Origin of the sequence: Campylobacter sp. CFSAN093227, from assembly GCF_012897855.1 — a bacterium.
GTDB lineage: Bacteria > Campylobacterota > Campylobacteria > Campylobacterales > Campylobacteraceae > Campylobacter_D > Campylobacter_D jejuni.
On the sequence record NZ_CP040610.1, the window covers coordinates 513,450 to 744,135 of the forward strand.

The 230,686-nt window shown below is 30.3% G+C and carries 242 protein-coding genes, 2 tRNA genes, 1 other RNA gene and 6 pseudogenes (2 of these 251 only partly in view); 173 read left to right on the forward strand and 78 right to left on the reverse strand.

The annotated features are described in order from the left end of the window. Positions 1 to 931 carry the 5' portion of a DegT/DnrJ/EryC1/StrS aminotransferase family protein gene (locus tag FBF06_RS02830; RefSeq protein WP_002868051.1) on the reverse strand. The gene continues 143 nt to the left of window position 1, outside the view, so 931 of the gene's 1,074 nt are visible here — the first part of the coding sequence; it begins with the start codon at positions 929 to 931; its stop codon lies off the left edge, out of view. A gap of 114 nt (positions 932 to 1,045) precedes the next feature. Between FBF06_RS02830 and alaS the strand changes: the two genes are divergently transcribed. Genes alaS through FBF06_RS02845 form a run of 3 tightly spaced genes read left to right on the forward strand, consistent with a single transcriptional unit; the run spans position 1,046 to position 6,053 of the window. Continuing rightward, a complete protein-coding gene (alaS, locus tag FBF06_RS02835) occupies positions 1,046 to 3,574 on the forward strand; it encodes an alanine--tRNA ligase (RefSeq protein ID WP_060806456.1) in 2,529 nt (842 codons plus the stop codon). Further along, a complete protein-coding gene (gene maf / locus FBF06_RS02840; protein WP_002855005.1) occupies positions 3,574 to 4,125 on the forward strand; it encodes a septum formation inhibitor Maf in 552 nt (183 codons plus the stop codon). The genes alaS and maf overlap by 1 nt, the downstream gene beginning before the upstream one ends. Continuing rightward, the gene (locus FBF06_RS02845; protein WP_002868054.1) at positions 4,122 to 6,053 is read left to right on the forward strand and encodes a penicillin-binding protein 1A; all 1,932 of its coding nucleotides are present in this window, start codon (positions 4,122 to 4,124) and stop codon (positions 6,051 to 6,053) included. The genes maf and FBF06_RS02845 overlap by 4 nt, the downstream gene beginning before the upstream one ends. Before the next feature lie 27 nt (positions 6,054 to 6,080). On the opposite strand, the gene FBF06_RS02850 is transcribed toward FBF06_RS02845, so the two are convergent. Together FBF06_RS02850 and FBF06_RS02855 are read right to left on the reverse strand one after the other, a co-directional pair. Further along, positions 6,081 to 8,654: an AAA family ATPase gene (locus FBF06_RS02850; RefSeq protein WP_052795867.1), complete on the reverse strand. Its 2,574-nt coding sequence runs from the start codon at positions 8,652 to 8,654 to the stop codon at positions 6,081 to 6,083. 111 nt (positions 8,655 to 8,765) lie between these two features. Further along, complete coding sequence (locus tag FBF06_RS02855) at positions 8,766 to 9,056, reverse strand: metal-sensing transcriptional repressor (RefSeq protein WP_002884545.1); 291 nt, start codon at positions 9,054 to 9,056, stop codon at positions 8,766 to 8,768. A gap of 126 nt (positions 9,057 to 9,182) precedes the next feature. Here FBF06_RS02855 and FBF06_RS02860 point away from each other — a divergent pair, with 126 nt between their 5' ends. The 11 genes and pseudogenes from FBF06_RS02860 to FBF06_RS02910 all read left to right on the forward strand — a co-directional run bounded on the left by FBF06_RS02860 (position 9,183) and on the right by FBF06_RS02910 (position 18,780). Beyond that, positions 9,183 to 10,517, forward strand: a complete 1,335-nt coding sequence (locus tag FBF06_RS02860) for a S41 family peptidase (protein ID WP_002856815.1) — start codon at positions 9,183 to 9,185, stop codon at positions 10,515 to 10,517. Position 10,518: 1 nt separating this feature from the next. Next, positions 10,519 to 11,229, forward strand: a complete 711-nt coding sequence (purC, locus tag FBF06_RS02865) for a phosphoribosylaminoimidazolesuccinocarboxamide synthase (RefSeq protein WP_002854922.1) — start codon at positions 10,519 to 10,521, stop codon at positions 11,227 to 11,229. Between the two features lie 8 nt (positions 11,230 to 11,237). Further along, a complete protein-coding gene (gene purS / locus FBF06_RS02870) occupies positions 11,238 to 11,483 on the forward strand; it encodes a phosphoribosylformylglycinamidine synthase subunit PurS (RefSeq protein WP_002858611.1) in 246 nt (81 codons plus the stop codon). A 1-nt stretch (position 11,484) separates the two neighbouring features. After that, positions 11,485 to 12,157: pseudogene (purQ, locus tag FBF06_RS02875) on the forward strand (phosphoribosylformylglycinamidine synthase I). Further along, positions 12,129 to 13,325: an SH3 domain-containing protein gene (locus FBF06_RS02880; protein ID WP_002887697.1), complete on the forward strand. Its 1,197-nt coding sequence runs from the start codon at positions 12,129 to 12,131 to the stop codon at positions 13,323 to 13,325. Before purQ ends, FBF06_RS02880 begins: the two are co-directional and overlap by 29 nt. Further along, the gene (locus FBF06_RS02885; RefSeq protein WP_002867672.1) at positions 13,306 to 13,998 is read left to right on the forward strand and encodes a lysophospholipid acyltransferase family protein; all 693 of its coding nucleotides are present in this window, start codon (positions 13,306 to 13,308) and stop codon (positions 13,996 to 13,998) included. The genes FBF06_RS02880 and FBF06_RS02885 overlap by 20 nt, the downstream gene beginning before the upstream one ends. Next, positions 13,992 to 14,360 (forward strand): fluoride efflux transporter CrcB, encoded by a 369-nt coding sequence (gene crcB / locus FBF06_RS02890; protein WP_044278065.1) that lies wholly within the window; start codon positions 13,992 to 13,994, stop codon positions 14,358 to 14,360. The genes FBF06_RS02885 and crcB overlap by 7 nt, the downstream gene beginning before the upstream one ends. Positions 14,361 to 14,432: 72 nt before the next feature. Beyond that, positions 14,433 to 16,259 carry a molecular chaperone HtpG gene (gene htpG / locus FBF06_RS02895; protein WP_168977531.1) on the forward strand — a complete coding sequence of 609 codons (1,827 nt, stop codon included), beginning with the start codon at positions 14,433 to 14,435 and terminating at the stop codon, positions 16,257 to 16,259. Beyond that, positions 16,256 to 16,573, forward strand: coding sequence for a rhodanese-like domain-containing protein (locus tag FBF06_RS02900; RefSeq protein WP_002859921.1), 318 nt, complete (start codon positions 16,256 to 16,258; stop codon positions 16,571 to 16,573). Before htpG ends, FBF06_RS02900 begins: the two co-directional genes overlap by 4 nt. Beyond that, positions 16,573 to 17,007, forward strand: coding sequence for a hypothetical protein (locus tag FBF06_RS02905; RefSeq protein WP_002859922.1), 435 nt, complete (start codon positions 16,573 to 16,575; stop codon positions 17,005 to 17,007). Before FBF06_RS02900 ends, FBF06_RS02905 begins: the two co-directional genes overlap by 1 nt. A 3-nt stretch (positions 17,008 to 17,010) precedes the next feature. Then, the gene (locus FBF06_RS02910; RefSeq protein WP_002867673.1) at positions 17,011 to 18,780 is read left to right on the forward strand and encodes a Na/Pi cotransporter family protein; all 1,770 of its coding nucleotides are present in this window, start codon (positions 17,011 to 17,013) and stop codon (positions 18,778 to 18,780) included. A 14-nt stretch (positions 18,781 to 18,794) separates the two neighbouring features. Here FBF06_RS02910 and FBF06_RS02915 read toward each other — a convergent pair whose 3' ends face one another. The 5 genes from FBF06_RS02915 to mltG form a co-directional block, all read right to left on the reverse strand. Continuing rightward, entirely contained in the window at positions 18,795 to 20,585 is a 1,791-nt protein-coding gene (locus FBF06_RS02915) for a penicillin-binding protein 2 (RefSeq protein WP_002867674.1), read from the reverse strand. 6 nt (positions 20,586 to 20,591) lie between these two features. Then, entirely contained in the window at positions 20,592 to 20,888 is a 297-nt protein-coding gene (fliE, locus tag FBF06_RS02920; RefSeq protein ID WP_002856884.1) for a flagellar hook-basal body complex protein FliE, read from the reverse strand. A 6-nt stretch (positions 20,889 to 20,894) separates the two neighbouring features. Beyond that, on the reverse strand, positions 20,895 to 21,389 hold the full coding sequence (gene flgC / locus FBF06_RS02925; RefSeq protein WP_002867675.1) for a flagellar basal body rod protein FlgC: 495 nt from the start codon (positions 21,387 to 21,389) through the stop codon (positions 20,895 to 20,897). 9 nt (positions 21,390 to 21,398) lie between these two features. Continuing rightward, positions 21,399 to 21,830 (reverse strand): flagellar basal body rod protein FlgB, encoded by a 432-nt coding sequence (gene flgB / locus FBF06_RS02930; RefSeq protein WP_002859066.1) that lies wholly within the window; start codon positions 21,828 to 21,830, stop codon positions 21,399 to 21,401. A gap of 79 nt (positions 21,831 to 21,909) precedes the next feature. Then, complete coding sequence (gene mltG, locus FBF06_RS02935; protein ID WP_002859925.1) at positions 21,910 to 22,911, reverse strand: endolytic transglycosylase MltG; 1,002 nt, start codon at positions 22,909 to 22,911, stop codon at positions 21,910 to 21,912. Between mltG and FBF06_RS02940 the strand changes: the two genes are divergently transcribed. From FBF06_RS02940 to FBF06_RS03040, 21 genes are all read left to right on the forward strand, one after another. After that, complete coding sequence (locus tag FBF06_RS02940) at positions 22,826 to 25,396, forward strand: DUF3971 domain-containing protein (protein ID WP_002887685.1); 2,571 nt, start codon at positions 22,826 to 22,828, stop codon at positions 25,394 to 25,396. The genes mltG and FBF06_RS02940 overlap by 86 nt on opposite strands. Before the next feature lie 116 nt (positions 25,397 to 25,512). Further along, positions 25,513 to 27,717, forward strand: a complete 2,205-nt coding sequence (locus tag FBF06_RS02945; RefSeq protein WP_002867678.1) for an NADP-dependent isocitrate dehydrogenase — start codon at positions 25,513 to 25,515, stop codon at positions 27,715 to 27,717. After that, the gene (locus FBF06_RS02950; protein WP_002859069.1) at positions 27,714 to 28,616 is read left to right on the forward strand and encodes a malate dehydrogenase; all 903 of its coding nucleotides are present in this window, start codon (positions 27,714 to 27,716) and stop codon (positions 28,614 to 28,616) included. Before FBF06_RS02945 ends, FBF06_RS02950 begins: the two co-directional genes overlap by 4 nt. After that, the gene (gene sucC, locus FBF06_RS02955) at positions 28,617 to 29,780 is read left to right on the forward strand and encodes an ADP-forming succinate--CoA ligase subunit beta (RefSeq protein WP_002858590.1); all 1,164 of its coding nucleotides are present in this window, start codon (positions 28,617 to 28,619) and stop codon (positions 29,778 to 29,780) included. Between the two features lie 9 nt (positions 29,781 to 29,789). Beyond that, the gene (gene sucD, locus FBF06_RS02960) at positions 29,790 to 30,659 is read left to right on the forward strand and encodes a succinate--CoA ligase subunit alpha (RefSeq protein WP_002855278.1); all 870 of its coding nucleotides are present in this window, start codon (positions 29,790 to 29,792) and stop codon (positions 30,657 to 30,659) included. A gap of 14 nt (positions 30,660 to 30,673) precedes the next feature. After that, the gene (locus tag FBF06_RS02965; RefSeq protein WP_002854819.1) at positions 30,674 to 30,985 is read left to right on the forward strand and encodes a 4Fe-4S binding protein; all 312 of its coding nucleotides are present in this window, start codon (positions 30,674 to 30,676) and stop codon (positions 30,983 to 30,985) included. An 8-nt stretch (positions 30,986 to 30,993) separates the two neighbouring features. After that, positions 30,994 to 32,118, forward strand: coding sequence for a 2-oxoglutarate synthase subunit alpha (locus FBF06_RS02970; protein WP_002858560.1), 1,125 nt, complete (start codon positions 30,994 to 30,996; stop codon positions 32,116 to 32,118). Next, the gene (locus tag FBF06_RS02975; protein WP_002854895.1) at positions 32,119 to 32,964 is read left to right on the forward strand and encodes a 2-oxoglutarate ferredoxin oxidoreductase subunit beta; all 846 of its coding nucleotides are present in this window, start codon (positions 32,119 to 32,121) and stop codon (positions 32,962 to 32,964) included. Further along, complete coding sequence (locus tag FBF06_RS02980) at positions 32,961 to 33,518, forward strand: 2-oxoacid:acceptor oxidoreductase family protein (protein WP_002812564.1); 558 nt, start codon at positions 32,961 to 32,963, stop codon at positions 33,516 to 33,518. Before FBF06_RS02975 ends, FBF06_RS02980 begins: the two co-directional genes overlap by 4 nt. A gap of 138 nt (positions 33,519 to 33,656) precedes the next feature. Continuing rightward, a complete protein-coding gene (locus FBF06_RS02985; RefSeq protein WP_002854834.1) occupies positions 33,657 to 33,920 on the forward strand; it encodes a DUF2018 family protein in 264 nt (87 codons plus the stop codon). A gap of 2 nt (positions 33,921 to 33,922) precedes the next feature. After that, positions 33,923 to 34,459, forward strand: a complete 537-nt coding sequence (locus FBF06_RS02990; protein WP_002858491.1) for a hypothetical protein — start codon at positions 33,923 to 33,925, stop codon at positions 34,457 to 34,459. Between the two features lie 13 nt (positions 34,460 to 34,472). Continuing rightward, positions 34,473 to 35,366 carry a hexaprenyl-diphosphate synthase gene (locus tag FBF06_RS02995; protein ID WP_002864642.1) on the forward strand — a complete coding sequence of 298 codons (894 nt, stop codon included), beginning with the start codon at positions 34,473 to 34,475 and terminating at the stop codon, positions 35,364 to 35,366. Then, positions 35,366 to 36,664, forward strand: coding sequence for a glutamyl-tRNA reductase (gene hemA / locus FBF06_RS03000; protein WP_002854989.1), 1,299 nt, complete (start codon positions 35,366 to 35,368; stop codon positions 36,662 to 36,664). Before FBF06_RS02995 ends, hemA begins: the two co-directional genes overlap by 1 nt. Next, a complete protein-coding gene (locus tag FBF06_RS03005; RefSeq protein WP_002859934.1) occupies positions 36,648 to 38,357 on the forward strand; it encodes a proline--tRNA ligase in 1,710 nt (569 codons plus the stop codon). Before hemA ends, FBF06_RS03005 begins: the two co-directional genes overlap by 17 nt. Then, positions 38,354 to 38,743, forward strand: coding sequence for an FxsA family membrane protein (gene fxsA / locus FBF06_RS03010; RefSeq protein WP_002854991.1), 390 nt, complete (start codon positions 38,354 to 38,356; stop codon positions 38,741 to 38,743). Before FBF06_RS03005 ends, fxsA begins: the two co-directional genes overlap by 4 nt. Then, positions 38,740 to 39,663: a hydroxymethylbilane synthase gene (hemC, locus tag FBF06_RS03015; protein WP_002820769.1), complete on the forward strand. Its 924-nt coding sequence runs from the start codon at positions 38,740 to 38,742 to the stop codon at positions 39,661 to 39,663. The genes fxsA and hemC overlap by 4 nt, the downstream gene beginning before the upstream one ends. Beyond that, positions 39,660 to 41,462, forward strand: a complete 1,803-nt coding sequence (locus tag FBF06_RS03020; protein WP_002867682.1) for a menaquinone biosynthesis decarboxylase — start codon at positions 39,660 to 39,662, stop codon at positions 41,460 to 41,462. Before hemC ends, FBF06_RS03020 begins: the two co-directional genes overlap by 4 nt. Positions 41,463 to 41,618: 156 nt before the next feature. After that, positions 41,619 to 41,984 (forward strand): FlaG family protein, encoded by a 366-nt coding sequence (locus tag FBF06_RS03025; protein ID WP_002776146.1) that lies wholly within the window; start codon positions 41,619 to 41,621, stop codon positions 41,982 to 41,984. 2 nt (positions 41,985 to 41,986) lie between these two features. Beyond that, entirely contained in the window at positions 41,987 to 43,915 is a 1,929-nt protein-coding gene (gene fliD / locus FBF06_RS03030; RefSeq protein ID WP_168977532.1) for a flagellar filament capping protein FliD, read from the forward strand. A gap of 11 nt (positions 43,916 to 43,926) precedes the next feature. Next, a complete protein-coding gene (gene fliS / locus FBF06_RS03035; protein ID WP_002776169.1) occupies positions 43,927 to 44,313 on the forward strand; it encodes a flagellar export chaperone FliS in 387 nt (128 codons plus the stop codon). Next, the gene (locus FBF06_RS03040; protein WP_002791829.1) at positions 44,294 to 44,569 is read left to right on the forward strand and encodes a hypothetical protein; all 276 of its coding nucleotides are present in this window, start codon (positions 44,294 to 44,296) and stop codon (positions 44,567 to 44,569) included. Before fliS ends, FBF06_RS03040 begins: the two co-directional genes overlap by 20 nt. On the opposite strand, the gene rnpB is transcribed toward FBF06_RS03040, so the two are convergent. Then, positions 44,567 to 44,887, reverse strand: an RNA gene (rnpB, locus tag FBF06_RS03045) — RNase P RNA component class A. The two genes, FBF06_RS03040 and rnpB, sit on opposite strands and share 3 nt — an antisense overlap. Before the next feature lie 113 nt (positions 44,888 to 45,000). Between rnpB and efp the strand changes: the two genes are divergently transcribed. The 6 genes from efp to FBF06_RS03075 all read left to right on the forward strand — a co-directional run bounded on the left by efp (position 45,001) and on the right by FBF06_RS03075 (position 50,595). After that, positions 45,001 to 45,570 (forward strand): elongation factor P, encoded by a 570-nt coding sequence (gene efp / locus FBF06_RS03050; protein ID WP_002855210.1) that lies wholly within the window; start codon positions 45,001 to 45,003, stop codon positions 45,568 to 45,570. A gap of 159 nt (positions 45,571 to 45,729) precedes the next feature. After that, entirely contained in the window at positions 45,730 to 46,422 is a 693-nt protein-coding gene (locus tag FBF06_RS03055; RefSeq protein ID WP_002856730.1) for a DUF969 domain-containing protein, read from the forward strand. Continuing rightward, on the forward strand, positions 46,409 to 47,362 hold the full coding sequence (locus tag FBF06_RS03060; protein ID WP_002877608.1) for a DUF979 domain-containing protein: 954 nt from the start codon (positions 46,409 to 46,411) through the stop codon (positions 47,360 to 47,362). The genes FBF06_RS03055 and FBF06_RS03060 overlap by 14 nt, the downstream gene beginning before the upstream one ends. Positions 47,363 to 47,371: 9 nt before the next feature. After that, entirely contained in the window at positions 47,372 to 48,376 is a 1,005-nt protein-coding gene (locus FBF06_RS03065) for a DUF2891 domain-containing protein (protein ID WP_002858603.1), read from the forward strand. A 118-nt stretch (positions 48,377 to 48,494) separates the two neighbouring features. Beyond that, positions 48,495 to 49,787 (forward strand): SLC13 family permease, encoded by a 1,293-nt coding sequence (locus FBF06_RS03070; protein ID WP_079460156.1) that lies wholly within the window; start codon positions 48,495 to 48,497, stop codon positions 49,785 to 49,787. A gap of 10 nt (positions 49,788 to 49,797) precedes the next feature. Continuing rightward, entirely contained in the window at positions 49,798 to 50,595 is a 798-nt protein-coding gene (locus FBF06_RS03075) for an amidohydrolase (RefSeq protein ID WP_002887670.1), read from the forward strand. Here the strand turns inward: FBF06_RS03075 and FBF06_RS03080 are convergent. Both FBF06_RS03080 and FBF06_RS03085 read right to left on the reverse strand, forming a co-directional pair. Next, positions 50,592 to 51,677 (reverse strand): FUSC family protein, encoded by a 1,086-nt coding sequence (locus tag FBF06_RS03080; protein WP_168977533.1) that lies wholly within the window; start codon positions 51,675 to 51,677, stop codon positions 50,592 to 50,594. The genes FBF06_RS03075 and FBF06_RS03080 overlap by 4 nt on opposite strands. Continuing rightward, on the reverse strand, positions 51,674 to 52,906 hold the full coding sequence (locus tag FBF06_RS03085) for a glutamate-5-semialdehyde dehydrogenase (RefSeq protein WP_002887669.1): 1,233 nt from the start codon (positions 52,904 to 52,906) through the stop codon (positions 51,674 to 51,676). The genes FBF06_RS03080 and FBF06_RS03085 overlap by 4 nt, the downstream gene beginning before the upstream one ends. Before the next feature lie 70 nt (positions 52,907 to 52,976). Between FBF06_RS03085 and FBF06_RS03090 the strand changes: the two genes are divergently transcribed. The 4 genes from FBF06_RS03090 (at position 52,977) to FBF06_RS09975 (ending at position 55,439) form a co-directional block, all read left to right on the forward strand. Next, entirely contained in the window at positions 52,977 to 53,912 is a 936-nt protein-coding gene (locus tag FBF06_RS03090) for an NAD(P)-binding domain-containing protein (RefSeq protein ID WP_002908986.1), read from the forward strand. Between the two features lie 180 nt (positions 53,913 to 54,092). Further along, positions 54,093 to 54,785, forward strand: coding sequence for an MATE family efflux transporter (locus FBF06_RS09965; RefSeq protein WP_282434629.1), 693 nt, complete (start codon positions 54,093 to 54,095; stop codon positions 54,783 to 54,785). A 16-nt stretch (positions 54,786 to 54,801) separates the two neighbouring features. Next, a complete protein-coding gene (locus tag FBF06_RS09970) occupies positions 54,802 to 54,957 on the forward strand; it encodes a hypothetical protein (RefSeq protein WP_282434630.1) in 156 nt (51 codons plus the stop codon). Beyond that, complete coding sequence (locus tag FBF06_RS09975; RefSeq protein WP_282434631.1) at positions 54,957 to 55,439, forward strand: MATE family efflux transporter; 483 nt, start codon at positions 54,957 to 54,959, stop codon at positions 55,437 to 55,439. Before FBF06_RS09970 ends, FBF06_RS09975 begins: the two co-directional genes overlap by 1 nt. A gap of 46 nt (positions 55,440 to 55,485) precedes the next feature. Here the strand turns inward: FBF06_RS09975 and FBF06_RS03100 are convergent, their stop codons facing one another. Further along, on the reverse strand, positions 55,486 to 56,415 hold the full coding sequence (locus FBF06_RS03100) for a DUF2860 domain-containing protein (protein WP_002859085.1): 930 nt from the start codon (positions 56,413 to 56,415) through the stop codon (positions 55,486 to 55,488). A gap of 153 nt (positions 56,416 to 56,568) precedes the next feature. Between FBF06_RS03100 and FBF06_RS03105 the strand changes: the two genes are divergently transcribed. The 8 genes and pseudogenes from FBF06_RS03105 to FBF06_RS03145 all read left to right on the forward strand — a co-directional run bounded on the left by FBF06_RS03105 (position 56,569) and on the right by FBF06_RS03145 (position 64,525). Further along, complete coding sequence (locus FBF06_RS03105; RefSeq protein WP_002858532.1) at positions 56,569 to 57,945, forward strand: replicative DNA helicase; 1,377 nt, start codon at positions 56,569 to 56,571, stop codon at positions 57,943 to 57,945. Between the two features lie 62 nt (positions 57,946 to 58,007). Further along, positions 58,008 to 58,610, forward strand: a complete 603-nt coding sequence (locus FBF06_RS03110; protein WP_079254728.1) for a hypothetical protein — start codon at positions 58,008 to 58,010, stop codon at positions 58,608 to 58,610. Beyond that, entirely contained in the window at positions 58,601 to 58,807 is a 207-nt protein-coding gene (locus FBF06_RS03115) for a hypothetical protein (RefSeq protein WP_002868077.1), read from the forward strand. The genes FBF06_RS03110 and FBF06_RS03115 overlap by 10 nt, the downstream gene beginning before the upstream one ends. Before the next feature lie 78 nt (positions 58,808 to 58,885). Continuing rightward, positions 58,886 to 59,613: pseudogene (locus FBF06_RS03120) on the forward strand (DUF3944 domain-containing protein). 18 nt (positions 59,614 to 59,631) lie between these two features. Next, positions 59,632 to 61,098: pseudogene (locus FBF06_RS09690) on the forward strand (hypothetical protein). Between the two features lie 324 nt (positions 61,099 to 61,422). After that, entirely contained in the window at positions 61,423 to 62,580 is a 1,158-nt protein-coding gene (locus FBF06_RS03135) for a hypothetical protein (protein WP_168977534.1), read from the forward strand. An 8-nt stretch (positions 62,581 to 62,588) separates the two neighbouring features. After that, positions 62,589 to 63,656 (forward strand): HP0729 family protein, encoded by a 1,068-nt coding sequence (locus FBF06_RS03140; protein ID WP_168977535.1) that lies wholly within the window; start codon positions 62,589 to 62,591, stop codon positions 63,654 to 63,656. Further along, positions 63,653 to 64,525, forward strand: coding sequence for a YafY family protein (locus tag FBF06_RS03145; protein WP_002868084.1), 873 nt, complete (start codon positions 63,653 to 63,655; stop codon positions 64,523 to 64,525). The genes FBF06_RS03140 and FBF06_RS03145 overlap by 4 nt, the downstream gene beginning before the upstream one ends. Positions 64,526 to 64,546: 21 nt before the next feature. Here FBF06_RS03145 and FBF06_RS03150 read toward each other — a convergent pair. Together FBF06_RS03150 and FBF06_RS03155 are read right to left on the reverse strand one after the other, a co-directional pair. After that, positions 64,547 to 64,622 (reverse strand) — tRNA-Met (locus tag FBF06_RS03150). Between the two features lie 33 nt (positions 64,623 to 64,655). Then, positions 64,656 to 64,730 (reverse strand) — tRNA-Gln (locus FBF06_RS03155). A 92-nt stretch (positions 64,731 to 64,822) separates the two neighbouring features. On the opposite strand from FBF06_RS03155, the gene FBF06_RS03160 reads away from it, so the two are divergent. The 5 genes from FBF06_RS03160 to lpxD are packed head-to-tail and all read left to right on the forward strand — an operon-like array spanning position 64,823 to position 69,438. Further along, positions 64,823 to 65,842 carry a bifunctional 3,4-dihydroxy-2-butanone 4-phosphate synthase/GTP cyclohydrolase II gene (locus tag FBF06_RS03160; protein WP_002852104.1) on the forward strand — a complete coding sequence of 340 codons (1,020 nt, stop codon included), beginning with the start codon at positions 64,823 to 64,825 and terminating at the stop codon, positions 65,840 to 65,842. Positions 65,843 to 65,853: 11 nt separating this feature from the next. Beyond that, entirely contained in the window at positions 65,854 to 66,297 is a 444-nt protein-coding gene (locus FBF06_RS03165; RefSeq protein WP_002852081.1) for a GatB/YqeY domain-containing protein, read from the forward strand. 17 nt (positions 66,298 to 66,314) lie between these two features. Next, positions 66,315 to 68,015: an acetolactate synthase large subunit gene (locus FBF06_RS03170; protein WP_002884492.1), complete on the forward strand. Its 1,701-nt coding sequence runs from the start codon at positions 66,315 to 66,317 to the stop codon at positions 68,013 to 68,015. Then, complete coding sequence (gene ilvN / locus FBF06_RS03175; RefSeq protein WP_002852211.1) at positions 68,012 to 68,476, forward strand: acetolactate synthase small subunit; 465 nt, start codon at positions 68,012 to 68,014, stop codon at positions 68,474 to 68,476. The genes FBF06_RS03170 and ilvN overlap by 4 nt, the downstream gene beginning before the upstream one ends. Then, complete coding sequence (lpxD, locus tag FBF06_RS03180; protein ID WP_002852180.1) at positions 68,473 to 69,438, forward strand: UDP-3-O-(3-hydroxymyristoyl)glucosamine N-acyltransferase; 966 nt, start codon at positions 68,473 to 68,475, stop codon at positions 69,436 to 69,438. Before ilvN ends, lpxD begins: the two co-directional genes overlap by 4 nt. On the opposite strand, the gene queA is transcribed toward lpxD, so the two are convergent. The 4 genes from queA to hemW are packed head-to-tail and all read right to left on the reverse strand — an operon-like array spanning position 69,427 to position 72,719. Beyond that, on the reverse strand, positions 69,427 to 70,455 hold the full coding sequence (queA, locus tag FBF06_RS03185; RefSeq protein ID WP_052775221.1) for a tRNA preQ1(34) S-adenosylmethionine ribosyltransferase-isomerase QueA: 1,029 nt from the start codon (positions 70,453 to 70,455) through the stop codon (positions 69,427 to 69,429). The two genes, lpxD and queA, sit on opposite strands and share 12 nt — an antisense overlap. Continuing rightward, positions 70,448 to 71,185, reverse strand: a complete 738-nt coding sequence (gene tatC, locus FBF06_RS03190; RefSeq protein WP_052795854.1) for a twin-arginine translocase subunit TatC — start codon at positions 71,183 to 71,185, stop codon at positions 70,448 to 70,450. Before tatC ends, queA begins: the two co-directional genes overlap by 8 nt. After that, entirely contained in the window at positions 71,178 to 71,594 is a 417-nt protein-coding gene (gene tatB / locus FBF06_RS03195; protein WP_002852097.1) for a Sec-independent protein translocase protein TatB, read from the reverse strand. The genes tatC and tatB overlap by 8 nt, the downstream gene beginning before the upstream one ends. A gap of 57 nt (positions 71,595 to 71,651) precedes the next feature. Then, entirely contained in the window at positions 71,652 to 72,719 is a 1,068-nt protein-coding gene (gene hemW / locus FBF06_RS03200) for a radical SAM family heme chaperone HemW (protein ID WP_002873383.1), read from the reverse strand. A gap of 100 nt (positions 72,720 to 72,819) precedes the next feature. Between hemW and FBF06_RS03205 the strand changes: the two genes are divergently transcribed. From FBF06_RS03205 to cmoA, 10 genes are read left to right on the forward strand one after another with little or no spacing between them, the layout of a single operon-like run. Then, complete coding sequence (locus FBF06_RS03205) at positions 72,820 to 73,290, forward strand: RNA pyrophosphohydrolase (RefSeq protein ID WP_032581179.1); 471 nt, start codon at positions 72,820 to 72,822, stop codon at positions 73,288 to 73,290. A gap of 1 nt (position 73,291) precedes the next feature. Then, a complete protein-coding gene (locus FBF06_RS03210; RefSeq protein WP_002868086.1) occupies positions 73,292 to 74,494 on the forward strand; it encodes an aspartate kinase in 1,203 nt (400 codons plus the stop codon). Continuing rightward, positions 74,495 to 75,031 (forward strand): HobA family DNA replication regulator, encoded by a 537-nt coding sequence (locus FBF06_RS03215; protein ID WP_002852154.1) that lies wholly within the window; start codon positions 74,495 to 74,497, stop codon positions 75,029 to 75,031. A gap of 5 nt (positions 75,032 to 75,036) precedes the next feature. Then, entirely contained in the window at positions 75,037 to 75,636 is a 600-nt protein-coding gene (locus tag FBF06_RS03220) for a DNA polymerase III subunit delta' (RefSeq protein ID WP_002867699.1), read from the forward strand. 1 nt (position 75,637) lies between these two features. Beyond that, positions 75,638 to 76,780, forward strand: a complete 1,143-nt coding sequence (folP, locus tag FBF06_RS03225) for a dihydropteroate synthase (RefSeq protein WP_002867700.1) — start codon at positions 75,638 to 75,640, stop codon at positions 76,778 to 76,780. Then, entirely contained in the window at positions 76,781 to 78,724 is a 1,944-nt protein-coding gene (gene ligA, locus FBF06_RS03230; protein ID WP_002859099.1) for an NAD-dependent DNA ligase LigA, read from the forward strand. It begins immediately after the preceding gene. Next, complete coding sequence (locus FBF06_RS03235; RefSeq protein ID WP_079264874.1) at positions 78,705 to 79,709, forward strand: hypothetical protein; 1,005 nt, start codon at positions 78,705 to 78,707, stop codon at positions 79,707 to 79,709. The genes ligA and FBF06_RS03235 overlap by 20 nt, the downstream gene beginning before the upstream one ends. After that, positions 79,706 to 80,467: a TlyA family RNA methyltransferase gene (locus FBF06_RS03240; protein WP_002902002.1), complete on the forward strand. Its 762-nt coding sequence runs from the start codon at positions 79,706 to 79,708 to the stop codon at positions 80,465 to 80,467. Before FBF06_RS03235 ends, FBF06_RS03240 begins: the two co-directional genes overlap by 4 nt. Continuing rightward, complete coding sequence (locus FBF06_RS03245) at positions 80,433 to 81,287, forward strand: bifunctional riboflavin kinase/FAD synthetase (protein ID WP_002884103.1); 855 nt, start codon at positions 80,433 to 80,435, stop codon at positions 81,285 to 81,287. The genes FBF06_RS03240 and FBF06_RS03245 overlap by 35 nt, the downstream gene beginning before the upstream one ends. Continuing rightward, positions 81,274 to 81,984 (forward strand): carboxy-S-adenosyl-L-methionine synthase CmoA, encoded by a 711-nt coding sequence (gene cmoA, locus FBF06_RS03250; protein ID WP_002859101.1) that lies wholly within the window; start codon positions 81,274 to 81,276, stop codon positions 81,982 to 81,984. The genes FBF06_RS03245 and cmoA overlap by 14 nt, the downstream gene beginning before the upstream one ends. On the opposite strand, the gene FBF06_RS03255 is transcribed toward cmoA, so the two are convergent. The 5 genes from FBF06_RS03255 to nth are packed head-to-tail and all read right to left on the reverse strand — an operon-like array spanning position 81,974 to position 84,600. Next, entirely contained in the window at positions 81,974 to 82,195 is a 222-nt protein-coding gene (locus FBF06_RS03255; protein ID WP_002859102.1) for an EexN family lipoprotein, read from the reverse strand. The genes cmoA and FBF06_RS03255 overlap by 11 nt on opposite strands. Beyond that, a complete protein-coding gene (locus FBF06_RS03260; protein WP_002855128.1) occupies positions 82,192 to 82,626 on the reverse strand; it encodes an EexN family lipoprotein in 435 nt (144 codons plus the stop codon). The genes FBF06_RS03255 and FBF06_RS03260 overlap by 4 nt, the downstream gene beginning before the upstream one ends. Before the next feature lie 57 nt (positions 82,627 to 82,683). After that, positions 82,684 to 83,316, reverse strand: coding sequence for a trimeric intracellular cation channel family protein (locus FBF06_RS03265; RefSeq protein WP_002870070.1), 633 nt, complete (start codon positions 83,314 to 83,316; stop codon positions 82,684 to 82,686). A 10-nt stretch (positions 83,317 to 83,326) separates the two neighbouring features. Further along, complete coding sequence (locus FBF06_RS03270) at positions 83,327 to 83,977, reverse strand: DNA/RNA non-specific endonuclease (RefSeq protein WP_002923759.1); 651 nt, start codon at positions 83,975 to 83,977, stop codon at positions 83,327 to 83,329. Further along, on the reverse strand, positions 83,974 to 84,600 hold the full coding sequence (gene nth / locus FBF06_RS03275; protein ID WP_002852225.1) for an endonuclease III: 627 nt from the start codon (positions 84,598 to 84,600) through the stop codon (positions 83,974 to 83,976). The genes FBF06_RS03270 and nth overlap by 4 nt, the downstream gene beginning before the upstream one ends. 80 nt (positions 84,601 to 84,680) lie before the next feature. Between nth and peb4 the strand changes: the two genes are divergently transcribed. From peb4 to FBF06_RS03300, 5 genes are all read left to right on the forward strand, one after another. Beyond that, positions 84,681 to 85,502, forward strand: coding sequence for a peptidylprolyl isomerase PEB4 (peb4, locus tag FBF06_RS03280; protein ID WP_002852119.1), 822 nt, complete (start codon positions 84,681 to 84,683; stop codon positions 85,500 to 85,502). Beyond that, on the forward strand, positions 85,502 to 86,566 hold the full coding sequence (gene fbaA / locus FBF06_RS03285; protein ID WP_002923762.1) for a class II fructose-bisphosphate aldolase: 1,065 nt from the start codon (positions 85,502 to 85,504) through the stop codon (positions 86,564 to 86,566). Before peb4 ends, fbaA begins: the two co-directional genes overlap by 1 nt. A 94-nt stretch (positions 86,567 to 86,660) precedes the next feature. Continuing rightward, positions 86,661 to 88,103, forward strand: coding sequence for a MotA/TolQ/ExbB proton channel family protein (locus FBF06_RS03290; RefSeq protein WP_002875368.1), 1,443 nt, complete (start codon positions 86,661 to 86,663; stop codon positions 88,101 to 88,103). After that, on the forward strand, positions 88,100 to 89,053 hold the full coding sequence (locus tag FBF06_RS03295; RefSeq protein WP_002875369.1) for an OmpA family protein: 954 nt from the start codon (positions 88,100 to 88,102) through the stop codon (positions 89,051 to 89,053). The genes FBF06_RS03290 and FBF06_RS03295 overlap by 4 nt, the downstream gene beginning before the upstream one ends. Next, entirely contained in the window at positions 89,040 to 89,915 is an 876-nt protein-coding gene (locus FBF06_RS03300) for a 1-aminocyclopropane-1-carboxylate deaminase/D-cysteine desulfhydrase (protein WP_002867705.1), read from the forward strand. Before FBF06_RS03295 ends, FBF06_RS03300 begins: the two co-directional genes overlap by 14 nt. Here the strand turns inward: FBF06_RS03300 and FBF06_RS03305 are convergent. Genes FBF06_RS03305 through FBF06_RS03315 form a run of 3 tightly spaced genes read right to left on the reverse strand, consistent with a single transcriptional unit; the run spans position 89,907 to position 93,669 of the window. Further along, entirely contained in the window at positions 89,907 to 91,250 is a 1,344-nt protein-coding gene (locus FBF06_RS03305) for a sodium-dependent transporter (protein WP_168977536.1), read from the reverse strand. The two genes, FBF06_RS03300 and FBF06_RS03305, sit on opposite strands and share 9 nt — an antisense overlap. Positions 91,251 to 91,300: 50 nt before the next feature. Continuing rightward, a complete protein-coding gene (locus FBF06_RS03310) occupies positions 91,301 to 91,969 on the reverse strand; it encodes an MOSC domain-containing protein (RefSeq protein WP_002935244.1) in 669 nt (222 codons plus the stop codon). Continuing rightward, entirely contained in the window at positions 91,966 to 93,669 is a 1,704-nt protein-coding gene (locus tag FBF06_RS03315; protein ID WP_168977537.1) for a protein-disulfide reductase DsbD, read from the reverse strand. Before FBF06_RS03315 ends, FBF06_RS03310 begins: the two co-directional genes overlap by 4 nt. A gap of 94 nt (positions 93,670 to 93,763) precedes the next feature. Here FBF06_RS03315 and ppk2 point away from each other — a divergent pair, with 94 nt between their 5' ends. The 5 genes from ppk2 to FBF06_RS03340 all read left to right on the forward strand — a co-directional run bounded on the left by ppk2 (position 93,764) and on the right by FBF06_RS03340 (position 100,392). Then, complete coding sequence (gene ppk2, locus FBF06_RS03320; RefSeq protein WP_002852184.1) at positions 93,764 to 94,645, forward strand: polyphosphate kinase 2; 882 nt, start codon at positions 93,764 to 93,766, stop codon at positions 94,643 to 94,645. 8 nt (positions 94,646 to 94,653) lie between these two features. Further along, positions 94,654 to 95,844 carry a M20 family metallopeptidase gene (locus tag FBF06_RS03325; protein ID WP_057096463.1) on the forward strand — a complete coding sequence of 397 codons (1,191 nt, stop codon included), beginning with the start codon at positions 94,654 to 94,656 and terminating at the stop codon, positions 95,842 to 95,844. Positions 95,845 to 95,922: 78 nt separating this feature from the next. Next, positions 95,923 to 97,095 carry an efflux RND transporter periplasmic adaptor subunit gene (locus FBF06_RS03330; RefSeq protein ID WP_002852311.1) on the forward strand — a complete coding sequence of 391 codons (1,173 nt, stop codon included), beginning with the start codon at positions 95,923 to 95,925 and terminating at the stop codon, positions 97,093 to 97,095. After that, the gene (locus tag FBF06_RS03335) at positions 97,095 to 99,020 is read left to right on the forward strand and encodes an ABC transporter permease (protein WP_002852201.1); all 1,926 of its coding nucleotides are present in this window, start codon (positions 97,095 to 97,097) and stop codon (positions 99,018 to 99,020) included. Before FBF06_RS03330 ends, FBF06_RS03335 begins: the two co-directional genes overlap by 1 nt. A gap of 1 nt (position 99,021) precedes the next feature. Then, the gene (locus tag FBF06_RS03340) at positions 99,022 to 100,392 is read left to right on the forward strand and encodes a TolC family protein (RefSeq protein WP_052822941.1); all 1,371 of its coding nucleotides are present in this window, start codon (positions 99,022 to 99,024) and stop codon (positions 100,390 to 100,392) included. Positions 100,393 to 100,394: 2 nt separating this feature from the next. Here the strand turns inward: FBF06_RS03340 and FBF06_RS03345 are convergent, their stop codons facing one another. Genes FBF06_RS03345 through ctf form a run of 4 tightly spaced genes read right to left on the reverse strand, consistent with a single transcriptional unit; the run spans position 100,395 to position 104,493 of the window. Further along, positions 100,395 to 101,573: an SGNH/GDSL hydrolase family protein gene (locus tag FBF06_RS03345; protein WP_070318300.1), complete on the reverse strand. Its 1,179-nt coding sequence runs from the start codon at positions 101,571 to 101,573 to the stop codon at positions 100,395 to 100,397. Further along, complete coding sequence (locus FBF06_RS03350; RefSeq protein ID WP_002859968.1) at positions 101,560 to 102,570, reverse strand: GDSL-type esterase/lipase family protein; 1,011 nt, start codon at positions 102,568 to 102,570, stop codon at positions 101,560 to 101,562. The genes FBF06_RS03345 and FBF06_RS03350 overlap by 14 nt, the downstream gene beginning before the upstream one ends. Then, the gene (locus FBF06_RS03355) at positions 102,571 to 103,947 is read right to left on the reverse strand and encodes an MBOAT family protein (RefSeq protein ID WP_002858515.1); all 1,377 of its coding nucleotides are present in this window, start codon (positions 103,945 to 103,947) and stop codon (positions 102,571 to 102,573) included. Positions 103,948 to 103,989: 42 nt separating this feature from the next. Next, entirely contained in the window at positions 103,990 to 104,493 is a 504-nt protein-coding gene (gene ctf / locus FBF06_RS03360) for a non-heme ferritin (protein WP_002852256.1), read from the reverse strand. Between the two features lie 179 nt (positions 104,494 to 104,672). Here ctf and FBF06_RS03365 point away from each other — a divergent pair, with 179 nt between their 5' ends. From FBF06_RS03365 to FBF06_RS03445, 17 genes are all read left to right on the forward strand, one after another. Then, the gene (locus tag FBF06_RS03365) at positions 104,673 to 105,668 is read left to right on the forward strand and encodes a substrate-binding domain-containing protein (protein ID WP_002855007.1); all 996 of its coding nucleotides are present in this window, start codon (positions 104,673 to 104,675) and stop codon (positions 105,666 to 105,668) included. Positions 105,669 to 105,677: 9 nt separating this feature from the next. Next, positions 105,678 to 106,592: a phosphate ABC transporter permease subunit PstC gene (pstC, locus tag FBF06_RS03370; RefSeq protein WP_100626619.1), complete on the forward strand. Its 915-nt coding sequence runs from the start codon at positions 105,678 to 105,680 to the stop codon at positions 106,590 to 106,592. After that, the gene (pstA, locus tag FBF06_RS03375; protein WP_168977538.1) at positions 106,589 to 107,677 is read left to right on the forward strand and encodes a phosphate ABC transporter permease PstA; all 1,089 of its coding nucleotides are present in this window, start codon (positions 106,589 to 106,591) and stop codon (positions 107,675 to 107,677) included. The genes pstC and pstA overlap by 4 nt, the downstream gene beginning before the upstream one ends. Continuing rightward, entirely contained in the window at positions 107,674 to 108,414 is a 741-nt protein-coding gene (pstB, locus tag FBF06_RS03380; RefSeq protein WP_002776307.1) for a phosphate ABC transporter ATP-binding protein PstB, read from the forward strand. The genes pstA and pstB overlap by 4 nt, the downstream gene beginning before the upstream one ends. A gap of 61 nt (positions 108,415 to 108,475) precedes the next feature. Then, complete coding sequence (locus tag FBF06_RS09980; protein WP_010891868.1) at positions 108,476 to 109,087, forward strand: DUF2920 family protein; 612 nt, start codon at positions 108,476 to 108,478, stop codon at positions 109,085 to 109,087. Next, positions 109,057 to 109,704, forward strand: coding sequence for a DUF2920 family protein (locus FBF06_RS09985; protein WP_002858554.1), 648 nt, complete (start codon positions 109,057 to 109,059; stop codon positions 109,702 to 109,704). Before FBF06_RS09980 ends, FBF06_RS09985 begins: the two co-directional genes overlap by 31 nt. A gap of 88 nt (positions 109,705 to 109,792) precedes the next feature. After that, positions 109,793 to 111,109: an MATE family efflux transporter gene (locus FBF06_RS03395; RefSeq protein ID WP_168977539.1), complete on the forward strand. Its 1,317-nt coding sequence runs from the start codon at positions 109,793 to 109,795 to the stop codon at positions 111,107 to 111,109. Next, positions 111,085 to 111,732 (forward strand): M48 family metallopeptidase, encoded by a 648-nt coding sequence (locus FBF06_RS03400; RefSeq protein WP_002902945.1) that lies wholly within the window; start codon positions 111,085 to 111,087, stop codon positions 111,730 to 111,732. Before FBF06_RS03395 ends, FBF06_RS03400 begins: the two co-directional genes overlap by 25 nt. Positions 111,733 to 111,773: 41 nt before the next feature. Continuing rightward, positions 111,774 to 113,294, forward strand: coding sequence for a hypothetical protein (locus FBF06_RS03405; RefSeq protein WP_052836720.1), 1,521 nt, complete (start codon positions 111,774 to 111,776; stop codon positions 113,292 to 113,294). Further along, on the forward strand, positions 113,275 to 115,464 hold the full coding sequence (gene hypF / locus FBF06_RS03410; protein ID WP_052796693.1) for a carbamoyltransferase HypF: 2,190 nt from the start codon (positions 113,275 to 113,277) through the stop codon (positions 115,462 to 115,464). The genes FBF06_RS03405 and hypF overlap by 20 nt, the downstream gene beginning before the upstream one ends. A 77-nt stretch (positions 115,465 to 115,541) precedes the next feature. Beyond that, positions 115,542 to 116,285, forward strand: coding sequence for a hydrogenase nickel incorporation protein HypB (gene hypB / locus FBF06_RS03415; RefSeq protein WP_002793335.1), 744 nt, complete (start codon positions 115,542 to 115,544; stop codon positions 116,283 to 116,285). Next, positions 116,285 to 116,566 (forward strand): HypC/HybG/HupF family hydrogenase formation chaperone, encoded by a 282-nt coding sequence (locus tag FBF06_RS03420; RefSeq protein ID WP_002776342.1) that lies wholly within the window; start codon positions 116,285 to 116,287, stop codon positions 116,564 to 116,566. Before hypB ends, FBF06_RS03420 begins: the two co-directional genes overlap by 1 nt. Next, positions 116,550 to 117,641, forward strand: a complete 1,092-nt coding sequence (gene hypD / locus FBF06_RS03425) for a hydrogenase formation protein HypD (protein ID WP_002799859.1) — start codon at positions 116,550 to 116,552, stop codon at positions 117,639 to 117,641. Before FBF06_RS03420 ends, hypD begins: the two co-directional genes overlap by 17 nt. After that, positions 117,638 to 118,612, forward strand: a complete 975-nt coding sequence (gene hypE, locus FBF06_RS03430) for a hydrogenase expression/formation protein HypE (RefSeq protein ID WP_002820822.1) — start codon at positions 117,638 to 117,640, stop codon at positions 118,610 to 118,612. The genes hypD and hypE overlap by 4 nt, the downstream gene beginning before the upstream one ends. After that, the gene (gene hypA / locus FBF06_RS03435; RefSeq protein ID WP_057042590.1) at positions 118,612 to 118,956 is read left to right on the forward strand and encodes a hydrogenase maturation nickel metallochaperone HypA; all 345 of its coding nucleotides are present in this window, start codon (positions 118,612 to 118,614) and stop codon (positions 118,954 to 118,956) included. The genes hypE and hypA overlap by 1 nt, the downstream gene beginning before the upstream one ends. Positions 118,957 to 119,050: 94 nt before the next feature. Then, entirely contained in the window at positions 119,051 to 121,078 is a 2,028-nt protein-coding gene (locus tag FBF06_RS03440) for a site-specific DNA-methyltransferase (RefSeq protein ID WP_100620185.1), read from the forward strand. After that, positions 121,071 to 123,620, forward strand: a complete 2,550-nt coding sequence (locus FBF06_RS03445) for a DEAD/DEAH box helicase family protein (protein WP_002867719.1) — start codon at positions 121,071 to 121,073, stop codon at positions 123,618 to 123,620. Before FBF06_RS03440 ends, FBF06_RS03445 begins: the two co-directional genes overlap by 8 nt. Positions 123,621 to 123,650: 30 nt before the next feature. Here FBF06_RS03445 and holA read toward each other — a convergent pair whose 3' ends face one another. Both holA and FBF06_RS03455 read right to left on the reverse strand, forming a co-directional pair. Then, the gene (holA, locus tag FBF06_RS03450) at positions 123,651 to 124,616 is read right to left on the reverse strand and encodes a DNA polymerase III subunit delta (protein WP_002934607.1); all 966 of its coding nucleotides are present in this window, start codon (positions 124,614 to 124,616) and stop codon (positions 123,651 to 123,653) included. Then, positions 124,609 to 126,543, reverse strand: coding sequence for a ribonuclease R family protein (locus FBF06_RS03455; protein ID WP_100620187.1), 1,935 nt, complete (start codon positions 126,541 to 126,543; stop codon positions 124,609 to 124,611). Before FBF06_RS03455 ends, holA begins: the two co-directional genes overlap by 8 nt. Positions 126,544 to 126,661: 118 nt before the next feature. Here FBF06_RS03455 and ilvC point away from each other — a divergent pair, with 118 nt between their 5' ends. The 5 genes from ilvC to FBF06_RS03480 are packed head-to-tail and all read left to right on the forward strand — an operon-like array spanning position 126,662 to position 130,781. Further along, entirely contained in the window at positions 126,662 to 127,684 is a 1,023-nt protein-coding gene (gene ilvC / locus FBF06_RS03460) for a ketol-acid reductoisomerase (protein WP_002858483.1), read from the forward strand. 3 nt (positions 127,685 to 127,687) lie between these two features. Then, on the forward strand, positions 127,688 to 128,770 hold the full coding sequence (locus FBF06_RS03465) for a divergent polysaccharide deacetylase family protein (RefSeq protein WP_002859983.1): 1,083 nt from the start codon (positions 127,688 to 127,690) through the stop codon (positions 128,768 to 128,770). Then, complete coding sequence (locus FBF06_RS03470) at positions 128,760 to 129,533, forward strand: DNA-processing protein DprA (RefSeq protein WP_002859984.1); 774 nt, start codon at positions 128,760 to 128,762, stop codon at positions 129,531 to 129,533. Before FBF06_RS03465 ends, FBF06_RS03470 begins: the two co-directional genes overlap by 11 nt. Beyond that, positions 129,530 to 129,913, forward strand: coding sequence for a Holliday junction resolvase RuvX (gene ruvX / locus FBF06_RS03475; RefSeq protein WP_002852281.1), 384 nt, complete (start codon positions 129,530 to 129,532; stop codon positions 129,911 to 129,913). Before FBF06_RS03470 ends, ruvX begins: the two co-directional genes overlap by 4 nt. A 28-nt stretch (positions 129,914 to 129,941) precedes the next feature. Next, on the forward strand, positions 129,942 to 130,781 hold the full coding sequence (locus tag FBF06_RS03480) for an RsmB/NOP family class I SAM-dependent RNA methyltransferase (protein WP_002866496.1): 840 nt from the start codon (positions 129,942 to 129,944) through the stop codon (positions 130,779 to 130,781). A gap of 174 nt (positions 130,782 to 130,955) precedes the next feature. Here the strand turns inward: FBF06_RS03480 and msrA are convergent, their stop codons facing one another. The 4 genes from msrA to aspS are packed head-to-tail and all read right to left on the reverse strand — an operon-like array spanning position 130,956 to position 134,349. Next, a complete protein-coding gene (gene msrA, locus FBF06_RS03485) occupies positions 130,956 to 131,453 on the reverse strand; it encodes a peptide-methionine (S)-S-oxide reductase MsrA (RefSeq protein ID WP_002852283.1) in 498 nt (165 codons plus the stop codon). Between the two features lie 41 nt (positions 131,454 to 131,494). Further along, positions 131,495 to 132,013, reverse strand: coding sequence for an inorganic diphosphatase (gene ppa, locus FBF06_RS03490; protein ID WP_002867724.1), 519 nt, complete (start codon positions 132,011 to 132,013; stop codon positions 131,495 to 131,497). Between the two features lie 9 nt (positions 132,014 to 132,022). Next, positions 132,023 to 132,601 carry an adenylate kinase gene (locus FBF06_RS03495; RefSeq protein WP_168977540.1) on the reverse strand — a complete coding sequence of 193 codons (579 nt, stop codon included), beginning with the start codon at positions 132,599 to 132,601 and terminating at the stop codon, positions 132,023 to 132,025. After that, the gene (gene aspS, locus FBF06_RS03500) at positions 132,598 to 134,349 is read right to left on the reverse strand and encodes an aspartate--tRNA ligase (RefSeq protein WP_100620190.1); all 1,752 of its coding nucleotides are present in this window, start codon (positions 134,347 to 134,349) and stop codon (positions 132,598 to 132,600) included. Before aspS ends, FBF06_RS03495 begins: the two co-directional genes overlap by 4 nt. A 90-nt stretch (positions 134,350 to 134,439) precedes the next feature. Between aspS and FBF06_RS03505 the strand changes: the two genes are divergently transcribed. The 12 genes from FBF06_RS03505 to mrdA all read left to right on the forward strand — a co-directional run bounded on the left by FBF06_RS03505 (position 134,440) and on the right by mrdA (position 145,217). Continuing rightward, positions 134,440 to 135,300, forward strand: a complete 861-nt coding sequence (locus FBF06_RS03505) for an NAD(+) kinase (protein ID WP_002858573.1) — start codon at positions 134,440 to 134,442, stop codon at positions 135,298 to 135,300. After that, the gene (locus tag FBF06_RS03510) at positions 135,300 to 136,823 is read left to right on the forward strand and encodes a DNA repair protein RecN (RefSeq protein ID WP_002871805.1); all 1,524 of its coding nucleotides are present in this window, start codon (positions 135,300 to 135,302) and stop codon (positions 136,821 to 136,823) included. The genes FBF06_RS03505 and FBF06_RS03510 overlap by 1 nt, the downstream gene beginning before the upstream one ends. A 105-nt stretch (positions 136,824 to 136,928) precedes the next feature. Next, a complete protein-coding gene (gene cbrR / locus FBF06_RS03515) occupies positions 136,929 to 138,173 on the forward strand; it encodes a bile resistance response regulator CbrR (protein WP_032584147.1) in 1,245 nt (414 codons plus the stop codon). Then, positions 138,164 to 138,979 carry a TatD family hydrolase gene (locus FBF06_RS03520; protein WP_002904511.1) on the forward strand — a complete coding sequence of 272 codons (816 nt, stop codon included), beginning with the start codon at positions 138,164 to 138,166 and terminating at the stop codon, positions 138,977 to 138,979. The genes cbrR and FBF06_RS03520 overlap by 10 nt, the downstream gene beginning before the upstream one ends. Further along, a complete protein-coding gene (locus FBF06_RS03525) occupies positions 138,979 to 140,097 on the forward strand; it encodes a lytic transglycosylase domain-containing protein (protein WP_002874294.1) in 1,119 nt (372 codons plus the stop codon). The genes FBF06_RS03520 and FBF06_RS03525 overlap by 1 nt, the downstream gene beginning before the upstream one ends. Further along, the gene (locus tag FBF06_RS03530; protein ID WP_002852227.1) at positions 140,057 to 140,884 is read left to right on the forward strand and encodes a septal ring lytic transglycosylase RlpA family protein; all 828 of its coding nucleotides are present in this window, start codon (positions 140,057 to 140,059) and stop codon (positions 140,882 to 140,884) included. Before FBF06_RS03525 ends, FBF06_RS03530 begins: the two co-directional genes overlap by 41 nt. A 5-nt stretch (positions 140,885 to 140,889) precedes the next feature. Next, positions 140,890 to 141,378, forward strand: coding sequence for an HAD-IIIA family hydrolase (locus FBF06_RS03535; protein WP_002859584.1), 489 nt, complete (start codon positions 140,890 to 140,892; stop codon positions 141,376 to 141,378). After that, positions 141,369 to 141,884: a hypothetical protein gene (locus tag FBF06_RS03540; protein WP_002859585.1), complete on the forward strand. Its 516-nt coding sequence runs from the start codon at positions 141,369 to 141,371 to the stop codon at positions 141,882 to 141,884. Before FBF06_RS03535 ends, FBF06_RS03540 begins: the two co-directional genes overlap by 10 nt. Next, the gene (locus tag FBF06_RS03545) at positions 141,866 to 142,327 is read left to right on the forward strand and encodes an LptA/OstA family protein (RefSeq protein ID WP_002852252.1); all 462 of its coding nucleotides are present in this window, start codon (positions 141,866 to 141,868) and stop codon (positions 142,325 to 142,327) included. The genes FBF06_RS03540 and FBF06_RS03545 overlap by 19 nt, the downstream gene beginning before the upstream one ends. After that, positions 142,324 to 142,920, forward strand: coding sequence for a ribosome biogenesis GTP-binding protein YihA/YsxC (yihA, locus tag FBF06_RS03550; protein WP_002867727.1), 597 nt, complete (start codon positions 142,324 to 142,326; stop codon positions 142,918 to 142,920). Before FBF06_RS03545 ends, yihA begins: the two co-directional genes overlap by 4 nt. Further along, positions 142,917 to 143,411, forward strand: a complete 495-nt coding sequence (locus tag FBF06_RS03555) for a membrane protein (RefSeq protein ID WP_002852364.1) — start codon at positions 142,917 to 142,919, stop codon at positions 143,409 to 143,411. Before yihA ends, FBF06_RS03555 begins: the two co-directional genes overlap by 4 nt. Further along, positions 143,412 to 145,217 carry a penicillin-binding protein 2 gene (gene mrdA, locus FBF06_RS03560; protein WP_002859991.1) on the forward strand — a complete coding sequence of 602 codons (1,806 nt, stop codon included), beginning with the start codon at positions 143,412 to 143,414 and terminating at the stop codon, positions 145,215 to 145,217. 120 nt (positions 145,218 to 145,337) lie between these two features. On the opposite strand, the gene FBF06_RS03565 is transcribed toward mrdA, so the two are convergent. The 13 genes from FBF06_RS03565 to FBF06_RS03610 all read right to left on the reverse strand — a co-directional run bounded on the left by FBF06_RS03565 (position 145,338) and on the right by FBF06_RS03610 (position 156,554). Next, positions 145,338 to 147,128, reverse strand: coding sequence for an aminopeptidase P family protein (locus tag FBF06_RS03565; protein WP_002868420.1), 1,791 nt, complete (start codon positions 147,126 to 147,128; stop codon positions 145,338 to 145,340). Positions 147,129 to 147,143: 15 nt separating this feature from the next. Continuing rightward, positions 147,144 to 148,697 carry a peptide MFS transporter gene (locus FBF06_RS03570; protein ID WP_002867729.1) on the reverse strand — a complete coding sequence of 518 codons (1,554 nt, stop codon included), beginning with the start codon at positions 148,695 to 148,697 and terminating at the stop codon, positions 147,144 to 147,146. Between the two features lie 198 nt (positions 148,698 to 148,895). Then, positions 148,896 to 149,318, reverse strand: a complete 423-nt coding sequence (locus tag FBF06_RS09700) for a di-/tripeptide transporter (RefSeq protein WP_016818279.1) — start codon at positions 149,316 to 149,318, stop codon at positions 148,896 to 148,898. Then, positions 149,261 to 149,575, reverse strand: coding sequence for an amino acid transporter (locus tag FBF06_RS09705; protein WP_052795847.1), 315 nt, complete (start codon positions 149,573 to 149,575; stop codon positions 149,261 to 149,263). The genes FBF06_RS09700 and FBF06_RS09705 overlap by 58 nt, the downstream gene beginning before the upstream one ends. Positions 149,576 to 149,613: 38 nt before the next feature. Then, a complete protein-coding gene (locus tag FBF06_RS09710; RefSeq protein ID WP_002865666.1) occupies positions 149,614 to 149,967 on the reverse strand; it encodes an amino acid transporter in 354 nt (117 codons plus the stop codon). An 8-nt stretch (positions 149,968 to 149,975) separates the two neighbouring features. After that, on the reverse strand, positions 149,976 to 150,386 hold the full coding sequence (locus FBF06_RS09715; protein WP_052777316.1) for an amino acid transporter: 411 nt from the start codon (positions 150,384 to 150,386) through the stop codon (positions 149,976 to 149,978). 127 nt (positions 150,387 to 150,513) lie between these two features. Next, positions 150,514 to 151,062, reverse strand: a complete 549-nt coding sequence (locus tag FBF06_RS03580; RefSeq protein WP_002869806.1) for a hypothetical protein — start codon at positions 151,060 to 151,062, stop codon at positions 150,514 to 150,516. Next, positions 151,055 to 152,161: a hypothetical protein gene (locus FBF06_RS03585; RefSeq protein ID WP_079460371.1), complete on the reverse strand. Its 1,107-nt coding sequence runs from the start codon at positions 152,159 to 152,161 to the stop codon at positions 151,055 to 151,057. Before FBF06_RS03585 ends, FBF06_RS03580 begins: the two co-directional genes overlap by 8 nt. After that, positions 152,148 to 153,023 (reverse strand): GTPase Era, encoded by an 876-nt coding sequence (era, locus tag FBF06_RS03590; protein WP_052777318.1) that lies wholly within the window; start codon positions 153,021 to 153,023, stop codon positions 152,148 to 152,150. The genes FBF06_RS03585 and era overlap by 14 nt, the downstream gene beginning before the upstream one ends. Next, positions 153,020 to 154,339 carry an ATP-dependent protease ATPase subunit HslU gene (hslU, locus tag FBF06_RS03595; RefSeq protein ID WP_002869809.1) on the reverse strand — a complete coding sequence of 440 codons (1,320 nt, stop codon included), beginning with the start codon at positions 154,337 to 154,339 and terminating at the stop codon, positions 153,020 to 153,022. Before hslU ends, era begins: the two co-directional genes overlap by 4 nt. Then, entirely contained in the window at positions 154,336 to 154,878 is a 543-nt protein-coding gene (gene hslV, locus FBF06_RS03600) for an ATP-dependent protease subunit HslV (RefSeq protein WP_002781630.1), read from the reverse strand. Before hslV ends, hslU begins: the two co-directional genes overlap by 4 nt. Further along, positions 154,878 to 155,321, reverse strand: coding sequence for a 50S ribosomal protein L9 (rplI, locus tag FBF06_RS03605; protein WP_002859592.1), 444 nt, complete (start codon positions 155,319 to 155,321; stop codon positions 154,878 to 154,880). Before rplI ends, hslV begins: the two co-directional genes overlap by 1 nt. Positions 155,322 to 155,333: 12 nt before the next feature. After that, the gene (locus FBF06_RS03610; protein ID WP_002867646.1) at positions 155,334 to 156,554 is read right to left on the reverse strand and encodes an argininosuccinate synthase; all 1,221 of its coding nucleotides are present in this window, start codon (positions 156,552 to 156,554) and stop codon (positions 155,334 to 155,336) included. Between the two features lie 154 nt (positions 156,555 to 156,708). Between FBF06_RS03610 and FBF06_RS03615 the strand changes: the two genes are divergently transcribed. The 13 genes and pseudogenes from FBF06_RS03615 (at position 156,709) to FBF06_RS09725 (ending at position 167,434) form a co-directional block, all read left to right on the forward strand. Beyond that, the gene (locus tag FBF06_RS03615; RefSeq protein WP_002860004.1) at positions 156,709 to 156,954 is read left to right on the forward strand and encodes an RNA-binding S4 domain-containing protein; all 246 of its coding nucleotides are present in this window, start codon (positions 156,709 to 156,711) and stop codon (positions 156,952 to 156,954) included. Continuing rightward, entirely contained in the window at positions 156,951 to 157,358 is a 408-nt protein-coding gene (gene tsaE, locus FBF06_RS03620; protein WP_002858585.1) for a tRNA (adenosine(37)-N6)-threonylcarbamoyltransferase complex ATPase subunit type 1 TsaE, read from the forward strand. Before FBF06_RS03615 ends, tsaE begins: the two co-directional genes overlap by 4 nt. Continuing rightward, positions 157,351 to 158,079 (forward strand): LPS export ABC transporter ATP-binding protein, encoded by a 729-nt coding sequence (gene lptB, locus FBF06_RS03625; RefSeq protein ID WP_002855252.1) that lies wholly within the window; start codon positions 157,351 to 157,353, stop codon positions 158,077 to 158,079. The genes tsaE and lptB overlap by 8 nt, the downstream gene beginning before the upstream one ends. Continuing rightward, positions 158,079 to 159,329 (forward strand): RNA polymerase factor sigma-54, encoded by a 1,251-nt coding sequence (locus tag FBF06_RS03630; protein WP_002854994.1) that lies wholly within the window; start codon positions 158,079 to 158,081, stop codon positions 159,327 to 159,329. Before lptB ends, FBF06_RS03630 begins: the two co-directional genes overlap by 1 nt. A gap of 163 nt (positions 159,330 to 159,492) precedes the next feature. After that, complete coding sequence (locus tag FBF06_RS03635) at positions 159,493 to 160,917, forward strand: anaerobic C4-dicarboxylate transporter (RefSeq protein ID WP_002856715.1); 1,425 nt, start codon at positions 159,493 to 159,495, stop codon at positions 160,915 to 160,917. A gap of 141 nt (positions 160,918 to 161,058) precedes the next feature. Continuing rightward, a pseudogene (kdpF, locus tag FBF06_RS03640) lies at positions 161,059 to 161,246 on the forward strand (K(+)-transporting ATPase subunit F). Positions 161,247 to 161,255: 9 nt separating this feature from the next. After that, positions 161,256 to 161,459, forward strand: a complete 204-nt coding sequence (locus FBF06_RS09990; RefSeq protein ID WP_032584672.1) for a potassium-transporting ATPase subunit KdpA — start codon at positions 161,256 to 161,258, stop codon at positions 161,457 to 161,459. Between the two features lie 25 nt (positions 161,460 to 161,484). Next, the gene (locus FBF06_RS09995; RefSeq protein WP_250498215.1) at positions 161,485 to 161,742 is read left to right on the forward strand and encodes a potassium-transporting ATPase subunit KdpA; all 258 of its coding nucleotides are present in this window, start codon (positions 161,485 to 161,487) and stop codon (positions 161,740 to 161,742) included. Continuing rightward, positions 161,678 to 162,946, forward strand: a complete 1,269-nt coding sequence (gene kdpA / locus FBF06_RS03645; RefSeq protein WP_250498214.1) for a potassium-transporting ATPase subunit KdpA — start codon at positions 161,678 to 161,680, stop codon at positions 162,944 to 162,946. Before FBF06_RS09995 ends, kdpA begins: the two co-directional genes overlap by 65 nt. Before the next feature lie 9 nt (positions 162,947 to 162,955). Further along, a pseudogene (gene kdpB, locus FBF06_RS03650) lies at positions 162,956 to 164,999 on the forward strand (potassium-transporting ATPase subunit KdpB). Between the two features lies 1 nt (position 165,000). Beyond that, on the forward strand, positions 165,001 to 165,609 hold the full coding sequence (gene kdpC / locus FBF06_RS03655) for a potassium-transporting ATPase subunit KdpC (protein WP_002888184.1): 609 nt from the start codon (positions 165,001 to 165,003) through the stop codon (positions 165,607 to 165,609). A gap of 2 nt (positions 165,610 to 165,611) precedes the next feature. Next, positions 165,612 to 166,763, forward strand: a complete 1,152-nt coding sequence (locus FBF06_RS09720; RefSeq protein ID WP_248276712.1) for a sensor histidine kinase KdpD — start codon at positions 165,612 to 165,614, stop codon at positions 166,761 to 166,763. Between the two features lie 23 nt (positions 166,764 to 166,786). Then, positions 166,787 to 167,434, forward strand: a complete 648-nt coding sequence (locus FBF06_RS09725; protein ID WP_234744507.1) for a DUF4118 domain-containing protein — start codon at positions 166,787 to 166,789, stop codon at positions 167,432 to 167,434. A gap of 101 nt (positions 167,435 to 167,535) precedes the next feature. On the opposite strand, the gene uvrB is transcribed toward FBF06_RS09725, so the two are convergent. Continuing rightward, a complete protein-coding gene (gene uvrB, locus FBF06_RS03665) occupies positions 167,536 to 169,509 on the reverse strand; it encodes an excinuclease ABC subunit UvrB (RefSeq protein WP_002932502.1) in 1,974 nt (657 codons plus the stop codon). 153 nt (positions 169,510 to 169,662) lie between these two features. On the opposite strand from uvrB, the gene FBF06_RS03670 reads away from it, so the two are divergent. Genes FBF06_RS03670 through FBF06_RS03685 form a run of 4 tightly spaced genes read left to right on the forward strand, consistent with a single transcriptional unit; the run spans position 169,663 to position 172,394 of the window. Then, complete coding sequence (locus FBF06_RS03670) at positions 169,663 to 169,893, forward strand: hypothetical protein (RefSeq protein ID WP_002852327.1); 231 nt, start codon at positions 169,663 to 169,665, stop codon at positions 169,891 to 169,893. Continuing rightward, positions 169,883 to 170,125: a hypothetical protein gene (locus tag FBF06_RS03675; protein WP_002854947.1), complete on the forward strand. Its 243-nt coding sequence runs from the start codon at positions 169,883 to 169,885 to the stop codon at positions 170,123 to 170,125. The genes FBF06_RS03670 and FBF06_RS03675 overlap by 11 nt, the downstream gene beginning before the upstream one ends. After that, on the forward strand, positions 170,122 to 170,559 hold the full coding sequence (locus FBF06_RS03680; RefSeq protein WP_002852324.1) for a prepilin-type N-terminal cleavage/methylation domain-containing protein: 438 nt from the start codon (positions 170,122 to 170,124) through the stop codon (positions 170,557 to 170,559). Before FBF06_RS03675 ends, FBF06_RS03680 begins: the two co-directional genes overlap by 4 nt. After that, entirely contained in the window at positions 170,541 to 172,394 is a 1,854-nt protein-coding gene (locus FBF06_RS03685) for a primosomal protein N' (RefSeq protein ID WP_168977541.1), read from the forward strand. The genes FBF06_RS03680 and FBF06_RS03685 overlap by 19 nt, the downstream gene beginning before the upstream one ends. 9 nt (positions 172,395 to 172,403) lie before the next feature. On the opposite strand, the gene FBF06_RS03690 is transcribed toward FBF06_RS03685, so the two are convergent. Further along, the gene (locus tag FBF06_RS03690; RefSeq protein ID WP_168977542.1) at positions 172,404 to 173,798 is read right to left on the reverse strand and encodes a DUF2972 domain-containing protein; all 1,395 of its coding nucleotides are present in this window, start codon (positions 173,796 to 173,798) and stop codon (positions 172,404 to 172,406) included. 145 nt (positions 173,799 to 173,943) lie between these two features. On the opposite strand from FBF06_RS03690, the gene ispG reads away from it, so the two are divergent. Beyond that, complete coding sequence (ispG, locus tag FBF06_RS03695) at positions 173,944 to 175,017, forward strand: flavodoxin-dependent (E)-4-hydroxy-3-methylbut-2-enyl-diphosphate synthase (protein WP_168977543.1); 1,074 nt, start codon at positions 173,944 to 173,946, stop codon at positions 175,015 to 175,017. Between the two features lie 29 nt (positions 175,018 to 175,046). Here the strand turns inward: ispG and flgH are convergent, their stop codons facing one another. Continuing rightward, a complete protein-coding gene (flgH, locus tag FBF06_RS03700) occupies positions 175,047 to 175,745 on the reverse strand; it encodes a flagellar basal body L-ring protein FlgH (RefSeq protein ID WP_052801800.1) in 699 nt (232 codons plus the stop codon). A gap of 89 nt (positions 175,746 to 175,834) precedes the next feature. Between flgH and pta the strand changes: the two genes are divergently transcribed. Both pta and FBF06_RS03710 read left to right on the forward strand, forming a co-directional pair. Beyond that, positions 175,835 to 177,340: a phosphate acetyltransferase gene (gene pta / locus FBF06_RS03705; protein ID WP_002860012.1), complete on the forward strand. Its 1,506-nt coding sequence runs from the start codon at positions 175,835 to 175,837 to the stop codon at positions 177,338 to 177,340. Positions 177,341 to 177,353: 13 nt separating this feature from the next. Next, complete coding sequence (locus FBF06_RS03710; RefSeq protein WP_002900897.1) at positions 177,354 to 178,544, forward strand: acetate kinase; 1,191 nt, start codon at positions 177,354 to 177,356, stop codon at positions 178,542 to 178,544. A gap of 27 nt (positions 178,545 to 178,571) precedes the next feature. Here FBF06_RS03710 and FBF06_RS03715 read toward each other — a convergent pair whose 3' ends face one another. Continuing rightward, positions 178,572 to 182,324 carry an Eco57I restriction-modification methylase domain-containing protein gene (locus FBF06_RS03715; RefSeq protein WP_032585886.1) on the reverse strand — a complete coding sequence of 1,251 codons (3,753 nt, stop codon included), beginning with the start codon at positions 182,322 to 182,324 and terminating at the stop codon, positions 178,572 to 178,574. Positions 182,325 to 182,473: 149 nt separating this feature from the next. Between FBF06_RS03715 and FBF06_RS03720 the strand changes: the two genes are divergently transcribed. Beyond that, on the forward strand, positions 182,474 to 182,965 hold the full coding sequence (locus FBF06_RS03720) for a hypothetical protein (RefSeq protein WP_002852223.1): 492 nt from the start codon (positions 182,474 to 182,476) through the stop codon (positions 182,963 to 182,965). On the opposite strand, the gene FBF06_RS03725 is transcribed toward FBF06_RS03720, so the two are convergent. Both FBF06_RS03725 and rsmH read right to left on the reverse strand, forming a co-directional pair. Continuing rightward, a complete protein-coding gene (locus tag FBF06_RS03725; protein WP_032582058.1) occupies positions 182,953 to 183,891 on the reverse strand; it encodes a hypothetical protein in 939 nt (312 codons plus the stop codon). The genes FBF06_RS03720 and FBF06_RS03725 overlap by 13 nt on opposite strands. Next, complete coding sequence (rsmH, locus tag FBF06_RS03730) at positions 183,891 to 184,829, reverse strand: 16S rRNA (cytosine(1402)-N(4))-methyltransferase RsmH (RefSeq protein ID WP_079351421.1); 939 nt, start codon at positions 184,827 to 184,829, stop codon at positions 183,891 to 183,893. Before rsmH ends, FBF06_RS03725 begins: the two co-directional genes overlap by 1 nt. Before the next feature lie 158 nt (positions 184,830 to 184,987). Between rsmH and FBF06_RS03735 the strand changes: the two genes are divergently transcribed. From FBF06_RS03735 to flgG, 5 genes are all read left to right on the forward strand, one after another. Then, positions 184,988 to 186,478 carry a peptidylprolyl isomerase gene (locus tag FBF06_RS03735; RefSeq protein ID WP_052777319.1) on the forward strand — a complete coding sequence of 497 codons (1,491 nt, stop codon included), beginning with the start codon at positions 184,988 to 184,990 and terminating at the stop codon, positions 186,476 to 186,478. Next, positions 186,475 to 187,863, forward strand: coding sequence for a cell division protein FtsA (gene ftsA / locus FBF06_RS03740; RefSeq protein WP_168977544.1), 1,389 nt, complete (start codon positions 186,475 to 186,477; stop codon positions 187,861 to 187,863). Before FBF06_RS03735 ends, ftsA begins: the two co-directional genes overlap by 4 nt. A 15-nt stretch (positions 187,864 to 187,878) precedes the next feature. Continuing rightward, entirely contained in the window at positions 187,879 to 188,991 is a 1,113-nt protein-coding gene (gene ftsZ / locus FBF06_RS03745) for a cell division protein FtsZ (protein WP_002852071.1), read from the forward strand. A 155-nt stretch (positions 188,992 to 189,146) separates the two neighbouring features. Further along, on the forward strand, positions 189,147 to 189,959 hold the full coding sequence (locus FBF06_RS03750; protein WP_168977545.1) for a flagellar hook-basal body protein: 813 nt from the start codon (positions 189,147 to 189,149) through the stop codon (positions 189,957 to 189,959). A gap of 28 nt (positions 189,960 to 189,987) precedes the next feature. Further along, positions 189,988 to 190,779, forward strand: a complete 792-nt coding sequence (gene flgG / locus FBF06_RS03755) for a flagellar basal-body rod protein FlgG (protein WP_002852142.1) — start codon at positions 189,988 to 189,990, stop codon at positions 190,777 to 190,779. A 66-nt stretch (positions 190,780 to 190,845) separates the two neighbouring features. Here flgG and glnA read toward each other — a convergent pair whose 3' ends face one another. Then, positions 190,846 to 192,276 carry a type I glutamate--ammonia ligase gene (gene glnA / locus FBF06_RS03760; RefSeq protein ID WP_168977546.1) on the reverse strand — a complete coding sequence of 477 codons (1,431 nt, stop codon included), beginning with the start codon at positions 192,274 to 192,276 and terminating at the stop codon, positions 190,846 to 190,848. A gap of 202 nt (positions 192,277 to 192,478) precedes the next feature. On the opposite strand from glnA, the gene FBF06_RS03765 reads away from it, so the two are divergent. From FBF06_RS03765 to FBF06_RS03850, 18 genes are all read left to right on the forward strand, one after another. After that, positions 192,479 to 193,174: a chemotaxis protein gene (locus tag FBF06_RS03765; RefSeq protein ID WP_002852254.1), complete on the forward strand. Its 696-nt coding sequence runs from the start codon at positions 192,479 to 192,481 to the stop codon at positions 193,172 to 193,174. Then, positions 193,171 to 194,424 (forward strand): peptidase U32 family protein, encoded by a 1,254-nt coding sequence (locus tag FBF06_RS03770; protein WP_002869826.1) that lies wholly within the window; start codon positions 193,171 to 193,173, stop codon positions 194,422 to 194,424. Before FBF06_RS03765 ends, FBF06_RS03770 begins: the two co-directional genes overlap by 4 nt. Then, complete coding sequence (gene purE / locus FBF06_RS03775; RefSeq protein WP_002860021.1) at positions 194,425 to 194,919, forward strand: 5-(carboxyamino)imidazole ribonucleotide mutase; 495 nt, start codon at positions 194,425 to 194,427, stop codon at positions 194,917 to 194,919. Positions 194,920 to 194,928: 9 nt separating this feature from the next. Then, complete coding sequence (locus tag FBF06_RS03780) at positions 194,929 to 195,465, forward strand: DUF3972 domain-containing protein (protein WP_052795844.1); 537 nt, start codon at positions 194,929 to 194,931, stop codon at positions 195,463 to 195,465. A gap of 11 nt (positions 195,466 to 195,476) precedes the next feature. After that, positions 195,477 to 196,340: a glycine--tRNA ligase subunit alpha gene (glyQ, locus tag FBF06_RS03785; RefSeq protein ID WP_002860023.1), complete on the forward strand. Its 864-nt coding sequence runs from the start codon at positions 195,477 to 195,479 to the stop codon at positions 196,338 to 196,340. Continuing rightward, on the forward strand, positions 196,327 to 197,052 hold the full coding sequence (locus FBF06_RS03790) for a Nif3-like dinuclear metal center hexameric protein (RefSeq protein ID WP_052795843.1): 726 nt from the start codon (positions 196,327 to 196,329) through the stop codon (positions 197,050 to 197,052). The genes glyQ and FBF06_RS03790 overlap by 14 nt, the downstream gene beginning before the upstream one ends. A 9-nt stretch (positions 197,053 to 197,061) precedes the next feature. Then, entirely contained in the window at positions 197,062 to 197,778 is a 717-nt protein-coding gene (locus FBF06_RS03795) for a zinc ribbon domain-containing protein (RefSeq protein ID WP_032586444.1), read from the forward strand. Further along, positions 197,775 to 198,932: a lipid IV(A) 3-deoxy-D-manno-octulosonic acid transferase gene (gene waaA, locus FBF06_RS03800; RefSeq protein ID WP_168977547.1), complete on the forward strand. Its 1,158-nt coding sequence runs from the start codon at positions 197,775 to 197,777 to the stop codon at positions 198,930 to 198,932. The genes FBF06_RS03795 and waaA overlap by 4 nt, the downstream gene beginning before the upstream one ends. Further along, complete coding sequence (locus tag FBF06_RS03805) at positions 198,913 to 199,665, forward strand: RluA family pseudouridine synthase (protein WP_002868042.1); 753 nt, start codon at positions 198,913 to 198,915, stop codon at positions 199,663 to 199,665. The genes waaA and FBF06_RS03805 overlap by 20 nt, the downstream gene beginning before the upstream one ends. Before the next feature lie 67 nt (positions 199,666 to 199,732). Further along, a complete protein-coding gene (gene ffh / locus FBF06_RS03810; RefSeq protein ID WP_002852163.1) occupies positions 199,733 to 201,070 on the forward strand; it encodes a signal recognition particle protein in 1,338 nt (445 codons plus the stop codon). 64 nt (positions 201,071 to 201,134) lie between these two features. Next, entirely contained in the window at positions 201,135 to 201,362 is a 228-nt protein-coding gene (gene rpsP / locus FBF06_RS03815) for a 30S ribosomal protein S16 (RefSeq protein ID WP_002852274.1), read from the forward strand. Between the two features lie 2 nt (positions 201,363 to 201,364). Then, entirely contained in the window at positions 201,365 to 201,607 is a 243-nt protein-coding gene (locus tag FBF06_RS03820; protein ID WP_002852144.1) for a KH domain-containing protein, read from the forward strand. Next, a complete protein-coding gene (rimM, locus tag FBF06_RS03825; protein WP_002852323.1) occupies positions 201,600 to 202,139 on the forward strand; it encodes a ribosome maturation factor RimM in 540 nt (179 codons plus the stop codon). Before FBF06_RS03820 ends, rimM begins: the two co-directional genes overlap by 8 nt. Continuing rightward, the gene (trmD, locus tag FBF06_RS03830; RefSeq protein WP_002885710.1) at positions 202,136 to 202,840 is read left to right on the forward strand and encodes a tRNA (guanosine(37)-N1)-methyltransferase TrmD; all 705 of its coding nucleotides are present in this window, start codon (positions 202,136 to 202,138) and stop codon (positions 202,838 to 202,840) included. Before rimM ends, trmD begins: the two co-directional genes overlap by 4 nt. A 10-nt stretch (positions 202,841 to 202,850) precedes the next feature. Then, complete coding sequence (gene rplS / locus FBF06_RS03835; protein ID WP_002852307.1) at positions 202,851 to 203,207, forward strand: 50S ribosomal protein L19; 357 nt, start codon at positions 202,851 to 202,853, stop codon at positions 203,205 to 203,207. A gap of 133 nt (positions 203,208 to 203,340) precedes the next feature. Further along, on the forward strand, positions 203,341 to 203,754 hold the full coding sequence (gene uraH, locus FBF06_RS03840) for a hydroxyisourate hydrolase (RefSeq protein ID WP_002852246.1): 414 nt from the start codon (positions 203,341 to 203,343) through the stop codon (positions 203,752 to 203,754). 23 nt (positions 203,755 to 203,777) lie between these two features. Beyond that, positions 203,778 to 205,118 (forward strand): 3-deoxy-7-phosphoheptulonate synthase class II, encoded by a 1,341-nt coding sequence (locus FBF06_RS03845; RefSeq protein WP_002867848.1) that lies wholly within the window; start codon positions 203,778 to 203,780, stop codon positions 205,116 to 205,118. Beyond that, a complete protein-coding gene (locus FBF06_RS03850) occupies positions 205,115 to 205,444 on the forward strand; it encodes an ArsC/Spx/MgsR family protein (RefSeq protein ID WP_002854966.1) in 330 nt (109 codons plus the stop codon). The genes FBF06_RS03845 and FBF06_RS03850 overlap by 4 nt, the downstream gene beginning before the upstream one ends. 12 nt (positions 205,445 to 205,456) lie before the next feature. Here the strand turns inward: FBF06_RS03850 and FBF06_RS10000 are convergent. Both FBF06_RS10000 and FBF06_RS03855 read right to left on the reverse strand, forming a co-directional pair. Next, positions 205,457 to 205,603 (reverse strand): annotated as a pseudogene (locus tag FBF06_RS10000) (Rdx family protein); the annotation flags it as partial. 114 nt (positions 205,604 to 205,717) lie between these two features. Continuing rightward, positions 205,718 to 205,918 carry a hypothetical protein gene (locus FBF06_RS03855; protein ID WP_002873747.1) on the reverse strand — a complete coding sequence of 67 codons (201 nt, stop codon included), beginning with the start codon at positions 205,916 to 205,918 and terminating at the stop codon, positions 205,718 to 205,720. A 294-nt stretch (positions 205,919 to 206,212) separates the two neighbouring features. Here FBF06_RS03855 and FBF06_RS03860 point away from each other — a divergent pair, with 294 nt between their 5' ends. The 4 genes from FBF06_RS03860 to FBF06_RS03875 all read left to right on the forward strand — a co-directional run bounded on the left by FBF06_RS03860 (position 206,213) and on the right by FBF06_RS03875 (position 207,814). Beyond that, positions 206,213 to 206,842, forward strand: a complete 630-nt coding sequence (locus FBF06_RS03860; protein WP_052791646.1) for a LexA family transcriptional regulator — start codon at positions 206,213 to 206,215, stop codon at positions 206,840 to 206,842. Between the two features lie 80 nt (positions 206,843 to 206,922). Beyond that, entirely contained in the window at positions 206,923 to 207,243 is a 321-nt protein-coding gene (locus FBF06_RS03865) for a hypothetical protein (RefSeq protein WP_002865000.1), read from the forward strand. Between the two features lie 9 nt (positions 207,244 to 207,252). Next, on the forward strand, positions 207,253 to 207,447 hold the full coding sequence (locus FBF06_RS03870) for a hypothetical protein (RefSeq protein ID WP_002843339.1): 195 nt from the start codon (positions 207,253 to 207,255) through the stop codon (positions 207,445 to 207,447). A 79-nt stretch (positions 207,448 to 207,526) separates the two neighbouring features. After that, a complete protein-coding gene (locus FBF06_RS03875; RefSeq protein ID WP_002865289.1) occupies positions 207,527 to 207,814 on the forward strand; it encodes a hypothetical protein in 288 nt (95 codons plus the stop codon). A gap of 27 nt (positions 207,815 to 207,841) precedes the next feature. Here FBF06_RS03875 and FBF06_RS03880 read toward each other — a convergent pair whose 3' ends face one another. The 3 genes from FBF06_RS03880 to FBF06_RS03890 all read right to left on the reverse strand — a co-directional run bounded on the left by FBF06_RS03880 (position 207,842) and on the right by FBF06_RS03890 (position 211,567). Next, the gene (locus tag FBF06_RS03880; RefSeq protein ID WP_052777351.1) at positions 207,842 to 208,657 is read right to left on the reverse strand and encodes a DNA adenine methylase; all 816 of its coding nucleotides are present in this window, start codon (positions 208,655 to 208,657) and stop codon (positions 207,842 to 207,844) included. A gap of 201 nt (positions 208,658 to 208,858) precedes the next feature. Further along, positions 208,859 to 209,347 (reverse strand): phage virion morphogenesis protein, encoded by a 489-nt coding sequence (locus FBF06_RS03885; RefSeq protein ID WP_002865380.1) that lies wholly within the window; start codon positions 209,345 to 209,347, stop codon positions 208,859 to 208,861. Between the two features lie 3 nt (positions 209,348 to 209,350). Continuing rightward, positions 209,351 to 211,567 carry a phage tail tape measure protein gene (locus tag FBF06_RS03890; protein WP_043012784.1) on the reverse strand — a complete coding sequence of 739 codons (2,217 nt, stop codon included), beginning with the start codon at positions 211,565 to 211,567 and terminating at the stop codon, positions 209,351 to 209,353. Positions 211,568 to 211,608: 41 nt separating this feature from the next. On the opposite strand from FBF06_RS03890, the gene FBF06_RS03895 reads away from it, so the two are divergent. Further along, positions 211,609 to 211,914 carry a hypothetical protein gene (locus FBF06_RS03895; protein ID WP_002865378.1) on the forward strand — a complete coding sequence of 102 codons (306 nt, stop codon included), beginning with the start codon at positions 211,609 to 211,611 and terminating at the stop codon, positions 211,912 to 211,914. A gap of 111 nt (positions 211,915 to 212,025) precedes the next feature. On the opposite strand, the gene FBF06_RS03900 is transcribed toward FBF06_RS03895, so the two are convergent. The 17 genes from FBF06_RS03900 to FBF06_RS03975 form a co-directional block, all read right to left on the reverse strand. Continuing rightward, positions 212,026 to 212,265 carry a phage tail assembly protein gene (locus FBF06_RS03900; protein WP_002873740.1) on the reverse strand — a complete coding sequence of 80 codons (240 nt, stop codon included), beginning with the start codon at positions 212,263 to 212,265 and terminating at the stop codon, positions 212,026 to 212,028. A 152-nt stretch (positions 212,266 to 212,417) separates the two neighbouring features. Beyond that, positions 212,418 to 212,927, reverse strand: a complete 510-nt coding sequence (locus FBF06_RS03905; RefSeq protein ID WP_002865376.1) for a phage major tail tube protein — start codon at positions 212,925 to 212,927, stop codon at positions 212,418 to 212,420. 26 nt (positions 212,928 to 212,953) lie between these two features. Beyond that, positions 212,954 to 214,147, reverse strand: coding sequence for a phage tail sheath family protein (locus FBF06_RS03910; RefSeq protein WP_039332501.1), 1,194 nt, complete (start codon positions 214,145 to 214,147; stop codon positions 212,954 to 212,956). A gap of 18 nt (positions 214,148 to 214,165) precedes the next feature. Then, positions 214,166 to 215,173 (reverse strand): hypothetical protein, encoded by a 1,008-nt coding sequence (locus FBF06_RS03915; RefSeq protein ID WP_165433153.1) that lies wholly within the window; start codon positions 215,171 to 215,173, stop codon positions 214,166 to 214,168. Between the two features lie 100 nt (positions 215,174 to 215,273). After that, positions 215,274 to 215,645 carry a DUF1353 domain-containing protein gene (locus FBF06_RS03920; RefSeq protein ID WP_043012791.1) on the reverse strand — a complete coding sequence of 124 codons (372 nt, stop codon included), beginning with the start codon at positions 215,643 to 215,645 and terminating at the stop codon, positions 215,274 to 215,276. Further along, positions 215,642 to 216,148, reverse strand: a complete 507-nt coding sequence (locus tag FBF06_RS03925; protein WP_057036462.1) for a DUF4376 domain-containing protein — start codon at positions 216,146 to 216,148, stop codon at positions 215,642 to 215,644. Before FBF06_RS03925 ends, FBF06_RS03920 begins: the two co-directional genes overlap by 4 nt. 24 nt (positions 216,149 to 216,172) lie before the next feature. Beyond that, positions 216,173 to 217,204, reverse strand: coding sequence for a phage tail protein (locus FBF06_RS03930; protein WP_100625241.1), 1,032 nt, complete (start codon positions 217,202 to 217,204; stop codon positions 216,173 to 216,175). Next, the gene (locus tag FBF06_RS03935; RefSeq protein ID WP_100608269.1) at positions 217,204 to 217,824 is read right to left on the reverse strand and encodes a phage tail protein I; all 621 of its coding nucleotides are present in this window, start codon (positions 217,822 to 217,824) and stop codon (positions 217,204 to 217,206) included. The genes FBF06_RS03930 and FBF06_RS03935 overlap by 1 nt, the downstream gene beginning before the upstream one ends. 97 nt (positions 217,825 to 217,921) lie before the next feature. Beyond that, positions 217,922 to 219,088 (reverse strand): baseplate J/gp47 family protein, encoded by a 1,167-nt coding sequence (locus FBF06_RS03940; RefSeq protein ID WP_100616497.1) that lies wholly within the window; start codon positions 219,086 to 219,088, stop codon positions 217,922 to 217,924. After that, positions 219,085 to 219,375, reverse strand: a complete 291-nt coding sequence (locus FBF06_RS03945) for a GPW/gp25 family protein (RefSeq protein WP_002795239.1) — start codon at positions 219,373 to 219,375, stop codon at positions 219,085 to 219,087. Before FBF06_RS03945 ends, FBF06_RS03940 begins: the two co-directional genes overlap by 4 nt. Continuing rightward, on the reverse strand, positions 219,372 to 219,563 hold the full coding sequence (locus tag FBF06_RS03950) for a hypothetical protein (RefSeq protein WP_002795238.1): 192 nt from the start codon (positions 219,561 to 219,563) through the stop codon (positions 219,372 to 219,374). The genes FBF06_RS03945 and FBF06_RS03950 overlap by 4 nt, the downstream gene beginning before the upstream one ends. Positions 219,564 to 219,571: 8 nt before the next feature. After that, complete coding sequence (locus tag FBF06_RS03955; RefSeq protein WP_100608270.1) at positions 219,572 to 220,204, reverse strand: phage baseplate assembly protein V; 633 nt, start codon at positions 220,202 to 220,204, stop codon at positions 219,572 to 219,574. Then, positions 220,204 to 220,518 (reverse strand): phage holin family protein, encoded by a 315-nt coding sequence (locus tag FBF06_RS03960; RefSeq protein ID WP_002784492.1) that lies wholly within the window; start codon positions 220,516 to 220,518, stop codon positions 220,204 to 220,206. The genes FBF06_RS03955 and FBF06_RS03960 overlap by 1 nt, the downstream gene beginning before the upstream one ends. 2 nt (positions 220,519 to 220,520) lie before the next feature. After that, the gene (locus tag FBF06_RS10005; protein ID WP_002790262.1) at positions 220,521 to 220,643 is read right to left on the reverse strand and encodes a hypothetical protein; all 123 of its coding nucleotides are present in this window, start codon (positions 220,641 to 220,643) and stop codon (positions 220,521 to 220,523) included. Continuing rightward, positions 220,630 to 220,878, reverse strand: a complete 249-nt coding sequence (locus FBF06_RS03965; RefSeq protein ID WP_002784496.1) for a hypothetical protein — start codon at positions 220,876 to 220,878, stop codon at positions 220,630 to 220,632. Before FBF06_RS03965 ends, FBF06_RS10005 begins: the two co-directional genes overlap by 14 nt. Further along, a complete protein-coding gene (locus tag FBF06_RS03970) occupies positions 220,875 to 221,216 on the reverse strand; it encodes a hypothetical protein (RefSeq protein ID WP_100616499.1) in 342 nt (113 codons plus the stop codon). The genes FBF06_RS03965 and FBF06_RS03970 overlap by 4 nt, the downstream gene beginning before the upstream one ends. Positions 221,217 to 221,226: 10 nt before the next feature. Next, entirely contained in the window at positions 221,227 to 221,616 is a 390-nt protein-coding gene (locus FBF06_RS03975) for a D-Ala-D-Ala carboxypeptidase family metallohydrolase (RefSeq protein WP_057033856.1), read from the reverse strand. A 146-nt stretch (positions 221,617 to 221,762) separates the two neighbouring features. On the opposite strand from FBF06_RS03975, the gene FBF06_RS03980 reads away from it, so the two are divergent. The 12 genes from FBF06_RS03980 to FBF06_RS04035 all read left to right on the forward strand — a co-directional run. Next, the gene (locus FBF06_RS03980; protein ID WP_002873731.1) at positions 221,763 to 222,197 is read left to right on the forward strand and encodes a hypothetical protein; all 435 of its coding nucleotides are present in this window, start codon (positions 221,763 to 221,765) and stop codon (positions 222,195 to 222,197) included. Position 222,198: 1 nt separating this feature from the next. Then, positions 222,199 to 223,014 carry a phage protease gene (locus FBF06_RS03985; RefSeq protein WP_002873730.1) on the forward strand — a complete coding sequence of 272 codons (816 nt, stop codon included), beginning with the start codon at positions 222,199 to 222,201 and terminating at the stop codon, positions 223,012 to 223,014. Between the two features lie 2 nt (positions 223,015 to 223,016). Continuing rightward, positions 223,017 to 223,544: a hypothetical protein gene (locus tag FBF06_RS03990; protein WP_038401719.1), complete on the forward strand. Its 528-nt coding sequence runs from the start codon at positions 223,017 to 223,019 to the stop codon at positions 223,542 to 223,544. A 2-nt stretch (positions 223,545 to 223,546) separates the two neighbouring features. Then, on the forward strand, positions 223,547 to 224,524 hold the full coding sequence (locus FBF06_RS03995; protein ID WP_002784507.1) for a major capsid protein: 978 nt from the start codon (positions 223,547 to 223,549) through the stop codon (positions 224,522 to 224,524). Between the two features lie 114 nt (positions 224,525 to 224,638). Next, the gene (locus tag FBF06_RS04000) at positions 224,639 to 225,097 is read left to right on the forward strand and encodes a phage protein Gp36 family protein (RefSeq protein WP_002855185.1); all 459 of its coding nucleotides are present in this window, start codon (positions 224,639 to 224,641) and stop codon (positions 225,095 to 225,097) included. Continuing rightward, entirely contained in the window at positions 225,090 to 225,689 is a 600-nt protein-coding gene (locus FBF06_RS04005) for a DUF1804 family protein (RefSeq protein WP_002803360.1), read from the forward strand. The genes FBF06_RS04000 and FBF06_RS04005 overlap by 8 nt, the downstream gene beginning before the upstream one ends. Next, complete coding sequence (terL, locus tag FBF06_RS04010) at positions 225,689 to 227,359, forward strand: phage terminase large subunit (RefSeq protein ID WP_041016314.1); 1,671 nt, start codon at positions 225,689 to 225,691, stop codon at positions 227,357 to 227,359. The genes FBF06_RS04005 and terL overlap by 1 nt, the downstream gene beginning before the upstream one ends. A gap of 9 nt (positions 227,360 to 227,368) precedes the next feature. Continuing rightward, entirely contained in the window at positions 227,369 to 228,739 is a 1,371-nt protein-coding gene (locus FBF06_RS04015; RefSeq protein WP_004297439.1) for a DUF935 family protein, read from the forward strand. 1 nt (position 228,740) lies between these two features. Further along, on the forward strand, positions 228,741 to 229,979 hold the full coding sequence (locus FBF06_RS04020; protein WP_100608272.1) for a phage minor head protein: 1,239 nt from the start codon (positions 228,741 to 228,743) through the stop codon (positions 229,977 to 229,979). Positions 229,980 to 230,104: 125 nt separating this feature from the next. After that, entirely contained in the window at positions 230,105 to 230,479 is a 375-nt protein-coding gene (locus FBF06_RS04025; protein ID WP_052777709.1) for a phage tail protein, read from the forward strand. Continuing rightward, complete coding sequence (locus FBF06_RS04030; RefSeq protein WP_002784520.1) at positions 230,472 to 230,663, forward strand: tail protein X; 192 nt, start codon at positions 230,472 to 230,474, stop codon at positions 230,661 to 230,663. The genes FBF06_RS04025 and FBF06_RS04030 overlap by 8 nt, the downstream gene beginning before the upstream one ends. Next, positions 230,657 to 230,686, forward strand: partial view of a tail protein gene (locus FBF06_RS04035; RefSeq protein WP_002852060.1) — the beginning only. Its footprint extends 948 nt past the window's final position; 30 of the gene's 978 nt are visible here — the first part of the coding sequence; it begins with the start codon at positions 230,657 to 230,659; its stop codon lies beyond the right edge, outside the window. The genes FBF06_RS04030 and FBF06_RS04035 overlap by 7 nt, the downstream gene beginning before the upstream one ends.

The window sequence follows — 230,686 nt, forward strand, 5'->3', positions numbered from 1 at the left end:
GCAAAGGGGTTGGATAGTGTATAGCATAAGGTATATTAGCTTTTTCAAATTTTTGCAATACACTAGCTCTATCTTCAACTAAAACGCTGTATTGTGCATAAGCACTAAAAGCATTTGGATTAATTTGTGGAATTTGGCAGTTTTTTAAATTTGCATTATAAATTTGTGCTAATTTTTGTCTTTTGTCTAATTCTTTTTCTAGGTATTTTAACTTAACATTTAAAATCGCTGCTTGTAAGGTGTCAAGGCGTCCATTTATACCTATAAATTCATGTTTATAACGCTGAGTTTGTCCGTGATTGAGTAAAATTCTTATTTTTTTAGCAATTTCATCATCATGGCAAAAAATAGCCCCGCCATCGCCATAAGCTCCCAAAGGCTTCGAAGGAAAAAAGCTTGTGCATGAAATTTTAGCTATAGAGCAGGATTTTTCTCCTTTGAAACTTGCGCCAAAACTTTGTGCACCATCTTCGATCAAAGTGATATTTTTATCTTTTAAAATTTCTTCTAAAGCCCTTAAATCACTCATTTGTCCAAACATACTCACTGCTATAACAGCTTTAGTTTTTGGAGTTATTGCTTTTTGCACTGCTTTAAAATCAAGATTGTAATTTGATAAATTTATATCTACAAAAACAGGTTTTGCACCTACCAAGGCCACAACTTCAGCTGTTGCTATGAAAGTAAAACTAGGCACTATAACTTCATCATCTTTACCAATATCTAAGACTCTTAAGGCAAGGTATAAAGCACTAGTTCCACTTGAGCAACCTATAGCGTGTTTAACACCTAAGAAATGAGCTAAATTTTGCTCAAATTCGTTAAGCTTTGCACCGCCTATGAAAGAAGAGCTTGATAAAACGCTTTCAATTTCAGCATTGATTTCATCTTTGTATGCGAGATATTGGGCTTGAAGATTGATAAAATTCATAAAAAACCTTAGAGAAATAAAATTAAATAAAAATGTTTATTGTATTTTAGTTTTACTTAATTTAAAGTAATTTTGGTATGATATGTTTTTATAAAAATTTCTTTAGGAAAATTCATGGATATTAGAAAAGCTTATTTGGATTTTTTTGCATCAAAAGGACATGAGATAACCCCGTCAAGTCCTTTAGTTCCTGATGATGCAACTTTACTTTTTGCCAATGCGGGCATGGTGCCTTTTAAAAGTATATTTACAGGAGAAATTCCACGCCCAAACCCTCCACGCAAAACAAGCTGTCAAACTTGTATAAGAGCAGGTGGAAAGCACAATGACTTAGATAATGTTGGCTATACCGCACGCCATCATACTTTTTTTGAAATGCTTGGGAATTTTAGTTTTGGAGATTATTTTAAAGAACAAGCCATAGCTTATGCTTGGGAATTTGTAACTGAAGTTTTAAAACTACCTAAAGATAAACTTTATGTAACCGTGCATGAAAACGATGATGAAGCTTTTAATCTATGGCAAAAACACATTCAAAAAGAAAGAATTTACAAATTTGGCGATAAAGATAACTTCTGGCAAATGGGCGATACTGGTCCTTGTGGTCCTTGTAGTGAGATTTTTTATGACCAAGGACAAGAGCATTTTAACTCAAGCGAAGATTATATGGGCGGAGATGGAGATAGATTTTTAGAAATCTGGAATCTTGTTTTTATGCAATACGAAAGAAGTGCTGATGGAGTGCTTAGCCCACTGCCAAAGCCAAGCATTGATACAGGAATGGGGCTTGAAAGGGTAACAGCGATTAAAGAAGGTAAATTTAGCAATTTTGATAGCTCGCTTTTTATGCCAATCATCAATGAAATTTCAAAACTTTGTAATAAAACTTATGTTTATGAAAGCGGAGCAAGTTTTAGAGTCATAGCTGATCATATAAGATCAAGTGTATTTTTGCTTGCACAAGGGGTAAGTTTTGATAAAGAAGGTAGAGGTTATGTTTTGCGTCGTATTTTGCGTCGTGCTTTAAGACATGGATATTTGCTAGGTTTTAAACAAGCTTTTATGTATAAACTAGTTGATATTGTGTGCGATTTAATGGGCGGACATTATACCTATCTTAATGAGAAAAAAGACTTTGTAAAAGAACAAATTCGCCTTGAAGAAGAAAGATTTTTAAGCACTATAGAAAATGGGATTGAAATTTTTAATAAAGAGCTTAAAAACACTAAAGAAATTTTTAGCGGAGAAGTAGCCTTTAAGCTTTATGATACTTATGGTTTTCCGCTTGATTTAACGGCTGATATGCTAAGAGAAAAAAATCTTAAAGTTGATGAAGAAAAATTTGAACTTTTCATGAATGAGCAAAAAGCACGCGCTAAGGCTTCTTGGAAAGGAAGTGGAGATAAAACTGCAAGCGGAGATTTTAAAAACTTACTTGAAAAATTTGGAGAAAATCATTTCGTAGGTTATGAAAAAGCAGAATGCGAAAGTAAAATTTTAGCCCTTTTAGATGAAGATTTTAAAGAAGTTTCCGCCCTTAAAGATGCGGGTTGGGTGATGCTTGAAAACACACCTTTTTATGCAACAAGTGGGGGGCAAAGTGCTGATAGTGGATTTATAGCTAAGCGTGAAGTTTTAGATACGCAAAAGTTTTTTAATCTCAATCTTAGCTTTATAAAAGCAGGCGAAGAACTAAAAGTTAACGATATAGTTCATGCAAGAATCGATACAGAAAAAAGAGAGCAAATCGCACGCCACCACTCAGCCACTCATCTTTTACATCATGCTTTAAGAGAAATTTTAGGTTCTCATGTAAGCCAAGCAGGATCTTTGGTTGAAAGCAATAAACTAAGATTTGATTTTACTCATCATAAAGCTTTAAACAAAGAAGAGCTAGAAAGCATTGAAAAAAGAGTCAATAAAATGATTATAAACTCAAGCGAAGCTATCTTAGAAAATATGCCTTTAGAAGAAGCTAAAAAAAGCGGTGCTATAGCATTGTTTAATGAAAAATACCAAGGCAATGTGCGTGTTTTAACTCTAGGTGAAAGCAAAGAACTTTGCGGGGGAACTCATGTTAAAAATACTGCTCAAATAGGAAGTTTTTACATAGTTAAAGAAAGTGGTGTGAGTGCTGGAGTTAGACGTATTGAAGCTGTGGTTTCTAAAGCGGCTTTAGAATTTGTAAAAAATCAACTCGAAGAACTTTCTAAAGTAAAAGATGAACTTAAAAATAATGATATTTTAAGCGGGATTAAAAAGCTTAAAAATGAAATTTTAAGTTTAAAAAATGAGCTTAAAAATTCAAGTAAAACCGAGCTTGATTCTAAAAATATCCAAGGTGTTGAAATTTGCGTAAAACGTATAGATAATGGTGATATTAAAGCTATGATTGATGATTTTAAAAACAAATTTGCTAAAGCGGTGATTTTACTTATCCAAGTAAAAGATGAAAAAATCACTTTAGCAGCTGGCGTTAAAGATGTGCCTTTAAAAGCAGGAGCTTTGGTTAAAGAAGCGGCGCAAATTTTAGGTGGAAATGGTGGCGGAAGAGATGATTTTGCTACTGCAGGTGGAAAAGATTTAAGCAAAATCAATGAAGCTTTAAAACAAAGCTTAGAAACGATAGAAAAAGCACTTTAATGTTAATTCTTGCTTCAAGTTCCATTTCAAGAGCTAACTTGCTTAAAACCGCAAAGATTGATTTTAGGCAAGTTAGTTTTGATTATGATGAAAATTTAAATAAAAATATTTCACCTTTTTTATATGTTCAAAAAATAGTTCTTGAAAAAGAAAGACAATTTTTAAGTACTTTAGGCAAAGATTTTCAAAACCAAAATTTGCTTTTTGCAGATAGTATAGTTTGTATAGATGAAAAAATTCTTACCAAAGCAAAGGATAAAAAAGAAGCTTATGAAATGCTTGCCTTGCAAAATGGAAAGTATGCAAGTATTTTATCGGCTTTTTTGCTTGTAAAACCTGAAAAAAGAGTTTTTTCTCTTTCAAAAACTACACTTTATTTTAAAAATTTTGATGAAAATGCTTTAAGAGATTATGTAGAAAATGATCTTTATAAAGGCAAGGCGGGTTGTATTATGTGTGAGGGTTTTCATCAAAATTTCATCACCCAACAAGTAGGAAATCTAAGCACTGCTTTAGGGCTTGATATCCAAACTTTAAAGGCTTATTTATGAAAATATTAAAATATATTTTTTCATTTTTTACTCTTTTGTTTATAGCTGGATTTATTTATGTGGCTTATCTTTTCACAAGTGCTGATACTGAGGGTTATACTTTTAAAGAATACAAACCTCCTCTTACAACACAAATTTACGATAGAAATGGCAAGCTTGTGGCTAATACTTTTGAACAACATCGTTTTTACGCTCCTTATGAAGAGCTTCCTCCACGCCTTATAGAAGCTTTGGTTGCTATAGAAGATACAAGCTTTTTTGAACATAATGGAGTTAATATCGACGCCATTTTTAGAGCTGCTGTAAAAATCATAAAAAGCGGTGGAAAAACCATGGAAGGAGCTTCCACTCTTACCCAGCAATTTATTAAAAACACGGAATTAACCCCTGAAAGAACTATTACGCGTAAAATTCGCGAAGCTTTGCTTGCTTATAAAATGGAAACCATTTTAACTAAAGAGCAAATTTTAGAAAGGTATTTAAATTTTATTTTTTTTGGACATGGGTATTATGGAGTAAAAACCGCAGCTTTGGGGTATTTTCATAAAAATTTAAATGAACTAAGCCTTAAAGAGATTGCTATGCTAGTAGGTATGCCAAAAGCACCTAGCAGTTATGATCCTACAAAGCATTTAGATCTTTCCATCTCAAGAGCAAATAATGTTATTTCAAGAATGTATAATCTAGGTTGGATTTCAAAAGCAGATTATGATACAGCCATTAAAGAAATTCCGCAAGTTTATGATGATACGCTTACTCAAAATGCTGCTCCTTATGTTGTAGATGAAGTGATTAAACAATTAAGCCCTAATATCAAAGACTTAAAAACAGGTGGATATAAAATCATTTTAAATATAGACCTAGATGTTCAAAATATGGCGCAAAATGCTTTAAAATTTGGTTATGATGAGATAGTAAAACGCGATAAAGATGCAAATTTAAGCACTTTAAACGGAGCTATGGTCGTGGTAAATCATCAAAGTGGTGATGTTTTAGCTTTGGTAGGCGGGGTTGATTATGAAAAAAGTAATTATAACCGTGCTACTCAAAGTATGCGTCAACCTGGAAGCTCTTTTAAACCTTTTGTGTATCAAGTGGCGATTAATTTAGGATATTCGCCTATGAGTGAAATTGCTGATATTTCTAGAATTTTTGAAGGTGGAGCGGGTAATAATGAGGATTGGAAACCTAAAAATGAAGGGGGTAAATTTTTAGGTTTAATTACCTTAAAAGAAGCTTTAACAAGATCAAGAAATTTAGCTACCATTAATCTCGCACTTGATATGGGGCTGGATGTTCTTTACTCTAAGCTAATGGAATTTGGATTTAAAGATATACCGCCTAATTTATCAATCGTATTGGGAAGTTTTGGTATTTCTCCTTTGGAGTATTCGAAATTTTATACCATGTTTGGGAACTATGGTACGATTAAAGATCCTCAAATTATCAGACAAGTTCAGGATAAGACCGGTAAAACCATCATGGAATTTAACTTAAATGAGCGTAAAGTCAGCGATGAAGCGCAAAGTTTTCTGGTTTTAGATATGATGAGAAATGTTGTTGAAAAAGGCACAGGGCGTAATGCAAGAGTAAAAGATATAGAAATAGCAGGAAAAACAGGAACAACGAATAAAAGTGTTGATGCTTGGTTTTGTGGACTTACGCCTGAAATAGAAGCAATCATTTGGTATGGAAATGATAACAACAAGCCTATGCGTTATACAGAAGGTGGGGCTAGAACAGCTGCTCCTGTGTTTAGAGAATTTTTAACTCAATATATAGAAAAATTCCCTGATACAACTAGAAAATTTAGCATTCCTAATGGAGTTTATCGTGGAAATTATAAAGGAGAAAGTGCTTATTATACCACCAAATCACCATTACCAAAAGCAAATATGAAATTTAATGAAAGCGAGATTATATTTTGAAAGTAGAAAGATCTACTTTCAAAATGATTAAGCTTTTTTGATGATTATTTCATCATCTTTTGCATCAATGATAATGCTATCATTTTCATGAAGTTCATCAGCAAGTATCATATCGCTTAATTTATCTTCTATAAGATCATAAATAGCTCTTCTTAAAGGTCTAGCACCAAAATCAGGGTCAAAACCATCTTTAGCGATTAAAAGGGCTGCATTTTCGCTTAAACTTGCTTTTATTCCCTTGTTTTCTAAGCTCATTTGTAAATCTTTAAATAAAAGCTTGACTATTTCATAAGCTTCATCTTTTCCAAGTGGATTAAAGGTGATAATATCATCTAAACGGTTTAAAAACTCAGGTTTAAAGAAATTTTTTAACTCATTTTTTACCGCATCTTCTTGTTCTTTTCCACTTAAATTCATAATGGCACTTGAGGCGATATTAGAAGTTAGAATGATAATGGTATTTTTAAAATCCACTGTTACACCTTTGCTATCGGTTGCTCTACCATCATCTAAAATCCCTAAAAGCACATTAAATACATCTTTATGTGCTTTTTCAACTTCATCAAACAAAAGCACGCTATAAGGTTTTCTTCGTACGGCTTCAGTAAGCTCTCCACCTTCTTCATGTCCTATATATCCTGGAGGCGCACCTAAGAGTCTTGAAACACTATGTTTTTCCATAAATTCACTCATATCAAAGCGAATCATTGCTTTTTCATCATCAAATAAAAATTTTGCCAAAGCTTTAGCCGATTGTGTTTTTCCTACCCCTGTTGGCCCTAAAAATAAAAAGCTTCCTATAGGTTTATTGTCCGCATTAAGCCCTGCTTTGTTACGTTTAATGGCTCTAGCTAAAGCACTTAAGGCCTTATCTTGTCCTATGACACTTTCTTTTAAATGTTTTTCCACTTCTAAGAATTTTTGTTTTTCAGAAGTTAACATTTTTTGCACGCTAATACCCGTCCATTTGCTTAAAATTCCAGCAACCAAATCCTCATCCACTTGATTTTTAAGTAAAACTCCATTTTCACTCATTTTTTTCCATTTATCTTCTAAAATTTCTACTTCTTTTTCAAGACTTGGAATTTTTCCATACTCTAGCTCGGCTGCTTTTTGAAATTCACCTCTAGCTTTAGCCAAAGAAGCTTCATTTTTAAGCAGATCAATTTCTTTTTTCTTAGCACTTATGCCATCAAAAACACTTTTTTCATTTTCAAACTGTGAATTTAGGGCATTTTGTTTTTCTTTTAAATTAGCTAGTTCTTTTGCGATTTCATCGAGTCTTTTTTGATTTTTTTCATCATTTTCCATTTTTAAAGCTTCATTTTCAACTTCTAAAGTTTCTATATCTTTGCGTACTTTTCTTAAAGAACTTGGTTCGCTTTCAATTTGCATTTTCAGTTCAGCTGCAGCTTCATCGATTAAATCAATGGCCTTATCAGGTAAAAAACGATCCGCTATATAACGCTTTGAAAGTTTAGCTGCAGCTACTAAAGCGCTATCATTTATAGTTACATTATGATGAATTTCAAGCTTTTCTTTTATACCCCTTAACATAGCCAAAGCCTCATTAACACTTGGCTCACCTACATTTACAGGTTGAAAACGGCGTTGCAAGGCTGCATCTTTTTCAAAATATTTACGATATTCTTTTAAAGTAGTTGCGCCTATGGTATGGAGTTCACCTCTTGCAAGAGCGGGTTTTAAAATATTTGCCGCATCCATACTGCCTTCACTCGCTCCAGCTCCTACTATAGTGTGAATTTCATCGATAAAAAGAATGATATTTTCACTTTTTATCACTTCATTAACCACAGCTTTTAATCTATCTTCGAATTCTCCTCTGTATTTTGCACCTGCAATTAAAGCACTCATATCAAGAGCGATAACTTTTTTATTTTGCAAAGATTTTGGAACATCTTTTTTGATAATTCTTTGTGCTAAAGCTTCTACTATAGCTGTTTTTCCTACGCCTGGTTCACCTAAAAGTATAGGGTTATTTTTGGTTTTGCGTATTAAAATTTGCATCAAACGTTCGATTTCTTCTTCTCTGCCTATAACAGGATCAAGTTTACCCTCGCTTGCTTTTAAGGTTAAATCTATACCAAATTTATTTAAGCTGTCTAAGGTTTCATCGCTTGTTTTGCTATCGATTTTGCGTCCCGCTCTTAGACTTTCAAGCTCTTTTTGAAATTCTCTTAAATCTAAAAATTGCGTCAAAATTTCTTTAATAGGACTTTTTTGACTTTCACTTATAAGCCAAGTATCCACACTTAAATAACTATCTCCATTAGCACTCATTAATCCTTTAGCATTTTCTAATGAATTTATAAGTTCATTGGAAAAGCGTATATTTTCACGGTTTACATTTGAACTCGTTGCAAGTTTTGAAATTCTGCTTTTAATTTCAAGCTCTAAGGCTTCTTTAGAAATATTTAATTTATTTAAAATTTGATTTAAAATACTTGCATTATCTACGCTTAAAGCCCATAAAAGATGTAAAGGTACAACTTCATTATTTTTAGAATGTATAGCTAAAGATGCTGCACTTTCAAGATTTGAAAGCATATTATCAGTTAAAAAATCTTGTATATTTGCCATGTTTTATCCTTTATTTAGTTTATATACTTGCTATTATATAACTTTAGTCATATAATGTCAAGTTAATTGAGTAAAATTTTTTAAATAATAGGACAAATGACTAATTTTAGATTATTTCATAAACATATCTATAGCCTTGTTTAATTCTTCTATACTTTGAATATCATTTTCTTCTATAGCATGTACCATACAATGAGCTAAATGTTCTTTTAAAACTATTTTTGCAGTATTGTTAACTTCGGCTTTTACGGCAGCAAGCTGGATTAAAATTTCACTACAGTCTTTGTCATTTTCAACCATTCTTTTAATAGCGCTTAAATGCCCTATGGTTCTACTTAGACGATTGCAAACTGCTTTAAGATGTTTTTGAGAATGTGTATGAGTATGTTTTTCTTGGCACATTGTATTAACTTTCTTTTTGGAATTTTTAGTCTATTTTAACATATTTTTAAGAATTTAAATTTATTTACGAAGTTTTAAGCAATTTTTATTAAAATTTACTCTTTAAACTAATTAAACTAAAACTCAATGATGGAGCTTATTTTGAAAACAAAACGATTTTTTGCGGGTCTTGCAGGCTTTGCTACTACTTTCATTTTATGTCTATTTTTAACAAGTCATTTACAAGCTAAAGTTGATCAAAAAGAAGAGCAGGTTCAAAAACGCCTAGAAGCTTTAGATAAGCTTACAAAAACTCTTGCTATAGTAGAGCAATACTATGTGGATGATCAAAATATCAGCGATTTGGTGGATAAATCTTTATCAGGGCTTTTAAGCAATCTTGATGCGCATTCTTCTTTTTTAAATGAAAAAGATTTTAATGATATGAAAATTCAAACTAATGGTGAATTTGGCGGCCTTGGTATAACCGTAGGTATGAAAGATGGTGCTTTAACAGTTGTTTCTCCTATAGAAGGAACACCAGCAGATAAAGCAGGGATAAAATCAGGAGATATTATTTTAAAAATTAATGATGAGGCCACTTTAGGAATTAATCTCAATGATGCTGTAGATAAAATGCGTGGTAAGCCAAAAACTCAAATCACTTTAACCATTTTTAGAAAAGGTGCAACAAAACCTTTTGATGTTACACTTACAAGAGAAATTATTAAGATAGAAAGTGTTTATGCAAAAATGATAGAAAATGAAAACATTCTTTATCTTAGGGTTACAAATTTTGATAAAAATGTTGTAGATGTGGCAAGTAAAGAACTTAAAAAATATCCTAATGTTAAAGGAGTTATTTTAGATCTTAGAAATAATCCTGGTGGACTTTTAAATCAAGCCATAGGACTTGTAAATTTATTTGTAGATAAAGGTGTTATTGTTTCTCAAAAAGGACGCATCGCAAGTGAAAATCAAGAATATAAAGCCGATCCTAAAAACAAAATTTCTAATGCTTCTTTGGTTGTGCTTGTAAATGGTGGAAGTGCTAGTGCAAGTGAAATCGTAAGTGGAGCTTTACAAGATCTTAAACGCGGTGTTATTGTGGGTGAAAATACTTTTGGAAAAGGTAGTGTTCAGCAAATCATACCTATTAATAAAACTGAAGCTTTAAGGCTTACTATTGCAAGATATTATCTTCCAAGCGGGCGTACTATTCAAGCAGTGGGTGTAAAACCTGATATTGAAGTTTTTCCAGGTAAAGTAAATACTCAAGAAGATGGTTTTTCTATAAAAGAAAGCGACTTAAAACAACATTTAGAAAGTGAGCTTGAAAAAATAGATAAAAATAAAAAAGAAGATAAACAAGAAAATAAAGACAATAAAAATCTAATCAGTCAAAAACAAATCAATGATGACGCACAGTTAAAATCAGCTATTGATACTATTAAAATTTTAAATATCAAACAAGGACAATAAAATGACAAAAAAAGAAATGCTTTACGAAGGAAAAGGTAAAAAACTTTTCAAAACTGATGATGAAAATTTACTAATTAGTGAGTTTAAAGATGATTTAACTGCTTTTAATGCAGAAAAAAGAGGCAATGAAAGTGGAAAAGGCGCATTAAACTGTAAAATCAGTACTGAAATTTTTCATTTGCTCGAAAAAAATGGGATTAAAACCCATTTGGTAGAAACTATAAGCGATACAGAACAAGTGGTTAAAAAATGTAAAATTGTTCCTATTGAAGTTATAGTACGCAATGTTGCAACAGGTTCTCTTACAAAAAGACTGGGCATTAAAGATGGCACTGTGCTACCTTTTGCTTTGGTGGAATTTTGTCTTAAAGATGATGCCTTAGGCGATCCTTTTATCAATGATGAGCATTGTTTGATTTTAAATTTAGTGCAAAATGAAGCTCAAATTAGTGAAATTAAAAATATGGCTAGAAAGATTAACTCTATTTTAACTCCATTTTTTGACAATAAAAATTTAAGGCTGATTGACTTTAAAATCGAACTGGGTTTAACTAAAGATAATGAACTTGTTTTAGCCGATGAAATAAGCCCTGATAGTTGTAGATTTTGGGATAAATTTAGTAATGAAAAATTAGACAAAGATAGATTTCGTCAAGATCTAGGTAATGTAAAAATGGCTTATGAAGAAGTTTTAAAAAGAATATTAAATTAAGGAAAAATATGGAAGTTATTGTAAATATTTCTTTAAAAAATGGGGTTTTAGATCCACAAGGCAAAGCGGTGGAAAAAGCTTTGCATTCTTTAAATTTTAATAGTGTTAAAGAAGTAAAAATAGCAAAACAAATCAAAATTTCTCTTGATGAGAAAGATGAAAAATTAGCCAAAGAACAAGTAAAAAAAATGTGTGAAGAGTTGTTGGTAAATAGCGTCATTGAAGATTATGAGCTTATAATTGAGAAAGAGTAAAATGAAAGTTGCTATTATTAGATTTCTAGGGACAAATTGTGAATTTGATACAGCTTATGCCTTTGAAAAACTTGGAGTAAAAACGCAGATTATTTGGCATGAAGAAAAAGAATTTGATACAGATTTAGTTGTTTTGCCAGGCGGATTTTCTTATGGAGATTATCTAAGATGTGCAGCTATTGCAAAACTTGCTCCTGCTATGCAAGGTGTTTTTAATCATGCAAAAAAGGGAGGATATATCTTAGGTATTTGTAATGGTTTTCAAATTTTACTTGAAAGCGGTCTTTTAAAAGGTGCAATGAAGCATAACAACAATCTTAGCTTTATCTCAAAAAACCAAAGTTTAAGAGTGGTTTCTAATGATAATGCCTTTTTGAAAAATTTCAAAAAAGATGAAATTATTAGTTTACCAATTGCCCATGGAGAGGGAAATTATTACGCTGATGAGACTACTTTAAAAGAATTGCAAGATAAAGATCTTATTATTCTAAAATACGAGCCAAATCCAAATGGTTCTGTATTTGATATCGCAGGAATTTGTGATGAAAACAAAAAAATCTTTGGACTTATGCCCCATCCTGAGCGTGCTTGTGAAAAAGTTCTAGGTAATGATGTAGGTTTAAAAATGCTTAAAGGCTTTTTATCTTGAAAATTTTATTAACTTTAATTTTTAGTGTTGTTGTATTGTTTGGCAGGGGTGAAATTTCTGTATTTAGCGGCCAAGATGAAAATATGCAAAAAGAATTACAAAAATTACCCCAAGAAGAACAAAAAATTTATCAAAATATTCCGCCAAGTGATGAAAACAATGACTTTGAAAGCAATGTAGATGATCCTTTTGTAGCTAAAGGGAGTTTGGTTCTTACAAATAATGAATATCCAAGTAGGGTATATGTTGGAGAAGTTTTTCCTATTACGATCTATGCTCGCACTACGGAAAATACAAAATTTGATTTTAACATAAGCGTAGAAAAAACTAACTTATCTTTTTTAAATCCAGATGCAAAATGGGAATTTATCAATAACGAATATAAAACAACTTTATGGTTTGAAGCCAAAAATTCAAATGCTAGTTTGAGTAAAATTTCTATCAAACTTCTTAGAAATAATGAAGCTTTTCAAGAGGCTGATATCAATCTTAATCCTATCAAATTTGAAAATACTTTATCCAATAAAGATTTTTCACACCTTGTGGCAAGTTCTTTGGAAATTAAAAAAGTTAAAGCGAGTTATTTTGATGATGCTAATATCATTATGATGGTAGAACTAAACGCAACCAATACAAATCTTAAAAGCTTTTTTATAGAAGGAATTCAAAAGCAAGGTATTGAAAATTTAAAAGGGGATTTTAATGCTTCTAGTGCTTTTTATTATGCTATTTTGCCATTAAGTAAAACAAATTTTGAATTTTCGTATTTCAATAAGGACAGTAAAAAGCTTGAAAATATAAATTTAAAACTAAAAATTAGTGACGATGAGATCAGCACTCAGAGTGATTTAAATCCTGTAAATAAAGACTTAAATATTTATAAACAATATACCTTATGGTTTTTAGCGGTTTTATTTGGAGCTTTATTTGTATGGAGAAAAAATTACATTATTCTGGCTTTGGCAGTTGTTTGTTTTGCACTTAGTTTTCTTGTAGATACCAATACTCAAAATGCAATTATCAAGGCTGGTTCTAGGGCTAAAATTTTACCTACAGAGCCTTCAACTTATTTTTATACGGCAAATGCAGATGAAAAAGTAGAAGTTTTGGGCAAAAGACAAAATTATATTAAAGTATTGTTTTCTGATGGAAAAATAGGTTGGGTTAATAAAGATGATTTACAAAAAAATTAAAGCTCTTTATTTTTGGATTTTTTTTGTTTTAAGTGTTGCTTTGGTGATTTTTTGTTTTTGCTTTACAAAATCTCAAAACACACTTTGGAAAATCCGCAAAATTTGGGCTAAATTTCAAAGATATACTATCTCTTATAAACAAGAAATTATTGGCACTTTTAATCCGCAAGCTCAGATGATTTTAATGAATCATCAAAGTGCTTTAGATATCATCGCTTTAGAAGAATTATATCCTAAAAATTTATGCTGGATTGCCAAAAAAGAATTAGGAGAAATTCCTATTTTCAAAGTTGCTATGAAAAAACCAAAACTTCTTTGTATAGATAGAAAAAATCCGCGTGATTTGGTACGAGTTTTAAAAGAAGCAAAAGAAAGAATTAGCGAAGATAGGGTTTTGGCTATTTTTCCAGAAGGAACTAGATCTAAAAATGAAAAAATGCTTAAATTTCAAAGTGGAGCAAAAATTTTAAGTGAAAAATTAAATCTTAAAGTTCAACCCATTTTAATTGTGGATTCTGCAAAAATTTTAGACACAAAAAGTTTTAGTGCAAGCAGCGGAGTGCTTAAAATCATTTGTATGGATTTAGTCGATACAAATGATGACAAATGGCTTGAAAACACTAGAAAAAAAATGCAAGAATTACTCGATCAAGAAAGAGCTAAGCTTTGCTAAATACCCTTTTAGTTGTTGGTTTTGGGGGATTTATAGGAGCAATCTTAAGAATGTTTTCTATTAATTTAGTGAATAAATTTTTTCCTTATTCTATCAGCCTTGGAACTCTTTTTGTTAATGTTTTGGGTTCTTTTATCATAGGACTTTTGTTTTCTTATGTACAAAATAAAGGTTTATCTCCTTTACTTAAAAGCTTTATAAGTACAGGTTTTTTAGGAGCTTTTACAACTTTTTCTACTTTTTCTTATCAAAATTTACTTCTTTTGCAAAGTGGAAATTATCTTCATTTTGCGTTAAATATTATCTTAAATGTCTTTCTTTGCTTATTTGCCGCATGGCTTGGTTTTATAATTTTCAAATAAATCTTTAAATTTACTTTAGAATTTGTATTTTTTGCTAAAATACCACTTTAAAAAATTACAAAGGAAGTTAAAATGCAATTTCAAACCGAAGTCAATCAGCTTTTACAGCTTATGATACATTCTTTATATTCTAATAAAGAAATTTTTTTAAGAGAACTTATTTCAAATGCAAGCGATGCTTTAGATAAGCTTAATTTTTTAAGCGTAAGTGATGATAAATATAAAAGCTTAAAATTTGAACCTAAAATTGAAATCAAAATTGATAAAGATAAAAAAACTTTAAGTATTAGTGATAATGGTATAGGTATGGATAAAGATGATCTTATCAACAACCTTGGAACCATAGCAAAAAGTGGCACTAAAAGCTTTTTAGAAAATTTGAGCGGTGATGCTAAAAAAGATTCTCAACTCATAGGACAATTTGGAGTAGGTTTTTATTCTGCTTTTATGGTGGCTAGCAAAATCGAAGTTTTAAGTAAAAAAGCTTTAGATGATAAAGCTTATCTTTGGAGTTCCGATGCAAATGGTTATGAGATTAATGACGCAAGCAAAGAAGAACAAGGAACAAGCATTACTTTATATTTAAAAGATGATGAGTTTGCTAATACTTATAAAATCGAAAGCATTATAGAAAAATATTCTAATCATATTCAATTTCCAATTTTCATGGAAAAAGAAGAATTTACTCCTGCTAAAGAGGGCGAAGAAGAAGGAAAAACTGAACTTAAAATTTCTCAAATCAATAAAGCCAATGCTTTATGGAGAATGCAAAAATCAAGCCTTAAAGCAGAAGATTATGAAAGATTTTATGAGCAAAATTTTCATGATTCAAACAAACCTTTACTTTATCTTCACACTAAAAGCGAAGGAAAATTAGAATACAATTCCTTATTTTTCATACCACAAAATGCACCTTTTGATTTGTTCCGTGTGGATTATCAAAGCGGCTTAAAACTTTATGTAAAACGTGTATTTATCAGCGATGATGATAAAGAACTTTTACCAACTTATTTGCGTTTTGTGCGTGGGATTATCGATGTAGAAGATTTACCACTTAATGTAAGCCGTGAAATTTTACAAGAAAATCAAATTTTAAAAGGTGTTAAAGAAGCTAGCGTTAAAAAGATTTTAGGTGAACTTGAAAAACTTAAAAACAATGATAAAGAAAAATACTTATCTTTCTTTAAAACCTTTGGTAAGGTATTAAAAGAAGGACTTTATGGTTTTGGCGGAGAAAAAGACAGTCTTTTAAAACTCATGCTTTATAAAAGCACCAAAGGTGAAAATTTACGCTCTTTAGAAGAGTATAAAAATGACCTTCAAGGCGAGCAAAAGGAAATTTTTTATATAGCAGGAAATAATGAAAGTTTATTAAGAACCTCTCCTTTACTTGAAGAATATAAGCAAAAAAATATAGAAGTTTTACTCATGGATGATGAGATTGATTCTTTAGTAACTCCTATGCTAGAATTTGAAGGTTTGAAATTTGTAGCCATTAATCAAGTAGAAGATAAAAATGAACTAAGCGATGAAGAAAAAAATACTTTTGCTCCACTTGTAGCTAAATTTAAAGAACTTCTAAAAGATCAAGTTGAAGATGTAAGACTAACCAGTCGCTTGAAAGATAGCCCAAGTTGTGTAGTTTACGATAAAAATAAACCTGATTTTGCTATGCAACAACTCTTAAAACAAATGGGTCAAGAACAAAATTTCAAACCTATTTTAGAAATCAATCCAAAGCACGCTATTTTTACAGGTCTTAAAAACAACGAAAGTTTTAGTGCAGATATAGCAACCCTAGTTTTAAATATGGCAAAACTAAGCGAAGGTATGGGAGTGGATAATCCTGCTGAATTTAATGCAAGCCTTGCAAAAATTATCAATAAGGCTTTTTCATGATAGAAAATATCCCTGCAAGTCTTTGGACAAAGCAAGATTTAAACGCTTATCAAATTTTTGATGTGCGTACTCCTTTAGAATGGGAAGAAGGTATTTTACCTAATGCGCAATGTGTGGCTTTATATGATAATCAAGGGCTTTTAAATGCTAAATTTTTAGATGAATTTCAAAGCAAAAGAGATGAAAGTAAAAAACTTGCTTTTATTTGTCGTAGTGGCCATAGAAGCATGGTTGCAGCTGAATTTATAGCTGAAAAATTGGGACTTGAAAGCATCAATTTAGATGGCGGAATGCTAGCCCTTAAGAGTTATTAATGCTAGGAATTTATTTACTCATAGCAGCTTTGTCTTTTTTAGCTCTTTATTTTGCTGTTAAAAAGCTTACTTTAAATATAGACGAGCAAACCCTTTTAGAGCCTATTAAAATGGATATTTATCCGAAATTTTGCGATTTAATCGATGAAAAAATCAGAGAATTTAAAGAAAATGTCCAAAATACTAATTTAGCATTAAAAAATTCTGATCAAAAAGATGAATTTTTAGAAAAACTTGGGGATTTAAGCAGAGAGTTGACTTTCATACAAACCATGAATTTAAGCAATAAAAACGATAGTATCTGGCAAAATGAACTTTTTTCTTTTTTAAAGGAATTAGAAAATTTATTGCTTGAGTATCTAGAAAAAGGCGAAGAAGAAGCCGAAAATTTAAGAGAATTTCTGATGAATGAATTTGAAAAACTAAAAGGTTAGGCATTGCAAGAGGAAAGAAATTCTTTAAAATATTTTAAATTTATTTCATGGAGTATTTTTACTTTAGTTCTGATTTTTATTTTAATTCGTTATGACGAGCTTGCCAATCTTTTAGCAGGAGTGGCAATACTTCTTATTGGAATGACTAATTTAGGTATAGGTTTTAAAGCTTTTAGTGGTGGTTTGCTTGAAAAAATTTTAGCGAAGTCAACCGATACAAAGATAAAAAGTATACTTTTTGGTACTTTAAGTACTTTAATTATGCAATCTTCAACTTTAGTTTCTATTATTACGATTTCTTTTTTGAGTGCAGGGCTTATTTCTTTGGGTGCGGGCATAGGGATTATTTTTGGAGCAAATTTAGGAAATACGGCAAGCTCTTGGCTGATTGTTGGTTTGACAAATATTAAAATTTCAATGCTAGCTATCCCACTTTTGATTATTGGAGTATTATTTTTCTTTCAAAAAGATAGTGTTTTAAAAGGTTTGGGTAATATTTTTATTGGTATAGGATTTTTCTTTTTGGGTGTGGATTATATTAAAAGTGGTTTTGAAAATTTTAAACATATAATTGATCTTTCTCGTTTTGATTTTGCTGGTTTTAAAGGAGTTTTTGTTTTTTTAGGATTAGGTGCTTTGCTTACAGGAGTTATACAATCAAGCACAGCTACAATGGCTATTATTGTCGCTGCTTTACTTGCAGGACAAATCAGTTTGGAAAATTCCTTAGCAGCAACTTTAGGTACTAGTGTTGGAGGAGTTGTAACGGCTGTTTTAGCTTCTTTAAGTACCAATATTGAAGGAAAGAAATTAGCGTTTGCAAGTTGTATTTTTAATTTTGGTATAGCTTTTTTAATAGTGCTTATTTTTCCTTATTTTATACATTTTCTTAATTTTTTATCCATTGTATTAAACATAGAAGATATAGCTTTGAAAGTAGCATTATTTCACACTTTGTTTAACTTAATTGGTGTTGTGCTTTTTTCATTCTTTACTCCTCAAATTGTTCTTTTTTTAAATAAGATAGTAAAAGCTCCTAAAGATAAGAATAAAGACAAGCCTTTATATCTTGATAGTAGTTTGGTTAAGTTTAGTGACACAGCCATCGAAGCTTTAAGGAAAGAAAGCGAGCATCTTTATAACAATACCTATGCAATTGTTGCTCATGCTATAGGTTTTAGTCGTAAAGATATACAAAGTGATAAAAGTTTTAAAGAAATTTTAGAAAATAAAAAGTGGTTTAGTAAAAATGTGGATTTGGACTATTTGTATCAAACTAGGATAAAGGTTCTTTTTGAAGCTATTATCGATTTTTCAACTAAAGCACAAGTTTATATTAACGATGAAACAAAGAATCATAAAATTTTTACCTTTAAGATGGCAGCTAAAAATTTAGCCGAAACAACTAAAAATTTAAAAATTATCCAAGCAAATATTAAGAAATATTCTAGTTCTTCTAATGAATTTTTGGCTTTAGAGTACAATAAAATTAGATCGAATTTAGGAGAGCTTTTAAGAAGTATCGAAGAGCTTAGAGTTGTTGAAGATCGTGAAAAGCTTTATTTGATTATTAAAAATCTTCAAAAAGGAAAAGAAATTTTAAAAGAAATCGATACTTTAACCTTGAGCAATGTTGAACATCTTATTTCAGTAAGAAAAATCACAACAGCTGAAGGAATTTCAATACTTAATGATACAACTTTTGCTGCTAAGATTGCTGAAGAACTTATAGGTGCTGTTGAGGTGATATTTTCTAAAGATATATCAAACTAGTTGTTTGTGCTAGTTTAGTTATTGTCTTGTATAGGCGTTAGAAATTCTTCATTGATTAAAATATCAACAACATCTTTAAACATAGGCAAAGCACTTTGTGCAGCATAATAACTATAAGGTTTAGTAGGATGTCTTACGAGAACTCCTATGGTATAGGCGTGATTTAAATCATTTGCAAAACCAAAAAAGGATGCATTGTAGCGATTTGAGGTGTAACCTTGTCTTTCGGCTATTCTTGCCGTTCCTGTTTTACCTCCTGCAATAATACCTTGTGTAATTGCCTTTTTTCCTGTTCCTTTTTCTATAACATTTATAAGAACATTTTGCATCGTTTTAGCGGCTTCGCTAGAAAGAATTTTTTCTTTTTTTACATCATCATCAAGATTTGTAAAGCGTCCATTTTGATAGAATTTTTCAGCTAAACGTGGTGTGATATAAAACCCATCATTGTTGAAAACATTATAAGCTGCAAGGAGTTGTATAAAGGTTGTTTTAAGTCCATAACCATAACTTAAAACAGATTTTTCTATATCTCTTAAGCGCTTAGGATTTGGAATTTCTCCTTTTTGTTCATAGGGTAGATCAATACCACTTTTTTCGCCAAATTTAAATATTTTAAGCCCTGATACGATTTCTATATTGTTAAGTCTTTTAGCAATTTGTATCATGCCTATATTTGAAGAATATCTTATAACTTCCTCCATAGTCATTTTGTCCATTTTGTGATCGTCTTTGATGGTGAAACGTCCTAGCTTGTAAGAACCGCCATAAGTATTAATCACTTCATCCATTTTTATTTTACCAAGTCTTAAGGCTGTTGTAAAGATAAAAGGTTTGATAACAGAACCTGCTTCATAGCCGTATTCTATAGCGCTTGCATTAAGAACTGATAGATCCTTTCCGCGATTTTGTGGGTCATAACGCCTTGAGCTTGCTAGAGCTAAAATTCTTCCTGTTTTACTTTCCATTACCCCAACGATGATTTCATTGGCTTTTAAATCCTCATTTCTTTGATCTATAGCTTTCTCTATACTTTTTTGCAGTTTTAAAGAAAGATTTAAATATAAATCACAACCATTGATCTTTTTTTGTTGTAGTGAATTTAGATTTAAAATAATATTTCCACCTATATCTTTAAGTCCTTGAATTTTTTCATTTTGAACAGGGCTTAGACATGCATCGTAGTATTTTTCTAAACCTTTAACTCCTATATTTTTTAAAATTCCACTTTCTGGATCTAATATCATTTTAGTATAACCGATAATAGGAGTAAAAGAATCTTTTGACATGTAAATTCTATCTTCTTCATGTTCGATGATATTTAATCCTCTTGTTTCAACTCTTCCTGAGTTATTTGTAAAAGCTTTGAAAAAACCTTGTATATAAAGTTTTTTAGCAAGATCTTTAAGGTAGCTTGCTTGCTTGGAGTCTAAGTTTTGTAAAAGAACAAAATTATAAGAGCGTTTTTTTTGATTTTGCATTCTTTTTTTAATATCTGCTACTTGATCGTTACTTATCCCACTATAAATTTGAAAAAGCTTTAAAAATAGATCAAATTTATCTTTGTTAATGCTTCTAAGATCAATTTCAGCACGATAAATTTGTTTAGAACTTGTGATAGTAAAATTATCTTTGGTTATAATCGATCCTCTTAGAGCAAGAGCGTATTGATCTTTTTCAGTGTTAGGTATATGACGTTTTGATGTAAGAAAAAAAGTAGAGCTGATAAAAATAATCATAAACAAAAGTGCCATGCAGTAGGCAAAGGCAACTTTTGAAACCCTATTTTTTTTATATTCTTGCATTAGGGTTTAAATTTGAGTTCTTGTGATTTCTTTATAAGCACTGATCGCTTTATTTCTTACTTCTAGCATAAATTTCATGCTGCTTTCAGCTTTAGTGATAGCTATAGCTGCTTGATGTAAATCTTTTACTTGTCCTGTGGCAATGTCTGTCATTGCAGCTTCTCCACTTTCTTGTGCTTTATTTAAATCATCGATTTCATTTTTAAGCATCTTGGCAAATTCATCACCAATTCCTGTGGAATTTTGACTTTTGTTGGTATTTGAAATATTATTATTTAATCTTAAATCATTAATATTGTTCATTTTTTATTATCCTCTTAATAAATCAATCGCACTTTGAGCTATAGTTTTTGCACTTGTAAAAGCACTTACATTGGCTTGATAAGCTCTTGTAGCTTCAATCAAATCTGCCATTTCAATAACAGGGTTTACATTTGGATACGCTACATAACCTTCAGCATTTGCATCAGGATGGCTTGGATCATACTTCATACGAAAATCTTTGTCATCTCTGACCACTTTATCCACTACAACACTTTGAATAGCAGGTTTAGCTTCTTCTGGCGAACTTGGATCATTTAAAGGATTTTCATATTTTAAAAAATTATTATCTTTGTTAATTCGCTCATTTAAAAGCTTATCAAAATCTGTTGCTTTAAAGATCACTTCGCGTCTTCTATAAGGCCCACCTTCAGCTGTTCTTGTAGTGTTTGCATTAGCTATATTAGAGCTAATAACATTCATTCTAAAACGTTGAGCACTTAAACCATAACCACTAATATCAAAATCACTTAAGTATGCCATAATTTACCTTTAACTTAATTTAGAGCTTGCATCAAGTATAGAACTAAAGATATTGCTTTGTCTTCTTAAAACTCCATCAAGAGCTGTTATCATAACTGTATTTTTACTCATTTCTGTAGTTTCTACATCTAGATCAACAGTATTTGCATCATTTCTTGCCAAATGACCATCTCTTAGGTAAATAGTAGATTTACTAGGATCAGGAAATTTCCAAGGTTTTTGATGCCCTTCTTCGGTTACTGCCAATTCTAATTCTTTTTTGTCATTTTTTTTGAAAATTTCATTTGCACGATTTACCAAAGCTGTTTCAAATTCAATATCTCTTGCTTTATAAAAAGGAGTATCAACATTTGCAAGATTGGCATTGATGAGTTGATTTCTTAGATTTCTACCCGCTAAAGCACCAGTGACTAGTTCTTTTGATTTAAATGGGTTAATCATTTTTTATCCTTTTTATAATTTTTAATATTAACAAGCAAATACTGTTCCAATTTAACTATTTTGTATAAAAATATCAAAATTATTTTCCTTTTTGTAAATTTATGGCTTTATTGTGATCATCTATATTTGTGCTAAAAATATGAACTCCAGTATTTTTATCACGCACAAAATATAAATAATCTGTCTTTAAAGGAAAAATAGCTGCACGAATAGCAGCTAAAGAAACATTACAAACCGCTTCTTTAGGCAATCCTGTAAATTTATAGGTATTATAAAAGCTATTATCTTGTCTTATTCTTTGTGGGGTAACTTTTACATGGGAGTAAATTCCATAATTTAAAGTTCCATCCATTTGAAGCTTCATACCTTTTTTAAGTCGATTGTAAATTACGCTTGCAACTATAGGCATTTCATTGTCATTAGCAGCTTCTTTTTGTATTACAGAAGCGATGATGATATATTGGTGCCATTTTTTTGGATTATAATCACCAAAAATTTTCTCAGAAGTTTTTTTATTGGAAATTTCAGCATGGTTTAAAAGCATTTGAATGAGTAGATTTTCTGTAATGCCTTTCGGGATTTTATAAGTTTCTGGTAAAAAAACTCCTTCATCATAAGGAGCTTGAGCTTGAAATTCTTTTAAAAGTATATCTTTATCAAGTCCAAGTTGTTTGGCTGCTTGTTCTAGAAAGATTACGCTTGTTTCTCCTGGGATAAGAGTAATGGTTTGAAGTGCTGCTTTAGCAATAGTGAGTTTATGTAGAAATTCAGCTCTATTTAAATCTTTTGTACCTATGTTGATCCAGCCTGATTGAGGGTGTCCTAAAAAAAATAAAATATATTTATCAATATTACTCATCTGATATTTATTTTGCTTTAAATATGTTATAATTTGAGAAATTGAACCTTGGGGAATAAATACCACAGAATTGCTTTTTAAAGGCTGAGTTAGATAATAAAAAATCCCCAAAATAAATATCAAAAAGAAGTTGCGTATGAAAAAGAAAATTTTATATATTGTTGTATTTTTTGTTGTGCTTATATTAGCTTTGTTTATAGTGCTTAAAAATGGAATTGTCATCTCTAGTATCCAATTTGATTTTTTAAAATTGGAACAATTATATATTAAATTAGATAAAAAATTAATTGTACGAGCAAAAAATATCACTATAAATGAGACTCAAAATTCCGAAATTTCATCACAAACCCACTCTTCTGATAATGCTTCAACAGAGATTTTAAAAATAACAAAAAATTTAAAATATCTATATACTTTTGTTAAAGAGATTGATATACAAAATTTAAATATAAAAGATAATCATGTGCGTATTTTATTTAAAGATAATGAATTTTTTATAGATAATGATTTATTGTTTTTAAAATTAACATTACAGCGTCAAAATAAAGAACTTATAGCTGATATTAAAAAACTTTTATTAAAAGATTATGATTTAAGTATTGATGGAAATTTAAGCATCAATACTAAGAGCGAGTTTTATTATTTTCAAGGTAGAGCAAGTGGAGAATTGCTTGACTTTAACGCAAGCATCTCTTACAAAGATAAAAATTTAGCTTATAAAATAGAAGATTTAAACATTAGAAATATTACGGAAATTTTTAAAAGAGTTAATAAAAGAATAGAACTTCCGCAGAGTTTAAATCTTTGGGTAGCATATAGGGCTAAGGGAGAATTTTATCATTTAGATTATTTGCAGGGCTTTATAGATTTTACTAAAGATAATTATTATTTAGACAATATTAGTGCATCAGGTTATGTTAATAATGTCAAAGTTCGCTTGGATGATAAAATGAATGCTATTGAAATTCCAAAACTCGATTTAAATTTAAACAAACAAAAGCTCGATTTTGTCTTTAATAAAGCTTTCTATAATGGTGCTGATTTAAGTTCTAGTAAGGTTTATCTATATGATTTGTTTGATGAAAAAAAAGTTGGGATTTATTTGCGCATTAAGTCTGATAATCTAAAATTTGACGAAAAACTTGCTAAAGCTTTAGAGGATTATCATTTTTCACTACCTTTTTATCAAAAAAGCGGAAAAATTAAAAGTGATTTGGAGCTTAAAATTGATTTTCATGATAAGGGTGAAATTTCTTATAGTGGTATTTTAGCTTTAGAGAATGCTAGTATTTCTTTGGCTGATTTTAATATTACAAAAGCATTTGTAAAATTAAATCAAAATGATTTAAATATAGAAAATGCCAGTGTTAAAAATGGCTTTTTAGAAGCTGATTTTAATGCTAAATTTGACTTACAAAAACAGCAAGGAAATTTCAATACTCAGATTTCAAGGCTTTATTTTGACAATGGAGAGCTTTTAGATTTAAAAAATCAAAATGTAGAAGTAAAATTAGATTATTCGCAAAATGTTAACATTAGCATTCCTCAGTGGAATTTGATTTTAAATTTTAAAGATGGACTTGAGGCTAATCTTAATAATCCTAAGATTTTATTTTCATTTTCTCCATTACTTAAAAAGCTTGGGTTTATCGATGCTAAAAATGTTTATTATAAAACTTTAAATTTTGAAGATTTTAATGCAAGTGTTAATGATGCTTATTTTAAAAATAATTTACTTATCAACGGTCAAACTCCTTATGAAAATGATAGCTTTGATATTGTAAAAAATAAGGGCATTATGGAAATTCATACTCAAAGTGATACAGCAAGTGCTAAAATAAGTTCTGATAATAAAGAAATTCATTTAAAAAATTTAAGTTATATTTATAGAAAACATTCCAACTCTTCAAATTCAACATTTGATATTGCTACTAATACCCAAAATATTAGTTTTGGTGGAGCAAATGTAGCTTTAATTTTGGCAGATTCTAATAAAACTTTGGCTTTTGATAGAGTAGAAGCTGATTTAAAAGGCAATGCTTTAGATCTTAAAGGTTCTAGAGGAAATGCAAAATTTGATCTTTATTATTCTTCTAATGATTTAAATTTAAACGTTAGCAATATTGATGATAATTATTTAAATGAGTTTTTACAAAAACAAGCTGTTCAAGATGGAGTGTTTAACTTAAGTATAAAAGGAAGTGGATTGGAGTATTTTGATGGACAGATCGATTTTAAAAATACTTATGTGAAGGATTTAAGAGGTATAAATCAGCTTATTTCCTTTATCGATACTGTACCAAGTTTATTGATGTTTAAATCTCCAACTTTTAATCAAAAAGGTTTAAGCTTACATGATGGAAAGATTATTTTTAATAGAAAAAAAGATCTTTTAAGTGTTTTGGCTATTAATTTAAATGGCGATAGTGTAGATATATATGGTTTAGGATCAGCAAATTTAAGATTAAATACAGTGGATTTTAGTTTAGAGCTTAAAACTTTAAAATCAGCTTCAGAAGCTATATCCAAGGTTCCAATTTTAAATTATGTAATTTTAGGTAAAAATCAAGAAATTAGCACAAACTTAAAAATAGATGGAAGTATAGATGACCCTAAATTTCATACCGAAATTTTAACAGATACTCTAAAAACCCCTTTTAATCTTATTAAAAATATCATACAACTTCCTGCTAATTTACTTAATTAAAAATATTTAAAGTTTGTTTGAAAACTAAAACAAACTTTAAACTTACTCTTGCATTTTTTTTTATTTGTAATATACTTAAAAATGAAAATAAAAATAAGTATTTTAAAGGACTAAAAATGCAAATTACTTATACCTTAACAGATGAGTCTCCAGCTCTTGCGACTTATTCGTTTTTGCCTATAGTGAAAGCTTTTTTAAGTAGGGCACATATAGGAGTAAAAACCTCGGATATTTCTTTGTCTGGAAGGATTTTAGCTACTTTTAGTGAGTATTTAAAAGAGGAACAAAGATGTGAAGATGCTTTAGAACTTTTAGGTGAGCTTGTCAAAAGATCGGATGCAAATCTTATTAAAACCCCAAATATTTCAGCTTCTATTCCTCAGCTTAAGGCGGCGATTAAAGAATTGCAAGATAAGGGTTACATGTTACCAAATTACCCAGATGAGCCAAAAAATGATGAAGAATTGCAAATTAAAACAAAATATCAAAAAGTTTTAGGTTCAGCGGTTAATCCTGTATTAAGACAAGGAAATTCAGATCGTCGTTCAACAAAAGCGGTAAAAGATTATGCAAAAAACAATCCTTATCGTGTGGTTGAGTTTAATCCAAACTCAAAAACTCGTGTTTCTTACATGAAAGAAGGGGATTTTTTCTCTAATGAAAAAGCGGTTTTAATCGATCAAGATTGTGTGGCTAATATAGAATTTACAAGCGTTGATGGTAAAAAAGAAATTTTAAAAGAGGGCTTAAAACTTGAAAAAAATGAAATTTTAGACGCTACTTTTATGGATGTGCAAAAACTTCAGGAATTTTATGCAAAAGAAATTAAAGCAAGCAAAGATGATGATGTGCTTTTTTCTTTGCATTTAAAAGCTACAATGATGAAAGTAAGTGATCCTATACTTTTTGGTTATGCGGTAAAAGTATTTTTTAAAGAATTATTTATCGAATTTCAAGATGAATTTGAAAAATTAGGCATTAATCCAAATAATGGTTTAAGTGAGCTTTTAAGTAAGATCGAAAATTCAAGCAAAAAAGATGAAATTTTAAAAAAATACAATGAAATTTTAGCTAAATCTGCAGATATTTCTATGGTAAATTCAGATAAAGGCATTACAAATCTTCATGTTCCAAGCGATGTTATCGTTGATGCTTCTATGCCTGCAATGCTTAAAAATGGCGCAAGATTGTGGGATAAGGAAGGTAAGGAAAAGGACACAAATGCTGTAATTCCTGATCAAACTTACGCAACTATTTATGAGGCAGTTATTGAAGATTTGCATAAAAATGGTACTTTAAATCCTTCAAAACTTGGCAGTGTATCTAATGTAGGTTTAATGGCTAAAAAAGCTCAAGAATATGGATCGCACGATAAAACCTTTGTGGCTAAAGAAGAAGGAACTTTTAAAATAGTTTCTAACGGTAAAGTTTTATTAGAACATAAGGTTAGAAAAGGTGATATTTATAGAGCTAATCAGGCTAAATTTGATGCAGTGTTAAATTGGATTGATTTAGGTATAGAAAGATCAGAACTTAGTGGAGCCGAAGCTATTTTTTGGTTAGATAGCAAAAGAGCTAGCAATAAAATCATGATAACTTTGGTACAAAATCGTTTAAAAGAAAAGGGTAAAAATGTAGCCATTTTAACTCCAAAAGAAGCTTGTTTAAGAAGTTTAGAGTTAATCCGAGAAGGTAAAGATGTTATTTCTATCACGGGTAATGTTTTAAGGGATTATTTAACCGATCTTTTTCCTATTTTAGAGCTTGGAACAAGTGCAAAAATGCTTTCTGTTGTGCCTATGTTAAATGGTGGAGCTATGTTTGAAACAGGAGCAGGGGGTTCAGCACCTAAACAAGTAGAACAATTAGTCGAAGAAAATCATCTGCGTTGGGATAGTTTGGGTGAATTTTTGGCTTTGCAAGCAAGTTTGGAATTTTATGCAAATAAGTGTGGCAATCATAAAGCTAAGGTTTTAGCAGAATGTCTTGATGAGGCTATAGGCGAATGGCTTGAAAATAATAAAGCTCCATCAAGAAAAGTCAAAGAAGATGATAATAGAACAAGTCATTTTTATTTAGCAATGTATTTTGCAAATCATTTAGCAAGACAGGCAAGTGATATGGAGCTTCAAAGCTTTTTTAAAGATATTGCCCTAGAGCTTTCTTCTAATGAAGAAAAAATCAGAGCCGAATTTAACGATGCACAAGGTGTGAAAGTGGATTTGGGTGGGTATTATAAATTTGATGATGAAAAAGCAAATAAAATTATGCGTCCAAGTGCAACTTTTAACGCTATTTTAGAAAAAATAGGACAAAGATGAAAATCACTGTTATAGGGGCTGGCAATGTAGGTTCAAGCGTAGCTTATGCTTTGATTTTAAGAGAAATAGCAAATGAAATTGTTTTAGTAGATATTAACGAGGATTTGCTTTACGCAAAAGAACTAGAGCTTACTCAAAGCATAGCTGCTTTAAATTTAAATATAGATTTACTTTGCACTAAAGATTATACTCATACCAAAAATTCAGATATAGTGCTTTTTAGTGCAGGTTTTGCTAGAAAAGATGGGCAAAGTAGAGAAGAATTGCTTCAGTTAAATACAAGCATTATGCTTGATTGTGCTAAAAAAATTAAAGATTTTACAGAAGATCCGCTTTTTATTATTTTAACTAATCCTGTGGATTTTCTACTTAATACTCTTTATGAAAGCGGGATTTTTTCATCAAAGAAAATTATAGCCATGGCGGGTGTTTTAGACAATGCAAGATTTAAGTATGAACTTGCCAAAAAACTTAATGTCAAAATGTCAAGAGTGGATACAAGACTTATTGGTTTTCATAATGATGATATGGTTTTGGTAAAATCTTACGCAAGTGTTAAAAATAAAAATATAAGCGAATTTTTAAATGAAGAAGAATTTGAGGATTTAGAAAATGAAGTTAAAACAGGTGGAGCTAAAGTAATCAAACATCTTAAAACTTCAGCTTATTTAGCCCCTGCTAGTGCTTGTATAAGAATGCTTGAGTCTATAAGAAGTGGCGAGTTTTTACCTATGAGTGTGATTTTACATGGAGAATTTGAAGTGCAAAACAAAGCCTTGGGAGTTATGGCAAGATTAGGACTTGAAGGTGTGATTGAAATCATGAAAATGGATCTTAGTTTGCAAGAAAAAGACAAATTAGAAAAATCTTTAATCAAATATCAATATAAAGGAGAATAAATGAACATACATGAGTATCAAGCAAAAGCAATTTTTGTAGACAATGGCATCCCTACCTTAAAGGGAAAAGTTGCATTTAGCGTAGATGAAGCTGTGGCTAATGCTAAAGAATTAGGCGGTAGTGTTTGGGCAGTTAAAGCTCAAATTCATGCAGGAGGCCGTGGTCTTGGTGGTGGTGTTAAAATCGCTAAGAATTTAGATGAGGTAAAAGATTATGCAAGTAAAATTTTAGGAATGAATTTAGTAACTCATCAAACAGGACCTGAAGGCAAACTTGTGCAAAAACTTTATATAGAAAGTGGTGCTAATATAGTAAAAGAGTATTATTTGGCTATTTTGTTTAATAGAATGGCAGAGCAAATTACCATTATCGCTTCAAGTGAAGGAGGGATGGATATAGAAAAAGTAGCCAAAGAAAGTCCTGAAAAAATTGCAAAAGTAGGTATTGATCCACAAATTGGATTTAAAATGTTTCATGGACTTGAAGTAGCGAGAGTTTTGGGACTTGATAAAGATGAAGGCAAAAAACTCATTTCTATGATAGCTAAACTTTATAAGCTTTACATGGATAAAGATATGAATATGCTTGAAATTAATCCTTTAATTAAAACTGCAGAAGGGGATTTTTATGCCCTTGATGCAAAATGCAGTTTTGATGATAGTGCGCTTTATCGTCATCCTGAAATTGCTGAACTTAGAGATACTACTGAAGAAAATCCTGCTGAAAGAGAAGCGGCTGAATTTGGTTTAAGCTATGTGAAATTAGATGGAGATGTAGCTTGTATGGTAAATGGTGCGGGTCTAGCAATGGCAACTATGGATATTATTAATTATAGTGGTGCAAAACCTGCAAATTTCTTAGATGTAGGTGGGGGAGCTTCTCCAGAAACTGTTGCAAAGGCTTTTGAAATTATTTTAAGAGATAAAAATGTAAAAGTTATATTTATCAATATCTTTGGTGGTATTGTTCGTTGTGATAGGATAGCAAATGGAATTTTAGAAGCTACTAAGAATGTTGAGGTAAATATTCCAATTGTAGTGCGTCTTGATGGCACTAACGCAGCAGAAGCAAAGACAATTTTAGATAATTCAAATCTTAAAAATATCAAAGCAGCAACCAATCTTAAAAACGGTGCAGAGCTTGTAAAAAGTTTAGTAGGATAAGGATGGAAAATGAGTATATTGGTTAATAAAAATACAAAAGTAATAGTTCAAGGTTTTACAGGTAAAGAAGCAACTTTTCACGCTGAGCAATGCATGGCTTATGGTACAAATATAGTTGGAGGTGTCACCCCTCATAAAGGCGGACAAACTCATTTAGGTAAACCAGTTTTTGATACCGTTGCAGATGCGGTTAAAGCAACAAAGGCTGATGTGAGCTTGATCTTTGTCCCTGCTTTTGCTGTGGGTGATAGCGTGATTGAAGCAGCTGATGCGGGTATTAAGCTTGCAGTTGTAATCACCGAGCATACGCCTGTAAAGGATATGATGTTTGCTAAGCAATATGCTAATAAAAAGGGTATGAAAATCATTGGACCAAATTGTCCAGGTATTATCACTTCTGAAGAATGTAAATTAGGTATTATGCCAGGTTTTATTTTTAAAAAAGGTTGCGTGGGGCTTATTTCAAAAAGTGGAACTTTAACTTATGAAGCTGCTAATCAGGTAGTTCAAGGTGGTTATGGAATTTCTACTGCAGTAGGAATTGGTGGTGATCCTATCATAGGTCTTGCTTATAAAGAACTTTTAAGTGAATTCCAAAAAGATGATGAAACTAAAGCTATTGTAATGATAGGTGAAATTGGTGGTAGTTTGGAAGTGGAAGCGGCTAAATTTATTAAAGAAAATATTAGCAAACCTGTGGTAGCATTCATTGCAGGTGCAACTGCTCCTAAAGGCAAAAGAATGGGGCATGCAGGTGCCATAGTAGGAAGTGCTGATGAAAGTGCTGCAGCTAAAAAAGAAGCTTTAAAAAGCTATGGAATTCATGTGGTGGATTCTCCGGCTTTGATTGGTGAAGAAATTCAAAAAATATTAGGTTAATAAAGGAAAAAAACATGAGTATGACAGCTCCAAAAGATACCCCTGTTTGGGTAGATGAGCATAGATGTAAAGCATGTAATATTTGTGTTAGCTATTGCCCCGCTGGGGTTTTAGCTATGCGCGATGATGTGCATGCGGTTTTAGGACAAATGATAGAGGTGGTACACCCTGAATCCTGTATAGGCTGTACCGAGTGTGAGACACATTGCCCTGATTTTGCTATTATGGTGGCAAAAAGAGATGAATTTAAATTTGCCAAACTTACTGCTGAGGCTAAAGATAGAGCTGTAGCCGTAAAAAATAACAAATACAAAAAATTAGCATAGGAAAAATAATGAGAGAAGTTATAGCAACAGGTAATGTTTTAATCGCCAAAGCTGCGATTGATTGTGGATGTAAATTTTTTGGAGGTTATCCTATTACTCCTAGTAGTGAGATAGCTCATGAATTAAGCCATATGCTTCCTGCAAATGATGGAACTTTTATACAAATGGAAGATGAAATTTCAGGTATTAGCGTGGCTATTGGTGCGGCAATGAGTGGAGTAAAATCCATGACTGCAAGTAGCGGTCCTGGAATTTCTTTAAAAGCAGAGCAAATAGGACTTGCATTTATTGCTGAAATTCCACTTGTGATTGTAAATGTTATGAGAGGTGGTCCTTCAACAGGTCTTCCAACTCGTGTAGCACAAGGAGATTTGTTTCAAGCTAAAGCACCAACTCATGGGGATTTTGCAAGTATTGCTATTGCTCCTGCAAGTCTTGAAGAAGCTTATACAGAAACCATTAGAGCGTTTAATTTAGCTGAAAAATATATGACTCCAGTATTTTTACTTATGGATGAAACTGTAGGGCACATGAATGGTAAAGCGGTTTTACCTGATTTAAAAGATATTAAAGTATATAACCGTAAAAAATTTGAAGGCGATAAAAAGGATTATAAACCTTATGCAGCAGGAGAAAATGAGCCTGCAACTTTAAATCCTTTCTTTACAGGTTATCGTTATCATGTTACAGGACTTCATCATGGAGATATAGGTTTTCCAACTGAAGATGGAGTTATAGTGAAAAAAAATATGGAAAGACTCATAGGTAAAATAAAAAACAATCAAGAAGATATTTGTACTTATGAAGAGTATATGCTTGATGATGCTGAATTTTTAATCATTGCTTATGGAAGCGTGAGTCGTTCAGCAAAAGAAGCTATACAAAGATTAAGAGAGCAAGGGATTAAAGTGGGGCTTTTCCGTCCGATTACTCTTTATCCAGTGGCTGAGAAAAAAATCGCTGAAGTTGTAAGCAAATTTAAAAAAGTAATGGTAAGCGAGCTTAATATGGGACAATATCTTGAAGAGATTGAAAGAGTAACTTCGCGTCGCGATTTTATTAGTTTGCACCGTGCAAATGGTCGTCCTATCACTCCAAGTGAAATTATTGCTAAGGTAAAGGAGAATATATAAATGGCTTTTAATTATGATGAATATCTAAGAGTAGATAAAATGCCTACTCAATGGTGTTGGGGATGTGGCGATGGTGTTGTTTTAAAATGTATTATCCGCGCGATAGAAAAACTTGGTTGGAATATGGATGATGTTTGTCTTGTTTCGGGTATAGGTTGTAGTGGCAGAATGAGTTCTTATGTAAATTGCAATACAGTTCATACAACTCATGGTAGAGCAATAGCTTATGCAACAGGTATTAAATTAGCCAATCCTAGTAAACATGTTATTGTAGTAAGCGGAGATGGGGATACTTTGGCAATTGGTGGAAATCATACTATACATGGTTGTCGCAGAAATATTGATTTAACCCACATTGTGATCAATAACTTTATCTATGGACTTACGAATTCCCAAACAAGCCCAACCACTCCAAAAGGTTTTTATACAGTAACAGCTCAATTTGGAAATATTGACCCTAATTTTGATGCGTGTGAATTAACTAAAGCTGCAGGAGCTTCTTTTGTGGCAAGGGGTAATGTGATCGAAGCTAATAAGCTTGAAAATTTAATTTATAAGGCTTTAGCGCATAAGGGTTATAGTTTTGTAGATGTTTTTTCAAATTGTCATATCAATCTAGGCAGAAAAAACAAAATGGGCGAAGCTGTAGCTATGCTTGATTGGATTAAAAATCGCGTTGTGGATAAAGCTAAATTTGAAAGCATGGATTTTGAAGAAAGAAAAGATAAATTTCCAACAGGAATTTTACATGAAGATAATTCTCAGCCAGAATACTGCCACGCTTATGAAGAAGTACGTCGTGCAGCCAAAGAAAAAAGAATGGTGGATTTAGGAGCTTTAAAATGAAATATCAATTAAGATTTGGCGGTGAAGGCGGACAAGGTGTTATCACCGCAGGAGAAATTTTAGCAGAAGCAGCCATTAAAGAAGGTCGTCAAGCTTTTAAGGCTTCTACTTACACTTCACAAGTGCGTGGTGGCCCCACTAAGGTGGATATTATCATCGATGATAAAGAAATTTTATTTCCTTATGCTGTAGAAGGGGAAGTAGATTTTATGCTTTCGACTGCAGATAAGGGTTATAAAGGTTTTCGTGGGGGTGTAAAAGAAGGAGGTATTATAGTTGTAGAGCCAAATTTAGTACATCCTGAAAGTGAAGATTATAAAAAATGGCAAATTTTTGAAATCCCTATTATTACCATAGCTAAAGATGAGGTAGGAAATGTGGCTACTCAATCAGTTGTTGCACTTGCAATTGCTGCTTATATGAGCAAATGTATAGATTTAGATGTTTTAAAAGAAACTATGCTTCATATGGTTCCTGCAAAAACTCGTGATGCAAATGCTAAAGCTTTTGATCTGGGTGTAAAATACGCCACTCAAGCAAAACCATATTCATAATAAATTCCGCATCATGCGGAATTTAACTTCTAAAATTTTACACATTGCAAATAAAATTTAAATTTTAATTATTTTAATTTAGCTACTTTTAACGATTAAAATTTTATAATCAAAAACTTATATTTTCAAGGAAAATTAATGGATTTTTTTGATGAAATGTTTAATAAAACTCCAAAAGAAAAATTTATAGAAATTATACAAAATGGAAATTTAGGAGCCTTAGAAAAAGTTTTTGAGGAATTTTTTGCTGATCATATTGCCATGGTGGAACTTTTGGAAAAACAAGGTTTAACAGAAATGGATGTAAAAAATTTCATATTAGAAAATGGTGATTTTATAGAAGAAAGGCAAAATGATATTTATATAGAATTGGGCGCAAAAATTTTAGGACACGAAGGCTAAAATTGTTTAAAATAAGCCCTTGTTTAATTTGTATTTTTTTTATTTTTAGTAATGTTTTAGCATCTGAACCAACTTTTGATTATACTTATAAATTTATACTTAAAAAAGATGAGAGAGCTAGTGTGCAGATTAAAGAAATAGGCTATGAAGATAAGGTGCAAAATTTTGATTTTTATTGGACTTTGTTTGATAATACTAATATCATCGTACATTCGAAATTTCGCAAATATCCGCGTCAATTTGTGATGAGTTTAAGAAGAAATTTAGATTGGGTAACTCAAACTTTAATACCTGATTATACTAATCCACATATTGATAGAGCAAGACTTATTTTAGAATTTAGTGGTTATAATAAAGGTTTGGCAACTTTTACGGTTTATATAGAAGATAAGGAATCTCGCTTAATGGTAGAATTTTTAGATCCGAGAAAAAAAGCTTTACAAAATCCACCGCAAAATAATCAGGTTGTTCCTATGATTAATTTTAACGAACCTCAGGTAAAACCATTAACAAGCAAAGAAAATAATAATAGCAATTAACAAGGAAAAGATAGTGCAAAAAATAGATGAATTAATAAAACAGTTTTTACAAGAGCTTGGCTATGAACCTATTTTAAATATGCTTTCAAATGTAAAATCAGGAAAGAAATTACGCTCTAAATTATTATTAGCTATCGCAGATGAGAGTGAGATTGCTTTTAAAATTTGCGCAGCTATAGAATTGATACATCTTGCTAGTTTATTACATGATGATATTATCGATGAGAGTGAATTAAGGCGTGGAGCAAGATCTGTTAATGCTGAATTTGGTACAAAAAATGCTCTTATGTTGGGCGATATTTTGTATTCAAAAGCCTTTTATGAATTAAGCAAAATGGATGCTAGATTTGCAAGTATTATTTCAGATGCTGTTGTAAAGCTTGCTATAGGCGAACTTATGGATGTTGATTTGGGAGAGAAATTTAATATCAATAAAGAAGCTTATTTGAAAATGATCTATAATAAAACAGCTGTTTTGATTGAAGCAAGTGCTAGATGCGGAGCTATTTTGGCTGGATTATATGAAAAAGATTTTGCAGAATATGGTAAAAATTTAGGACTTGCTTTTCAGATGATTGATGATATTTTAGATATTAAGAGTGATGAAAAAATTCTTGGAAAACCTGCTATGAATGATTTTAAAGAGGGTAAAACTACCTTGCCTTATATTTATCTTTATGAAAATTTACAAGAACAAGATAGGATATATTTGCAGACTTTATTTAAAAAAGATTTAAATGAAAATGAAAAAGAATGGCTAAAAACTAAATTTGAAGAACAAAAAGCTTTAGAAAAAGCTATTTTAGAAGCTAAAACTTATGCAAAAAAGGCTAGAAAAGCAATTGAAAAATATGATAATAACAAGCTTAATGATATTATTAAAGCTATGATAGATAGGGAATTTTAATGTATTATTGTATATCTTTTACTCATAAAAATACAGATATTGCCTTAAGGGAAAAGTTAAGCTTTTCCAATGAAGCTAAAAAAAGTGAGTTTTTAAAAATCATTAGCACTCATGAAAATATTGAAGAATGTTTGGTTATAAGTACTTGCAATCGTGTTGAAATTGTTGCTTTTGTAAAAATGGCCTGTGCGGAGTTTATTGTTAAATCTTTGGCTTTACTTTGTGATGTTGATAAAGATATTTTACTTGAAAAAGCTGATATTTTTGAAGATAGTGGAGCAATCCACCATCTTTTTTCTGTAGCAAGTTCTTTGGATAGTTTGGTGGTTGGAGAAACTCAAATAGCAGGACAATTAAAAGATGCCTTTGCTTTTGCTGTAAAAAATAATTTTTGTGGAGTACACCTTTCAAGAGCAGTACATAGTGCTTTTAAATGTGCTGCTAAGGTACGCAATGAAACTCAAATTTCTAAAAATTCTATTTCTGTAGCTAGCGTTGCCGTGGCAAAAGCAAAAGAACTTGCAGATTTAACGCAAAAAAAAGCTGTTGTTATTGGAGCTGGAGAGATGGGAGAACTTGCGGCAAAACATTTAATTGCTGCGGGTGCTAAGGTGATTATTTTAAATCGTGATTTACAAAAAGCTAAAGATTTGTGTGAGAGACTTGGTGTTTTAAGCGAATATGATAGTTTAGAAAATTTAAAAAAATATTTAAATCAATACGAGTTTTTTTTCTCAGCTACCAATGCACCAAATGCTATTATTACAAATTCTTTAATAGAAGAACTTTCTTATAAAAGGTATTTTTTTGATATTGCAGTTCCAAGGGATATTGATATCAATGAAAATGAAAATATATCTGTTTTTGCTGTAGATGATCTTGAAATTGTGGTTCAAAAAAATTTAGCACTAAGAGAACAAGAAGCTCGTATGGCTTATGGGATAATAGGTCGTGAAACAAGTGAATTTTTTAGGTATTTAAACGATTTGGCTTTGATGCCTATTATCAAAGCTATACGCTTGCAAGCTAAAGAATATGCAGATAAACAACTTGAAATTGCGTTAAAAAAAGGATATTTGAAAAAATCTGATAAAGAAGAGGCTAGAAAGTTGATTCATCAAGTTTTTAAGGCTTTTTTACACACGCCTACTGTAAATTTGAAACATTTACAAGGTAAAATGCAAAGCGATACAGTGATTAATGCTATGCGTTATGTTTTTGATTTGCAAAATAATCTTGAAGGTTTAAATCAATATAAATGTGAATTTGATATGGAGAATAATGATGAGATTTACTAAATTTTATGCACCAAGTTTAAAAGAAGCGCCAAAAGATGCGAGTTTACCTAGTCATATTTTTTTAACGCGTGCGGGTTTTGTAGAACAAATTGGTAGCGGACTTTATAATTTCTTGCCTTTGGGAAAAAGAGTTTTAGACAAGATTAAAAATATAGTTAAAGAAGAAATGGATAAGGCTGGAGCACAAGAAGTAAATCTTAGTTTTATCACTCCTGCAAGTTTGTGGCAAGAAAGTGGGCGTTATAATGTTTTTGGAAAAGAACTTTTGCGTTTTAAAGACAGAAAAGAAAATGAATTTGTTTTAGGTCCAACACATGAAGAAGCTATGCTTTCTTTGGTAAAAAACAAAATCACAAGCTATAAACAACTTCCTTTGCACTTATATCAAATTGGACTTAAATTTCGTGATGAAGCAAGGCCTAGATTTGGGCTTTTAAGATGTCGTGAATTTCTAATGAAAGATGGATATAGTTTTCATGCTAATGAAGAAGATTTAGGGCGTGAGTTTGAGCTTATGTATAAAACTTATTCTCAAATTTTACAAAGAATGGGGCTTGATTTTAGAGCAGTTGAAGCTGATAGTGGGGCTATTGGTGGAAGTGGTTCTAAGGAATTTATGGTTTTGGCAAAAAATGGGGAAGATGATATTTTAATTTGTGAAAATTGTGATTATGCGGCTAATGTTGAAGCTGCAAAAAGAGCTAAAAAAACTTGTCAAGATGAGCGTCCTGAAGCAAATTATGCAAGTAAATTTCACACTCCAAATATTAAAACTATAGATTCTTTAGCACAATTTTTTAAAATTAATGCTTTTTATACGATTAAAGCAGTGGTAAAAAAAGCTATTTATGAAAATGAAAGCAAATTAGTTGTGTTTTTTATAAGAGGAAGTGATGATTTGCAAGAGGTTAAGGCTCAAAATGCTTGCAGTGCCCTTGAACTAGTCGATGCGAGCGAAGAAGAATTGGAAAAAGCTGGCTTAGTAGCTGGTTTTATAGGTTTTGTGGGATTAAAAGATATAGATTTTTATATAGATTTTGAGCTTGAAAACGAAAAGCAAATGATTATGGGTGCGAATGAAAAGGATTATCATTTAATCGGTATTGATGTTGTAAATTTAAATAAAGATCGTTTTAAAGATTTGATTGAAGTTAAAGAAGGGGATTGCTGTGTTAAATGTGGAGCAAAATTAAAACAAAGTAAAGGTATAGAAGTAGGGCATATTTTTAAGCTAGGACAAAAATATTCCAAAGCGATGAATGCAAATTTCTTAGATGAAAATGGCAAAAGTCAGCCTTTTTACATGGGATGTTATGGCATAGGTGTTTCACGCTTGTTGGCTGTAGCTATTGAAGCAAGTCATGATGAAAAAGGATGTATTTGGAATAAAACTTTAGCTCCTTTTGTGCTTGAAATTATTGTTTCAAATCTCAAAGATGAAAAGGCTTTAGAATTTGCTAATAAGCTTTATGAGGATTTAACTAATCTTGGATTAGAGGTATTGCTTGATGATAGAAATGAGCGTTTTGGGGTTAAAATGAATGATTTTGAACTTATGGGCTTTCCTTATGCGTTAGTTGTTGGCAAGGGATTAGAAAAGAATGAAATAGAGCTTATCCAAAGAGAAGGTTTGATAAAAGAACTTATAAAAACTGATGAACTTATGGAAATTCTTAAAAAGAAAGTGTTATGAATTATAAATTAAGTTTAAGCCCTTTATTTGTACTTGAAATTATTGCAAGTATACTTTTTATAGTGTTTTTTGGTTTTGGTAATTTTTTATTTTTCATACTTTTGAGTATGATTTTTGGTGCGGTTTTATTGGGAATTTTTTGGAAAAATATGCTTGAATTTCAAATGGGTGGCTTAAAGGATATGTTAACACAATTTTCTTTTGTTATCGCAGGGTTTTTACTTGTTTTTCCAGGGATTATTACAAGTGTTTTTGGAATTTTTGTATTTTTCTTTGGTATTGCTTTGAAATTAATAACTAAATCAAAATATCAATACACCAAGCAAGAGTATCAAAATTCTAATGAAGAAATTATTGATGTTGAAATTATAGAGGATAGAAAATGAAGCTTATTATCGCAACAAGAAAAAGTCAATTGGCTCTTTGGCAAAGTGAGCATGTAGCCCAAATTTTAAAAAATACACATCAAATTGAAGTGCTTTTAGAAGGTTTTAAAACAAAAGGCGATGTTTTGCTGGATTCTCCTTTGGCAAAAATTGGTGGTAAAGGACTTTTTACAAAAGAACTTGAAGAAAGTATGTTAAGAAAAGAAGCACATTTAGCAGTGCATAGTTTAAAAGATGTGCCTAGTTTTTTTCCTCAAGGTTTAGTTTTGGCAGCGGTAAGCAAAAGAGAGCAAAGCAATGATGCTATGCTAAGTCAAAATTATAAAGATTTTCTTTCTTTACCAAAAGGTGCAAAAATAGGCACTACTAGTCTTAGACGCAAGATGCAGCTTTTATTATTAAGACCTGATTTAGATATTATTTCTTTGCGTGGTAATGTCAATTCTCGTATAGAGAAATTAAAAAATAATGATTTTGATGCGATTATTTTGGCAATGGCGGGAATTAAACGCTTAAACTTAGATAAGCAAGTGAATTTTGTTTATGAATTTAGCAAAGATGAGCTTATTCCTGCGGCTTCTCAAGGAGCTTTAGGTATAGAAAGCATAAATGATGAAAAAATTTTAGAACTTTTAAAATGTTTAAATGATGAAAATGCTTTGATTGAAACAAGCATTGAAAGAGAATTTATTGCTACTTTAGAAGGAGGTTGTCAAGTTCCTATAGGTATTAACGCAGAGCTCTTGGGAGATGAAATTTGTGTGCGTGCGGTACTTGGACTACCCGATGGAAGTGAAATTTTAAAAGATAAGAGAATGATTAAAAAGAATGATTTTAAAGGTTTTGGAGAGAGTTTGGCTAAGGAGTTTATTGCTAAAGGTGCTAAAGAACTTTTAAAAAAAGCTGAGAGTATGATATGAAAGAATTTATTCAAATTTTAAAAGAAAATGATCTTTTAAGGGTAATTGAAGAGCCTGTAGATGTAGATCTTGAAATCGCTCATTTAGCCTATATAGAAGCTAAAAAAGGAGAAAAAGGGAAGGCTTTATTATTTAAAAATCCTATAGATAAAAAATTAAATAAACAATATAAATTTCCTGTTTTGATGAATACTTTTTGCAATGAAAAGGCTTTAAATTTAGCTTTTGGACGTGATTATGAAGAGGTGGCTGAAGAAATTTCAAAACTCACCAAGCTTCATATTCCTACGAGTTTTAAAGCAAAAATGGATTTTTTTATGAATTTGTTAAGTTTTAAAAATATTCCTCCTAAAAGACTGAAAAAAAATAAAGCCTTGTATGATTATGAAATTTTAAACTCACTTGAAGAACTTCCCATACTAAAAACTTGGGAAGATGATGCGGGTAAATTTATTACCATGGGGCAAGTTTATACACAAAATTTAGATAAAACTCAAAATAATCTTGGAATGTATCGTTTGCAAATGAGTGATAAAAATGAACTTTTAATGCATTGGCAAATTCATAAAGATGGGGCAAATTTTTATCACGAATACAAAAATGCTGGTTTTAAAAAAATGCCTGTAAGTATAGCCATAGGTGGAGATCCGCTTTATATTTGGTGTTCTCAAGCACCTTTACCTAAGGGAATTTTTGAACTTTTACTTTATGGTTTTATTAAAAAAACTCCTGCAAAAATTACTCCTTGTGAAAATGGTATTTTTATACCTTATGATAGTGATGTGGTTATTGAAGGTTATGTGGATTTAGAAGAGTTTAAAATCGAAGGTCCTTTTGGAGATCATACGGGTTTTTACACTCCTGCTGAACTTTTTCCTGTGATGAAAGTAGAAAAAATTTATGCTAAAAAAGATGCGATCTATCAAGCAACGGTTGTAGGAAAGCCTCCTTTAGAAGATAAGATCATGGGACTTGGTACTGAAAGAATTTTTTTACCTTTGCTTCAAACTTCAGTACCTGATTTAATTGATTATAATATGCCTGAAAATGGGGTCTTTCATAATCTTATCTTAGCAAAAATCGATGCAAAATATCCCGCTCATGCGCAACAAATTATGCATGCATTTTGGGGAGTAGGGCAAATGAGTTTTGTTAAGCATGCAATTTTTGTGGATAAAAATGCACCTTCTTTGAAAGATTATGATGCTTTAATTCCTTATATGTTAGATCGTTTTAATACAAAGAAAATTTTAATTTCAGAAGGAATTTGTGATCAATTAGATCATGCTTCACCTAATTCTTGTTTTGGGGGTAAAGCAGGACTTGATGCTTGCGAAGAAATACAAGTTGAAGAGCTTGAAATTTTAGAAGATGAAAAATTACTAGAACTTTTTAAAACTAAGGTAGAACTTTTAAATTTAAAGCAATTTTATAAAGAAAGTAAAAGTCCTATAGTTTGTATTTTGCTTGATAAAAAAGAAAAAATCGAACAAAGTTTTGATAAACTTTTAGAATTTAAAAAACATTTTAGGATTTTAGTGTTTTTAGATGCTGAAAATAAGCTTGAAAATTCTTATATGCTTGTTTGGCGTGTGGTAAATAATATAGATGCTAAAAGAGATATTTTTATCAAAGAAGAAAGACTTGGAGTAGATGCAAGTGCTAAAGGTGAAGCTGAGGGTTATTTAAGAGCTTGGCCTAAGCAAACAGATTGCACTAAAAGCGTGATAGAAGATTTGATCTTGCGTAATATTTTAGAAAATAATCCAGATCTTTTTAATAAATTTGAAATTTTTTAAGATAATTGAGATTTATTTTAAAATTTTGGCACAGTTTTTGCTTATTATTTTTTTATTATTGAAAAATAAAATTTTCTTTATAGGTGTTCATAAATTTATAAATTTGTCGATATAAGCTTTTAACTAGCAATAGAAAATTTTAAAAAGGATTTTAAAATGGAAATATCGAAGGCAAATGGGCAAATGGATACAGCTTTGGCAAACATTAGCCAAAGAACAAGTGAGACACAGGCTAGTTTAAACATTCAAACCGATAGAAGTCAAGGCCAAGAAGGCGATGATGGACAGCAACGAGGTGTGAGTGAAAAGTTGGCTGATATTACAAAAAAGTTAAATGAGCAAATGGATTCTCTAGATACCAATGTTCGTTTTGGTTATAGTGATAAAATCGGTTCTATGTATATTAGCGTGACTGAAAAAAGTACTGGAAGGGAAATCCGTCAAATTCCTAGTGAAGAAGCTATGAGATTAGCTGAGTATTTTAGGGATGTGATAGGAATGATATTTGATAAGGAGAGTTAAAAATGGCATTTGGTAGTCTATCTAGTTTAGGATTTGGTTCTGGGGTTTTAACTCAAGATACTATAGATAAATTAAAAGAAGCAGAGCAAAAAGCTCGCATTGATCCTTATACTAAAAAAATTGAAGAAAATACAACCAAACAAAAAGATTTAACAGAAATCAAAACTAAATTACTAAGTTTTCAGACGGCTGTTTCATCATTGGCCGATGCTACGGTTTTTGCGAAAAGAAAAGTTGTAGGAAGTATTAGTGATAATCCTCCAGCAAGTCTTACAGTTAATTCGGGTGTTGCTTTACAAAGCATGAATATCAATGTTACTCAACTTGCACAAAAAGATGTGTATCAAAGCAAAGGATTAGCAAATGACAGTGGTTTTATTAATGCAAATTTAACTGGAACCACCGATCTTACTTTTTTTTCAAATGGCAAAGAATATACTGTTACAGTAGATAAAAACACAACCTATAGAGATTTAGCTGATAAAATTAATGAAGCTAGTGGAGGAGAGATTGTTGCTAAGATTGTAAACACAGGAGAGAAAGGCACTCCTTACCGCTTAACTTTAACCAGTAAAGAAACAGGCGAAGACAGTGCGATAAGTTTCTATGCGGGAAAAAAAGATTCGAATGGTAAGTATACAAGTGATTCAGAGGCAGAAACAATATTCAAAAATCTTGGATGGGAATTAGATACAACGAGTTCTATTGATCCAGCTAAGGATAAAAAAGGTTATGGTATTAAGGATGCTTCTTTGCATATCCAAACTGCGCAAAATGCAGAATTTACACTTGATGGTATTAAGATGTTTAGATCAAGTAACACTGTTACTGATCTTGGTGTAGGAATGACTTTAACTTTAAATAAAACAGGTGAAATTAATTTTGATGTACAGCAAGATTTTGAAGGTGTGACAAAAGCCATGCAAGATTTGGTGGATGCTTATAATGATTTAGTAACCAATCTTAATGCTGCAACTGACTATAATAGCGAAACTGGAACAAAAGGAACTTTACAAGGTATCAGTGAAGTAAATTCAATACGCTCAAGCATTCTTGCTGATTTGTTTGATTCTCAAGTTGTTGATGGAACTACTGAAGATGCAAATGGTAATAAAGTGAACACTAAGGTTATGCTTTCTATGCAGGATTTTGGCTTAAGTTTAAATGATGCAGGCACTTTGAGTTTTGATTCTTCTAAATTTGAACAAAAAGTTAAAGAAGATCCAGACTCTACTGAAAGTTTTTTTTCAAATATTACTAAATACGAAGACATTAATCACACAGGAGAGGTAATTAAGACAGGAAGTTTAAGTAAATATCTTAATTCCAATGGAGGTAATACTAATGGTTTAGAATTTAAACCAGGAGATTTTACTATAGTTTTTAATAATCAAACATATGATTTATCTAAAAATTCTGATGGTACTAATTTTAAATTAACAGGGAAAACAGAGGAAGAATTGCTTCAAAATTTAGCTAATCATATAAACAGTAAAGGTATTGAAGGCTTAAAAGTTAAGGTTGAATCCTATAATCAAAACAATGTTACAGGGTTTAGGTTGAATTTTAGTGGAGATGGTAGCTCGGATTTTTCAATCAAAGGAGATGCTAACATTCTCAAGGAATTAGGTTTGTCTGACGTAAATATAACCTCTAAGCCTATAGAAGGTAAAGGTATTTTTTCAAAATTAAAAGCCACGTTGCAAGAGATGACTGGAAAAGATGGTTCAATTACAAAATATGATGAGAGTTTGACAAATGATATTAAATCATTAAATACCTCTAAAGACTCGACTCAGGCTATGATTGATACAAGATATGATACAATGGCGAATCAATGGTTGCAATATGAGAGTATTTTAAATAAACTCAATCAACAGCTAAATACTGTAACTAATATGATTAATGCGGCAAACAATTCTAATAATTAAGGATAAAAAAGATGCAAAATAATTTAGCCTATAATGCTTATTCTCAAAATCAAGTGGGGATAGAGTCTCCGCAAAAACTTATTGAAATGCTTTATGAGGGAATTTTGCGTTTTTGTGCAAGAGCTAAAGTAGCCATAAGAAATGAAGATATAGAACAAAGAGTGTATTTTGTAAAAAGAACCACGGCTATTTTTATAGAGCTTATTAATACTTTAAACTATGAAAAAGGCGGAGAAGTGGCACATTATTTAAGCGGGCTTTATACAAGAGAAATTCAACTTTTATCTTTGGCAAATTTAGAAAATAACGAAGATAGAATCAATGAAGTTATAAATGTAACCAAAGGTTTACTAGAAGCTTGGAGAGAAGTGCATAACAATGAAACAGTGGCTCAGTGATTTTAAACTTGCATTAATCCAAGAAGATATCAATAAACTTGAAAATTTACTTGATGAACTTGATATGAAAGCTTTTATTAAAAATTTAGCCAAAGAATCGCCTTCAGAAGATTTTTTAAAAGAAAATGCAAATGATGTATTTTATCAAGTTCAAGCTCTTTTGCAAGAAGCTGTTATACTGATTGAACAAAAGAAAAAAACAAAAGCTGTTGAAATTCAAAAATTTCAAAAAGCGTTGACATATTTTAAATCTTAAAAAAGCATAGCGATAAGCCGAGTTCTGTCTTGAATGCTCATTTATCTAGTTTTGTTTTTGCAAACAAAATCAAGCGAAGGGTTAAAACAAAGACGCTAACCATCCCTTCTTGCTGCACATTGGGTTTACATAGCCGAAATTGTTACCAAAATCGCTGGTGGGCTTTTACCCCGCCGTTTCACCTTTTCCACTTGCGTGGTAGTTTTCTTTCTGTTGCACTATCCCTTAGGTTACCCTAGCCATCTGTTAGATGGAATGTTTGTCTTTAGCAGCTCGGACTTTCCTCTCCTAAAAAGAAGCGAGCATTTACTATGCTTTAAATTTGGATTTTAACGTAATTTTACTTATTTTTTCATCAAATAAAATAATTTTATTGTGATATCAATCAAAATTTGATAAAATTGTTTTTTATTTTTTAACAAAGGAAATTTATGGCATCTTATTCAATGGGTGATTTAAAAAAGGGACTTAAAATAGAAATCGATGGAATTCCTTTTAAAATAGTTGAGTATCAGCATGTAAAACCAGGCAAAGGTCCTGCTTTTGTGCGTATTAAAATCAAATCTTTTATCGATGGTAAAGTACTTGAAAAAACTTTCCATGCAGGTGATAAATGTGAAGCTCCAAATTTAGAAGATAAAACTATGCAGTATCTTTATGATGATGGTGAAAATTGCCAATTTATGGATACGCAAACATATGAACAAGTAGCTATTAGTGATGATGATGTAGGTGAGGCGAAAAAATGGATGCTTGATGGTATGATGGTAGATGTGCTTTTCCATAATGGTAAAGCTATCGGCGTAGAAGTTCCACAAGTTGTTGAACTCAAAATCATCGAAACAGCTCCAAATTTTAAGGGTGATACTCAAGGATCAAATAAAAAACCGGCTACATTGGAAACAGGCGCAGTAGTGCAAATTCCTTTTCATGTGTTAGAAGGTGAAGTTATACGCGTTGATACCGTGCGTGGTGAGTATATAGAAAGAGCGAACAAATAATACAAAAAAAGCTTTTGGACTATTCCAAGGCTTTTTTAAATTTATATAAAATTTATTTTGTTACTTAATTTCTCATTCCATTCTTAAAAATATTTTTTTAAACTTTTCTTCAATTTAAAATTTCTATAATATTTCTAATTCATATTGTGGAGATGGTTGATGGAATGGTTACTTCTTGCTTCTATACCTTTGATTGTTTTAGGTTTTGCTTTAAAGATTAATCCCTTTTTAGTGGTAACTTCAGTTGGAATTTATGCTGGACTTGTTTCAGGTTTTGATTTTGTTAAGGTTGTTAGTGATATAGGAAAATCTTTTGTAGATAATCGCTATGTTGCTATAATTTGGCTTATTTTACCTTTACTTGCTGTTTTGGAACGCAAAGGCTTAAGAGAGCAGGCTAAAAATTTAATATCCAAAATAAAAGTTGCCAGTACAGGACGAATTTTAATGTGTTATTTTGTTTTTAGACAAGTTACTGCAGCTTTAGGGCTTTTATCTTTAGGCGGACATGCGCAGATGATAAGACCTTTAATAGCCCCTATGGCAGAAGCTGCAGCTAAGCTTAAATTTAAAAACTTAACACATAAAGATAGTCAAAAAATCAAAGCTTTTTCTGCGGGAACGGATAATGTTGCTGTATTTTTTGGAGAGGATATTTTTATAGCCGTGCATTCTATTTTATTTATTAAAGCTTTTTATGAGAGCAATGGTATTATTGTTGAGCCATTGCATTTATCAGTTTGGGCTATACCAACTGGAATTTTGGCTTTAATTATCCATTGCTCTAGACTTTATTTATTTGATAAAAGATTGGAAAAAACTTATAAAGGGTTGAGTGATGATAAGTCTTGATTTACTTTATTATATTGTAGGAATTTTATTTTTAGTTTTTGGAATTTTAAGTTTTTCTAATCAAGCTAAAGATATAAAATCAAGAATAAGCGGCGGGGTATTTTGGATAAGTTATAGTTTTACTTTTTTACTAGCAGGAGTTTTGCCTCATTTTGTGATGGGTTGTATAGTGATTTTACTAGCACTTATAGCAGGGTTTAATTTATTAAAACCAGCAAAGATCGAAGTTAGCAAAGAAGAAAAAGAATACGAGATAAAACATGCAAATATTTATAAAAATAAACTTTTTATTCCTGCTTTAATGGTTCCTTTGATTACACTTATTGGGACTTTTTTATTTCCCCATTTGAGTTTTTTTGAAAATAAAAATGCTACATTGATGGCTTTGATTATAGGTATAATTATTTCTTCAGTAGTTGCTTGTTTTATGTTTAAGGCTTCTCCTAAAAGAGCTGTTAAAGATGCAGCACATACTATGGATCACATTAGTTGGGCGGCGCTTTTACCGCAAATTTTGGCTACACTTGGGGTAGTTTTTGTTTCTACAGGAATGGGCGATCAAGTATCTAAACTTTTATCTAGTTATATTAGTTTGGATAATGCTTTTATTGCAGTAGCTGTGTATTGTATCGCTATGGCGCTTTTTACTATAGTAATGGGCAATGCTTTTGCAGCTTTTCCTGTGATTACTGCTGCTATTGCTTTGCCGATTTTAATCATACAAATGCATGCAAATCCTGCTATTATAGGTGCGATTGGAATGCTTAGTGGATTTTGCGGAACTTTAATGACGCCTATGGCTGCAAATTTTAATATAGTTCCTGCGGCACTTTTAAATTTGGATGATAAAAATGGCGTAATTAAAGCCCAGTTTATGTCAGGACTTGTTTTGCTTGTAGCTAATATCTTTTTAATGTATTTTTTAGCTTTTAGATTTTAAGGAGAAACAATGGAAAAATTTATAAAACAATTTAGCTTTATTGCACTAGAAAATATTTTTAGAGAATTGCCAAATAAAATCACACATTCTTTTAATGATATCAATGATATTAAACCGCCAAAACTTATGTATCCTATATTTTATGGTTCTTATGATTGGCATTCTAGCGTGCATTCTCACTGGCTTTTGGTGAAAATTTTAAAAGATTTTTCTCATTTTGCTCCAAAGGATGAAATCATCAAAGCTCTAGATTCTCAATTTAGCAAAGAAAAAGCAGAAGGAGAGCTTAAATATCTTCAAAACCCTGCACACAAAGGTTTTGAAAGACCTTATGGATGGGGATGGTTTTTAAAACTGACTTTGGAGATAAATTTACTTGCTAAAGAAAATGACAAAGCTGAAATTTGGGCTAAAAATTTAGAAGGCATAGCTGATTTCTTTGTTAAAGAATTTAAGGAGTTTTTACCTAAGATGGATTATCCTATACGAGTTGGAACCCATTTTAATAGCTCTTTTGCTTTGTATTTTGCTTTAGAATATGCAAGATTTAAAAAAGATCAAGAATTGGAGTATTGCATCATCCAAAGTGCTAAAAAGTGGTTTTTAAATGATAAAAATATGCAAGCTTTAGAGCCTTGTGGAGATGAGTTTTTATCTCCTGTTTTGATGGAAGCGGTACTTTTAAGTGCTGTTTTACATAAAAATGATTTTGTAAAATTTTTTAAAGCATATTTGCCAAATTTAGAAGCAAAAGAGCCTGCAACTTTATTTACCCCTGTGAGTGTGAGTGATAGGAGCGATGGTAAAATAGCACATTTAGATGGGTTAAATTTAAGTCGTGCTTGGTGTTTTAAAATACTTTCAAATTTTTGCGATGAAAATTTAAAAATTCTTTTAAGAAACAATGCTACAGAGCATTTTGATAAAGCTATAGCTCATATAGAAGATGATTATCTTGGGTCGCATTGGCTAGGAAGCTTTGCTTTGCTTGCTCTGGATGTGGATATTTTATAAAAAATTTCATAAGATGAGTAAATTTGTTGCTAAATAGATATTTTTTAAATTTAGATTTTGTTTTTATGCTTTGAAAAATATATTTTTTGATATTATAAGCCCTATAATATTTTAAAGGATGATAATGGTTTTTTTAATCATCTCTAGTATTATAGTGGCTATTATTTTGGGCTATATTACTAGACATAATGTTGGAATTTTTGCTATGATTTTTGCTTATATTATAGGAGCTTTTTTTATGGATTTAGCTCCTAAAAAAATCATAGCTTTTTGGCCTATTTCTATATTTTTTGTTATTTTTGCTGTCTCATTGTTTTATAATTTTGCAACCGTAAATGGAACTCTTGAAAAATTAGCTGGACATTTGATGTATCGTTTTGCTAATCATCCTTATTTGCTTCCTTTTGTTATTTTTGTGGTTAGTGCTATTATAGCTGCTTTAGGAGCAGGTTTTTATACAGTTTTAGCTTTTATGGCACCACTTACTTTTTTACTTTGCGATAAAATCGGTTTAAGCAAAATTGCTGGAGCTATGGCTATAAATTATGGTGCTTTGGGAGGAGCAAATTTTGTGACTTCTCAAAGCGGGATTATTTTTCGAGGATTGATGGAAAATTCAGGCATTGAAGCAAATGAAGCTTTTGTAAATTCTAGTATTATTTTTGCTTTTACTATAATCTTGCCTATTGTGGTATTATCTTTTTTTGTGTTTAATGCTTTTAAAAATAATATAAAAATTAGTGTTATTTCAAAACCTGATCCATTTGATTATAAACAAAAAACTACTTTAATTCTCATGTTTATGATGATTGTTGTTGTTTTAATCTTTCCTGTGCTAAATATTATTTTTCCACATAATGAGACAATTGGTTATTTTAATAAAAAAATAGATATAGCCATGATAGCCATGATTTTTGTCGCCATTGCTTTATTTTTAAAATTAGCCGATGAGAAACAAGTTGTTGCTTTAATTCCTTGGGGAACCTTGATAATGATTTGTGGAGTAGGGATGTTAATTAGCATAGCAGTTGAAGCAGGGGTTATAAAATTATTTTCAGATCTTGTAGAAAATGAGATCAATGTGATTTTTATTCCGTTAATAATGTGTGCTATTGCAGCTTTTATGTCGCTTTTTTCAAGTACTTTGGGTGTGGTTACTCCAGCGCTTTTTCCTATAGTTCCAAGCATTGCTGCAAGCAGTGGATTAAGCGAAGCATTGCTTTTTTCTTGTATTGTTGTAGGGGCTCAAGCTTCTGCTATTTCTCCTTTTTCTTCTGGAGGAAGTCTAATTTTAGGATCTTGTCCTGACAAATATAAGGAAAAATTATTTAAAGATTTACTTATTAAAGCTGTGCCTATAGGATTTATAGCGGCGATTTTAGCTACTATTATAATGAGTTTTATTTTATAAGGATAATTTAATGAAGATTGATACTCATGCACATATATTTTTGAAAAAGTTAAATACGGTTGCAAATGCAAGATATAAGCCTGATTATGACGCTAGTTTTAAAGATTATAAGGCAAATTTAGATCATTATGATTTTGATAAAGGGATTTTAGTTCAGCCAAGTTTTTTAGGTGTTGATAATGAATTTTTACTTCAGAGTATCGAAAAAGATGAAAATATAAAAGCTATAGTTGTGGTTGATGAAAATATTAAATTTGATGAGCTTAAAAAACTAAAAGAAAGAAAAGCTTGTGGAGTTAGATTAAATTTAATTGGCAAAGAATTGCCAAATTTTAAAAGTATGGTTTGGACTCAATTTTTTGAAAATTTAAGTAAGCTTAAAATGCAAATAGAAATTCAAAGAGATTTAGATAATAATCTTGTTGATATTGTTGAAAATTTAATTCCTTATGGTTGTAATATTGTTATCGATCATTTAGCAAGAGCTAATGCAAACTTAACAAATTTAGAGGATTTAATTTGCTTAAAAAACTCTAGAATATTTTTTAAAATTAGCGGTTTTTATAGAGCAAAAATAGATTATGCTAATAATGAACAAGCTGTAAAATTTGCAAAGAAAATATATGAAATTTTAAAAGAACATTTTCCACTTAGCAATTTTGTTTTTGGAAGCGATTGGCCACATACAAATTTTGAATCAAATGTTAATTTTTCATCGGCTCTAGTAGCTTTTAATGAAGTTGTCGTATCTAAAAAAGAACAAGAGCAAATTTTAGGGGATAATGCTTGTGCTTTATTTGGCTTTTAAGCTTTTTGTTTTATCCTAAAGATGTATTTTGCAATGCGTTCAAAATGCACTCTTAGATAAGGTTTGTAAATCACAAAACCACCTAAAAGCCCTAAAATGCTTCCTATTACAACATCAATTAAACGAGCGAGTATTAATTTATCTGCATTTTCACTCATAAAATTAGCTGCTTCCGAAAGATAAGTAGCATAAGGAGTAAAGAAAATCATAGCTAAAGCATAGTTTCGATTGACTAAAAATTGTCCTATAAAAAACAAAGACATCATAAGTAAAATAAGCTCTATATCGTGAAATTGTTTAGATAAAAGCCACCATGCAAAACATACTCCTAAGGCCGTTCCTATGATGCGTTGAATTTGTTTAATCCATATAGAATTTAAAGTTACACCTTGCATAATAGCTGTACAAGAAATGGCTATCCAATAACTTCTTTCAAGTTCTAAAAAAGTTCCTATAAATATAGAAAAAGCCACAAAAGAACCCATGATCAAAGAATCCACAAAAACTGCATCAAAACCTATGTATTCTCTAGGTGGAATTTCGCTAGGTAAAGCATTTTTAAATCCATAAATCACAACGATAGAATATAACAAAGCCATTAAATTAGCTACCATTGCTCCAAGAAAAACAAGACCTACTAAAAAGATAAAATCCTTAGCTTCAAAAGGAGAATAGGCTCCTAAAACACAAGAAAATACAAAGAAAAAATATCCAGGTGCACCAATGTTATAGTATCTAATTAAAATAGAACTTCCCATGGCCATAATTCCTATAGGGATGAAGGCAAAAATTGCAGGCAAAAAATGAGTTAAAATTCCTAAGAAAAAACTAGAAACTATGCCAAAAGAACAGCACATCACAACAGCCATTCTATGATATAAAGGAGTGTTTGGAACATATAAAAAAGACAAAGCTCCTATCATGGCAATGAGTCCATAGTTTAATTTTCCAAAAAATACACTAAGCCCTAAAACTATACCTACGCCTAAAGCCGCAAAAAAAGGCATTTGCCAAACTTGTTTGCTTGAATTTAATTTAGCAATTTCTTTAAAGTGTTGCTTTAGTATTTCTATTTTATTCACTCTCGAATTTGTCCTTCCCCATTGATTATATATTTATAAGTGCAAATATCTTCAATCCCCATAGGACCTCTTGCATGCAATTTGCTGGTTGAAATTCCAACTTCTCCACCAAAGCCAAATTCTCCTCCATCGCTAAAACGCGTTGAAGCATTAGCATAAATACAAGATGAGTTTATAAGGCGTTGAAATTTAGCGATATTTGAAGCATCATTTGAGATAATGGTTTCAGAATGCAAGGAGCTGTGTTTATTGATATGCTCTATAGCTTCATCGCAATCTTTTACTAATTTTACACTTAAAGCAAAATCAAGCCATTCTGTATCAAAGGTATTTTCATTTGCTTTAAAAATTTCTAAATTTGAGTTGTTAAAATAAGCCAAAGCATTTTCATGGGCGTGAATTTTTACCTTAAATTTTTCAAATTCAGGTATTAAAAGACTTATAAAATTTTTAGCAATTTTTTCATGGATTAAAAGCGTTTCTAAAGCGTTACAAACACTTACTCTTTGACACTTTGCATTAAGGATTATTTTTAAAGCCATATCTAAGTTAGCACTTTGATCTACAAAAGCATGACACAAGCCTTTATTTTGCTTAATGAGAGGAATTTTGGTATTGTTTGCAATTTCTTGTATCATATTTGAACTTCCGCGAGGTATGATCACATCGATTAAATCATCAAAGGCTAGAATTTGCAAGATTTCATCTCTTTGGGTAAACATAGCAAAACAATCTTGCAAATCAAATTCCTTAAGTACTTTATTAACAAGAGTAAATATAGCCTCATTTGTAAATTTTGCTTCACTTCCGCCTTTAAATACACAAGCATTGGAACTTTTTATCATTAAAGCTGCGATTTCAGCGCTAAGACTAGGCCTTGCTTCGTAAATAACACAAATGAGTCCTAAAGGAATGCTTATTTTTTGTATGTTTAAACCCGCATAATTTTTCCAGCCTTTAGAAATTTTGCCTATAGGATCTTCGATGTAAGCGATTTTTTCTAGGCCTTCGCAAAGAGCTAAAATACGTTTTTCATCTAACAAAAGCCTATCTTTCATTGCTCCGCTTTTTGTGAAATTTGCCATATCTTTTTTATTTGCTTCTAGGATAATTTTGAAATTTTCTCTTAAAATTTGAGCTAATTTTAGAATAATTTTTTCTTTATCTTTGGGCGTTAAGTTAAGTAGTTTTTGAGAATTTTTCTTAATATTTTCAAGCAAATTTCGCATTTTTAATCCTTTATTTACAAAAAACTTGATAAATTATACAAAAAAATTTAGAATTGAAAGGTAAATATAAATGAAAAAAATAGATTTAATTGTAGTAGGTGCAGGTCCAACAGGGATAGGCTGTGCAGTTGAAGCCAAGCTTAAAAACAAAGAAGTTTTGATACTAGAAAAATCAAATAACATTTGTCAAACTTTAATGCAATTTTATAAGGATGGCAAAAGAGTAGATAAAGCTTATAAGGGATGCGAAGGAACCAATCACGGACATGTTCCTTTTGAAGATGGCACCAAAGAAAGCACTATAGAAACTTTTCAAAACGCTTTAAAAGAGCACAATATAGAAGTTGAATTTGGTTTTGAAGTTGAGAGCGTTAAAAATGAAAATGGAGTTTTTTTAGTAAGTACAGCTAAAGGTGTTTATGAGTGTAAAAACATTATTGTTGCTATAGGTAGAATGGGTAAACCTAATAAACCTGATTACAAACTTCCTATGACTTTAACAAAAATCATTAATTTTAATGCCAATTCAGTTTTGGGAAATGAAAAAATTCTTGTTGTAGGTGGCGGAAATTCAGCAGCAGAATACGCTGTGGATTTGGCAAATTCAAATCAAGTTAGCCTTTGTTATCGTAAAAAAGAATTTACAAGATTAAATGATATAAATCTTAAAGATATTCACGAAGCTGGAAATTCGGGTAAGGTAGAGTTAAAATTAGGAATTGACATTAATGAAGTAGAAGATGATAATGGCAAAGCTAAAGTAAATTTTACCGATGGTACAAGCGATATTTATGATAGAATCATTTATGCTATTGGTGGTTCTACTCCACTTGATTTTTTACAAAAATGTGGGATTAATGTTGATGATAAAGGCGTGCCTTTAATGGATAAAAACAAACAAAGCAATGTTAAAGGCATCTTTGTAGCAGGAGATATTGCTACTAAAAATGGAGCAAGTATAGTTACAGGGTTAAATGACGCTGTGAAAATTCTTTCTGTGCTTTAAAATTTAGCCTTTGGGCTAAATTTTTATTTTAGTTTAATCTAGAAAATTCATATGCAAAATAAAATAAATATTAATAAACTTATTGCGAAATTACTTTATTTAAATTCTTACATACTAGGACTTTTGGCATTTTATTAGCGGTTTAAAATATTTTTAATTTTAAATATTTTAAGGATTATTATGTCAAGTATTTTTAGCACCTTAAGCCCTTTTAGGCTTTTTGTAAAATGTGCCGTGCCAAATGTTATAAGCATGGCTTTTATTTCTTTTTATTATATAGTTGATGGAATTTTTGTTGGAAAATATCTAGGAAGTGATGCTTTAGCGGCACTAGCCTTGATTATTCCCTTTATCATGATGTCTTTTGCTTTGGCTGATATGATAGCCATAGGATCAGCAGTGCAAATTTCTATGCATTTAGGTTTAGGCAAGAAGAATTTAGCTAGAAAGATATTTAGCTCAAGTATGTTGATTATCTTTATAATCTCTTGTTTTATCGGAATTTTAGAGTATTTTTTAGGACCTGTTTTGATTGATTGTTTAAATGTTAGCGATGAGATTAAAACGATGGCTAAAGAATGTATGTTTGTTTTTGCTTTGTTTGCGCCCTTTACTATGCTTTCTTTTGCTTTGGATAATTATTTAAGAATTTGCGGAAAAACTGCTTATAGTATGGTAATGAATGTGATTATAGCATTAAGCAATATAGTGCTTGATTATATTTTTATAGTCGAGTTGGGTTGGGGCTTATTTTCAGCTGCTCTTGCAACTTGTTTGGGGCTTATTTTCAGCTGCTCTTGCAACTTGTTTGGGGCTTGTTTTAGGTGGTATTTTTGGAATTTTTCCTTTCTTGTTTCAAAATTTAGAGCTTAAAATTTCAAGCCTATACATGAATTTAAAAATTTTTAAAAATATTCTTTATAACGGAAGCAGTGAGTTTTTTGGCAATATTTCAGGATCTTTATATAGTATTTTTGCAAATTTTGTTTTATTAAAAATTTCTGATACTCAAGCCGTGGCAGCCTTTTCTATAGTTTTATTATAATGCTTATTATTGCTATGGGTGATGCAATGCAGCCTGCGCTTAGTTACAACTATGCTAAAAAAGATTTTTCAAGAATCAAAGCTATTGTAAAAGTGGTATTTTTTGCAGGGGGATTTTTATCTTTATTCTCTATAGTGCTTATATTGATATTTGGAGAAAATTTAATCACGCTTTTTACAAAAGAAAACAATCAAGAATTTAAAACTTTTGCTTATACAGCTTTGATGCTTTTTGCTTTTAATTATTTTTTTGCATGGTTTAATGTTCTAAGTGGTTCTTTTTTGACAGCTTTTAATAAGGCAAGCTTTTCTTTGGTTTTAAGTTTGGCGCAAAATTTATTTATACCTTTGTTTTTTCTTTTGTTTTTATCTTGTTTTATGGGTTTAAATGGAGTATGGCTAAGTCCATTTTTTGCTGAATTTTGTGTTTTGATTTTAGCTTGGATTTTTCTTAAAAGAATTTTTAAAGATCTATCTTTATAGGAGATAGATCTTTTTTAAATTTTATCAAAGGAGCTTTTTATAATTTTTAGAATTTATATCCTATACCAGTTAGGACAATTTGATAGGTTTCATCATAAAATCCTATATCGCTATTTCTTTTTTCTATGCCATAATTTGCAAAACCATAAAGTCCGTTATAACCCAAAAATTGATTTTTAACAACTTTTAAATTAAGCTTAACTATATTACCATCTTGTTTTTTGTGAAAGATAGGATCAGTTCCTACTGCTTCATATTTGCTAAGATTTAAATTTGGAGTGAAGATGTAATCATTAGCAAAAGCCAAATTTGTTCCTATACTAAAACCATATCTTGAATAGCTTTGAGCTTTTCCGTCTGCATCATTGTAATCATAATTTAACCCTAGGTTTAATAAGCTATAATTATAGTTTAATTCAATTTCGTGATAATATCCCTCCCTTTTTAAAGAGCTTTGTGCGATAGTGTCTTTATCATATTTGTTTTTGCTAAATAAATATGAAGTGGTAAATTTCCCAAAATCACTTTCATAAAGTTGAGAGATTTTAAAACCATATCTATCAACATCAGTTTCTTCTCTATTTCCTATTACATAAGGATTTGCATAAGCTTTTTCTCTTAAAGAGGAAATTACAGAAAAAGAAGTGCTAAAACGCTCTAAATAAGCTCTTTCGTAGCCTAAAGCTATACCGCTGATATCTCTTCCATTGTAGTTTTTAATAAAAATTCTATCATTATCTATAAGATTACCATAGTAAAGTTCTGCACCGATAAAAGGAATGAAAGAGGAGTCTGAATTATCAGCATTGTGACTGCTTAGATAATCGCTGTTTGCCAAGGTTGAAATATTACTTTTAATATCCCTTGCACCCACACCTATGCTTAAATTTCCACTAAAACCTTCTTGAAATTCTACAGCCGTAGCTGATTGGGTTAAAATGGAGGCTAAAACACAGGAAAATAAATATTTTTTCAAATGTTCTCCTTGAAATGTTTGTTGTTTGTAATTAAATTACATTTATAATTGTAACTAATATTACATTAAATATTTATAAAAAAATTAAGTTTTATAATTTAAGTTTTTTTAGATAGAATTTTTAGAATTAATTTATATTTATAAGGAAATTTAGTGCAGCAAGAGTATTATGACTTGGATTTAGAACGAGCTATTTTAAGCAGTTGTATCATGAGTGAAGAAGCTTATGCTAGTATAGCAGGTGATATTAGCCCAAAAGATTTTAGTCTTAAAGCTCACCAAGATATTTTTAAAGCGGTTATAGCTTGTAGTAATAACAAAGAGCCCATTTCTGTAAGTTTTTTAAGAAAACATAAAAAAATAGATGAGCAAATTTTAGCAGAAATTCTTGCCACTCCTTCTATGATAGATTTGCCTGCTTATGTAAATGAACTTCACGAAAAGTCCGTAAAAAGACAACTCTTGAGTTTTGCACATCTTTTGCCAACTCGTATCAATGAAGATCGTGCTGTAAGTGAAATCGCAGATGAAATTGGTAAAGAAATTTTTAGCATTACAAATCGTGTGAATTCTAGAGATATTAAAGATGTTGATATGGTAATATCAGAACTTTTTGAAGAATTTAAAAAGCAAAAAACTTTAGAAAATAAAGGTATTATAGGGCTTGATACAGGTTTTGAAGGTCTAAATAAAATGACAAAAGGCTTTAAAGGGGGTGAACTTATAATAATCGCCGCGCGTCCAGGTATGGGAAAGACAACTCTTTGTTTAAATTTCATTGATAAGGTTTTAAGACAAAAAAAAGGCGTGGCTTTATTTTCTCTTGAAATGCCTGCAACTCAAATCATGCAAAGAATGCTATCTTCTAAAACTTCTATTCCTTTGCAAAAAATTTTAACTGCAGATTTAAACGATGATGAATGGGAGCGTTTAGGAGATGCTTGTAATGATTATAGTCAAAAGAAATTATATATTTACGATAGTGGTTATGCAACTATTGCTGATGTAAGGGCTATTTTAAGGCGTTTAAAATCTCAAGATGAAAGTATAGGACTTTGTGTGATTGACTATATAGGGCTTATGATGAGTAATTCAAATTTTAATGATAGACATTTGCAAGTTAGTGAAATTTCAAGAGGACTTAAGCTTTTGGCTAGGGAGCTTGATATGCCTATTATCGCACTTTCACAACTTAATCGTGGCTTAGAGCAAAGGGCAAATAAGCGTCCTTTGATGAGTGATTTGCGAGAAAGTGGAGCTATAGAGCAAGATGCGGATGCTATTTTGTTTGTATATCGCGATGAGGTTTATAGAGAACAAGAAGAAAAAGAAAGAGAGAATAAAGCTAAAGCTGAAGGCAAAGCTTATCAAAGGCTTTTTATACCAAATCCTATGCAAGAAAATGCTGAAATTATTGTTGGAAAAAATAGAAATGGACCTGTTGGAACTATAGAAGTTGTATTTTTAAAAGAAAAATCTTGTTTTGTAGATAAACCTATAGGCTATGAAACTACTGAATTTACAGGCTAGCTTTAATAAAATAAGTTTTTAATATTTTAAAGTTATTTTTTACGACACAACCTGTCGCAAGGGTGTTTTATACTTTCTTTGTTATTTTAAAACAAGGAGAGAAAATGTTAAAACAAATCGCATTTGGTAGTATAGCTCTTACAGCTACAGGATATGGCATAAAAAAATTATACGAAAAATTATCCAAGCCAGAAAGAAAATTTGATACACATGCTATTGTTCCAAGCTGTAAGGATGTAATCAATACCGAAGAATACAAACTCAAAAGAGAGCTTGAAATCGAACAAAAGAAAAATCAAATTCAAGAATTTCTTTGCGAATGCATGGAGTGTTATAGCGGCTTTTCAAAATATTTTAATTCTAAGGAATTTTTAGAATTTGAGCAAAATTTTACCTCTAAAAATAATCATAAAACAGAATTTCTTTTGTCGTCTTATAAAGATCAAATGATAAAAGTGATCGACCATGCTAAAAAATTTGAATGCTTAAGTGCTTTTTTGGAAACACAAAGCGAAAAAAATGACTTAGCGGTTGTAAAAATGATAAGCGAAAGCATGGAGAGAAAAACACAGAGATTTTATCTGCAAACAAAATTTCAAACTTTTCCTCAGTATATTTTTCCTTCTGTGTGGAGTTCTCCTATGTGGAATAAACAATGGGAATAATGCTTGGAATTTTAAGCCTTATAGCTGGCTTTGTTGCCATAGTGTTGATGTGTAGTTTGTATTTTATAGCGTTTATGGTTTTTGTTGGCATAGCGATACTTATTTTTCTTTCTATGCAACCTTATCCTTATAATATAATATTTTGTGCTATATATTTAATCACAATTTTAGCGCTAGTGCTATGGCGTAAAACTTAAAAATTTCACTTCTCCCTTGACTGGGGGGAGGGATTTGATAAAATACAAAGTTAAAAATTTTAAAAACAAGGAGAAAATATGGCCTACAGATATGATAAAGATTTAGAATTCTTAAAAGAATTAAGCAGTCCAGAACTCGATGAGCTTGTAAAAATTTTAACCCATGATAAAGACGGGAAAGTTCGTTTTACTGAAGAGTTAACCAATAATGATCTTTATAAAAAACATTATCCAGATCATAAAGAATATATCGAACTCATTTTAGAAGAATTTCAAAAATTTGGAGGAAATAGTATTCTTAATATATTTCGAGGTGGTGGAGTTTTATATAATGAAATTCTACGCGATGTTGCAAAAAAATTTGATGTAAAATTTGATGAAAATGAAAGCACAAACTCCATAGAAACATCACTTTTATGCAAATTAATAGAAGAAGAGTTAAAAAATTCTCAAGATGAAAATACATTAAGAGAACTTGTAAATATTTTCGAACTTGGCATTTCTAATATTAATAAACAAACAGTTGTAATGGGATTGCAATCTCTTATTAAAATAGGTGGATTTAAAAGCTATCAAATTGCAGTAATAGTTGCAAATCAAGTTATGAAGTTTTACTAGGAAGAGGTTTATCTCTTGTGGCAAATGCAACACTTACAAGAGCTTTAAGTCTTTTTTCTGGTCCGGTAGGTTGGACAATTATGACCACATGGACTGCATTGGATTTAGCTAGCCCAGCCTATAGGGTTACTATACCAGCAGTACTTCAAATTATAATTTTAAGACTAAAACACAATACAAAAAACTAAACACAAGGAAATGCATTAATGGAAAATATTTGCCAATTTATCATAGAAAATATTGATAAAAATTCATTAAATACAAAAAAAATAAAACTTGTTTTCAATATGCAAGAGCAAGAAATTACAACAATTTCGAAGATATTTAAGGTATCTTCGGAACACATTATTGCTTTTTATGATACCTCAACATCCTTTAATTATTTTAGCAAAACTACCGGAATATGTTTTACTGGCAAAGAAGTTATCTTTAAAAGAAAAGAAGATGAAGTTTTAATGAAAATCAACTATGAAGATTTCAAAGAGGCAAATAAATCCTTACCTGAAAAAACAACAACTCTTCAAGACATCAAATTTCCCATATCTTTTCATAATCTTGGAACATCTTATCTTTCATTTGATGATTTCAAAAAGAAAAACTACATAGAAGAAAATGATGAGCTTATAATAAATTTTTTACACATCTTAACTTCAAAAAATAACATAGAAAGTTTTAAAAATGAAAGTATGTTTCCACAAGCCTTAGAAAAAACAAACGAAAGTATTAAAGAAAACTATATAAAAGTTATCATTAAAATAATATTAGATCAATACGGTTTTTTAGATGAAAAAAGATCAATTAAAATTTTTGCTCTAATGAATAAAATTAATGTTGCTTCAGAAACAAGGTATAAAATACAAGATTTTTTACATAATAAACATTCTAGTTTTGAAGATTTGCTAAACATCATAAAACAAGAATCTAGATTTATGCAATTCAAATATATTTTAATTTCACTAATAAAAGACTTAATTGATATAGATTTTGAAGATAATAAAATTTATAATTTTTTGTATGAAAACAAAGACATTTTTAAAATCAAAGACCTTAAAGAAATCTATTAGATAAAAGAAATCATTAAAAAAGAATATCAAATAATATTAGACGATAATAAAGAAATTCAGCAAATTTTTAACTTTATATCCGAAACAGCTACAAAAAATAATATATCATTAAACGGTTTATATCTTTCAGGAATGACAATTGGCATGTCTGTATCAATTATGGAGTTACTAGGATTTGGGGAATTAATAAAATTACCACTAATCGATTCTTCAAAAAAATATCACAATAAAAACAAACAACAATTACGTCTTTTTATTATTCAAGAAATTCTCAAAGAAAATCAAAAAACAATTACCCAAATTATTGATATCATCAATAATTTAATTGAGCAATGTAATACAAATACACAAAATTTACAAGAATTAATAAAATTATTAAAATTGGCTTCAAAAAATAATGAAACTTTTAAAGAAAGGGAAAAACTTTTATATTGCCCAGAAATGCTTTCATTGATAACAATAAATAATCATCTAAAAGAAGATGATATTCAATTTATAGAACAATACTATACCTATAATCAAAATACTCATGAGTATGAGCGCAATGACAATCTTTCTTCGTCGGATTTAGAAAAACTTTCAAATTTTTTTAAATTAAAAAATCTATAAGGATAATTTTATGGATAAAATACAAGAAAACACCAAAATAGAAAAGGCTATATTAGCCGAAAAACAACAAATCTTTTTAATACAAAATAAATTATCCGAAATTGAAAAAAATATCAAAGAATAATGTTTAACCATAGAATAGATTCAAAATAGTATCACAGAAAAAAATCAAAATTTGAGCAATATAGAATATAAGGAAAATCAATCAATCGATTCATTGGAAAATTTTTTTAACACTTATAGCAATTGGGAAACATATTGTCAAAAAATTGAAAAATATTTAAACTTAAAAAAATAAACTCAAATGAAGATTCTTTAAAATTTTTGATCACTTATTCAAATTTATCAGATGTTAAAAAAAGAATTGAAGATGAATTTACCCATAGAAATGCAGAGTGCGATAAGTATGATTATTTAATAGCAATAACATGTGGAGCAATAGCTGGCATTATGGACATTTTTTTAGTTGGAAATCCTAAAGATAGCTATCTAGGAAAAAAGGTAGATAAGACGGTAGAAAAAATGACTCAAAAATTTGCACAATTATGTGGTTGGGATAAGCAAAAAGCATTAGACAAAAACAAAGATTTAACTAAAAGTGCTATAGCGTTTTTGGAAAACAAATTTAAAATTAATTATGATCAAACTACTACAAATGGAAGAAATGGAACAAATGGAAAAGTAGATAATTTAAGTATAAAAAATCATCATTTAAAAAGCATAGGTCACTCTCCAGATATTTTCGGGTTATTTGTATCTATAGTAAATCAATTTACCAATACTTCAACTTTTGTCAGCAACGGAAAAATCATAACCATAGATACAAATACTTTTGAATTACAAGGGGGAAATTTTATTGCTAAAATATTTTGTGGATTTTTTAATTGGTTTGGACATTTAGCATCTGATTGGTGTGGATCTAGTGGAGGCAAGGAAAGAGGTGCAGGCATTCCTATGCCTTTTTATAATTTATTTTTACTTTGTGATTTTGGAAATTTTGGACAACATAGACAAACACTAGCACAAATTGCAACCCAAGTTTTTGAACAAGGATATGATCTTAGGCATGGAGTTACTATGTCTATTCCTGTTATGATTAATGAAATGCTAATTCGTTTTATGTATATAATAAAAGCTAAATTTTACCACAAAAAAGAATGGAAAGAATGTATACCAAAAGATGACATACCTGAATTAAATAAAATGCTTTTAATAGGATCTGGTACTTTTTTATTAATTGATACTGGTGGCGCATGGATAAAAAGTAAAAATCCTATAACAAATCCGGTAGTTTTCCTTTCTGAAATCAATTTAATTAATGTTATAAGATTTAGCACTTTAATTCTTAAAGAAATTTATATATTATATAATAATGGAAAAATAGATAATAAAAAATTAGAAAAATATCTAGATGACACTTGTAAAATTTTATTAATTGAAGCTCATAATAAATCTAAGCTTTTTAAAGAAATCCTAAAATAAGGCAAAGCATGAACCACCTTTTAATCCTTTATAATCCCTACTATCAAGAAGATGTCATCAAGCAACATTTAAGCATTTTACAAGAAAAATCCCAAGTTGCCTTTGGCAAAATCAAATCAAAACTCAACGATCAAGAAAAGCAAAATTCCTTAGAAGAAATTTACCAAAGTACAAATGAAGAAAATTTCTTGCAACTCTTTTTAAGCGATTATGCTAATTTATTTGTCGCTAAGGTGGTAAAAATTTCTAAAAATGTTGATGAAAGTTTGATTCCTAGTTATTATAAAGAAAAAAATTTAGAAGTGGAAGACTTTTTTATTATTAGTGATTTAAGAGAATTGGTCAGGGAAGATTTTAGTCGTTTAAGAGATAAATTTTTAGCCAATTTCATCACACCAAACGATCACACCTATGCTATCTATGGCAATAATTACACCTATCCTTTGCCTGTGAGATTAAAAGAAGAGTGTTCTTATTTTTTAGGAGATGAAAAGCATTATCTAAGTGTGTATAAAAGCAAAGAATACCTAGCCATGCAAGAAAATTTCATACGCTTTGTTTTTGGCAAAAGGATTTTTTATCTCTTACACTCTGATAGCATAAGCAATATCATTCATGCAGAATTAGAGCTTTTGCAAAGCGAAAACGATCTTTTAAATGATTTTACAAGTATTATAGTCAAATACTCTAAAACCTTAGAATATGAAATTTACGCTTTTGCCAAAAAAGTTCTTTTAAAAGCTTGTATGAAAGATCCTAGCCTTTATGATTTAGCTTATAATGTCCAAGGCAAATCTTTTATACTTAAAGATTTTTTTACCCAAAAACCCAATCTTGGAAGTATTAAATTTCTACTCAGACATGAAAATATCCAATGTCATTTAGGAAAAAGTTTAACTCAATTTATCAATTATCCTTTTTCAAAAAGTCTTACTCTCATTCAAGAAATCCGTAATGAAGCCGTTCATGCGAAAGCCCCAAGTTTAAATGAAGTCAAAAAACTTAGAAATGAAATTTTAGACATAGAAGGCGTAAGTTTGTTAAAAAGCATTTTAACTCACAAGGAAATTTCATGAAAGAATACGACAAATTAAGTATACGCTTGGTGCAGATTTTATCAAAATTTAACAATGGAGAAAGTCTAAGCGCCCAAGAGCTTGCACAAGAGTTTAATGTCGATACAAGAACCATACAAAGGGATCTTAACGAAAGACTTGCTTTTATGCCTATTAAAAAAGAAAATGGAAGATATGTTTTAGAAAGCTTTGCTTTGGGAAAATTAAGCTTTAAAGATATACAAAATTTCGCCACCTTAAGTGGTATTGCTGAGCTTTATCCAAAACTCGATCAAGGCTTTATAGTTGATCTTTTAAGCCATAGGGTAAATAAAGTTTTGATGGTAAAAAATGAAGGTTTTCAAAAGGTGGATTATGAGCTTTTTAAAGATCTTAGTGTGGCTATACTCAAACACAATGTATTAAATTTTTTCTATAAGGACAAAGAACGCCAAATCAAACCTTACAAACTCGTAAATTACAAGGGAATTTGGTATCTTTTAGGAGATGAAAACGATAAATTAAAACATTTTAATTTAGATAAAATTTCAAAACTTCACACTAAAAATGAAAATTTTATCCCCGATGAAAAACTTGAGGAACAAATCCAAAATGATCCTAATATCTGGCTTGGAGAAAGCAAAGAAGTGATTTTAAAGCTTGATAAAAATGCTAAGGAATATTTTTTTAGAAAAGAAATACTAAGCAATTATCAAATCATTGATAAAGATGAAACAAGCTATACTTTAAGCACTCAAGTTTCCTATGAAGATGAAATTTTACATTTGGTTAAACAGTGGATTCCTTATATAAAAATTCTAGCTCCTATAGAACTGAAAATACGGCTAGAAGATATTTTAAAAAGTTATTTAAACAATCTATCTAAATAAAATTTATTTTAAATCCTTAACTGGTTGCGAAGGGGAGATTTGAACTCCCGACCTTCGGGTTATGAGCCCGACGAGCTAACCACTGCTCTACTTCGCGGCATATAAGATCTTTGAAATATAAAATAAGAAGTGGATGGGGTAAAGGGATTCGAACCCCTGAATGACAGGACCAAAACCTGTTGCCTTACCGCTTGGCGATACCCCAATAAATATTTTTTAAAAGTGTGATTATAATGAATTTTAATTTATTTGTCAAGCAATTTAAGTTATAATTTTAAAAATTTTAAGGAAATAAAAATGAAATTTGTTAGCGTAGAACAAGCGATTAAGGATTTACAAGCAGGAAAAATGCTTGTTATGGTAGATGCAGAAGATAGAGAAAATGAAGGCGATTTAATCTTTCCTGCGCAATTTAGCACTCAAGAAAAAGTAAATTTCATGATAAAAGAAGCTCGTGGTGTGGTTTGTGTAGCCTTAGATGAAACTTTGGCAAAAAAATTTGAACTTCCTTTAATGGTGCCTAAAAATACTTCAAACCACGAAACTGCTTTTACTATAACCGTAGATGCAAAAGATGCTACAACGGGAGTTAGCGCCTATGAAAGAAATATGACTATACAAATTTTTGCCGATGATAATGCTAAAGCGAGTGATTTTGTAAGACCAGGACATATCAATCCTTTAATCGCAAAAAAAGGTGGGGTTTTAGAACGCACAGGTCATACAGAAGGCACGGTTGATCTTTGTAAATTAGCAGGATTAAAAGGTGCTTGTGTGATTTGTGAAATTGTAAAAGATAATGGAGATATGGCAAGAAGAGAAGATCTAGAAATTTTTTGCCAAAAACATGATTTAAATATGATAGCCGTAAGCGATCTTATAGAATATCGCCTAAAACATGAAAGTCTTATTAAGCTTGAAGAAAAAAGTCAAAGTGTTTTAGCAGGCTTTAAAGCAGAAAAATTTATCTTTAGTGATCATAATCAAACCCAACACATAGCTTTTTGCTTTAAAGATATCAAAAAATGTGAAAATGTTAAATTTCATATCAGTGGTAGTGATTTTGAGCTTTTAACTTCAGATAAATTTTCAAAACTTTTAGAGCAAATCAAATTTCTTAGTGAAAATGGTGGCGTTATAGTTTTCATGCAAGGAGAAAAATCCAGCACCACTCAATACAAAAACTATGGTATAGGAGCACAGATTTTAAGATATTTTGGTATAGAAGAAATTAAACTTTTATCTCAAAGTTGTGATAAAGACTATATAGGCTTAGAAGGTTTTGGTTTAAACCTTAAAGCTTGTAATTTTAACTAAAAAGGAAAAAAATGACTTTAAAAGAACAAATTTTAAACGATATCAAAGAGGCAATGAAACAAAAAGATGATTTTAAAAGAGATAGTTTAAGAACTCTAAATGCAGCTTTTAAGCAAATAGAAGTGGATGAAAGAATAGAGTTGGATAATGAAAGAATTTATAAAATCATTGCAAGTGAAATCAAAAAACGCAAAGACGCAATCGAACTTTATCTTAAGGCAAATCGTGAAGATTTAGCACAAAAAGAACAAAATGAAATAAGTCTTTTTGAAATTTATCTGCCTAAACAACTAAGTGATGAGGAGTTAACTTTAGCCTTAAAACAACTTATAGAAGAATTGGGCGTAAGTTCACTAAAAGAACAAGGTTTGGTAATGAAAGAAGCTAAAATAAAATTAGGTGCGAGTGTTGATGGCAAAAGACTTAATTTAGCACTTAAAGAGCTTTTACAATAATTTTTTGGAGTGTTATTATGAAAGAGTTAAGCGGTTCGGCAATGATTTGCGAGGCTTTAAAAGAAGAAAATGTTAAAATTGTTTTTGGTTATCCTGGAGGCGCTGCGCTTAATATTTATGATGAAATTTACAATCAAAAGTATTTTAAACATATTTTAGTGCGTCATGAACAAGCGGCTTTGCATGCTGCTGATGCTTACGCAAGAATGAGCGGAGAAGTGGGCGTAGCTATAGTTACAAGCGGACCAGGTTTTACAAATACTATTACAGGTCTAGCTACGGCTTATAGCGATTCTATCCCTTTGGTGTTGATTTCAGGGCAGGTGGCAAATTCTCTTATTGGTACAGATGCTTTTCAAGAAATTGATGCAGTAGGCATTTCAAGACCTTGTGTAAAGCATAATTATTTAGTTACTTGTATAGAAGAGTTTCCACGCATTTTAAAAGAGGCTTTTTATATAGCAAGAAGTGGTAGACCTGGGCCTGTGCATATAGATGTGCCAAAAGACGTAAGTGCAACTTTGGGACTTTGGGAATACTCTAAAGAAATTTCCATGAAGACTTATAAGCCCGTTTATAAGGGTAACTCAAAGCAAATTAAAAAATTTGCAGAGCTTTTAAAAGAAGCAAAAAGACCTTTGTTTTACTTAGGTGGAGGTTGCATCAGTTCTAATGCAAGCGAGCAAATCAGAGAGCTTATAAAATTTACAAAAATTCCAGCAGTTGAAACTTTGATGGCGCTTGGAACTTTAAGAAGTGATGATGTTTTTAATCTTAAAATGGCAGGTATGCATGGAAGCTATGCTGCTAATATGGCTTTAAGTGAGTGTGATTTGCTTGTGAGTGTAGGAGCGAGATTTGATGATAGGATTACAGGAAAAACAAGTGAATTTGCTAAACATGCGACTATAGTTCATGTTGATATTGATCCTAGTTCTATTTCAAAGATTATCAATGCGCATTATCCTATAGTAGGAGATATTAAAGAAGTTCTTAAAGAGCTTTTAGAAGAGCTTAAAAAGGAAAATTTCAACACAACTTTTAAAGAATGGCACGAAACTTTAAAGCGTTATAATGAACTTTATCCGCTTTCTTATGAAGATAGCAATGAGATTTTAAAACCGCAATGGGTGATTGAAGAATGTGCGAAAATGGCTCCAGATGCAAGGATTATTACCGATGTGGGTCAGCATCAAATGTGGGTGGCACAGTTTTATCCTTTTAATTATCCAAGACAACTTGCAACAAGTGGAGGGCAAGGAACTATGGGATATTCTTTACCTGCTGCTTTGGGTGCAAAGCTTGCCGTGGGTGAAGAAGTGGTGATTAATTTCGTAGGCGATGGATCGGTTTTAATGAATATCCAAGAGCTTATGACTGCTTATGAGTATGGTATAAAAACTATAAATATTATTTTAAATAATGCCTTTTTAGGTATGGTAAGACAATGGCAAAGTATGTTTTATAAAGAGCATTTTTCACAAACTGATTTAAGCACTCAGCCTGATTTTGTCAAAATTGCTCAAGGTTTTGGTTGTGAAGGTTATGAAATTTCAAGCAAAGAAGAATTCATTCAAGCTTTTAGCCAAGCTTTAAAAAGTGATAAAACCTCTCTTTTAAATGTAAAAATTGATCGCTTTGAAGATGTTTTACCTATGGTGCCTGCAGGAGGTGCGATTTATAATATGATTTTACCAAAGGCAAAGGATAGACAATGAGAAGGGTTTTATCGGTAATTGTTTTAAATGAGCATGGGGTTTTATCTCGTATAGTAGGACTTTTTTCAGGAAGAGGTTATAATATTGACTCGCTTACAGTAGCACCTTTGGAAAATAAAGAATTTTCTCGTATTAATATAGTCACTTCAGGAAATGAAAGAACTTTTGAGCAGATAGTTAAACAACTTCATAAGCTCATTCCTACTTATAAAGTGATAGAAAGTGAAGAATTTATTGACAAAGAAATGGCTTTGGTGAAAATTCCTTTAAATGAAAATTTAGGTGGACTTGATGCCGTTTTGAAAGCTTATAATGGTACTATTGCAAATAGCAATGAGAATTTTTTGTTTTTAATGGTTGCTGATGATGCAAATCGCATTGATAATTTTTTAAAAACAATTAAAAAATACAATCCTAGTGATATAGTTCGCAGTGGATCTGTTTTGATGGAGATTAAATGAAATTAAGTGAAATAGCAGAATTTTTAAGCTTGGAATATAAAGGCGAGGATATAGAAATCAGTGCTTTAAATTCTTTATTGAAAGCAAATTTTACAGAGCTTACTTATTGTGATGGTGAGAAAAATACCAAAGATATACCTCACACAGGAGCTGCTGCTATTTTAGTATCTAAAGAATATGAAAATTTAGTACCTAAAGATACTAAAGCTTTGATTACTCAAAGTCCACATTTGAGTTTTGCTTTTTTAAGCAAGCTTTTTGCTAAACCTTTGATAAGCACAGCTAAAGAAAAAGTACAAAATATCGCAAAAAGCGCAAGAATCATGCCTAATGTTTATATAGGTGATAATGTAAATATCGGTGAAAATGTAATCATTATGGCAGGAGCTTATATAGGCGATAATGTCAGTATTGGTGATGAGAGTATTATTCATCCTAATGTAGTGATTTATAATGATACTAAAATCGGTAAAAAATGTCATTTGCTTGCCAATTGTGTAATAGGAAGTGACGGTTTTGGTTATGCGCACAATAAAAACGGCGAACATTATAAAATTTATCATAATGGCAACGTGGTTTTAGAAGATTTTGTAGAAGTGGGGGCTTGTACAACTATAGATAGAGCAGTTTTTGATAGTACTATTATCAAAGCAGGTACTAAGGTAGATAATCTAGTTCAAATCGGACATAATTGCAATATAGGTCAAAATTGTATCATTGTGGCGCAAACTGGAATTTCAGGTTCAAGTGAGTTAGGACGCAATGTTATTATGGGTGGTCAAAGTGCAACGAGTGGACATTTAAAAATAGGCGATTTTAGCACTATAGCTGCAAGAGGCGGTGTGAGTAAAAATTTAGAAGGCGGGCGTGTTTATGGAGGTTTTCCTATCATGCTTCAAAAAGATTGGCTAAAACTTCAAGCTAAAATAGCAATAAATTTTAAAGAAAAATCACAAGATTAGCATCGCATCGCCATAAGAGTAAAAGCGATATTTTTCTTTTACGGCGAGTTCATAAAGTTTTAAACACTGTTCTCTACCGATAAAAGCTGAAACTAGCATGATAAGAGTAGATTTTGGTAAATGAAAATTGGTTAAAAGATGATTTTGTCTTATAGGTGGATTTTGCGGGTGTAAAAAAAGATCACAAAAACCATTTTTTGTTTTAGTTCTTGTATAATATTCTATGGTTCTTGTTACCGTTGTTCCTACGCCTAAAATAGCTTGTTTAGAATCTATAATTTCACATGCTTGCTGCGGAATATTAAAAAATTCGCTATGCATTTTATGCTCTTGTATATTTTCACATTCCACGCTTTTAAAGGTTCCAGCTCCTACATGCAAGGTTAAATGATAAATTTCGTGTTTTTTTCTTAAATTTTCAAGCATAGTCTCACTAAAATGTAAACTTGCAGTCGGAGCAGCCACTGCGCCTAAATTTTTTGCAAAGATACTTTGATAATCTTTCAAATCACTTTTTTCATCCTCCCTTTTAATATAAGGAGGCAAGGGTATATGTCCTATCTTGTCAAGCAGGTTGTAAAGATTTGAGGTGTCTAAGGTTTTATCATTTTGAAAAAAATGAACTTTTCGAAGACCATCATTTAAAAGTTCTACAACGCGCGCTTTTAAATCCTCTTTAAAATATAAGATTTCATCTTTTTTAACGCGCCCTTTAATTTGAGCTAGAAAAAGTGGATTGTGAGAATTTAAAAAAGGTTGATGTAAGAAAAGTTCTATTTTTCCTCCGCTTGCTTTATTACCATAAATTCTTGCTTTAATAACTTTGGTATCATTGAAAAAAATCGCGCAGTTGGGTAAAAAGTCGTGTAAATTTTTAAAAGTAGTGTGAAAAATTTCTTTGTTTTTGCGATCAAAAACCAAAAGCCTAGCATCTTCTTTTGGATTTGTAGGATAGTTGGCTATGAGTTCATTAGCTAGAGTGTAATCATAGCTTGAAAGAAGTAAGTCTTTATTCATTACTTTCTTTATCTTTTGGGACAGGATTTACCTTTTGAACAATTAAAATAGAAAGTCCATAAAGTCCGCAAAGTGGTCCTGCCATTAAAAATTGAGATAAAACATCAGGTGGAGTCATAAAGGCTGAAAAAACAAAAATAACTAAAACAGCTATGCGAAAATGGCGTTTTAAAAAACTATCATCTATAAGTCCGATTTTAGCAAAGAAAAAGGCAATTACAGGCATTTCAAAAGCTAAGCCAAAAGCCACAACAACTTTCGTAAAAAAATCTACATAAGTTCCTATGGTAATCACAGGATTAAAATCTTCATTTAAACCAAAATTAATTAAAAATTTAAAAGCCAAAGGCACTACAACAAAATAGCAAAAACAAGCCCCCAAGGCAAACATAATGCTCGCAAAGCTAACAAAAGGCACCACAAGGCGTTTTTCATTATCATAAAGTCCTGGAGCTACAAATTTCCAAAATTGCCAAAAAATTACAGGTAGAGAAAAGATAAAGGCTGCAAAAAAACTAACCTTCATTGCGGTAAATAAGGCTTCTTGTACTTCAATTACATTCACATGTTTGGCTACTTCGGGTAAAACAGCTATAAGTGGAGCTTTTAGAATATCTAAGATATAGCTTCGTAGAGCAAAACATACAATAAACATAACTACAATGCAAGCAACGCTTATAAAAAGGCGTTTTCTAAGTTCTATTAAATGAGGTCTTAATTCTTCAAACATTTATTTTTCCGTTTTTATCTTGTGTTTCTAATTTGCTAAGATTTGGTTTTTCTTCTGTATTTAAATTTTGTCCGCTAAGGTTATTTTTTACTTTATCATCTCTGCTATCAAAGGTTAAATCTACCTTTGTTTTATCTAAAATATCTCTCTTAAGGTCATCAAATTCTTCAAAGCTGAGTTTTTTGCGTATATTTTCATTAGTGCTTGAAAATTCATCTTTGTATTTCTTAGCTTCTTCTTTTAAGTCATTGATGCGTATTTCTTTTTCTATGCTTGATTTTGCATCATCTATGTTGCGTTTTACAGCCTTTAGAATTTTTGCTATTTGTACTATAGCTTCTGGAAGTTTATCAGGTCCTAAGACTAAAATCGCTACAACTAAAATAACTATAATTTCACCAAAACTCATTAATCATTACTCTTTGATTTGATATTTTAATAAATATTTTACTTAAAAAACTTAAATTTAAGATGAGAGATATAAAGCAAGTTCATCGCTAATGAGAAAATTAGGATTAAAATATCTTTTATTTTTGTAAAAAAGTTTTTTTTCTTTTAATAATATATTTATTTTGTCTTTTTGCCATTGATTGAGTTTTGTTTCATCAATCCCTACTATACTTCTAAGTCCTAAAAATAGGTGCTCTAAATTCAAGTCTTTGGAACTTAGTTGCTCTATAGATCTAAAAGTAGGATTTTCTATGTAATTTTTTAAATTTTTTGCTGTATAAAAACGCTTATTTTCATAAAATCCTACTGCACTTAATCCACAAGCTAGGTAGTTTTTTCCTTGCCAATAAGCAAGATTATGTTTGCAAATTTGGGCTTTGGTTTTTGAAAAATTACTGATTTCATATTGAAAAAAGTCAAGCTCTAGAAGTTGTTTGATGAAAAATTTCATTAAATTAGGAGCATTTTTTTTGAAATGTTCTTTTTTAGCAAAGGCTGTGTTTGATTCTATGGTTAAATTATAAGCACTAAGGTGTGTGATTAAATCCTTGATTTGTTTTAAGTGTAAGAGTTCAAATTCAAGCATTTTTTTATTGTCTAATTTCGTATCATAAATAAGATCTAAATTGATATTTTTAAAACCTACTTTATTTGCGTTTTCTAATGTTTTGATAATCATTTCTTGATTGTGAATTCTTCCAAGAAAGTGAAGTTTTTTAGGATGAAAACTTTGAACTCCAAAAGAAATGCGATTAACTCCTAGATTTTTCATATTTTTAAGCCAATTTAATGTTGCTGAGTTGGGATTAGCTTCGCATGAAATTTCTACATTTTTATCTAGTAAGGGATATAAAATTTTAAAAATATCTTCATAATTATACGCATTAACACAACTTGGTGTTCCTCCGCCTATGAATAAGGTTTTAATTTGATTTGATTGAATGTTAAATTGTTTTAATTGAAAAACAATATCTTCTTTTAAAGCCTGAAAATAAGCTTTTTCATAATCATTTTTTTTCAAACTTGTAAAAGCGCAATAATTACATTTGCTTTCACAAAATGGAATATGGATATAAAAATGCATAAAAACCCTAAAATATTTTATTAAATTTTTAATGTATTTTAATAAAAATTTGATTTGATTTAGGTTAAAATTATATTCTTGAGATTTAAGGAAAAATATTGTGGAAAACGAGAAAAATTATAGACCAAATGTTGCAGCTATTGTTTTATCAAGTTCTTATCCTTTTGAGTGTAAGATTTTTATAGCTAAAAGAAGTGATATGGATAATATTTGGCAATTTCCACAAGGAGGTATTGATAAAGGTGAAAGTGTCAAAAACGCTTTATTTAGAGAACTAAAAGAAGAAATAGGCACTGATGAGGTTGAAATCATTGCTGAGTATCCAGAATGGTTGAGTTATGATTTTCCGAGTAAAATTGTTAAAAAAATGTATCCTTATGATGGGCAGATTCAAAAATATTTTTTAGTGCGTTTAAAGCACGGTGCTACAATCAATATCAATACTAAGCATCCTGAATTTGATGATTATCAATTTGTGAGTGTTAAACAAATTTTTGAAATGATTAATCATTTCAAAAAAAATATTTATGTTAGAGTGATCAAATATTTTGAAGAGAAAGGTTATATCTAAAATGCTTATAGTTCAAAAATATGGTGGAACAAGCGTTGGAACACTTGAGCGTATCGAAGCAGTAGCCAATAGGGTTATCCAAAGTGTGCAACAGGGTAATCAACTTGTTGTTGTAGTATCTGCAATGAGTGGGGTGACAAATACTCTTATCGAGCAAGCTGAATATTTTAGTAAAACTCCTAATGGTAAAGATATGGATATGCTTTTAAGCAGCGGAGAGCGTGTAACAAGCGCTTTACTTTCTATCGCTTTAAATGAAAAGGGTTGTCCCGCTATATCGTTTTCTGGGAGAAAAGCAGGAATTATTACAGATAGTGTTTTTACAAAGGCAAGAATTCATCATATTGATACAAAAGCGATAAAATCAGAACTTCAAAATGGTAAAATAGTCGTTATAGCAGGTTTTCAAGGTGTAGATGAGGAAGGTAATGTAACTACCTTAGGGCGTGGTGGAAGCGACTTAAGTGCTGTGGCGGTAGCAGGTGCCTTAAATGCGGATTTGTGTGAAATTTATACCGATGTTGATGGGGTTTATACAACAGATCCAAGAATTGAACCAAAGGCAAAGAAATTGGATAAAATTTCTTATGAAGAAATGCTTGAACTTGCAAGTTTGGGTGCAAAAGTTTTGCAAAATCGCTCTGTAGAGCTTGCAAAAAAATTAAATGTTAACTTAGTAACTAGAAGTAGTTTTAACAATAACGAAGGAACAATGATAACAAAGGAAGATGGAATGGAACAAGCTTTAGTAAGTGGTATTGCTTTGGATAAAAATCAAGCAAGAGTGACTTTAAGAAATGTAGAAGATAAGCCTGGAATCGCAGCTGAAATTTTTTCTGTTTTAGCAAATGAAAATATTAATGTAGATATGATTATACAAAATGTTGGAGTTGATGGTGCTACAAATTTGGGTTTTACGGTTCCTCAAAATGAACTTGAATTAGCCAAAAATGCTATGCAAAAAATTTTAAGCTCAAAAACAACTATAGAAAGTGATAGTGCTGTAGTAAAAGTTTCTATAGTCGGCGTAGGTATGAAATCACATTCAGGAGTGGCAAGTAAAGCTTTTAAAGCTTTAGCTGATGAGGGGATTAATATCGGTATGATTTCTACTAGTGAAATAAAAATTTCAATGATAGTTCATGAAAAATACGGAGAACTTGCAGTTAGAGCACTACATGAGTGCTACGGACTTGATAAATAAATGAGTGATTTTTTAAGTTTTACTCTTGAAAATATTCGCAATGGCGGAGCTTTTATGGCATGGTTGGAGTCGCGTCGTTTAGAATGGGCTCCTTTGATGGCTGCAAGACTTAAATATCTTTTAGAAGGACGCACTTTTGTATTAATGTGTGATGAACAAAGATCTTGGTATGAAGAGTATTTTTTAAAAAATATAAATTCAAAAGCCACTCGTCCCATGCTCCCTTTTGTGTCGTTAAATTCTTTATGTAAGAAGAAAGTACAAAGTTCAGAAGATATAGCTTTACTTAATGACTTGCTTGACATTTCTTTTCCTAATGGTTATGTATATTTTTATATAGGAAGTGCTTCTGATAATAAATCTTTAATCGCTAAATCAAGAGATGATAGTTTATTGTGGCTTTTTGATGAGCAGTTACAAGATAGTTTTTATTTAAATTCTAAAGATAAAGACTTGGATATCAAGCTTATTAGTTTATATCAACTTTTTGATGTAAGTTTGGATGCAATATTATTTTCCAAGGTGCAATTAGGATAAATATTTTGTTTATTAGTAAGATTATTATCAGCGAAGATTTTTTAGGTATTAAAGAAGAAATGATTAATAATTTTGGTATTAAAAAATTAAGATTTTTTATGCCACAAAATGAATTTTTACTTGATGATGCAAGAGCGGTTGAAAAAGAAAGCTATATTGCAGAAACTGAAGAAAAAATTATTGTTTTAATGGCGGATTCTTATAGGATAGAAGCACAAAATTTTTTACTTAAACTTCTTGAAGAGCCTCCAAAAAATATTAAATTTCTTATTGTGGTACCTTCTAAAAATTTACTTTTACCTACCATAAAATCGCGTCTTATTTGCGAAAAAAGAAAAGTTGAAAAGGAAGTTAAAAAACTTGATTTAGATCTTAAAAGAATGGATTTAAGAATGCTTTTTGATTTTTTGCAAAAAAATGAAAATTTGGATAAAAATGAACTTATGGATCAAATCGCATTACTTGCTAAAGAATGTGTGAAATATAAAGATTTTAATGCTGAAGAATTAGAGTTTTTTTATGAAGGCTATGAGCTTGCAAAATTAAATTCTAAAAGCGGGGTGCTTTTAGCTACTCTTTTGTTAAATTACTATACAAAGAAATAAAATGAAATTTTTTAAAATCAATCCAAATACCGATTTTAATTTGCTTTGTTCTTTCATAAATCCCCATAAAATGGGACAAAAAATCATGAGTGAAAAAACAAAAATTCATTTTATTTTTATCAAAGATATTTCCACTCCTGCGGCAAATATTTTAAAACAAGATGCTTTAAGAGTAGGAGCTGAACTTATTACTCATAAAGAAGTAATTACTGCAAAAATCACTCATTCAAATGCGCTTTTAATGGCAAGTAAAGAGCAAATTCAAAAGCTTGTTGTCAAAGAAAAACTTCAAGATTTTGGACTTAAAAATTTGGCTCTTTTTTTGCAAAAAGATTTTTTAAAACAGAAAAAAGCCGAGCTTATGGCAGTGATTAATGTCAATGAAGACAGTTTTAATGCAAAAAGTCGTGTGAGTGAAGAAGACTTTGAAAAAAGGCTTAATGACTTTCTTGCTTTAAAGCCTGAATATATCGATATAGGTGCGGTAAGTTCAAGACCTGGGAGTGAGTATTGTGGCAAGGAAGAGGAATTTAAAAGACTGAAAAAAGTACTTGACTTAATTTATGAGAAAAATTATTACGAACAAGCAATTTTTAGTTTAGATAGTTTTGATGAATATTGTCTAGAATATGCTTTAAATAAGGGTTTTAAACTCATTAATGATATTACAAGTTTAAGAAATCTTAATCTAGCCAAACTTGCAAGTAAATATGGGGCAAAATATTGCTTAATGCACATGCAAAACAATCCAAATAACATGCAAGATAATCCTTTTTATGAAGATTTGCTTGATGAGATGACTTTGTTTTTTAAAGAAAAACTTGAGCTTTTAGAAAGTTTTGGAGTAAAAGAAAGTATTTTAGATGTAGGTATTGGTTTTGGAAAGAGTGCGGGGCATAATATGATTTTAATCAAACACTTAGAACATTTTTTGCAATTTAATAAACCTTTACTTATAGGTGCGAGTCGCAAAAGTGTGATTAATGCGTATTTTCAAAGCGAGATTAAAGATCGTTTAGCAGGAACTTTGTATTTGCATTTAAAAGCTTTTGAAAATGGTGCTAGTATTATAAGAGTGCATGATTTATATGAACATAAACAACTTTTTGCTTTAGCGCAGGCAATGGATAATATAGGAGTTTAGATGAAAAAAGAAGAGTATTTAGAAAAAGTTGCTTTAGCAAATTTGTGGATGAGGGCATATTATGAAAAAGATGAACCCTTGGCTAGCGATGAAGAATACGATGCTTTAATCAGAGAATTAAGTGTTTTTGAAGAACAAAACAAAGATGAAATTTCAAAAGACTCTCCAACGCAAAAAATAGCTCCTATCATACAAAGCGAGTTTAAAAAAATAGCTCATTTAAGGCGTATGTGGTCGATGGAAGATGTGTTTGATGAGAGTGAGCTTAGGGCTTGGGCAAAACGCGCAAAATGTGAAAAAAACTTTTTTATAGAGCCTAAATTTGATGGAGCGAGTTTAAATTTACTTTATGAAAATGGTAAATTAGTAAGCGGTGCCACTAGGGGCGATGGCGAAGTGGGTGAGGATATAACGCTTAATGTTTTTGAGATAGAAAATATACCTAAAAATATAGCCTATAAAGAAAGGATAGAAATTCGTGGAGAAGTGGTGATTTTAAAAGATGATTTTGAGAAAATCAACGAAAAAAGAGCCCTTTTAAATCAAAGTTTATTTGCTAATCCACGCAATGCTGCAAGCGGGAGTTTAAGGCAGCTTGATACAAGCATCACTAAAGAAAGAAATTTGAAATTTTATCCTTGGGGAGTAGGGGAAAATACCTTAAATTTCACCAAACACAGCGAGGTGATGCAATTTATCAGAGAGCTTGGTTTTTTAAAAGATGATTTTGTAAGACTTTGCGCTAATTTAGACGAAGTTTTAAAAGCTTATGATGAGCTTTTAGCTCTAAGAGAAAAAAAACCTATGATGATGGATGGAATGGTGGTAAGAGTTGATGATCTTGCACTTTGTGAAGAATTAGGCTATACGGTAAAATTTCCAAAATTTATGGCAGCTTTTAAATTTCCTGCACTTGAAAAAACCACGCGTTTAATAGGGGTAAATTTACAAGTAGGAAGAAGTGGAGTGATCACTCCTGTGGCGGTTTTAGAACCTGTAAATTTAGATGGGGTTGTAGTAAAATCAGCCACCCTTCATAATTTTGATGAAATTGCAAGACTTGATGTTAAAATCAATGATTTTGTAAGCGTGATAAGAAGTGGTGATGTTATTCCTAAGATCACTAAGGTTTTTAAAGAGCGTAGAGAAGGTTTAGAGATGGAAATTTCACGCCCTAAACTTTGTCCTACTTGCCAAAGTGAGCTTTTGGATGAAGGAACTTTAATAAAATGTCAAAATATAGATTGTGAAGATAGACTTGTAAATTCTATCATTCATTTTGTTTCTAAAAAATGTCTTAATATCGACGGACTTGGAGAAAATATAGTAGAACTTTTATACAAGCACAAAAAAATCACTACGCTTGAGAGCATTTTTCATTTAAAATTTAGTGATTTTGAAGGTTTGGAAGGCTTTAAAGAAAAGAAAATCAACAATCTTTTAAATGCCATAGAGCAAGCCAGAGAATGTGAGCTTTTTCGTTTTATCACGGCTTTAGGGATAGAGCATATTGGCGAGGTTGCGGCTAAAAAATTAAGTTTAAGTTTTGGTAAAGAGTGGCACAAGCAAAGCTTTGAAGCTTATGCCAATTTAGAAGGTTTTGGAGAGCAAATGGCTTTAAGTCTTTGCGAATTTACGCGTGTTAATCATACAAGAATTGATGAATTTTACAAGCTTTTAAATTTGAAAATAGAAAAACTTGAAATCAAAAGTGATAGTATGATTTTTGGTAAAACTTTTGTGATTACAGGTACTCTTTCACGTCCAAGAGATGAGTTTAAGGCTTTGATAGAAAAGCTTGGGGGTAAGGTAAGCGGCTCTGTTTCTAAAAAGACTGACTATGTGCTTTTTGGAGAAGAGGCAGGTTCTAAACTTAGCAAGGCTAAAGAGCTTGAAGTAAAATGTATAAATGAAAGTGCTTTTAATGAGCTTGTTAAAGAATAGTTCTTATATTTTAACGCTTTTAAGCCTTTTTGGCTTTTTGCTAACTTGGCAAAGGAGTGCTTTTTCTTTATTTTTTTTAATTCCTATTTTTTTAACACTTTTTTGGGAATTCTTTTTATTTTTAAAGCTTAGAAAAAATATTATAAAAGAAGCTACTTTGATTAAGGGAAGTTTGTTTTATCGTATTAGTATGGGGGATTTTTATCTTTATATTTTTAGTTTTTTCTTGGCGATTTTTGGACTTATTTCTTTATTTTTAAATTTTTTAAATCTTGAAAAAATTGATTTTGTTTTTATATTTATAATTTTGCCTTTATTGATGATATTTTTAAAAAAAGAATTACATTTGCAATTTGTAGATAATGCTTATAATGACTTTAGAATAGTTGTTATCGCTAGTTTTTTTACTGCTTTATTTTATGCATTTTATGGGCTTTTTTTTACTTACAATGAACTTTTAAATTTAGAACTTTTTTCTAGGAAAATCATTGCCTATAAGAGTGCTTCTTTTGTTTATTTTGATTTTTTATCTGAATTTTTGCATTTTATTTCAAATTTAAAATTTTTTATTTTTTCTTATTTTGGATATTTGGGATTTAGGGCTTTAAATTTTATTTTTGATTTTTTTAATTTTTTTATGTTTTGTTCTCTTTTGGCTTTTGTTTTTAATTTTGTTTTGAAAATAAAGATAAAAATAATTGTTTTATTTTTGTGTTTTATCATGGTTTTAGGAAGTTATTTTTTAAAAGAGCAAAGAAATAATACCTTAAAATCCGAACAAGAACAAATACTTTTATGGATGAATAATTTTGATTTTTTAAAAGATAATAACTTAAGTTTAATTCAAAAAGAAAAAGATCTTTTTGAAAAAGATCTTAAAGATCTTAGAGAAATTTTTAAAAAAAATGCTTTTGAAATAGGCATTTGGTGGTTTTCTAAAGAAAAAGAAGACTTGGAAAAAAGAATAAATGAGAGTTTAAAATGAGATTTGATTTTTTTGTTTCAAAGCGTTTAAATATCAGTAGAAATAAAGCTTTAGAGCTTATAGAAAATGAAGAGATTTTACTTAATGGTAAAAGTTTTAAAGCTTCTTTTGATGTGAAAAATTTTTTAGAAAATTTAAAAAAAACGCAAGATTTAAATCTTGAAGATATACTTTTAGCCAATGAGTTAAAATTGGATCTTTTAAGTGAAATTTATGTTTCAAGAGCAGCTTTGAAATTAAAAAATTTTTTAGAAGAAAATGATATTGAAATAAAACATAAAAATTGTCTTGATATAGGATCTAGCACGGGTGGTTTTGTGCAAATTTTACTTGAAAATCAGGCTTTAAAAATCACTGCTCTTGATGTGGGTAGTAATCAACTCCATTCAAGTTTAAGAGTAAATGAAAAAATTATCTTGTATGAAAATACAGATCTTAGAACCTTTAAAAGTGAAGAAAAATTTGAACTTGTTACTTGTGATGTGAGTTTTATTTCTCTTATTAATTTACTTTATTATATTGATAATTTAGCTTTAAAGGAAATTATTTTACTTTTTAAACCTCAGTTTGAAGTGGGAAAAAATATCAAAAGAGATAAAAAAGGTGTTTTAAAAGATGATAAGGCAATCTTAAAGGCAAGAATGGATTTTGAAAAAGCATGTGCTAAATTGGGTTGGCTTTTAAAAAATACGCAAAAATCAAGCATTAAAGGAAAGGAAGGTAATGTTGAATATTTTTACTACTATATCAAAAATTAATATTACCTCTTTAGCCATAGGTTGTTTTGATGGTATGCATTTAGGACATCTAAAACTTGTAAAATGTTTAGATGAGAATGGGGCTTTATTAGTTATTAATAAATTTAAGGGTCAATTTCTTTGTTCAAATCGTCAAAAAGAAGAAATTTCAGGAAAAAAAGTTATAGAAGTGGATTTTGAAAGTATAAAATCTTTAGATGGTAGAGATTTTTTAAGCTTTTTGAAAAAAGAATTTACCAGTTTAAAATTTATAGTCGTGGGTTATGATTTTTCTTTTGGGAAAAATAGGGCTTATAGTGCTAAAGATATTGAGTTTTTAAGTGGGATAAAAACTATAATAGTTGATGAATTTAGCATAGGTGGAATAGGTGTTCATGCAAGTTTAATTAAGGATTTTTTATCAAGAGCAAATTTGCAAAAAGCAAAAGAATTTTTAGGGAGAAATTATAGCATCAAAGGAAAGGTAATTAAAGGACAAGGCTTAGGTTCTAAAGAACTTTTTGCAACTATAAATTTAGATTGCGAAGGTTATTTTTTGCCTCAAAATGGTGTTTACGCTACTTTGTTAAAAAGTCAAAGAAAAACTTATAAAAGTGTGAGTTTTTTAGGTGTAAGATCAAGCGATGAAAATTTTGCTATAGAAAGTCATATTTTAGAAGAATTGGGTGAAAATTTCATGCAAGGAGAGTTTTTTGAACTCGAGTTTATATCTTTTCTAAGAGAGAATCAAAAATTTCAAGATCTAAAAAAACTTAAAAATCAAATTACTAAAGATATAGAACAGGCTAGAGAATTATTAAGGAAAAATGATGAAAGATGAACTTTTTAAACAAAGCCCTAAAAAACAATTTGAATTTGATAAAAGCGTGGCTAGTGTTTTTGATGATATGATCAATCGTTCTGTACCATTTTATAGAGAAAATTTAGAACTTTGTGGCAATTTATTGGCTAAAATTTTACCTACAAATGCAAGTGTTTGCGATTTGGGCTGCTCAAGTGCTAATTTTTTGATTTTTTTGGCAAATCTAAGAAAGGATTTTAAACTTTTTGGCGTGGATAATTCTGCTTCCATGCTTGAAGTTGCAAAATCAAAAGCTAAAGCTTATGGGCTTGATATAAGTTTTTTTGAAGCTAATTTATGCGAATTTGATTTTTTTACTTGCGATGTTTTTGTAGCAAATTATACCATGCAGTTTATTCGTCCTCCTAAAAGACAAGAATTGCTTGATCAAATTTATAAAAATTTAAACTCTAAAGGCATTTTGATTATGAGTGAAAAAATCCTTTATGAAGATGCTTTTTTGTCTAAAAATATCATAGAACTTTATGCTGATTATAAAGAAAAACAAGGCTATTCTAAGTTTGAAATCGCAGCTAAAAGAGAAGCTTTGGAAAATGTTTTAATTCCTTATAGTCAAAAAGAAAATTTAAATATGCTAGAAAAGGCAGGTTTTAAGAAAATAGAAAGTATTTTTAAATGGGCAAATTTTGAAACTTTCATAGCTTTTAAGGATTAGAAATATTTTCATCTTCCCATTCATCTTTTGGGAAACCTATCTTATATGCATTAACACAATCTTGACTAATGATAGCTTTGTGTCTGCATTCTAAACTTCTTTTTTTTGCTTCCTCGGGGTGATTTTGATAATATTCTACACTTTTGGTTTGTTCGCATGCTGCAAAAAATATACCAATAAGGCTTAAAAAAAGAGTTATTTTCATGGTCATTTTTCCTGTGTCATATTAACATCATCGCTAAAGATAGAACTTTGATTGTTTTCTGTTGTTTTGGAAGGATAAATTTCAGAAGGTGTTTCTGCTATAGGTGGTATTATAATACTTTCATTATTTTCTGAACTTTGGTTAATATCTTTTGTGGTTTTTTCTTTTTTTAAATCATTTTGTTTTAAAGCTTCTAATATTTGATTATCAGATTTTTTCGGTGTGTTTGGACTGTATTTACCCTCTTCATTTGTTGGTTTAACACCAACTTTTAATGCATTAATACAATCTTCGCTAAGAGTTCCGCTTTCTTTGCATTCTTTCGCTTTTTCTTTTGCTTCGCTAGGAAGATTTTTGTAGTAATTTTCTGTTTTACTATCACAAGCTGTTATATTAATAACTATTAAAATTGCAAGTAAAATACTTAGTCTTCGCATTTATCAATCTCCTAAAATTTTTAATATCTTAGCAAACTTGTATAAAGCAACGATAAATTATTTTTCTTCATTGTAAGAAAAAATAGGTAAAGACCATTGATATTTGATAGCTAAAAGCCTTGCAAAAACTCCTATAAAAAGAGTTAAAAGTGTGCAAACTAGGGCATTAAGCTCAAGCCAAATTATTAGAGAATAATAGATTGCTCCTGCAATTATGGCAATTCCTGCATAAATTTCTTTTTGAAACACCAAGGGGATTCTCATACATAAAATATCTCTTAAAATTCCACCAAAAACACCGGTAATTACAGCAGCAGCAACGGCTATGATAAAGCCACGGTTTTGATCTATGGCTATTTGAGCTCCAAGTATGCTAAAAACAACAAGTCCTATAGCATCAAGAGTTAGAAATAAAGTTTCAAGTTTGGTTACTACGCGCGGAATTTTTGTGGCTACAAGGGCGCAAAAACAGATTAAAATAATATATTCAGGATGTTTAACCCAAGTTAAAGGATAATGTCCTAAAAGCACATCTCGTATGCTTCCGCCTCCAATTGCTGTTACGAGAGCAATAAAAATAACTCCAAAAAGATCCATTTTGTGGCGTCCTGCAGCTAAAGCTCCTGTCATTCCTTCTGCGGAAATACCTATGATATAAAGAGTGGTTATCGTAAGAGCATTTATCTCCATAATTTATACCTTAAAATTTATCACAATTTATTTGATACTGTTTAATATTTTCATCATTTACTTCATGGTTTGGTACTTGATAGCATTCTTTAAATTTCGGAGTTTTAATAATTTTTACATAAAAACTTGGTATAGCAATACGGTTTTTAATGTATTGTGGTTCTTTATTGTAAAGTACTAAATTTAAAACTTCGATACTTTGGAATTTGAAAGCCAAATTTCTTTCTCTTTGCTCGATTTCATTCCAAATTTTATTATTTATTTGTGCATTTTGTGGGGTAATATTACTCATTAAAAATACTGAATTTTGAGCAGCTTTACTAAAGCTAAAAGAAGCATTGGGTGCAGTGTGTCCTCGTGTGTAACCACTGTTTTTATAATTACTCCAAGTAGTGCGGTATTTTTTAGGAATATTTGTATCATCTTCAAAGCGAGGGCGTTTTTTGATTTGTCTATCTTTCAAATTTGAAGCTTCTACCTTATAAGCAACAGCTTTTGTGCCTTTGAGTTTATAATCATAGCAATTTAGATAAAAAAACTTATCTAAGATTTGCGAGCAATTTATATTGTTAAAATAAGAAGAAAAATCAGCACTAGGCTTGTAAGGTTCTAAGGCAAAAATATTAAGAGATATAGTGAGTAAAAAGATGAAAATTTTCATTTAAGTTCCTTATCTTTACTTTTGCAAAGATGATTTAAAAAGCATTCTTTACATAAAGGTTTTTTAGCTTTACAGGTGTAACGTCCAAAAAGAACCATGGCTTGATGAAGATAGTTAAGATTATCTTTAAATGTGCGTGTTAAATCTTCTTCTGTAGCTTCTGGAGTTTTTGCTTTGCTAAGTCCTAAGCGGTGAGAAACTCTAAAAACATGAGTATCTACAGCCATGAAATTTGCTCCGCACCATTCTATTAAAACTACATGAGCGGTTTTTTGTCCTACGCCTGCTAAGGATTTTAAATTTTGTTCATCAAGGGGAATTTCTCCGTCAAAATTTTCACAAACTGCTTTTGCCATTTTTATAAGATTTTGTGCTTTATTATTAAAAAATGAACAAGTTTGTATATAGGTTTTAAGACTTGATAAATTTGCATTTGCAAGGGATTTAATATCAGGATAAGCTTTAAAAAGATCAGGAGTGATGAGATTAACTCTTTTATCAGTGCATTGGGCTGAAAGCATTACGCAGACTAAAAGCTCATATAAATTTGAAAATTTAAGCTCTGTTACAGGCTTGTCAAAATGTTTTAAAAAAAGTTCTTTGATTTCTAAATTTCTTTTCATTTTTTAATTTTAGTTAATTAGCTTTAAACCAAGTTTAGATATAATTGATTTTATATACATTTTATTAAAAAGGAAACCTAATGAAAAAATTTTCTTTAGTCGCAGCAACTTTGATTGCAGGTGTAGTTTTAAATGTAAATGCAGCTACAGTAGCTACTGTTAATGGCAAGAGCATTAGCGATACAGAAGTAAGTGAATTTTTTGCCCCTATGCTTAGAGGACAGGATTTTAAAACTTTGCCAGATAATCAAAAAAAAGCTCTTATTCAGCAATATATTATGCAAGATTTAATTTTGCAAGATGCTAAAAAACAAAATTTAGAAAAAGACCCTTTATACACAAAAGAACTTGATCGTGCAAAAGATGCAATACTTGTTAATGTTTATCAAGAGAAAATTTTAAATACTATTAAAATTGATGCGGCTAAAGTTAAAGCTTTTTATGATCAAAATAAAGACAAATATGTAAAACCTGCAAGAGTGCAAGCAAAACATATCTTAGTAGCGACAGAAAAAGAAGCTAAGGATATTATTAACGAACTTAAAGGTTTAAAAGGTAAAGAACTAGATGCTAAATTTAGCGAGCTTGCTAAAGAAAAATCAATTGATCCAGGTTCAAAAAACCAAGGTGGTGAGCTTGGTTGGTTTGATCAATCAACTATGGTAAAGCCTTTTACAGATGCTGCTTTCGCGCTTAAAAATGGTACTATTACTACAACTCCGGTAAAAACGAATTTTGGTTATCATGTAATCTTAAAAGAAAATTCGCAAGCTAAAGGTCAAATCAAATTTGATGAAGTAAAACAAGGTATTGAAAACGGACTTAAATTTGAAGAATTTAAAAAAGTTATCAATCAAAAAGGCCAAGATCTCTTAAATAGTGCTAAAGTGGAATATAAATAATGGGTGTTTTAGACATTGTAAAAGTAGGGGTGATTAGCGGAGATGAGCTTAATAAAATTTATGACTATGCTAAAGCAGAGGGTTTTGCTATCCCTGCTGTTAATGTTGTAGGAACTGATTCTATTAATGCAGTTTTAGAAGCTGCAAAAAAAGTTAACTCTCCAGTTATTATCCAGTTTTCAAATGGTGGGGCAAAATTTTATGCAGGGAAAAATTGTCCTAATGGAGAAGTTTTAGGTGCAATTAGTGGGGCTAAACATGTACATTTACTTGCTAAAGCTTATGGTGTACCTGTGATTTTACACACTGATCATGCTGCAAGAAAACTTTTGCCTTGGATTGATGGGCTTATTGAGGCAAATGCACAATATAAAAAAACCCATGGACAAGCTTTATTTAGTTCTCATATGCTTGATCTTAGCGAAGAAAGTTTAGAAGAAAATCTTAGCACTTGTGAAGTTTATCTTCAAAAACTTGATGCTTTAGGTGTCGCGCTTGAAATAGAATTAGGTTGTACAGGTGGCGAAGAAGATGGAGTGGATAATACAGGTATTGATAATTCCAAGCTTTATACCCAACCAGAAGATGTAGCTCTTGCATATGAAAGACTTGGAAAAATTAGTGATAAATTTTCAATCGCAGCAAGCTTTGGAAATGTACATGGAGTTTACAAGCCAGGAAATGTTAGCTTACAACCTGAAATTTTAAAAAATTCGCAAAAATTTGTAAAAGATAAATTTGCTTTAAATAGCGATAAGCCTATAAATTTTGTATTTCATGGCGGTAGCGGTAGTGAGCTAAAAGATATTAAAAATGCAGTAAGCTATGGCGTAATTAAGATGAATATTGACACAGATACTCAATGGGCTTTTTGGGATGGGGTGCGTGAATATGAACTTAAAAATAGGGCTTATTTGCAAGGACAAATTGGAAATCCAGAAGGTGATGACAAGCCAAATAAAAAATACTATGATCCGCGTGTTTGGTTAAGAAGCGGTGAAGAAAGCATGATAAAACGTCTTGAAATCGCTTTTGAAGATTTAAACTGTATAAACAAAAACTAAGCATTTTAAAAGCTTAGTTTTATTTTGTTTTAAAAATTTTTATCAAATTAAGTAGCAATCTTTAAAATAAAATTTTTAATGAGGTATTGGTTTCATGGATATTAAATCAGATGAAATTTCAGAACTTGTTTTGCCTGAAGGCAAAGATGCAAGAGGTTCTTTGGTTTATTTTAAAATTATTTTTATTCCAGCTTTTCTTTATATTTTGATTTTATTGGGTTATTTTAATGTAATTGACTTTAAGGTCGAATTACATACGGTTATTATGACAGGTGTGATTTTTTTTACAGCATTGATTTTTGCTAGACATAGTGCTGAGTATGCGTATAGTATTTTTGAACAACAAAAAGATGAATTTAAACAGGCTTTAAAAAGACATATTATGAGGCATTTTCTTGCCATAGGGAAAGACACGAAATCAAATGCCAATTTTGATGACTTTGCTTATGTATATATTAAAGGTGCAAGAAATGAGAATTTTGCTAGTATAGGTTCGGCAATTTTTCCAATGATGGGAATTTTAGGAACTTTTATCAGTATAGCTTTTTCAATGCCAAATTTTAGTTCTAGTGATACAGCCGCTTTAGAACAAGAAATTGCAGATTTGTTAAGTGGAGTGGGAACTGCTTTTTATGTTTCAATTTATGGAATTTTTCTTGCATTATGGTGGATGTTTTTTGAAAAATATGGTAAAAGCAAAATAGATCGTTTGCTAAATCGTCAAAAAAACGCTACAAGTGGATTTTTTTGGACAAAAGAAGAGCTTGATCAAAGATATTTAACTGAAAGTTTGCAACATTTTGAAAAAATTGGAGCAATTTTTAAACAAGTTAGTAATGATGATTTTTTTGCAGAGCTTGATCATGCTATTGATAGAAAATTTGGTATTTTCCAAGATATGCTAAATGTAGAAGAAAAGGCTATTAGATTAAGTAGTGAACATATCAAACAAACCATGGGTGAGCTTAGTAAAGCACAAAGAGATCAACGCGATCTTGGAAAGCTTTATAGTGAAATGTTAAATGGTATAGGTTTGCTCAATCAAAATTTAAAAGAAATCAATACAAGAATGTCAGAACAATATAATCGCTTGCTTGATATCAGTAGTGATAAAATTCATCATCTTGATAAGACGCTAAGTGCATTTGATGAAAAAATAGAGCGTTTTGGTAAAAATTTTGAACTTTATGAAAAAGCAATGTTGGAAAGTCAAGAAAAGGTTTTTGAGGGATTTAAAGCAAGCTTGTTTGAAGGTATGCATAAATTTAAAGAAGTATATGAAGAAGAAAAAAGTATTGATGCTAAAATCAAAATGATGGATGAGCTTAAAAAAGAAATGAAAGCACTTGATGAAGAAACAAGTCAAATGATGAGCAAGCTTTCTGGGGATGAAAATCAGAATAAAGAAAATGAAACCAAACAAATAGAAGATTTTTCAGAGTCTAAGACTGAAGAAAATCAAGATGAAATTCAAGCAGAAATATCTAAGCAAGAAAGCAATGATGAGCTAAAAAATGAAGATAAAGAAAATAAATGAAAAATGAGTCAAAAGAAGATAGCAATTTTTGGATAGCTTATGCTGATTTAATGGCAGGATTGCTGTTTGTTTTTATTTTGCTAATAGGTGCTATTGTTGTAAAATATGTTTTAACTCAAAGTGATTTAAAAGAAATTAAAGATAATCTCAATAAACAAGAGACACGCTTAGAGGAGAGTAAAGAAGAGCTTAGAAATAAAGAAGCCATAGTGTTTAAACTAAGTTCTGATTTAAACAATGCTTCTAGTGCTTTAAATCTTGCTAATTCTCAAAAAGCAGAATTAGAGGCTAATATTACAAATTACAAGCAGTTAAGTAAAGATTTAAACTCAACTTTAGATAATAAAGATAAGCAAATTTTGATTTTACTAGGTCAACTAGAGAAAAAAGATGAAGAGCTTAAAAATTTACAAGAAGATTTTCAAAAAGCTAAAGAAAAGGTGCAAAATCTTGGTTTGATTCGTGAAAATTTAAGCAAGGAATTACAAAGTAAGCTTGATAATAATATCACTATAGATGAAAAGACAGGATCTATTTCTTTGCCTGCTGAAGTACTTTTTGATAAAGATTCTTATGTGTTAAAAAATGAGGCAAAGGCAAGTTTGAGAAAAATCTTAAGCGAATATTTTGATGCTATTCTTGAAGATCCAAAAATTTTTTCTAACATTGAAAATATCATTATTGAAGGACATACTGATAGTGATGGATCTTATATTTATAATTTAGATTTGTCGCAAAAAAGAGCTTATGAGGTGATGAATTTTATCTATACTTTTTATAAGAGTGATAAGCTTCAAAAGCTTTTAATGGCAAGTGGACGTTCTTTTTCAGATCCTGTGTTTGTCAACGGAGTTGAAGATAAGGATAAGAGTCGTCGCATAGAAATAAAATTTAGCATTAAAAATGATAATGCTTTAAAGGATGTAGAAAAATTCTTTGAATTTCATTAAAACAATTAGTCCTATACAAAAAATCAATTTTAACGGATTTGAATTTTATATTAAAAGAGATGATTTATTAGGGGAAATTAATGGAAATAAAGCTAGGAAACTTGCTTTTTATATCCATCAAAGATATCCTAAAAATCAATCTTTTGTAAGTTATGGAGGAAGCCAAAGTAATGCTTTGGCGGCATTAAGTATTTTTGCTAAACAAAGATCATATAAGCTTGTTTTTGCTTGTGAAAAAATTTCTACTTTTCTTAAGAATAATCCTTGTGGAAACTATGCTTTAGCTTTAGAAAATGGTGTTGATTTTGTAGAAAATATCTATTCTTTATCCTTAAAGCAATTTGCTTTGTCTTTGTGTAAAAAAGATGATGTTTTTATAGAACAAGGTATAGCTAATTTAGAAGCTCAATATGGCTATATGGAACTTGCTCAAGAAATTCAAATGCAAAGTCAAAGTTTAAAGCTTGATTTTGATATTTTTTTACCTTCGGGTACAGGCACTTCGGCAGCTTTTTTGGCAAAGTATTCTAAATTTAAAGTATTTACTTGCGCTTGTGTAGGTGATATTAAATATCTTAAAAAACAAATTTTAACATTAGATCCAAGCTATGATTTTTCAAATTTAGAATTTTTAACAAGTGATAAAAAATATCACTTTGCTAAGCCGTATAAAGAATTTTATGAGCTTTATATGGATTTAAAGTTAAAGTGCAATATAGAATTTGACTTGTTGTATGATATTTTAGGATTAAGTATAGCATTAAAACAAGAGTGGAAAAAACCATTGCTTTATATACATCAAGGTGGAATTTTAGGAAATTCCACTATGCTAGAGAGATATAAATTTAAAAAATCAGTTTAAAATTCCATAGATAAAAATGATTAAAATAATCAAAGGTACTATATATTTTACATAATAAAACCAAATTCCAAACCATGAACTTTTAAGTGTATTGTTATTGCTAAGTTCTTTTAGACTTTCTTGTTTGCCTAAAATCCAACCTACATAAATACAGCAAAAAAATGCAGTTAAAACAAACAAAATATTTCCACTAATGAAATCAAAACTATCAAAAATGTTTTTTCCTTTGATGATAACAATATCACGCCAAGGCCCATAAGTTAGAATACAGGGAAGATTGCCAAGTATGAAGATAAACCCTAGAGTTAGGTTAATAGAAAGATTTTTAGAATATTTAAATTTTTCTTCTAATACGCTAATAATAACTTGATAAATTGGCAAGCTTGTGGTTAAAGCTGCAATCAAGAGTAAGACAAAAAATAAAATACACACAATGGTGCCAAAATGGATATGAGAAAATGCTATAGGTAAAGTTTCAAAAACCAAAGAAGGCCCGCTATCTGGAGCAAGTCCCGCTGAGAAAAGTGCTGGAAAAATCATAAAACCAGCCAAAACAGCTATGATAGTATTTAAAACCCCTGTATAAATAGCGGTTTTTGCCATATTTTCATTTTTATTAAGATGAGATGAAAGTGTTATCATTACCCCAAAACCTAGGGATAAAGCAAAAAAGACTTGTCCTAAAACATCGATTAAAAGTTTTGGTGATAAAATTTTACTAAAATCAGGTTCAAGATAAAATTTAACTCCAGCCATAGCTCCATCAAGGGTTAAATTGCGTCCTACAACAATAATAAGACAGATAAATAATAAAGGCATTAAAAATTTTACGGATTTTTCTATACCATCTATAATGCCTCTTTTTAAAATAATATAATTAATAATTACAAAAACAGTGGTAAAAATACCAACTCCTAAAGGATTGAAGGCTATTTTGTCGTTAAAAAACTGATGAGTAAATTCTTTGCTTACTACATTGACAAGACTAAAATTCCCTAGGGTTAATTCCCAAATATAAACTAAAACCCATCCTCCAAGTACCATGTAGTAAGCCATTATGCCAAAGCTTCCTAAAAGTCCCATATATCCAATACTTTGCCATTTTTGTTTGAAAGCATCTACGCTATTTGTCATCGCTTTTCTGCCTATGACATTTTCAACTAAAATAACAGGAATGCCTATGATAATCATGGCTATACAAAAAACTAATACATAAGCACCGCCACCATTTTCTCCTACAAGATAGGGAAAACGCCAAGTTGCTCCAAATCCTATGGTTGCTCCAGCAACTGTTAGAATATAAGTTAGTGTGCTACTCCATGTTTGTCTTTGCATGATTATCCTTTCGAAAAAGAATTATTTTACCTAAAAATAACTTTAAAAACTTATAAGCTATCCATATAGCTTATATCGTAAGTATTTTTTAAGCGTTTGTGTATCGTTTCGTGCCAATTTTGAGATATGAGAGAGTTTAATTTTTCTAATTTATCTAATAAATTCGGATTTTGCTTAAGAATTTGATGCGGGGAGTAAAAAAGTTGATTGAGTTCAAATACACTAAGTGAAGTAGAATTTTTTTCTAAAATTTTAATGTTTTCATGCTTTCGTATTTGTCCAACTTGTAAAACTTTATAATACCATCCACTCAAGCCCGTTTTAAAAATTTCATGTGTAAAATTTGGATTATTGTGAATTTTAGAAATTTTTACACAAGGTTTTCTAGGTTCGCTTACTTGCAGTATTGCATTTGAAAATTGATGTATATCACCTATGCAAACATTTTGTTCACAAAGCCCATCGATGCTCAAATTTTCACCCATTGAGCCAAAATTTAGCTTTTTATTAAGAAATCTTTCCCATATAGGATAGTTTTGACAAGAGTTGGCAAAAATAGCCTTATAGTAGCCTCCATGATGAATTTTATCAGCTATTTGATCATCTAAAATACCTAGAAAATCAATTTGTATTTCTTCTAGGTAAGTATCTTTAATAAATGCGCTTTGGAAATTTTTATAGTTTTTGATTTTCCCTATTTGCAAACTTTGAATTTTCATGGTTCTAGTTTTTTTAATAAATCATCAGCACTGATAAAACCCGTGATTTTTAATTTTTCTTTTCCATTTTCAAAGAAAATTAAAACAGGTGGGCCAAAAACATTAAATTCTTTCATGGTTTTAATTTGTTCATTATTATTTTCGCTTACATCAACTTTGATAAGTTTGTAATTTTGCATTTTTTGTATGATTCTTTCATCGCTAAAGGTTAATTCATCTAAAAGTTTGCAATTTTCACACCAAGATGCAGTAAAATCAAGCATTATAGGCTTTGTATTTGTTTGTATTTCTTGCTTTAATTGTTCAAAATTGTTGATATAATCATAGCTTAAAGCATGTTTTGAGGCAGATATAGTATTGAAATTTAAAGGATTTAAGAAATTTTTAGCCCCAAAAAGTCCTCCTAGGAAAATACTTAGAGAATAAGCTAAAATAAGAATTAAAATACTTTTTTTAATTTTAGAAATTATTGTAAAACTTTTTTCAAAAATTCCCATAAAAACACTAAAAAATACACCTAAAATTCCATAGGCAATTAAAATGTAATTTTCTTCAATAATTCTAGAAAGTATCCAAATAGCCATAGCCAACATAACAAAACCAAAGAAAATTTTTACTTTTTCCATCCAAAAACCAGGTTTAATAAAACCTAATCCTAAGCCTATGAAAAGCAAAGGTATACCCATGCCAAAACTCATGATAAAAAGTGCACTACCACCTAATAAAGCATTGCCTGTATTGGCTATATAAATTAAAGCACCTGCTAAAGGAGCTGCTACGCAAGGACCTACTATTAAAGCAGATAAAAATCCCATGATGGCTATACCTACAACTCCCTTCCCTTTTTCGCTTTTTTTATGTATAAAGGTTTGAAATCTTAATGGCAATTCAAAACGAAAAGCTCCAAACATAGCAAAAGCAAAAGCTATGAAAATTAGAGCAAAAAGAATTAAAATAATAGGTTTTTGTAAAATTCCTTGAATACTTGCTCCTAGAAAACTTGCTATAACTCCAGCAATAGCATAGGCTAAAGACATGAAAAAAACATAGATAAAAGAGAGAAAAAAACTATATTTTTTTGAAAATTTAGCATTACTTTTTGCTACGATAAGAGAAGATAAAATCGGAATCATAGGTAAAATACAAGGTGTTAAGGAGAGTAAAAGTCCATAGCCAAAAAAACTTAGCAAAATCCAAAAAAAGTTATCTGTTGCTAAAAAATTTGCTATAGAGCTTTCTTCAGATTCAATTTTAGTTTTTTTATCTGTTTTTTGAGCTTTGTAAGGTTTTGAAATTTCAAAAGCATCTTTTTTAGAAATGAGATCAAAGTACCAAGTTTGAGGATTATAACACAAGCCTTGTTCAGAACAGCCTTGAAATTCGAGTTTGATTAAATTTGTGGTATTTTTTGCAAAGCGCTCTAGTAATAAATTTGGCAAAGCTAAATTTAATTTTTGATAATAAACATTTTCATTACCTCTTGTAGAACTTCGAGGTAGATTAATCAAAGAACTTATATCTTTTTCGTTTATATATAATTTAAGTTTATTAGAATAAAGATAAATATCTTTTCCAAGTTCAATATCAATTGAGATAGAGTTATTATAAGAGTTTGATTTTACATTAAAAGCTTCATTTAAAGATAATATAGAAGCAAAACATAAACAAAAACTTAATAAAATAATACCAAAAATACGCATAAATTTCCTAAAAACTTATTTTTTCCTTTATTTTTAACTTCAATTATAATTTATTATGGTAAATTTACTTTAAATACTTTATAAAGGTTTGAAAATGCAAGAAAATAATTCTCCAAAAGCGCAAGCGGTTGTTAAAAAGAATGAAATTTATGTTTCTGTTAAAAGAAAGAAAAGTACAATAGAATATGAAAAAGATTTAAAGAATTTGCAAATTGAGCTTTTGAAATTTCAAAATCATGTTAAAGCCAAGGGTTTAAAGGTTCTTATACTTATAGAAGGGCGTGATGCGGCTGGAAAAGGTGGGGCGATTAAACGTTTGATTGAGCATTTAAATCCGCGTGGTTGCCGCGTTGTGGCTCTTGAAAAACCTAGTGATGTGGAAAAAACACAGTGGTATTTTCAGCGTTATATAGCACATTTGCCCTCAGCCGGTGAGATTGTGATTTTTGACAGATCTTGGTATAATCGCGCAGGAGTAGAACCGGTTATGGGTTTTTGTACACCGCAACAACATAAAGATTTTTTAAGAGAAGTGCCTTTGTTTGAAAATATGATTTCAAATAGTGATATTATTTTTTTTAAATTTTATTTTTCAGTATCAAAAGACGAGCAAAAAAAACGTTTTGAAAAACGCCGAAGCGATCCACTTAAACAATATAAATTATCTCCTGTGGATCAAAAATCGCAAGAATTATGGGATAAATATACTTTAGCTAAATACTCTATGCTTTTAGCATCTAATACTCCAACTTGTCCTTGGACTATTATTTCTTCTGATGATAAGAAAAAAGCAAGATTAAATTTATTGCGTTTTATACTTTCTAAGGTAGAATATCCAAATAAAAAAACTGGAGATTTTTCCAAAATTGATGCAAAATTAGTGCGTAGTGGAGAAGAAGAAATACGAAAAATGGAGGCGAATTTGGAAAAACTTGACAGTAAAAAAGCAGATGAGAAAATAAAAGATTTAGATTAAGGAAAAGAATGCAAAAGCTGGTTGAAAATTTAGCACTAAAGTACTATGATAAAGTAGTTGATTTAAGACATCAAATTCATATGCATCCTGAGCTTGAATTTGAAGAAGAAAATACAGCCCATTTAGTGTGTAAAATTTTAGATGAGTTTGGCATTAAATATCAAAAAAATATTGCAAAAACAGGAATTTTAGCTATTATAGAAGGAAAAAAGAAGAGTCAGAAAAAACCAAAATGTGTTCTTTTAAGAGCGGATATGGATGCTTTGCCTGTGCAAGAAAAAACTAATCTAAGCTATGCTTCAAAAATTGATGGTAAGATGCATGCATGTGGACATGATGGACATACAGCAGGGCTTTTGGGAGCTGCTTTGATATTAAATGAGCTTAAAGATGAATTTTGTGGCACGATTAAATTTATGTTTCAGCCCGCAGAAGAGGGAAGCGGTGGAGCTAAACCTATGATAGAATCAGGTGTATTGGAAAATCCTTATGTTGATGCAGTTTTTGGTTGTCATTTATGGGGGTCTTTGCTTGAAAATACTGCTCAAATTGTAAGTGGTGAAATGATGGCTGGAACGGATATTTTTGATTTGGAATTTATTGGCAGAGGAGGGCATGGAGCTCATCCGCACACTTGTATAGATCCTATAATTATGACAACGCAATTTGTAAATAATATACAAAGTGTTATTTCTAGACGTTTAGCCCCTTATGAAGCAGGGGTGATTACCGTAGGTCAAATTTGTGCAGGAACTACTTATAATGTTATTCCTACAAATGCTTATTTAAAAGGAACTGTGCGCTTTTTAAATGATAAAACGCAAGATATTTTAAAAAGTTCTTTAGAAGAAGTGGCTGCTGCTACAGCAAAATCCAATGGCGGAGATTATAAGCTTAAATATACTAAAGAATTTCCTCCATTGATTAATAATGAAAAAGCTGTTTTAATAGCAAGAAAAGCTTTTGCAAAGGTCTTAGGAGAAGAAAATATCATTGTTTCTTCTAAACCTGACATGGGGGCTGAAGATTTTGCTTTTTTAACACGAGAAAGAATGGGGGCTTATGTATTTGTTGGAATTTCAAAGGATTTAAATCATCCAGCTTTGCATCATAGTTCTACTTTTTGTTGGGATGATGAAAATTTAAAAGTTTTAATGCAGGGTGATGTGATGATGGCTTTAGAATTTTTAAATTTATAAAATAGAATTAAAAATTCACAAAAAATTCACAAAAAATGAGTAAAATTTAATCTTGATTTTTCTTTAGGATTTGTTATTATGAAAAAGAAGATTGTTTTAATCATTTTAATTGCAATACTTGGAAGTGTTGGGGCTTATTTTATTTTTTTTAATAATGATGAAAAAATCAGCTATTTAACTCAAAAAATACAAAAAAAAGATATATCTCAAACCATAGAGGCAGTAGGAAAGGTATATGCCAAAGATCAAGTCGATGTGGGTGCTCAAGTTAGTGGACAAATTATAAAACTTTATGTTGATGTGGGAACTCATGTAAAGCAAGGTGATTTGATCGCTCAAATTGATAAAGATAAACAACAAAACGATTTAGATATTACAAAAGCTCAGCTTGAAAGTGCTAAGGCTAATTTAGAGAGTAAAAAAGTTGCCCTTGAGATTGCGAATAAGCAATATCAAAGAGAGCAAAAACTTTATGCAGCTAAAGCAAGTTCTCTTGAAAATTTAGAAACTCAAAAAAATAATTATTATACTTTAAAAGCCAATGTTGCAGAGCTTAATGCTCAAGTAGTTCAGCTTGAAATCACTCTTAAAAATGCACAAAAAGATTTAGGTTATACAACCATTACTGCTCCTATGGATGGTGTTGTGATTAATGTAGCTGTAGATGAAGGACAAACAGTTAATGCTAATCAAAACACTCCTACTATAGTCCGTATAGCTAATTTAGACGAAATGGAAGTAAGAATGGAAATAGCAGAGGCTGATGTGAGTAAGATAAAAGTAGGAACAGAGCTTGATTTTTCTTTGCTTAATGATCCTCAAAAAACTTATCATGCTAAGATTGCAAGTATAGATCCAGCTGATACTGAAGTGAGTGATTCTAGTACAAGCTCAAGCTCATCAAGTTCGAGTTCTTCAAGCTCAAGCTCATCAAATGCTATTTATTATTACGCAAAATTTTATGTAGCCAATAAAGATGATTTTTTGCGTATTGGTATGAGTATACAAAATGAAATTGTCGTAGCAAGTGCAAAGGCTGTTTTAGCAGTGCCAACTTATGCAATTAAAAGCGATCCAAAAGGCTATTATGTTGAAATTTTGGAAAATCAAAAAGCTGTTAAAAAATATGTCAAACTTGGCATTAAAGATTCTATCAATACTCAAATTTTAGAAGGTGTAAATGAAGATGAAGAATTGATAGTAAGCTCAAGTGCTGATGGTTTAGCTCCTAAAATGAAGTTGAGATTTTAATGATTTTTCTTAAAAATATTTGCAAAAATATAGGCGAAAATGCCATTTTAAAAAATGTAAGTTTAAGTATAGAAAAAGGTGAATTTGTTGCTATTATAGGACAAAGTGGAAGTGGTAAAACTTCACTTTTGAATATCATAGGAACATTAGATACACCAAGTAGTGGAACTTATGTTTTTGATGAGTATGAAGTCACTAAACTTAATAATGATGAAAAAGCAAGATTAAGGCGTGAAAAAATAGGCTTTATATTTCAAAGATACAATCTTTTAAGCTTGCTGAGTGCTAAAGAAAATGTTTCTTTACCTGCAGTTTATGCGGGAAAAAATTTACAAGAAAGAAGTCAAAATGCTAAAAAACTCTTAAATGATTTAGAATTAGCTCACAAGTTAGATTCTAAGCCAAACGAATTAAGCGGAGGGCAGCAACAACGCGTTTCTATAGCAAGAGCTTTAATCAATGGCGGAGAGCTTATTTTGGCTGATGAGCCAACGGGAGCTTTGGATAGTAAAAGCGGTATTATGGTGCTTGAAATTTTACAAAAACTTAACGAGCAAGGTCATACTATAGTCTTAGTAACTCACGATCCAAAAATTGCAGCACAAGCTAAAAGGGTTATAGAGATTAAAGATGGAGAAATTTTAAGCGATACTAAAAAGGAAAAAGCTCAAGAAAAACTTATTTTAAAAACAATGCCCAAAGAGAAAAAAACACTTACTTTGCTTAAAAATCAAGCCTTTGAATGTTTTAAGATAGCTTATTCTTCCATACTTGCACACAAACTTCGTTCTATTTTAACTATGCTTGGAATCATCATAGGTATTGCTTCTGTAGTTTGTGTTGTAGCTTTAGGATTAGGCTCTCAAGCTAAAGTGCTTGAGTCTATTGCAAGACTTGGGACAAATACTATTGAAATTCGCCCTGGAAAAGGATTTGGGGATTTGCGTTCGGGTAAAACAAGGCTTAATTTTAGTGATTTAGAAACATTAAGATCTTTAGAATATTTAGAAGCAGTTGATGCTCATTCAAATACTTCAGGAGTGGCAACTTATACCAATATTTCTTTAAGCGCAAGAGCTGAAGGAGTAGGGGTAAATAATTTTGCTATAGAAGGTTTAAGGATAGATGCGGGAAGAATTTTAAATAATGATGATGTAAAAAATAGTACCAATGTTGCTGTATTGGATTTTAATGCTAAAAAAAATCTTTTTCCTGATGAAAAAAGTGAAAATATTTTAGGTCGTGTGGTGCTTTTTAATTCTCAACCTTTTAAGATTATAGGAGTTTTGCAAAAAGATACAGACAAGCCTATAGAAGATAATGTAGTACGTCTTTATATACCCTATACAACACTGATGAATAAGCTTACAGGAGATAGAAATTTGCGTGAAATCATAGTTAAGGTTAAAGATGATGTGAGTTCAACTTTGGCTGAAAATGCTATTATAAGAATTTTAGAAATTAAACGCGGACAAAAGGATTTTTTTACTTTTAATTCTGACACTTTTAAGCAAGCTATTACAGCAAATAAACGCACTACAACCATACTTACCGCTTGTGTGGCTGTGATTGCTTTGATTGTTGGGGGTATAGGAGTGATGAATATCATGCTTGTTTCTGTAAGTGAAAGAACAAGAGAAATAGGCATACGCATGGCTATAGGGGCTAGAAGAGAAGATATTATGATGCAGTTTTTAATCGAAGCGGTTATGATTTGTACTATAGGGGCGATTTTAGGTGTGATTTTATCGATTTTTGTTATTTTTGCTTTTAATACTTTAAGTACGGATTTTCCTATGATTTTAAATGCCTATTCTGTGCTTTTGGGACTTTTAAGTTCTATGTTTATCGGTGTGGTTTTTGGTTTTTTCCCTGCAAGAAATGCAGCAAATTTAAATCCTATTAGTGCATTATCAAAGGAATAAAATGAAAATAATACTTAGCATTTTTTTAGCATTTTTCTTGAGCGCTTGTGGTGCAAAACTTAGCTTGCCTAAAGAAGTTGATTTAACCCAAGAACAAATGAAAGATTTAAATCTTACTTATGATTGGTATAGATCTTATGATAATGCAAAATTAAATGAATTTCTAAATTTTGTTTTATTGAATAATAGTGATATTAATATTGCTAGAAAAACTTTGCTTTCGGCTTTGGCTAGAGCTGATTTGATTGATTATGATTTATATCCGACTTTAAGTGGAAATTTGGGTTTTGGTGCGGATAAAGATTTAAATTCAGGCAAACAAAGTAAAAATTTCAATAATTCTTTAAATTTAAGCTATGAGCTTGATATTTATGGCAAATTAAGAGATAGTGCAAGTGCGAGTGAATTTAGTGCAAAAGCAAGTGCTTATGATCTTGAAAATTTAAAAATAAGTATGATCAATACAGCTTTAAATGATGTGTTTGAGCTGGCTTATTTTAACGATGTAGATAAATTGCTTCGAGCTTATCTTTCAAATTTAGAACAAATGAAAGAGCTTTATAACTATAAATACAAGCTTGGAAAAATAGAAGAATTAGATCTTTTAAACATAGAACAAAGCTTATTAAGAGCTAAACAAAATTTATTAAGCAATGATCAAAATCGTAATTTGCTCATAAAAAATTTACAAGATTTATTGGCAAGGCAAGAAGGTTTTGCTTACATAGAGTATTTTAAAACTTTATCTTTAAATGATTTTAAAACCTTAAGTCCTGATTTTAATATACCTTTAAAAGCTTTAGCGTACCGTGCAGATGTGAGATCTAAACTCAATAGCTTAAAATCAGCCTTTAAGGATTATTCTTCCATGCAAAAATCTATTTTGCCTAGTATTTCTTTAGGTGGAGCATTAAGCGGAAGTGATAAAAAAATCGATGATAGTTTTAAATTTGAAATTTTAAGTGGCAATGTTAAGATTTCTTTACCTTTCTTAGATTATGGTAGAGTAAAGCAAAATATCAAAATTTCACAATTTACCTATGAGCAACTTTTAATTTCTTATGAGCAAGCCTTGCAAAGTGCGATGAATGAATTTGCATTGAATTATAAAGATTATCAAAGCGACACCTTGCTTTTACAAAATTTGCAAAATATTAACATTAAACAAGAGCTTATCACTAAGGCGTATTATGAAAAATATATTTTAGGAAAAAGTGAATTAAAAGATTATTTGGATGCAAACAATACTTTAAATTCTACCCAGCAAGAATTTTTAAGAGCTAGATTTAATCTTTTAAAAACCATTAATTCTTACTATCAAATCACAGCTTTAAGTTTTAATGATAAAAACTTAGAATTTCCTAAGTATTAAATTTAATAATCGATGATATTTTTTAAATCCTCGAGTAACTTTTTAGCCATTAGCTCATAGCCTTTTATAGTAAGATGTACATCATTGAGCGAAAGCTTTTGTTCTATCCATTTGTTTTTTCCCCCACTATCTTGCATAAACTGATGCATATCAAAAATAAGAGTTTTTTCTTCTTTAGCAACTTCATATAATGCTTTGCGTATGGTAAAAAAATCAGGAGCAAGCTTGTAGTTTTTACCTTGTTTTTGAACTACAGTTGGTGGAGAGATTAGCATGATAACAGCGTTTTTATTGTAAGTTTTTAAAATACTAATCCATTTTTTTAAATTATTTTTGAATTTTTGTTTTCCAAACCCTTTAAAGAGTGCATCATTAGAACCATAGGCAAGAATAATTAAATCATTGTGTAAAAGTCCTAGTTCTTTTTTTACAACTTCTTGATTCCAAGAGAGCCATAAATCACTTTTGGCACCATTGATTGCAATGGTATCTAAGAAAACATTATTATCTTTATTTGTGATGAAATATCCTCCTAGCTCAGCATCTTTTTGTAAGGCTGAAATTTGCAAAGGAAGATCAAGTTCTAGTTCTTTATAAGACCATTTGTTAATTTGTGTAGTTCTTAACTCATAGCTTTGGTTTTTTGCATCTTTGATGCTAAAAGCATTGGTATTTTGTTTGGCTTTAAATAAAAATCCTATCTTGAATTTTTTTTTATCTAAGGTTGTATCAAGGTTGATTTTTGCGCCTTTGATTTTTGCTTTGGCTATTATCCCACCTAATGGAAAATTATGTCCAGCATTAGCAGGATTTCTTGAGTTTAAAATTTCAAAGTTTTTATAAGAATAAACAAGATTAAGATTTTGTTGATATTTGGGCTGTAAAGGATAGGCAAAACCTATAGAGTTAGAGCGGATTAAATATCCTCTTATGACACGCGGAAAGAAATCAGCCGCCATATGAGAATCTCCATAAATTCTAATTCCTATGTTTTGATTTTTTTCTAATTTTTTTTCTAGATTTTTAAGATCTTTTTTTAATACATAACTTGTTAAAGCAGAGTGATTTTTGTTTTGATTGAGTATGGAATCTATTGTGTCATTTGTATTTAAATTTTGTGCATAAGAGCTAGTAAAAATAATAAAAAACAATAAGATAATTTTAAATTTATTTACTAGCATTTTCTTCCTTAAGTTTTATGTGTTCTAATAAAAGTTTAGACATTTCTCTTGCGCCACTTGGAGTAAAATGAACCCCATCATCTGTTCTTACTTTTATACTTCTATTGTTTTCATCTTTTATATAAGCTGAGTATTCATCATTGACACTAAAAAATAGCTTAGTGTTGATAAAAATTTCTTTATTTTTAAGAATTTCATCGCTGTAAATTTTATTGAGCACTTGTATTTTTTTGTTCAAATCTTCTTTTTTTACAGGAGGGATTTCAAACCAAAAAACTTTGGCTTTATGTTTTTTAGCGATTTTAATGATTTCATCTACACGACTTGTGTAAATATCTATCCAAGAAGGGGAGCCAAAACGATGGTAATTTCCTCCTTTTTTAATATCCCAAGGATCATTAGCGCCAAGAAGAACAACAAGATATTTAATATTTGAGTTTTTAATAAAAGCTTCATTGGTGGCTTTTGACCAGTCAAAATAGGATTTATAAGAAAGGCCTGTATTTTGTTTGCTAAGATCGGTTACCTTAAGATTTAAATTTCTTAAATCTCTATTTAAGGCTATTGCAACACCTTGCATTAAAGAATCTCCGATAAATAAAAACTCATCTCCATTTTGTAGTTCTAATTTGGTATTGTCGATAAAACTAATATTTGCATCTCGGATTAAGGTTGGATTTGTTTCTTTATGAGAAGTGTTTTCATCATTTTCTAAAGTGTTTAGAACTTTATCTATTTTACTTAAGTTTTCATCTATTGATTTATTTTCTTGATTTGTAGTTTCTTCATTAGTTTGAGGCAAGGGTTCGTTGCTTAAAATTGCACGAATTTGTTCTAATTTAATTTTGAAGCCATTGGCTTCTTTTAAAAGATCATTATGAGGATAGAATGCAAAGTGATATTTTTGTTCTATATAAGAGCTAATGCTCTGATTCATAACTACAACAACCAAGCCAAGCACTATAATCAAAATAAAGAAAAATCTAACCACACTCATCTAAAAACTCGAATAAATAAAATCAGGAATTCCATCTGGCATAAAAGCAAAAACCAAAAGTAAAATAAAAGCTATGATAAAAGGTTTTAGTAAAAATGGAGTAAGATTTAAAATCTTAATGCAATATTCTTTAAAATTAATAAATAAAGGATAGATCATAAAAAGAACCCCAAAAGCAACCAACATATAGATATCGTTATAAGATGGAATTTGGAAGAAATTATAATAACAAGCTTTAAAATATTCTATTGCATCTTCTAGATTTTTGCTATAGTAAAAGAAAATCCAAGTAAAACATACAAATTGAAAGGTTAAAAATCTTCCTAAAGCTGGAATTTTTTGTAAACTAAATTTGCTTAAAGCTAGCAAATGTATAAAAACTATGCCAATACCATGCAATAAACCCCAAACAATAAAAGCAAGTGTATTGCCATGCCACATACCTGAAAGTATAAAAGCGATGAGTATGTTAACTATAGTGCGTGGCATTCCTTTTCTATTGCCCCCTAAAGGTATATAGATATAATCTCTTATAAAGGTTGAAAGACTGATATGCCATCTAGCCCAAAAATCTTTTAGGTTTTTTGCAAGATAAGGCATGTTAAAGTTAGATGGAAGGGTAAAACCTAACATTAAAGCAAAAGCACAAACTAAATCAACATATCCGCTAAAATCGCAGTATATTTGAATCGCATAGGCGTAAATTGCGCTTAAAAGTTGTATGAAATTATAAGATTGTGGAAAGTCTAAAATACTTTTAGCATAAATTCCAAGGTAATTGGCTATTAAAACTTTTTTAACTATACCAAAAACAAGCAAGATGATGATTAAATTTGCATGTTTAAATTCGCGTTTTTGATAGGCCTGCTCAAAGAAAAAAGAACTTCGCATAATAGGCCCTGAAAGTAGTGTTGGAAAAAATGATAAGAAGGTTGCTAAATTTAAAAAACTTTCTAAACGGCGTTTTTGATAAACTTCTACAAGATAGGTGATAGAAGTAAAGGTATAAAAACTAATTCCTATTGGTAATACTAAATCAATATTTAAAAATTCTAAACCGAAAAAATTTAATATCTCATCAACACTTCCTTTGATGCTAGGAAAGTATTTAAAAAAACATAAATTTAAAATAATAAAAGCCATGCAAGTAGCGAAAATATAACGCTTGCGACGCACAAAAATTAGCAAGGCAAAATAGTGTATAAAAAAGGTATATATAAATAAAACTAAGGCGAAATAAGGATTGATTAAAATATAAATAATATAAGAGAAAATTAAAATTAAAATATTTTGTATTTTATAATCATTTTTAAAAGTCCAATAAATAGCAAAAAAAGCTATCATTAAAATACTAAATTCTAGAGAAAAATAAGTCATACCTTCAATCCAAAGCGAGATTTGCCCATAGTAGGGCAAAGATTATTTTTTTCTGCTTAATGCAATATTTTTGATGTATTGATCAGCTAAATAAAGTCCATTTCCGTGTTCTCCGATTAACTTAATCTTGTCAACTATACCGCGGAAAAGTGCTTCTTCTTCGTGTTGTTCGCTTACATACCACTGTAAGAAATTAAAAGTAGAATAGTCTTTATGTGTTAGCATGTGTTCAACTAAAGTATTGATTGATTTTGTGATAAATTGCTCATGTTCATAGGTTTTTTCAAAAACATCAAGTAAAGATTTGAAATTTTGTTCAGGCTGTTTTACTTCTTGAAGCTCTACATGAGAATCTGTTTCATTAAGATAAGTGATAAGCTTTTTAGCATGATCGCTTTCTTCGCTTGCATGTGCAAACAAGAAGGCTCCAGCTCCATCAAGACTGTTTTCATAGCACCAAGAACTCATACTAAGATATAAGTTTGCTGCATACATTTCTTTGTTTATTTGTTCATTGAGTAATTTTACAACTTCTTTAGAAAGCATTCTTATCTCCTTATTAAAATTTAAAATGTTTTATAATGATATATTATTTTTTTAAAAACAAGCTAAATTTTTTGATAGTTAAAAATTATATTTAAGAAAAATACAAAATAAAAAATGTTTCCAAAATGTTTCCAAGTTTTTTTAAACTTCCATTGCTTTTTTAAAGTTAAGGAGAAAAAATGAAAAAAATTCTATCTTTAAGTGTGGCAAGTCTTGCACTTTGTGGTGCTTTAAATGCAGCAGATTTAAAAATCGCAGGTTCATCGACTGTGTATCCTTTTACTTCTTTTGTAGCTGAAGAATATGCTTCGATCAAAAATACAAAAACTCCTATAGTAGAGAGCTTGGGAACAGGGGGTGGATTTAAGGTATTTTGTGAAGGAACTACTGATATTTCCAATGCTTCAAGACCTATGAAATTAAGTGAATTTGAAACTTGCAAAAAAGCAGGGGTAACTGATATAGTAGGGATGATGATAGGTTATGATGGTATAGTTTTAGCTCAAAATAAAACCAATGCTCCATTAAATATCACAAAAAAAGAACTTTTCTTAGCATTAGCAAAAGAAATTCCACAAAATGGAAAACTTATACCAAATCCTTATACAAACTGGAATCAAATCAATAAAAATTTACCAAATCGTAAAATTAGTGTTTATGGTCCACCATCAAGTTCAGGAACAAGAGATACTATAGAAGAGCTTGTAATGAGTGATGTGTCTAAAAAAATTCCTGAGTATAAAAGCGAGTATAAAACCATACGCCAAGATGGTGCTTATATTCCAAGTGGTGAAAATGATAATCTAATCGTTTCCAAACTTACTATTGATAAGGATGCTTTTGGAATTTTTGGTTATAGCTTTTTAGTGAGCAATTCAGACAAAATCAATGCTGCTAATATCGATGGTGTTACGCCAAGCGAAGAAAGCATCGCAGATGAAAAATACGAACTTGCAAGAAGTTTGTTTATTTATATCAATGCTAAGAAAAATCCAAAAGAAGCCTTTGATTTTGCAAAAATTTATATGAGTGATGATTTGGCAAAAAGTGGTGGAGAGCTTGAAAAAATAGGACTTGTTCCTTTGAGTGATGATAAATTAAAAGCTTCTCAAAAACACGTAGAAGATAGAAAAATTTTAAATGATGAGCTTGTAAAAGCTGGAAAAGTTTTTTAAGGAAAAACTTTGTTAAAAGAAAAAATAATCAAATTTGCACTTTTTTTATGTGCTTTTGTAAGCGTGATAGTAAGTTTTGCTATCATGCTTACAATTTTAATTGAAGCTTTAAAATTCTTTCAAAAAGAAAGCATTGTTACCTTTTTATTCTCAAGTCAGTGGGCAGCTGATGCAGCTTTTATGAATGCAGATGGCACGAGTAAACAAGGTGTTTTTGGGGCGCTATCGCTTTTTTGGGGAACTTTTTATATTTCATTGATTGCTATGCTAACGGCTTTACCTTTAGGGGTTATGTGTGCTATATATTTAGGTGTTTTTGCTGGCAAAAAATCTAAAAATTACTTAAAACCTATTTTAGAAATCATTGCAGGGATTCCTACTGTTGTTTTTGGATTTTTTGCGGCTATAGTTGTAGCGCCTTTTATAGTGTGGTTTTTTTCTTTATTTGGCATACAAGCAAGCTTTCAAAGTGCTTTAGGCGCAGGTTTTATCATGGGGATCATGATAGTACCTATAGTGGCTTCTTTATCTCAAGATTGCATTGAAGCAGTAAGCGAGAAAAGGATTAATGGCGCTTATGCTTTAGGTATGACAAAAAAAGAAGTGGTTTTTGCCGTGATTTTACCTGAGGCTATTCCTGGTATAGTTGCAGCTTGTCTTTTAGGACTTTCAAGAGCCTTAGGCGAAACTATGATAGTGGTGATGGCAGCTTCTTTGCGTCCAAATTTAACTTTAAATTTTTTAGAAGATATGACAACGGTAACGGTAAAAATCGTAGAAGCTTTAAGTGGAGATCAAGCTTTTGATAGTTCTTTGGCTTTAAGTGCTTTTTCTTTAGGTTTGGTGCTTTTTGTCATCACTTTAATCATCAATATGTTTAGCGTTTATCTTATCAATTGCTTTCACAAAAGGAAAAATTTATGAAAAAACTTTTTAAAAAAAGACAAAAAGCTTCAAAGTCTTTTAAAAGACTTTGTAAAATGGGGCTTTATATTAATTTAATTTTTCTTTGTATCTTTTTAGGAAGTGTGGCTTATCTTGGATTTCCTGCTTTTAAGCAAACCTATATTTTTGCAGAGGCTAATAGAAATTCTCCTGCTTATGATCTTTTATCTCGTGCTGAGCAAAGAAAGATAAGAACAGGGCAAATCACTGAAAAATCTTGGCTTTTGGCAAATTCAGAAGTAGATCAATATATGAAGCAAAAATATAATCGCCTTAGTGAAAAACAAAGAACTTTAGTCGATGATCTTATGCAAAAAGGCGAGATAGAGCTTAAATTTAATAGCAATTTCTTTTTAAATGGGGACTCAAAATCTCCTGAAAATTCAGGAATTTTATCTTCAGTTGTAGGGACTTTGCTTGTTATGCTTGTTTGTATGGTTGTGAGTGTTCCTATAGGCGTTGCAGCGGCAATTTACTTAGAAGAATTTGCGCCACAAAATATCCTTACACATTTTATAGAAGTGTGTATTAACAACCTTGCAAGTATTCCAAGTATCTTGTTTGGACTTTTAGGACTTGGAGTGTTTATCAATCTTTTTGGAATGCCTCGCTCAAGTGCTTTAGTGGGTGGGCTTACTTTGGCGATCATGAGTTTACCTATTATCATTGTTTCAACTAAGGCAGCTTTAAAAAGTGTGGACATTAACATGAAAAATGCCGCTTATGCCTTAGGTATGACTAAGGTTCAAATGGTAAAAGGCATTATGCTACCTTTAGCTATGCCTATGATTTTAACAGGTTCTATTTTGACTTTAGCAGGGGCTATAGGCGAGACAGCACCTTTGATGATTATCGGTATGATAGCATTTATCCCTGATGTAGCTAGTTCGATTTTTGATTCAACTAGCGTTTTGCCTGCTCAAATTTACTCATGGTCGGCTATGCCAGAGCGTGCATTTTTAGAAAGAACCGCAGCGGGTATTATTGTGCTTTTAGGACTTTTAGTCGTATTAAATCTTAGTGCAATATTATTAAGAAAATATTTTCAAGGAAAATTAAAGTGATAGCAAAAACAACAAATTTAAATTTATTTTATGGAAAAAAACAAGCTTTATTTGATATCAATATGCAAATAGAACAAAACAAAATTACTGCACTCATCGGTGCTTCAGGATGTGGTAAATCCACTTTTTTGCGCTGTTTTAATAGAATGAATGATAAAATTGCAAAAATCGATGGTTTAGTGGAAATTGAAGGAAAAGATGTTAAAAATCAAGATGTAGTAGCCTTGCGTAAAAATGTAGGCATGGTTTTTCAACAACCTAATGTTTTTGTAAAAAGCATTTATGAAAACATCTCTTATGCACCAAAACTTCATGGTATGATTAAAAACAAAGATGAAGAAGAAGCTTTGGTGGTGGATTGCTTGCAAAAAGTGGGGCTTTTTGAAGAGGTTAAAGATAAATTAAAGCAAAATGCCCTAGCTCTTTCAGGCGGACAACAACAACGCCTTTGTATCGCAAGAGCTTTAGCGATCAAACCTAAACTTTTGCTTTTAGATGAGCCAACTTCTGCACTTGATCCTATAAGTTCAGGTGTGATTGAAGAGCTTTTGAAAGAATTAAGCCATAATCTTTCTATGATCATGGTTACGCATAATATGCAACAAGGCAAACGCGTAGCTGATTATACAGCATTTTTTCACCTAGGTGAGCTTATAGAATTTGGAGAAAGCAAGGAATTTTTTGAAAATCCAAAACAAGAAAAAACCAAGGCTTACTTAAGCGGTGCTTTTGGGTGAGATTTATTTTTTGGAAATTTGATGATATAATTAATTAAAAATTTCCAAAAAAAGGTTTAATATGATTATAAACCAAATTTATTCTATAGATTCTTGTGATGATGTAGAATTAAATATCAAAAGGGGAAGTAAATTAGAATTTAGATTGACTTATGATGATAGTAAAGAAATAGAAGCTATTGTTTGTATTATTCCAGGTGGTGCTGAAGATATGAATAGTTATATTTATATTGATGATTATTTGACTAGAAATTATAAAGTTGCTGTTATTAATATTAACTATCATTGTATAGGAAATAGACCTCATTTGGGTTCTAGTTTTTATTTGGATGATATAGATAAATTCATTTTAGATACTAGTTTAAAGGCTATAAATTTAAAATGTATAAATGTTTATGGTATAAATTCTTATGAAAATCTAAATAATGCTTTTATAAGAATAGATCAAGAAATTCAAAAATTAAAATTAAATCAACAATTACATCAAAACTATAAGTTAAAAACACATGTAAGTTTTTTACCATTTAAAAATGAATATCAAAATTTTGGTATAATGCAAGCTATGGATATTTTAAATGCTATTTTTTATATAAAAGAAAATTCTCCATTTAAACTAATGAGGGGGGGGGTATTAGAACGATTTTGTTTGGAAATTCATATGGCGGATATTTAGCAAATTTATGTGCAAAAATAGCTCCTTGGAGTATTGATTTTATATTAGATAATTCTTCTTTTGTTAATTTGTTTGGAAATATTTTTAGACTTATAGGTTTTGGAAAAGAAATCGATTTTACTAGATATCATGGAACATATGATGATACTTTATTTAAAAATATATTTTTATATTTAAGTGATAAAACTTATTGGAATAATAATAAATTTTCAAAAAATTATTTTTCAAATGCTAGAAAAATCATAAGAGAACCATTAAACAAAGAACATCTAATAATACAAAGCTTATACCCAAATCCAAAATATATTTTATATCATAGTATTTTTGATGAAAGATCTCCTTTTAAAAATAAGGAAAATTTTGTACATATTTTAAAAGAATTAAATTTTAAAGTAGAATTTTTTGCTATTTCACAAGTTGATAATAAGTTTATTAAAAATTTAAATCATGGAATGGGATTGAGCACAAAATTATTTTTTAAAAAACATTTATTGCAAATATTAAAAGAACCTTTGCAAGATAAAATTTGCAAGAAGGAAGTCTCATATAAATGTGATGAGCTAGTGTATACTTTCAAAGAAGAAAATCATCAAATTATTTTAAATATAACAAATTGAGTATATTAAATGTTTATATTTAAAAAAGTAATTTTTAAGTAGAATTGTTTTTTAAAAAAATATTTAAAAAAAGAGATAAGATAACATCATGGCAAAAAAACAACTCTCTTTAACAAGACTCAGTTTTCCTATATTTTGGGATTTGCTTTCTAAGTATTTAACCGTGATTATCAATACCGCTATGGTGTCGCATTATTCTAGTTTTCTTGTTGGTGCTATGGGCGCTGGAAATCAAATTTTAGATCTTTTTATCACTATTTTTTCATTTTTAAGTGTGGGTTGTAGCGTGGTGATCGCACAAGCAATTGGTGCAAAAGATCATGTTTTAGCAAGAAAAGTGATTCATCAAAGTTTGTTCTTAAATGCACTTTTAGGCTTTGTATGCGGTGTGCTTATTTTATGGCATGGGGAGTATTTGCTTTATCTTTTAAAAATTCCACAAGAATTGCTCAAAGATAGCGAAATTTACTTACATATGCTTGCAATTTGTTTGTTTTTTGATGCCATAGGTATTGTTTTAGCGGCTATTGTAAGGGTTTATAATATGGCTTATTGGGTCATGTTTATAGGTTTTTTGATGGATATAGTGGTGATTTGTGGAAATTATTATGTTTTGCATCATACAAAATCAGAACTTTTTGGAGTAGGGCTTAGCAATATTTTTGCCCGTATTGTTGCTATAGTTGCTTTGTTTGCGATACTTTTTTATAAACTTAAAATTCATCTTAAAATCAAAGAAATGATAAAACTTGAAAAAGAAGTTTTAAAAAAGGTTTTAAATATAGGAGGATTTTCAGCAGGGGAAAATCTTTTGTGGATAGTCCAATATACTATAGCTTTTGCTTTTGTAGCAAGCTTAGGTGAGGCGAGTTTGAGTGTGCAAACGATTTATTTTCAAATTTCAATGCTTATCATGCTTATAGGACAAGCTATAAGCATAGCTAATGAAATCATAGTAGGTAAATTAGTCGGTGCTAGGTATGAAAATATCGCTTACAAACATGCTTGGCGTGCTTTATATTTTAGTGTAATAGCGAGTGCTTTAGTGGCGTTTTTAAACTATCTTTGTCAAGATTTTACTATGCAAATTTTAGGGCTTAAAGAAGAGCTAAAAAATTTAATGATACCTTTATTTGCTCTTTCAATCTTTCTTGAAATTTCACGAACTTTTAATATAGTTATGGTTAATTCCTTGCGCGCAAGTGGCGATGCTAAGTTTCCATTTTTTAGCGGACTTGTTTTTATGATGGGGGTATCTTTGCCTGTGGGTTATGTGCTTTGTTTTCATTTTAATCTTGGAATTTTAGGGGTTTGGATAGGATTTTGTGCAGATGAATTTTTGCGTGGAATGGTAAATTCATACAGATGGAAAAGTAAAAAATGGCAAGGCAAAGCTCTAGTTTAAAATCATTTATTTATAAAGATGAGTGCTATTTTTATTCTAAAAAATGCATAAAAACTTTAAGATTAAGGCTAAATGAAAAGGGTGAATTTGTTCTTAGTATTCCTTATTTTTGCACCTTTAAAAGTGTTTATGAGTTTTTAGATAAATCAAGTTCTTGGATAAATGAGGCAAAAACAAGATTTGAAAAAAAAGTTTTAAAAGATGATGAGTTAATCTTTTTAGCTAAAAAATATCAAATTATTTTTGATGAAAATGCCAAAAAAATTTATTTTGATAAAGATAAAATAATTTGTCAAAATAAAGCAAAATTGGATTTATTTTTAAGACAAAATGCTAAAAAGATTTTTACTTTTTATCTTAAAAAATGGAGTAAAAAAACAGGCTTATTTTACACGCATTTAAGCATTAAAAATATGAAAACACGTTGGGGTTCTTGCAATCACAATAAAGCTTATATTAATTTAAATTTAAAACTCATTCAAAAGAGTTTAAGAGCTATTGAATATGTGATTTTGCATGAAATTAGCCATTTAAAATTTCCCAATCATAGCAAAGAATTTTATACTTTTATAGAGCATTTTATGAGTGATTTTAGGCAAAGAGAGAAAGAATTTTTAAGTTAAAAATGTTATATTTATAGTTTATTTTTCAAAAAAGGCATAATATGACTTTGGATTTTGATTTTATTTATAATGCAGATAATGATATTTTTGAATATTTATTGCGTTTTTATGCGAAAAATTACAATTATATCCTTAGTAAAGAAGAAAATACTTATCATTTTTCTATCGATGCAGATGAAGAAAATTTAAAGACTTTTTGCGATTCTTTGAATTTCATGAGTCATAGCGTTTTTTTGAAAAAATTTGATGTAAAAGCGGGGCAGGGTTTTAACCCTTGTATACCAGAAGATAAAGAATTTTCAAGATTTTCTTATATTACTCATTTAAATTCTAATGCTTATCAAGAAAAAAAACTTTTAAACAAAAACGAATGGGGCGTGTTTTGTGAGTGTGAATTTTCAAGTAATTTATCAGAATTTGAAAAAATCAATGAAGAAAATTTCAATACTTTTTTAAATCTTGCCTTTGATTTGTTAAGTCAAGAAAAAAAGATTTATTTGAAAGATAAAAATGGTATTTATGAATTTTCTTTGTTTAAGAACGAATTTATAGGAGATTTTTTACTTCCTTGTGATATTAAGGCTATAAATTCAGTTTTTGTTTGTTCAAATGAAAATTTAAAACTTCTTGCAAGTTTAGAAAAACCTTTGATGAAGCTAAGGCTTAATGCTATGTTTAGAAAAAATCACAATCTTGATTTTAGTGATTTTAAAATTAGACTTGCTAGGGATTTATTTTGTTTTGCTTTAGGTTTAAAACTTTTTGAAAATGAATATAAATTTTTGAGCGTAAAAAAGATAGAAGAGTATCAAAAAGATTTTTATATCAGTGCTTTAGATGAGCAAGTGGTGGTTTTGGAAGGCTTTGAATTTATCAATGCTAAGGCAAGAGAGCTTATTTTTTCTAAAGAAGATAAAAATATGGCAAGAATTTCTTATCTTGTAAGCCGTTATAAAGAAAAAGCTTTTATTTTAGAGCTAAGTAAGGACTATGAAGATATTTTGCTTATCAATAAAGAGCTTAATTTACTTAAACTTTGCTTACCAAAACACAGCAAAGAACTTTATAAAGAGATTAAAAAAGATGAAATTGGTGCAAGGCTTTTAGAAAATTTTAACAAGGAATTTCCTCTTTTAGATGAAAATTTTGAGCTTCAAAACAATTTTTATTCCTTGCTTGGCTTAGTAGGCAGAGTGCTAAATTTGGGTAGAAATTTACAAGAGAGTGCTAGTGAGCTTTTAAAAATCGCTGATGAGTCAAAAATGCCTCGTGGAGTAAAGATTGATTATCGTTTGAAAGAAGATAAAAGTTTTGATCATACAAGAACCTTAAGATCTGCTATGAGTTTTATGCTAGCAGGAGTGGATAGTGCTAATATCGCTTATGGAGCGGTTGAGAGTTTGGCTTATTTCTTGCGTGATACTTATGATGAATTAAGAGAGAAAAAGCAAAGTGATTTAGCACTTATAAGTGGATCTTTGTTTGAACATAAATCTTTACTTAAAAATACTTTAAAACATCTTAAAAATTGTCAGTTAAGCGATGCGCCACTTAGGGTATAAGATCAAAATTTCAGGTCTAGTTCAAGGGGTGGGTTTTCGCCCCTTAGTTTATGAACTAGCTTTGAAATCAAAGCTTTTTGGAGAAGTAAGAAATGATGGTTTTGGGATAGAAATCATCCTTGCTTGCACTCAAAAAGAATGTGAAAATTTCATAGAAAATTTAAAAAATCATCTTCCACCTTTAGCAAGAATAGATAAGCTTATAATCACGCAAATTTCTATTTCAAACTATGAGAATTTTAGCATTACTCCTTCTTTAGAGAATACAAAAAGCACGCCTATGTTAAGCGATTTTGCGCTTTGTAAGGAGTGTAAAAAAGAATTTTTTGATGAAAAAAATCCACGCTTTTTATATCCCTTTATCACTTGCACACATTGTGGGCCACGCTTTAGTATTATAAAAAGTCTTCCTTATGATAGAGCCCATACTTCCATGCAAGAATTATTGATGTGTGAGTTTTGTAAAAGCGAATACGAAGATCCTAAAAATAGGCGTTTTCATGCCCAGCCCATCAGTTGTCCTAAGTGTAAAATCAATGTTTTTCTTAAAAATCCAAAGGGTGAAATTTTAGCCAAAGATCAAGAAGCTTTTATGCAAAGTGCGAAGTTTTTAAAGGAAGGTAAAATTTTAGCCATAAAAGGCATAGGTGGTTTTCATCTCATGTGTGATGCGTTTAATGAAGAAGCTTTAAAAACTCTAAGACTTAGAAAAAATCGCCCTAAAAAACCTTTTGCTTTGATGTGTAAAGATTTACAAAGTGCTAAAGAACTTGCCTTTATAGATGAAAAAGAAGAAGCTTTGCTTGGTGGGGTTTTAGCTCCTATTGTGATTTTAAAAGCAAAAAAAGCCTTTTCTTTAATCGCTCCTGATGTTGATAAAATCGGTATTATGTTAGCTTATACACCTTTACATCTTTTGCTTTTTGAGTATTTTAAAGGAAGCCTTGTAGCAACGAGTGCAAATTTAAGCGGAGAAAGTATTATTAAAGATGAGTTTAATTTGTGTAAAAAACTTGATAAAGTTTTTGATTTTTATTTGGATTATGATAGGGAAATTATCAATGCAAGTGATGACAGCATAGCTCAAGTGGTAAATGGCAAAACTATGTTTTTGCGTACTTCAAGGGGTTTAAATCCTTTTTATTTGGAAAGAAATTTTAATAAAAAAGGCACTTTTTTAGCTTTGGGTGCGGAACTTAAAAATGAATTTGTGATTTTTTATGAAAATAAACTTTTAATTTCTCCTTATATAGGGGATTTGAAAAGTCTTGATGTGCATGAGAGATTTTTTAAACTTTTAGAATTTTTTAAACAAAATTATGATTTGAAATTTGATGCGATTTTGTGCGATAAACACCCGCATTTTAGCTATGCAAAAGAATTTGAAGAAAGGATTAAAATTTCTCATCATTATGCGCATTTTTGTGCGGCTTATTTTGAATACGAAGAAAATTTTGCAAAAGATGAAAAGGCTTTAGCTTTTATTTGTGATGGAACAGGTTATGGCGAAGATGGTAAAATTTGGGGTGGAGAAGTTTTTGTAGGAAATTTAAAAGAATATGAAAGAATTGCACATTTTGAAAATTTCACTCTTATAAATAGTGATATTAAAAATATACAAAATTTAGCCTTAAGTCTTATTTTTCATTATGATTTAGAAGATAAGGCTAAGGATTTTTTAGCAAAAATTCCAAAAATTAAACTTAAAAATCTTAAAAAAATTTATTCTCATTCTAACTTACAAACAAGTTCTTTAGGACGCATTATCGATGCTTTTGGAAGTATTGTTTTTAACTTAGAAAAAAGTTCTTATGAAGCTCAAGTTGGCTTAATGTGTGAAGCTTTTTATGATAAAAATCTTGATTTTTCTTATAAGCTTTTTGTAGAAAAAGGGCAGGTTAATTTTAAAAATTTAATCCTAGGGGCTTTGCAAGATGAAAAAACTAAGGCGATTACAGGTATGTTTAATGCCTTGGCAAATTTTATCATAGATTTTAGCAAAGATTATGATTTAAAAGTGCTTTTAAGCGGAGGGGTTTTTCAAAACAAAACCTTGCTTGAAATTTTAAAAGCTAAAAATTTTGATTTTTTTATACCTTTAAAGTACCCTTGTAATGATAGCTCCATAGCCTTAGGACAAATGGTGCATTTTTTAAATTTAGAAAAATAAAGCAAATATTCTAAAAACTCATAATTTTTTAATGCTTTTAAGGTTAAAATGAAACAAAAAATATATAAGGAAAGAAAATGTGTAAAGATTGCGGCTGCTCTATAAATTCAAGCCATACGCATGGTCATCATCACGACCACCATCATGAAAATCCAAGTTTAAAAGAAAGCAAAACCATAGAAGTGATTTCTAAAATTTTAAGCAAAAATGATGAAGAAGCTAAGCACAATAGAGCGCATTTTAATGAAGCTAACACGCTTTGTATTAATTTAATGAGTTCTCCAGGTAGTGGAAAAACCACGCTTTTAGAAAGCACGATTAAGGCTTTGAAAAATGAACTTAAAATTGCTGTGATTGAAGGGGATTTAGAAACCAATAATGACGCTCTAAGGGTAAAAAATGCCGGAGCTTTGGCGTATCAAATCACTACAGGACAAAGCTGTCATTTGGACGCTTTTATGGTGCATGAGGCTTTGCATCATTTAGCCATTGATGATGTGGATTTGCTTTTTATAGAAAATGTTGGAAATTTGGTTTGTCCTGCAAGTTATGATTTAGGAGAGCATTTAAATGTGGTTTTGCTTTCTGTTACCGAAGGAAGCGATAAACCGCAAAAATATCCTGTGATGTTTAAAAAGGCTGATATAGTTTTAATCACAAAGGCAGATTTAGCTCATCATTTTGATTTTGATGTTAAAGAGGCGACTAGGTTGATTAAAGAATTAAATCCTAGAGCAGATATTATCACCCTTGATGCAAAAAATGGCACCAATATGGAGCTTTGGTATAAGGTGCTTAAACTTAAAAAGGAGCTTTTTTAATGTGTTTGTCTATACCTTCTGAAATTTTAGAAATCGATGAGTTAAACAATGCTTTAGTACAAACTTTAGGCGTGAAAAGAAAAGTTAATTTGGATTTGATTGATGAACCTTTAAAACAAGGCGATTATGTATTAATCCATGTAGGCGTTGCTATGGAAAAAATCGACAAAGAAGCTGCACTAGAAAGCATTAAAACCTATCAAGAAATAGTAGAAAAAATGAATAGTGGAGAGATAAAAAGTGATGAAGGAGATTTGGGTTTAAATGAATTTCATCGATGAATTTAGAGATAAAGAAAGCATTTTAGCTTTAAAAAAACTCATAGAACAAGAACTTAAAAATCCTATTAATATCATGGAAATTTGCGGTGGGCATACGCATAGTATCATGAAATATGCTTTGCCTTCTATTTTGCCAAAGGAAATTAACTTTATCCATGGGCCAGGATGTCCTGTTTGTGTTATGCCAAGAGTTCGCATTGATACAGCTATCAAGTTAGCCTCCATGAAAGATACGATTTTTTGTACTTTAGGGGATCTTTTAAGGGTGCCTGGAAGTGAAATTTCTTTACTGGATTTAAGAGCTAAAGGGGCTGATGTTAGAGCGCTTTATTCTCCGCTTGAGGTTTTGGAAATTGCTAAGCAAAATTTAAACAAAAATATCATCTTTTTTGCTATAGGTTTTGAAACTACTACGCCTATGAGTGCTTTACTTCTTCAAAAGGTTATAGAAGAAAAAATAAATAATGTCTTTTTTCATATCAATCATATCACAGTTCCAGCACCTGTAGAAGCGATCATGAATGATGAAAATGTAAAAATCAATGCTTTTTTAGGTCCTTCTCATGTGAGTGTGATAACAGGTTATGGTATTTATGAGCCTTTAGCAGCAAAATTTAAAACCCCTATAGCGGTGAGTGGTTTTGAGCCAGTTGATATTTTAGAAAGTGTGTTAAATATCATAAAACAAAGCAATGAAGGCACTTTTAAAGTGTATAATCAATACAAAAGAGCCGTAAGCAAAGAAGGCAATGTTAAAGCACAAAATTTAGTAAAAAAATACTTTAGGGTGTGTGATTTTGAATTTCGTGGCTTAGGACTTATTAAAGATGGAGGCTTGGAGTTAAAAGAAGAATTTAGCGCTTACGATGCGAGTAAAAAATTTGATTGTGCGGTGCAAAGTAAAAATGAAAGCAAAGCCTGTATTTGTGGGCAAATTTTAAGAGGTTTGGCCAAGCCTTATGATTGTAAAGTTTTTGGCAAGGCTTGTACGCCAAGAAGTCCTATAGGAAGTTGTATGGTTTCTGGCGAGGGTGCTTGTGCGGCGTATTATAAATACTCAAAGGTGAATGCATGAAAAATATTTCCTTAGCCCACGGAGGTGGCGGAGAAGAGATGAATGAGCTTTTAACTAAGCTTTTTAAGATCTTTGATAATGAAATTTTAAACGCAAATAATGATGCGGCGATTTTGGGAAATTTGGCTTTAAGCACGGATTCTTTTGTTTTAAGTCCGATTTTTTTAGATGAAGAGGTTAATATAGGTAAACTTTGTGTTTGTGGTTCTATTAATGATGTTTTGATGGTGGGTGCTAAGCCAAAATATCTAAGCTTAGGGCTTATCTTAGAAGAAGGTTTTGAGCTAGAAAAATTAGAACGTATTTTAAAAAGCATTAAAGAAGAATGTGAAAAATGTGGAGTTATGTTAGTTTGTGGCGATACTAAAGTTGTTCCTAAGGGTAAAGCAGATGAAATTTATATCAACACTACAGCCTTAGGTGAAATTATTTCTAAAAAAGAAAGTAAAAATATCAAAGCAGGGCTTAGCATACTTCTTTCAGGTGATATAGGAAGGCATGGAGCTAGTGTTTTAATCAAAAGAAATGAGTTAGAAGCTAATGTTAAAAGTGATTGTAAGGCTTTAGATAAAGAGGTTTTAGAGCTTTTAGAAAAAGATATAAAGGTTGTAGCAATGAGAGATGCTACTCGTGGGGGACTTAGTGCGGTTTTAAATGAGTGGGCAAAGCAAAGTGGAAATGATCTTTTGATCTTTGAAGAAAAAATCATCGTTCAAGATGAGGTTTTAGGACTTTGCGAGCTTTTTGGTTATGAAGCCTATGAGCTTGCAAATGAAGGCACTTTTATACTTTGTGTGGAAAAAGAAGATGGGTTAAAAGCCTTGGAAATTCTAAAAAAATACAATGTAAATGCGAGTATTATAGGAGAAGTTTTAGAAGAGAAAAAAGCACGCGTGATCTTACAAAACGCTTATGGAGCAAAACGCTTTTTAGAAAGCCCTAAAGGCGAACTTTTACCAAGAATTTGCTAATGCACGAATTAAGTATAGTAGAATCTTTAATCGAACTTTGTGAAGAAAATGCCTTAAACAATAAGGCTTACAATGTGCAAGAAATTTATGTAAAAATCGGGCGTTTAAGCGGTATAGAAGTGGATCTTTTTAAGCGTTGTTTTGAAACTTTTAAAGAAAACTCAAATATTTGTAAAAATGCTAAACTTTTTATAGAACTTGCCCCACTTGAAATTTTATGCTTAAAATGCGATCAAGCAAGCATTTTAGAAGAAAATGTTTTTAAGTGTCCTAAATGTCAAAGTATAGAATACAAAATCACACAAGGTGAGGACTTGCACCTTATGCGACTTGTGATGGAGTGAGATAATAAATTTAGAAACATTGTTTTTTGTTTGATTTTATATAATTTCTAGTATTATAATAAAATAAAATTTTTAATTTTACAAGGATTAAAATATGCTAAAAGATAAATTATTGCAAGATTTAGAAGAACATTTTGAAACTTTAGGACAAGTTAGAAATTTAGCACAAAATTATGATGAAAGATTGTTTAATTATCTTTTAGAAGAAAGTAAATATAAAGAAGAATTTAAAAATAGATTTTTTATTTTTAATAAAAAAGTTTTGATTTTTAAAATAAATGAATTTTTAACATTTTTAGATCTTAAAAATTTAAGTGGTAGCTTTACAAGCTATGCTAACAAAATAGGACTTGCAAATAAAACAAAATCTCTTTTAAAAACAAATAACGAAGTAGTATTAAATTTTGCTTTTAAAGATGGCATTATAAAAGGCGGACAAAGTAAAGATGAGCAAAAAACACAAGAGATATTTTTCAATGAAATACTAGCTCATGATGAAATAGATGTGTTATTTGATAAAAAAGCTTTGCAGAATTTTGAACTAATAGGTGAAATAAAAAATTTACAAGAATATTTAAAAAATAATCCAAATTTGCTCATAAAAGGCAATAATTTACTAGTGTTACATTCTTTAAAAAAGCTTTATGCAAATAAAATAAAATTAATCTACATTGATCCACCTTATAATACGGGTAATGATAGTTTTGGTTATAATGACAAATTTAAACACTCTACTTGGCTTACTTTTATGAAAAATCGCCTTGAAATTGCTAGGGAATTTTTAAGAGATGATGGTGTGATTTTTGTGCAATGTGATGATAATGAACAAGCATATTTAAAAGTACTTATGGATGAGATTTTTGGAAGAGATAATTTTGTAAATAGTATAGCTGTTAAATTAAAAAATATTGCAGGAGCAAGTGGAGGAGGAGAAGATAAAAGATTTAAGAAAAATATAGAGTATATTTTAATTTATGGTAAAAGTTATGAAAAATTAGAACAATTTAAATCTGTATATGATTCTAGAGAATTGTATTCTCATATAAGTTTTTGTAAAGAAAATAATATTAGTTGGAAATATACTTCGGCTCTACTCAATGGCGGTGAAAAAAAGTTAATAGCTACAACACTTGATGGTGATGGCAATGAAATTAAAATTTTTGAAAGAATTAATTATGATATAAAATCCATAGGACAAATGATAAAAGATTTTAAAATGAATGAGAAAGAAATTTTTTATCATTATGTAAATAAAATTTTTAGAACCACGATACCACAAAGTTCAATTAGAGTGAGAGTTCTTGAAAAATTAAAAGAATTAAATTTAAGTCCTTATCTTATATCTATAGAATATACCCCAAAAAGTGGAAGAAATAAAGGTGTTGTATACGAGCAATTTTATAATGGAGAAAAATTAAATTTATTCGCATGGCTAAAAGATGTTGTAGAAATTAAAGATAAGCAAATTTTTAAAAAAGAATTAGCTGGAACTTTATGGGATTTTGCTTTCGCAATGACAAATTTAACAAAAGAAGGGGATACTCAATTTAGCAATGCAAAAAAACCCGAAGCTTTACTTCAAAGAATTATAGAAATTTCTACAAATGAAAACGACATAGTAATGGATTTTTTTGCGGGAAGTGGCACTACTCTAGCCGTTGCTCATAAAATGAAACGCAAATGGATAGGCATAGAACAAATGGATTATATAGAAACTATCACAAAAGAAAGACTCAAAAAAGTCATAGAAGGTGAGCAAGGTGGTATCAGCAAAGCAATAAATTGGCAAGGTGGTGGAAATTTTGTTTATGCTGAGCTTATGCCACTTAATGCAATTTATAAAGAAAAAATACAAAATTTAAATGATGAAAAAGAACTAGATAATATTTATCAAGAGTTAAAAACCAAAGCTTTTTTAGATTATAGAGTAGATATAAATGAAATTTTAAAAGATAAAGAATTTGAAAATTTAGACTTAGAAAGCAAAAAAGAAATTTTAAAACTTGTTTTAGACTCTAATATGGATTATCTTTTATATGGTGATATAAAAGATGAAGATTATGCCTTGTCTAAAGAAATAATAAAACTTAATAAAATATTTTATGGTGATGAAAATGTTTAATAAAAAACTACACGAGCTTTTACAAGAAGAATTTGGAAAAAGAGGTATAGAGCAAATAGAAATTCCTTTTTACGTAAAAGAGAATTTATCAAAAGAATTAAGAATTTATCAAGAAAAAGCTCTAAAGTATTATTATGCAAATTCTGATAGCATAAAACAAAGACATTTAATGTTTAATATGGCAACAGGAAGTGGAAAAACTCTTATAATGGCTGCATTAATACTAGATTGTTATAACAAAGGATATAGAAATTTTATATTTTTTGTAAATTCTACTTCGATTTTAGAAAAAACTAAAGCAAATTTTGCAAATAAATATTCTAGCAAATATCTTTTTAAAGAAAATATAAATATAGACTCTAAAAATATAGAAATTAATATTATAAATAATCTTTTTGAAAGCAAAAATGAATGCATTAATATATATTTTACAACTATACAAGCTTTATTTTCTCTTTTTAAAAATGAAAGAGAAAATTCTTTAAGCTTTGAAGATTTAAAAGATGAAAAGCTTGTATTTTTAGCTGATGAAGCTCATCATTTAAATAGTGATACTAAAAGCAAAAACGAAAACGAGCTTAAAGAAGGTTGGGAAGCTATTATAAAAAGAGCTTATGAAAGCAATAATGAAAATTTATTATTTGAATTTAGTGCTACTATTCCGCAAGAATTTAATGTTTTGGAGAAATATCAAGATAAAATTATTTATGAATACACCTTAAGAGAATTTTGCAAAGAGGGATATTCTAAACGTATATTTTTAGTTAAGTATGACAATGATAGTTTAGAACATAGATTTTTAGGAGCCGTGCTTTGTAGTCTTTATAGAGAGTTGTTGGCTCAAAAATATAATATCATATTAAAGCCTGTTGTTTTACTTAAGAGTGAATCTATAAAAGAATCTATGCAAAATCAAGAAAAATTTATAGATTTTATAGATAATTTAGAAAGCTTGCATATAGAAGATTTTTATAAAAATATAAACAAAGAAAGTGATCTTTTAAATAAAAGTTTAGAGTTTTTTAAAAAAGAATATCAAAATACTTATGCAAAAACTATTGTAAATTTTTTGAAAAATAATTTTAAAACGCTTTATATGTTAAACACAAATGATGATAAAGAGCTAGAAAAAAATCAAATTTTACTTAATAGCTTAGAAGAAAAAGATAATCAAATAAGAGTTATTTTTTGCGTTGATAAACTTAATGAAGGTTGGGATGTTTTAAATCTTTTTGATATAGTTAGGCTTGGAAATAAAAAGGCAAGTAAAACAATAACCACAAAGGAAGCACAACTTATAGGAAGAGGTGCTAGATATTATTCTTTCAAAAGCGATTTGTTTGATTTTGATGATGAGTTTAGATTTAAAAGAAAGTATGATAGTGATCTTGAAAATGAGTTAAATGCTTTAGAGAAATTAACTTATCATACTAGAAATGATGTTGAGTTTATCAAGCAACTCAATGAAAGCATGAATAAAGAAGGATTATTATTTGAGGAGGAAAAAACACGCATAGATTTAATAGTCAATGAAAAAATAAAAGAGATTATTAAAAATAACAAAATTTATTACGCTAATAATAAAAGAATCAAAAAGCGTGATTTGAAAAATTTTTACATTACAAGAATTGAGATGGAACAAAAAATAAAAGGTTTGCAAATTCCTTATTTTTCAAATTCTATAAAAGAAAGTGAGGAGAAATTTGAAGAAATCAAAGAAGAATATGATCTTCAAAAACCATCTGCTCTTAATCATATAGATAATATATATTTTTTAAAAGCTATGAATATATTAGGACTTGATTTTAACAAAATCAATGAAAATTTTACTTTTAAAAGCAAAAAAGATTTTATAGAAAATTGTTTAAAAAATACAGTTGTTTGTTTTTCAAAACGACAAGAATTTAATCAAATAAATAATCTTGAAATAGCCAAATATATTTTAGAAAATTTTAAATCGCTCAAGCAAAACATAAAACAAGAATACGAAGTAAGTGAGTTTATAACTCATGAATTTAATATAGGGAATAAGGTAGTATTTAAAAATAAAGAGAATTTTAAGGAAATGAATTTTGAGTGGCTTTATCACAAAACTTTTTGTTTTGATAGTAATTTAGAAAAAGAATTTTTAAATTTTATAGAAGTGAAAAAAGATGAAATCAATAAAGTGTTTTCTAAATGGTTTGTTATAAGAAATGAAGGCTTTGAAGAATTTAAAATTTACGATAATAGAAAAGATGAAGTAACTTATGCTATGGGATTTGAACCTGATTTTATTTTCTTTGGTAAGAAAAATAAAGATGATGATAATTTTTTAAGCATACAATGTTTTATAGAAACAAAAGGAGAGCATTTAGCAATAGCAAAAGATGCTTGGAAGGAAGAATTCTTAGAGACTTTAAAAGGAAAAATAATAACCACCAAGGATGATAAAAAATTAACTCTTCAATCTTTACCGTTTTTTATAAACAAGAACTTTAATATAAATGATAAATTCCTTAGTAGTTTTGATGAATTTGTAAGTTTTCAAGATGAAAGATAAGTAATATTTATTTTTACCAAGTATATAAATCTAGCTTTTCAAAATTCTTGCAAGTTTAAGCAAATTTGAAATCAAAAATTCTTTTTTTACGAGCTTAGAATTGGTTTTAAGCTCGTATTCGCATTTAAGCAAAAGAGTGAAAATTTCTTTATATTGTTCGATTTTTAAATTAAAGGCTTGAGAGCTTAAATTTTGTCCCACTTGAGGAGGTGGAGTATAGCCTAAAAGATCTTTAAAGTCAATTTTACCATTGACTTTAGCATAAAGTGCGATTTTAAACAAACGATAAAAAGAATTATACAAAGAGTTGATTAAAGCAATTTCATTAAAATTATCTAAAATTTTTTCAAGTTCGCTTTTAAAGTCTTGTTTTTTTAAAATTTTCTCAAAAAAGCTTTCAAAACTTCCTGTATTCAAACTATAGCAGTATTGTTCTATGGTTTTTTCATCTACTCTTAAACCACTAAATTTATTAAGCTCACTCGCAGCAAGATATAAGTTTTCATCAAAACTTGTAAAAAGAGTAAATAAAGCATTTTGAGTGATTTCAACCCCTAGTTGTTTTGCTTTTATGCTTAAAAGTTCCACGCCTTCTTTAGCTCCGTTAGCTTTGAAAAATCTTACAAAATGAGGAGAGAAAATTTTTTCTATATCGCTTTGTTTAGAATTTTCATCATAAAGCTCTAAAAGAAAGAAATTGTTCGTATTGTTTTTGCAAAGTTCGACTAAAATTTTAAGATCTTTTGTTGGAATTTTTTTAGAAGTTTTGATTTCTAGTAATTTTTTTTCGCTAAAAAGCGATCCTGCGCTTAAAAAATCACTCGCACGAGTGAAGTTGTATTCTTCAAAAAAAAGTTTTAAAGTTTCATCGGGCTTATATTTTTCTTTTATAAATTCAGCATAAAGTTCGCTTTGAAAATTATCTGCTCCATAAAGAAAGAAAAAATTAGGTATTGAATCTTTAGAAAGTAAGATTTGAAGCTCTTTTCTATACATTTTCTTCCTTTATAAGTCTTTGGGTGATTTTAGCATAAATTTTTGCCATAACTATATCCGCTTCTATGATTTGCACCTCAACACTTTCTAGCAAATTTACACGCGTATCATAAAGGATTATATCTGCTCCTTTGATTTCATCATCTAGTTTAGCTATGCAAAGTCCATCATTTTGCACAACTAAAGCTTTAAATTTTTTGCCTATATTTTTAGCTGCCCATCTAGCAAATTTTCTATCCATAAAATCAAAAGCAACCTTATCCGCCTCTCTTTCAAGTGTGCTAAGATTCTCGCAAGTGCTTTCTATGTTTAAAAGTAGATAATTAAAAAGTTTTTCATCGTTTTTTTGCTTGGCTTTTAAAAGTCTGTGCAAAATAAGATCAGAATACCTTCTTATAGGGCTTGTAAAATGTGAGTATTTATCAAAACCTAAGCCAAAATGCCCCGCATTTACGCTAGAATATTCCGCTTTTTTTTGTGCTTTGATGATGAGTTTATCTACTTCTGCTCTTAAATTTAACTCATCGGATAAAGCTTGTATGTCGCGTATGAGTTCAGGAAGATTGGGTTTAAAATTTACATCGATGCCTAGTTCGCGTAATTCATTTAAAAGCTTATCGATTTTTCTTGCATCAGCACTTAAGTGATTTCTAAAAACACCTATATCTATGAGTTTTGCTGCGGCTTTATTGGCTAAAAGCATACAATCTTCGATCAAATTATGCGAAGGCGTGTCTTTTTCAAAAACTGTGCTTTTTAGACTTAAGTTTTTATCTAGATTCATTCTTAATTCTTCGGTGCGAAATTCAAAGGCATTTTTAAGACGCATTTTGCGTAAATTTTTTGTGATTTCAAAAAGCTCATAAAGCCATGAAAGCTCTTTTAAATCAGGTTTTTGTATCAAAATTTCATCAACTTCATCGTAATTAAAACGGCGTTTTGAGTTGATAATACCTTCAAAAAGTTCTTCTTTTATGACCTTATTTTCATGATCGAGTGCGATTTTAAAACAATACGCTAAGCGATCTAAATGAGGTTTTAAAGAACAGATATTTTCACTTAAAGGATGCGGTAGCATAGGTATAGCAATATGTGGAAAATAAATAGAAAATCCACGATTTCTTGCTTCTTTATCTATAGCGCTATAAGCATAAACATATTCGCTAACATCAGCAATAGCTACATAAATTTCTCGTTTTTGGGTGTCAAAATAAATCGCATCATCAAAATCTTTTGCATGTATAGGATCTATGGTGCAAAAAGGCAAGGCTCTTAAATCCATGCGATTTTTATACATACTCGCATCAACACTATCACCGTTTGCTAGAGCTTCTTTGATACAAGCGTCGCTAAATTCGTTATTTTTATTAAAAAGAGCTAGGGAGATTTTTTCATCTACGCTTTCATCATGGATATGCCCTAAAACTTCTATGATATTGTTATTTTCATTTTCTATTTTTAAAATTGTCCCTAAAGGTAGTGCTTTTAAGGATTTTTGAGAAGCTTTTAAGGTGGTGCTTAATCCTGTTTTGATATTCATTCCAAGCACGGCTTCGCCATACCTTTTGGTGATCACTAAAGAGGTTTCATTGGCTCTTTTTAGAACCAAAATCACCTTTGCACTGGGGCGTTTTTTCTTTAAAGGTAGAAGTTTTACTGCGACTATATCTTTATAGTTTGCGCCTTTTAGGTTTTTGTTTTCTATCAAAAGATCTTTTTTGAAACTTTCATCAAAGCATTGTAAAAAACCTGTGCCTTTACTCGAAATATCAAGTACTCCAAAGGCAAAACCATTGTTAAGATAGTATTTGTTTTTGTGTTCTTTGATGATATGATTGGTTAAAAGTTCTCTTAAAATTTGTTTAAATTCATTGTTTACTTCGTGAGAGCTAATGCCATAACTAAGACTGTTTAAAAATTCTTTCACTTTTGATACTTTATGATTTTTTGTAAAATTCTTACATAAAGTTTATAAAAAAAATATGAAATTTATACTTTAATTGCTATAATAATACCTTTAATTTTTGAATTTTTAAGGAGTGAATATGGCTATTACAGTATATTATGATAAAGATTGTGATTTAAATTTAATCAAATCAAAAAAAGTAGCAATTATAGGCTTTGGCTCTCAAGGGCACGCTCATGCGATGAATTTAAGAGATAATGGCGTAAATGTAACTATCGGACTTCGTGAAGGTAGTGTAAGTGCTGTTAAAGCAAAAAATGCTGGTTTTGAAGTGGTGAGTGTGAGTGAGGCTTCTAAGATAGCGGATGTGATTATGATTTTAGCTCCTGATGAAATTCAAGCAGATATTTTTAATGTCGAAATAAAACCAAATTTAAGTGAAGGCAAGGCTATAGCTTTTGCACACGGTTTTAATATCCATTATGGTCAAATTGTTGTTCCAAAAGGTGTAGATGTTATCATGATAGCACCTAAAGCACCAGGTCATACAGTAAGAAATGAATTTACTCTAGGTGGTGGCACTCCTTGTTTAATAGCTATCCATCAAGATGAAAGCAAAAATGCTAAAAATTTAGCCTTAAGTTATGCAAGTGCGATCGGGGGTGGACGTACAGGTATTATAGAAACAACCTTTAAAGCCGAAACAGAAACAGATCTTTTTGGTGAGCAAGCTGTGCTTTGTGGTGGACTTAGTGCTTTGATTCAAGCAGGTTTTGAAACTTTGGTTGAAGCAGGTTATGAACCTGAAATGGCTTATTTTGAGTGTTTGCATGAAATGAAACTCATTGTGGATTTGATTTATCAAGGTGGTATTGCAGATATGCGTTATTCTATTTCAAATACTGCAGAATACGGCGATTACATCACAGGGCCAAAGATTATCACTGAAGAGACTAAAAAAGCGATGAAAGGTGTTTTAAAAGATATACAAAATGGTGTTTTTGCAAAAGATTTTATCTTAGAACGCCGTGCAGGTTTTGCTAGAATGCATGCAGAACGCAAAAATATGAATGATTCTTTGATAGAAAAAACAGGACGCAATTTGCGTGCTATGATGCCTTGGATCAGTGCTAAAAAATTAGTAGATAAAGATAAGAACTAAACATTGTCAAAGAAAAAATTAGTTCAAATTCAGCGTTATTTAATCATAGCTATACTTTTTTTACTTTGCATAGCTTTAGCTTTGGGAATTTTAGTAAAATATCAAAATTCCCAAGATGTTTCTTCTGTTAAGCCGGATTATTTTATTGATAAGCAAGAAGATTTAATTTCATTAAATAAAGATCATTATGAAATTGGTATTTTTCAAGAGAATGAGTTTGATAATAATAAATCTGTAAGTATTTTAGAGCAAAAAATTCAAGAAATTGATGATTTAAACACAAGTTTAAATGAGCAAAATTTAAGCAGTGTGGAGCAGAATTTAAGTTTAGAGCAAAATCAGAGTTTAGAACAAAATTTTATTCTAAAAGATACAAATTTAACCCAAGATCAAAATTTAACTTTTAATGAAGATATTCATTTAAATAAAATTTCTAAAAAACCAAAACTTGCTATTATTATCGATGATATGGCAAATGCAAGTCAGGTTAGAGGTTTAAAAGCTTTAAATTTAAAGTTAAATCCTTCTTTTTTTCCGCCAGATAAAAACCATAGTGAAACGCCAAAACTTGCTTTAAAATTTGATTTTTATATGGTGCATTTACCTTTAGCAGCGATTAATTACAATAAACCTGAGCTTGATACTTTAAATCCAAATGATAGCAAAGAAAGAATTTTTAAAAAAATCAAGCAAATTAAAAAAGATTTTAAGGATTTAAGATACATCAATAATCACACGGGAAGTTTATTTACAAGCAATGAAGAAGCTATGAGAAAGCTTTATGAGGTTTTAAAAAATCAAAATATATTTTTTGTAGATTCTAAAACTATAGGAAATTCTAAAGCAAATAAAATAGCCAAAGAGTTAAATGTTCCTTATATACAAAGAGATGTGTTTTTGGATAATGAAGATGATGTTAATTATGTTAAAAAACAACTTGAAAGTGCGGTAAAACTTACACAAAAAAAAGGTTTTGTTATAGCCATAGGACATCCTAGAAAAAATACTTTTAAAGCTTTAGAGCAAAGTAAAGATTTGTTAAAAAGCGTTGATCTTGTGTATTTGAGTGAAATTTATGGCAAGTGAAATTTTGCCTGATGAATTTTTAGAGCTTTTTCAAGATTTAAAAAAGCCTCCTAAAAAATTACACTATAAAGGAAATTTATCTTTATTAAAACAAGATAAAATCGCTATTATAGGTTCAAGGCGTATGAGTGTTTATACGAAAAATTGTGTTTTTTCCTTAGCGAGTATGCTTAAAAATGCTCATCTTTGCGTGGTAAGTGGCGGTGCTTTGGGTGTGGATATCACCGCAAGTATGGCAGCTATGCCAAATACTATAGGTATTTTTGCCAATGGTTTAGATCAAATTTATCCAAGAACTAATGAAAAAATCATTAAACAAATTTATGAAAATGCTTTAGCTTTAAGTGAATACGAAGATGATTATTTGCCAAAAAATTATGATTTTTTACTAAGAAATCGTTTGGTTATTGCTTTAAGTAAGGCCGTTGTGGTTGCACAAGCAGATATAAAAAGTGGTTCTATGCAGAGTGCAAAACTTGCTTTAGAACTCAATAAACCTTTATATGTTTTACCACAAAGACTAGAAGAAAGCACAGGAACTAATTTTCTTTTAAAGGAAAATAAAGCAAAGTTAATTTGTGATTTTAAAGAATTTGTAAGTGAGTTTGCAAGTATAGATATAAATCAAGATGAGTTTTTAGAGTTTTGTAAAAAAGGTGTGAGTGTTGATGAGGCTTTAAAAATTTATGGACAAAAAGTTTATGAATATGAACTTGAGGGAAAAATTTCCATAGAAGGGCTTTTTATAAGGGTTTTAGCATGAGAGCTTTGGCTTTAGATGTAGGTTTAAAACGCATAGGTGTAGCGCTTTGCATAGATAAAAAGATCGCTTTGCCTTTAGATGCAGTTTTAAGAAAAAATCGCAATCAAGCCGCTAATGAAATCAAAAATTTACTTAAAATACATGAGATTTCTTTACTCATTGTAGGCATTCCTAAGGGTGGATCAAGTGAAGAAGAAATGACAAGACGCATTAAGCATTTTGTTTCTTTGCTTGAATTTGATAAAGAAATTTGCTTTGTAGATGAAAGCGGAACAAGCAAAGAAGCTTTAGGATACGGCGTAGCCAATACACGCAAAAAAGATGGTAAATTAGACTCCTTATCCGCTTTTATCATGATAAAGGATTATTTTGCTCTCTAGAATAGAAAAACTTTATACCAAAGATGAAATGCAAAATATTTTATCTTCTTTTACTCAAGAAAAAAATGTTTGTGTATTTGCAAATACTTTAAAAATTAGCATTGAAGAATTAGAAAAAGAATTTTTAAAACAAAAATTAAAATTTAAAAAGATCAATGCTTATTGTTATTTGTTTGATGCCAAAGATAAGGCTATCTTAAGTTCTATGAAAGCTTTTAATGAGGCGCACTTTTATATACAAAATTATTCTTCTTATTTGTGTGCTTTAAATTTAGAAGTCAAAGCAGGGCAAAGGGTTCTTGATATGTGTGCAGCTCCGGGTGGTAAAAGTATCAATCTTGCAAATTTTATGCAAAATACAGGTTATTTAGCTTGCAATGAGATGAGTAGGGATAGATTTTTTATTTTGCAAAAAAATCTTAAAAATTACGGCGTGAATGCTAAAGTTTTTATGAAAGATGGTAAAAATATAGGCAATTTATGTCCTTTAAAATTTGATAAAATCTTACTTGATGCACCTTGTTCGACTTTTGCTAAAATAGGTTTTGATTTGGAAAAAAGTTATAAAGAAATCAAAAATATTGCAAAAACTCAAAAAAAACTTCTACATTCTGCTTTAAAGGCATTAAAAATAGGTGGAGAGCTTGTATATAGTACTTGCACCTTTACCAAAGAAGAAAATGAAGAAGTGATAGAGAATGCTTTAAAAAGTGAGTTTAAATTAGAGCTTTTAGATATTGATTTGGAAAATGTTGAGGCTAAAGCAGGGCAAAGTGAAGAATTTGCTGAAATTTCAAAATGCAGACGGATTTTACCAAGCTTAGACTATGATGGATTTTTCATAGCTAAACTTAGGAAATTATGTTAATTAATAAAATTATTCACATTTAAATACAAATTCATAAAAAAACTTAAAAAACAATAAATAATTTTTTCTTTATTTTAAAGCTTAAAGTTCTATTTTTAAGTACTTTGAAAAGAAAATCACAGCGTGAAAAGGCTGTGAATAAAGTTGAATTTTTTTAACCTTAAAAAGATGAAATTAGTCTGATTGTATTTTTTGCAGTTTTGGAGCTATTACAGCTTGACAATATCCTTGATCGGGATTATTTATAAAATAATGTTGATGATAGTTTTCAGCTTTATAGTAAGTTTGCAATCTTGAAATTTTAGTAACTATTTTTTTACTAAATATTTTTTGCTGTTCTTCAATGAAATTTTGAGCTAAAATTTTATCTTCTTCATTTTCGTAAAATATTATTGAGCGATATTGTATGCCAATATCTTCACCTTGTTTATCTATACTTGTTGGATCATGAATTTTAAAAAAGAGTATTAGGATTTCAAGAAGAGAGATTTGTTTTTCATCGTAATTTATTTTGACAACTTCTATGTTACCATCACCATTACACACGCTTTCATAGCTAGGATTTGGTTTTCCTCCGCTATATCCAACTTCAGTATTGATTACACCTTTTAGACGTTCAAATACGGCTTCAATACACCAAAAACAACCACCACCTAAAATGATATTTTTCATTGCGAGTTTTCCTTAATCTTAGCCCTTTGAAAGGGCTAAGATTATTTATAGTTTTTGATTGCTTTTTCTAAAATTTCAATTGCGGCTTTTTCATCTTTGAAGTCTTGCACTTTAACCCATTTATTTGGTTCTAAAATTTTATAAGTTTCAAAGAAGTTTTTGATTTTATTCAAAGTTGCCTGTGGTAAGTCTGTATAAGTTTTTATATTATCATATCTCGCATCTATTTTTGAATTTGGAACTGCAAGAAGTTTTTCGTCCATTCCACTTTCATCTTCCATGATTAAAACACCGATTAAGCGACAAGGAATCACAGCTCCAGCTTGGATAGGATATTCATTAAGCACTAAAATATCTACAGGATCACCATCATCAGCCAAAGTATTAGCAATAAAACCATAGTTTGCTGGGTAAAACATCGCGCTAGCCATAACGCGATCTACCATGATAGCACCGCTATCTTTATCGATTTCGTATTTTATATTTGAGCCATATGGAATTTCAATTACGGCATTGATTTTATTTGGAATATCTCCGATTTTGATTTTGTTTAAATTCATTTTTTCTCCTTATATACTTTGAATTTTTTTAATCAGTTCTTTCATGTCTGCAACGATAGGTTCGATAGCGCGCTCTCCATCGATAATAAAATGAAGTTTTTTCTTTTGATAAAAATCTAAAATTTCATTTAAAGGTTCTGTATAAACTTTCATTCTATTGTAAAACACTTCTTCATTATCATCTGCGCCGCGATTTCTGCCTAAAACTCTTTCTTTGGCAACTTCTTCGCTTACTCTTACTTCTATGACGCCTTTAAGACAAATTTCATTTTGCTCACTTAAAACCTTATCAAATTCCATCATTTGCTCTACGCTTCTTGGATAGCCATCGATGAAGATAGTTTTAGTTGGAGCAGCTTTTAGAGCACAAACTATAGTATTTATAACAACATCTAAAGGAACAAGATTGCCTTTGGAGATAAAACTATCTATAGTTTTTCCAAGCTCGCTCCCACTTGCTACTTCAGCTCTTAAAAGATCTCCTGTTGAATAGTGTGTAATATTTGTCGCATCTGCTTGTGCGATTAAACTAGCATCGGTAGTTTTTCCACTACCTGGTGCACCTATGATTAAAAACAATTCTTTCATTTTATATTCTCCCTTAATTTGATTCCTAATTCTCTCATTGCTTCATTGCTAGCAGGCGATGGTGCATCTGTCATTAAGCATTGCGCTCTTTGGGTTTTTGGAAAGGCTATAACCTCTCTTATGTTGTTTGCTCCTGTAACTAGCATGATGAGTCTATCAAGTCCTATAGCGATACCTCCATGTGGTGGAGCACCAAAACTTAAAGCATCAAGCAAGAAGCCAAATTTTTCTTTTTGTTGTTCTTCATCGATATTTAAAAGTTTAAATACTTTTTGTTGAATATCATTTTTATGGATTCTTATACTACCTCCACCTAGCTCAACGCCATTTAACACTACATCATAAGCAATAGATGAAATTTCTTCTAAATCAGTCTCATCAATATTTTTTGGCATGGTAAAAGGATGGTGCATCGCAGAATAACTTCCGTCATCATTTTGCTCAAACATAGGAAAATCAACAACCCATAAGAATTCCAAGGCATTTGGATCTATAAGTTTTAACTCGTTGGCTAAGAAAATTCTAAATCTTCCCATATAATCAAGCACGGTTTTTTTAACTCCTGCACCGAAAAATACCACATCTCCTACTTCAAGCTCACAGCGTTTGCTTAGCTCATTTAAATCTTCTTCGCTAAAGAATTTACAAAGTGGACCTTTAAGCCCATCTTTTTTAACTTGTATGAAAGCTAAGCCTTGGGCGCCAAATTTACGCACAAATTCTTCAAATCTTTGCATTTGTCTTTTTGAAAAAATAGTATCGCCTTTTGGAACGCGTATGGCTTTGATGCGATTTTTCTTTGTATCTTTGGCAATATTTGCAAAAATTTCATTATTTGACTTAGTGAAAATATCAATCACATCAATAAATTTAAGATCAAATCTTAAATCCGGCTTATCAGAGCCATAATTTTCCATAGCGTCTTTGTATTGCATTTGTCTAAAAGGGGTTTGAATTTCTTTGCCGCAAGCTTTGAAAATATCTTTTAAAAAAGTTTCAGCTACCTCGATCACATCTTTTTGTTCGCAAAAGCTCATTTCAACATCAATTTGTGTGAATTCAGGTTGGCGATCAGCTCTTAAATCTTCATCTCTAAAACATTTTGCAATTTGAAAATAACGATCAAAACCGCTACACATTAAAAGTTGTTTGAAAAGCTGAGGGCTTTGTGGAAGAGCATAAAATTCACCCTGATGCACACGAGAAGGCACGAGATAATCTCTTGCGCCTTCGGGAGTAGCTTTGGTAAGAATAGGGGTTTCAACTTCTAAAAATCCCATATTTGCCAAAGAATTTCTAGCTGCTATACAAGCTTTAGAACGCAAGGCAAAATTTTCATAAAGTTTAGGATTTCTTAAATCTAAAAAGCGATATTTTAAGCGTAATTCTTCATTTACGCTTTCATCAGCGATAGCAAAAGGAGGTACAGCACTTTCATTTTCTATGGTAAGTTTAGAAACAACTACTTCGATTTCTCCTGTTTTTAACTTAGGATTTACAAGTCCTTCGCCACGCGGACGAATAGTACCTTCTGTAATAAGTACAAATTCATTTCTTGCATTGGAAGCGATTTCATGAGCTTCTTTACTATCATTTGGATCGCAAACAAGTTGGATAATACCGCTTCTATCTCTTAAATCTATAAAAATAACTCCACCATGATCGCGGTAGCTATTTACCCAACCGCAAAGTTTAACGCTTTGACCAACATGGGAAATTCCCAAGTCTGTATTATAATGACTTCGCAAATTTATTCCTTGAAAAAGATTTTTTAAGATAATGAGCAAAATTATAGTATTTTTATTCTTTTGCTTTGCTAAGATTTGATATAATTTTTTATGCAAAATAAAATAGATTATAAAAATATTAAAAAAATTGGACTTGTTACGCGACCCAATGTGAGTTTAGATAAGGAAATTTTAAAACTTCAATCGATTTTATCTATATATAAAGTTGAACTTGTATTGCTTAAAGAAAGTTCTGAAATTTTAGATTTGCCAAAGTATGGATTGGATGATTTGTTTAAAATATCCGATTTTGTTATTTCTTTAGGTGGAGATGGAACTTTGATTTCTTTATGCCGTAAAGCTTGTGAATATGATAAAGCAGTTTTAGGAATTCATGCTGGACATTTAGGTTTTTTAACAGATTTTAAAGTTGATGAAGCTGAAAATTTTTTTCAAGCTTTTTTTCAAGGAGAATTTAGAATAGAAAAGCCTTATTTGTTAAGTATTTTTTTAGAAGATAGGCAAGGAAAAATTTTAGAAAAATTGGCTTTTAATGATGTGGTTATCAGTAAAAACAATCAAGCTTCTATGGCTCATATAGAAGTTTTTAGAAAAGAAAAGAAATTTAATGAATATTTTGGAGATGGGCTTATTGTTGCAACTCCTGCGGGTTCAACAGCTTATAATTTAAGTGCAAATGGACCCATAGTTTATACTTTAGCTCAAGCTTTTATCTTAACTCCTGTTTGTTCTCATTCTTTAACACAACGCCCTATTGTCTTGCCAAAAGGTTTTGAAATAGAGATTATGGCAAAGGATTGCATGCTTTGCATTGATGGGCAAGAAAATTATAAAATGAATGATTTTAAAAGTATAAAAGTGGGTTTAAGTGATAAAAATGTGGCTTTAATTCACCCAAAAAATAGGGATTATTTTCAAATTTTAAAAGAAAAATTACACTGGGGAAATTGATGATAAATAGAATTTTTATGAAAGAAAATCTTGGTTTTAAAAAGGCTGAGCTTGAAATTTCTAAAGGGCTTACGGTTTTTACAGGCCTAAGCGGAGCTGGAAAATCGGTCTTGTTTAAAGGAATTTTATCCGCATTTTCTTTGAGTGAAAGTGAGGCTAAAATTGTCGAAATAGAAGTAGATGATAAGTTGGATTTAGAAAGTTTTGGTATAGAAAGTGAAGAGGAGAATGTTTTTAAGCTCTTAAAAGAAAAAAACACAAAATATTTTATTAACAATCAAAGCATAGCGAAAAAAAGTTTGCAAAATTTAAGTAAAACTTTTATTAAGTATTTAAGCGCAAAGGAAAATAACGAATTTGGAAATGAAAAATTTTTAAATCTCTTAGATGCCTTGGAGATGCAAGAAAATACAAATTTTGTTTCCTTTTTAGAAGATTTTAAAAAAGATTTTAATGCTTATAGTCAAATTTCTAATGAGCTTAATGCAATTTTAGAAGAAGAAAAAAAAGTAGAAGAATTAAAAGAACTAGCTAGAGCACAAATTGAAAAAATTTCAAGCATTAATCCTAAAATAGGTGAGTATGAAGAGCTTTTAATACTTAAAAAAAAGCTTTCTAAAAAAGATAAATTAGAAGAAGCTTGGAGTAAGGCAGAGCGTATTTTTGAGCTTGAAAAAGTTGTTATTGAAGCTTTAAATTTAAGCGAAGTTGATGCGAGTTTTTTTAGTGAATGTTTAAATGAATTGCGTGTGATTTGCGAAAATCAAAAAATGGAAGATTTGGATTTTGATGTGGAGGCGCTTTTAGATCGCATTGAAAATTTATCCTATCTTATCAAGCGTTATGAAAGCATAGAAAATGCTTTAGAAGTTTTAAAACAAAAAAAATATGAGCTAGAGCATTATGAAAATTTAAGTTTTGAAAAAAAAGAACTTGAAAAAAAATTTCAAGAATTAAAACAAAAATTAGAAGAAAAAGCACAAATTTTAACTCAAACAAGAAAGAAAAACCTTAAAAAATTAGAAAAATGTTTAAATAATTATCTTAAAGATCTTTATATGAAAGATGCAAGTTTGACGCTTAAAGAAAATGAAAAAATTTCAATTTTAGGCAAAGATGAGATAATGCTAGATATTAATTTAGCTCATTTAAAAAATTTAAGTTCGGGTGAATTAAATCGCTTAAGACTTGCTTTTATAGCCACAGAATGTAATATTTTAAATGCAGGCAAAGGGATATTATTTTTAGATGAAATTGATGCAAATTTAAGCGGAAAAGAGGCTATGAGTATAGCTAAGGTTTTAGAGGAACTTTCTAAGTTTTATCAAATTTTTGCTATTTCTCATTTGCCTCAACTTTCCTCTAAGGCACATAATCATTTTTTAGTTGAAAAAAATGGTGAAGAAAGTAAGGTAAAAAAGCTTGATCAAGAAGAAAGAATTAAAGAACTTGCTAGGATGGTAAGTGGAGAGCTTGTTAGTGATGAAGCGATCGAATTTGCTAAGACCTTATTTAAGAATTAAGCGGATTTTTTATTTTGCTATGTTAAAATATATAACTATAAAAATTTCCTTTCTTTTGAAACAAATATAATAAAAAATTTTAGATATAAAGGTATTTTACACACTATGAATAAGAAAATTTTAATTATTGATGACAATAAAATGCTCGGCAAACTTTTGGCTAAAAAAATTCAAATGACTTTAGATTATGAGGTAGATATTGCTTTTGGTTTTGCTGAAGCTAAGGAGTTAATGAATAATGATTATTTTTTAGCTTTTGTGGATTTATGCTTGCCAGATGCCCCAAATGGTGAAGTTGTGGATTATGTTATAGAAAAGAAAATTCCTGCTATTGTTCTTACGGCTAGCGGTGATAAGGCTACTAAAGAAAAATTTATGGATAAAGATATATTAGATTATATTTTTAAAGAAAGTGAAACTTGCATTGATGAGATTATTAGTTCTATTGTAAAACTTAATCAATATGCAAAAACTAAAGTGATTGTAGCTATGAGCAAGCTACCTGAACGTAATGAAATTAAAAAAATACTTACTCAAAGACAATTTAATGTTTTAGCTGCGGCTCATGGTGAAGAAGCAATGAGTTATTTAAATGATAATAATGATGTTAAGCTTATTATAGCAGATGTCAATATGCCAGTAATTAGCGGTTTTGAGCTTTTGACTCAAGTAAGAGAACGTTTTAGTGATGATGAATTAGGTGTGATTCTTTTGGGGGATCATAATGATTCATTTGAAGCGAATTCTTTTAAAAATGGAGTTAATGAGTATTTGTTTAAGCCTTTAAGCAAGGAAAGTTTTAATTGTCGCTTAGATCGTTGTTTATCTTACATGGATGATAAAAAATTTTTAAGCACTTATAATGTTTTAGATCCTGTATCTGGGGTTAAAAATTATAATGCTTTAATCGATGGAATAGATGATTATTTTAACGAAATAGCAACAAAAGACGAGGAATTTGCTTTTGCTTTTTTAGATATAGATAATCTTCAAATGATTAACGATGAATACGGCCGTGAAGTTGGTGATGAAGTAATTAAAATCTGCGCCAATGAAATAGTCAATGAAACTAAAGGAAGAGATCTTGTAGGTAGATATAGTGCAGAAAAAATTTGTATTTTGCTTAAAAATATATCCCAAGAAAGAGCGATTAAAATCTTTTCTCGTATACGAGTAAATATAAAAAAGGCTGGTGTTTTAGTTAATTTAGATGAAGTCTTTTTTACAGCTTCTATAGGCGTGGTTTTTGGAAAAAGTGGAGATAAGATTGATTCTTTGGTTGATAAAGCAAGTAAAATATTGTCTCAAGCAAAAGATAATGGCAAGGATAGAGTTGAAGTATGTTCTTAAATCTTGATTTTCAAGATGGTTTAAGGATTGTTGATACGCATTGCCATCTAGACAGTGAAGCATTTAAAGATGATTTAGATGAAACTTTAAATCGTGCTTTTAAAAATGGTATAGAGAAAATCATCATACCTGGTGCTGATATAAAAGACTTGCCTTATGCAGCTACAATTGCTCATAAATATAAAAATATTTTTTTTGCAGCAGGGGTGCATCCTTATGAAATTGATAATTATGATGAGAAAATTTTAAGGCAGTATTTATGCGATGAAAAGTGTGTAGCTGTAGGTGAATGTGGGCTTGATTATTTCCGTTTTAAAAGTGATCTTGCTGAAGAAATTCAAAAAGAAAAAGAAAATCAAAAAAAGATTTTTATCGCACAGCTTGAACTTGCTATTGAATTTAAAAAACCTGTTATCATTCACTCAAGAGAAGCAAATCATGATACTTATGAGATTTTACATGGGTATTCTAAGGATCTTGTAGGAGGAGTTTTACACTGCTTTAATGCAAGCGAACATTTACTAACTCTTTTTGAAGATGGATTTTATTTTGGTATTGGGGGAGTTTTAACTTTTAAAAATGCTAAGAAATTAGTTGAAATTTTACCTAAAATTCCAAAAGATAGACTACTACTTGAAACTGATGCTCCATATCTTACTCCAGAGCCTTATCGCGGTAAAAGAAATGAACCTTTGTTAACTCAATTTGTAGCAAACAAAATGTGTGAAGTATTGGATTTATCAAGAAAAGAACTTCTAGAAATTTGTTTTAACAATTCTGAAAAATTATTTTTTAAAGGTTATTAATGAAAAAAATTTTATTGTGTTTTTTAATATGTTTTAATTTTCTTTTTGCACAAATTAATACTCCTGAATTTTATGAAAGACAAATGAATGTTTTAAGAAATTTAGATATTAATCCAAGTTTTATCAGTGATTTGATTTTTGTGCAAACTCAACAAGATATAAAATCAAAACATGCTCAAACTTTAATAGATAGTATGCAAAATTTTTCAAAAGTTACTCCTATGATAAGAAAAATTTTAGCCCAGCAGGAAGTTCCTGATGAGATTTTGTATCTAGCTATGGTTGAATCAGGCTTGAAAACTCATAGTGTTTCTAATGCCAAGGCTGTAGGGGTTTGGCAATTTATGCAACCAACAGCTAGAAATTTGGGTTTAAGAATCGATGCTTATGTTGATGAAAGGCGTGATCCAGTCAAGTCAACTTATGCCGCTACAAATTATTTAAAAGAGTTAAAAGAAGAATTTGGCAAATGGTATTTGGCACTTTTAGCTTATAATTGCGGAAATGGCAAGCTAAGACAAGCTATCAAGCAAGCAGGAAGTGATGATTTAAGTGTTTTATTGAACCCTGATAAGAAATATCTTTCTTTAGAAACTAGAAATTTTATAAGAAAGATTTTAACGCTTGCTTTTTTAGCTAATGATAGGGATTTTTTACTAGATAAAGATGCGTCTTTAATGAATTATGCTTTAAGCAATGAATTTGCAAAAGTTGATGTGCCTTCTTCTGCATCTTTAAAAGAAATAGCTAAAAATTTAAATATGGATCTTGTAACTTTTAAGAAATATAATCCACAATTTAAACATAATTTTACGCCTCCTGGTAAAGGGTATTATATGTATATACCACTTAATAAAGTAGCATTTTTTGATAAAAATTTTAAAGCAGAAAAACTTGCAAAGGTTGATACAACTATACCTATGACAAGAACTTATACCGTTAAGTCTGGTGACTCTTTATATAAAATAGCAAAAAATTATAATATAAGTGTTGATGAAATTCGAGAATTCAATAAAATAGCAAAAAATCATCTTAGCATTAATCAAAAATTAATTATACCAATCAAGGAGAATAAAAATGCAAATAAAAACAATTACACTAAAGTTGTCAGCCGTTAGTCTAGGGGCTTTATTTTTTAGTGGTTGTTTAGGCACTAGTTTTTTTTCTAGCTTGGATAATGCTCAAGTGTATTATCCTTCAAATGATTTTAAAAGCAGTCCTAGTTCTTCAGGGACTAAAGGAACGATGAAGCCTTATACTATCAACGGTAAAACTTATTATCCTACTGTTGTAGCAGTAGGCGAAACTGCTGATGGTATTGCGAGTTGGTATGGGCCAGGCTTTCACGGCAAGAAAACCTCTAATGGCGAAACCTATAATCAAAATGCTTTAACCGCGGCTCATAAAACTTTACCTATGAATACCATCTTAAAAGTAACCAATCTAAATAACAATCGTCAAGTTACCGTTCGTGTGAATGATAGAGGTCCTTTTGTAAATAATCGTATTATAGATTTATCAAAAGGAGCTGCTAGTCAAATTGATATGATTGCTTCAGGAACAGCTCCAGTAAGGCTTGAGGTTATAGGGTTTGGATCAAGTAATTCGGGTAATAATATTGTACATTCTAATGTAAACTATGGAAATAGTGGAGAGATTGCAAATAATGGACAAATTTATGAAGGTGGAAATTTCATGGTTCAAATTGGAGCCTTTAAAAACCCAGCTGGAGCACAAACGATAGCAGCAAGATATAAAACTTATAGAACTTATAGCTCTACTATACGCACAAGCTCAGTAGATGGCTTAAATCGCGTTTTCTTAACAGGCTTTAGAAGTGAAGATGAAGCAAGGGATTTTGCTGCAAGTGGTGCATTTGCAGGTGCATTTGTTGTAAGAGAGTAAAAATTATGACAGAATTGATTTTTTTGGATGTAGATGGCTGTTTAACTGATGGAAAAATTATTTATACTTCTAATGGAGAATTTATTAAAGAATTTGATGTAAAAGATGGAGCGGCTATCGAGGCTTGGCTAAAGCTTGGTAAAAAAATTGCTATTATTACAGGTAGAAATTGTCCTTGTGTTGAAAAAAGAGCTAAAGATTTAAAAATAGAAATTTTATATCAAGGTATTAAGGATAAGTTAGCTTGCGCAAAAGAAATTTTACAAAAACTTAATTTAGATTTTTCTCAGTGTGCGGCTATTGGGGATTATTTTAACGATAAGGCTTTGCTTGAAAGTGTAGGACTTAGTTTTAAGCCAAAAGATGGTCATAAAGATTTAAATGTAGACATAATGCTTAGCAAAAAAGGTGGTAAGGCTGCTGTAGCACAGATGATAGAAATTTTAGTAGAAAAAAATCATCTAGAAGAAGAATGGAATAAGCTTTGGCTATAAAAATTTTTGGAATTTTAATTGCTCTTTTTACAATTACTTTTACGATTTTAAGTTTGCAAGATCCGTATTCTTTAAATTTGCAAACTAATGCTTTAAATTTTAAAAATATTGAGGCTAAAAATTTGAAAGCTTATGAGAGTAATGCTAGTACAATTAAGGCATATTATAAGGCAAATTCTTGGGTGAGATATGCAGATAGAGATGAATTTAATGATTTTATTACTTTAAATTTAGATTTTAATCTTAGCGCGAATCGTTTAGAGTTTTTCAATAAAGATATGAGCAAGGTTTTGTTTGAAGGAAATGTTACTTATATAGGTTCTAATAATGTCAAAATTATTTCTCAAGAGGTAGAATACCAACCTAAGGATAAAATTTTACACACAAATACTAATTTTAAAGCTCTGATCAATGGAAGTATTATTAACGGAAATACTTTAAACTATGATGTAAAAAACAAAATTTTAAATATCCAAGGAGTAAACGCGTGGTTGCAAGACAAATAATTTTATTGTTAGTTTGTGTAAGTGTAACTTGGGCAACTCAAATTGAAGTAAAAGCTTTAAATTTTTACTCAGATGAAAATAAGGGTGAAAGTATTCTTAGTGGAAATGTAGAAGTAATTAGGGGTGATGATATTTTAAATTCTGAAAAATTGATTATTTATACGGATAAAAATCGCAAACCTATTCGTTATGAAGCAATGCAAAATGCTAGGTTTAAGATTGTTTTAAAAGGTAAAACTTATAAAGGTAGTGGAGATAAATTTATTTATAATGTTATTAAAGATACTTACGAGATTAATGGTCATGCTTATATAAATGAGCTTGGAAGCAATCAAAAACTTTTTGGTGATAAAATAATAGTCGATAGAAAAGCTAATATTTATCGAGTAGAGAGCAAGGATCAAAAACCTGCTCGTTTTGTATTTGACCTTAAAGACAAATGATAATTAGTGCTAAATTTATCACTTCTTTAGTGAAATTTGATGAGAATTTGAGCTCAAATTTTAGTGAAGTAGCATTTTTGGGGCGTTCTAATGTCGGAAAAAGTTCTTTAATCAATTCTTTGTGTAAACAAAAAAATTTAGCCAAAAGTTCGGCAACTCCTGGAAAAACTCAGCTTATAAATTTTTTCGAAGTAATTTGCAAAAGAAATGAAGAAAAATTTAATATCAATTTTATCGATTTGCCAGGGTTTGGTTATGCAAAGGTTTCTAAAAATTTAAAAGAAATATGGAATCAAAACTTAGATGAATTTTTAAAATTAAGAACCTCGATAAAGTTATTTATACATTTAATCGACTCAAGACATACTCATTTAGAGATCGATGTAAATTTAAATGACTATTTGAAAAGATTTTTACGACCTGATCAAAAAATTTTAAAAGTTTTTACCAAATGCGATAAATTAAATCAAAGTGAAAAAGCTAAGTTAAAAAATGAATTTAAAGACTCTATTTTAGTTTCAAATTTGAATAAATTTGGCCTTGATTCTTTAGAAGATATTATTATCAATCAAACTTTAGGTCTTGATAAATGAGAAGAAATTTAAGTGCTTATAAAGCAAAATTTAATGGAGCTTATGTCTTTTTAGGATTTTTTTTTCTAATTTATCAGATTCTTGGTTCGACTTTTGTATATACCCCGTTACTTTATGGGATTTTTTTCTGTTATATGTTTTGCTTACTAGAAGAGAGAGAAAGAACTTTTTCAAAGCTTGATTTTAGATGGTATTTTTCTTTATTTTTTTTATTTTTTACTGATATAACTTATAATTTTTTTATTTTTTCATCTTGGTTGGCATTTTTTATTTTTTATTATCTTTGTGCAGATTGGATTAAGACAAATTTAAAAATTGGTAAATTTATCCCTGTTGTTTTTGTGCTTTGTGCTTACGGCATTATTTTGTTTTTGGATATGATATTGTCTTATATTGGAGATGAAAAAATTAAAATTTTAGGATGGGCGTATATTGTTTCAGTTTTTATAGAATGTTGTTTAGCTTATGTGTTTTTTAAAGGTAAAATTTAAATGAGAATGCGTCTAGTTGTTGGATTTATACTATTGTTTTTTATATTTTTATTAAGTCGTGTGTATTATTTGAGTATAAAATCAAATGTATATTATGAAGAGCTTGCTAAACAAAATGCCATAAAAACTGAATTTTTACCACCTGTTAGGGGTCAAATTACAGATAGAAATGGAACTTTATTGGCTATTAATGATTTGGGTTTTAGTATTTCTATTAAACCTTATTTAAGTATTAAAAAGTCAAATAAAGGAATTTTAGATAAAGAATTATCTGAACTTACAAATTTATTTCCTGATTTAAATGCTAGTAAATTAGCAGAAATTTATAAGAGAAATGATTCTTACTATAATCAAGATTTTATTAAAGTTGTAGATTTTATACCCTACGATGAGATTATTCCGCATTATTCAGAGTTAAATCTTAATAAAACAATAAAAATAGATCCTGTTGTAAAAAGAAAATATCCTTTTGGAAAATTGGCTTCGCATATTATTGGGTATGTAGGTAAGGCAAATTTGCAAGATGTTCAAGAAAATGAAATAGCAAAACTTTCTAACTATACGGGAAAAAGCGGTATAGAACGCTATTATAATGATATTTTACAAGGAGAAAAAGGAACTAGGGTTTATAAGGTTAATGCCTTAAATCAAGAAGTAGAACAGCTTTCTTACACTCCTGCTATGTCTAATGATATAGAACTTACGATAGATATAGAGCTTCAGTCTTATTTAACTTCATTGTTTGAAGGGAATGCTGGAGCTGCTATAATTATGAATGTAAATGATGGATCTATTTTAGCTGCAGGGAGTTTCCCTGAATATGATCTTAATCCTTTTGTAACAGGGATTTCTTTTAAGGATTGGGATGAGCTTTCAAATAGTCTTGATCATCCTTTTACAAATAAACTTATAAATGGATATTATCCTCCAGGTTCTGTTGTAAAAATGGGAGTAGGGCTTTCTTTTTTAAATTCTAAAAATATTAGCCCGTCGACTCAATATGTTTGCAATGGAAGCATTGAGCTTGGAGGCAGGTTTTTTAGATGTTGGAATCGATCAGGCCATGGACCTGTGGATTTAAAACATGCGATAAAATATAGTTGTGATGTTTATTTTTATAATGGCAGTTTGCAAGTTGGAATCGATCAAATAAGTGAAACTTTATCTCGCATTGGCTTTGGAGCGAAAACAGGGGTAGATTTACCTAGTGAATTTGTAGGAACTTTACCAAGCAAAGAATGGAAGATGCAAAGATATAGACAATCTTGGTTTCAAGGTGATACTTTAAATACAGCTATAGGTCAAGGTAATTTTCTTGCAACACCTATGCAAATTGCTAGATATACGGCTCAAATCGCAAAAGGTGGAGAGGTTATACCTCATTTTTTAAAAAGCATAGAAAATAATAATACAACTATAGAAAATCAAATGGATGAAAATAAAAAAGAAATTTTTACTTTATTTGAAAAGAGTCAATTGCCTTATATAAGAGATGCAATGTATGCTGTTGCTAATGAGCAAGGAGGAACCTCTTATCGTTATTTGCATAATCTTGATGTGAAAGTTGCAGCAAAAACAGGAACTGCTCAGGTTGTGGGATTTTCACAAACAGATAAAAATAGAGTTGATGAAAAACAATTTGAGTATTATACTAGATCTCATGCGTGGCTTACTTCTTATGCTCCTTATTCTAAGCCAAAATATGTAGTTACCGTTCTTTTGGAACATGGTGGGAGAAATATTACTTCAGGGGCAACTGTAGCTAAAATTTATCAAAAAATGATTGAACTTGGATATTTTAAATAATTTTTAGTTGTAAATTGAGTTTTTCAAAAAAAATTTTTTTAGCAATTGGTTTAAAAATCTTGTATTAAACAAATTATAAGTTTAATACAAGGAAAATTTATCTATGTTAACAAAAGTATCTTAAAAGATGGCTTTTGTTCTTTTTTCAAGCCAAACTAGAGCTTTTGGATAATCACCTAGCTTAGGAGAAAGTTTTTCAAATACTTCTTTGTGATAATTGTTTAACCATTCTTTTTCTTTTTCATCTAACATTTTTGTATCAATACAAGATATTTCAAAAGGACAAAGAGTAACAGGTTTAAAGTATAAAAACTCTCCAAAATCTTTATTTTTAGGATTTTCTACTTTGGTATGAATAACTAAATTTTCAAGTCTTATACCCCATTTACCTACTTTATAAATACCTGGCTCTATGGAGGTTAGCATACCTTCTTTGGCTTTTGTTTTTTCAAGCACAGGGGATAGATAAGATAAAACTTGTGGACCTTCATGGACATTTAAAAAATATCCCACGCCATGTCCTGTGCCGTGTATATAGTCAATTTGTTCTTTCCATAAAGGTGCGCGTGTGATTGCATCAAGTAAGGGCATAGCTATATCTTTTGGAAAAATTGCACTGGAAATGGCAATATGTGCTTTTAAAACCAAGGTATAGTCATGAATTTGTTCTGCATTAGCCTTTCCTATTGGTACAACGCGTGTAATATCTGTTGTGCCGTTTTTATATTGTCCACCAGAATCAATAAGTAAAAGCCCATCTTTTTTAAGATAAGCAAAACTCTCTTTTGTGGCTTTATAATGTGGATATGCTGCATTTTCGTTAAAGCCTGCTATAGTGGCAAAACTATCACTTATGTAGTACTTGCTTTGTGCTCTAAATTCGCTTGCTTTAACATCTATATCTAATTCGCTTATTAGTTCTTTATTTTCTATCGCTTCTTCAAGCCAGGCAAAAAATTTACATAAAGCCACTCCATCTTCTATCATAGCATCTTGTATATGCGCTATTTCTTTTGTATTTTTAGCTGCTTTTAAGTGAGTGCTTGGATTAATTTCTTGAATGATTTTTACGCTTTTATCTAAAGAATTTATGAGTAAAGCGGTCATTTTTGAAGGTTCAATAAGCAAATTTGTATTTGCAAGTTTTTCAAGCTCCATGATGATTTCATCATAATTTTTAAGCCAAAACCCATCTAAATTTAATTTTTTTTCAAGTTCTGAATTTACTTTTTTCTGATCAACAAAAAGCAAGGCTTTGTCTTCCAAGATTAGCAAATGACTTAAAAATACAGGATTATAATTTACATCATTCCCTCTTAAATTTGTAAGCCAAGCTATATCATCAAGGCTGGAGATTAAATGAGAGGTAACATTTAAATTTTTCATTTTTTGACGCACTAATGCTAATTTTTCTTTTCTTGAGTAAGAGCAGTATTCTAGTTCGTGTTCATAAATTTTTTCTTGTGGTAAAGTGGGACGATCTTTCCAAAGCGGACTTATCAAATCTATATGTTTTAAATTTGCCTTGCAATTAATCTTTAAATCTTTTTGCAAAGATAAAGGTAAAAGTGCAAAATCGATGCCTAAAATTTGATCTTCGCTTAAATTTTTTTCCAACCATTTGGTAAAAGTATTTTTAGCATCTTGCTTTTGTAAAAGTATGCCACTACCTTCTAATTCCTTTTGTGCTTGAAGCCAATATCTTCCATCTACCCACAAAAAGCCCTCTTCTTGTGTGATAAGAACTGTTCCAACAGAACCCTTAAAGCCACTGATAAAGACTCTGTTTTTGTAATATTCTGGTAAATATTCGCTCAAATGCGGATCCGCGCTTAAGATGAGATAGGCGTCAATATTATTTTCTTTCATTAATCTTCTAAGTTCTAATACTCTTTGTTTGTAAATACTCATATTTTCTCCTTAATATTAATTTTTTAGTATTTTATTGATAGGTTTTTTGAGTATAAGTAAAATTATAACAGCACCAAGTAATATCCACATACATTGGTAAAATAAATTTGGCAAATAAGCTATATTTTCTTCACTTGCTTTACCACCTATGAATCCAGCTAAAGCATTACCTAATGCACTTGCTACAAACCAAAGTCCCATGACTTGAGATTTAATTAAATTAGGTGCAATTTTTGTCATTATAGAAAGTCCCACAGGGGAAAGGCAAAGCTCTCCTAAAACCATAAGCAAAAAGCTACTGACAAGCCACCAAGGTGAAACTAAAATAATTTGTGATGAATTTTCTAAATTTTCTCTTAATGTATTAGCATCGCCATTTAAACTAATTGCATGATTTGAAGCTAAAGCCATTATTAAAAATGCCAAAGCTGCACCCAAAAGTCCTAATGCAAATTTAATAATAGATGAAATTTCTTTATTATTTTTGGCACATATAGTCCATATAAAAGCACTAAAAGGTGCAAAAAGTATAACAAATAAACCTCCAAGAGATTGAAACCATATTGTAGGAATTTCATAATTTAATATGGTTTTATCTGTTAATTTTTCTGCAAAAAAATTAAAAGAAGTATATTGTTGCTCATATACTGACCAAAATAACGCAGCCGCTAAAAATAAAACAATAAAAATAATTAAATTTCTTTTTTCTTCTATTTTTAAAGAAGTAAAAGCGAAAAGATATAAAAAATAAATTCCAGCACAAGCTAAGATAGTTAGAATAATATTTTTATTAATAACTTGTGCATCTAATTTTATAAAACCACCAAGGATTAAAAATATTGCTCCAAGCAAAACAATACCTGATACAATGATGATGTAAAATGCGTTTTTGCTTTTTTTGCTTGGTCTATCCCAAGTAGAGTCTATGCCAACTTTTTCATCAAATTCTTTTAAATCAGGCATAGTTTTTAGGTAGAAAATAATTACCGCTAAAAGCATACCAATCCCACCTGCACCAAAACCAAAGTGCCATCCGTATTCTTTTTGTAAAAAGCCGCAAATTAAAGGAGCTACAAAAGCACCAAAATTAAAGCACATATAAAAAAGAGTAAAACCAGAGTCACGCCTTGCATCATTTTTTTTATAAAGCATTCCAACCATTACAGAAGCACAAGTTTTAAAAAGTCCTGTACCTATAACCAAAAAAACCATACCAACAAAAATCATTTTATTGTTAAAATAAGAAAAGGCTATGCACAAATGTCCAAATGCTATAGTTAAAGCACCTAGTAAAATTGCTCTTTTTTGTCCTAAGTAATTGTCCGCAAGCCATCCACCTGGCAAAGCAGCAAGATATAAACAACTTGCAAAAATTCCCATAATTGCACTTGCTTCTTCAGGTTTTAAGTTCATTCCACTTTTTTCAAAACTTGCTATCATAAAAAGGTAAAGCAAGGGACGAATTCCGTAAAAAGAAAATCTTTCCCAAAGCTCAGTAAGTGAAAGAGATAAAAGTGGTTTTGGATGTCCAAAAAATGAAGTATCTAAATTTTTTACATTTTTACTCAATTTATATCCTTTGTGTATTTTTATTTATAAATTATAGACAAGAAATTAAAAAATATGTATAACTTTGTAATATTTTTAAATGATTTATATCATAATGTTACTTTTTTGCAAATATAAAAAAAAGAAATATTAAGATCAATTTTCAACTTTGGTGTATTTTGTATTTTAAGTTTAGTTAGATAATTGCTTATTTTTTTGTTAAGATGGTTTTTTAGCAATAAAAAGCAAAAGTGCTACAACAAAAAGCATCCACATGCATTGTCCAAAAATATTAGGAAGTTGATCGATGTTTTTAATATTGACATTTCCTCCTATAAGTCCTGCAACAAAATTTCCAAGCGCACTTGCTACAAACCAAAGTCCCATGATTTGATTTTTGATTAAATCAGGGGCAACCTTAGCCATTATAGAGAGTCCAATAGGAGACACGCATAATTCCCCAAGTGTTAAAAAGAATATACTTATGATAATCCAAGCCATGGATATTGGCAAACCATTGTTGTTTATTAGATTTTGTGAAGCAAAGGTCATCATCATAAAACCAATACCGGCAAATAATATTCCTAAAGTAAATTTTCCAATGGAAGAAAAATATATATTTTTTTCTCTAAAAATATCCAAATATAACTTGCTATAGGAGCAAGTATGATGATAAAAATTGGATTAAAAGATTGAAACCAGTTTGTTGGAATTTTCCAATCAAAAATATTTCTATTTGTAAAATCTTGCGCAAAAAGATTATAAGCAGTAGGTTTTTGTTTAAAAGCACTCCAAAAAAAAGTGGCTGCAAAGAATAAAACAATTAAAATTGTTAATTGCTGTTTTTCTCTTTTATTTAAAGCTTTAAAAACAAAAAGATATATGAAATAAATTACCAAACATAGTAAAATTACAATTAGAAGTTTTTTTGATAGTATTATATGGGATTAATATTTACAAGATTAATAAACATTAGAAAAAATCCAATAATACTTAACAAGCTTATACTTAGTATAAGAGTTAAATTTTTTACTTTTTTAAATGGTTGTTCCCAGTTTTGCTTTAAGGTACAATTTTTATGAAATTCTTCAAGCTCAAGGGCAGCTTTAAAATATAAAATAAGCAAAGAGATTAGCATACCTAAACCTCCTATGACAAATCCTAAATGATAATTCCATTTTGCTTGAACAAAACCACATATAAGAGGAGCAATGAATGCTCCAATGTTAATTCCTATATAAAAAATCGTATAGCCAGTATCGCATCTTGTATCATTTTGTTTATACAACATTCCAGCTGTTACAGAAGCGCTAGTTTTAAAAAATCCAGCACCAATAACGATAAAAGAAGTCCTAGGAAAAATATAGGTGTGCTTAAAATAGATAAGGCTATGCTAATATGTCCTAAAGCTATAATAAAAGAACCTAAAAATAAAGCCTTTTTTTGCCCTAAATAATTATCAGTAATCCAGCCTCCAGGAAGTGCTGCTAAATACAAGCATCCTGCAAAAATGCCATAAATTGCCGAGGCGTATTCAGTGCTTATTCCAAGTCCACCTTTGCTTATGGTTGTTGTCATGAAAAGCACAAGTAAAGATCGTATGCCATAAAAAGCAAATCTTTCCCAAAGTTCTACCATTGATAGAGAGAATAAAGGCTTGGGATGACCTAGTAAATTTGTATCGAGTTTTTGTATTTCTTGTTTAGTCACTTCCCAATACCTTTCTTTTTTATGCTTAAAATATTTTAACTAATAGTAATAGAAAAATAATTAAATTACAATATTTTTAAATATTTTTTTTTATAATAATATTTAAAAATATAATATTTTAATATTATTATAAATTAACAAATTTGAACATTAAATCAAGCTTTAATTTTAAACCCTGTGTATTGTATAGTTTTATTTTATCAATTTTTAAAGCTATAGGAAGATTTTCTAAATTTTGTATAAAATTGAGTAAGTCTTTAAAGTTGCCATTTAAACTTAGAGAAACATAATTATAGTGGATAAAATTTTTGTTTTCTTGGGAAAATTTTATTTCATTAATGGTTAAATTTTTGGATAAATTATTGATTTTTTTATTGAAAAAATCTTTATCATAAGAAAATAAATGCAATTTTTCTTTATAGTATTTTAATTTTTCTTCCTCTGTTTTTATCTGTTTTGTTAGCTTTGTCTCTATTTCTTTAAGATGTGAATTTTCTATTTTTGCTTCATTTAATGCAAGGTAATTATGTTCTACTAATGTTTTTTGAAAAATATCTTCCAAAAAGCGATCGTGAATTTTAAAAGCTAAAAACAAAGCACAAAGGCAGATAAAAGAAATAAAAAGAAATTTTTCCCTAGGATTTAAATTTTGCAAAAATACTTCTATTTTATTCATGTATGACTTCTAATATGATATTCAATGTTTCTTCATTTTTATCAAGGAATTTAAAAGTAGAATTTAGATTTTCTAATGCTCTTTTAAAGTGGTTTTCATCGATAAAAGAAAGAATGATTTTTGTTTGTTCAAATTCAAGATTTGTGATTTTAAGTTCATTGGAATTAAGCCATGATATGATTTGATTTAGAATGATTGCCTTATTTTTATCTAAATTGATTTCTTTTGTTATGGTGGATAAAATATGAAATTGTTGTTGTGTAGATGATATTTTATTGGAAAGAGTAAAGTTTAAATCTTGTATGTTTGTTAATAATTTTTGCTTATCTTGTTTTAGTTTAGAAATTTCTTCTTGTATGATAAAATTTTTATTTTGAATTTCCTTATTTTGTTTGTACTCTATAAAATCTTTAAATAATAAAATCATCATGCTAAGACTAAAGCTAAAAATAAATATTAATATAATTTTAAAAGAAATAGATATTTTTATTTTATTATGCTTGATAAAATTACAATTTTGATCTAGATTTTTTATACTATATGAACTTAATTTCAATAAACTATTTTTATCAAGAATATCATTTAGATTTAAACATTTTATTTGAGATGAGAAGTAATGTTTGATTGTATTCAAATCCTGATAAAGTAGCAATTTGCTTTCATAGTGTTTTAAAAGTTCTGTAAATCGATTTTGTTTAAAAAATAAATCCATATTACCTGGATTGAAATTTTCGATTTTTTTAAGATTGATAAATTTTCCTTCTTGGTAAAAATATAAATATAAAGTTTGATCATATAAATTTAAAACACAATAATCACTTTCCTCAATAAATCTTTCATCAAACAAAGCTTGAAAAATTAAAGGCTCAGGAAAGCAAAAACGACTTTTTTTCAATTTGTAAACAGGCGCTAAAAAACAATGATAAATTTCATTATGTTTAAAAAAAGCTATTTGATAGTCAAAGGGTTTGCTTAGCTTAAAATCTGCGGTTAAATTGTTAAAAAGTTCGTCTTCTTTGGATATTCCTGTTCTTTGAGCATAAAGCAAATCTGTAGATTTTATAAAATTTATTTTATTTAATGAATTAATTTTCATCATTTAAAAGTTTTTTTAAAAATTCTTCATCTTTTTGCCAGTTTTTTTTCACTGTTACGAAAAGCTTTAAAAGTACTTTTTTTTGTGCAAGTTTTGAAATTTTAAAGCGTGCATCTTTGCCTATTTTTTTTAAAGTTGCCCCTTCTTTTCCTATAAGCATACCCTTGTGAGAGTTTGTATCTGTGATGATATTGGCTTCTAGGATTAAAAGATTAGGTGTGTCTTTGGTGCGATTGATAAGCACTTCACTACTATAAGGAAGCTCATCGCTTAAATTTTCATAAATACTTTCAAGTATGAAATCTCTATAAAGTTCTTTTTCGCTACTCGCACTTAAAAATTCAGGATCATAAAAATACTCATGTTCATCAAGGTATTTTACTATCTCATCTAACAAGCCTTTTTTATAGCTTTTTTTCTTAGAAGAATAAGGAATGATAGCCTTAAAATGTTGGCTAAATTTTGCATATTCGCTAAGTTTTTTTAAAAGCGTAGCATTGTCGGTTAAATCTACTTTATTTAAAGCGATGATATGTGGTGCTTGTGGGTTTAGACTAAGGAAATTTTCATAGTCTTTTGTACTATCAAAAACACTTGCCACAAATAAAATCACATCACAATCTCCCATGGATTTAATAGCACTTTGGACAAGCAGTTGATTAAGCGTAGCACCGCTTTCGTGAAGTCCTGGGGTATCGATGAAAATGATTTGATTTTTTTCATGCATCACTATGGCTTTGATTTTACGCCTTGTGGCGTTTTGTTTGTGAGAAACTAGGGCGATTTTTTCTTCTAATAAGGAATTGATTAAAGTACTTTTTCCTGCATTAGTACGCCCTATGATACTAACAAAGCCACTTTTCACAAAATATACCTTGCAAGATCTTTATTTTCTATAATATCTCCGAGTTTTTCTTCTACCATTTTTTTATCCACTACGAATTTTTTACCCGCATACTCATCAGCTTCAAAGCTTAGATCTTCAAGTAATTTTTCTATTACAGTATGTAAGCGTCTAGCACCTATATCTTGCATTTCTTCATTGGCTCTTGAAGCTATTTTTGCTATTTCTTTAATAGCTTCATCATTAAATTCAAGTTCTAAATTTTCAGTTTTTAAAAGCTGAGAGTATTGTTTTAAAAGTGAATTTTTAGGGCGTGTTAAAATTTCATAAAGAGCTTTATCATCAAGACTATCTAATTCCACTCTTAAAGGAAAGCGTCCTTGCAGTTCAGGGATAAGATCACTTGGTTTGCTAAGGTGAAAAGCCCCTGCAGCGATAAAAAGAATATGATCGGTTTTTAAAGTACCTATTTTTGTTTGTACATTTGATCCCTCGACTATAGGAAGTAAGTCTCTTTGCACCCCTTCTTTACTTGGATCTTGGCGGTTTGAATTTCCGCTTGAAACAGCGATTTTATCGATTTCATCAATAAAAATAATACCTTCATTTTCCGCTCTTTTTAAGGCTTCGCTTTTGATGCTTTCTTGGTCTAGGATTTTTTCTCCTGCTTCATTTTTTAAAGCATTTTTAGCGTCTTTGATTTTCATTTCTTTTTTGACTTTTTTACTGCCAACGCCTATAACCTTAACTATATCTTGCATTGCACCCATTTCAGGAGGTAGGTTAGGATTGGTATCGAACATATTTTGTGAAATTTCTATCTCTATGGTGCTTTCATCAAGATCGCCATTTCTTAGTTTAGTTCTCATTTTTTCAAGACTGTTTTTATATTCTTCTTGTTTTTCATCGCTGATACCCTTTGGTAAAGGTGGCAAAAGTTTTTCTAAAATTTTATTTTCTATAAATTCATCGATTTTATCTTTGTTTTTTTCTCTTTGCTCATTTTTTACCAAATTTAAAGCTGCATTGGCAAGATCTCTTACCATGCTTTCTACATCACGACCTACAAAACCTACTTCAGTATATTTACTCGCCTCGATTTTGATGAAAGGAAAGCCCATCATTTTAGCTAAACGCCTAGCGATTTCTGTTTTTCCTACACCTGTAGAACCTATCATCAAGATATTTTTTGGCACTATATCATCTTGCAACTCAGGGCTAAGTTGCATTCTGCGGTAGCGATTTCTTAAAGCTATAGCTATGATTTTTTTAGCTTTTTTTTGTCCTATAACATAATCATCTAAAAATTTAACGATTTCTTTTGGAGTTAGATTCATTTCTCATCCTCGATTACATAAGTTTTGATATTGGTATTGGTATAAATGCAAATTTCACCTGCGATTTGAAGGCTTGATTTTACAAGTTCTTCTTCATCTAAATCGGTATGTTTTGCTAAGGCTCTAGCAGCTGAAAGTGCATAGTTTCCACCACTTCCTATAGCTGCGATTTGCCCATCTTCAGGTTCGACCACATCGCCTGTACCAGAAAGTAGAAAAATGTGATTTCTATCAAGTACGAGCATCATGGCTTCAAGTTTTCTTAGGTATTTGTCTTTTCTCCATTCTTTAGAAAAGTCAATCGCTGCTTTTAAAAGATCGCCTTTAGAACTTTGAAGGAGATTTTCAAACATATCAAAAAGATTAAAAGCATCAGCTGTTGATCCTGCAAAACCTGCTAAAACTTTGCCATTGTTGAGTTTTCTAATCTTTACAGCATTGCCTTTTAGCACCGTATTTCCAAAGCTTACTTGTCCATCTCCGCCAATTACGGATTTATTTTTACCTTTGTAAGCTAAAATCGTTGTTGCGTGAAACATTATTCTGCCTTTATATTTATGTTAAATTTAGCATGGATTGCGTGTCCAAGTTTTACGCTTACTTCGTGGATTCCTAAGCTTTTTAAGGTATCGCATTCCAAACTTTTTTTATCGATTTCTATATGGCTTTGTTCTTTTAGGGCGTGAGCGATTTCATCTTTGGTTACGCCACCAAACAAACTTCCATTTGCACCTACGGGTTTTGAAATTTCAAGAGTGATTTTGCTAAGTTCTTCTTTGAGTTTTTCTAAATTTACGATTTCAAAGCGTAAATTTTCAGCCTCTTTTTTCTTGTCGCTTTCATATTTTCTTAAAACTTCATTAGTAGCTGCTTTAGCAAAGCCTTTAGCGATTAAGAAATTTTGTCCGTAGCCGTCTTTTACTTCTTTTATTTCTCCTGCTTTTCCAAGTGCTTTTACATCTTTGATTAATAATACTTTCATTTTATTCCTTTATTAAAATTTTCTTCCATTTTTTCCTGCGATGATAAAACGCAAAGCATTAAGCTTGATAAAGCCTGCTGCGTCTTTTTGATTATACACTTCATCTTCTTCAAAAGTACAATAAGCTGCGTTAAACAAGCTATCGTTCGAACTTTCGCGTCCTATAACTATCACATTGCCTTTATAAAGCTCGAGTTTTACTCTGCCATTGGCGTGAATTTGAGACTCATCGATTAAGGCTTGAAGCATCATTCTTTCAGGCGAGAACCAATAGCCATTATAAATTAAACTCGCGTATTTTGGCATGAGTTCATCTTTTAAGTGTGCTGCTTCTCTATCAAGCGTGATGCTTTCAAGCGCTCTGTGTGCTTTTAAAAGTATGGTACCACCTGGTGTTTCGTAACAACCACGGCTTTTCATACCTACATAGCGATTTTCTACTATATCAAGGCGTCCTATACCGTGTTTGCAGCCTAGTTCGTTAAGTTTGGTTAAAAGTCCTGCAGGACTTAGTTTTTCTCCATTTATCGCTACTAAATCTCCTTTTTGGAAATCAAGTTCTATAATTTCACTTTCATTTGGAGCATCTTTTGGGCTTTTACTCCATCTCCACATATCTTCTTCAGGTGCGTGTGCAGGATCTTCTAAGACAAGTCCTTCGTAAGAAATATGAAGTAAATTTGCGTCCATAGAATAAGGAGATTTTCCTTTTTTCTTAGAAATATCAATACCGTGTTTTTGTGCATAAGCAAGGAGCTTTTCGCGACTGTTTAAATCCCACTCACGCCATGGAGCGATGATTTTTAAATCGGGATTAAAAGCAAGATAGCCAAGTTCAAAACGCACTTGATCATTTCCTTTACCTGTGGCACCATGACTTACTGCATCAGCACCTGTTTGCAGGGCGATTTGTGCTTGAGTTTTTGCTATAAGTGGTCTTGCTATACTTGTTCCTAAAAGATATTCTCCTTCATAAATCGCATTGGCTCTAAACATAGGAAATACATAATCTTTAACAAATTCATCTCTTAAATCTTTAATGAAAATATTTTCTTCTTTTATGCCTAAAGAAAGGGCTTTTTTTCTTGCAGGTTCGAGTTCTTCACCTTGACCAATATCTGCTGTAAAAGTTACAACTTCACAATTATACTCATCTTGAAGCCATTTTAAAATAATGCTCGTATCAAGCCCCCCAGAATACGCTAAAACTACTTTTTTTACTTCATTTTTCATAAGATATCCTTTGTTAAAATAGATTTGAAAATTGTAAAATTGTATCCAAATTTCATTAAAGAAAAGTTTTTACTTGCTATTTTCTTAAAAAATAAAGCAAAGGCGTAAGCAAATTTTGTTCCAAAAATTGATTTTTTTTGCTAAAATTGCTTTTATGAGAGTAGATAAATTTTTAAATGTAGTTAATATCACGAAAAGAAGAGCTATTTCTGAAGATATGTGTAAAAGTGGTGTAGTGGGGATTAATGGCGTTATTGTTAAAGCGAGTAAAGAGGTTAAGGTGGGTGATATTATCACTTTACATTTTACTGAATACACTCAAAAATATAAAGTCCTAGCTATACCTAGCACGAAAAGTATTCCTAAAAACGCACAAAATGAATATGTGGTAAAATTATGAAAGAATTTATTTTAGCAAAAGATGAGATCAAAACGATGCTTCAAATAATGCCTAAAGAAGGTGTTGTTTTACTTCAAGGAGATTTAGCTAGTGGAAAAACAAGCTTAGTGCAAGCTTGGGTTAAATTTCTTGGTCTTGATGCAAGGGTGGATTCTCCAACTTTTTCCATTATGCAAAAATATGAAAATCATGATATTTGCATTTATCATTATGATATTTATCAAGAAGGTTTAGAAGGACTTTTAGCAAATGGTTTATTTGAAAATTTTTTTGAAAAAGGTTTACATTTGGTTGAATGGGGCGGTGAAAATTTGAAAAAAACTTTAATGAAATTTGGAATTTCTACTATCCAGATTAAAATTAGCATTAAAGATGACAAAAGAAAGTATGAAATTTATGAGTAAATTAGAAATTGTAAATTTAGAAAAAATTATTAAAAAAACTAAGATTATACATGGAATTTCTTTAGAGGTTAATAGCGGAGAAGTTGTAGGACTTTTAGGGCCAAATGGTGCAGGAAAAACGACAACTTTTTATATGATATGTGGACTTATTTCCCCAAGTAGTGGAAAAGTTCTTTTAGACGGTTTAGATGTAACAAAAGATCCTTTAAACAAAAGAGCTAGATCAGGGATAGGTTATTTACCTCAAGAAAGTAGTATTTTTAAGGATTTAAGTGTAGAAGATAACCTGCTTTTAGCGGCTCAGATTTTTTATAAAGATAAAAAAATTTTACATGATAAAGTTGAGCAAATGCTTGAACTCTTAAGTATAGAGCCTATTCGTTTAAGGAAAGGTTTAAGTTTAAGTGGAGGTGAAAGAAGGCGTTGTGAGATCGCTAGAAGCTTGATGTGTGAACCTAAGTTTTTGCTTCTTGATGAGCCTTTTGCAGGTGTTGATCCTATAGCAGTGGCTGAAATTCAAACTTTAATTAAAGAGCTTAAAAGATTGGGGATTGGGGTTTTAATTACCGATCATAATGTGCGTGAGACTTTGGCTATTTGTGATAGAGCTTATGTTATAAGATCAGGTTCTTTACTTGCTAGTGGGAATGCTGATGAAATTGCAACCAATAAAGATGTGAAAAAGTATTATTTAGGAGCGGAGTTTAAACTCCTTGATTGATGTTAAAGCAAAAAATCACCCAAGCACCCAAGACTAAAATTTCTCAAACTTTACGCTCTTGGTTGCCGATTTTACAAGCAAACATAGAAGATTTAAAAGAAAATTTAGATAAATTTGCTGAGGATAATCCTTTCTTAAATGTTCAAGATTCGATACAAACTCATGATAAGGGTAAGAATTATTTTGATTCATTTTATAAACATAATGTAAATTCGGCTTTTGTGGATAGTAAAGGACTTGCCAAAAAAAGTGTTTATGAGCTTTTAAATGAACAGATTCTTCCTCCTTTGTTTCCTACAAACAAATCTCAAGAACTTGCAAAAAAAATTATAGAATGCTTAAATGAGGAAGGATATTTTGAATACGATGAAGAATTTTTAAAAGAGTATTCCTTAGAAGAAATTGAGCGAGTAAGAGCAAGATTTAAATTTTTAGATCCTGTAGGAGTGGGAGCTAAAGATTATAAAGAAGCATTTTTATTTGCTCTTGAAAATATGGAATTAGATGAAGATATTGATGAGTTTTGTAGAATGTTGATTATGGATTTTGAAAATATACAAAACTATACCAAAGAGCCTTTATATAAAGAAGCATTAGCTGTACTTAAGCGTTTTAGCACTCCTCCTTTTTTGGAATATTTTGAAGATTCTCGTATAATTGTTCCTGATATTTTTGTTTATAAAGAAAATGGTGAAATTAAAGTAAAAATCAATGATGATTATTATCCTGAAATTTCAATCCAAACTGATGGTTTAGAGCATGATTTTTTAAGTCATTACATCAAAGAAGCAAAAAATTTAGTCGATGCTCTAGCGATGAGAAAAGCTACTCTTTATAAAATAGGGCTTATGATAGTAGAATATCAATATGATTTTTTCATGGGAAAAGAGATAAAACCTATGACTTTTAAGGATTTAGCACTTGATTTAGAACGCAATGCTTCGACTATATCAAGAGCTGTGGCAAATAAATATTTAAGTTGTGAAAGAGGACTTATTCCCTTGCGTGATTTTTTTGCTTTTGCTCTTGATGAAGAGGGAGAGACTTCAAATGTAGGTGTTAAAGAATTTGTGGCAAATTTAGTAAAGAATGAAGATCGCAATAAACCTTTAAGCGATAGTAAAATTTTAGAATTAATCAAAGAAGAATTTAAAGTCGATATAGGGCGAAGAACTATTACAAAATATCGCAAACATCTTAATATAGCAAGCTCTACAGATAGAAAAAAATTATATGAACTTGAAGGATAAAATTCTATCAATCTATCAAACCCATTACACTTTTGTTTTATATTTAAATTTAATTTAAATAATATAAAAAATTATTGTTTTATTTTTAGAAATATTATTCTTTAATTTAAAAATATGATACAATAATAACTGTTTTTAAATATTAATTTTCAAAGGAGTTAAAATGGACTTTTTAACAAGCCTTAGTGAGGGAGGGCAATTTGCAATCCAAATCATTATCGTTTTAATTTGTCTTTTTTACGGTGCAAAAAAAGGCGGCATAGCGCTTGGTTTACTTGGTGGTATAGGTATTTTAATGCTTGTATTTGCTTTTCATATAAAGCCTGGAAAACCAGCCATAGATGTTATGCTTACAATTTTAGCGGTAGTGGTTGCGAGTGCAACTTTGCAAGCAAGCGGTGGTTTGGATGTTATGCTTCAAATAGCAGAAAGAATTTTAAGACGCAATCCTAAGTTTTTAACAATATTAGCGCCTTTTGTAACCTGCTTTTTGACTATACTTTGTGGAACAGGACATGTGGTTTATACTATTATGCCTATTATTTATGATATAGCGATTAAAAACGGTATTCGTCCTGAGCGTCCAATGGCGGCAGCTTCTATATCGTCACAAATGGGTATTATTGCATCTCCTGTATCTGTGGCTGTTGTGAGTTTGACTGCTTTGCTTTTAAATGCTAATCATAAATTAGCAGGTTTTGATGGTTATATTAATCTTCTTCAAATTACCATACCTAGTACATTATTTGGTGTATTGTGTATAGGAATTTTTTCTTGGTTTAGAGGAAAAGATTTGGATAAAGATGAAGTATTTCAAGAAAAACTTAAAGATCCTGAATTTAAAAAATATGTTTATGGGGATTCTAAAACACTTTTAGGCGTTAAACTTCCAAAAAGCAATTGGGTTGCAATGTGGATTTTCTTAGGAGCTATTGCTTTAGTAGCTTTATTAGGTGTATTTGATTTCTTGCGTCCAAACTGGGGGCAAGTTGTAAAAAATGGCATTCCTCAAGTAGATGCTTTAGGCAATCCTAAAATGGATGTTTTATCCATGGTTTCAGTTATTCAGATGTTTATGCTTTTAGCAGGTTCTTTGATTATCATCTTTACTAAAACAGATGCAAAGAAAATCGGCTCTAATGAAATTTTTAAATCAGGTATGATAGCACTTGTTGCGGTTTTTGGAATTTCTTGGATGGCTGATACTATGTTTGCAGTTCACACTCCTATGATGAAAGCAGCGCTTGGAGATATAGTAAAAGAACATCCTTGGACTTATGCTGTAATGCTTCTTTTAATTTCAAAATTTGTAAACTCTCAAGCAGCGGCTATTTCAGCTTTTGTTCCTTTGGCTTTAGGAATTGGTGTTGAACCTGGTGTGATTGTTGCTTTTGCGGCTGCTTGTTATGGATATTATATTTTACCAACTTATCCAAGCGATTTGGCTACTATACAATTTGACAGATCAGGTACTACTCACATCGGTAAATTTGTTATCAATCATAGTTTTATTTTACCAGGTCTTATAGGTGTAATCACTTCTTGTATAGCAGGATATTTTATCGCTATGGCAGCGGGTTATCTTTAACAATTTTTAGCAGGATTTTTCCTGCTAAATTCTTCATTTGTCTTTTTATTTAATATAGATAAAAATTATAAATAAATCATAAAATTAGTATTAATCAAAATATAAGCTTAACAAGGATAGGATAAATCCTATTTTGAATCAATGAGAAAGGGCTATCCTATGGATGTTATCTTTGCTTTGCTTCTACTTTTAGCTTTTGGTAGTTTATGGTTTTTTATCCATTTTTGTGAAATTCAAACTAGGACAAGCGGATGATATTTTTACTAGTTTTAAGCTTAATACTTGCTCTTTATTTATTTTATGCTCTATTATATCCTGAAAAATTTTAAAGGAAAAATATGCTAGAAATTTTAATAACACTGATTATAGCTTTTATATCGGCTTTAATTTTTGGAAACTATCTTTATAAAATTGCAAGCTGTAAAAAAACTATTTTTGATTTTATTTTTAATCCAATTGATAACTTAATTTATAAAATTTGTGCAATTGATAGAAAAAATATGACTTGGCAAAAATTATTCTTTGCATTTAATTGCTTTTAATGCCTTAGTGGCTATTTTTTCTTTCGTGATTTTTTATTTGCAAGATAAACTTTTTTTAAATCCCAATTCGATAAATTCTATGAAAGGGGATTTGAATTTAAATACTGTAATTAGTTTTATTACAAATACAAACCTTCAGCATTATAGTGGAGAGAGTGCTTTAAGTTTGCTTTCGCAAAATACAGGCATTTTACTTGCTATGTTTGTTTCAAGCGCAAGTGGATATTCTGCTTGTATGGCTTTTTGTCGTGCTTTATGTGGTATGCAAATGGGAATTTTATGAAGATTTTACGCGTATTATTACGCGTTTGATGTTGCCTTTAAGTTTTATTTTGGCTGTAATTTTTATCTCTGAAGGCGTGGTGCAAAATTATCACGCAAATTTTAGCGTGCTTACTTTAGAAAATAAATTTCAAAGCATTGCCACAGGTCCTGTTGCAGCTCTTGAGTCTATAAAACATTTAGGGACAAATGGGGGTGGTTTTTTTGGTGCTAATTCAAGCATGCCTTTTGAAAATCCTACTTTACTTACAAATTTTTTGCAAATTTTATCCATGATGCTTATTCCTAGTGCCTGTGTTGTAGCTTTTGGATTGATGGTTTATCATAGAAAAGAAAGACAAGGTTTTGCTCTTATGGGAAAAGAAGGGGGAGTTATTTTTGGTGCAATGGGGATTATTTTTATCATTTCTTTGCTTTTAATTTATTTTAGCGAAAAAATGTCAAATCCAAATTTGGATTTTTTGGGTTTAAATGCAAATTTGGGAAATTTGGAAGGTAAAGAAATAAGATTTGGCACAGATGGTTCGAGTTTATTTAGTGCTGTAACTACCGCTTTTACTACAGGAAGCGTCAATAATATGCACGATAGTTTAAATCCATTAAGCATCAGTGCTACTTTGCTAAATATGATGCTAAATATAGCTTTCGGTGGCGAAGGAGTAGGGCTTATGAATATGATTATTTATGTGCTTTTAACCGTGTTTATTTGTGCATTAATGATAGGTAGAACTCCAGAATTCTTGGGTAAAAAAATAGAAAGCGCACAAATGAAGCTTATAGCTTTGGTAATTCTTATCCATCCTTTATTAATCCTTGTTTTAAGTGCATTAGCTGTTGTTTTTGCAAAAGATAGTATAAGCAATCCTAGCTTTCATGGCTTGGCTCAAATTTTGTATGAATTTAGTTCTTCGGCAGCAAATAATGGTTCAGGACTTGAAGGTTTAAAAGATGATAATTTATTTTGGAATTTAAGCACAGCTTTTGCTATGTTTTGTGGGCGTTATTTGGTTTTAATAGCTCAGCTTGCTATAGCTGGATCGCTTTTGGCTAAAAATACACAAGAAAATACTGCAAATTCTTTAAAAACGGATAATTTAACTTTTATGTTTGTGCTTGTTTGTATTATATATATTTTTGCTGCACTTACTTTTTTTCCAGTGCTTACTTTATCAAGCGTTGCAGAATATTTATCTTTATGGCATTAAGGAGAGTCAATGTCTAAAAAACAAAATAAACTCATTACAAAAGAAATTTTAAATAATGCCATAAAAGGAGCATTTTTAAAATTTGATCCACGCTTTATGGTAAAAAATCCTGTTATGTTTATGGTGGAAGTTGGATCGATTCTTACTTTGATTTTAAGTATTTTTCCTACTTTGTTTAATGGAAATTCTGATGAAAGAATTTATAACATCTTAATCACTTTTATTTTATTTGTAACCTTGCTTTTTGCAAATTTTGCAGAAAGTATTGCAGAAGGAAGGGGTAAAGCCCAAGCAGCTACCTTAAGACAAAGCAAAAAGGATTCTAAAGCTAGACGCATAAAAAGTGATGGCAGTGAAGAAATGCTTAATTCTAGCGAGTTAAAAATAGGTGATATAGTTTTAGTTAAAGCAGGTGAACTTATACCTAATGATGGAGAAATTGTAGAAGGTGCTGCAAGTGTTGATGAATCAGCTATTACAGGTGAAAGTGCACCTGTTATGCGTGAAGCGGGCGGTGATTTTTCTTCTGTTACAGGTGGGACTACGGTTTTAACTGATTTTTTAAAGATTAAAATTTTAGTTGGAGCTGGGGAAAGTTTTTTAGATAAAATGATCAATCTTGTAGAAGGTGCTGCGCGTCAAAAAACTCCAAATGAAATTGCTCTTAATACTCTTTTAATTGCACTTAGTTTGAGTTTTTTGGTGGTGGTTGTAAGTTTATATCCTTTTATACAATTTTTAGGCGTGAGTTTGCCTATTTCATGGTTAGTAGCATTGCTTGTATGTCTTATTCCTACAACTATAGGGGGCTTTTATCAGTTATAGGAATAGCAGGTATGGACAGGGTAACGCGTTTTAATGTGATCGCACTTTCAGGCAAGGCTGTTGAAAGTTGTGGTGATGTTGATACTATGATTTTAGATAAAACAGGAACGATTACTTTTGGAAACCGTTTGGCAAATGAATTTTATGAAGTCCAAGGTATAAGTAAAGAAAAAATGATTAAAGCTTGTGTTTTATCCTCTTTAAAAGATGAAACTCCAGAAGGTAAAAGAATAATTGCATTGGCTTAAAAAATAGGTTATGAATTAGAAGGTAATGATATTAAAGAATTTATCGAATTTAGCGCTCAAAATAGAATGAGTGGTGTGGATTTGCAAGATAATATAAAAATTCGCAAAGGTGCTTTTGATGCTATAAGAGCTTATATAAGCGAAATGAATGGAAAAATTCCTAGCGATTTAGAAACTAAGGTAATGGAAATTTCAAATCTTGGTGGTACTCCTTTGGTAGTGTGTAAAAATGAAAAAATTTTAGGAGTGATTTATCTAAAGGATACAGTAAAACCAGGACTTAAAGAGCGCTTTGATGAGCTTAGAAAAATGGGCATAAAAACTTTAATGTGTACCGGAGATAATCCTTTAACAGCAGCTACTATAGCCAAAGAAGCAGGGCTTGATCGATTTATAGCAGAATGCAAGCCTGAAGATAAAATAGAAGCTATTAAAAAAGAACAAGCCCAAGGTAAGATAGTAGCCATGACAGGAGATGGAACCAATGATGCTCCAGCTCTTGCACAAGCTGATGTAGGTATAGCTATGAACTCAGGAACTCAAGCAGCTAAAGAAGCAGCCAATATGATAGATCTTGATTCTAATCCTACTAAAATTTTAGAAGTAGTTGAAATAGGAAAAGGTTTGCTTATTACTAGAGGCAGTCTTACAACTTTTAGTATGGCAAATGATATTGCTAAGTATTTTGCTATTTTACCTGCTATGTTTAGTGTGGTTTTACCTCAAATGCAAATTTTAAATATTATGCATTTAGCTACCCCGCAAAGCGCTATTTTATCAGCACTTATTTTTAATGCTATTATTATACCTTTGCTCATCCTATTGCTATGCGTGGAGTTAAATTTAAGCCTATGAAAAGCGAGCATTTGCTTTTAAGAAATTTAAGTATTTATGGTTTAGGTGGTATGATCGCACCTTTTATAGGGATAAAAATAATTGATATTCCTACAGCTTGGATACTTAGAATTTTAGGAGTGTGATATGCTTAGAACTTTGCTTAGTTTTTTTGTGGTAATGCTAATATTGTGTACTCTTATTTATCCTTTTGCTTTAAATACAGTTGCAAAATTTATTTTTCCTTATCAATCAAGTGGAAGTTTAGTAGATAAAGAAGGTCGTCCGACTTTGGATGTAAGCAAAGCGGTAGGTTCAAAGCTTTTGGGTCAAGATTTTAATAAACCTTATTTTCTACATTCAAGAACATCTGTGTCAAATTACAATACAAGCGATACAAATGAAAGCAGTGTAAGTTCAGGTGGATTTAATTATGCTATGTCAAATCCTGCTTTAAAAGAGCGTGTGCAAAAAGATTTGCAAAAATTTTTAGATGAAAATCCGCAAATTACAAAAGAACAAATTCCTTTGGATTTATTAAGTGCTTCAGGATCAGGTCTTGATCCTCATATCAGTCTTCAAGCAGCCCTAGTACAAATTCCTAGGATAAGTCAATCTTCAAAAATCACCAAAGAAGAACTAGAAAAAATCATTCAAGAAAATACCGAGTCTAAATTTTTAGGGATTTTTGGGGAAGAAAAGGTTAATGTTTTAGCTGTTAATATAGCTATTGCTAAAGCCATGAAAAAAGAATAAACATGCAAAGACAAAGTCCTGAACAAATTCTTAAAAAACTTGAGGTTAAAGCTAAGGAAGAAGAAAAAAACAAACTTGCAAAATTAAAAATTTTCTTAGGTTATGCTGCAGGTTCTGGAAAAACTTATGCTATGTTAAGTGAAGCCAGAACTTTAAGGGATAATGGAGTTGATGTTGTTTTAGGCTATATAGAGCCTCACGATAGACCTGAAACAATGGCTTTAACACAAGGTTTTGAAAGTATAGCTAATCTTGAAATTCCTTATAAAAATATAGTATTAAAAGAATTTGATTTAGACGCTACCCTTAAGAGAAAGCCTGCTTTGGTTTTAGTAGATGAGCTTGCACACACTAATGCTAAAGGCTTGCGTAATGAAAAGCGTTTTCAAGATATAGAAGAACTTCTAAAAGCAGGGATTGATGTTTATACTACTTTAAATATACAACATTTAGAAAGCTTAAATGATTTAGTCGCTAATATCAGTAAGATAGAAGTTAAAGAGCGTATTCCTGATCGTATTTTTGATGAGGCTGATCAGGTTGAACTTGTTGATATTGAACCTAATAAGCTTTTAAAAAGAATGCAAGATGGTAAAATTTATAAGGAAAAACAAGCTAAACTAGCACTTGAAAATTTCTTTCGCCAAGAAAGACTTATAGCTTTGCGTGAGATTGCCTTAAGAAGACTTGCTTCAAGAGTGAATTTAAGAGCAAGTGAACAAAGGCTTATTAATGATGATTTAGCTTATCATACTGGAGAGCATATTTTAGTTTGTATTAATGCTTCAAATGCAAAGGTTATTCGTGCAGCTGCAAGACTTGCTTTAGCTTTTCATGCTAAATTGAGTGCGCTTTATATAAAAAATCCCAATATTAAAGAAGAAAAAGCCTTAGAAGAAAATATAGAACTAGCTAAAAGTTTTGATGCTGAAATCATTAGCGTATATGATGATATAGCAAGACAAATTGCAGAGTATTCAAGTCTTAGCAATGTTTCTAAAATTGTTTTAGGTAAAAATAAAGATAAAAAAAGTTTAAAGAAGAGATTTTTGAAGCTGTTGCTAAAAAAGCACCCAATATTGATTTATATCTTGTTAATGAAAATCAAATTTCTACTCCCAAAATACGAAGTAAAAAAGGTTTTGATTTTTTAGGTTTTTTAAAAATCACAGGAGTTTTGCTTTTAGCAACTTTTATAGCTTTTGTATTTCATAAATTTAATACTCAGCCAAGTAATATGGTTATGATTTTTATTTTAGCAGTTTTTGCTTCTTCTTCTTTTATTTCTGATAATAAAATTTTCGCCTTTTATTCTTCTTTGGTAAGTGTTTTGATTTATAATTTTTTCTTTTTAGAACCTATTTTTAGTCTTAAAGTTCATGATAGTGGAAATATTATTACTTTTACAACCATGTTTATAGTTGGATTTTTAACAGCTGTTTTTACTAGAAGATTAAAATTGCAATCTAAAGAACTCACTAAAAGAGCTTATAGAACAGCTATTTTGCTTGAAAATAGTGAAAAGTTAGCAAGAGTGAAAAGCAAACAAGAGCTTTGGGAACAACTTGGAAATCAAGCTTTAAAATTATTAAATTTACCTATTATTATTTATCCTATAAATAAAAACAATATTTTATCAAAACCTTTGTTGTTTTTTAACGATGATAAGCAAATGTTAAAAAATTGTTTTAGTGCTGATGAGATTGCTATTGCTCAATGGGTTGCAACAAATAAAGAAAGAGCAGGTGTTTGTACAAATACCCTGCCTAATGCTAATGCTATGTATTTACCTATAGAAGATGGGAAAAAACTAAAGGGGTTATAGGTATAGTTTTAAAAGAAAAACGTCCCTTACAAGACTTTCAGTATGAAATTTTAAGTGCTTTACTTAATGAGGCAGGAGTTAGAACAAGAGATATATTTTTATTATAAATCCCTTAATTTATTAATCTCATCTCTAATAGCAGCAGCTTTTTCAAACTCAAGTGCTTTAGCTGCTTCAAGCATTTGTTTTCTTAACTCTTTGACAAGTTTAGCTCTTTCACTAGCAGGCATTTTTTCTAGTTTTTTACCTTTGCGATAAATTTCGCCTAAATCCTCTTCATTTTTCAAACTCTCTTCAATATGGCGTTTGACTGAAGTTGGCGTGATATTGTATTTTTTATTATAAGCCATTTGAAGTTTGCGGCGTTCATTGGTGGTATCCATAGCTTCTTGCATGGATTTTGTGATTTTTTTGCAAAAAAGCAAAACCTTACCATTGACATTTCTAGCTGCTCTTCCCATGGTTTGGATTAAACTTGTAGTGCTTCTTAAAAATCCTTCCTTATCTGCATCCATAATGGCAATGAGTGAAACTTCAGGTAGATCTAGTCCTTCTCTAAGTAGGTTAATGCCAATTAGCATATCAAAAGCACCGCTTCTTAAACCTCTTATGATTTCATTGCGTTCTATAGCATCGATGTCTGAGTGCATGTATTTGACTTTTATACCAAGCTCTAAATAATACCTTGTAAGTTCTTCAGCGAGTTTTTTAGTTAGCACAGTCACTAAAACACGTTCATTCCTTTGTATGACTTTTTTAGCCTCATCAAATAAAATTTCAACCTGATTATCACTATCTTTTAATTCTATTAAAGGATCAAGCAGTCCTGTAGGACGCATGATTTGATGAAAGATGTTTTCTTTACTCAGTTCAAGTTCTAAAGGTGCAGGTGTGGCTGAAACAAAAAGAAATTGACAATTTTTATGGATAAATTCATCAAACATTAAAGGACGGTTATCCAAGGCTGAAGGCAAACGAAAACCATAGTCCACCAAGGTTTGTTTTCTGCTTCTATCTCCTGCAAACATACCTCTAAATTGTGGTAAAGATACATGGCTTTCATCGACTATAACAAGAAATTTTCTATCTTTAATCGCAAAATAATCAAAAAGCGTATAAGGAGTATCACCTTCTTTAAGTCCTGTTAAATGCCTTGCATAGTTTTCAACTCCTTTACACATTCCTGTGCTTGTAAGCATTTCAAGATCAAATTCAACCCTTTGTTTAAGGCGTTGATATTCTACGAGTTTATTTTCATGTTCAAAATAAGCAAGGCGTTCGTTAAGTTCTGCTTTTATGTCTTTTATCGCTTGTTTTAGTCTTGTTTCACCTACACTAAACTGGCTTGTAGGATAGAGTATGAAGCGTTTTAAATCTTTGCCTTTTTTATTTTCTAAAACATTGTAATGATACATAGTATCAAGCTCATCGCCAAAAAATTCAAGTCTTACTACTTCATCTTCATAATAAGCTGGATAAATGTCTATAATATCTCCTTGAACTCTAAAATCTGCACGATCAAAAAAATTATCATTTCTTTTATAACCCATATCTACAAGTTTTTTTAAAAGTTCTTTTTGTGAAATTTGCATACCTAGTTCAAAGATTAAAACCATGCCTATGTATTCATTTGGATTACCAAGTCCATAATTTGCCGAAACACTAGCTATGCAAACTACATCTTCATAACTTAAAAGAGAAGCAGTAGCACTCAGTCTTAAACGCTCTAAGTCTTCATTAGTGGAGCTGTCTTTTTCTATGAAAACATCAGTGCGTGGAATATAGGCTTCAGGTTGATAATAATCATAATAAGATATAAAATATTCCACATGATTTTTAGAAAAAAAGCCTTTAAATTCGCTATAAAGTTGTGCACAAAGGCTTTTGTTGTGACTCATGATAAGAGTGGGCATATTAAGTTCTTTAATGACATTTGCCATGGTAAAGGTTTTTCCACTTCCTGTAACGCCTAGTAAGGTTTGATATTTGTTGCCTTTTTTTATACTTTTTACTATACCTTTTATGGCTTCTTGTTGATCAGGACTAGGTTTAAATTCGCTGGTAAGTTCTAACATTTTTCTACTTTATTTTTATTTTTGAAAAAATTTTAAAAGAAAATGCTTTAATTAAAAATTAATTGACAATAAAAACCTAAATTTAAATTTTTTTCTGCTACAATATCAAATAATATTTTCCATAAATTACAAATTTTTTAAGAAGGCAAAAATATGTTTGATGAAAAAATAATCAATACTATGACAGATAAAGTAAATGAATTAATTGAAAAGTATAACGAAGTTTGCGAAGCCAATGAGGCTTTAAGAAATGAGCTTGTAAGCGTTAAAGCACAAAATGAAGCAAAAAGTAATCAAATCATGCGTTTAGAAGAAGAACTTAAATCTCGCAATATAGAAAGCGAAGATATTTATAAGAAAATAGAGGCTGTTCTTGGCAGATAATCTAAAACAAGTCATTGTTAATGTTAATGCAAAAGATTTCATTGTTAAGTGCAGTGAAGAATTTGCAAATTTTTTAGAAGATGATATCGCTTTGATTTCAGGGGGTACTAAAAAAATAGAACTTAAACGCTTTGTAGATGCGTTTGTTAAAAAAAGTTATGAAAATTATATTCTAGAAAGAGAACTTAAGAAACTAATAAAAGCAATCAATGAAGAACTCCCGACAAAATGAATAAAGCTTTTACTCTGCTTGAGCTTGTTTTTGTGATTTTGATTTTGGGAATTTTGTCAAGCTTATCTTTATCTTTTATCAATACTACAAAAGATGAGGTTAAAATTTTAAAATTAAAAATGGACTATGAAATGCTAAGCTCAGCTCTTGCTTTAATGCGTAGTCAAATGAGACTTAAAAATTTAAATTTTCCAGAAATTTTAGATAATGCGCAAAACAATCAAGCCAAAGAAAAACTCTTTTATTGTTTAAATGATTGTGATTATTCTTTGCTTGATACACCTATTTATTCTGATTTTAAATCTTGGATAAAAATAGGTAAAAATCACTATAGATTTGCATTAAATGCTAAAGAGATGGTTGAATTTATTTATGATTCTAAAGAAGGTTTGTTAAAGTGTATAGGAAGTTCTAGATGCAAAGATCTGATATAAGATATTATGAACTTGCAATTTGTGGTTTGTATTTGGATAATTTAACTTTTCATAGTTTTGATGAAATCAAACCTTTAACACAGGTATTAGTGGATTTAAAATCTAAAAAAAATCTTAAAGCCATCGTACTTAAAGAATGTCAAAAACCTGATTTTAAAACTATAGAAATTAAAGAAATTACAAAGTATTTTCTAACTCCTTTGCAACTTGAATTGGCAAATTTTATTGTTTATTATTATGCTTCAAAACTTGGTTTTGTTTTGGGCTTTTTCGAAACTAGTCCTAAGTATGAATGTCAAAAAATGTTTTTTAAAGATACCCCTAAGCTAAGCAATCAACAACAAAATGCCTTAAGTTTTCTTCAAAAAGAAAATAATTCTTTGCTTTTTGCTGACACAGGTAGTGGTAAGACTGAAATTTATATTTCTTTAATAAAAGAGTGTTTAGAACAGGGTAAGCAAGCTTTGCTTTTAATGCCAGAAATCGCACTTACTCCACAAATGCAAAAGCGTTTAGAAGTGTATTTTAAGGATAATTTTTTCCTGTGGCATTCTAAAATTTCAAAGAAAAAAAAGCAAGAATATTTAGAGCGTTTTTGCAAGGGAGAAGTGCTTTTAGTAGCGGGTGCAAGATCGGCTTTGTTTTTACCCTTTAGAAATTTAGGACTTATTGTAGTAGATGAAGAACATGATAATTCTTATAAGGCTTCTAATCAGCCTTTTATCAATGCAAGAGATTTAGCACTTTTTTTGGGTCAAAAAAACAATATTAAAGTGGTTTTAGGTTCTGCAACCCCATCTTTAACGAGCTTTTATAAACAAAAAAGTTTTAGACTAAAAGGAACTTTTTTTGAGAGTAAAAAACATTTTTTATATGATGAAAATGAGCTCAGTATAACACCTATGCTTTTAAGCGAATTAGAAAAAAGTTTAAAACATCAAAAACAAGCTATAGTGTTTTTACCTACAAGGGCTAATTTTAGGCAAATCATTTGCAAGGATTGTGGAGAAACGATAAAATGTCCTTTTTGTTCTATTGCTATGAGTATGCATAAAAAGAAAAATATTTTAAAATGTCATTATTGTAATTATACTTCTTTAATAGAGCAAAATTGTCCAAGTTGCAAAGGAGAAATGTTAGAAGCTAGAAAAATTGGGACTGCTGAACTTTTAGAGCTTTTGCAAAATGCTTTGCCTTTAGCAAAAATAGCAAAATTTGATAGCGATGAAATCACAAGCGTTAAAAAGCTTAATACTATTTTAAAAGACTTTAATGAAAATAAGATCGATATACTTATTGGCACCTCTATGCTTGCTAAAGGGCATGATTATCATAGCGTGGATTTGAGTGTGATTTTAGGGCTTGATGAGTATTTGTTGCGTCCTAGTTTTAGAGCGAGTGAAGAAACTTTAGCTTTAGCTATGCAAGTTGCTGGTAGGGCAGGGCGTAAAGGCGAAGCAAGAGTGCTTTTGCAAACAAAAAATAGAGCTTTTTTTGAAAGGTATATAGAGGATTATGATGCTTTTTTAAAAGATGAGTTAGAAAATAGAAAAGATCTTTACCCCCCATTTAAACGCCTTTTAAGAGTTCTTATAGAAGATAAAGATCAAAAAAGTGCACAAAAACTTTGTGAAAAATTTGCTTCTCAATTTAGAAATATCAAACAGGTAGAATTGGTAGGCTATGGAATTTGTGGAGTTGAAATGCTGTATGGAAAATATCGTTTTTATTTGTTGCTTAGAAGTGAAAATCATAAAGCTTTAGTGGCAATTGAAAATTATATTTTGCAATTTAAAAATGCAAATGCGGATATTGATCCTATTGATTTTGTGTAAGTGATATGATTATTTATCTTTGTATATTTTTTCAAATTCTTTATAATATTTCCAAGAATCAATAATATGAGGATGTGTTTGTTTTAAATGATTTAGTTCATTTTCAAATATATTAAAAAAAGTGTAAATAAGTGATTTATTTTTTATAAAATAATCTATTACATCTTTTTCTTTCATCATTTTTGATTCTGTTTCATCTATGGTTATTTTAATTTGATATAAAAAATCATACAAATAATGTTTAATTGTTGAAAATAAAAGATTGTTTTGTTCTAATTGCTTAAAATCATTTTTATCAATATATACACCCATATCATTACATAGGTCGTTTTTTATAATTTCTTGTATTATGTCTATTTTTTCATGATTGATATGTTTTCTGTCTAAAATTATGGGAATGCTAGAAGTTCTATCAATATTGAAATTTTTATTATTTTTAGGAGTATTGAGATAAAAGGTGTTATTAATATCTTTAGAATTTGCATAAAGTGTAATAGGAAAAAGATAGCGAATATAACCTCTAAATTCTTTAATTTTAAATAAATCTAATTTATCTTTATGGGGGGGGGTAAAATTAAAATTTATAGCAAGTAAATTCATGGTATCGAAGGCCTTTGATTGGCGGATTTCTTCCATATCAAGATAGTATACATTGTCTTTGTTAAAATATTTTAATAAATAAGAGATGATAAAAACTCCTTGTTGTAGTTCATTTATATCGATTTTAATTTTATGATTTTGATGAGTAAGATAGTTGATGTAATAACGCCAATCATAAGTTAGATTAAATTCAGGGGGATAGTTTCTTAAAACTTTACTCCAATCTCTTCCCCAATTATGCTTTAAAAGTCCTATTGGATCTCGAACTCCGCAAATAATCTTAGAATTAAAATCTAATAAAGATAGATATTTATCAAAATAAGGTAGATTAATTTCTGATATATTAATAGCATATTGAGCAATTGTATTATCATTTAGACACATGTAATTAATACAATATCTCTCTTTGCTATCAGGTGGTAAAACCCAGGAGGCAAAACAAGTTACATCGCAACATTGATTAAGGTATCTTAAAAATGCTGCTGCTCCAACGCCATGTGGAGAAATATAGATAAATTTATAGTGTTTAGGTAGGGGTAAATTTAAATCCCAAGCTAATTCTGCACAATGCCTACTTGCATCTATTTCTATAAAATTAGGATTGATTAAAGGTGGATAAGGATGTTTTGTTGATAAATACCTATCCCTAAATTCGCTAGAATTGAGCCAAGTGCAAATTGTTTCAATATTTTCCAAAACAAAGGTAAAAAATTTTTCATTATTCGAATTTTTTAAAGCTTGTAAAAGAATTTGAGCTAGGGTTGGAGTTAGGTTATTTTTTATATAGAGTAAAAGATTTTGCATATAACCTCTTTTAATTGTATTTAATTTATATATAATTCATAAATATTTAAATGTCATGAAATTTAAATATATTATCAAAAATAAACTTTAATTAAAGCAATAAAAAGTTAAAATTTGATATTAAAATTTTTCAAAGAGTGAAGTTATGGAGTATAAAAGATTTAAAACCAGACAAATCAAAGTAGGAAATGTTTTAATAGGCGGTGATGCACCTATTTCAGTTCAATCTATGCTTTTTACTAAGACAAGAGACATAGAAGCTTCTTTAGAGCAAATCAATCGTCTTTATTTTGCAGGAGCAAATATAGTGCGTTTGGCGTGCTTGGATATGGCTGATGCAAGGGCTTTAAAAGAGATTAAAGCTAAAAGTCCTTTGCCTTTAATTGTAGATATTCATTTTAATCATAATTTGGCTGTATATTGTGCTGAATTTATCGATGGAGTGCGTATAAATCCTGGCAATATAGGTTCTAAAGAAAATATCAAAGAAGTGGTAAAAGCATGTAAAGAACGTAATATCCCTATACGCATCGGTGTAAATCACGGCTCCATAGAAAAACAATTTAGCAATAAATTTGGCTATGGTGTCGATGCTATGCTAGAAAGTGCGATGTATAATATCAAGCTTTTAGAGGATTTAGACTTTTTTGATATTAAAATTTCCATGAAGACTTCAGATGCTCAAAAAACTATAGAAGCTTATGAGAGATTAAGACCGCTTTGTGATTATCCTTTTCACTTAGGGGTAACTGAAGCAGGAACTAAATTTCATAGCACTGTAAAAAGTTCTATAGCTTTAGGAAATTTACTTCTTAAAGGTATAGGCGATACTATGCGTGTTTCTATGACGGGCGAACTTGAAGAAGAAATTCGTGTAGCAAGGGCGATTTTACAAGATAGCGGAGTGCAAAAAAGCGGAGTAAATATCATCTCTTGTCCAACTTGCGGTAGGATTCAAAGTGATTTGTTAAGTGCGATTAAAATCGTAGAGGAAAAAACCAAGCATATAAAAGAACCTTTAAATATCAGTGTCATGGGTTGTGTGGTAAATGCTTTAGGTGAAGCTAAGGGCGCTGATGTGGCTATAGCCTTTGGGAAAAATCAAGGACTTGTTATAAGACATGGTGAAGTTGTAGCTAAACTGAAAGAAAGTGAACTTGTAGATAGATTTTTAGCTGAAGTTGAAGATGAGGTTAAAAGTAGGGCTGTAAAAGAATAAAAGCCAAGAAGCAAGGTTTAACCTTGCTTTTAGAATGGCCATATCGCTTCTATAACTTTGCTACCCCAAGGTTTTCTTGTGCTTCTATCCACTTCACCTTCTGTTTTATAAAGAATTTTAGCATCTGCTATATATTTACTATCTATAGTATTGTCTTGACCGATGTCATAAGGACGAATAACACCGCTTAATTGTATGATTTGTTTCTCTCCGTTGATTAAAAGCTCTCTTGAGCCTTCGATAAAATAATTACCATTTGATAAAATTTTAATTACACGCGTTGAAATTGTAGTCTTGAAACTTTCATTTCTGCTTTGTGAGCCTGTTCCTGTGTAGTTGTTTGAACTATTGGTTTGAAAGCCTATATTAGAATAAGCATTGACTTTATTAAGAGCATTAGCTACCACTCCTGAACTTCCTGTTAAAGCACCTCCGCCTAAATTTGAGGTATTAGTTCTACTTGTTGCTTTATTAGCTTGTGTGCTTTGAGTGGTACTTTCTTGTATAACAACTGTAACTAAATCATTTACATTCATAGCTTTTTTATCTGAAAATAAAGGATTATCCCCTTTGCCAAAAAGCGATCCTGGTGCACTTTCTACATTATTGCTTTGTTTTGGTGCAAGTTCTTCTACATAAGCAGGTGGTTTCATTGAAATTTGCGGATCAACCGTTGCAGAACAACCAAAAAATGCAAACGGTAACACATAAAATAAAACTTTTTTCATTTTCGTCCTTTAAAATATGAATTTTTATTTTTCTTTGTTAAAATTAGAAAAAGCAAAGAGTGTTCCACATTTATAAATTCAAGGAGAAAATGATGGCAAATCTTTATTTGATGAGATCTAGAAGTGATGAGTTAAATACTATTATTAGTACAAATTTGCTTAAAAATTATAGCAAAATTTACAAAAATATCGCAATTTATTGCCCTGTAATATACATACATCGCGTCCCTGTTTTACAAGGTTGGTTGGAAGAATTTAATATCAATCAAACTGTAAAAAGCGCCTATGGTTTTACCTTTAGAGAGGCAATGGAGGAATTTAGCAAAGATCCTCATAATTTTTTTAATGTTATTTTAGAAGAATACGAAGAGTTAAAACGCAAATACGATTTTGTGCTTGTAAATAGTTTTTGCGAATTTGGAATACTTGATGGATTTGATCTTAGTATAAAATTAGCTAAAAATCTTAATACCCCTATCGCTGCTATTATTAACGATGAAGATAAACTTATAGCTCAAAAATATTTCGATCATGCCCTAGATGGTCGTAATTATGTTTTGATTAATGAAAATTTTAATTTTGAAGAAGTACAAAAGCTTGAAGAGTATGATTTTATAACTCCGCATCGTTTTAAATATGAATTGATTAAACAAAGCGTAAAAAATAAAAAAACTGTTGTTTTACCAGAAAGTAATGATGAGAGAATTTTAAAAGCCGCTGAAATTTTATTAAAAAGTAAAGTTGTTGATCTTATTTTATTGGGCGATGAAGAAAAAATCAAACAAGATGCTACTAGATTAAGTCTTGATTTAAGTGCTATGCAAATTATGAATCCACTTAATTCAGAATATAATCAAGAATTTACTTCTATTCTTTATGAAACAAGAAAATCTAAAGGCATGAGTTTAGAAGAGGCTAAGATGCTAGTTCAGGATAAAACTTATTTTGGAACTTTGCTTATACATACTGGAAAAGCTGATGCTATGGTTAGTGGAGCATCAACTACTACGGCTGAAACGATTCGCCCTGCATTACAGCTTATTAAAACTAAAGAAGGCATTAGTTCCGTTTCAGGAATTTTCTTTATGGGACTTGAAGATCAAGTTTTAGCTTTTGCTGATTGTGCTGTAAATCCAAGCCCAAGTGCTGAGCAACTTGCAACTAGTGCCTATGTAAGTGCTATGACTGCTAAATCTTTTGGACTTGAACCAAGAATAGCTTTGCTTTCTTATTCTAGTGGTGATAGCGGTAAGGGAGAAAGCGTAGATCTTGTAAAAGAAGCATTAAAGATTGCTAAAGAAAAATATCCTGAGTTAAATATAGATGGTCCTATGCAGTTTGACTGCGCTTATGATCCAAAAACTGCAGCAAAGAAAATGCCAAATTCTAAGATAGCAGGTCATGCAAATGTGTATATTTTTCCTGATCTTAACGCAGCAAATATTTGTTACAAAGCAGTTCAAAGAACTGCTAATGCTTTAGCAATCGGTCCTATTTTGCAAGGTCTTAAAAAACCTGTTAATGATTTAAGTCGTGGATGTTTGGTAGATGATATTGTAGATACTGTAATTTTAAGTGCAATACAAGCTCAATAGAAAGGAATGATAAATGAAAATTTTAGTTTTAAATTCAGGTTCTTCATCGATTAAATTTAAATTTTTTGATAATAAAATCGTTAAAGCCAGTGGATTGGTAGAAAAAATTGGAGAGCAAAATTCAAAGGTTGTATTAAAAAATACTTTAAATAATGAAAGTTTTGAAAGAGAATTAACAATAAATAATCACGAAGAAGGCCTTAGTATAGTTAATGAGCTTTTTAAAGAATCAGGAATTTTAGCAGATTTAAATGCACTTGATGGCTGCGGTCATCGTATAGTTCATGGGGGAAGAAATTTAAGCGAGCATTGTTTAGTGGATGATTATGTTCTTAAAGAGATAGATAGGGTTAGTATTTTTGCTCCTTTGCATAATCCTGCGCATTTAGCAGGTATAAAAACAATGATCAAAGCTGCACCTAGTGTTGCTAATGTGGCTATTTTTGATACAGCTTTTCATCGCACTATGCCTGATTTTGCTTATATGTATGCTTTGCCTTATGATTTTTATGATAAGCATAATATTAGAAGATATGGTTTTCATGGGACTTCTCATGCTTATGTTAGTTCTAGAGCGGCAAAATTTCTTCAAAAAGATCAAAATGAATTAAATGTCATCTCTGCTCATCTTGGAAATGGCGCAAGTGTATGTGCTATAGAAAAAGGTAAGAGTATGGATACTTCTATGGGCTTTACTCCACTTGAAGGACTTATTATGGGAACGCGTTGTGGAGATTTAGACCCTGCTATTTTACCTTTTGTTAGTCATCTTAAGGGTTTAACTATAGAAGAAATAGATACACTGATGAATAAAAAAAGTGGAGTATATGGAATTTGCGGTTATAATGATTTTAGAGATATAGAAAGAGAGATAGAACAAGGTAATGATAAAGCACGCTTGGCTCTTGATATGTTTTGTTATCGTCTTGTTAAATATATAGGATCCTACTTTGCTGTGTTGCCAAAAACCGATGCTATTATTTTTACAGGTGGTATAGGAGAAAATGATAGTTTGGTTCGACAAAAAGTATGCGAGAGATTAGTTCATCTTGGTATCGAGTTAGATTTTGAACTTAACAAACAAAGGATTTCGGGCGAAAGAATGATAAATCATGCAAATTCTAAAGTTAAAGTGCTTGTTATTCCTACAGATGAAGAATTAGAAATCGCTAGAATTACAGAAGAACTTATCGGTAAAAATTAAATTTTAAAAACTATATAAATCTTTCATTTATATAGTTTTTAGCAAGGTTATATATTCACTTTGCTTTTCATTTAAAACTTTAAAAGTGCTTATCATGTAAGAAAATTCATCATCACTTAAACCATAAAGTTCTTTAACCAATAAATCATTTTTTGCTCTTAAGATATTATAAGCCTTTTTAGTTTTTGGAATTTCTTCATTTTTTATATTAAATTCTTGTTTTAGCTCATCAAAATGACGATTTTGATCATTGTAAAGCTGTAAAAGCAAAGCATTTTTAGCGAGGGTTTTATAAATTTCATTGTTTTGAATTTCTTCATCACTTGGTTGAGGCAGGGGAATTCTTTCTAAATAAGATTTGCTTACATTGATTTGTACCATATTTCTTATGATAAAATCAACCACTAAAGAATTAAACAAAGCTAAAACAAATAAAATTCTTTCATAAGGCACTATATCCATGCAAATTACATCATCTTTTAAAACATATTGTTTTGGAATGTTACTATAAGTACTATCAGCTCCACCGCAATTTTTTGGCAATAAAGAAGCTATCAAAGTTCTCTCATTTGTATCACTTGCAATTTTTCTATATCCAAGTCTAAAAAATTCTCTATCGTATTTTATCAATTTAGGATTTAATTCTTTCCCAGTAGCTTTTTTAGCTCTATAAAGTTCTTTACTTTTTAAATGCTCATCCAATTTAGCCTTTTCTAAAAAATAAGTAGTTTGGCTAAAATTTGCATTAAATTGATGTATCATTTTACCTTCATATAAGGGTAAAAGTCCTTCCCTAAACTCTTCTATAAACAAATCTTTATCGTTTGTCATATCAAGTTCTCTTCTAAAATCTATATAATCAAAAGACAAATTTTGAAAAGCATTATAAGATTTTCTTAGAATTTCTAAAGCCTGTTTGTCTTTTAACTCCATTAAGGCTAGGTGAGTTGGGCTTAGCTTTTTGATATCTTTTAAACTTAGAGTTAAAATTTCATCTTTGTTTTTTAATGAGTTCATATCTGTTTTATAAAACATCATTTTGATTTTATGAGTGTGATTTGCTTGTGTGTTTTTTACTTGCATAAGAGCAAATTTATAGCTTCTATGAACATCTATAAAGATAGCTTTATTGTTTTCAAAACTATAAAAATATTCTAAAGTTTTATTTTCTAAAATTTCTTTTCTTAAAGTTAAGCTTCCATCTTCAAACATCAAAGCACTAGGAAGCACATAAGCTAAATTTCCATCTTGTTTTAAAAGAGAAAGATTTTTTTCTACAAAAAGACGAAACAAATTTCCATCTCCACTGCCTTTATTTAAAGGATAGGCTTTTTTATAATACTCGCTTAAATCATTTATATATGCTTTTTGTTTTTCGTAATTTTGCTTTATATAATCTTTCGCTAGCAAATTATCTTGAATTTCTTTTTTCTTGCTAGCGATTAAGCTTCTATAATCGCTTTTATATTGCGGAAAGAAATCACTATCACTAAATTTAGTTTTATCCCAAGGTGGATTACCTATGATGATATCAAAGCCTTTAAAGACTTGATTTTCTACGATTTCAGGAAATTCTAACTCATAGTTAAAGAAATTAAATTCTTTTTGATATTTGCTAATGATAGCTTTTGCTTGTTCATTTTGGCTTAAATTTTGTATATCATCTTGACTTAGGGCTTTTAGAATTTGTAATTCTTCTTTGTTGACAAAATGAAGCGTGTTGATATAGTTTAGATATAAATTTAGTTTATTAAGTTTTGGTGTGATTTCATTTTGATAGATTTGTTTAGATTGTTTGATTTGTTCTTCGTTGGTATCTTTTAGATTGTCAAGTTTTTCAAATACTTCTTGTAAAATTTCAAATTCTTGTGTTATGGAATTTGTAAAAAGGTTGCTTGAGTTTTGTTTTATCAAATCTTTAAAATCACTTAGGTTAGAATTTATCAAAGCATTGCCGCACTTTATGTGGTGTTCTATAAAAGAAAGTGGGGTTGTAAAGATAAAACTATCTATCCAAAGGCTAAGTTTAGTAAGCTCTATGCTAAAAGGGTTTAAATCCACTCCATAAATAATGCGTTTTAGTAAAAGTCGTTTTAAAATATCACTCTCATCTACTTCATAGTCTTGCACAAAATCTTTTATATGATTTAAAATATTTTCTTTTTCTTCTTCGTAAAGTTCTTTTAAATTTGTAAAATGATCAAAATCTGATAAAACAATGTGTGTAATAGCGTTTAAAACTCCAACTAAAAAATGTCCACTACCGCAAGCATTGTCTAGTATTTTAAATTTCAAAATATTTTCATTGTTTAGTTTGTCTTTTAAAGCACTTTGGATTAAAAAATTAGCTATGGATTGAGGTGTGTAAAAGCTTGCGCTTGCTTTTCTTGAGTTGCTAGTATTTTTAAGGTAAATTTGTCCTTTTTTGTAAAAGGTGTATTTTTCTACTTTTTTTGATTTTTCTAAAATTTTGAAATCATAATTATCAAAATAACATTCTATTTCTTTTGATTTTTCTTTATAGCTTACATAGTAAATATCTTCATTTGCTATTTCAAAAAAATAAGAAAGCAAGCCTTCATAAATCGTGCCTAAATGTTCTACACTTAAAGTTTTGTAATCTCTTTTAAAGCTTAGATTTTTATCTTTAAAATTTAATAATTGGTTTAAAATGAATTTTAAATCTTTATCGTTAAAGATTTTTGGCGTGCTTAAAAGAGCGGTTTTGCTCTCATCAAACAAACCGCCATTAAAAACAGGCATGTCAAAATTGCCTTTGCCTTTGTTGTAAATGTTGAAAATATTTTCAAGTTCTCCAAAGCCACCACTTGAGCTTTCATCTTCTTGTAAATTTTCAAGTAAGGTTCTAAGACTGATTTTACTTTTAAAATACTTATGTTTTTCTAGTATAATTTCAAATTTATCTTCAAAATAAGCAATAAATAAAAGCCTAAAGATAAAATATAAAGAATTTTCATAGATTAGTTTTAAATCCGCCTTTGTTTTATTGTAAATTCTAGAGCCTATGAATTCAAATAAAGATTCATTTCCATTGGTTCCGTAAATGATAGATTTTAAATCATCTTCTATTTTGATTTTTGAAAGTTTATTGTTTTGTAGAGTTATTTCTAAATGATCTTCTTTTTCTGTGAAATTAAAAGCGCTAAATACACTATAAAAATACGCAAAAGCTTCAATATTTTGATCTTCAATGATTTTTTCTAGATTGATTTCGTAAAAAACTTTGTTTGAATTCAGTATAGAATTATCATAAAAACGCCAAAATCTACCATTGGTTAAAAAACCATAATTTTTCTTAAGATTGCCTAGATATCTTAGAATTTGAAAGTGAGGGTTGTCTTTTACTTTTTTATTGTCTATTTCTATATTATAAGCTTTTGACTCTAAAATGATTGTGAAATCATTGCTTGATTTTTTTGTTTCTTTGTCTAAATTTTCGTATTTTGATTTTAATTTGTCATTGCTAAAAAGTAGAAAATCAGGTTTTTCCAATTTTCCTTGTATGATTTTTTCATCTTGTCTTACAAAGCACCACCCTAAAATTTCTAATACTTTTGATATAAATTCATCTTCAAATTGATGTTCGTTTTGTTTTATAAATTTATTTTTGTCGTAAATTTTTGTAATTTTAGTTAAAATATCTCTAAAGGCTTTTTGATTTGCGTTGAAATTATAAATCTTAGGAAAGTCAATTTCTAAAGAATAGCTTGTAAAAAGATTATTGTTGAGGTATTTTTTAAGTTCTTGATAGTAATTCATGGCTTTCTTTCTAAAGTATTTTTAAAAATTTGACATTTTAAATTATATCTAAAAAACTTTAAAGACTTGTGCTTATTTATGAAAATGATTTTTTAGTTGGAATTAATTTTCTTTGGATAAAATTTTAATTAAAAAATAAAGCGTGGATTATGAAAAAATTTAAAGAATTTAGCCTTCGTTTTTTATTTAAAGTATCAGAGCAACCTGTTCTTATAAGAGATTTATTAGAGGCAAATGCACTTTTTAACGATGGAATGCTTGTAGATCCTTCTAAGCTAAATTTTAATTTCAAAATTCTAAATTCTTATATTTATTTTGGTGTTTTTTGCGCTGTGATTTTATTGCCATTGCTTTTGATTACTCATTATTTTTTAACAAAGCTTGACTTTCATATAAGCATAGTGAGCGCTGTTATGGTTACTGCTTGTGTATTTATAGGATATGATATTTTTAAAGTTTATACTCGCAAAATAATCTCAAAAAAAATAATACAAAAAGCCTGGGCTTTACACTTTCCTTATTTTGCTTATGAAAAGTACTCTACAATGGCGGGTGAATTTTATAAAGAAGCTTTAAAAGAAGAAATTCCAAAAGCAAATTTAGAGCAGTATGTTTTAGATAAGATTATTCATTCTAAATAATCTAAAATTTGATTTTGGAATCGCATATTTTCAAGTCTTCTTTTTAAGTCTTTATTTTCCTCGTTTAAAACACTTTCTTCTGTTCTTAATGTAGCAATCTCTCTACTAAGATAATAAATTTGATTTCTAATATAAATTTGTGGGGCAAATAAAAATAATGCAAAACTAACAAGTAAAGCTGCAAAAAGAAGATGATTGAAGTTTAGGTTTCTATCTTCTTTGGTAGCATTAGAGAAGCCTTCTAGTAAAATATTTTTTGCCTTTTGAGCATCTTCATCATTTTGTTGTTTTTCTTGAGCTTGATTAGATGGTTTTGGAAGTTCTTGTTTATTTTCTTGTGGTGTTATTTTTTTTTGTAAATTTTCTAAACTTTTCTTGATATTAGGTTGATTTTTAACATCTAGTTTTTTTTCTATAATTAGAGGTTTTTGTATTTTACTTTCTGTTTTTTGAATTTTTTCTATAGAATTTGTAAGTCCCTTTTTTTCTTGTTTTGTTTGAGTGGTAGCTTGATTGCTTTTTGTTTGAATTTGTGTTTTGGTTTGGATATTTTTTATTTCGTTTGCTTTTTTTCTGCTAAATAAAAAATTTTTTTTAGTTTTTTTATTTTCTTCTTTTCTTCTTTCTTTCATTTTGGAAAAAATTTTTTTAGCAAGAGATTGCTTTTCTTCTAATTTAACATTGATTAGATCTTCTTTTAAATATATATTTGATTTTTTAGTATGTTTTGACTCATACTCTTCATCGAGTTCTTTTAAGAATTTATTAGGAGTCTTTTTTTTAAAACGACGTCTTAAAATATCATCGCTAGAAATTTCATCTCTTAAATCATCATCAAGCGGTTTGCCTTGATTTATGGCGCGAGAAAATTTCAGCATTTTTTGGCGTATGTTTTGGCGTTCTTTTATAAAATCATCTTCTAGCATTATTTATTATCCAAATTATTAAAATAAAAAGCCCGCATTTTAGCACAACTAGAGCGAGAATTTTTTAAAAGTTCTTCCTTGCTCGCACTTATAGCTTTTTTAGTTATTATTTGTCCTAGGCTATGGTTATTTCCACATTCGCAACGCATTATTTTTTCATTACAAATGCAGTTTTTTGACCATTTTTTGAAAAATTGTTTTACTATTCTATCTTCTAAAGAATGAAAGCTAATGATAGCTAAAATGCAATTTTTTGGTTTTAAATTTTCTAAATGTTCAAGAAAATCTTTAAGCACTTTAAGTTCTTGATTTACTTCTATTCTAATGGCTTGAAATGCTAAAGTAGCTTTGGAAATTTTTCTATGATTTTGTTTACCTTTTCCTATGATTTGATAAAGCTCTTTGGCACCTTTGATTGGATTTTTACTTCTTTCTAGGCAAATTTTTTTAGCAATAAAATGTGCATCATATAATTCTCCATAATCTTTAAAAATGGAAGTTAATTGCTCTTTTGTATAAGTATTAATAATCTCATAAGCCGATATTTTGGAGTTTTGATTCATTCTCATATCCAAAAAGTCAGAATTTACACTAAAACCTCTTTCGTTATTATCAAGCTGAAATGAAGAAACTCCAATGTCTGCTAAAATACCTCTTAATTCTTCTTTATGTGAAATTTTTTCTAAAACTTCACTAAAATTACTTTGCATAAAAGTTATCCTATTGCGAAAATCTTTAAGGCGTTTTTTAGAAAATTCTAAAGCTTGTTGATCTTGATCACAAGCAATGAATTTAAGATCAGGATGATTTTTAAGCAAAGCTTCACTATGTCCGCCAAATCCTAAAGTGCAGTCTAAAAAATAACCTGTTTTAAGATTTTTAAAAATCTCTTGAACTTCATTAAGCAAAACTGGGATATGAGGAATTTCCAAAATCAATCCTAATAAATTTTTATAAACTATAATTATAACTAAATTTCATTGTAAAAATCATAAAATTTAAAGAACAAATATTTTTTGGTAAAAATTTTATAATTAAACTCCACTTAAACACTTCTACGATACAATATCTGGTTTAAATTTAATCAAGGAATGATATGCTTACTTGGATGCAACATCACAAAAAATATCTTGTTGTTACTATATGGGTTAGTACTATAGCTTTTGTTGGCGCTGGCTTTTTAGGTTGGGGTGCTTATGATTTTAATCTCAATAGAAGTTCGAGTGTTGCAACTGTAGGAAATGAAAAGATAGGTTTTAGCGAATTTGATACTAGATATAGACAAATTTTAAGTTATTATAATCAAATTAGCAATGGTGCTTTAACTCCAGAAAATGCTGAGCAACTAGGCATTAAAAATATAGCTTTAAGCTCTCTTGTTGAAGATAAGCTTTTGTTAAATTTTGCCAAAGATTTGGGTATTGGCGTAAACGAGAATGAAATTTTACAAAAACTTGCAAATACTAGAGAATTTCAAGATCCTACAGGGGATTTTAACAAAACAATTTATTATGAACTTTTAAATGCCAATAATTTAACTCCAAAAGATTATGAAACACAACTTGCAAATGAAGTAATTACCGATAAACTTAATCAAATTTTTAATATTCCTAGCAAAGATGAGGAATTAAAAATGTTAGCTTCTAGTTATTTTATGCAAGATGCTTTAAGTATTGCAAAAATTGATTATGACAAAAAAAATATTAAGATTAACGAAGAGGATTTAAAAAAGCTTTGGAATGAACATAAAGAAGATTATAAAACTAAAAAAATATATGAAATTTCAACTTATTTTTTGCCAGTTAGCAATGAGAAAATTGACGACAAAGAATTAGAAAAATTTTATAATCAAGATGAAAATAAACTAAAATATAAAGATTTTGCAGGTAAAGTGATGGATTTTCAGTCTGCTAAAAATGAAGTTGCTAAAGATTACGCCTTAATGCAACTAAAGAATGTGGCTAATGCTAAATTTTTAGATTTAAAAAATGGGAAAGATAATTTTCAAAAAGATCAAAATATTAGTGAATCTGATGTTTATTATCCAATTGATCTTTTGAGTAAAGCTAAAAATGGAGATGTTTTACGGCCAGCACCTTATAATAACGGATATATCATAGTTAAACTAAATAAAGTAGATCCTATAAGAAATAAAACTTTTGAAGAAGCTAGAGAAGAAGTTTTACCTATGTATTTAAGCGAACAAACTAGAAAAAATTTAGAAGAAAAAGCTAAAAATAGTTTAGTAAATTTTAAAGGCGATGATATAGGCTTTGTAAGTCGAGATAGTTCTCGCGAGAGTGTAAAGGTTAGCGATAAAATATTAAACGATTCTGAATTTGCTTATTTTTTAATGAATGTATTTAATACTGATCAAAATAGTTCTTATGTGGTCATTAATGACAATAAAGCAATATTATATAAAATAAATAAACAAAAATTAGATATGAACTCCGATAAATTTGAACAATACAAAACTATGCTTGAACAAAATTTGCAAAATTTAAAAGCAAATGAGCTTAAGCAAGAACTTGTTGATGAACTTAAAAAGATATATCCGATAAAAATTTATTATAAAGGGAATTGATTTTGAATATATTAGGAATTGACTTAGGCTCAACCCAGACTTGTGCCATTATTGCTCAAAAAGATGAAGATGGATTAAAAATTATTGGTTTTTCCAAGTCGAAAACCAACGGGGTTAAAAAAGGTGCCATTACCAATATAGAGCTTGCTTCTAAATCTATTGAAGAGGCTGTTAGAAGTGCTGAGATGATGAGCGGAGTTCATTATGATAGGGTTGTGGTGTCTATATCAGGTGCTTATACTAAAAGCGTTGATAGCATAGGTGTTGTTAATATTCCAAATCATGAAATAGGCATTAAAGAAATTCATCGTGCTGTAAGTACAGCTAAGCATACTGCCAATCTACCAAGTGGTTATGAAATTATCCATGTTTTGCCTTATAATTTTAAGGTTAATGATCTTGAACATGTTGATGATCCTTTGGGAATGAGTGGTAATCGTTTAGAAGTTTCAACCCATATAGTGATTTCACAAGAATCTCATATTAAAAATCTTAAGAAAGCAGTTGAATTAGCTGATTTAAGAGTGGATAATATAGTTCTTTCAGGATATGCTTCAGCTATAGCTTGTTTAGATGATAGCGAAAAGGAATTAGGTGCTGTTTTGATTGATATGGGTGGAGCGATTTGTGATATGGTTGTTCATACTGGAAATTCAATTAGATATAATGATTGTTTGCAAATTGGCTCGATTAATATCACCCAAGATTTATCAATGGCATTGCATACACCTTTAAAAGAAGCAGAAAAAATCAAGCTTAATTATGCAGCTCTTTCACAACAGCCTAATACCCTTATACAAATTCCTTCAATGGGTGATGAAAGAAAAGTTAATGAAGTTTCTTTGGATATTATTTCAAACGTAATTTATGCAAGAGCGGAAGAAACTTTGATGATTTTGGCAAAAATCTTAAGTGATAATCGTTATGCCAATGCTATAGGTGGCGGAGTTGTTTTAACAGGTGGAATGACTAAGTTAGCAGGTATTGATGAGCTAGCTCCTGCAACATTTGATAATCGCTCAGTTAGACTGGCTACTGCAAGAAAAGATTTGATTACTGGTTTTAGTGAAATTTTTAATGATCCTGAAAATACTTGTGCTATAGGACTTTGTTTATATGGAGCGGGATATTTTACGCCTTATGAACTTGATTCTAATGAGAAATTAAGATATAAAGGGGAAATTGAAAATTTTAATCGTCAAATTAAACAAGATATTGTTTTGCAAAAAGATACAGAAAGTGAAATAAAATCTGATTTTTTTGATGAAAATTTGCAAGAAAATGATACAATTGCAATACAAGAACAATTAGATTTTAAAGAGCCAAAAGAAAAAAAACCTAGTATTTTTTCAAATATCTGGCATAAAATTATGAATCAATTTTAACAAGGAGAAATTTTTATGAGTGAATTTTTAGTAGAAGAAATGCAACATAATAAAGGTGCAAAAATTAAGGTTATAGGCTGCGGTGGCGGTGGCGGTAATATGATTAACCATATGGTTAAAATGGGATTAAATGATCTTGATTTAATTGCAGCGAATACTGATGCACAAGCTATTTCAATTTCATTAGCAAAAACTAAAATTCAACTTGGCGAGAAAAAAACTAAAGGTTTGGGCGCTGGTATGCTTCCTGAAGTAGGTGCAGAAAGTGCTAGAGAAAGTTTTGAAGAAATAAAAGCAAGTCTTAGTCAAAGTGATATTGTATTTATTGCTTCAGGTTTTGGTGGAGGTACTGGAACGGGTGCCACTCCAGTTATTGCACAAGCAGCTAAAGAGATTGGAGCTTTAACTGTTTCTGTTGTAACTATGCCTTTTGCATTCGAAGGAAAGCAAAGAAAAAAACTTGCTGAAAGCGGTCTCCTTGAGCTTAAAAAAGAAAGTGATTCTATTCTTGTAATTCAAAATGAAAAATTATTGAGCATTATTGATAAAAAAGCAGGCATTAAAGATGCTTTTAGATTGGTTGATGATATTTTAGCTCGTGCTGTAAAAGGTATGGTGTCTATCTTACTTGATAATGGAGATATTAATGTTGACTTTGCGGATGTAAGAACCATCATGAGTCATCGCGGACTCGCGCTTATGGGTGTTGGTAGTGCTAGCGGTGAAAATGCTATAGAAGAGGCTCTTTCAAACGCTATAGAATCTCCTTTGCTTGATGGAATGGATATTAAAGGTGCCAAGGGAGTTATTTTACATTTTAAAACAAGTTCTAATTGCTCTTTGTTTGAAATTTCGGCAGCAGCAAATAGTATACAAGAAATTGTTGATGAAAATGCTAAGATTATTTTTGGTTCTACCACAGATGATAGCATGGAAGATAGAGTTGAAGTAACTATTATTGCGACAGGGTTTGAAGATAAAGATACAGTAGCTAAAAAATCTACCGAAGAAGCTCAAGCTTCTAAGAAAAATCCTTATTTAAGTCTTAAAAAGGTAAGCGGTGGTTACGATGAAGAGATAATGGCGCAAATTGAAACACCAACTTTCTTGCGTCGTCAAATGGATTAAAATTGATTTTTAAAGCAAGATTGAGTCAAATCTTGCTTTTTATAGTTTAAAATTCTCTCCTAATAATCTTTCAAATATTTATTTTTCTTTGTTTTTAAAAGTTGGAACACTCTTTGCTTTTATAGTTATAAAATCTTAAATTTATAGGTGAAAATATGCAAAATGGATATTATCAAGCAACTGGCGGAATGGTAACTCAGTTTAATAAACTTGATGTGATTACTAATAATCTTGCCAATATCAATACAAGTGGATATAAAAGAGATGATGTGGTTATTGCAGATTTTAAAAGGATTTTTAAAGAAACTCAGGATGAGTTGCCTATAGAAAATCACACAAGAGATGCATCTCGTTTTGTAAATACTACAATAGATAGAATCCCACAAGTTTCTCAAGAATATACGGATTTTAGCCTAGGTTCTTTAAAGGCCACAAACAATCCTTTGGATTTGGCAATGACTAGAGAAGATGCTTTTTATTTGGTTCAGACCAAAGATGGAGAAGTAAGATTAACCAAAGATGGAAATTTTCAACTTGATGATAAGGGTTATTTGGTAAATAAGCAAGGATACAAGGTATTAAGTAGTGATTATTTTAATAATCCTCAGAATGCTGGCATACGCATTCCTAATGGTGCTGTTCAAATTAGCGTTGATAAAAACGGAAGCATTGAAGTTGATGGAGATCAAAATGCAAGATTATTTGTAGCACAAGTAGATGATATAAGAGCTTTGCAAAAAGATGGGGATAATGTCTATAAAATAGATGATCTAACCCGTATTAGAGATTTGAAAAACTCCAATGCTATTCGCCAAGGTTTTTCTCAGGGATCAAATGTTAATCCAGTTACTGAAATGGTAGGACTGATTGAAGCAAACAGAATGGTAGAAATGTATCAAAAAGTTATGACAGCTCATATGGATGACTTAAATCAAGAAGCTATCAATAAGCTTGCAGCTGTTAAATAATTTAAAATAAAATAAAAAAGGATTAAAAATGATGAGATCACTTCATACTGCTGCTACAGGAATGGTAGCGCAGCAAACACAAATTGATGTTACTTCAAATAACATCGCCAATGTTAATACAGCAGGTTTTAAGAAAAGTCGCGCAGAATTTGCTGATCTTATGTATCAAGTTATGAAGTATGCAGGAACTTCAACTTCAGCTACTACTCTTTCTCCTTCGGGTATAGAAGTGGGTGTGGGTGTGCGTCCAACAGCGGTAACTAAAGTTTTTACTGAAGGAAATTTAAAATCAACAAGTACTGATGGTCTTGATATGGCTATTGCAGGTAATGGGTTTTTTCAAATACAACTTCCTGATGGCACTATAGGATATACTAGAAATGGGCAATTTACAAAAGATAATGAAGGTAATATTGTAAATTCAGATGGTTATAGACTTTTACCTGAAATGACAATACCTGAAGGCGCAACAGCAATTAATGTTGCTACAGATGGAACCGTTTCTGTAATGCTACCAGGGGAGCAACAAGAAACTCAAATTGGCCAAGTGGAGCTAGTTCAGTTTATAAATCCAGCGGGTCTTCATTCTATGGGTGATAATCTTTATCTTGAAACAGGAGCAAGTGGTGCACCTGTTGCGGGTATAGCAGGACAAGATGGGCTTGGAACAATAAGACATGGATTTATAGAACTTAGTAATGTTCAGCTTGTTGAAGAAATGACAGATCTTATCACAGGACAAAGAGCTTATGAAGCGGGTTCCAAGGCCATTACAACAAGTGATGATATGCTAGGAATTGTAAATCAGCTTAAGCGATAGTTGATATAAAATAAATAATTTTTAATTCTTTTTTGTTTAATGGCGTGTTAAACGCCATTAAATTTTTTAGCAAGAGTAGCAAGTTTTAAATTCATAAGCAGTTGGACGAGCTTCTACTGGCCAAACTTGTGTTTCAAATTTTAAATGCTGATAGTCATCGATAAAAATATCGCTCATTGCAGGTTTTAAATAAGAATTATGTCGGATTAAAGCTTCTAAACTTCCTCTTAGAGTATGTGGTAATTGCTCTATCCCTTTTTCACGTATTTCATCCAAAGTAAGATCAAATAAATTTTCATCCATAGGACCCACAGGAATGGTTTTATTTTTGATTCCATCAAGACCTGCCATTAAAAGACTAACAAAAGCTAAATAAGGATTAGCAGTGCTATCAGGGAAGCGAATTTCTATACGAGCTGAATTTTTACCTATGCCATAAGGAACGCGACAACTTGCTGATCTGTTTTGACAAGAATAAGTTAAAATACAAGGAGCTTCAAAGCCAGGAACTATTCTTTTGTAAGAGTTGGAACTTGGATTTGTAAAAGCTGCAACACTTCTAGCATTTTTTAAAATTCCACCTATATAATTTATAGCAGTTTGACTAAGTCCACTGTATCCATCTTTATCGTAAAATAAATTTACTCCATCTTTCCATAAGCTCATATGAACATGCATACCATTGCCATTATCTCCGTATAAAGGTTTTGGCATAAAAGTGGCAGTTTTGCCATTTAAATGAGCTACCATTTTTACAACATATTTATAAATTTGAACATTGTCAGCTGCTTCTACAAGCGTGCCAAAATTTACTCCTATTTCAGCTTGTCCTTGTGCAACTTCATGATGATGAACAAAAGTTTTAAGACCTACTTTTTCAAGGGTTTGAACCATTTCAGAACGAATATCTACTAAAGAATCAATTGGCTGAACTGGAAAATATCCACCTTTGTTTCTTGGCCTGTGTCCAGTATTGTAGCTATCGGTAAATTCTCTATCATCATTCCACTCTCCTTCTTCGGTATCAACTTCATACTTAGAACAATGAGTAGTATCAACTATTTTTACACTATCAAAAACAAAGAATTCATTTTCTGGTCCAAAGTAAGCAGTATCAGCTATGCCACTATTTTTAAGGTGTTCCATTGCTTTTTTTGCTATGCTTCTTGGACATTTTTCATACATTTGTCCTTTGTAAATATCATACACATCACAAAATACTATGATAGTAGGATCAGCCGTAAAAGGATCTAAAAAAGCACTTTGAGCATCAGGTTTTAAAATCATATCTGATTTTTCTATAGGTTGCCATCCATGAATTGAGCTTCCATCAAATGGAATGCCAGTTTGAAATGTTTCTTCATTGATTGCATGAAGATTATAGGTAATATGATGCCAAGTTCCTATCATATCTGTAAAACGAAAATCAACAAAAAGCACTTCATTTTGTTTGCAAAATTTGAAAAAATCATCTATATTATTAACAAATTTTCCCATATTTTTACTCCTTTATGTAATTAAATTTATAAAATTATATCATAAAATTTTTAATTAAGATTTAATTAATATATTTTTTTTAATAAATTTAAAAATTTAATTTAAAAAGATTAAAAAATAAAAATTTATATTTTTGTTTTAGATAAAATTGATTATAATTTTGAGCAATTATTGAAAATCTAGATTTAAAAAAGGGAAAAAAATGACTCAAGAAGAGCTTGATGCTTTGATGAATGGTGATGTTGATCTTGATTCAGAGACAGAAGCAGAGGTAAAAACCGAAGAATCGAATACCGAAGAAGATGCTTTGATGTTAGAAGATGTCAAAATAGCTGATTACAAACCTAATCCTAGTGTAGTATGGCCACCACCCCCACCAAATCAGGAGCATAAAGTTGTACATCAGTTAGATGATGTTACAAAAGATAGCGAGCTTAAAGCAACGGAAATGATGGATAAGCTTGAAAGTATTAATAATTTTTTTGCGGATTCTGAAAGTTTACTCAAAGAAATAAATAAAGCAATAGAAAAAAATATTGATATTTTTTCTAAACTTAATGAAAAATTTCCTAATGTGGAAAGTTTCAGTGAAGCTTTAGAATTAAACAATCAAGCTAAAAAAAGTTCTAAGGAGATTGTCGGAAATCTTCAAAGCGGACAAGATGAAGTGATGATGGCAATGGATGCAATGCAGTATCAAGATATACATCGTCAAAAAATCGAACGTGTTATTAATGTAATGCGTGCTTTAAGCCGTTATATGAGTTCTTTATTTGAAGGTAAAATTGATGATAAAAAACGTGTAAGTTCTGCAGTGCATATTGAAGGTGATAGTACTGCTGATGTTGTAAGTAATGATGATATAGAAGCTTTGATTGCAAGTTTAGGGCAAAAATGATCATTCCTGAAATAGTAGCTCCTGCAGGAAATTTCGCAAAATTAAAAATTGCTTTAGCTTATGGCGCAGATGCGGTTTATGCGGGTGTGAATAATTTTTCTTTAAGATCACGCACTGCAAGAGAATTTAATTATGAAAGTTTTGAAGAAGCTATCAAATATACTCATGAGCGTGGTAAGAAAATTTATGTTACTTTAAATGGTTTTCATTTGAGTTCTCAAATTGAAGGTTTAAAAAGACATATTTTAAAATTGCGTGAGATGAAACCTGATGCTTTTATTGTAGCTTCTGTTGGAGCTATGCGTCTTGTTAAAGAACTTGCACCTGAAATTTCTTTACATGTTTCTACTCAGGCAAATATTTTAAATTATTTAGATGCTCAAGTTTATAAAGATATGGGTGCTAAAAGGGTTGTAATTGCCAGAGAATTAGGGCTTAAAGACGCTAAAGCTTTAAAGGAAAATTGCGATATTGAACTTGAAGCTTTTGTGCATGGTTCTATGTGTTTTGCTTATTCTGGGCGTTGTTTAATAAGCTCTGTGCAAAGTGGAAGAATGAGCAATCGTGGATCTTGTGCAAATGATTGTAGATTTAATTATGAGCTTTATGCTAAAAATCCAGAAAATGGCACTTTATTTCGTTTAGAAGAAGATGAAAATGGTACTCATATTTTTAATTCTAAAGATTTAAATCTTTGTTCTTATATAGAAAAAATCATGCAAGAAAATTGTATCAGTGCTTTTAAAATAGAAGGGCGTACTAAAAGCGAATATTATGTTGCGCTTACAACAAGGACTTATAAAATGGCTATACAAGATGCTTTAGAGGGTAAATTTGAGTCAAGTAAGTATGAAAAAGAGATTGCTACACTTAAAAATCGTGGTTTTACAGATGGCTATCTTGTTTCGCGTCCTTTAGAAAAAACCGACACACAAAATCATAATACAAGCATAGAAGAAGGTTCTCATCAAGTGCATGCTATAAGCGAAGATGGAAGATTTTTTAAATGTAAAGGGAAAATCGTTTTAAACACGCCTTATGAAATTTTAACCCCTTTAGGCGATGTGATTCAAACTTGCGATAATGAACTAGGTAAAATTTATCAAAAAGAGGGTAAATATTTTATAGAGTTTAAAAAACTTATTGCTAAAAACAATAAAGAATTTAGCGAAATTCATAGCGGTAATGAACATGAAATCCAATTACCAAATAAAATCAGTGCATTAAGTTTTTTAAGAAAGGAAATATAGATGAATTTTGTTTCTATTTTAATGGGAAGCAAGAGTGATTATGAGACTATGAAAGAGGCTGCTAAAACTTTAGAAAGTTTTGGTGTAAAGTATGAACTTATCATCTCATCAGCTCATCGTAGTCCAAAAAGAACAAAAGAGTATATTGCAAATGCTGAAGAAAAAGGTGTGAAGGTTTTTATAGCAGCAGCTGGAATGGCAGCGCATTTAGCTGGAGCTGTTGCAGCTTATACAACAAAACCTGTTTTAGGAGTGCCTATGCCAGGAAGTAATCTTGCAAGTATGGATTCTTTGTTTTCTACGGTGCAAATGCCTAGTGGAATTCCTGTAGGAACTTTAGCTATTGGTAAGGCTGGAGCAATCAATGCTGCTTATTTGGCTATGCAAATTTTAGCTATTTATGATGTTGATTTAGCACAAAAGCTTAAAGAAGATCGTCTTGAAAAAGAAAAAAAACTTGTATCTGATTCAAAAGAAGTAGAAGTTTTATTATAAGGGATAAAAATGCAAACCTATCTTGAACTTGAAGAATTTTGTAAACTTGTGCATTTAAATGAAGATGTGGTTAAGGGTATGATGGCCAATGGGGCTTTAAATTTTAAAGAAGAAGAGGGTAAAATTTACATCGAAGCTCATCAAGGTACTTTTAGTGTAGTGCCTAGTTCTGCAAAATCTCAAACTGCAATGATAAATTCAATGACTTTAGCAGGAGAAAGTTTTGTTGAAAAAACAATAGGAACTATTTTAAATTTACATGAAAAAGTTTTAGATGCTAAAGATGAAACACTTGAAGCATTAAAAAATGAAAATAAATTTTTAAAAGATGCCCTTTATTCTATGCAAGAGCTTTATGATGAAGATAGAAAAACTATAGAAACCTTAAACAATGAGTTAAAACATGCGCGTGAAGAGATAGAATTTCTCAAGCGTAAATATAAATTAATGTGGAGTAAAACTGCAGAAATTTTTGGAGCTAAGACAGAGCCTGATTTGGAAATGAATAAAAATTTAGAAAAACCTATTGAAAATATGGAACAATAAAGAGAGATACAATGACTTTTTCACAAATGATACTTAATTTACAAAATTATTGGCAAGAGCAAGGTTGTGCGATTATGCAACCTTATGATATGCCAGCAGGTGCAGGAACCTTTCATCCAGCAACTTTTTTAAGAAGTTTAGGAAAAAAACCTTGGGCAGCTGCTTATGTGGCTCCAAGTAGAAGGCCTACTGATGGACGTTATGGTGAAAATCCTAATCGCTTAGGTGCTTATTATCAATTTCAAGTTTTGATTAAACCTAGTCCTGATAATATCCAAGAATTATATCTTAAAAGTCTTGAAAATTTGGGTTTTGATTTAAAAAGTCATGATATTCGTTTTGTTGAAGATAATTGGGAGAGTCCAAGTTTGGGTGCTTGGGGTTTAGGCTGGGAAGTATGGCTTGATGGTATGGAAGTTACTCAATTTACTTATTTTCAGCAAGTTGGCGGTATAGCAGTAGATTTAGTAAGTGTTGAAATTACCTATGGTCTTGAAAGAATAGCCATGTATCTTCAAAATGTTGATAATGTTTATGATATAGTTTGGAGTGAATTTAATGGAGAAAAAATTAAATACGCAGATGTGCATAAGCAAAGTGAATATGAATTTAGTAAATACAATTTTGAAGTAAGTGATGTTAAAATCTTAAATGAGCAGTTTGAAAATTCTTACAAAGAATGTAAAAATATTTTAGAACAAGGACTAGCTTTACCTGCTTATGATTATTGTATGCTTGCTGCGCATACTTTTAATCTTTTAGATGCAAGAGGAGCAATTTCTGTAGCACAAAGACAAGATTATATGTTAAAAATTCGTGAACTTTCAAAAAATTGTGCTGAAATTTATAAGAAAAATTTAAATGAAGCTGAGTGAAATTTATAATTTTTTAGATCAATTAAGTCCCTTTGATATCCAAGAATCATGGGATAATAGCGGAATTTTACTTGGAGATAGGGATAGTGAAATTTCAACTGTTTATTTAAGCTTAGATATTGATGAAAATATCATTAAAGAAGCGAGTGAAAATTCTTTAATTATCACACATCACCCTTTGATATTTAAAGGTTTAAAAGATTTATATGACAAGACTTATCCTAGGGCTTTTATCAAAGAAATGATTTGTAAAAATATTTCTTTAATCAGCATGCATACAAATTACGATTTAAGTCATTTAAATACTTATTTTACGGAAGAAATTTTAGGTTTTAAAATTTCTTTTAAAGACGAATTTTTAATTTATGTAGAAAATTCTATATCTTTTGAAGCTTTGTGTGACTGGGTGAAAAAAAAGTTAAATTTACAAATTTTACGTGTAAGTGATTGTGGTAAAAAAGACATTAAGCGTATTGCTATATGTACTGGAAGCGGCGGGGATTTAATTTCTAAAGTAGATGCAGATTGTTTTTTAAGTGGAGATTTTAAATATCATCAAGCTTTAGAGGCGCTTAGCAATCAAATCAGTCTTATTGATTTAGGTCATTTTGAAAGTGAGAGATATTTTTCTCAATGTTTAGCAAAAGACTTGAAAAATTTGCCACTACAAGTTATAATAACAGTTTCAAAAAATCCATTTCAATATTTTTAAGGAAAATAAATGAATAAATATCTCAAACAATTAGTGCTTTTATCAAAAATAGATCAAGAAATTGATAGTTATGAACCAAAAATAGACAGTATTAATAGGACTTTAAAAGATGCTGAGTTAAAAATAGGAAAAATCAACACAGATTTAGAAAAAATCGATGAAGAAATCAAAGATATAGAAAATCAAAAAGTGCAAAATAATGCTCATATTTCTGAGTTTTCAGCAAAAATTAAAGAGCTTTCTAAAAAAAGTGGCGCAGTAAAAACAGAAAAAGAAGCTAATGCTTTAAAAATTGAAGAAGATATTGCAAAAGAGCAATTAGACGCTGCAAATGATGAGATTGTAAGACTGGATAAAATTTTAGAGAATAAAGAAACTTATAAAAAAGAACTCGAAGAAGAAAAAATCAAACAAGAGCAAAATATTAATGAGATTAGAGTAAGTATTAAATCTGAAATGGAAGTTCTTGAAAAAGATAGAATGAGTGTTTATGATAAAAAAACCAAACTTGTGGGCGAGATGAATCAAAAAGTTCTAAGTTTTTATGAGAAAATTCGCAAATGGGCGAAAAATACTGCTGTAGTACCCGTTAAGAAACAAGCATGCTATGGATGTTTTATGAAAATTTACGATAAGACTTATCTGTCCGTTGTAAAAGGCGAAGAGATTGTAACTTGTCCTCATTGTGGAAGAATTCTTTATAAAGAGCAAGAAGAACAAAATTGATCTTTTTTTATTATTTTTTAACTTGGACGGCATTTTTATTTTGTGCTGTCTTTATTCTTTTGCTTTCTTTTTTAAAATCCAAATACAAAACTAGTTTAAAATCCCGATTTTTTCTTTATAAAAATTTACATCAAGAAAAAGCTGATGTACATTTTCATGCTTGTTCTTACGGGGAGGTAAGAAGTATTAAAACTTTGGTTTTGAAATTTGATTCAAGAATAACTACTATTACTCAAACAGGTTTTGAATGTGCAAAAGAATTTTGTAAAAAGGTAAATTATCTTGCTTTTGAAAATTTTTTGCCTTTTTGGTTTAAACCTTGTAAGGTTTTGGTAATTTTTGAAGCAGAATATTGGCTTATGCTTGTTTTCATGGCGCACATTTATAAAACTAAGATTATTTTGCTTAATGCAAGAATATCTGATAAATCTTATCATTCTTATCAAAGATTTTCTTTTTTTTATAAAAAAATTTTTTCTTATATTGATGAAGTTTTTGCTCAAAGTGAATTAGATAAAGTAAGACTTGAAAGTTTGGGAGCTAAAAATGTTAAAATTTTTAAAAATATTAAGGCAAATTTAGAAATTAAAAATAATAAAATTTATACCAAACCTAAGGAAAAGCTTATCATTTTTGCTAGTACGCATAAAGATGAAGAAGAGCTTTTGCTTGATCATTTTAAACTAGAAGAAAATGAAAAACTCATTATCGCCCCACGACACCCTGAACGTTTTAAAGAAGTTGAAAATTTGCTTTTAAACAAAGGTTTAGAATTTGAAAAATTTAGTTCTTTAAAAGATGAAAATAAGAAATTTTCTAAAAAAATTTTGCTTTTAGATGCTTTAGGGGAGCTTGTAAATTTTTATGCAATTTCTGATGTTGTTGTGCTTGGAGGTTCTTTCATAGAAGGCATAGGAGGACACAATCCTATAGAAGCGGCATATTTTGATAATGTATTAATCAGCGGGAAATTTATTTACAATCAAAAGGTTTTGTTTGAAGAAGTGGAAAATGTATATTTTTGTGAAAAATTAAAAGATTTAAATGATAAAATTCATTATTTAAAATTAAAAGCTAAAATTTCCAAAAAAGAAAATTTAGATCTTATCATACAAACTATACAAAAGGGAATTGATGCAAGAAAAAGCTTATAAACTCTTAGCTTTGCAAGAAAAAATTTCAAATCGTGAAGCTAAAGATTTGATTGATAAGGGTTGTGTTTTTTCACATGGAAAAAAAGTTGTGGTTGCTAGAGCTTTGATGAGCGATAAGGCAAGATTTAATGTGATAAAAGCTAAAAATCCTCAAATTATTTTTGAAGATGATAAGATTATTGCTATTAATAAACCTTATGCTTATGTGAGTGAAGATTTAGAGAAAAAATTTAATGCCAAGCTTTTAAATCGTTTAGACAAAGAAACAAGTGGTGTGATTTTGCTTTGTAAAGATGAAGATTTTAGAAAGCTTTGTATAGAAGAATTTAAAAAACACAGGGTTTATAAAAGTTATATTGCGGTTTTAGATGGGGTTTTGGCTGAAGAAGTTGAAGTGAATGAACCTATTTTTACTATAAAAGTAAAAGGTGGGGCATTAAGTAAAGTTTCAAAAGATGGTTTAAGTGCCTTAAGTATCATTACTCCTATCATGATGCAGTCAAAAAAAACCTTAGCAAAAATAGTCATTCAAACAGGTAGAACTCATCAAATCAGAGTGCATGCTAAATTTATAAAACATGGCGTTGTAGGTGATGAAAAATATGCTAAAATTTCAAGCGATAGAATGTATTTGCATAGCTATGAAATTAAAATTTTTAATTATCATTTTAGGGCTAATTTAGATAGTGGTTTTGCAAAATTTGGCTTTGATATAAAAAATTTAGATTTTTAAAGCCATTTAAGAAAAAATTTTGTATAATGCAAGGTTTAATTTAAAAATTTTATAGAAAGGTGATAAAGTGTTTGAGTTAGTCAGCGAATCTTTTAAATCAGCGATTAATAAATTACGTTTTGTTGATGATGAAAAAGCACTTAAGAACGCTTTAGAAACCTTAAAAAAAGCTCTTTTAAAAGCAGATGTTCACCATAAGGTAACTAAAGAGCTTTTGACTTTGATAGAAGAAGATGCAAAGCAAAACGGAATAGGTCAAAAACAATTTTTAAATGCCATTAAAATAAATTTAGAAAATATTTTAAGTGTCAATGGCAAAAATCAAGGTTTTGTTTTTGCTTCTAAACCCCCAACAGTAGTTCTAATGGCAGGTTTGCAAGGGGGCGGTAAGACTACAAGCACTATCAAACTTGCAAATTATTTAAAATTACGCAATAAAAAAGTTTTAGTTGCAGCTTGTGATTTACAGCGTTTAGCGGCAGTGGAGCAGCTAAGACAACTTTGTGAAGCTAATGAAATTGAACTTTTCTTCATAGAAAATGAAAAAGATCCTATTAGGGTTGCTAAAGAGGCTTTAAAAAAGGCTGAAAGTTCTATGGTGGATGTTTTGCTTGTGGATACTGCTGGACGTTTGGCTATAGATGAAGCTTTGATGGATGAGTTAAGAGCAGTTAAGGATGTCTTAAATCCTGATGAGATTTTTTATGTTGCTGATGCAATGAGTGGTCAAGATGGGGTTAAGACTGCTGCTAGTTTTAATGAAGTTTTAGGTATCAGTGGGGTAATTTTATCAAAATTTGATGCAGATACTAAAGGTGGAGTAGCCTTAGGTATAGCAAAACAAATCGGTATTCCTTTAAGATTTATTGGTGTGGGTGAAAAAGTAGCAGATTTAGAAGTTTTTATACCAGATCGTATAGTAAGTCGTATTATGGGTGAGGGTGATTTGGCAACTTTAGCTGAAAAAACTGCTGCGATTATTGATGAAAAAGAGGCTAAAAAACTCAATCAAAAAATTAAAAAAGGTGAATTTAATTTTAATGATTTTCTTAACCAAATGGAAAGTATTAAAAAATTAGGAAGTATGAAGTCTTTAATCGGTATGATACCAGGACTTGGTGGAATGGCAAATGCGGTAAAAGATATAGATTTGGATAATTCTAAAGAAATCATACGCATTAAAGCAATGATTTCTTCAATGACTCCAAAAGAAAGAGAAAATCCTGATTTATTAAATAATGCTAGAAAGCGTCGTATAGCAGAGGGAGCAGGTCTTTCTCAGGTAGAAGTCAATCGTTTTTTAAAACAATTTAGCAATGCAGCAAAACTTGCAAAAAGATTTTCAGGTAAAAAAGGAATGGAGAGTTTGACACAAATGATGAGTCAAGCTAGAAGACAGTTTTAAATTTTATTTATAAATACTTTTTATAGTATCTATAAATAAAATTTTTAATTTTTAAGGAGTGTAAATGACAGTTATTAGACTTACAAGAATGGGTAGAACCAAAAGACCATTTTATCGTATTGTAGTTACGGACAGTAGAAAACGTCGTGATGGTGGTTGGATAGAAAGTATTGGGTATTATAATCCTATGGTAGAACCTGAAGTAATTAAAGTTGATGCAGAGCGTTTAGCTTATTGGAAAAGCGTTGGTGCAAAACTTAGCGATAAAGTTGCTTCTATCACTAGCAAATAATCATGGTAGAGAATTTTCTTAGAGAATACGCAAAATTAATTGCAGATTATCCTGAACAGATTGATACTCAAAAAATTGAATTAAGTGAAAATTTTTTTGAGATTGTTCTTTTTGCACATAAGGTTGATACAGGTAAGCTTATAGGTAAAAATGGAAAAATGATCAATGCTATAAAAACCGTAATCTCTGCTTATAAGAGCAAGGATGCAAGTTCTTATAGAGTAACGGTAAAAGCACTTGAGTGAAAAAGATTTTGTTCAAGTTGCAAAACTTGGTAAAACTGTGGGTCTTAAGGGTTATGTAAAATTGCATAACCTGAGCGACTTTTCTTCTCAATTTAAAAAAGATGCTACTTTTTTTATAAAAAACACCAAAGAAATGTTAAAGATTAAGCATTATAATGCAAACAATTCTACTGTTTTATTTGAAAATTATGAAGATATAGAAAAGGCCAAAGAATTAACTAATCTTATTCTTTTTCAGAGTATCGAGAAAAGCAGACAAACTTGTAAATTAAAAAAAGATGAGTTTTTTTATTTTGATATTTTAGAGTGTGAAGTTTTTGAAGAAGATAAAAGATTAGGTAAAGTGGTTGATATCTTGGAAACTGGAGCTTCTTACTTATTTGAAATTCAAAGTGATGAAAAATGGGTTGAAAAAAAATATCCTAAAATATTTTTTATTCCATATTTAGATAAATTTGTTAAAAATATAGATATAGAAAAACGACAGATTTTTTGCACGCAAGATGCTTTTTTAATTTTAGAAAATTCATGAAATTTAGCTTCGTTTCTTTGTTCCCTAATCTTATGGAATTTTACTTTCAAGATTCTATACTTGCAAGAGCAAAAGAAAAAAAACTTTTCAAACTTAATTTTTATAATCCAAGAGATTTTTCTAAAAATTCCTATCATAAAGTCGATGATTATAAAATAGGTGGTGGAGCTGGACTTTTGATGCAAGCTGAACCTATGTATGAGGTGCTAAGAAGTATTCAAGAAAAAAAAGAAAATCCCTATTTTATTTTTTTAAATCCAAGTGGTAAAACCTTTAATCAAAAAGACGCCAAACGCTTAAGTAAAAAAGAACATATAGTTTTTGTATGTGGGCGCTATGAAGGTATAGATGAAAGAGTGCTTGAAATTTTTGCGAATGAAATTTTTAGTATAGGGGATTTTATTTTAACAGGAGGAGAATTACCTGCGCTTGTAATGTGTGATGCGATTTTAAGAAATGTTAACGGGGTTTTAGGAAATATGGAAAGTTTGAAAGAAGAAAGCTTTGAAAATAATTTACTCGAAGCGCCTGCTTTTTCAAAACCTTTTATTTTTGAGAAAAAAAATAAAAAATTTTATACTCCTTCAGAGTTTTTAAAGGGTAATCACGCTAGAATTGCAAGTTTAAAAACTACTTTGGCGTCTTGCAAAACGAAATTTTTTCGTCCAGATTTATTTTTAGAGCATGAACGCAAAAAATAAGGGATTTTTTATGAAAAATAAATATATAGAACAATTTGAAGCAAAACAAATTGAAGGTAAAAATGTTCCAGATTTTCGTGCTGGTGATACTTTAAAGCTTGCAATTCGCATTAAAGAAGGGGATAAAACAAGAATCCAAAATTTTGAGGGTATTTGTATTGCTAGAAGAGGTAATGGCGTAAGTGAAACTTTTATCGTGCGTAAAATTGGCGCTAATAATGTTGGCGTTGAGAGAATTTTCCCTATTTATAGTGAAAGTTTAGAAAGTATTACTGTTTTGCGTCGTGGTCGTGTACGCCGTGCAAGATTATTCTACTTAAGAGATAGACGTGGTAAAGCAGCGCGTATTAAAGAGCTTAAAAAATAATTTATAATTATTTTCTATTATAAGTCTAACAATTAAATAATTATAATTAATTTATAATTATTATTTATTTGATTTTAATTATTAATAATACTCTTGTATAATATTTCTTGTAAATATTATACAAGGAGAGAAAATGTTTTCTATTAAAAAAACTTTATTAATACTAGCAAGCGTGCCAATGTTTTTGAGTGCTACTGAATATCAATTAAGTACTCATGTCTTGGATATTACTTCTGGACAACCTGCTCCTAAAGTAAAAGTTGAGCTTTATAAGTTGGAAGCAAATCAACAGTGGAAAAAAGTAAGTGAAGAATTTACGGAAGAAAATGGTAGAATAGGAGATTTATTACCATATGAAAAAGCTGAAAATAGGGCTTTTGGAATTTATAAGCTTAAATTTTTTACAAAAGACTATTACACATCACACAAAATAAATACTTTTTATCCTTTTGTAGAGGTAAGTTTTGAGCTTTCTAAAGATCAGAAACATTATCATGTTCCAATAACCCTTTCTCCTTTTGGTTATTCAACTTATAGAGGAAGCTGATAAATAAAACGAAAGAAAAAACCATGTGGGCTAAGAATTCTTGGAAAAACTATCCTATAAAACAGCAACCTATCTATCCAGATCAAGAGGAAATGAATAGAGTTTTAGCAAGACTTGAGAAGCTTCCTCCTTTGGTTTTTGCTGGAGAAGTGAGAAATCTTCAAAAGTCTTTAGCAAGAGTTTGTAAAAAAGAAGCTTTTTTACTTCAAGGTGGAGATTGTGCTGAAAGTTTTGAAAATTTTGGCGCTGTAAATATCCGTGATATGTTTAAAATTTTACTTCAAATGGCTATAGTACTTACATTTGCTGGTGGATGTCCTGTTATAAAAATTGGTCGTATTGCAGGGCAGTTTGCCAAGCCAAGAAGTAGTGATTTTGAAGAGTTAGATGGTATAAGTCTTCCTAGTTATCGTGGTGATATTATTAATGGTTTTGAATTTAGTGAACAAGCACGCATTCCTGATCCACATAGAATGCTTGAAGCTTATTATCAAAGCGCAACAACGCTAAATTTGTTGCGTGGATTTGCTAAGGGTGGTTTAGCAGATTTACATGAAGTACATCGTTGGAATTTGGGCTTTTTAAAAAAGAGTGAACTCCATAAGCAATATACTGATATCAGTGAAAAAATTTCACAAGCTTTAGCTTTTATGGAAGCTTGTGGAATTAATACAAGTAATACTCCAAGTCTAAGAGAAGTTAGTGTTTATACTTCACATGAAGCTTTACTTTTGCCTTATGAAGAAGCTTTAACTAGAGTGGATAGTTTAAGTGGAGAAATTTACGATTGTTCAGCTCACATGCTTTGGATAGGTGAAAGAACAAGGGCGCTTGATGAAGCTCATGTGCATTTTTTAAGTGGAGTAAAAAATCCTTTAGGGGTTAAAATAGGACCTAGTGCAAGTGCTGATGATATCATAGCTTTAGCAAATGTTTTAAATCCAAATAATGAAGAAGGAAGATTAAATATTATTATCCGCATGGGTGCAGATAAAATTATCAATAATTTGCCAAAAATTTTCTCTAAACTTAAAAGTGAAGGTTTAAATTTAGTATATAGCATAGATCCTATGCATGGAAATACGGTAAAAGCAGGCAATTTTAAAACACGTGAGTTTGATAAAATTATGCAAGAAGTGAGATCTTTTTTTGAGATTGCAATAAGCGAAGGGGTTTATCCAGGTGGAGTGCATCTTGAAATGACTGGGAAAGATGTAACAGAATGCACAGGTGGTGCAAGCAATGTTACTGCTCAAAGCTTGGAAGATCGTTATGAGACTCAATGCGATCCAAGACTTAATGCGGATCAAGCATTAGAACTTGCTTTTTTAATCGCAGATTTGGTAAAAAAGGCTAGAAAATGAAACTTTATGGTATTAAAAATTGCAATTCTGTAAAGAAAGCTATGGATGCTTTAACACAAAAAGGTATTGTGTTTGATTTTATGGATATTAAAAAGATTAATCAAGATATTTTATACACATGGTTAAAACAAAAATCTTTTGAAGAACTTATCAATACTGCTGGATTAACTTCTAAAAAACTTGGCTTAAACAAAGAAAAAGTTAAAAATTTAAATGAAAAAGAACTTGAAAAAATTGTATTGGAAAATCCAAGTTGTATTAAGCGTCCTATTATCGAGTATGAGCAAAACATATATATTGGTAAGGAATATGAGAAAATGTTATGATAGAGTGTTTGATTACACTCTATTTTTTATTAATTGATTAATTTCATTTTGATATGGAAATCTTTCACTTTCGCAATTAATAAGTTGTGTTTTAGAGAAGATAACTTTTCCGTCTACTTCAACGATAAAATCACCTCTGCCGCCAATTTCAAATTCTACTTCAACATCTGTAAGGGGTATTTTAAAAAGAACATGTAACTATCCCTAAATAATTTTAGCAAAAATCCCAAATAATAGGATTTTAAAGCTTACAAAAATAACTTTTTATCTTTCCTAATCTAAAGCGTAAAATATCCCAAATATCCCAAAATGTCCGCTTTGTCCCAAAAAAGTGATTAAATGCTGTTTAAAAGATGGATAAACACGAGCTTTGATTTTAAATTTTATATCCCAAAAGTGTTTTTTACCCTCTAGGATAGTTACATTTTTACTTAAAGTATTTTTATATTTTCTTATTGATGTAACTATCCCCATAAAACACTATATAATCATAGTTTAACCACTTTTTATATAAAAATAGCATGTAACTATCTATGGCATTAAGCTTTGGAAGATAGTTACATAGAAAACTTAAAAAGTAATGAAGCAATTTTTTATGAAATCTTGTTAAAAAAATAGCTTAGTAAGATGTTTTTAAATATCAATTTAGAGAGCTTGAAGTTAGATTTTTCAAGCTCTTATATTAAAAATCTTTCAAATCAAAAGTTTTTAATTGCTTTTTGAAATTTTATGTTTAAATTCTTTGAAGTTAAAATCAAAGGATTTAAAATGCAAATGCAAGAAGTGATTGAAAAGTTAAAGGATATACTTGCGAGTGAAGGCAAAAGAGATTTAAAAACAAAAGATATAGCTAAAGAATTAGGTATCCACCCAGATACTTTTAATTCTATGAAATTTAGAAACTCCATTCCATATCCACAAATCCTAAACTTTTTAAATGAGAGGAATATAAGCATTAATTATTTCTTCTATGGAAGTTCCCCAAAAGATCAATTAGAATGTGAGAATAAATATAAAATTTTAAAGCTTTATAAAACAAATGCGAGTTTGGGTGGTGGCGGAATAAATGATTTAATAGATTGCTCTGAGCTTATTATGGATGAAAAACTATTAAACTTTTTTGGTAGTAAAGAATGTGAGTTTATCACTTGCTATGGAGAAAGCATGGAGCCACTTATAAAAGATGGAAGTATTTGTGTAATAGATAGAAATAAAACTTTTAAGAATAAAAGCATTTGTGTGATTAATACTAGAGATGGACTTTTTATAAAACAAGTTTTAAAACAAGATGATGGAGTGATTTTACACTCTTTAAATCCTTTATATGAAGATATATTTTATAAAAATGGAGATTTTTTGCTAATTGGTGTGGTAATTGGAGAACTTTCAAGACTATGACAGCACACAATAAGCTAAGCCAAGCTAATCTCACAGAGAGTGTAAAACACAAGGTTGTTCTATCAAAAAAGGAGATAAACATGAAAGATATCAAAAATTACACCGATAAAGAATTAAAAGAAAAAATCATACAAGATTTAGAGAGTGAATTTAGGATTTTGTACAAAAAGCTTTTAAAAGAAAAAGATTATCTTGCTAGAGATAATATATTAGAGCTTATGACTATTTATAATATGGGCATAAACTCTTATTCAATCGCTAAAAGATTTGAGATGAATGAAGATAAAAGTCTTATACAAGTTCCTTTGTTTGAAAGATATATTATAGGTAGAAAATTTGTAGTTAAATATAATGATGAAAAACAAAGATACGAATTAAAAAGTACCTTTTGTGAATTTTAAGGAGAAAAGATGAAATATCCTAATGTTTATGTGAAATTAGTTGGCGAAGATGGCAATGCTTTTAGTATTCTAGCAAGAGTAAGCAAGGCTTTAAAAAAAGCAGGTGTAAGCAAAGAAGAAATAAGTAAATTTCAAAAAGAAGCCATGAGTAGTGATTATAATCATTTATTAAATGTGGTGCAAGATTGGGTTAATACAAATTGATTTCAAAAAGATGTCAAACAACAGCACACATTCAGCCAAGCGAAGCTAATCTTGTCTTATCAAAACAAAAGGAGATAAGATGAGTAAAGTAATAGTAGATATCAAAAAAGGTTTTAGCAAGACTTTTATAAACGCAATTTGCAACCATAACAATGAACTTGTTTTAGAATATCTTAAAAATGGTATGAGTGCAACTAAAGAATGCATGGGCGAAGAACCTATGTTTTATGCAATAACTCATAATAATTTTGGAGCGATTTTACTTTTATTAAAATACGGTGCTATTTTAGATAAAGAGTATCTAGAAGAAAGCAATAAAGATTTTAGCAAAGAAGCTCTAAAGTTTTTAAGCTCTTTACTAAAATAAAAGAGAGTATTTTTACTCTCTTAGCTTTTAAAAATTCATAATCAAAAGCTCTTTACTTTCTTTTCTTTTTAAAACATTATTATTTAAAGAATACCTTACTTTTAATTCCTTAATATTAAAATCTTTATAAAGCTCTCTTATAAGCTCACAATCATTATAAGAAAGCATAAATTTACCCTTGATATTTTTAAGCAAATTACATAAAAGTTCATGTTCTTTTAGCCCAAAACCTCCTGTGTTTTTATAATAATTCTCAGTCCCTACATAAGGTGGATCTAAATAAAATAAAGCTTCATTGTAATCATATTCTTTTAAAATATATTCAAAGCTTTTATTTTCAATACTGGCATTTTTAAGTCTTTTTGTATGTAAGCTAAAATCCCTACATAATCTCTTTGGTGCTCTTTGTTTACTCATAGCAAATTGTCCCATACTTGATCCAAAAGAAGTACTGATAAGATAAAAATAAAAAGCAGCCCTTTCTAAGTCATTTCTTGGCTTAATTTCTTTATTTTTAAGCATATGAAAGATTTTTCTACTTATTATCATAGAATTAAGCACATTTGCTAGGCTTTGGGGTTTGTTTCTTATACAAAGATGTAAATTAATAAGCTCGTCGTTAATGTCGTTAATGACTTCTATTTTTGAAGCGCTTTTTTGATAAAAAACACTTAAAGCTCCTCCAAAAACTTCAATATAGCTTTTATGCTCAGGCATTAAAGCGATGATTTCTTTAGCTAAATAGTTTTTACCACCCACCCAAGCAAACGGAGCTTTTAGTGTAGTTCTTGTAGGTTTAGTAAGTGCACTAGTTTTTAGAAATTTGTCTGTATTATTTTTCATACAAACTCCTTTCAAAATAAAATTTAAAAAGCTAGTCTTTAAAAATAAAGCTATAATGCTTTTGCTAGTTTTTAGAAAAAGGAAGGCTTTAGTCTTCCTTGCCATTCTTGCTAACACTTTTTGAAAAATTGCGATTTTCCAAAAAGTCGCATCACTAAAGGCCACGCCCGACCATTCCTTGCTATGCAATGCCCCATATTGTCACTTCTTAACAATTTTTTCAATAAAATCCTTAGTATCTTTATAAATCACACTTCTTATACTTGGGTGCAAGACTTTGTTATTATCTATGGGTAAAAAAGCTCTTTGAGGAATTTTTCTTTTTCTGTTTCCCCATTGATGAACATAACCATATTTAAAGCCATTTTCAGTCTGTATATTATTAAAGACTTTTACGCCACTTTTAGTAGGTTCGCTTTGCCAATTTAAAGCATTGCTTAATTCTCCATCTCTTTTTAAAATTCCTTTATTCTTACCATCTTTTATCTTTTGTTTTATGGTAGCTGGTTTTAAGCTTTTCCATTTTCCATTAAAAATACTGCGTTCGTTTTTAAAAGAGTCTATAATGCTATTTCTTATACTCTCTCCAGCACCCGCCATAATGCTTTGCCCGTGTTTATCCATATCTATTAATTTATCACAAGCTTTAAAAAAGTTTTCAAGCCCTTTTATTTCTATATATTCACTCATATTTTATCCATAAATTGTAGTGTTAATTTTGTTTTGTTCTTGCTTTCTTAAAGCGTCGAATACACTTTTTTGTATAGCATTTGCAAATTCTTGCATATTAAAATTGCCATCTTTAGTCGCTATGTTAAAAGTGCCATTAACACTTATATTGATATTGCCATTATTAAAGCTTGGAGTATGATTTATACTTTTTGTCTTAGCTAATTCATCTTTATAAGTGTTTGTAGTAAAGACTTTTTCTTTGTTTTGTTCACTTTGGCTTATCTTAACTTCTTCATCATCTCCAAGCCCTACAAAATCAAGAGCATCTTTTATAAAGCCACTTATAGATGAGATCATATCTCCTACCCAAGAAAGCTTAGAAGCAAACCAATCAAATAAAGAACCAAAAATACTATAAAAGAAATCGCCAACATCTTGCCAAATAGAATTTAAAAACTCAGCTAATGGAGAAGCAACACTCATAATAATATCTTTAAAACTTGTAAATACAAGGGCACATTTATCAAATACTGCTTTAATGACATTGTATATAGGCTCCCAAACAGGTTTAAGCCATTCTATAAAAGATTTAAACCAAGACTTAACCTTATCCCAATTTGCAATAATAAGCCCAGCCACTATTGCAATGCCCCCTAAAATAAGACCAATGGGATTACTCATCATAGCCATGCTTAACACTCTAATACCAATAGCTACGGCTTTAAAAACTTTATTAAGCCCACCTAAAACAAAAGATAAGGCTTTAAGGGAGGTTGTGTAAATAGTAGTTGTGACGGTTTTTGCTTTTAAAGTAATATTAGATAATATACAAGAATTACGAAAAGCTAAAAGATGTATTCTTGTTTTAATCAAAGCACTTTTAAGTAAAATGGTGCAATCTTTAAGATAGTTTTTAGCAATAGCATAAGCCAAGACTGCAGGTTTGGCGAGCAAAAAAGTGGCTATAAGTCCTCCTAAAACCCCATTAAGACCAGGGACAAGTCCTGTAATATAAGTGATACTATTAACAAGATAAGAAATTCCAGCACTCACCCATGATATTGCAGGTAAAAAAACCGAACCTAAATTAACAGCTAAGGAATTAAAAGCATTTTTCATTAATATAATAGAATTTTCAGTGGTAGCAGCCCTTGTATCAAATTCCCTTTGTAAAGAGCCTTTTTTTGCTTCATCACCAGCATTTTTTAAAGCTTCTTTATAAGTGTCAAGCCCTCCAACAAGAGTTGCCATATCATCTGCAAATTCACGACCAAAAATATCAACTAAAACGCCCATTTGTTCTTTTTGGTCTAGTTTTGAAATTCTTTGTAAAAACATATCTAAAGCTTTTTGAGGATCATCAAAACTGGCTTGTTTTAAAAATGCTCCACTTATACCAAGCTTTGCAAAAGCAGATTCAGTTTTAGTTCCCATATTATCAGCTGTGGCTAAAACGCGGTAAAGACTATTAATAGCTGTTCCTGCTACTTCAGGTCCCTTACCTAAAGATATAAAAGAAGAGCTTAAAGCCGCAATTTGTTCTTTAGTAAATCCTATTTGCTTTCCAGCAGCTGCAGTTCTTTTCATAACATCAATAATCTCTCTAGCCTTAGATGCACTATTATCTGAAAGATTATTAATACTATCGCCTAAATCCTCCATGTCTTTTAAAGAAATGCCTAAAATATTTTTAATTTTCGCAACACTATCTCCCACATCTTCAGCGCTCATATCAAATGCCACTTTCATTTTAGTTACAAGATTTGTAAATTCTCTTACATCTTTTGAACCAAGTCCAATCTGTCCTCCAGCAGCAGCTATAGCTGCTAACTCATTGGCAGTAACAGGTAAAGTTTGAGACATCTTAAGGATATCAGCACTCATTTTTTTAATATCATCGCCTTCATCAAAATTCACAACCTTTCTCACATCAGCCATAGCAGATTCAAAGCTGATAGCTTCTCCTAAACCCTTACCAATAATTCCACCTCGAATAACATTACCTAAACTTAAAAACTCATCTTGCAAACCTTTTCTTTGAGCTTTTAATTCCGCTCTTAAATTGGCATTGAGTTTAAGAGTGTTTAATTCTTTTTGCAATCCACTAATGCCGAGTTTAGTTTTTGCTGCTATTTTTTCTAAATTGCTAAAATCTTTAACTACCTTGCCAACCGCACTTGCGTTTTTAATCGCTAGTCCTAAAATAACACCAATTCCAATACTTCCAGCATTTTCCATATTCAACCCTTTTTAAGCGATTGTATTTTAAAATCTTTACTATGAAAGTTTTAAAATTTATTAACGATGATATAATTTCACATATTGCCTTATTATTAACAACGCTCATACCTGCTTTTTACATAAGCTATCAAAGTGCAAGTGATGGTTTTTTTAATACAATGGCTATTTTTATTTTTTCTTATTTTGCAAGCATTATCATAACTGCTATTTTAGTGATGATTATGCCACCCATTGCTTTATTGCTTATTTTACCCACTTGGCTAATTGTAATAAGTTTAGATTTTATTCTTTTTGCTATTTTAAAAATTTATTTTTTGAAAAATAAAACAATCAAAAACTCTTAGCCTTTAAAAATTCTTTTGAAATTTCCAAAGCTTCTTCAAACTCATCTAAGCTTAAATCTAAAACTTCATTTAATCCCCAATGCAAAGTATGACTTATAAGAGCTATAGCCTCTAAGCTATAACTCCTGCTTCTACCAAAAAATCTTTAAGAGCGTCCTGTAAAGCTTTAAAATCTTTAAGATTCAAATCTTCAATTTCACTTTCTTGCTTATTGGTAAGTGCAGCTATCATACAAATAGTTTGCTCCATTTCTTTTTCACCTTTATTAGTGGCGTTTTTTAGCACACGCACATTTGGCTCTCTCATTTTTAATTCTTCGCCATTTTCAAGTTTGATTATTTTTTCTTTCATTTTTCTTTCCTTTTTATCCTTCTTTATGGCGGAAGTAATTCCGCCTAAGAAGCAACTAAAGGCTTCCCCACCCATTGCTACGCAATGCCCAAGAAGCCAAACTTTAATCCTAAAATCCCAGTATTGTTAATTAAACTCCGATTAATCAGTGTTTAAAGGGTTAAATTGCTTCTTACATCACTCATCATATCCACCCCATTTATCATTAAAATAGTGTTTTTATGATCGTAGGTAATGATTGGAATGTTATTGCGGCGTTGCATGTAAAAATGAACTGCCATTTTAATTTCAGCTTCCACCTCTTTTCCACTTTCATGATCACTTTCACTTATGCTTATAAACTCTCCTAAAAACTCAGCACTAATACCATAGTTTTTTCCACCTTTGTGAACACTTTCTCTAAAAAGCAAAGGAGCTTTAATCTCGCTAAAAGTAGTATGAAAGAAAGCCGCATAAAGCACTGGATCAACAACGGCTAATTTAAAGCTAATTTCTAAAGGCTTTAAAACCCCGCTACTATAATTTGCTCCTAAAACTCCTTTGGTTTCAATCATCTCTTGTTCTATATCAGGCAATTTTAAATTTCTAACCACTCCAAGATAACCTTGACCATCTATATAAATATTACCTTCCTGTATAACTTCGCCAATTATTCTTTTCATTTTTATTTTCTCCTTGTAAAAATTTATTAACTATCCGCACTAATAGTTTTAATCAAATCACTCGCCCATTTATCAGAGTAGATGAACTCTAAAGTGATTTGTTTAACGATTGGATTATTCATCATTTTTATATTTAGATAAAACTTACCAGCACTCACATTGGCATCTGTGTTTCTTTCTTCATCCCAGCTTACCTCATAGCCAATTAAAACCTTAGCTCCTTTTAAATCTCTTAGCAATTCTTCAATGCTGATTTTTATAAAATATAATTCACTTGCTTTTTTATCAATAGCCTTAAAAGCTGCTTTTTGTCCTGCTAGGGCTATACGATCAAAAGTTCTTACACGAGCTAAATCTTGCCAAATCGTATCTTCATGGCTAGTTTCCCCACCCCAAGAGCGATAACCTTCACCTAAAATACAAGTTGAAATATGAGCATTTCTTAATCTTTCTGCATCACAATCAAAGCCATTGATAAACTCTATAAAATGCTCTGTGCCAGTAACCCCATTCATCACTCTATTTGAGTAAGAATCACTGAAACCATATTCTTTATCCCCATCTGTATGGGCTATTAAACCTGCGATGATAGGAGATTGTGGAACATAAGCGTATTTTCCTTGTGTGTTTAAGATTTGAACCTGTGGCCAAGTGGCAATTAATCTTTTAGAGCTAAAAGCCTCCATTGTATTAATAGCTTCGCCAACATTTGTAGCGTAAAGATCCACAATAGCTGTGATATTCATAGAACTTGCCACACTTTCAAGCTTAGCCTTTACTCCTGCTTCATGTGAGTAATAAGGAGTAATGATTAAATCAGGACTAAAGCCTGTTTTATGTTTGGCTTTTTTAAAGGCTTCTATGGCATTAACAATATTGGTTAAAGTGTTTTCACTTTCCTCGCTTTCTTCAAAAAAGCTGACGATTATAACATTGCTTACATTTTGTAAGTTGATACATTCTAAAGTATCTAAAAGTCTAAAATCTTGTAAGTTATTTTCTTTGATTAAATCGTTTACAAATTCTTTTGCTTTATTTACATTTGAAAAGGCAAAGATTGGCATAGCTTCCACGCTTTCATAACCAGCCTTTGTGTAAATCATTTCTTTACTTGCACCTTTTAAGCTAGCCGCAATACCAATAGGCGTATCACTTTGCACTTTAATAGGACTTGCCGCACCATTGCTAATATTAAAATTAACTCCATAATTTGCTGCCATTATTCACTCCTTATTTCTTTACATTTTTTTGTATTTTTTGTTTTTTTTAGGATTTAAATTAAGCTCTTTTTTCATAACAATTTGATCTTGTTTAGAAATTTCAAATAAAAAGGCATAATCTCCATAAGTATCAGAACTAGCTTCTAACTTTTCAACATTAAAATCTTCACTTTGAATTTCTTGCTCACCTATAAAAATGGATTTTTTTACTCTTACATTGGTAATTTCTGTTTGACCATAATATCCATTACCTCTAGCAAAAAGCTTATTAGGCATTGGTGTATTTTCAAGTTCTATGCTTACCTCTCTCGTTCCTGAACTAGACCATAAGCAACACTCATCAGCGCCACCATTATATTTTTTAAACACATGGGCGATTTTGTGATAGGTTTCTTGATAAATACCACTTGTCTTAATCGTTCCTAAAATTTGGTTTTCTCCTGCAATAGGATTAGAATCTATAGTAAAATCGCTTCTATTAAGCCCATTGCCATCTTTAGTCATAGTGAATTTTGCGTTTTCATATTCATCTTGAACTTTATTTGGAGTAGCAAAACCATTTTCAAAACCAAGTCTTAAATCACTCATACAACCCCCATATTGTCCACCTGTGGTAGTGTTATCAAATGTGATAATGATTTTTTCTTTAGGGATAATATCATTGCTACCATCTCCTAGTAAATCAACCCAGCTTGTAAAATCATTATCATTAGCAGTGCAAATAAATAATTGCTTTTTACTTTCTACAACCGCCCAAATTTCTCCCACTTTAGCTTGTGTATTGTAGTTAGGTGGAGTTTTTGATATTTTTATGTTTGTATTTTGGAAATTTTGATCTTGTAAAATTTCCTCAATGAGACTTTTAAGCTCCTCTTTATTAACAAGCTCTTCTTTAAAAAGCTTTAGTTTTTTATCTATAAGCTCATTAACTTTTTGAGCATTAAGCTTATCACTAACTATAGGTTCACTTGGCTCTTTTGAGCCTTGATTAATATCTGGAATAAAAGAAATTCCATAATCTTTCATTTTAACTCCTTTTTATGCTTTCACTTTGTGCGAATAAAATCCGCCCAAAGTCGCTTTTACTAAAGCCCCCGTCCCACTGCGTGGGTAGCTCACCTTTTTTTTATTTTCCTTTTATCAAGCATTTTATTGCATGATAAAGATTGCAAGAATGATAAAATACAAAGATTTTAAACTTAGAACATCCAAGCAAAGTCATAGCTTCTTTTAATGCTAAATCAGCTGTCCTATAATCAGTTCTTGAATTTGCTTTTTCGCATAAAAAATCATGCACCACACAAGCGCTAAAATACTCACTTTTAAAAGGTGGAAACAAAGACCAAAAAAGGCGTGGGATACTTGCACTATCAGTTTTAAAGCCTTGTGGTACAATGCCTTTATAATTTGGCAAAGAAAAAGCATAATCACTAATCACTTCAAACCTGTCCTTATCGTATGGCTTTACACAAACCCTTTTTAATTCTGTTTTAGTCATTTTTCACTCTCCCAAACAATTAAATCAAGTTCTTCTTTGCTTTGTGCATTTCTAGCTTTTTCTTTTAAAGCACTTGCTTTAAAAATAGTTTCTTGCACAAAATAAGCCATGCTACTTGCAAAGAGTTTAAACTCTTCCACACTAAATCTTGTAGTTGAATTATCAAGTGCAATCCAATCAATATAAGGAATTAAATTAGGATTAACAAGAGCATTGGTTACTGCTCCATTAATTCTTAACTGATCTTCATTAGAACTTTGATAGATTTTACCTTTAAAAGAAAATCCACCATTTAGAATATTTTCTTTTTTTGCATTAATCTCGTTGATTTTTAACTCTTTTGCCTCGTTTAAAAGTTCTTCTTCGCTTTTAGGAGGATTTATTAAAGAGTTAAATTCTTCTTCGCTAATAGGTGTTAAGCCTGTTTTAATTTGCTCATCGCTCACTTCATCCTCATAAGCATAAATTTGATTATTATCGTTTTTGTCTATAAAATATTTCATTTTTTCTCCTTATTTGCTTGATGCTTATCTAAGCTCCATAAAAGATACAATGCTTTTGCTTGGGTAAAATCCGCTGTGTTCTGGTGTATTTAATCTGTATTGCCCATTTGGTGGAATGATTCCAAAACCAAAATAAGTTCGACTTACTCCACCATTGGATAATGAAGTTTGAAACATAGAAACTACAAATTGCTCACTACAAGAAAAACTGACACCCCCACTTGCACTAGCATTAACTTGAAATTTGGCTGCTATGGGTTTTCCTGTATTATTTGTATAAGCTACATCAAAGGCTCTCGAAACATTTTGCCAAGCTTGATTTACTCCCAATCCTCCTATTAAGCTAGGAGCTTGTTCTTTTAAGGTAGCTAAATTTACAAATTGATTGTCATTTGTAGCTTTTATAGAGCTTGTAGGTAGTTTGGTAAAGTTTTTAGCTCCTGTAATGGTTTGATTAGTAGCTAAAGTAACATATTTGGCAATTTCTGTATTAAATTTATTTTCTAAAAGATATTTAGCAAACTCACCCCATACTTTTTTAAACTCTGCATCATATTTTTGCGTTAAAGCATCAATTTTAAGATTGAGTTCCACTTTAATAGCATCCACATAATCACGACTTGCCATAATCACACTAGGATCTAGTTTTAAAATAACTTCCTCTGCATTAGAAAGCTCCATGACAATTTTTATCATAAGCTCTTTAGCACTGCCTTCTTTTAAGATAGGTTTATAAGTGCGTGGGACATTTCCAACTGCAAGCAAATCTCCTGCTTCATCATAAATGCCTACTGCATTAACCTCAAACCCGCCCACATCGCTTGGCACATGACACATTAAATTCACATAGTTTGGATTGCTTTCATCCATGCTTTTGCTACTAATATTAGCTTCATATACAATCTCTTCTAAGCTTTGCATTTCTTCACTGGGCAAAATAACTTTTGAACTTAATTTAAAGCTTTTTAAATTGATACCATTTCCACTTGCTCTTGCGGCAATAAATTTAGCAATGCCAATTTTTGTTAGTATGGTATAGTATTCACTTTTTGCCATTAATACACTCCTTTAAAATCAATATTAGTTCTTGTTATTTCACACATAAAAACACCCATTGCATTTAAACTTGGTTTCTGATTGTTTTCAATTTGCGTGGTTTGAAAAGGTAAGATTTCTATAGTTTCTCCACTTATTTGTGCATTAGCATTAAAACTATCATTTTTACTTTCAATCTCTATTTCAATTGCTTCTAAAACGCTTCTAACATTTTTAAAATCATAAATTAGTCTTTCTAAAGTATTAAGCGTTCTTTCATCAAAGCTAACATTAGTTGTGCTTACTTTAACTTTAAAAAAATAAGGCTTTCCACCATAATTAAACCACTCTTTAACCACTGCAGTAGGAAATACGGCTCTTAAAGCTTCTTTTATAGCCCAAGTTGTGCCGTTGTATCTATCTAAAAGCAAGGCTTTAGATATAAGCTTTCTTGATTCTTTTTCATTTAAACCATCAATACTTACATCATAAGCATTAGCTAAAATTGACAATAATCTTTCATCGCAATTTAGAGCTAGATTTGTGATACTAGCTAAATTTAAATCTTCAAATCTTGTTTTAGCACTTAAATCAATGGCTTTGCTTTGTTTTGGATGGTGGTTTAGTATTAGTGTATTCATAGTACTGCCTTTTTTATGCTATCACTTTGTGCAAACGAAATTCGCCCAAAGTCGCTTTTACTGAAGGCTTCCCGACCCATTGCTACGCAATGCCCCTTCATAGTACTGCCTTTTCATAACTAAGTGAAAAGCTAAGGGTTGCAAACTCATCATCAGCTATTATTATATTTTCTAAGGGCAAGTCTTTTAATTCTTGCTCTTCTTCATTTATGATTTTTTCTTTAATGCTTAAAATTTCGCTTTTATAAACTCCGTCCTGATGAAGGCATTTATAAATAAATCCCAGTGCTAAATCCACACTTAAATCAAAGTCCTTTTGCAAAGCATTAATCTTCTGGCTTATTTCATTAGCCCTAGAAAGCTCTAAAAGCAAAAGTTTGGCATCTACGATAAACTCTCTTTTTTTAGCTAATTCTACATTTACTTCATCAGTTAAAGGTCTTCGCTCATCCGCACTTAAATACTCTTTAACCACATCAACGCTTAATTCATCTTCACTTTTAATGATAACTCTTACTTTTCCTGCTCCATTGTTTAAAGCTTTTATGGAAGCTACTTTTGCACTTGCGCTTAAAGCGTGATAGATATAGCCTTTTTCACTTCCTGCGGTTGAAAAACGATGTACACTCATTATGGCTCTTTCTCTTAAAGCCTCATCGCTTTCTTCACTGGCTCCACCTTTGAAAAATTCTAGTTGTTTAATCTTAGCCACAAAAGGCAGTGGGGTTTGTAAAAACTCGGTTTTACTTTCTTTGCTTTGAATAAATTCATCAAGTTCTAAAATACCTTGTGCTTTACTTTGCCCTTTTTTAATCACCACTTCTTCTTTTAAAGTGGCAAGGTCTGCTTTTTCATTTGAAAAAATTGCACCTTTTGGGATGATGACATCATAAGTAAGTAAAGTATTTAATTCAAACTCTACTTTAGCTGTGGGCTTAACCCCTTTAAGCCTTTGTATCAAATAGCCATTAGCTACTACATTATCTAAATCACTTCCCTTTGCATAATGAAGATAAGTTGCTTTTATACTCTCATTAATTCTTGCTCTAATTATCATTTCTCTATAAGCTAAAGCTTCTAAAATGGCTTTAAAAGGGTCAGATTCTAAAAGCTCTACATTATCTTTTAAAAAGCTTTTAAAAAGTTCTTCATAGGCTTTTAAAAGCTTTTCATAATCAAGCTCTTCTATGATTTGTGGATAAGGGATATCCTTTAAAAAGCTTTGTTTAAAATAGCTATCATTTGCACTTAAAAGCTCACTCATTTGCCTAGCTCCATGGTTAAATCCCCATAATTTTCAAAAAGCAAGGTAATGCTTAATTTATTGTCTTTACACTCATTAAGTCTCACACCTTTTAGCTTTACTCTTTTTTCCCACTTTGAAATTGCTTCTGCAGTGTATCTAGTAAGTTTGATTTTAAAATCATCATCGATTTTTCTATCTATGAGTGTATAAAGTAAAGAACCATATTCAGGTCTCATTACTCTTGAGCCTAAAGGAGTGATTAAAATGTCTTTGATACTTTCTTCGATGCTTACCATGTAATTCATTTTAAACCTTTGTAAAATTCAAAAATGTTTTCTAGCATTTGCGAAAATCCTAAAAACATAAAAGCTATAAAAAAGCCTATAAAAATGCTTTTAATAAAGAAGTTTAGGTTTAAAAAAGCATAAAATGCCCCCATGCAAAAGAGCATAAAAAAGACTAATGAAAATAAAAGCAAAAATAATTCTTTCATAGTTTTTCCTATCTTGGCGAAGCTGTGGCACCACAAGTACAAGAATGGATATGATTTGTTAAATCACCTTTGCTATCGCTTATATTTCCACTAACTTGTAAATTGCCTATTAAGTTTAAATTTCCTTTTATGCTAAAAGTACCACTTGCCCCACCTTCGCCACTTGTAGAAATTGCTCCTGCAATTTGAGTATTACCATTTAAATTAATACTTGGAGCGTTAAGCGTTATGGTATTAGCGTTTGTAGTATGATTTTTAGTATTTAAGGTGTTGTTTTGGTTATGGGTGGTTTTATCTACACAAGTGATATTTATATCTTTAACCACATCAAGTTTTAAAGTACTACTCTTAGAGTTGTATTCTAAATGCGTTCCATCTTCAAAATCTATATTAAAAGTATTTTCATCTGTGTTTTTTGCTCTATGTTTTTCTTGGTAAAGCCCACGCAAAATAACTCCACTATTTAAATCCCCACGCACAGGTATGACTAATACTTGCTCTCCTATTCTTAAAGGAGAAAAGCTCACTGCATAAGAATTAGCTAGACTTTGAAAAACACTTAAAAAATCCGTTACCATATCTCCAATAGCAACCTTAGCTTTACCTTCTTTAATGTCGCAAATGATGCCAAGTTCGTTCATTATAGTTTTTCCATTTTTTTATTAATTAACTTTTCTACAAGTTGCTCAATTTTAAGCAATGCATCTGTCCCCATATAAGCTGCAAAACCACCCACTGCAACGCTAAGCTTTATGCCAAAATTAAGATAATTTACAATTTCAAAAACTAGATATGCCACAAACATAGAGCCTAGCATACCTTTTAAAAAGAGTGTAAATTTACCTTTTAAATTAAGAGCTTTGCTTAATTTATTTTTTGTTACAATTCCTACAAGTCCAGCTATAAAGCTTACTATCATTAAAACCATATATACAAATATATCTTCTAATTTCATTGCTAGTTCCTTGTAAAAATTTCAAATAAATATAATAAAGCTAATGCAAAAGTTGAAAACAAAAGAGCTATAAGAAGATCTTTTGCAATGCTTTTTTGATTTATCATTTTATTATTTTCTTTCATCTTTCTCTCCTGTGCAAAGCTTGGCTATATTTTCAACTTCTAAGTAATATTTAGAGATTTCTTTAGCACTTTCTAAGTCTTTTTTGTCTAAAGGCTTTAAAGGAAGTTTTAAAGGGCATTTAATAGGAACTTTAACTTCTTTGATTTCAGTTTTAATCAAAATATCTTTAGAAGCACAAGCGCTTAAAAAAACAAAAGGTATAATTAATAGGAAAATTCTCATTTTATCATTCACTTTTCTGCTCCTAAAATATTAAATAATTCTTTATAAGCTTTAAGTTCACTCTCACAGCTTTTATCTTTAATAAAAACCTTATCCACTTTTAAAACTTCTTTTAAAGTCTCTTTGGGCTTTAAATCAAGTTTTAATTTATCAATAGCTTTATTTTGCTGGGCTAATTTATCTTTAAAAACATTGATTTCATTGCTAAAATGCAAAGCTTTAAGTTTTAGATTTTCATTTTCTAAAGCTAAAGCATTGTTTTTTAAATATAAAAAACCACAAAGAGCAATTAGAACAAAAAAAGCTATTTTTAAAGGACTTAAAAACCTTGATAAAATAAAACTAAACACAATCTTTTCCTTATGGATAAGTCCATCTTGCTTTTTTGCCTCTAGTGTCTAAATGTACAAACCCAGCATAAGGATCATTAAAATTATGCTTTATGGCAATTCCCAAGCTCCTTTCGCCATAGGTGTTTAAAACATATTGATGAACTTCTTCTGTTTTAACTCCTTTAACCACAAAGTCTGCTGCACTTCCTATAGTGTGTTGGCTTTTAGGGGCTCCACCAACCTCTGCATTATGCTCTTTGCAGCGATATCCACTATTTATAATAACAGGAGCATTGTAATGTTCTCTGATTTCACAAAGAATGTCTATAAGCTCATCACTTGGCACATTTTGAGGCAATTCACATTTGCCGCATTTACATTTAAATTCGCTTTCTTTAAAATAAGGGTTATTTTTCATTTTCACTCCTTTAAATGTCGTAAGTTTAGTTAAAAAGCTGACCCAAAAACTAGAAAAATTTTGTGCTAAAACTCTTTGAAAAAATAATTTGCTTGATTAAAAAAAGAACTCATTTTAAAATTGCCGCTAATTTTTAAAGGATGAAAATGCTTAAAAGTTTTGAAAATGAGCTTTTAGAACTATTAAAAGATTTTAAAGCAAAAATGTATTTAGGCGAGTTTGAAGACACCCAAAATATAGCAAGTTGTATTAATAATTTAGATGCTTCGCTTTTGCTTGATTTTGAAGGAGAAAGTTATAAAGATTTAGAAAATAAAGTGGGAACTTGGAAACTTTATATTTTAACCCATACAAAATCAAAAGCTCCTAAACACAGAATTGATGCTAAGCATAAATTATTTGATGCAATAGAAGCTGTTGATAAAGTGCTTTTAAATGCAGAACCTAGCAATGGTTTTAGAATAGAGCTTAAAGATCTTAAAAAGGTTTACGAAGGAATAAGCGATCATGGCTATTTAAGCATTTATGCAAGAACTTTGCAAAGTAGCTTTTTATCAAAAGATGATTTTTTAAGGATTTAAAATGCTTTTTATCAATAAAGAAAATTTAGTCGAAGTTAGCAATGATAAGCCCATAAAAGTGGCAATTAAGGGTGAGTGGAAAGGGCATAATAATGGCAGGTTTAAGGTTGATGATAAAGATTTAAACTCAATGATTGATAATTTTAATCAAAAAAAGATTGATTTGGTTATTGACTATGAGCATCAAAGCTTAAAAAATGAAAAAGCACCTGCTGCAGGTTGGATTAAAGAGCTTTATTTGGAAAATGATGCCTTAATGGCTAAGGCTGAGTTTAACGAAGAGGCTAAAAAATATATAACAAATAAGCAATACCGCTATTTATCCCCTGTGTTTGAATTTAATTCAAAAGACAATAAAAGTGGAGAACTAGTAAGAGCTAAGCTTCACTCAGTCGCACTAACTAATACGCCATTTATTGATGAGCTAGGCGAACTTATTGCTAACAAAAATAATATTCATCAAAACAAAGGAGAGAAAATGGATGAAAAAATCAAAGAGCTAGAATCTCAGATTATAGCTTTAAAAAATGAAAATAGCTCACTCGCTTTACAAAATGAAGCTTTAAAAAAACAAAACGAAGAAAGCGTTAAAAACTTAGCAAGCTCTTTAGTTGATAATGCTTTAAATAGCGGAAAAATTGCTAATTCCCAAAAAGAATGGGCGCTAATGTATGCTTGTAAGGATTTAGAAGGCTTTAAAAGCTTTTTAGATACCGAGAATGATCAAGTGCAAGTTCCAAAAAATAATGTTTTTGCAAATAAAAACACAGCAAAAACTAATGAGTTTGATGTTGTGAAAATGATGTTAGGGGATTAAAAATGGCTAAAGCTAAAAAAGAAACCCAAAACCTAGAAAATGAAGACTTGGAAACTGGAGACTTACCTAAAGCTTTGTCTTTAGAAGATGAGAACCTAGTCAATGAAGAAGCTGTGAGTGAAAATGAAACCACTAAGGAATTTATAAATGAAAAAGGAGAAGAAATGCCATCAAAGGTCACACCAAAAAGCTTAAGCAATGATCCTTTAATTGCTATGCCAAAAAGCCTTGAAAGTTTTATCAATAAAGATTTGTTTTCAATTAATGCGAAAATAGATCTTGAAACTAATGGAAGCTTAGCTCTTGGAACGCTTTTAATCAGCGAAGATTTTGGAGAAAGCTTTAAAAAATGTCCAAATGAAGATATTAGTGCAAAAGAAAATGTTAAATTAGCAATGCTTAAAGATCACGCTCTTAGTTCTGGAGTTTATGGGGTTTTATTAGCAGGAGAAATCAATTTAAAAGGCGTTCATGTAAGTGCGGTTAAAAAGGCTTTTATGCAAAATTTAATTATTAATACTAAGGAGTAAAAATGGATTTAGAGCAACTTTTGGAACTTTTTTCAAGTACAAAAATAACTGAAGTTATTAATCAAACCAAAGCTTCACCTCGCTTTGTAAGTGATACTTTTTTTAAGGATAAAATCCCAAGTTTAGAGAGCACCGTAAGGGTTGAAATTATAAAAGGTGCTGGAATTGTTTTAAATAGCATTTCAGATAATGGGGAACATTCTTTAGAAAATACTAAAGACGCTTATATTTTAAATATACCTTTACCACGCTTTGCATTAGCAAAAAGAATCAGTGCGAGTGAGATTAATTCTTTAAGGTCTTTAGCATTACAAGAAGCTCAGGCTAAAAGCTTAAGTGGAGCTCTTGGGGTTTTGGTTAAAGAAATGAAAGAAAGCTTTAACACTACACTTGAATATATGGCAAATGGTGCTTTATTTGGCAAGATTTTAGATGGCAAAGGAAATGTGCTTTTTGATTTTGGAAGTGCAAGTAAGAAAGCTGTTAGTGTTAAAAAAGATGGGAGTGTGACTTTAGCCAGCATTTGTGATGCGATTGATTCAGCAATTATTGATGAATTTGGAACAAGTGCTGATTATGAAGTGCTTTGTGGAAATGAACTTTTTGCGGCTATTTCTAACTTGGCATTAAGCGAAGATCTTTATAAAAATCATCTTGCAAGTAGGGATGAGAAAGATAAGTCCTTAATTTTATATGGCACCAAATATCGCCGTTATAGTGCAAAATATAAAAATACAAATGGAAAAAGCGTTGAATTTTTAAAAGGCACTGAGGGTATGGTTGTGCCAAAGGATAATTCTAATCGCATTTATTATACAAGAGCAAATCATACTGATGCTTTAGGAAAAGCACCAAGTTTAATGTTTGTTTCTAAGCCTGAGATTTTACCTCGTGGGGCTGGAATTGAAATTGTAGGCGAAATGAGAGCCATGCCAGTTTGCACCAGACCAAATGGACTTATTAAGCTTGTTTTAGAGTAAAACGCACAATTTTAGCTTTAAAGGCAAAAAATGCTTTTAAAGCTAAAAAGATATTAGAAAAAGATTTTAAACGATTTTAACCATATTTTAACCACATTAAAAAAGGTTTTTTAAATGAATTATCAAGACATTTTAGAAGAAAAGCTTATCACAGAAACTAAAACGCATTTTTTTATGATAGATGAAAAGGATTTAATCAAAGAATTAAGCGTTCATGCCATAGCAGAGCTTAGCGATTTAAATGCTGATGGGGTTTGTGATAAAGAAGTGATTGATGATGCTATTAATGATGCACAAAGTTATATTGCAAGTTTTATAAAGATACCTAAAAACCCAACTCCTCTTTTAAAAGATATCTGTGTAAAGCTTACAATTATGGAATTAAAACGCCGAAATGATTTTCCAAAAGAAAGCTTAGAAGAGATTAGAGAGTGGGCTAATGATTTACTTTTAAAAATGGCAAATAAAAAAATTCCAACTGAAATCAACGAAGATAACTTTATCCCACAAAACAAAGTTAGAGCGTTTAAAATTAAAAGAAAAAGAATGGATTTAAGGAGATTAAATGGCTAAAAATTTAACTTCCACCACAAAGCCTAAGATGGCAAAGGTCGGGTGTGGCCTTCAGGTGGGTGCAGAGAGTGAAACTCCTGCTCGTAAGGATAAATTTACTTCATCCGCGAAGTCTCAAAACAACTTAAAAGATTTAGCAAAAGAACTTTATATTGCAGGTTTTGATATATTTAAAATTGCAAAAATTTTAAACCGCAATGAAAAAACGATTAGAAACTATAAAGCCAAAGATGGCGATTGGGATAAGCAAAAAGCTAATCTTTTAACTTCAAAAATAAAAGATAAAGAAAGTGCCTCATTATATGAAAGTTTTACTGAGCAAATGTTTTGTGCGATTGAAAATATAAATACTGATGAAAAAATGAATGCAGAAAAGAAAACTGAAGCCATTGCAAGGATAGGCGATAGCTTTTCAAAAATGAGAAAGGTTGCAAGATTAGAAGATCCAAGTAGCTATCGTTTAAATGTTGCTAAAAAAGTGGTTGAAATTATCATAAGTCATTTAAAAAATGATAAAGATTGCGTAGCAAAACTTGTATCACTTTTAGAAAGTGGAGTGATAGAAAAAGAAATTTTAGCAATGGATATTTAATGCTTTTTTCCAAAGAAGAACTCGATGAGTTTTTAATCTCAAACGAACAAAAGCACGAAAACACTCCAAATGAACTAAAAGGTGCTATGCAAAGAAAAGACTTTTTAGAATGGATGGATGAGCTAAAAAATGAATTAAAAACTCAATTTTTGCATGAAAGCCATTTAGATCCTACTTTAAAAGAAGAAAGAATTAAAAGAGCGAGTGTGGATTTTGATTATTTTGCAAGAACTTATTTTCCGCATTATTTTACCATTAAAGGAGAATGCGGCTTACATTTGCACTTAAATGAAGTTTTTACAAAAATCGCACTTAAAAAAGAAAGCAAAGGTGAAAAACACGCCATAGCTGCACCAAGAGCTCATGGTAAATCCACCTACACTTCACAACTCTTTCCTTTGTGGTGCTTAGTTTTTAATTATAAAAACTTTATAGTAGAGATTTCAGATGCGGTCGAACTTATGGAAGGAATGCTTGAAGCTATTAAAGCAGAGCTTGAAGATAATCCGCATTTAAAGCTTGATTTTCCCGAAGTAGTAGGAATTGGCAAGACTTGGCGTGTGGGGGAATTTGTTAGCAATAATGGCGTAAAGATTAAAGCCTTTGGCAGTGGTAAAAGACTGCGTGGGGTTAGATATGGGGTTAAAAGACCTGATTTAGTTATTTTAGATGATTTAGAAAACGACACTAATGTCAGAAGTAAAGATCAAAGGGATAAATTAGAAGATTGGGTGGATGAAGCGGTTTTAAACTTAGGGAGTGCGGATGGAAGTTTAGATGTGCTTTATATTGGAACCATTTTACATAATGATAGCGTGTTATCTAGAAAATTAAAGCTTGGTTTTTGGAATCCTAAAGTCTTCCGTTCCATCGAAGAGTTTCCACAAAGGCTTGATTTATGGGATGAATACGCCACGCTTTATAGAAATACTGATTTTAATACCGCTCATCAATTTTATTTAAAAAATAAAGTTTTAATGGATAAAGGGGCAAAAGTTCTTTGGGATGAAGCTAAAAGCTTAGAAGATTTAATGAAGTTAAGAGCTGAAAATCTAAAAGCTTTCAATAAAGAGCAACTCAATAATCCAAGAAGTGAAAATCAAATCTTTAGTCTTGATGGTATTAATTTTTATGATGATTTACCACCCATTAATCAGTATTATATGTATATTGACCCAGCAGGAGAAAAAGCAAAAAGTGACTTTACTGCGATTACCATTATTGGCAAAGGTGCAAAGGGTTTTTATGTAGCAGAAAGCATCGTAAAAATCTTAAAAGCACAAAGCATTATAAAAACCATTTTTAATCTTCAAAAGAATTATAAATGTCGCTTGATTGAAATTGAAACTAATGGCGGTCAATTTTTCTTAAAAAAATGGTTACAAGAAAAAAGCTTAGAAAGTGGAGTTTTTTTGCCTTTGCGTGGCAAAAACAATAGCGTTAGCAAGTTTGAACGCATTGAGAGTTTAAGCCTTGCTTTTGAAAATGAAGAGCTTTTTTTACATAAAAGCCAAACTATGCTTATAAATCAACTTTTAGAATTTCCAGAAGGGAAAAATGATGATGCACCTGATAGCTTAGCAGGAGCATTTTTATTAGCAAGAACTAAAAGTAGCATTAAAAGAAGAAAGCATCATTTTAACTCTGTTTCAAGAATAAGGCGTTTTTAAAGGAAAAATATGAAAAAAGAAATCAAATCCAAAAGAGAAGTGATATTAAAAAACAATAGTCTTATAAACACTCTTATAAACTCAAGCTATTTAAATGTGCTTAAAATCAGCGAGAACGATCAAAAAATGATTTTTAAAGATCTAAGCTTTACTCAAGCTCATCAATCACGAAGGAGTGTGATTTTAGCAAAAGAGCTTCAAATCGTTTGTGAAAACGAAAAAATAAAAGAAAGCTTTGAGTATCTTTTCAATCCTGATTTATTAAGTCAAATCTTAGAAACCTATCTTTATGGGCTTAATGTATTTGAAGTTAATTACAAGTTAAAAGATGGTTTTTACTATCCAATCTTAAAACAAAGAGATTTTAGAAATTTTGGCTTTAATGAAAATGATGAGTTAGTTTATAATGGCAATGGTTGCGAAGAAATTGTGGAAGATAAAAAAGCAATTTATGGACTTTTTGGCTCTAATTTTTTATTTAAAAATGGCGATGCCTTATTAACAAAGCTTTATTTTCCAGTAAAGCTTAAAAATGCAAGTTTAAAGTTTTGGATGGAGTTTTTAGAAAGATTTGGTTCTCCTTGGGCAGTTGCAAAAACAGATAGCGATCCTGATGCACTAGCTTCTGAAATTCATCAAATGTTAAATGGCGATAGTGCGGTCATTGATAAAGAAGAAGAGCTTGATTTAATCCAGCCAAAGGCTAAGGCAAATTATAATGAAATAATAGATTACTTAGATAATCAAATAAGAAGCGTGGTTTTAGGAGCTAATTTAAGTTCTCAAGTAAGCGGAGGTTCTTTAGCAGCGGCTGAGTCACATAATCAAATAAGAAAAGATTTAGCCGCCCAAGATGGACAAATCGTTCTTTTTATTTTAAATCGTGCCATTAAGTTTTTCAAAGAAATCAATCATTTTAAAGATGAACTCTATGTGCAGTTTTTTAGCGAAGCAGAACCAAAAAGTGAGCTTTGCGAAAGGGATTTAAAACTTTTTAACATGGGCTTTTGCTTTGATGAAGAATACATTAAAAACACTTATAATGTAGAGGGTGAGCTTATAAGAGAGACTTTAGAAAAAAAAGACTTTAAAGATTTAGAAAATGATAAAAAAGTCTTTGAAAACAAAGTAAAGTTAGAGAGCTTTGAAGAAGATTTTATTGACAAAGGATTAGAACAAAAAGAATACTTAAAAGTCGATGAGAGCATGTCAAAGTTTTTTCAAGAGCAATTTGAAAGCATTGTAAAAGATTGTAAAGATTTTAACGAGGCACTCAATAAACTTAAAGAAAATTTTTCTAGTTTAGAGCAAAGCGAGTTTGAAAAACATCTTTTTATAGCTTTAAATAATTCCAGTATTTTAGGATACTTGGAGGATTAAAATGACAGGTGCAAAAATAGGATTTTTTTCAGAACCTACTAAAGCTGTTGATTTTTTAAAAAATAAAAAGCCAGAGCTTAGTTTTGATTATGATGAACTTTCATATTCAACCCATAAAAAAGTCTTTACTATTGCTAAGCTTATGGATGAAAGCTTGTTAAAAGATATGCAAGATACTTTAGTAAATGCTATTAAAAATGGGGATAAATTTAGCACTTGGAGTAAGATTGCAGAGGAGAAATTAAAAGCTAAAGGTTGGTGGGGTTCAAAGGAAGTTATAAACCCTAAAACAGGTGAAGTTAAAAAAACTCATTTTAATAGTGCAAGATTAAAAAAAATCTTTGAGGAAAACTCAAGAAAAGCTAAAGCTAAAGCTATCTATGAAAATCAAATGAAAAGCACTAAACCTTATTTTAAATACTGCACCCAAAAAGATTCTTTGGTTAGGGACAAACACAGAGCCTTTGATGGCATAGTTTTACATAAAGATGATCCTTTTTGGGATAGTCATTATCCGCATGTAACTATGCATGATTATGGTTGCAGGTGTTATGTTTTAGAAGTAGGTGAAAGTGAAGTTAAAGGCCTAAAAATACCACCATCGAATGCCAAAGAAAGCGAATTTAATGGCTTTAATGATGAAGAGCTTTTAGATGAGCTTTATAAACAAAAAAACACTGAAGTCATTCAAAACTTTATAAAGCTTGATATGTTAAGTGCAGCGGCTAAAAAAACAAAAGAAGTTAAAAGCTTCACTCATCAAAAAGAACTGTACACTTGGCAAAAAAGCTTAGATGATATGGTGGATGAAGTCATCATTAAAGATAATCAAAAATATCCTATCAATTTCATACAAGTAGGTAAAATGGATAAAAGCACCAAAGAGTTTTTAGAAAAACTTAATAAAAAAGACTTAGAAGACTTATACTTTACACTGAGCAAAAACAATCTTTTACACGCAAGTCCTAAAAGAAAGGCAAGTTATAATCAGGCTTTAAGCGCGGATGAAATCAAGCAAATTGTTAAAGTTTTAGATGAAGCAAAAGAAGTGTATTGGGATAATGCAAATAATTCTTTATTGTATTTCTTTGAAGATAAAAAAGATGCTAGTCGTATCAATAAAATTGTAATTACCCCTGATTATAAGCTAAAGAAGTTTGGTAAAACCAATGCAATGGTTACATTAGGAAAAGTAGAAGCGATTAATAAAGATAATAAGACATATATTAAGATCAGATAAGGCGGTGAGACTTGCACTCACAATACATACCCCAATTAATTTGGACTATCCTACTACTACATTTTAGGTATCAACCTTATCTAATTAAGATAATTTTAGCTTGATGAAACTAAAAAGGAGTTTAAATGGTTTTAGCTTTAGGAGAATTTGAGTTTAAAGCTTTAAATTTTGATAATTTAGAAAGAAGCTTAGAATATAACATACAAAGTCAAAATAGGCTTAATAATCATAATGCTTTATTTGCAAGTTCTAAAGAAAGCGAAAAGATTAAAATACAAGGCAAAACTTTACCTTTAAAAGGGGATAGAAATACTTATTTAGATAAGCTTGAGAATATGGCAAAAGAACAAAGATCTTTTATCTTAACAGGAGCTAATGGAAAGTATTATGGTAAATTTGTGATTTTATCCTTAAATGAAAACAGAAGTGCATTTGTAGATGGAAGTGGCTTTGTAACACAAAGCTTTAGCATGGATTTAGAAAGGGATTTTGATGAGTAAGATTTACATAGCTAAAAACAACGAGAGGCTTGATAGTATAGTCTATAAGCATTATGGGACACTTTTGTATTTTAATCAAGTTTTATTAGCCAATCCAAGATTAGAGCCTCTTTTAAAAACAGGAGATAAAGTGATTTTACCTAGTATTAAAATCAAAGAAAGCAAGGAAAAGGCTTTATGGTAAGAAAACCTAAGTTTAAACTTATT

Bases quoted from the DNA above. Each gene is read 5' to 3' on its own strand.
- alaS (WP_060806456.1), top strand. From the start codon at position 1,046: ATGGATATTAGAAAAGCTTATTTGGATTTTTTTGCATCAAAAGGACAT.
- maf (WP_002855005.1), top strand. From the start codon at position 3,574: ATGTTAATTCTTGCTTCAAGTTCCATTTCAAGAGCTAACTTGCTTAAA.
- FBF06_RS02845 (WP_002868054.1), top strand. From the start codon at position 4,122: ATGAAAATATTAAAATATATTTTTTCATTTTTTACTCTTTTGTTTATA.
- FBF06_RS02850 (WP_052795867.1), bottom strand. From the start codon at position 8,654: ATGGCAAATATACAAGATTTTTTAACTGATAATATGCTTTCAAATCTT.
- FBF06_RS02855 (WP_002884545.1), bottom strand. From the start codon at position 9,056: ATGTGCCAAGAAAAACATACTCATACACATTCTCAAAAACATCTTAAA.
- FBF06_RS02860 (WP_002856815.1), top strand. From the start codon at position 9,183: ATGATGGAGCTTATTTTGAAAACAAAACGATTTTTTGCGGGTCTTGCA.
- purC (WP_002854922.1), top strand. From the start codon at position 10,519: ATGACAAAAAAAGAAATGCTTTACGAAGGAAAAGGTAAAAAACTTTTC.
- purS (WP_002858611.1), top strand. From the start codon at position 11,238: ATGGAAGTTATTGTAAATATTTCTTTAAAAAATGGGGTTTTAGATCCA.
- FBF06_RS02885 (WP_002867672.1), top strand. From the start codon at position 13,306: ATGATTTACAAAAAAATTAAAGCTCTTTATTTTTGGATTTTTTTTGTT.
- htpG (WP_168977531.1), top strand. From the start codon at position 14,433: ATGCAATTTCAAACCGAAGTCAATCAGCTTTTACAGCTTATGATACAT.
- FBF06_RS02900 (WP_002859921.1), top strand. From the start codon at position 16,256: ATGATAGAAAATATCCCTGCAAGTCTTTGGACAAAGCAAGATTTAAAC.
- FBF06_RS02905 (WP_002859922.1), top strand. From the start codon at position 16,573: ATGCTAGGAATTTATTTACTCATAGCAGCTTTGTCTTTTTTAGCTCTT.
- FBF06_RS02915 (WP_002867674.1), bottom strand. From the start codon at position 20,585: ATGCAAGAATATAAAAAAAATAGGGTTTCAAAAGTTGCCTTTGCCTAC.
- fliE (WP_002856884.1), bottom strand. From the start codon at position 20,888: ATGAACAATATTAATGATTTAAGATTAAATAATAATATTTCAAATACC.
- flgC (WP_002867675.1), bottom strand. From the start codon at position 21,389: ATGGCATACTTAAGTGATTTTGATATTAGTGGTTATGGTTTAAGTGCT.
- flgB (WP_002859066.1), bottom strand. From the start codon at position 21,830: ATGATTAACCCATTTAAATCAAAAGAACTAGTCACTGGTGCTTTAGCG.
- FBF06_RS02940 (WP_002887685.1), top strand. From the start codon at position 22,826: ATGAAAAAGAAAATTTTATATATTGTTGTATTTTTTGTTGTGCTTATA.
- mltG (WP_002859925.1), bottom strand. From the start codon at position 22,911: ATGACAATTCCATTTTTAAGCACTATAAACAAAGCTAATATAAGCACA.
- FBF06_RS02945 (WP_002867678.1), top strand. From the start codon at position 25,513: ATGCAAATTACTTATACCTTAACAGATGAGTCTCCAGCTCTTGCGACT.
- FBF06_RS02950 (WP_002859069.1), top strand. From the start codon at position 27,714: ATGAAAATCACTGTTATAGGGGCTGGCAATGTAGGTTCAAGCGTAGCT.
- sucC (WP_002858590.1), top strand. From the start codon at position 28,617: ATGAACATACATGAGTATCAAGCAAAAGCAATTTTTGTAGACAATGGC.
- sucD (WP_002855278.1), top strand. From the start codon at position 29,790: ATGAGTATATTGGTTAATAAAAATACAAAAGTAATAGTTCAAGGTTTT.
- FBF06_RS02965 (WP_002854819.1), top strand. From the start codon at position 30,674: ATGAGTATGACAGCTCCAAAAGATACCCCTGTTTGGGTAGATGAGCAT.
- FBF06_RS02970 (WP_002858560.1), top strand. From the start codon at position 30,994: ATGAGAGAAGTTATAGCAACAGGTAATGTTTTAATCGCCAAAGCTGCG.
- FBF06_RS02975 (WP_002854895.1), top strand. From the start codon at position 32,119: ATGGCTTTTAATTATGATGAATATCTAAGAGTAGATAAAATGCCTACT.
- FBF06_RS02980 (WP_002812564.1), top strand. From the start codon at position 32,961: ATGAAATATCAATTAAGATTTGGCGGTGAAGGCGGACAAGGTGTTATC.
- FBF06_RS02985 (WP_002854834.1), top strand. From the start codon at position 33,657: ATGGATTTTTTTGATGAAATGTTTAATAAAACTCCAAAAGAAAAATTT.
- hemA (WP_002854989.1), top strand. From the start codon at position 35,366: ATGTATTATTGTATATCTTTTACTCATAAAAATACAGATATTGCCTTA.
- FBF06_RS03005 (WP_002859934.1), top strand. From the start codon at position 36,648: ATGATGAGATTTACTAAATTTTATGCACCAAGTTTAAAAGAAGCGCCA.
- fxsA (WP_002854991.1), top strand. From the start codon at position 38,354: ATGAATTATAAATTAAGTTTAAGCCCTTTATTTGTACTTGAAATTATT.
- hemC (WP_002820769.1), top strand. From the start codon at position 38,740: ATGAAGCTTATTATCGCAACAAGAAAAAGTCAATTGGCTCTTTGGCAA.
- FBF06_RS03020 (WP_002867682.1), top strand. From the start codon at position 39,660: ATGAAAGAATTTATTCAAATTTTAAAAGAAAATGATCTTTTAAGGGTA.
- FBF06_RS03025 (WP_002776146.1), top strand. From the start codon at position 41,619: ATGGAAATATCGAAGGCAAATGGGCAAATGGATACAGCTTTGGCAAAC.
- fliD (WP_168977532.1), top strand. From the start codon at position 41,987: ATGGCATTTGGTAGTCTATCTAGTTTAGGATTTGGTTCTGGGGTTTTA.
- fliS (WP_002776169.1), top strand. From the start codon at position 43,927: ATGCAAAATAATTTAGCCTATAATGCTTATTCTCAAAATCAAGTGGGG.
- FBF06_RS03040 (WP_002791829.1), top strand. From the start codon at position 44,294: ATGAAACAGTGGCTCAGTGATTTTAAACTTGCATTAATCCAAGAAGAT.
- efp (WP_002855210.1), top strand. From the start codon at position 45,001: ATGGCATCTTATTCAATGGGTGATTTAAAAAAGGGACTTAAAATAGAA.
- FBF06_RS03055 (WP_002856730.1), top strand. From the start codon at position 45,730: ATGGAATGGTTACTTCTTGCTTCTATACCTTTGATTGTTTTAGGTTTT.
- FBF06_RS03060 (WP_002877608.1), top strand. From the start codon at position 46,409: ATGATAAGTCTTGATTTACTTTATTATATTGTAGGAATTTTATTTTTA.
- FBF06_RS03065 (WP_002858603.1), top strand. From the start codon at position 47,372: ATGGAAAAATTTATAAAACAATTTAGCTTTATTGCACTAGAAAATATT.
- FBF06_RS03070 (WP_079460156.1), top strand. From the start codon at position 48,495: ATGATAATGGTTTTTTTAATCATCTCTAGTATTATAGTGGCTATTATT.
- FBF06_RS03075 (WP_002887670.1), top strand. From the start codon at position 49,798: ATGAAGATTGATACTCATGCACATATATTTTTGAAAAAGTTAAATACG.
- FBF06_RS03085 (WP_002887669.1), bottom strand. From the start codon at position 52,906: ATGCGAAATTTGCTTGAAAATATTAAGAAAAATTCTCAAAAACTACTT.
- FBF06_RS03090 (WP_002908986.1), top strand. From the start codon at position 52,977: ATGAAAAAAATAGATTTAATTGTAGTAGGTGCAGGTCCAACAGGGATA.
- FBF06_RS09965 (WP_282434629.1), top strand. From the start codon at position 54,093: ATGTCAAGTATTTTTAGCACCTTAAGCCCTTTTAGGCTTTTTGTAAAA.
- FBF06_RS09970 (WP_282434630.1), top strand. From the start codon at position 54,802: ATGAATTTAAAAATTTTTAAAAATATTCTTTATAACGGAAGCAGTGAG.
- FBF06_RS09975 (WP_282434631.1), top strand. From the start codon at position 54,957: ATGCTTATTATTGCTATGGGTGATGCAATGCAGCCTGCGCTTAGTTAC.
- FBF06_RS03115 (WP_002868077.1), top strand. From the start codon at position 58,601: ATGGGAATAATGCTTGGAATTTTAAGCCTTATAGCTGGCTTTGTTGCC.
- FBF06_RS03140 (WP_168977535.1), top strand. From the start codon at position 62,589: ATGAACCACCTTTTAATCCTTTATAATCCCTACTATCAAGAAGATGTC.
- FBF06_RS03145 (WP_002868084.1), top strand. From the start codon at position 63,653: ATGAAAGAATACGACAAATTAAGTATACGCTTGGTGCAGATTTTATCA.
- FBF06_RS03160 (WP_002852104.1), top strand. From the start codon at position 64,823: ATGAAATTTGTTAGCGTAGAACAAGCGATTAAGGATTTACAAGCAGGA.
- FBF06_RS03165 (WP_002852081.1), top strand. From the start codon at position 65,854: ATGACTTTAAAAGAACAAATTTTAAACGATATCAAAGAGGCAATGAAA.
- FBF06_RS03170 (WP_002884492.1), top strand. From the start codon at position 66,315: ATGAAAGAGTTAAGCGGTTCGGCAATGATTTGCGAGGCTTTAAAAGAA.
- ilvN (WP_002852211.1), top strand. From the start codon at position 68,012: ATGAGAAGGGTTTTATCGGTAATTGTTTTAAATGAGCATGGGGTTTTA.
- lpxD (WP_002852180.1), top strand. From the start codon at position 68,473: ATGAAATTAAGTGAAATAGCAGAATTTTTAAGCTTGGAATATAAAGGC.
- queA (WP_052775221.1), bottom strand. From the start codon at position 70,455: ATGAATAAAGACTTACTTCTTTCAAGCTATGATTACACTCTAGCTAAT.
- tatC (WP_052795854.1), bottom strand. From the start codon at position 71,185: ATGTTTGAAGAATTAAGACCTCATTTAATAGAACTTAGAAAACGCCTT.
- tatB (WP_002852097.1), bottom strand. From the start codon at position 71,594: ATGAGTTTTGGTGAAATTATAGTTATTTTAGTTGTAGCGATTTTAGTC.
- hemW (WP_002873383.1), bottom strand. From the start codon at position 72,719: ATGCATTTTTATATCCATATTCCATTTTGTGAAAGCAAATGTAATTAT.
- FBF06_RS03210 (WP_002868086.1), top strand. From the start codon at position 73,292: ATGCTTATAGTTCAAAAATATGGTGGAACAAGCGTTGGAACACTTGAG.
- FBF06_RS03215 (WP_002852154.1), top strand. From the start codon at position 74,495: ATGAGTGATTTTTTAAGTTTTACTCTTGAAAATATTCGCAATGGCGGA.
- folP (WP_002867700.1), top strand. From the start codon at position 75,638: ATGAAATTTTTTAAAATCAATCCAAATACCGATTTTAATTTGCTTTGT.
- ligA (WP_002859099.1), top strand. From the start codon at position 76,781: ATGAAAAAAGAAGAGTATTTAGAAAAAGTTGCTTTAGCAAATTTGTGG.
- FBF06_RS03235 (WP_079264874.1), top strand. From the start codon at position 78,705: ATGAGCTTGTTAAAGAATAGTTCTTATATTTTAACGCTTTTAAGCCTT.
- FBF06_RS03240 (WP_002902002.1), top strand. From the start codon at position 79,706: ATGAGATTTGATTTTTTTGTTTCAAAGCGTTTAAATATCAGTAGAAAT.
- FBF06_RS03245 (WP_002884103.1), top strand. From the start codon at position 80,433: ATGTTGAATATTTTTACTACTATATCAAAAATTAATATTACCTCTTTA.
- cmoA (WP_002859101.1), top strand. From the start codon at position 81,274: ATGATGAAAGATGAACTTTTTAAACAAAGCCCTAAAAAACAATTTGAA.
- FBF06_RS03255 (WP_002859102.1), bottom strand. From the start codon at position 82,195: ATGACCATGAAAATAACTCTTTTTTTAAGCCTTATTGGTATATTTTTT.
- FBF06_RS03260 (WP_002855128.1), bottom strand. From the start codon at position 82,626: ATGCGAAGACTAAGTATTTTACTTGCAATTTTAATAGTTATTAATATA.
- FBF06_RS03265 (WP_002870070.1), bottom strand. From the start codon at position 83,316: ATGGAGATAAATGCTCTTACGATAACCACTCTTTATATCATAGGTATT.
- FBF06_RS03270 (WP_002923759.1), bottom strand. From the start codon at position 83,977: ATGAAAATTTTCATCTTTTTACTCACTATATCTCTTAATATTTTTGCC.
- nth (WP_002852225.1), bottom strand. From the start codon at position 84,600: ATGAAAAGAAATTTAGAAATCAAAGAACTTTTTTTAAAACATTTTGAC.
- peb4 (WP_002852119.1), top strand. From the start codon at position 84,681: ATGAAAAAATTTTCTTTAGTCGCAGCAACTTTGATTGCAGGTGTAGTT.
- fbaA (WP_002923762.1), top strand. From the start codon at position 85,502: ATGGGTGTTTTAGACATTGTAAAAGTAGGGGTGATTAGCGGAGATGAG.
- FBF06_RS03290 (WP_002875368.1), top strand. From the start codon at position 86,661: ATGGATATTAAATCAGATGAAATTTCAGAACTTGTTTTGCCTGAAGGC.
- FBF06_RS03295 (WP_002875369.1), top strand. From the start codon at position 88,100: ATGAAAAATGAGTCAAAAGAAGATAGCAATTTTTGGATAGCTTATGCT.
- FBF06_RS03305 (WP_168977536.1), bottom strand. From the start codon at position 91,250: ATGCAAAGACAAACATGGAGTAGCACACTAACTTATATTCTAACAGTT.
- FBF06_RS03310 (WP_002935244.1), bottom strand. From the start codon at position 91,969: ATGAAAATTCAAAGTTTGCAAATAGGGAAAATCAAAAACTATAAAAAT.
- FBF06_RS03315 (WP_168977537.1), bottom strand. From the start codon at position 93,669: ATGCGTATTTTTGGTATTATTTTATTAAGTTTTTGTTTATGTTTTGCT.
- ppk2 (WP_002852184.1), top strand. From the start codon at position 93,764: ATGCAAGAAAATAATTCTCCAAAAGCGCAAGCGGTTGTTAAAAAGAAT.
- FBF06_RS03325 (WP_057096463.1), top strand. From the start codon at position 94,654: ATGCAAAAGCTGGTTGAAAATTTAGCACTAAAGTACTATGATAAAGTA.
- FBF06_RS03330 (WP_002852311.1), top strand. From the start codon at position 95,923: ATGAAAAAGAAGATTGTTTTAATCATTTTAATTGCAATACTTGGAAGT.
- FBF06_RS03335 (WP_002852201.1), top strand. From the start codon at position 97,095: ATGATTTTTCTTAAAAATATTTGCAAAAATATAGGCGAAAATGCCATT.
- FBF06_RS03340 (WP_052822941.1), top strand. From the start codon at position 99,022: ATGAAAATAATACTTAGCATTTTTTTAGCATTTTTCTTGAGCGCTTGT.
- FBF06_RS03345 (WP_070318300.1), bottom strand. From the start codon at position 101,573: ATGCTAGTAAATAAATTTAAAATTATCTTATTGTTTTTTATTATTTTT.
- FBF06_RS03350 (WP_002859968.1), bottom strand. From the start codon at position 102,570: ATGAGTGTGGTTAGATTTTTCTTTATTTTGATTATAGTGCTTGGCTTG.
- FBF06_RS03355 (WP_002858515.1), bottom strand. From the start codon at position 103,947: ATGACTTATTTTTCTCTAGAATTTAGTATTTTAATGATAGCTTTTTTT.
- ctf (WP_002852256.1), bottom strand. From the start codon at position 104,493: ATGCTTTCTAAAGAAGTTGTAAAATTACTCAATGAACAAATAAACAAA.
- FBF06_RS03365 (WP_002855007.1), top strand. From the start codon at position 104,673: ATGAAAAAAATTCTATCTTTAAGTGTGGCAAGTCTTGCACTTTGTGGT.
- pstA (WP_168977538.1), top strand. From the start codon at position 106,589: ATGAAAAAACTTTTTAAAAAAAGACAAAAAGCTTCAAAGTCTTTTAAA.
- FBF06_RS09980 (WP_010891868.1), top strand. From the start codon at position 108,476: ATGATTATAAACCAAATTTATTCTATAGATTCTTGTGATGATGTAGAA.
- FBF06_RS03395 (WP_168977539.1), top strand. From the start codon at position 109,793: ATGGCAAAAAAACAACTCTCTTTAACAAGACTCAGTTTTCCTATATTT.
- FBF06_RS03400 (WP_002902945.1), top strand. From the start codon at position 111,085: ATGGCAAGGCAAAGCTCTAGTTTAAAATCATTTATTTATAAAGATGAG.
- FBF06_RS03405 (WP_052836720.1), top strand. From the start codon at position 111,774: ATGACTTTGGATTTTGATTTTATTTATAATGCAGATAATGATATTTTT.
- hypF (WP_052796693.1), top strand. From the start codon at position 113,275: ATGCGCCACTTAGGGTATAAGATCAAAATTTCAGGTCTAGTTCAAGGG.
- hypB (WP_002793335.1), top strand. From the start codon at position 115,542: ATGTGTAAAGATTGCGGCTGCTCTATAAATTCAAGCCATACGCATGGT.
- FBF06_RS03420 (WP_002776342.1), top strand. From the start codon at position 116,285: ATGTGTTTGTCTATACCTTCTGAAATTTTAGAAATCGATGAGTTAAAC.
- hypD (WP_002799859.1), top strand. From the start codon at position 116,550: ATGAATTTCATCGATGAATTTAGAGATAAAGAAAGCATTTTAGCTTTA.
- hypE (WP_002820822.1), top strand. From the start codon at position 117,638: ATGAAAAATATTTCCTTAGCCCACGGAGGTGGCGGAGAAGAGATGAAT.
- hypA (WP_057042590.1), top strand. From the start codon at position 118,612: ATGCACGAATTAAGTATAGTAGAATCTTTAATCGAACTTTGTGAAGAA.
- FBF06_RS03440 (WP_100620185.1), top strand. From the start codon at position 119,051: ATGCTAAAAGATAAATTATTGCAAGATTTAGAAGAACATTTTGAAACT.
- FBF06_RS03445 (WP_002867719.1), top strand. From the start codon at position 121,071: ATGTTTAATAAAAAACTACACGAGCTTTTACAAGAAGAATTTGGAAAA.
- holA (WP_002934607.1), bottom strand. From the start codon at position 124,616: ATGTATAGAAAAGAGCTTCAAATCTTACTTTCTAAAGATTCAATACCT.
- ilvC (WP_002858483.1), top strand. From the start codon at position 126,662: ATGGCTATTACAGTATATTATGATAAAGATTGTGATTTAAATTTAATC.
- FBF06_RS03470 (WP_002859984.1), top strand. From the start codon at position 128,760: ATGGCAAGTGAAATTTTGCCTGATGAATTTTTAGAGCTTTTTCAAGAT.
- ruvX (WP_002852281.1), top strand. From the start codon at position 129,530: ATGAGAGCTTTGGCTTTAGATGTAGGTTTAAAACGCATAGGTGTAGCG.
- FBF06_RS03480 (WP_002866496.1), top strand. From the start codon at position 129,942: ATGCAAAATATTTTATCTTCTTTTACTCAAGAAAAAAATGTTTGTGTA.
- msrA (WP_002852283.1), bottom strand. From the start codon at position 131,453: ATGAAAAATATCATTTTAGGTGGTGGTTGTTTTTGGTGTATTGAAGCC.
- ppa (WP_002867724.1), bottom strand. From the start codon at position 132,013: ATGAATTTAAACAAAATCAAAATCGGAGATATTCCAAATAAAATCAAT.
- FBF06_RS03495 (WP_168977540.1), bottom strand. From the start codon at position 132,601: ATGAAAGAATTGTTTTTAATCATAGGTGCACCAGGTAGTGGAAAAACT.
- FBF06_RS03505 (WP_002858573.1), top strand. From the start codon at position 134,440: ATGCAAAATAAAATAGATTATAAAAATATTAAAAAAATTGGACTTGTT.
- FBF06_RS03510 (WP_002871805.1), top strand. From the start codon at position 135,300: ATGATAAATAGAATTTTTATGAAAGAAAATCTTGGTTTTAAAAAGGCT.
- cbrR (WP_032584147.1), top strand. From the start codon at position 136,929: ATGAATAAGAAAATTTTAATTATTGATGACAATAAAATGCTCGGCAAA.
- FBF06_RS03520 (WP_002904511.1), top strand. From the start codon at position 138,164: ATGTTCTTAAATCTTGATTTTCAAGATGGTTTAAGGATTGTTGATACG.
- FBF06_RS03525 (WP_002874294.1), top strand. From the start codon at position 138,979: ATGAAAAAAATTTTATTGTGTTTTTTAATATGTTTTAATTTTCTTTTT.
- FBF06_RS03530 (WP_002852227.1), top strand. From the start codon at position 140,057: ATGCAAATAAAAACAATTACACTAAAGTTGTCAGCCGTTAGTCTAGGG.
- FBF06_RS03535 (WP_002859584.1), top strand. From the start codon at position 140,890: ATGACAGAATTGATTTTTTTGGATGTAGATGGCTGTTTAACTGATGGA.
- yihA (WP_002867727.1), top strand. From the start codon at position 142,324: ATGATAATTAGTGCTAAATTTATCACTTCTTTAGTGAAATTTGATGAG.
- FBF06_RS03555 (WP_002852364.1), top strand. From the start codon at position 142,917: ATGAGAAGAAATTTAAGTGCTTATAAAGCAAAATTTAATGGAGCTTAT.
- mrdA (WP_002859991.1), top strand. From the start codon at position 143,412: ATGAGAATGCGTCTAGTTGTTGGATTTATACTATTGTTTTTTATATTT.
- FBF06_RS03565 (WP_002868420.1), bottom strand. From the start codon at position 147,128: ATGAGTATTTACAAACAAAGAGTATTAGAACTTAGAAGATTAATGAAA.
- FBF06_RS09710 (WP_002865666.1), bottom strand. From the start codon at position 149,967: ATGTTGTATAAACAAAATGATACAAGATGCGATACTGGCTATACGATT.
- FBF06_RS03580 (WP_002869806.1), bottom strand. From the start codon at position 151,062: ATGAATAAAATAGAAGTATTTTTGCAAAATTTAAATCCTAGGGAAAAA.
- FBF06_RS03585 (WP_079460371.1), bottom strand. From the start codon at position 152,161: ATGATGAAAATTAATTCATTAAATAAAATAAATTTTATAAAATCTACA.
- hslU (WP_002869809.1), bottom strand. From the start codon at position 154,339: ATGAATCTAACTCCAAAAGAAATCGTTAAATTTTTAGATGATTATGTT.
- hslV (WP_002781630.1), bottom strand. From the start codon at position 154,878: ATGTTTCACGCAACAACGATTTTAGCTTACAAAGGTAAAAATAAATCC.
- rplI (WP_002859592.1), bottom strand. From the start codon at position 155,321: ATGAAAGTATTATTAATCAAAGATGTAAAAGCACTTGGAAAAGCAGGA.
- FBF06_RS03610 (WP_002867646.1), bottom strand. From the start codon at position 156,554: ATGAAAAATGAAGTAAAAAAAGTAGTTTTAGCGTATTCTGGGGGGCTT.
- FBF06_RS03615 (WP_002860004.1), top strand. From the start codon at position 156,709: ATGAGAGTAGATAAATTTTTAAATGTAGTTAATATCACGAAAAGAAGA.
- tsaE (WP_002858585.1), top strand. From the start codon at position 156,951: ATGAAAGAATTTATTTTAGCAAAAGATGAGATCAAAACGATGCTTCAA.
- lptB (WP_002855252.1), top strand. From the start codon at position 157,351: ATGAGTAAATTAGAAATTGTAAATTTAGAAAAAATTATTAAAAAAACT.
- FBF06_RS03630 (WP_002854994.1), top strand. From the start codon at position 158,079: ATGTTAAAGCAAAAAATCACCCAAGCACCCAAGACTAAAATTTCTCAA.
- FBF06_RS03635 (WP_002856715.1), top strand. From the start codon at position 159,493: ATGGACTTTTTAACAAGCCTTAGTGAGGGAGGGCAATTTGCAATCCAA.
- FBF06_RS09990 (WP_032584672.1), top strand. From the start codon at position 161,256: ATGCTAGAAATTTTAATAACACTGATTATAGCTTTTATATCGGCTTTA.
- kdpC (WP_002888184.1), top strand. From the start codon at position 165,001: ATGCTTAGAACTTTGCTTAGTTTTTTTGTGGTAATGCTAATATTGTGT.
- FBF06_RS09720 (WP_248276712.1), top strand. From the start codon at position 165,612: ATGCAAAGACAAAGTCCTGAACAAATTCTTAAAAAACTTGAGGTTAAA.
- uvrB (WP_002932502.1), bottom strand. From the start codon at position 169,509: ATGTTAGAACTTACCAGCGAATTTAAACCTAGTCCTGATCAACAAGAA.
- FBF06_RS03670 (WP_002852327.1), top strand. From the start codon at position 169,663: ATGTTTGATGAAAAAATAATCAATACTATGACAGATAAAGTAAATGAA.
- FBF06_RS03680 (WP_002852324.1), top strand. From the start codon at position 170,122: ATGAATAAAGCTTTTACTCTGCTTGAGCTTGTTTTTGTGATTTTGATT.
- FBF06_RS03685 (WP_168977541.1), top strand. From the start codon at position 170,541: ATGCAAAGATCTGATATAAGATATTATGAACTTGCAATTTGTGGTTTG.
- FBF06_RS03690 (WP_168977542.1), bottom strand. From the start codon at position 173,798: ATGCAAAATCTTTTACTCTATATAAAAAATAACCTAACTCCAACCCTA.
- ispG (WP_168977543.1), top strand. From the start codon at position 173,944: ATGGAGTATAAAAGATTTAAAACCAGACAAATCAAAGTAGGAAATGTT.
- flgH (WP_052801800.1), bottom strand. From the start codon at position 175,745: ATGAAAAAAGTTTTATTTTATGTGTTACCGTTTGCATTTTTTGGTTGT.
- pta (WP_002860012.1), top strand. From the start codon at position 175,835: ATGATGGCAAATCTTTATTTGATGAGATCTAGAAGTGATGAGTTAAAT.
- FBF06_RS03710 (WP_002900897.1), top strand. From the start codon at position 177,354: ATGAAAATTTTAGTTTTAAATTCAGGTTCTTCATCGATTAAATTTAAA.
- FBF06_RS03715 (WP_032585886.1), bottom strand. From the start codon at position 182,324: ATGAATTACTATCAAGAACTTAAAAAATACCTCAACAATAATCTTTTT.
- FBF06_RS03720 (WP_002852223.1), top strand. From the start codon at position 182,474: ATGAAAAAATTTAAAGAATTTAGCCTTCGTTTTTTATTTAAAGTATCA.
- FBF06_RS03725 (WP_032582058.1), bottom strand. From the start codon at position 183,891: ATGCTAGAAGATGATTTTATAAAAGAACGCCAAAACATACGCCAAAAA.
- FBF06_RS03735 (WP_052777319.1), top strand. From the start codon at position 184,988: ATGCTTACTTGGATGCAACATCACAAAAAATATCTTGTTGTTACTATA.
- ftsZ (WP_002852071.1), top strand. From the start codon at position 187,879: ATGAGTGAATTTTTAGTAGAAGAAATGCAACATAATAAAGGTGCAAAA.
- FBF06_RS03750 (WP_168977545.1), top strand. From the start codon at position 189,147: ATGCAAAATGGATATTATCAAGCAACTGGCGGAATGGTAACTCAGTTT.
- flgG (WP_002852142.1), top strand. From the start codon at position 189,988: ATGATGAGATCACTTCATACTGCTGCTACAGGAATGGTAGCGCAGCAA.
- glnA (WP_168977546.1), bottom strand. From the start codon at position 192,276: ATGGGAAAATTTGTTAATAATATAGATGATTTTTTCAAATTTTGCAAA.
- FBF06_RS03765 (WP_002852254.1), top strand. From the start codon at position 192,479: ATGACTCAAGAAGAGCTTGATGCTTTGATGAATGGTGATGTTGATCTT.
- FBF06_RS03770 (WP_002869826.1), top strand. From the start codon at position 193,171: ATGATCATTCCTGAAATAGTAGCTCCTGCAGGAAATTTCGCAAAATTA.
- purE (WP_002860021.1), top strand. From the start codon at position 194,425: ATGAATTTTGTTTCTATTTTAATGGGAAGCAAGAGTGATTATGAGACT.
- FBF06_RS03780 (WP_052795844.1), top strand. From the start codon at position 194,929: ATGCAAACCTATCTTGAACTTGAAGAATTTTGTAAACTTGTGCATTTA.
- glyQ (WP_002860023.1), top strand. From the start codon at position 195,477: ATGACTTTTTCACAAATGATACTTAATTTACAAAATTATTGGCAAGAG.
- FBF06_RS03790 (WP_052795843.1), top strand. From the start codon at position 196,327: ATGAAGCTGAGTGAAATTTATAATTTTTTAGATCAATTAAGTCCCTTT.
- FBF06_RS03795 (WP_032586444.1), top strand. From the start codon at position 197,062: ATGAATAAATATCTCAAACAATTAGTGCTTTTATCAAAAATAGATCAA.
- FBF06_RS03805 (WP_002868042.1), top strand. From the start codon at position 198,913: ATGCAAGAAAAAGCTTATAAACTCTTAGCTTTGCAAGAAAAAATTTCA.
- rpsP (WP_002852274.1), top strand. From the start codon at position 201,135: ATGACAGTTATTAGACTTACAAGAATGGGTAGAACCAAAAGACCATTT.
- FBF06_RS03820 (WP_002852144.1), top strand. From the start codon at position 201,365: ATGGTAGAGAATTTTCTTAGAGAATACGCAAAATTAATTGCAGATTAT.
- trmD (WP_002885710.1), top strand. From the start codon at position 202,136: ATGAAATTTAGCTTCGTTTCTTTGTTCCCTAATCTTATGGAATTTTAC.
- rplS (WP_002852307.1), top strand. From the start codon at position 202,851: ATGAAAAATAAATATATAGAACAATTTGAAGCAAAACAAATTGAAGGT.
- uraH (WP_002852246.1), top strand. From the start codon at position 203,341: ATGTTTTCTATTAAAAAAACTTTATTAATACTAGCAAGCGTGCCAATG.
- FBF06_RS03845 (WP_002867848.1), top strand. From the start codon at position 203,778: ATGTGGGCTAAGAATTCTTGGAAAAACTATCCTATAAAACAGCAACCT.
- FBF06_RS03850 (WP_002854966.1), top strand. From the start codon at position 205,115: ATGAAACTTTATGGTATTAAAAATTGCAATTCTGTAAAGAAAGCTATG.
- FBF06_RS03855 (WP_002873747.1), bottom strand. From the start codon at position 205,918: ATGGGGATAGTTACATCAATAAGAAAATATAAAAATACTTTAAGTAAA.
- FBF06_RS03860 (WP_052791646.1), top strand. From the start codon at position 206,213: ATGCAAATGCAAGAAGTGATTGAAAAGTTAAAGGATATACTTGCGAGT.
- FBF06_RS03865 (WP_002865000.1), top strand. From the start codon at position 206,923: ATGAAAGATATCAAAAATTACACCGATAAAGAATTAAAAGAAAAAATC.
- FBF06_RS03870 (WP_002843339.1), top strand. From the start codon at position 207,253: ATGAAATATCCTAATGTTTATGTGAAATTAGTTGGCGAAGATGGCAAT.
- FBF06_RS03875 (WP_002865289.1), top strand. From the start codon at position 207,527: ATGAGTAAAGTAATAGTAGATATCAAAAAAGGTTTTAGCAAGACTTTT.
- FBF06_RS03880 (WP_052777351.1), bottom strand. From the start codon at position 208,657: ATGAAAAATAATACAGACAAATTTCTAAAAACTAGTGCACTTACTAAA.
- FBF06_RS03885 (WP_002865380.1), bottom strand. From the start codon at position 209,347: ATGAGTGAATATATAGAAATAAAAGGGCTTGAAAACTTTTTTAAAGCT.
- FBF06_RS03890 (WP_043012784.1), bottom strand. From the start codon at position 211,567: ATGGAAAATGCTGGAAGTATTGGAATTGGTGTTATTTTAGGACTAGCG.
- FBF06_RS03895 (WP_002865378.1), top strand. From the start codon at position 211,609: ATGAAAGTTTTAAAATTTATTAACGATGATATAATTTCACATATTGCC.
- FBF06_RS03900 (WP_002873740.1), bottom strand. From the start codon at position 212,265: ATGAAAGAAAAAATAATCAAACTTGAAAATGGCGAAGAATTAAAAATG.
- FBF06_RS03905 (WP_002865376.1), bottom strand. From the start codon at position 212,927: ATGAAAAGAATAATTGGCGAAGTTATACAGGAAGGTAATATTTATATA.
- FBF06_RS03910 (WP_039332501.1), bottom strand. From the start codon at position 214,147: ATGGCAGCAAATTATGGAGTTAATTTTAATATTAGCAATGGTGCGGCA.
- FBF06_RS03915 (WP_165433153.1), bottom strand. From the start codon at position 215,173: ATGAAAGATTATGGAATTTCTTTTATTCCAGATATTAATCAAGGCTCA.
- FBF06_RS03920 (WP_043012791.1), bottom strand. From the start codon at position 215,645: ATGACTAAAACAGAATTAAAAAGGGTTTGTGTAAAGCCATACGATAAG.
- FBF06_RS03925 (WP_057036462.1), bottom strand. From the start codon at position 216,148: ATGAAATATTTTATAGACAAAAACGATAATAATCAAATTTATGCTTAT.
- FBF06_RS03930 (WP_100625241.1), bottom strand. From the start codon at position 217,204: ATGGCAAAAAGTGAATACTATACCATACTAACAAAAATTGGCATTGCT.
- FBF06_RS03935 (WP_100608269.1), bottom strand. From the start codon at position 217,824: ATGAATACACTAATACTAAACCACCATCCAAAACAAAGCAAAGCCATT.
- FBF06_RS03940 (WP_100616497.1), bottom strand. From the start codon at position 219,088: ATGAGTGAGCTTTTAAGTGCAAATGATAGCTATTTTAAACAAAGCTTT.
- FBF06_RS03945 (WP_002795239.1), bottom strand. From the start codon at position 219,375: ATGAATTACATGGTAAGCATCGAAGAAAGTATCAAAGACATTTTAATC.
- FBF06_RS03950 (WP_002795238.1), bottom strand. From the start codon at position 219,563: ATGAAAGAATTATTTTTGCTTTTATTTTCATTAGTCTTTTTTATGCTC.
- FBF06_RS03955 (WP_100608270.1), bottom strand. From the start codon at position 220,204: ATGAACGAACTTGGCATCATTTGCGACATTAAAGAAGGTAAAGCTAAG.
- FBF06_RS03960 (WP_002784492.1), bottom strand. From the start codon at position 220,518: ATGAAATTAGAAGATATATTTGTATATATGGTTTTAATGATAGTAAGC.
- FBF06_RS10005 (WP_002790262.1), bottom strand. From the start codon at position 220,643: ATGAAAGAAAATAATAAAATGATAAATCAAAAAAGCATTGCAAAAGAT.
- FBF06_RS03975 (WP_057033856.1), bottom strand. From the start codon at position 221,616: ATGAAAAATAACCCTTATTTTAAAGAAAGCGAATTTAAATGTAAATGC.
- FBF06_RS03980 (WP_002873731.1), top strand. From the start codon at position 221,763: ATGCTTAAAAGTTTTGAAAATGAGCTTTTAGAACTATTAAAAGATTTT.
- FBF06_RS03985 (WP_002873730.1), top strand. From the start codon at position 222,199: ATGCTTTTTATCAATAAAGAAAATTTAGTCGAAGTTAGCAATGATAAG.
- FBF06_RS03990 (WP_038401719.1), top strand. From the start codon at position 223,017: ATGGCTAAAGCTAAAAAAGAAACCCAAAACCTAGAAAATGAAGACTTG.
- FBF06_RS03995 (WP_002784507.1), top strand. From the start codon at position 223,547: ATGGATTTAGAGCAACTTTTGGAACTTTTTTCAAGTACAAAAATAACT.
- FBF06_RS04000 (WP_002855185.1), top strand. From the start codon at position 224,639: ATGAATTATCAAGACATTTTAGAAGAAAAGCTTATCACAGAAACTAAA.
- FBF06_RS04005 (WP_002803360.1), top strand. From the start codon at position 225,090: ATGGCTAAAAATTTAACTTCCACCACAAAGCCTAAGATGGCAAAGGTC.
- terL (WP_041016314.1), top strand. From the start codon at position 225,689: ATGCTTTTTTCCAAAGAAGAACTCGATGAGTTTTTAATCTCAAACGAA.
- FBF06_RS04015 (WP_004297439.1), top strand. From the start codon at position 227,369: ATGAAAAAAGAAATCAAATCCAAAAGAGAAGTGATATTAAAAAACAAT.
- FBF06_RS04020 (WP_100608272.1), top strand. From the start codon at position 228,741: ATGACAGGTGCAAAAATAGGATTTTTTTCAGAACCTACTAAAGCTGTT.
- FBF06_RS04025 (WP_052777709.1), top strand. From the start codon at position 230,105: ATGGTTTTAGCTTTAGGAGAATTTGAGTTTAAAGCTTTAAATTTTGAT.
- FBF06_RS04030 (WP_002784520.1), top strand. From the start codon at position 230,472: ATGAGTAAGATTTACATAGCTAAAAACAACGAGAGGCTTGATAGTATA.